Origin of the sequence: Terrimonas ginsenosidimutans, from assembly GCF_022012415.1 — a bacterium.
GTDB classification, from domain to species: domain Bacteria; phylum Bacteroidota; class Bacteroidia; order Chitinophagales; family Chitinophagaceae; genus Terrimonas_A; species Terrimonas_A ginsenosidimutans.
This window is the reverse complement of sequence record NZ_JAKLTR010000006.1, coordinates 173,015-359,643: the sequence shown is the minus strand read 5'-3', so window position 1 is coordinate 359,643 and position 186,629 is coordinate 173,015. Positions and strand designations below refer to the sequence as shown.

The 186,629-nt window shown below is 45.4% G+C and carries 183 protein-coding genes and 1 tRNA gene (1 of these 184 cut by a window edge); 102 read left to right on the top strand and 82 right to left on the bottom strand.

Annotated features, from left to right (window positions below):
- Positions 1-23: 23 nt before the first annotated feature.
- The 5 genes from LZZ85_RS12035 to LZZ85_RS12015 form a co-directional block, all read right to left on the bottom strand.
- A complete protein-coding gene (locus tag LZZ85_RS12035; RefSeq protein WP_237871968.1) occupies positions 24-926 on the bottom strand; it encodes a ribonuclease Z in 903 nt (300 codons plus the stop codon).
- 197 nt (positions 927-1,123) lie between these two features.
- Complete coding sequence (locus LZZ85_RS12030) at positions 1,124-1,567, bottom strand: nucleoside deaminase (protein ID WP_255724080.1); 444 nt, start codon at positions 1,565-1,567, stop codon at positions 1,124-1,126.
- Between the two features lie 40 nt (positions 1,568-1,607).
- Positions 1,608-1,757: a hypothetical protein gene (locus LZZ85_RS12025; RefSeq protein ID WP_237871966.1), complete on the bottom strand. Its 150-nt coding sequence runs from the start codon at positions 1,755-1,757 to the stop codon at positions 1,608-1,610.
- Between the two features lie 253 nt (positions 1,758-2,010).
- Positions 2,011-2,880 carry a fructosamine kinase family protein gene (locus LZZ85_RS12020; protein ID WP_237871965.1) on the bottom strand — a complete coding sequence of 290 codons (870 nt, stop codon included), beginning with the start codon at positions 2,878-2,880 and terminating at the stop codon, positions 2,011-2,013.
- Between the two features lie 328 nt (positions 2,881-3,208).
- Complete coding sequence (locus tag LZZ85_RS12015) at positions 3,209-3,610, bottom strand: STAS domain-containing protein (protein WP_237871964.1); 402 nt, start codon at positions 3,608-3,610, stop codon at positions 3,209-3,211.
- Positions 3,611-3,756: 146 nt separating this feature from the next.
- On the opposite strand from LZZ85_RS12015, the gene LZZ85_RS12010 reads away from it, so the two are divergent.
- Both LZZ85_RS12010 and cmk read left to right on the top strand, forming a co-directional pair.
- Entirely contained in the window at positions 3,757-6,282 is a 2,526-nt protein-coding gene (locus tag LZZ85_RS12010) for an ATP-dependent Clp protease ATP-binding subunit (protein WP_237871962.1), read from the top strand.
- A gap of 303 nt (positions 6,283-6,585) precedes the next feature.
- Positions 6,586-7,266 (top strand): (d)CMP kinase, encoded by a 681-nt coding sequence (gene cmk, locus LZZ85_RS12005; RefSeq protein ID WP_237871960.1) that lies wholly within the window; start codon positions 6,586-6,588, stop codon positions 7,264-7,266.
- A 160-nt stretch (positions 7,267-7,426) separates the two neighbouring features.
- Here cmk and bamJ read toward each other — a convergent pair whose 3' ends face one another.
- The gene (gene bamJ, locus LZZ85_RS12000; protein ID WP_237871958.1) at positions 7,427-8,176 is read right to left on the bottom strand and encodes a BamJ family beta-barrel-assembly machinery protein; all 750 of its coding nucleotides are present in this window, start codon (positions 8,174-8,176) and stop codon (positions 7,427-7,429) included.
- A gap of 92 nt (positions 8,177-8,268) precedes the next feature.
- On the opposite strand from bamJ, the gene LZZ85_RS11995 reads away from it, so the two are divergent.
- Positions 8,269-8,706 (top strand): acyl-CoA thioesterase, encoded by a 438-nt coding sequence (locus LZZ85_RS11995; RefSeq protein WP_237871956.1) that lies wholly within the window; start codon positions 8,269-8,271, stop codon positions 8,704-8,706.
- A gap of 401 nt (positions 8,707-9,107) precedes the next feature.
- Here LZZ85_RS11995 and LZZ85_RS11990 read toward each other — a convergent pair whose 3' ends face one another.
- Positions 9,108-10,475, bottom strand: a complete 1,368-nt coding sequence (locus tag LZZ85_RS11990; protein WP_237871954.1) for an exonuclease domain-containing protein — start codon at positions 10,473-10,475, stop codon at positions 9,108-9,110.
- 240 nt (positions 10,476-10,715) lie between these two features.
- Between LZZ85_RS11990 and LZZ85_RS11985 the strand changes: the two genes are divergently transcribed.
- Entirely contained in the window at positions 10,716-11,663 is a 948-nt protein-coding gene (locus tag LZZ85_RS11985; protein WP_237871952.1) for a class I SAM-dependent methyltransferase, read from the top strand.
- On the opposite strand, the gene LZZ85_RS11980 is transcribed toward LZZ85_RS11985, so the two are convergent.
- A complete protein-coding gene (locus LZZ85_RS11980; protein WP_237871950.1) occupies positions 11,648-12,745 on the bottom strand; it encodes a lipase family protein in 1,098 nt (365 codons plus the stop codon). The genes LZZ85_RS11985 and LZZ85_RS11980 overlap by 16 nt on opposite strands.
- 362 nt (positions 12,746-13,107) lie before the next feature.
- Between LZZ85_RS11980 and LZZ85_RS11975 the strand changes: the two genes are divergently transcribed.
- The 5 genes from LZZ85_RS11975 (at position 13,108) to LZZ85_RS28790 (ending at position 18,721) form a co-directional block, all read left to right on the top strand.
- Complete coding sequence (locus LZZ85_RS11975; RefSeq protein ID WP_237871948.1) at positions 13,108-13,656, top strand: RNA polymerase sigma factor; 549 nt, start codon at positions 13,108-13,110, stop codon at positions 13,654-13,656.
- Positions 13,649-14,434, top strand: coding sequence for a hypothetical protein (locus tag LZZ85_RS11970; RefSeq protein ID WP_237871946.1), 786 nt, complete (start codon positions 13,649-13,651; stop codon positions 14,432-14,434). Before LZZ85_RS11975 ends, LZZ85_RS11970 begins: the two co-directional genes overlap by 8 nt.
- Before the next feature lie 9 nt (positions 14,435-14,443).
- The gene (locus LZZ85_RS11965; protein WP_237871944.1) at positions 14,444-15,922 is read left to right on the top strand and encodes a DUF4097 family beta strand repeat-containing protein; all 1,479 of its coding nucleotides are present in this window, start codon (positions 14,444-14,446) and stop codon (positions 15,920-15,922) included.
- 90 nt (positions 15,923-16,012) lie between these two features.
- Complete coding sequence (locus LZZ85_RS11960; protein ID WP_237871942.1) at positions 16,013-18,448, top strand: TonB-dependent receptor; 2,436 nt, start codon at positions 16,013-16,015, stop codon at positions 18,446-18,448.
- A gap of 9 nt (positions 18,449-18,457) precedes the next feature.
- Positions 18,458-18,721 carry a hypothetical protein gene (locus LZZ85_RS28790; RefSeq protein WP_432422764.1) on the top strand — a complete coding sequence of 88 codons (264 nt, stop codon included), beginning with the start codon at positions 18,458-18,460 and terminating at the stop codon, positions 18,719-18,721.
- Between the two features lie 3 nt (positions 18,722-18,724).
- Here the strand turns inward: LZZ85_RS28790 and mdh are convergent, their stop codons facing one another.
- Both mdh and LZZ85_RS11950 read right to left on the bottom strand, forming a co-directional pair.
- Positions 18,725-19,654 carry a malate dehydrogenase gene (gene mdh, locus LZZ85_RS11955; RefSeq protein ID WP_237871940.1) on the bottom strand — a complete coding sequence of 310 codons (930 nt, stop codon included), beginning with the start codon at positions 19,652-19,654 and terminating at the stop codon, positions 18,725-18,727.
- Positions 19,655-19,892: 238 nt separating this feature from the next.
- Positions 19,893-20,414, bottom strand: a complete 522-nt coding sequence (locus LZZ85_RS11950) for a TlpA family protein disulfide reductase (RefSeq protein ID WP_237871939.1) — start codon at positions 20,412-20,414, stop codon at positions 19,893-19,895.
- A 152-nt stretch (positions 20,415-20,566) separates the two neighbouring features.
- Here LZZ85_RS11950 and LZZ85_RS11945 point away from each other — a divergent pair, with 152 nt between their 5' ends.
- The 5 genes from LZZ85_RS11945 to accC all read left to right on the top strand — a co-directional run bounded on the left by LZZ85_RS11945 (position 20,567) and on the right by accC (position 25,685).
- Positions 20,567-20,926 (top strand): BlaI/MecI/CopY family transcriptional regulator, encoded by a 360-nt coding sequence (locus tag LZZ85_RS11945; RefSeq protein ID WP_237871937.1) that lies wholly within the window; start codon positions 20,567-20,569, stop codon positions 20,924-20,926.
- Between the two features lie 20 nt (positions 20,927-20,946).
- Positions 20,947-22,743, top strand: coding sequence for a M56 family metallopeptidase (locus LZZ85_RS28595; RefSeq protein ID WP_284698427.1), 1,797 nt, complete (start codon positions 20,947-20,949; stop codon positions 22,741-22,743).
- Between the two features lie 96 nt (positions 22,744-22,839).
- Positions 22,840-23,406, top strand: coding sequence for an elongation factor P (gene efp, locus LZZ85_RS11930; protein ID WP_237871935.1), 567 nt, complete (start codon positions 22,840-22,842; stop codon positions 23,404-23,406).
- Between the two features lie 333 nt (positions 23,407-23,739).
- A complete protein-coding gene (accB, locus tag LZZ85_RS11925) occupies positions 23,740-24,219 on the top strand; it encodes an acetyl-CoA carboxylase biotin carboxyl carrier protein (protein WP_237871933.1) in 480 nt (159 codons plus the stop codon).
- Between the two features lie 128 nt (positions 24,220-24,347).
- The gene (gene accC, locus LZZ85_RS11920; protein ID WP_237871931.1) at positions 24,348-25,685 is read left to right on the top strand and encodes an acetyl-CoA carboxylase biotin carboxylase subunit; all 1,338 of its coding nucleotides are present in this window, start codon (positions 24,348-24,350) and stop codon (positions 25,683-25,685) included.
- Between the two features lie 151 nt (positions 25,686-25,836).
- On the opposite strand, the gene LZZ85_RS11915 is transcribed toward accC, so the two are convergent.
- Positions 25,837-28,026: a glutamine synthetase III family protein gene (locus LZZ85_RS11915; protein ID WP_237871929.1), complete on the bottom strand. Its 2,190-nt coding sequence runs from the start codon at positions 28,024-28,026 to the stop codon at positions 25,837-25,839.
- A gap of 137 nt (positions 28,027-28,163) precedes the next feature.
- The gene (locus LZZ85_RS11910; RefSeq protein ID WP_237871926.1) at positions 28,164-29,462 is read right to left on the bottom strand and encodes a hypothetical protein; all 1,299 of its coding nucleotides are present in this window, start codon (positions 29,460-29,462) and stop codon (positions 28,164-28,166) included.
- A gap of 199 nt (positions 29,463-29,661) precedes the next feature.
- Between LZZ85_RS11910 and purL the strand changes: the two genes are divergently transcribed.
- The gene (gene purL / locus LZZ85_RS11905; protein WP_237871924.1) at positions 29,662-31,890 is read left to right on the top strand and encodes a phosphoribosylformylglycinamidine synthase subunit PurL; all 2,229 of its coding nucleotides are present in this window, start codon (positions 29,662-29,664) and stop codon (positions 31,888-31,890) included.
- A 161-nt stretch (positions 31,891-32,051) separates the two neighbouring features.
- On the opposite strand, the gene proC is transcribed toward purL, so the two are convergent.
- Together proC and LZZ85_RS11895 are read right to left on the bottom strand one after the other, a co-directional pair.
- Positions 32,052-32,846 (bottom strand): pyrroline-5-carboxylate reductase, encoded by a 795-nt coding sequence (gene proC / locus LZZ85_RS11900; RefSeq protein WP_237871922.1) that lies wholly within the window; start codon positions 32,844-32,846, stop codon positions 32,052-32,054.
- Positions 32,847-32,940: 94 nt separating this feature from the next.
- Positions 32,941-34,014: a hypothetical protein gene (locus tag LZZ85_RS11895; RefSeq protein WP_237871920.1), complete on the bottom strand. Its 1,074-nt coding sequence runs from the start codon at positions 34,012-34,014 to the stop codon at positions 32,941-32,943.
- A 271-nt stretch (positions 34,015-34,285) separates the two neighbouring features.
- On the opposite strand from LZZ85_RS11895, the gene pyrG reads away from it, so the two are divergent.
- From pyrG to LZZ85_RS11880, 3 genes are all read left to right on the top strand, one after another.
- Positions 34,286-35,935 (top strand): CTP synthase, encoded by a 1,650-nt coding sequence (pyrG, locus tag LZZ85_RS11890; RefSeq protein ID WP_237871918.1) that lies wholly within the window; start codon positions 34,286-34,288, stop codon positions 35,933-35,935.
- Between the two features lie 321 nt (positions 35,936-36,256).
- Positions 36,257-38,101: a membrane protein insertase YidC gene (gene yidC, locus LZZ85_RS11885; protein WP_237871916.1), complete on the top strand. Its 1,845-nt coding sequence runs from the start codon at positions 36,257-36,259 to the stop codon at positions 38,099-38,101.
- 164 nt (positions 38,102-38,265) lie between these two features.
- Positions 38,266-38,937 (top strand): DUF4412 domain-containing protein, encoded by a 672-nt coding sequence (locus LZZ85_RS11880; protein WP_237871914.1) that lies wholly within the window; start codon positions 38,266-38,268, stop codon positions 38,935-38,937.
- Between the two features lie 154 nt (positions 38,938-39,091).
- On the opposite strand, the gene LZZ85_RS11875 is transcribed toward LZZ85_RS11880, so the two are convergent.
- Positions 39,092-39,472 carry a hypothetical protein gene (locus LZZ85_RS11875; RefSeq protein WP_237871912.1) on the bottom strand — a complete coding sequence of 127 codons (381 nt, stop codon included), beginning with the start codon at positions 39,470-39,472 and terminating at the stop codon, positions 39,092-39,094.
- 251 nt (positions 39,473-39,723) lie between these two features.
- On the opposite strand from LZZ85_RS11875, the gene LZZ85_RS11870 reads away from it, so the two are divergent.
- From LZZ85_RS11870 to LZZ85_RS11860, 3 genes are all read left to right on the top strand, one after another.
- A complete protein-coding gene (locus LZZ85_RS11870; protein WP_237871910.1) occupies positions 39,724-41,151 on the top strand; it encodes a tetratricopeptide repeat protein in 1,428 nt (475 codons plus the stop codon).
- A gap of 163 nt (positions 41,152-41,314) precedes the next feature.
- Complete coding sequence (locus LZZ85_RS11865; RefSeq protein ID WP_237871908.1) at positions 41,315-42,085, top strand: phosphosulfolactate synthase; 771 nt, start codon at positions 41,315-41,317, stop codon at positions 42,083-42,085.
- The gene (locus tag LZZ85_RS11860) at positions 42,085-42,819 is read left to right on the top strand and encodes a shikimate dehydrogenase family protein (protein WP_237871906.1); all 735 of its coding nucleotides are present in this window, start codon (positions 42,085-42,087) and stop codon (positions 42,817-42,819) included. The genes LZZ85_RS11865 and LZZ85_RS11860 overlap by 1 nt, the downstream gene beginning before the upstream one ends.
- 181 nt (positions 42,820-43,000) lie before the next feature.
- Here the strand turns inward: LZZ85_RS11860 and LZZ85_RS11855 are convergent, their stop codons facing one another.
- The 5 genes from LZZ85_RS11855 to LZZ85_RS11835 all read right to left on the bottom strand — a co-directional run bounded on the left by LZZ85_RS11855 (position 43,001) and on the right by LZZ85_RS11835 (position 46,618).
- A complete protein-coding gene (locus LZZ85_RS11855) occupies positions 43,001-43,432 on the bottom strand; it encodes an acyl-CoA thioesterase (protein WP_237871904.1) in 432 nt (143 codons plus the stop codon).
- Positions 43,433-43,539: 107 nt separating this feature from the next.
- On the bottom strand, positions 43,540-44,454 hold the full coding sequence (locus LZZ85_RS11850; protein ID WP_237871902.1) for a hypothetical protein: 915 nt from the start codon (positions 44,452-44,454) through the stop codon (positions 43,540-43,542).
- Positions 44,451-44,957, bottom strand: coding sequence for an RNA polymerase sigma factor (locus LZZ85_RS11845; RefSeq protein WP_237871900.1), 507 nt, complete (start codon positions 44,955-44,957; stop codon positions 44,451-44,453). Before LZZ85_RS11845 ends, LZZ85_RS11850 begins: the two co-directional genes overlap by 4 nt.
- Before the next feature lie 200 nt (positions 44,958-45,157).
- On the bottom strand, positions 45,158-45,742 hold the full coding sequence (gene rdgB, locus LZZ85_RS11840) for an RdgB/HAM1 family non-canonical purine NTP pyrophosphatase (protein ID WP_237871898.1): 585 nt from the start codon (positions 45,740-45,742) through the stop codon (positions 45,158-45,160).
- Between the two features lie 321 nt (positions 45,743-46,063).
- Positions 46,064-46,618, bottom strand: coding sequence for a hypothetical protein (locus tag LZZ85_RS11835; RefSeq protein ID WP_237871895.1), 555 nt, complete (start codon positions 46,616-46,618; stop codon positions 46,064-46,066).
- A gap of 71 nt (positions 46,619-46,689) precedes the next feature.
- On the opposite strand from LZZ85_RS11835, the gene LZZ85_RS11830 reads away from it, so the two are divergent.
- The 3 genes from LZZ85_RS11830 to rpsG all read left to right on the top strand — a co-directional run bounded on the left by LZZ85_RS11830 (position 46,690) and on the right by rpsG (position 48,821).
- Positions 46,690-47,754, top strand: coding sequence for a branched-chain amino acid aminotransferase (locus LZZ85_RS11830; protein ID WP_237871893.1), 1,065 nt, complete (start codon positions 46,690-46,692; stop codon positions 47,752-47,754).
- Positions 47,755-47,946: 192 nt separating this feature from the next.
- Complete coding sequence (gene rpsL, locus LZZ85_RS11825; protein WP_038097977.1) at positions 47,947-48,327, top strand: 30S ribosomal protein S12; 381 nt, start codon at positions 47,947-47,949, stop codon at positions 48,325-48,327.
- A 26-nt stretch (positions 48,328-48,353) separates the two neighbouring features.
- Positions 48,354-48,821: a 30S ribosomal protein S7 gene (gene rpsG, locus LZZ85_RS11820; protein ID WP_237871891.1), complete on the top strand. Its 468-nt coding sequence runs from the start codon at positions 48,354-48,356 to the stop codon at positions 48,819-48,821.
- A gap of 291 nt (positions 48,822-49,112) precedes the next feature.
- Here rpsG and LZZ85_RS11815 read toward each other — a convergent pair whose 3' ends face one another.
- Positions 49,113-49,625 (bottom strand): hypothetical protein, encoded by a 513-nt coding sequence (locus LZZ85_RS11815; RefSeq protein WP_237871889.1) that lies wholly within the window; start codon positions 49,623-49,625, stop codon positions 49,113-49,115.
- A gap of 126 nt (positions 49,626-49,751) precedes the next feature.
- On the bottom strand, positions 49,752-49,964 hold the full coding sequence (locus tag LZZ85_RS11810) for a hypothetical protein (protein WP_237871974.1): 213 nt from the start codon (positions 49,962-49,964) through the stop codon (positions 49,752-49,754).
- Between LZZ85_RS11810 and LZZ85_RS11805 the strand changes: the two genes are divergently transcribed.
- Positions 49,945-50,424, top strand: coding sequence for a hypothetical protein (locus tag LZZ85_RS11805; RefSeq protein ID WP_237871972.1), 480 nt, complete (start codon positions 49,945-49,947; stop codon positions 50,422-50,424). The two genes, LZZ85_RS11810 and LZZ85_RS11805, sit on opposite strands and share 20 nt — an antisense overlap.
- Before the next feature lie 140 nt (positions 50,425-50,564).
- Here the strand turns inward: LZZ85_RS11805 and LZZ85_RS11800 are convergent, their stop codons facing one another.
- Positions 50,565-51,272: a DsbA family oxidoreductase gene (locus LZZ85_RS11800; RefSeq protein ID WP_237871887.1), complete on the bottom strand. Its 708-nt coding sequence runs from the start codon at positions 51,270-51,272 to the stop codon at positions 50,565-50,567.
- A gap of 244 nt (positions 51,273-51,516) precedes the next feature.
- Here LZZ85_RS11800 and LZZ85_RS11795 point away from each other — a divergent pair, with 244 nt between their 5' ends.
- From LZZ85_RS11795 to LZZ85_RS11735, 13 genes are all read left to right on the top strand, one after another.
- Entirely contained in the window at positions 51,517-54,381 is a 2,865-nt protein-coding gene (locus LZZ85_RS11795; protein WP_237871885.1) for a DEAD/DEAH box helicase, read from the top strand.
- Positions 54,382-55,482: 1,101 nt separating this feature from the next.
- Positions 55,483-56,106 (top strand): TetR/AcrR family transcriptional regulator, encoded by a 624-nt coding sequence (locus tag LZZ85_RS11790; protein WP_237871883.1) that lies wholly within the window; start codon positions 55,483-55,485, stop codon positions 56,104-56,106.
- 31 nt (positions 56,107-56,137) lie between these two features.
- Positions 56,138-57,514 carry a TolC family protein gene (locus tag LZZ85_RS11785; RefSeq protein ID WP_237871880.1) on the top strand — a complete coding sequence of 459 codons (1,377 nt, stop codon included), beginning with the start codon at positions 56,138-56,140 and terminating at the stop codon, positions 57,512-57,514.
- A 4-nt stretch (positions 57,515-57,518) separates the two neighbouring features.
- On the top strand, positions 57,519-58,565 hold the full coding sequence (locus LZZ85_RS11780; protein WP_237871878.1) for an efflux RND transporter periplasmic adaptor subunit: 1,047 nt from the start codon (positions 57,519-57,521) through the stop codon (positions 58,563-58,565).
- 45 nt (positions 58,566-58,610) lie between these two features.
- A complete protein-coding gene (locus LZZ85_RS11775; RefSeq protein WP_237871876.1) occupies positions 58,611-61,664 on the top strand; it encodes an efflux RND transporter permease subunit in 3,054 nt (1,017 codons plus the stop codon).
- 319 nt (positions 61,665-61,983) lie between these two features.
- A complete protein-coding gene (locus tag LZZ85_RS11770) occupies positions 61,984-63,207 on the top strand; it encodes an erythromycin esterase family protein (protein WP_237871874.1) in 1,224 nt (407 codons plus the stop codon).
- Positions 63,208-63,278: 71 nt separating this feature from the next.
- A complete protein-coding gene (locus LZZ85_RS11765; protein WP_237871872.1) occupies positions 63,279-63,539 on the top strand; it encodes a DUF4996 domain-containing protein in 261 nt (86 codons plus the stop codon).
- Between the two features lie 237 nt (positions 63,540-63,776).
- Positions 63,777-64,388, top strand: coding sequence for an RNA polymerase sigma factor (locus tag LZZ85_RS11760; protein ID WP_237871870.1), 612 nt, complete (start codon positions 63,777-63,779; stop codon positions 64,386-64,388).
- 42 nt (positions 64,389-64,430) lie between these two features.
- On the top strand, positions 64,431-65,639 hold the full coding sequence (locus LZZ85_RS11755; RefSeq protein WP_237871868.1) for a FecR family protein: 1,209 nt from the start codon (positions 64,431-64,433) through the stop codon (positions 65,637-65,639).
- A gap of 398 nt (positions 65,640-66,037) precedes the next feature.
- Entirely contained in the window at positions 66,038-69,688 is a 3,651-nt protein-coding gene (locus LZZ85_RS11750; RefSeq protein ID WP_237871866.1) for a TonB-dependent receptor, read from the top strand.
- Positions 69,689-69,692: 4 nt separating this feature from the next.
- A complete protein-coding gene (locus tag LZZ85_RS11745) occupies positions 69,693-71,657 on the top strand; it encodes a RagB/SusD family nutrient uptake outer membrane protein (RefSeq protein ID WP_237871864.1) in 1,965 nt (654 codons plus the stop codon).
- Positions 71,658-71,691: 34 nt separating this feature from the next.
- Positions 71,692-72,885, top strand: coding sequence for a DUF5000 domain-containing lipoprotein (locus tag LZZ85_RS11740; protein ID WP_237871862.1), 1,194 nt, complete (start codon positions 71,692-71,694; stop codon positions 72,883-72,885).
- Positions 72,886-72,906: 21 nt separating this feature from the next.
- Complete coding sequence (locus LZZ85_RS11735; protein ID WP_237871860.1) at positions 72,907-74,136, top strand: DUF4998 domain-containing protein; 1,230 nt, start codon at positions 72,907-72,909, stop codon at positions 74,134-74,136.
- A gap of 279 nt (positions 74,137-74,415) precedes the next feature.
- Here the strand turns inward: LZZ85_RS11735 and LZZ85_RS11730 are convergent, their stop codons facing one another.
- From LZZ85_RS11730 to LZZ85_RS11705, 6 genes are all read right to left on the bottom strand, one after another.
- Positions 74,416-74,949, bottom strand: a complete 534-nt coding sequence (locus LZZ85_RS11730) for a hypothetical protein (RefSeq protein ID WP_237871858.1) — start codon at positions 74,947-74,949, stop codon at positions 74,416-74,418.
- Positions 74,950-74,973: 24 nt separating this feature from the next.
- Positions 74,974-76,650 (bottom strand): SusD/RagB family nutrient-binding outer membrane lipoprotein, encoded by a 1,677-nt coding sequence (locus tag LZZ85_RS11725; protein ID WP_237871856.1) that lies wholly within the window; start codon positions 76,648-76,650, stop codon positions 74,974-74,976.
- Positions 76,651-76,672: 22 nt separating this feature from the next.
- The gene (locus LZZ85_RS11720) at positions 76,673-79,906 is read right to left on the bottom strand and encodes a SusC/RagA family TonB-linked outer membrane protein (protein ID WP_237871854.1); all 3,234 of its coding nucleotides are present in this window, start codon (positions 79,904-79,906) and stop codon (positions 76,673-76,675) included.
- Between the two features lie 442 nt (positions 79,907-80,348).
- Complete coding sequence (locus tag LZZ85_RS11715; protein WP_237871852.1) at positions 80,349-80,831, bottom strand: hypothetical protein; 483 nt, start codon at positions 80,829-80,831, stop codon at positions 80,349-80,351.
- Positions 80,832-80,919: 88 nt separating this feature from the next.
- Positions 80,920-81,120 carry a helix-turn-helix transcriptional regulator gene (locus tag LZZ85_RS11710; RefSeq protein ID WP_237871850.1) on the bottom strand — a complete coding sequence of 67 codons (201 nt, stop codon included), beginning with the start codon at positions 81,118-81,120 and terminating at the stop codon, positions 80,920-80,922.
- Positions 81,117-81,599 (bottom strand): hypothetical protein, encoded by a 483-nt coding sequence (locus LZZ85_RS11705; RefSeq protein WP_237871848.1) that lies wholly within the window; start codon positions 81,597-81,599, stop codon positions 81,117-81,119. Before LZZ85_RS11705 ends, LZZ85_RS11710 begins: the two co-directional genes overlap by 4 nt.
- 456 nt (positions 81,600-82,055) lie before the next feature.
- Between LZZ85_RS11705 and LZZ85_RS11700 the strand changes: the two genes are divergently transcribed.
- The 28 genes from LZZ85_RS11700 to LZZ85_RS11565 all read left to right on the top strand — a co-directional run bounded on the left by LZZ85_RS11700 (position 82,056) and on the right by LZZ85_RS11565 (position 103,690).
- The gene (locus LZZ85_RS11700) at positions 82,056-82,553 is read left to right on the top strand and encodes an RNA polymerase sigma factor (RefSeq protein ID WP_237871846.1); all 498 of its coding nucleotides are present in this window, start codon (positions 82,056-82,058) and stop codon (positions 82,551-82,553) included.
- A complete protein-coding gene (locus LZZ85_RS11695; RefSeq protein ID WP_237871844.1) occupies positions 82,543-83,184 on the top strand; it encodes a hypothetical protein in 642 nt (213 codons plus the stop codon). Before LZZ85_RS11700 ends, LZZ85_RS11695 begins: the two co-directional genes overlap by 11 nt.
- A 718-nt stretch (positions 83,185-83,902) precedes the next feature.
- Positions 83,903-86,047, top strand: a complete 2,145-nt coding sequence (fusA, locus tag LZZ85_RS11690; protein WP_237871842.1) for an elongation factor G — start codon at positions 83,903-83,905, stop codon at positions 86,045-86,047.
- Positions 86,048-86,679: 632 nt separating this feature from the next.
- The gene (locus tag LZZ85_RS11685; RefSeq protein ID WP_237871840.1) at positions 86,680-88,770 is read left to right on the top strand and encodes a right-handed parallel beta-helix repeat-containing protein; all 2,091 of its coding nucleotides are present in this window, start codon (positions 86,680-86,682) and stop codon (positions 88,768-88,770) included.
- Positions 88,771-88,873: 103 nt separating this feature from the next.
- The gene (gene rpsJ / locus LZZ85_RS11680; RefSeq protein WP_038097842.1) at positions 88,874-89,179 is read left to right on the top strand and encodes a 30S ribosomal protein S10; all 306 of its coding nucleotides are present in this window, start codon (positions 88,874-88,876) and stop codon (positions 89,177-89,179) included.
- Between the two features lie 405 nt (positions 89,180-89,584).
- On the top strand, positions 89,585-90,202 hold the full coding sequence (gene rplC / locus LZZ85_RS11675) for a 50S ribosomal protein L3 (RefSeq protein ID WP_237871838.1): 618 nt from the start codon (positions 89,585-89,587) through the stop codon (positions 90,200-90,202).
- 47 nt (positions 90,203-90,249) lie between these two features.
- On the top strand, positions 90,250-90,882 hold the full coding sequence (rplD, locus tag LZZ85_RS11670) for a 50S ribosomal protein L4 (RefSeq protein WP_237871836.1): 633 nt from the start codon (positions 90,250-90,252) through the stop codon (positions 90,880-90,882).
- Positions 90,883-90,943: 61 nt separating this feature from the next.
- Positions 90,944-91,243 carry a 50S ribosomal protein L23 gene (rplW, locus tag LZZ85_RS11665; RefSeq protein WP_237871833.1) on the top strand — a complete coding sequence of 100 codons (300 nt, stop codon included), beginning with the start codon at positions 90,944-90,946 and terminating at the stop codon, positions 91,241-91,243.
- A 90-nt stretch (positions 91,244-91,333) separates the two neighbouring features.
- Positions 91,334-92,170 (top strand): 50S ribosomal protein L2, encoded by an 837-nt coding sequence (gene rplB, locus LZZ85_RS11660; RefSeq protein ID WP_237871832.1) that lies wholly within the window; start codon positions 91,334-91,336, stop codon positions 92,168-92,170.
- A 32-nt stretch (positions 92,171-92,202) separates the two neighbouring features.
- On the top strand, positions 92,203-92,469 hold the full coding sequence (gene rpsS / locus LZZ85_RS11655; protein WP_237871830.1) for a 30S ribosomal protein S19: 267 nt from the start codon (positions 92,203-92,205) through the stop codon (positions 92,467-92,469).
- Between the two features lie 110 nt (positions 92,470-92,579).
- Positions 92,580-92,927: a 50S ribosomal protein L22 gene (rplV, locus tag LZZ85_RS11650; protein WP_237871828.1), complete on the top strand. Its 348-nt coding sequence runs from the start codon at positions 92,580-92,582 to the stop codon at positions 92,925-92,927.
- Between the two features lie 27 nt (positions 92,928-92,954).
- Positions 92,955-93,764 carry a 30S ribosomal protein S3 gene (rpsC, locus tag LZZ85_RS11645; RefSeq protein WP_237871826.1) on the top strand — a complete coding sequence of 270 codons (810 nt, stop codon included), beginning with the start codon at positions 92,955-92,957 and terminating at the stop codon, positions 93,762-93,764.
- 134 nt (positions 93,765-93,898) lie between these two features.
- On the top strand, positions 93,899-94,321 hold the full coding sequence (gene rplP / locus LZZ85_RS11640; RefSeq protein ID WP_237871824.1) for a 50S ribosomal protein L16: 423 nt from the start codon (positions 93,899-93,901) through the stop codon (positions 94,319-94,321).
- A gap of 21 nt (positions 94,322-94,342) precedes the next feature.
- Complete coding sequence (gene rpmC / locus LZZ85_RS11635) at positions 94,343-94,552, top strand: 50S ribosomal protein L29 (RefSeq protein WP_237871822.1); 210 nt, start codon at positions 94,343-94,345, stop codon at positions 94,550-94,552.
- Between the two features lie 18 nt (positions 94,553-94,570).
- A complete protein-coding gene (gene rpsQ / locus LZZ85_RS11630; protein WP_038097878.1) occupies positions 94,571-94,828 on the top strand; it encodes a 30S ribosomal protein S17 in 258 nt (85 codons plus the stop codon).
- Between the two features lie 133 nt (positions 94,829-94,961).
- Positions 94,962-95,330 (top strand): 50S ribosomal protein L14, encoded by a 369-nt coding sequence (rplN, locus tag LZZ85_RS11625; RefSeq protein WP_237871820.1) that lies wholly within the window; start codon positions 94,962-94,964, stop codon positions 95,328-95,330.
- A 107-nt stretch (positions 95,331-95,437) separates the two neighbouring features.
- Positions 95,438-95,782, top strand: a complete 345-nt coding sequence (rplX, locus tag LZZ85_RS11620; protein WP_237871819.1) for a 50S ribosomal protein L24 — start codon at positions 95,438-95,440, stop codon at positions 95,780-95,782.
- The gene (rplE, locus tag LZZ85_RS11615; protein ID WP_237871817.1) at positions 95,782-96,363 is read left to right on the top strand and encodes a 50S ribosomal protein L5; all 582 of its coding nucleotides are present in this window, start codon (positions 95,782-95,784) and stop codon (positions 96,361-96,363) included. The genes rplX and rplE overlap by 1 nt, the downstream gene beginning before the upstream one ends.
- A gap of 59 nt (positions 96,364-96,422) precedes the next feature.
- The gene (gene rpsN, locus LZZ85_RS11610; protein ID WP_237871815.1) at positions 96,423-96,692 is read left to right on the top strand and encodes a 30S ribosomal protein S14; all 270 of its coding nucleotides are present in this window, start codon (positions 96,423-96,425) and stop codon (positions 96,690-96,692) included.
- Positions 96,693-96,867: 175 nt separating this feature from the next.
- A complete protein-coding gene (rpsH, locus tag LZZ85_RS11605; protein ID WP_237871812.1) occupies positions 96,868-97,266 on the top strand; it encodes a 30S ribosomal protein S8 in 399 nt (132 codons plus the stop codon).
- 150 nt (positions 97,267-97,416) lie between these two features.
- On the top strand, positions 97,417-97,971 hold the full coding sequence (gene rplF / locus LZZ85_RS11600; RefSeq protein WP_237871810.1) for a 50S ribosomal protein L6: 555 nt from the start codon (positions 97,417-97,419) through the stop codon (positions 97,969-97,971).
- A gap of 143 nt (positions 97,972-98,114) precedes the next feature.
- The gene (rplR, locus tag LZZ85_RS11595) at positions 98,115-98,474 is read left to right on the top strand and encodes a 50S ribosomal protein L18 (protein WP_237871808.1); all 360 of its coding nucleotides are present in this window, start codon (positions 98,115-98,117) and stop codon (positions 98,472-98,474) included.
- Between the two features lie 39 nt (positions 98,475-98,513).
- Positions 98,514-99,032 carry a 30S ribosomal protein S5 gene (rpsE, locus tag LZZ85_RS11590; protein ID WP_237871806.1) on the top strand — a complete coding sequence of 173 codons (519 nt, stop codon included), beginning with the start codon at positions 98,514-98,516 and terminating at the stop codon, positions 99,030-99,032.
- A 111-nt stretch (positions 99,033-99,143) separates the two neighbouring features.
- On the top strand, positions 99,144-99,323 hold the full coding sequence (gene rpmD, locus LZZ85_RS11585; RefSeq protein WP_038097901.1) for a 50S ribosomal protein L30: 180 nt from the start codon (positions 99,144-99,146) through the stop codon (positions 99,321-99,323).
- Positions 99,324-99,465: 142 nt separating this feature from the next.
- On the top strand, positions 99,466-99,915 hold the full coding sequence (gene rplO, locus LZZ85_RS11580) for a 50S ribosomal protein L15 (RefSeq protein WP_237871804.1): 450 nt from the start codon (positions 99,466-99,468) through the stop codon (positions 99,913-99,915).
- Between the two features lie 109 nt (positions 99,916-100,024).
- Positions 100,025-101,365 carry a preprotein translocase subunit SecY gene (gene secY / locus LZZ85_RS11575; RefSeq protein WP_237871802.1) on the top strand — a complete coding sequence of 447 codons (1,341 nt, stop codon included), beginning with the start codon at positions 100,025-100,027 and terminating at the stop codon, positions 101,363-101,365.
- A gap of 252 nt (positions 101,366-101,617) precedes the next feature.
- A complete protein-coding gene (gene map / locus LZZ85_RS11570) occupies positions 101,618-102,442 on the top strand; it encodes a type I methionyl aminopeptidase (protein WP_237871800.1) in 825 nt (274 codons plus the stop codon).
- Between the two features lie 18 nt (positions 102,443-102,460).
- Positions 102,461-103,690 (top strand): BaiN/RdsA family NAD(P)/FAD-dependent oxidoreductase, encoded by a 1,230-nt coding sequence (locus LZZ85_RS11565; protein WP_237871798.1) that lies wholly within the window; start codon positions 102,461-102,463, stop codon positions 103,688-103,690.
- Between the two features lie 79 nt (positions 103,691-103,769).
- Here LZZ85_RS11565 and LZZ85_RS11560 read toward each other — a convergent pair whose 3' ends face one another.
- The 3 genes from LZZ85_RS11560 to LZZ85_RS11550 all read right to left on the bottom strand — a co-directional run bounded on the left by LZZ85_RS11560 (position 103,770) and on the right by LZZ85_RS11550 (position 106,758).
- Positions 103,770-104,504, bottom strand: coding sequence for a GIN domain-containing protein (locus LZZ85_RS11560; protein WP_237871795.1), 735 nt, complete (start codon positions 104,502-104,504; stop codon positions 103,770-103,772).
- A 4-nt stretch (positions 104,505-104,508) separates the two neighbouring features.
- A complete protein-coding gene (locus LZZ85_RS11555) occupies positions 104,509-105,624 on the bottom strand; it encodes an acyloxyacyl hydrolase (protein ID WP_237871794.1) in 1,116 nt (371 codons plus the stop codon).
- A gap of 156 nt (positions 105,625-105,780) precedes the next feature.
- A complete protein-coding gene (locus LZZ85_RS11550) occupies positions 105,781-106,758 on the bottom strand; it encodes a 1-acyl-sn-glycerol-3-phosphate acyltransferase (protein ID WP_237871792.1) in 978 nt (325 codons plus the stop codon).
- A gap of 248 nt (positions 106,759-107,006) precedes the next feature.
- On the opposite strand from LZZ85_RS11550, the gene rpsA reads away from it, so the two are divergent.
- From rpsA to LZZ85_RS11525, 5 genes are all read left to right on the top strand, one after another.
- Positions 107,007-108,914, top strand: coding sequence for a 30S ribosomal protein S1 (gene rpsA / locus LZZ85_RS11545; RefSeq protein ID WP_237871790.1), 1,908 nt, complete (start codon positions 107,007-107,009; stop codon positions 108,912-108,914).
- A gap of 151 nt (positions 108,915-109,065) precedes the next feature.
- Positions 109,066-109,836 (top strand): lysophospholipid acyltransferase family protein, encoded by a 771-nt coding sequence (locus LZZ85_RS11540; RefSeq protein ID WP_237871788.1) that lies wholly within the window; start codon positions 109,066-109,068, stop codon positions 109,834-109,836.
- A gap of 181 nt (positions 109,837-110,017) precedes the next feature.
- On the top strand, positions 110,018-111,046 hold the full coding sequence (locus tag LZZ85_RS11535; protein ID WP_237871786.1) for a LacI family DNA-binding transcriptional regulator: 1,029 nt from the start codon (positions 110,018-110,020) through the stop codon (positions 111,044-111,046).
- Positions 111,047-111,582: 536 nt separating this feature from the next.
- Positions 111,583-111,667 (top strand) — tRNA-Ser (locus LZZ85_RS11530).
- A gap of 90 nt (positions 111,668-111,757) precedes the next feature.
- Complete coding sequence (locus LZZ85_RS11525; RefSeq protein WP_237871784.1) at positions 111,758-113,110, top strand: tyrosine-type recombinase/integrase; 1,353 nt, start codon at positions 111,758-111,760, stop codon at positions 113,108-113,110.
- A 64-nt stretch (positions 113,111-113,174) separates the two neighbouring features.
- Here LZZ85_RS11525 and LZZ85_RS11520 read toward each other — a convergent pair whose 3' ends face one another.
- The 12 genes from LZZ85_RS11520 to LZZ85_RS11465 form a co-directional block, all read right to left on the bottom strand.
- Positions 113,175-113,681: a glycoside hydrolase family 73 protein gene (locus tag LZZ85_RS11520; protein WP_237871782.1), complete on the bottom strand. Its 507-nt coding sequence runs from the start codon at positions 113,679-113,681 to the stop codon at positions 113,175-113,177.
- Entirely contained in the window at positions 113,678-114,346 is a 669-nt protein-coding gene (locus LZZ85_RS11515; protein ID WP_237871780.1) for a putative periplasmic lipoprotein, read from the bottom strand. Before LZZ85_RS11515 ends, LZZ85_RS11520 begins: the two co-directional genes overlap by 4 nt.
- A 7-nt stretch (positions 114,347-114,353) precedes the next feature.
- On the bottom strand, positions 114,354-114,806 hold the full coding sequence (locus LZZ85_RS11510; protein WP_237871778.1) for a phage holin family protein: 453 nt from the start codon (positions 114,804-114,806) through the stop codon (positions 114,354-114,356).
- A 228-nt stretch (positions 114,807-115,034) separates the two neighbouring features.
- On the bottom strand, positions 115,035-116,363 hold the full coding sequence (locus LZZ85_RS11505) for a heparin lyase I family protein (protein WP_237871776.1): 1,329 nt from the start codon (positions 116,361-116,363) through the stop codon (positions 115,035-115,037).
- A 4-nt stretch (positions 116,364-116,367) separates the two neighbouring features.
- A complete protein-coding gene (locus LZZ85_RS11500) occupies positions 116,368-117,348 on the bottom strand; it encodes an SGNH/GDSL hydrolase family protein (RefSeq protein WP_237871774.1) in 981 nt (326 codons plus the stop codon).
- Positions 117,349-117,369: 21 nt separating this feature from the next.
- The gene (locus LZZ85_RS11495; RefSeq protein ID WP_237871772.1) at positions 117,370-119,598 is read right to left on the bottom strand and encodes an SGNH/GDSL hydrolase family protein; all 2,229 of its coding nucleotides are present in this window, start codon (positions 119,596-119,598) and stop codon (positions 117,370-117,372) included.
- On the bottom strand, positions 119,598-120,809 hold the full coding sequence (locus LZZ85_RS11490; protein ID WP_237871770.1) for a hypothetical protein: 1,212 nt from the start codon (positions 120,807-120,809) through the stop codon (positions 119,598-119,600). Before LZZ85_RS11490 ends, LZZ85_RS11495 begins: the two co-directional genes overlap by 1 nt.
- A gap of 7 nt (positions 120,810-120,816) precedes the next feature.
- Positions 120,817-121,884, bottom strand: a complete 1,068-nt coding sequence (locus LZZ85_RS11485) for a hypothetical protein (RefSeq protein WP_237871768.1) — start codon at positions 121,882-121,884, stop codon at positions 120,817-120,819.
- A gap of 8 nt (positions 121,885-121,892) precedes the next feature.
- Positions 121,893-122,351, bottom strand: coding sequence for a hypothetical protein (locus LZZ85_RS11480; RefSeq protein WP_237871766.1), 459 nt, complete (start codon positions 122,349-122,351; stop codon positions 121,893-121,895).
- Positions 122,352-122,355: 4 nt separating this feature from the next.
- Positions 122,356-123,006, bottom strand: a complete 651-nt coding sequence (locus tag LZZ85_RS11475) for a phage tail protein (protein ID WP_237871764.1) — start codon at positions 123,004-123,006, stop codon at positions 122,356-122,358.
- Positions 122,996-124,102 carry a baseplate assembly protein gene (locus LZZ85_RS11470; protein WP_237871762.1) on the bottom strand — a complete coding sequence of 369 codons (1,107 nt, stop codon included), beginning with the start codon at positions 124,100-124,102 and terminating at the stop codon, positions 122,996-122,998. The genes LZZ85_RS11475 and LZZ85_RS11470 overlap by 11 nt, the downstream gene beginning before the upstream one ends.
- An 11-nt stretch (positions 124,103-124,113) precedes the next feature.
- On the bottom strand, positions 124,114-125,076 hold the full coding sequence (locus LZZ85_RS11465) for a GPW/gp25 family protein (protein ID WP_237871760.1): 963 nt from the start codon (positions 125,074-125,076) through the stop codon (positions 124,114-124,116).
- A 147-nt stretch (positions 125,077-125,223) separates the two neighbouring features.
- Here LZZ85_RS11465 and LZZ85_RS11460 point away from each other — a divergent pair, with 147 nt between their 5' ends.
- The 6 genes from LZZ85_RS11460 (at position 125,224) to LZZ85_RS11435 (ending at position 127,851) form a co-directional block, all read left to right on the top strand.
- Entirely contained in the window at positions 125,224-125,478 is a 255-nt protein-coding gene (locus LZZ85_RS11460) for a hypothetical protein (RefSeq protein WP_237871758.1), read from the top strand.
- Between the two features lie 11 nt (positions 125,479-125,489).
- Complete coding sequence (locus tag LZZ85_RS11455) at positions 125,490-126,197, top strand: SprT-like domain-containing protein (protein ID WP_237871756.1); 708 nt, start codon at positions 125,490-125,492, stop codon at positions 126,195-126,197.
- Positions 126,198-126,213: 16 nt separating this feature from the next.
- Positions 126,214-126,438 (top strand): hypothetical protein, encoded by a 225-nt coding sequence (locus tag LZZ85_RS11450; protein ID WP_237871754.1) that lies wholly within the window; start codon positions 126,214-126,216, stop codon positions 126,436-126,438.
- Between the two features lie 392 nt (positions 126,439-126,830).
- A complete protein-coding gene (locus tag LZZ85_RS11445; RefSeq protein ID WP_237871752.1) occupies positions 126,831-127,085 on the top strand; it encodes a hypothetical protein in 255 nt (84 codons plus the stop codon).
- Positions 127,086-127,096: 11 nt separating this feature from the next.
- Positions 127,097-127,327 (top strand): hypothetical protein, encoded by a 231-nt coding sequence (locus LZZ85_RS11440; RefSeq protein WP_237871750.1) that lies wholly within the window; start codon positions 127,097-127,099, stop codon positions 127,325-127,327.
- A gap of 269 nt (positions 127,328-127,596) precedes the next feature.
- Complete coding sequence (locus LZZ85_RS11435; RefSeq protein WP_237871748.1) at positions 127,597-127,851, top strand: hypothetical protein; 255 nt, start codon at positions 127,597-127,599, stop codon at positions 127,849-127,851.
- 161 nt (positions 127,852-128,012) lie between these two features.
- On the opposite strand, the gene LZZ85_RS11430 is transcribed toward LZZ85_RS11435, so the two are convergent.
- From LZZ85_RS11430 to LZZ85_RS11345, 19 genes are all read right to left on the bottom strand, one after another.
- A complete protein-coding gene (locus LZZ85_RS11430) occupies positions 128,013-128,687 on the bottom strand; it encodes a phage baseplate assembly protein V (protein ID WP_237871746.1) in 675 nt (224 codons plus the stop codon).
- A complete protein-coding gene (locus LZZ85_RS11425) occupies positions 128,684-129,718 on the bottom strand; it encodes a phage late control D family protein (RefSeq protein ID WP_237871744.1) in 1,035 nt (344 codons plus the stop codon). The genes LZZ85_RS11430 and LZZ85_RS11425 overlap by 4 nt, the downstream gene beginning before the upstream one ends.
- A 300-nt stretch (positions 129,719-130,018) precedes the next feature.
- Positions 130,019-130,264, bottom strand: a complete 246-nt coding sequence (locus LZZ85_RS28785; RefSeq protein ID WP_432422763.1) for a tail protein X — start codon at positions 130,262-130,264, stop codon at positions 130,019-130,021.
- Complete coding sequence (locus LZZ85_RS11420; protein ID WP_237871742.1) at positions 130,264-131,106, bottom strand: phage tail protein; 843 nt, start codon at positions 131,104-131,106, stop codon at positions 130,264-130,266. The genes LZZ85_RS28785 and LZZ85_RS11420 overlap by 1 nt, the downstream gene beginning before the upstream one ends.
- Before the next feature lie 497 nt (positions 131,107-131,603).
- A complete protein-coding gene (locus LZZ85_RS11415; protein WP_237871740.1) occupies positions 131,604-133,691 on the bottom strand; it encodes a phage tail tape measure protein in 2,088 nt (695 codons plus the stop codon).
- A 158-nt stretch (positions 133,692-133,849) separates the two neighbouring features.
- Positions 133,850-134,191, bottom strand: a complete 342-nt coding sequence (locus LZZ85_RS11410) for a hypothetical protein (protein WP_237871738.1) — start codon at positions 134,189-134,191, stop codon at positions 133,850-133,852.
- A 68-nt stretch (positions 134,192-134,259) separates the two neighbouring features.
- A complete protein-coding gene (locus LZZ85_RS11405) occupies positions 134,260-134,781 on the bottom strand; it encodes a phage major tail tube protein (protein ID WP_237871735.1) in 522 nt (173 codons plus the stop codon).
- A gap of 42 nt (positions 134,782-134,823) precedes the next feature.
- A complete protein-coding gene (locus LZZ85_RS11400; RefSeq protein ID WP_237871732.1) occupies positions 134,824-136,260 on the bottom strand; it encodes a phage tail sheath family protein in 1,437 nt (478 codons plus the stop codon).
- Between the two features lie 44 nt (positions 136,261-136,304).
- Positions 136,305-136,793: a Gp37 family protein gene (locus LZZ85_RS11395; RefSeq protein WP_237871730.1), complete on the bottom strand. Its 489-nt coding sequence runs from the start codon at positions 136,791-136,793 to the stop codon at positions 136,305-136,307.
- The gene (locus LZZ85_RS11390) at positions 136,793-137,146 is read right to left on the bottom strand and encodes a hypothetical protein (protein WP_237871728.1); all 354 of its coding nucleotides are present in this window, start codon (positions 137,144-137,146) and stop codon (positions 136,793-136,795) included. The genes LZZ85_RS11395 and LZZ85_RS11390 overlap by 1 nt, the downstream gene beginning before the upstream one ends.
- A gap of 46 nt (positions 137,147-137,192) precedes the next feature.
- On the bottom strand, positions 137,193-137,519 hold the full coding sequence (locus tag LZZ85_RS11385) for a DUF2190 family protein (protein WP_237871726.1): 327 nt from the start codon (positions 137,517-137,519) through the stop codon (positions 137,193-137,195).
- 96 nt (positions 137,520-137,615) lie between these two features.
- Complete coding sequence (locus LZZ85_RS28640) at positions 137,616-139,565, bottom strand: prohead protease/major capsid protein fusion protein (RefSeq protein WP_237871724.1); 1,950 nt, start codon at positions 139,563-139,565, stop codon at positions 137,616-137,618.
- A gap of 187 nt (positions 139,566-139,752) precedes the next feature.
- Positions 139,753-141,285, bottom strand: a complete 1,533-nt coding sequence (locus LZZ85_RS11375; protein ID WP_237871722.1) for a phage portal protein — start codon at positions 141,283-141,285, stop codon at positions 139,753-139,755.
- A 2-nt stretch (positions 141,286-141,287) separates the two neighbouring features.
- The gene (locus LZZ85_RS11370; RefSeq protein WP_237871720.1) at positions 141,288-141,494 is read right to left on the bottom strand and encodes a phage head-tail joining protein; all 207 of its coding nucleotides are present in this window, start codon (positions 141,492-141,494) and stop codon (positions 141,288-141,290) included.
- Positions 141,495-141,497: 3 nt separating this feature from the next.
- On the bottom strand, positions 141,498-141,878 hold the full coding sequence (locus tag LZZ85_RS11365; RefSeq protein WP_237871718.1) for a hypothetical protein: 381 nt from the start codon (positions 141,876-141,878) through the stop codon (positions 141,498-141,500).
- A gap of 23 nt (positions 141,879-141,901) precedes the next feature.
- Positions 141,902-143,899 carry a phage terminase large subunit family protein gene (locus LZZ85_RS11360; RefSeq protein ID WP_237871716.1) on the bottom strand — a complete coding sequence of 666 codons (1,998 nt, stop codon included), beginning with the start codon at positions 143,897-143,899 and terminating at the stop codon, positions 141,902-141,904.
- Positions 143,889-144,527, bottom strand: a complete 639-nt coding sequence (locus LZZ85_RS11355) for a hypothetical protein (RefSeq protein WP_237871714.1) — start codon at positions 144,525-144,527, stop codon at positions 143,889-143,891. The genes LZZ85_RS11360 and LZZ85_RS11355 overlap by 11 nt, the downstream gene beginning before the upstream one ends.
- A 172-nt stretch (positions 144,528-144,699) precedes the next feature.
- Positions 144,700-145,113 (bottom strand): hypothetical protein, encoded by a 414-nt coding sequence (locus tag LZZ85_RS11350; protein ID WP_237871712.1) that lies wholly within the window; start codon positions 145,111-145,113, stop codon positions 144,700-144,702.
- Between the two features lie 243 nt (positions 145,114-145,356).
- A complete protein-coding gene (locus LZZ85_RS11345; RefSeq protein ID WP_237871710.1) occupies positions 145,357-146,058 on the bottom strand; it encodes a hypothetical protein in 702 nt (233 codons plus the stop codon).
- A 353-nt stretch (positions 146,059-146,411) separates the two neighbouring features.
- On the opposite strand from LZZ85_RS11345, the gene LZZ85_RS28420 reads away from it, so the two are divergent.
- On the top strand, positions 146,412-146,762 hold the full coding sequence (locus tag LZZ85_RS28420) for a LytTR family transcriptional regulator DNA-binding domain-containing protein (RefSeq protein WP_255724069.1): 351 nt from the start codon (positions 146,412-146,414) through the stop codon (positions 146,760-146,762).
- Here LZZ85_RS28420 and LZZ85_RS11335 read toward each other — a convergent pair whose 3' ends face one another.
- The 18 genes from LZZ85_RS11335 to LZZ85_RS11255 all read right to left on the bottom strand — a co-directional run bounded on the left by LZZ85_RS11335 (position 146,763) and on the right by LZZ85_RS11255 (position 157,751).
- Positions 146,763-147,032, bottom strand: coding sequence for a hypothetical protein (locus LZZ85_RS11335; protein WP_237871706.1), 270 nt, complete (start codon positions 147,030-147,032; stop codon positions 146,763-146,765).
- 80 nt (positions 147,033-147,112) lie between these two features.
- Complete coding sequence (locus LZZ85_RS11330; protein ID WP_237871704.1) at positions 147,113-148,072, bottom strand: hypothetical protein; 960 nt, start codon at positions 148,070-148,072, stop codon at positions 147,113-147,115.
- 396 nt (positions 148,073-148,468) lie between these two features.
- Positions 148,469-148,780: a hypothetical protein gene (locus LZZ85_RS11325; RefSeq protein ID WP_237871702.1), complete on the bottom strand. Its 312-nt coding sequence runs from the start codon at positions 148,778-148,780 to the stop codon at positions 148,469-148,471.
- A gap of 2 nt (positions 148,781-148,782) precedes the next feature.
- On the bottom strand, positions 148,783-149,238 hold the full coding sequence (locus LZZ85_RS11320) for an NUDIX hydrolase (RefSeq protein WP_237871700.1): 456 nt from the start codon (positions 149,236-149,238) through the stop codon (positions 148,783-148,785).
- The gene (locus tag LZZ85_RS11315; RefSeq protein WP_237871698.1) at positions 149,235-149,513 is read right to left on the bottom strand and encodes a helix-turn-helix transcriptional regulator; all 279 of its coding nucleotides are present in this window, start codon (positions 149,511-149,513) and stop codon (positions 149,235-149,237) included. Before LZZ85_RS11315 ends, LZZ85_RS11320 begins: the two co-directional genes overlap by 4 nt.
- Before the next feature lie 5 nt (positions 149,514-149,518).
- A complete protein-coding gene (locus LZZ85_RS11310; RefSeq protein ID WP_237871697.1) occupies positions 149,519-150,406 on the bottom strand; it encodes a DNA cytosine methyltransferase in 888 nt (295 codons plus the stop codon).
- Complete coding sequence (locus LZZ85_RS11305) at positions 150,399-151,307, bottom strand: YdaU family protein (protein ID WP_237871696.1); 909 nt, start codon at positions 151,305-151,307, stop codon at positions 150,399-150,401. Before LZZ85_RS11305 ends, LZZ85_RS11310 begins: the two co-directional genes overlap by 8 nt.
- 21 nt (positions 151,308-151,328) lie before the next feature.
- On the bottom strand, positions 151,329-151,604 hold the full coding sequence (locus LZZ85_RS11300) for a hypothetical protein (protein ID WP_237871694.1): 276 nt from the start codon (positions 151,602-151,604) through the stop codon (positions 151,329-151,331).
- 12 nt (positions 151,605-151,616) lie between these two features.
- Positions 151,617-152,042: a hypothetical protein gene (locus LZZ85_RS11295; RefSeq protein WP_237871692.1), complete on the bottom strand. Its 426-nt coding sequence runs from the start codon at positions 152,040-152,042 to the stop codon at positions 151,617-151,619.
- Between the two features lie 152 nt (positions 152,043-152,194).
- The gene (locus LZZ85_RS11290; protein WP_237871690.1) at positions 152,195-152,647 is read right to left on the bottom strand and encodes an HNH endonuclease; all 453 of its coding nucleotides are present in this window, start codon (positions 152,645-152,647) and stop codon (positions 152,195-152,197) included.
- Between the two features lie 2 nt (positions 152,648-152,649).
- Positions 152,650-153,150 (bottom strand): recombination protein NinG, encoded by a 501-nt coding sequence (locus LZZ85_RS28780; protein ID WP_432422762.1) that lies wholly within the window; start codon positions 153,148-153,150, stop codon positions 152,650-152,652.
- Complete coding sequence (locus LZZ85_RS11285; protein ID WP_237871688.1) at positions 153,140-153,361, bottom strand: hypothetical protein; 222 nt, start codon at positions 153,359-153,361, stop codon at positions 153,140-153,142. The genes LZZ85_RS28780 and LZZ85_RS11285 overlap by 11 nt, the downstream gene beginning before the upstream one ends.
- Positions 153,345-153,782, bottom strand: coding sequence for a nucleoside triphosphate pyrophosphohydrolase family protein (locus tag LZZ85_RS11280; protein WP_237871686.1), 438 nt, complete (start codon positions 153,780-153,782; stop codon positions 153,345-153,347). The genes LZZ85_RS11285 and LZZ85_RS11280 overlap by 17 nt, the downstream gene beginning before the upstream one ends.
- A 71-nt stretch (positions 153,783-153,853) precedes the next feature.
- The gene (locus tag LZZ85_RS11275) at positions 153,854-154,522 is read right to left on the bottom strand and encodes a hypothetical protein (RefSeq protein ID WP_237871685.1); all 669 of its coding nucleotides are present in this window, start codon (positions 154,520-154,522) and stop codon (positions 153,854-153,856) included.
- Positions 154,523-154,740: 218 nt separating this feature from the next.
- Entirely contained in the window at positions 154,741-155,799 is a 1,059-nt protein-coding gene (locus LZZ85_RS11270; protein WP_237871683.1) for a hypothetical protein, read from the bottom strand.
- A gap of 5 nt (positions 155,800-155,804) precedes the next feature.
- The gene (locus LZZ85_RS11265; RefSeq protein WP_237871681.1) at positions 155,805-156,245 is read right to left on the bottom strand and encodes a hypothetical protein; all 441 of its coding nucleotides are present in this window, start codon (positions 156,243-156,245) and stop codon (positions 155,805-155,807) included.
- Positions 156,246-156,265: 20 nt separating this feature from the next.
- Positions 156,266-156,865, bottom strand: coding sequence for a hypothetical protein (locus tag LZZ85_RS11260; protein WP_237871679.1), 600 nt, complete (start codon positions 156,863-156,865; stop codon positions 156,266-156,268).
- Positions 156,866-157,505: 640 nt separating this feature from the next.
- Positions 157,506-157,751 carry a hypothetical protein gene (locus LZZ85_RS11255; protein WP_237871677.1) on the bottom strand — a complete coding sequence of 82 codons (246 nt, stop codon included), beginning with the start codon at positions 157,749-157,751 and terminating at the stop codon, positions 157,506-157,508.
- A gap of 110 nt (positions 157,752-157,861) precedes the next feature.
- Here LZZ85_RS11255 and LZZ85_RS11250 point away from each other — a divergent pair, with 110 nt between their 5' ends.
- The 6 genes from LZZ85_RS11250 to LZZ85_RS11225 all read left to right on the top strand — a co-directional run bounded on the left by LZZ85_RS11250 (position 157,862) and on the right by LZZ85_RS11225 (position 162,599).
- The gene (locus LZZ85_RS11250; RefSeq protein ID WP_237871675.1) at positions 157,862-158,329 is read left to right on the top strand and encodes a helix-turn-helix domain-containing protein; all 468 of its coding nucleotides are present in this window, start codon (positions 157,862-157,864) and stop codon (positions 158,327-158,329) included.
- Complete coding sequence (locus LZZ85_RS11245) at positions 158,319-158,663, top strand: hypothetical protein (protein WP_237871673.1); 345 nt, start codon at positions 158,319-158,321, stop codon at positions 158,661-158,663. The genes LZZ85_RS11250 and LZZ85_RS11245 overlap by 11 nt, the downstream gene beginning before the upstream one ends.
- Positions 158,664-159,267: 604 nt before the next feature.
- Entirely contained in the window at positions 159,268-159,861 is a 594-nt protein-coding gene (locus LZZ85_RS11240; RefSeq protein WP_237871672.1) for a hypothetical protein, read from the top strand.
- A gap of 365 nt (positions 159,862-160,226) precedes the next feature.
- Complete coding sequence (locus tag LZZ85_RS11235; RefSeq protein WP_237871671.1) at positions 160,227-161,303, top strand: WG repeat-containing protein; 1,077 nt, start codon at positions 160,227-160,229, stop codon at positions 161,301-161,303.
- Positions 161,297-162,103, top strand: a complete 807-nt coding sequence (locus LZZ85_RS11230; RefSeq protein WP_237871670.1) for a tetratricopeptide repeat protein — start codon at positions 161,297-161,299, stop codon at positions 162,101-162,103. The genes LZZ85_RS11235 and LZZ85_RS11230 overlap by 7 nt, the downstream gene beginning before the upstream one ends.
- Before the next feature lie 232 nt (positions 162,104-162,335).
- Positions 162,336-162,599, top strand: coding sequence for a hypothetical protein (locus tag LZZ85_RS11225; protein ID WP_237871669.1), 264 nt, complete (start codon positions 162,336-162,338; stop codon positions 162,597-162,599).
- 88 nt (positions 162,600-162,687) lie between these two features.
- On the opposite strand, the gene LZZ85_RS11220 is transcribed toward LZZ85_RS11225, so the two are convergent.
- The gene (locus LZZ85_RS11220) at positions 162,688-163,455 is read right to left on the bottom strand and encodes a DeoR/GlpR family DNA-binding transcription regulator (RefSeq protein ID WP_237871668.1); all 768 of its coding nucleotides are present in this window, start codon (positions 163,453-163,455) and stop codon (positions 162,688-162,690) included.
- A gap of 401 nt (positions 163,456-163,856) precedes the next feature.
- Between LZZ85_RS11220 and LZZ85_RS11215 the strand changes: the two genes are divergently transcribed.
- The 18 genes from LZZ85_RS11215 to LZZ85_RS11130 form a co-directional block, all read left to right on the top strand.
- On the top strand, positions 163,857-166,952 hold the full coding sequence (locus tag LZZ85_RS11215; RefSeq protein ID WP_237871667.1) for a SusC/RagA family TonB-linked outer membrane protein: 3,096 nt from the start codon (positions 163,857-163,859) through the stop codon (positions 166,950-166,952).
- A gap of 5 nt (positions 166,953-166,957) precedes the next feature.
- Positions 166,958-168,721: a RagB/SusD family nutrient uptake outer membrane protein gene (locus LZZ85_RS11210; protein ID WP_237871666.1), complete on the top strand. Its 1,764-nt coding sequence runs from the start codon at positions 166,958-166,960 to the stop codon at positions 168,719-168,721.
- Between the two features lie 130 nt (positions 168,722-168,851).
- A complete protein-coding gene (locus LZZ85_RS11205) occupies positions 168,852-170,126 on the top strand; it encodes an MFS transporter (protein ID WP_237871665.1) in 1,275 nt (424 codons plus the stop codon).
- Between the two features lie 224 nt (positions 170,127-170,350).
- Positions 170,351-171,736 carry an FAD-dependent oxidoreductase gene (locus tag LZZ85_RS11200; RefSeq protein WP_237871664.1) on the top strand — a complete coding sequence of 462 codons (1,386 nt, stop codon included), beginning with the start codon at positions 170,351-170,353 and terminating at the stop codon, positions 171,734-171,736.
- Between the two features lie 26 nt (positions 171,737-171,762).
- A complete protein-coding gene (locus LZZ85_RS11195; protein ID WP_237871663.1) occupies positions 171,763-172,680 on the top strand; it encodes an endonuclease/exonuclease/phosphatase family protein in 918 nt (305 codons plus the stop codon).
- Positions 172,681-172,690: 10 nt separating this feature from the next.
- Positions 172,691-173,800, top strand: a complete 1,110-nt coding sequence (locus tag LZZ85_RS11190; RefSeq protein ID WP_237871662.1) for a metallophosphoesterase family protein — start codon at positions 172,691-172,693, stop codon at positions 173,798-173,800.
- Between the two features lie 181 nt (positions 173,801-173,981).
- Positions 173,982-175,226, top strand: coding sequence for an MFS transporter (locus LZZ85_RS11185; protein ID WP_237871661.1), 1,245 nt, complete (start codon positions 173,982-173,984; stop codon positions 175,224-175,226).
- Positions 175,227-175,263: 37 nt separating this feature from the next.
- Entirely contained in the window at positions 175,264-176,274 is a 1,011-nt protein-coding gene (locus LZZ85_RS11180; protein WP_237871660.1) for a 2-hydroxyacid dehydrogenase, read from the top strand.
- Positions 176,275-176,284: 10 nt separating this feature from the next.
- Complete coding sequence (locus LZZ85_RS11175) at positions 176,285-177,739, top strand: FGGY-family carbohydrate kinase (RefSeq protein WP_237871659.1); 1,455 nt, start codon at positions 176,285-176,287, stop codon at positions 177,737-177,739.
- A 255-nt stretch (positions 177,740-177,994) separates the two neighbouring features.
- Positions 177,995-179,437 (top strand): FGGY-family carbohydrate kinase, encoded by a 1,443-nt coding sequence (locus LZZ85_RS11170; RefSeq protein ID WP_237871658.1) that lies wholly within the window; start codon positions 177,995-177,997, stop codon positions 179,435-179,437.
- A gap of 2 nt (positions 179,438-179,439) precedes the next feature.
- Positions 179,440-180,039 (top strand): histidine phosphatase family protein, encoded by a 600-nt coding sequence (locus LZZ85_RS11165; protein ID WP_237871657.1) that lies wholly within the window; start codon positions 179,440-179,442, stop codon positions 180,037-180,039.
- A 3-nt stretch (positions 180,040-180,042) separates the two neighbouring features.
- Positions 180,043-180,909 carry a glycerophosphodiester phosphodiesterase family protein gene (locus LZZ85_RS11160; protein WP_237871655.1) on the top strand — a complete coding sequence of 289 codons (867 nt, stop codon included), beginning with the start codon at positions 180,043-180,045 and terminating at the stop codon, positions 180,907-180,909.
- 240 nt (positions 180,910-181,149) lie between these two features.
- Positions 181,150-182,517: an amidohydrolase family protein gene (locus tag LZZ85_RS11155; protein WP_237871653.1), complete on the top strand. Its 1,368-nt coding sequence runs from the start codon at positions 181,150-181,152 to the stop codon at positions 182,515-182,517.
- A 33-nt stretch (positions 182,518-182,550) separates the two neighbouring features.
- Positions 182,551-183,141 (top strand): cupin domain-containing protein, encoded by a 591-nt coding sequence (locus tag LZZ85_RS11150; RefSeq protein WP_237871651.1) that lies wholly within the window; start codon positions 182,551-182,553, stop codon positions 183,139-183,141.
- A gap of 13 nt (positions 183,142-183,154) precedes the next feature.
- Positions 183,155-184,276, top strand: coding sequence for an aldo/keto reductase (locus tag LZZ85_RS11145; RefSeq protein ID WP_237871650.1), 1,122 nt, complete (start codon positions 183,155-183,157; stop codon positions 184,274-184,276).
- Between the two features lie 286 nt (positions 184,277-184,562).
- Positions 184,563-184,811, top strand: a complete 249-nt coding sequence (locus LZZ85_RS11140) for a hypothetical protein (RefSeq protein ID WP_237871648.1) — start codon at positions 184,563-184,565, stop codon at positions 184,809-184,811.
- Entirely contained in the window at positions 184,808-186,445 is a 1,638-nt protein-coding gene (locus LZZ85_RS11135) for a polysaccharide lyase (RefSeq protein WP_237871645.1), read from the top strand. The genes LZZ85_RS11140 and LZZ85_RS11135 overlap by 4 nt, the downstream gene beginning before the upstream one ends.
- Positions 186,446-186,467: 22 nt before the next feature.
- Positions 186,468-186,629, top strand: the 5' end (the start) of a protein-coding gene (locus tag LZZ85_RS11130) for a DUF3826 domain-containing protein (RefSeq protein WP_237871643.1). The gene runs 507 nt beyond the window's last position; only the first 162 of its 669 coding nucleotides appear in the window; it begins with the start codon at positions 186,468-186,470; the stop codon falls past the right edge of the window.

Sequence of the window (186,629 nt, the reverse complement as noted above, 5' to 3'; positions counted from 1 at the left end):
TCCGCCGCGTTCCTTTACGCCATTCAGATCCGGTACGTAACTCCTTCCAACGCAAGATCCGTATTAGGGAAAACATCTCTCGCTTCTTTTTCAAACTCTTCAAGCGTATCATACTTACTACTGAAGTGACCAATCAGTAATCTTTTTACATTCGCCTTCTTTGCGATCAATGCCGCTTGTTTGGAAGTAGAATGAAAGCGCTCAAACGCCCTTTCACGCAAATTATCCAGGTAGGTGGTTTCATGGTAGATCATATCCGTATCCCTGATATGATCGATGATCGGTTCAAAATATCTGGTGTCTGCACAAAAGGCATAGCTTTTCCCTTTTGGTGCAGCAGTAGTTACCCATTCATTCCTGATCACTTCACCGGCAGAGGTAATAAAGTCTTCCCCGTCTTTCAGGTTATCATAAAAATGCAGCGGTACATTATTCTGCTTCACACTGTCCAGGATCAGCTTTCTTGGTTTTCTTTTTTCGCGAAAGGTGAAGCCGTAACATTCGATCCTGTGTTGTGTAGGAAAGCAACGGATCTCGATCTTCTCATTATCCACAAGCAATGCTTCGCCACTGATAGTATGGAAATGCAGCTGATAGCAAAGTCTTGTATCGGCAACACGCAATTGCATTTCGATGATCTCCTGTAATGGTGAAGGTGCGTACACATGCAATTCCTGCTGGTGACCTAACAGGCCAAAAGAGTTCAACAGCCCAACCAGGCCGAAATAGTGATCACCATGAAGATGGGAGATGAATATATGGGAGATCTTACCGCGGCGGATCTTGTAGTTGATCATCTGGATCTGCGTACCTTCTCCACAATCGACAAGATAGTTCACCCCGTCATGAGTCACAACCTGGCTGGTGGGATGACGGTCGAAAGCCGGTACGGCAGAGTTATTTCCAAGGATCGTTACAGCTAGCATACATTAAAATGCAAAGGAAAGGGTTTTAACGATATATATCACAACAGCCGCCGGGAAAGCAGGGAAGGGCGCCAATATTGTCTCCCCCGGCACCCTGATCTGAACAGTCGTATCCCTTGCGTTTGCGGACCTTCGTACACTTCGCGATACGGCGGCGGGACTCTGTCTTCAAAAGTGCTGAGGCGTTCCCAATTATCCTACGATCTCTTTAACATTGCCGCACATTCCTGCTCCAACACTCCGCCCCTCAGGTTTACCATCACTCCCCATCTCCCGATCTTATCTGTCGTCAGCAGCGGCATCTCCGGGTTTGTCCCGCCGATCTGCCCCGCTGCAACTCCATATACCACTTCTGCGATCTTTGTTTCCCTGATCAAAAAACTACACATAAAACATGGCTCAACCGTCGTATACATCACGCATCCGTTGAGATCCTTTGTTCCCGTTATATCTGAGGCCCTGATCAGTGCCACGATCTCCGCATGCGCGATCATCGCAGGAAATTCCTCAGAAGATTCCACTCCTTCCGCAATGATCTCATGGCCTCTTACTATGATGGCTCCCACAGCCGTCCTTCCGCGCGACTTTGCCATCGCCGCCAGTTCCAGGCAACGTCTCATGTAAATTTCATCGTGTTCCATACTACCAATATACTTACAAAACAGGTATTGCGCTGCCCGGTCAATCCCGGCAGCGCAATACCTGGATCAGGCTTGCTCCGCTTTCTGCCTCTTTATCATGAATGTTTTTCCAGTAAGCTTTGATCGGATCCCAGAATGCTTCAAGGCCTTCTTCATAAGCGCAACCATTCTGAATGATCAGTGAATCCACTTTCGCAGGATCGGCACTGGCAATATCCGCGCAGCAATATCAGTGTGGGTTTGTTCTTATCGCCAGCTTCCCTGTAAAAGATCTCTACACCATTAATGTTTTTGTATTGTACGTCGTTTTCATTGTTTTTGTTTTAATGAATTACAATGATGCAAAGCTGCGACGCAGAAGAAGGCGGGTGATAGGCATCACTTCCCGATGAGTTGGCAATTTATCTTTAAGTGCGGCATGAGCTATCGCGAAGCGCAATATGTTAGAACTGTTTCAACGTCTCAGTTACGCTCTCCAGGTAACTGCCTCCGAACAGATTCAAATGGATCAGCAGCGGATAAAGATTGGCGATCTCCCATTGCTGTTCATAATTCTCCGGCAAACGGAAATGCGCATGATAGGCTTCATAAAACCGCGGATGAAATCTTCCAAACAAGGTTGTCATCGCTAGATCGACACTCCGGTGCCCGTAATAGATCGCCGGATCGATCAATACAGGCATTTCCTGTTGGTCGCAGATGAAATTTCCACTCCACAGATCGCCATGTACCAGGGAGGGTTTTTCTTCAGGAAAAATAGACGGCAGTTCGTAATACAGCCCTTCCAGGTTTTTCAGCCACCGCTTCGGCAGGAGGCCGGTATCAGTGGCAAGCTTCGCTTGTCGTTCCAAACGTTGTTCGCGGAAAAAATCGACCCATGTTTCCCGCCATTCATTGATCTGTGGCAAAGAGCCCATGTAGTTGTCGTAGTTCAGCCCAAACCCCGGACCCGTTATCTGGTGCATGCCAGCCAGCGCCTGTCCGAAGTTCTCCCAGAATCTTTCCGTCCTGCTCCCGGATGGGATCCATTCCATTACCAGCAACTGATGAAGCCCGGATATTTCTTCCACCAAAACGTTCGGCGTTCGGACAGGTATACTCATCAGACCAAGCCTTTCCTTTCCGAATAATCCGGGATAAAGTTCAGGGTCATTCACTTTCAGGAAAAAAAACTCACCCGTAGATGTGTGCAGCAGAAACGCAACATTAATAGAGCCACCCGAAACCGGTCTGGCGCCCGCTATCTGAATCGTTCGCTCAAACACCTGCGACAAACGTTCTTCCAGAAAAAGCATTGTATCGGGGGAGATCATGCACTCATTAGTTTCGAAGTGAGGGAGGGGAAGAGAAGAGAAGAGAAGAGAAGAGAAGTTTAAAAGTTTAATAGTTTAATAGTTTAAAGGTTTAATAGTTTTTTGAGATCCGTCGCTTCCGTTGAATCTCATATCCATTTAGGTCATCGCCAGAAACCTTAAACTTTTAAACCCTTAAGTTTAATAGTTTAAAAGTTTAATAGTTTTTTGAGATCCGTCGCTTCCCTTGAATCTCATATCCATTTAGGTCATCGCCAGAAACCTTAAACCCTTAAACTGTTAAACTGTTAAACTTTTACACCCTTAAACTTTTAAACTCTTAAACCATTTACCCTTCATCTCCATCCAGCAACTCCCTCTCAATCTCTTCCATTTGCACAATATCCCAGGCTTCGCTTTCGGTCGGCGTAACATTCATCAGCTCTAAAAGTTCATTTTTATCGAGGAATTCTTCTACGTCTTTCTGAAGTCCGCAGATCACGAAAGAAGCGCTATTTTCATAGAACTTTTGCTGGAGTTCAACGAGCTTGCCGGCTGCTTCCAGGTCCAATTGCTGGATATCATTGAGTATTAACACAACATTTTTGACGTGCGCACCCGGCTCCTGCCCGTCATTTTGCAGGTACGGGAGTAAGGTATTCCCCAGTTCTTCTGTCATAACAGCAGAAAGTTCTGGCCCCGTCACCGTGATGGCATGAAATTTCTCTTTGGTATCTATTTTGACCTGCATAACGTAAATTTAGATTCTTGACCGGGCAAATAGCAAAATTTTAGCCTTTCCCAGCAACTTAAATTATCAACATTTCGTTTATAAATGTAGGGAATCAGGATTCCGAATTAATTTGTTAATATTGTATAACAACCAATTACCTAAAAATGGATAATAATTTTTCAGCCCAGGTAAAGGAGATCATTTCATTCAGCAGGGAAGAAGCACTGAGATTGGGGAATGATTTTATTGGTACCGAACATCTCCTGCTCGGTTTGATCCGGGAGGGAGACAACACGGCCGTCCGTATTCTCAAAAGTTTTAATGTCGACTTATACGAGCTAAGAAAAGAAATCGAGCTGGCCGTTAAGGATAAAACAGGAAAGAATATCGCGAACATTAACAGCCTGCCTTTGACCAAACAGGCCGAGAAAGTGATCAGGGTAACCGTTTTGGAAGCGAAAGCGCTGAAAAGCACAACGGTTGAAACAGAGCACCTGATGCTTTCCATTCTAAAGAACAAAGAAAACATCGCTACACAAATCTTAAATCAGTTTGACGTGGACTACGATCTGTTCAGACAGGAGCTGGGTATTGTAAAATCCAATGACCCCCGCGCCGAGTTTACCGATGAAAACGAAGATGATTTCGAGGATGAAAAGAAATATTCCGCACAGAAAGGATCCAAGCAGGCGGGTAATGCGAAAAGCAAAACACCTGTACTGGATAATTTCGGTCGCGATATAACCAAGCTCGCGGAAATGGGCACACTTGATCCGATCGTAGGACGTGAGTCTGAGATTGAAAGGGTGTCACAGATCCTGTCGCGCCGTAAAAAGAACAACCCGATCCTTATCGGTGAACCCGGTGTTGGTAAAACAGCGATCGTGGAAGGCCTTGCCCTCCGCATCGTTCAACGCAAAGTATCCCGCGTGTTGTTTGATAAGCGTGTGATCTCCCTCGATCTTGCCGCACTCGTTGCGGGTACCAAGTATCGTGGTCAGTTCGAAGAACGTATGAAAGCGATCATGAACGAACTCGAGAAGAACCGTGACGTGATCCTCTTCATTGATGAATTGCATACCATTGTTGGTGCGGGTGGCGCAAGCGGATCCCTGGATGCCAGCAACATCTTTAAACCAGCACTCGCCCGTGGCGAACTGCAGTGCATCGGTGCCTCTACATTAGATGAGTACCGTATGTACATAGAGAAAGATGGTGCACTTGACCGTCGTTTCCAGAAAGTAATGGTTGATCCGCCAAGCGTGGATGAGACCATTCAGATCCTCAACAATATCAAATCCAAATACGAGGATTATCATAACGTAACCTATAACGAAGAAGCAATTGACGCTTGCGTTAAACTTAGCGACCGTTATATCACTGACCGCCTGTTGCCTGATAAAGCCATCGACGTGATGGATGAAGTAGGTGCCCGTGTTCACCTGAAAAATATCAATGTTCCTCAGAACATCGTTGATCTGGAGAAGAAGATCGAAGATGTGAAGAATGAAAAGAACAAGGTCGTAAAAAGCCAGAAGTTTGAAGAAGCTGCTTCTCTCCGTGACACGGAAAAGAAACTGGCGGAAGATCTGGACAAGGCGAAGAACGACTGGGAAGAAGAAAGCAAGCACAAACGCTACCCGATCGATGAAGAAGCTATCGCTGAAGTAGTGAGCATGATGACCGGCATTCCTGTTAAACGCATGGTTCAGGCGGAAACCGAGAAGCTGCGTAAGATGACAGAAGATATGCGCGGCATGGTGATCGGCCAGGACGAAGCGATCAGCAAAGTGGTGAAAGCCATCCAGCGTAACCGGGTTGGTCTGAAAGATCCGAAGAAACCAATTGGTACCTTCATCTTCCTTGGTCCTACCGGTGTTGGTAAAACCGAGCTGGCACGGGCACTCGCCCGCTATATGTTCGACTCTGAAGATGCGCTCGTTCGTATCGATATGAGTGAATACATGGAGAAATTCACCGTGAGCCGTTTGATCGGTGCACCTCCCGGATATGTTGGTTACGAAGAAGGTGGTCAGCTGACTGAACGCGTTCGTCGCAAACCTTACAGCGTGATCCTTCTTGATGAGATCGAGAAAGCTCACCCGGATATCTACAATATCCTGCTGCAGGTGCTGGACGATGGACAGCTCACTGATGGCCTCGGACGTAAGGTAGACTTCAAGAATACGCTGATCATTATGACATCGAATATTGGAGTAAGACAACTGAAGGACTTCGGTTCTGGTGTTGGTTTCACTACCCAATCGAAAATGGAGCATGAAGACGAAGCGAACAAAGCAGTGATCGAAAAGGCACTGAAGCGTACGTTCTCTCCTGAGTTCCTTAACCGTATCGATGACGTCGTGATCTTCAACAGCCTGACCAAAGACAATATCTTCAGCATCATCGACATCCTGATGAAAGGTGTAATGAAGCGTCTGGCGAATCTTGGATTCAGCCTGTCGCTGACTGAAGAAGCGAAGTCGTTCATTGCTGACAAAGGATATGATTCTGCATTTGGTGCGCGTCCGCTGCACAGGGCCATCCAGAAATACCTGGAAGATCCTCTGGCAGAAGAGATCCTGAACATGAATGTGAAAGCAGGTGATATCCTGGAAGCTGATCTGGATAAAGAGACGAGCAAATTGAAGTTCTCTTTCAAGAAAGCAGAAACAAAATCGAAAGCGTAAGCTTGAACAGATAAAGTTTAAAGGAGCACGAGAGTGCTCCTTTTTTTATGGGTCTACTTTCTGATTCTGCAGATTGATACCGGGGTACCTGGAACGGGGAAGTTCCTCCAGGCTTTATTGGAGAAGAAGTATCGCAGAGTGCGCTAAGAAAGCGCAAGGAACGCAAAGAAAAACTTAGCGGTCTCTGCGTGTTTCTTAGCGCACTCTGCGATACTTCTTCTCCAGTCATTAACAGCATAGGCCATCTAACAAAAAATATTCCCCACTATCCCATTTTCAGCAATAACCTATTAGCTTTGCCCTGTGGCAAAAAAAATCATCATCACTATCGACGGCTGGTCCAGTTGCGGCAAAAGCACTCTCGCTAAACAACTCGCCAAAAAACTCGGATATGTTTATGTAGACAGCGGCGCTATGTACCGCGCGATTACACTTTATTTTTTGAGAAATCATATCGACTGGACAGATACCAAACAGGTGGAAGACGCCTTAAAGGAAATTCATCTCGATTTCCATTTCAATGAAAAAGCACAAAGCAGTGAAATGTTCCTGAATGACGAAAACGTGGAGTATGTCATTCGCGATCTCGTCGTGGCCGAAAAGGTCAGCGACGTTGCTGCCATCCGCGAAGTCCGTACGTTCGCTGTAGCACAACAACAGAAAATGGGCAGGAAAAAAGGTATTGTCATGGATGGACGTGACATTGGTACCGTTGTCTTCCCCAAAGCCGAACTCAAGATCTTCATGACTGCCGATAACGCCGTCCGCGTTGAACGGCGCTTTAAAGAACTTTACGAAAAGAATCCAAACATCACCATCGAAGAGGTAAAGTCCAACCTCGAGATGAGAGACTATATTGACTCTCACCGCGAAGTAAGCCCCCTTCGCCAGGCAGAAGATGCACTCATCCTCGACAATACAAACATCACGCAGGAACAGCAATTGCATAAGGCAATGGGGTGGGTGGAGGAGAGACTCCATTGAGAGACGATGGCCGATGATCGATGGCCGATGGCCGGGCTCCGCGATTTGAAATATTACTAAAACAAAGACGCCTTCTAAAATCAGAAGGCGTCTTTGTTTTAATTATTTATCCAGGCGCGGAGCCCGGCCATCGGCCATCGATCATCGGCCATCATTTCTCCTACTGCGCTTTCTTCACATCCAGCAACTCCACTTCAAACACCAGCACTGATCCTGCAGGAATGGTTGGTGTATCACGCATATCGTATCCGAGTGTATGAGGGATATAGAATTTGTATTTGGAGCCAACGGACATCAGTTGAACGCCTTCTGTCCAGCCCTGGATCACCCGGTTCAGCGGAAAGGTAATAGGTTCGCCTCTTTTGTATGAGTTGTCAAATTCTGATCCGTCTATCAAGGTACCGCGATAGTTCACAGTTACGCTGTCTGCCGCAGATGGTTTGGCGCCTGTTCCTTCTGTAACAACCTCATATTGCAGACCGCTGGCAGTAGTTTTAACCCCTGCTTTTGTTTTATTCTGACGGAGGAAAGCCTCGCCTTTTTCAATATTGGGCTTTGACTTTGATGTCTGCATATCGGTCATGATCTGGTTCATTACCATGTTGCAGGCCATTTCGTCAAGGATAAGCGTTTTGCTGCCCATTACATCATTGATCGCTTTGGAAACGATGCTTGAATTAATGTTGGAGAATCCCTGTGATTTATAAAAACTCGCCAGGCTGACACCCATTGCATAGCTGGCAGAATCGGTTTGATTTTTTAATGAAGTAAGGGTTGCTGCTGGCCTGGCAGCGGGTTTGGCAGTACCTGGCTTAGCCGCCGGTTTTGCTGGCGTCTTGGGTTTTGTAGTTTGAGCCGACACGCTGGCGGCGATTGTTAACACGAGTGCGGACAAGGCAATTTGCTTCATAAGTTTTCTATTAGAGCAGCAAAAATAACGGCTCCGGCCCGTATTTCGAAGCGCCAATCGTTAATTTCGCAAGGCCGTAAAAGTCAACAACTATGGGAGATTTTATACAGGAAGTACAGGTCCGCTGGTCTGACCTCGACCCTAATTTTCATCTGCGTCATTCTGTTTATTACGATTGGGGCGCTTTTTGCCGTATCAGCTCATTGGAGCAGCATAACCTGACTGCTGCCGTCATGCAGCGCCTTCAGATCGGCCCGATCCTGTTCCGGGAAGAATGCGTATTCAAAAGAGAGATCCGCCTGGGAGATAAAGTGACGATCAATCTCGAACTGATCAGATCGAAGAAAGATTTTTCCCGCTGGTCTATCCGGCATACCGTCATGAAGAATGGAGATACTGTTGCCGCTATCATAACTGTTGATGGCGCATGGCTGGATCTTTCCCGCCGGAAGCTGGCAACACCTCCCGAGGAAGTGCATGCGGTATTCTCCCAAATGCCGACGAGTGAGGATTTCGAATGGCTGGCGTAGGAGTATCGCAAAGGACGCAAAGAAACCGCAGAGAACGCAAAGAAAATCTTAGCGCCCTTTGCGGTTTCTTTGCGTCCTTTGCGATACTGAACTACGATGCTCAAACTTCAAAATACTTCACCTTAGACAGATCCGCCTGGGAGATAAAGTGACGATCAATCTCGAACTGATCAGATCGAAGAAAGATTTTTCCCGCTGGAGGAAGTGCATGCGGTATTCTCCCAAATGCCGAGGAGTGAGGATTTCGAATGGCTGGCGTGGGAGTATCGCAAAGGACGCTAAGAAACCGCAGAGAACGCAAAGAAACCGCAAAGGACGCAAAGAAACCGCAGAGAACGCAAAGAAAATCTTAGCGCCCTTTGCGGTTTCTTTGCGTCCTTTGCGATACTGAACTACGATGCTCAAACTTCAAAATACTTCACCTTATCCGGGTAACGCTCCGCATAAGACGCCACAAGGTTCCTGATAAAAAGATTCTCCTTATACGGAGTGATCAGGTCTTTCAATGATTCTGCATTCATCACAGTGATGTCCGTTGGTAAATACCCCATTCCATAAAACTTTCCATCCCACACCAGTATGCAAGATTTTTCCGAAGATCCCAGGCCCTGGTCAATGATCATGTAAGAGGCCTGTATGCCCGATAATGATCCGATCGCGGAGCTGACACGCGCATTATACGCTAAGGCATCTTCTGCATGTTCACAAGCCCCATGACAGTAATGTTCCCGCATGCCCTCACACTCTCCTGAAGTTTGTATAAAACACAATTTCGGACATAGCTGATGATCTTTGATCAGCTTTCGCAATATCGCATGGCCTTCAGTCAGGTAATGAAACGTATAAACCGGCCGCAACTGCTTTTTATTTCTTTCTATCGCCAGACGATGATAACCGTTCCGGTCTTCATACATAAAAATCCCATACATGTTCTCCGCACTCTTCTGCGAATAATTGAACATCGGCCATAGTTTCTTGATCTCTGTAGATTCAAGGATCTGCGCCATCAACTCTGTGCCGCACGACTTAAAACTGATCGCATACGTGTGCTTCAGGAAATTCTGACGTTGCCTGCTGGCGGAGTTATTGCTGAAATGACTGTTCACCCTGTATCGTATATTCTTCGCTTTCCCCACATAAATGATCTTTCCCTTTTCATTATGGAAATAGTATACCCCCGGAGTATAGGGCAGCTGATCAAAATGTTCTTTCGGCACATTGGGAGGAAGAACATTTTCTTTTGAATTCCTGCCAAGACTTTTAAGGATGAACTCTTTGTCTTTCTGCATTAACATCCCAAACAGGATGGCCGTTGCGGTAGCATCACCACCTGCCCGGTGCCGGCCGGTGATCCTGATCTCAAGCGCATCGCAAAGCTTTCCCAAACTATAAGATGCATGTCCCGGAATGATCTTCCTGCTCAGCCTGACCGTACAAAGCTTCTTCACCTGAAGATCATAACCAGCAGCCTGCAGATGCGCTTTGATAAATGAATGATCAAAATTCACATTATGTGCTACAAAAACACGGTCCTTCAAAAACGAATACACTTCTTCCGCCACCTCCTCAAACTTCGGCGCTGCTTCCACCATCTCATCCGTAATGCCCGTCATCGCCTGGATATACCGGGGTATAGGCTGACAGGGATTGACCAGCGACTGGAATGTATCCACCACCTTCTCCCCATCAAAAAGATGGATACAGATCTCCGTGATCCCATTCGCGGAAGCGTATCCTCCTGTCGTCTCTATATCAACCACCGCGTACATGTGAGCGAGTTTTAAGAAGTTTAAAAGTTTAAAGGTTTAAAAGTTTTATAGTTTGCTGCTTCATTGGTTTAATGATTTGCGGTAAATCAGCAACGTATTAAGTCCCGCTGCTGATTCATGAACCCTGCCGTTATGGTAACTTTTAAACTATTAAACAATAAAACTATTAAACTTCCACTCCTTTCCCAAACATTTTAGCATTTTCCGGGAAACCACTAATTTCGTAAAAAAATACAAAGAGTGGAAGAAGAAAAATTCCTGATGTTCAGGAACAGATTGACAAAGGTTTATAAACACCTGGGCAAGCAGGCGCGGCGCCTCGGAGTGAGCTGTTACAGGGTTTATGACCATGATCTCCCGGAATTCCCGCTTTGTATAGAGTTTTATAATGATAAGTTGTACGTGGCCGAGTATAAGCGCCGGCACAATATGTCCGAAGAGGAGCATGATAACTGGATGGAGAAAACGCTGACGGTGGTTTCTGAATTGCTTTCGGTGGACAAGGAGAATATCTTCCTGAAACTCCGCCAGCGCAAGCCCGGCAGACTGGGACAATATCAGCGCGTGGATGTTTCCCAGAATGAATTCGTAGCAACGGAGAACAGCCTTCAGTTCATCATCAATCTCAGCGATTTTCTCGATACCGGTTTGTTCCTGGATCACCGGACCACCCGCCAGATGGTGCGGGATAAAAGTGAGGGTAAAAAGGTACTCAACCTGTTCGCTTATACAGGATCATTTTCCGTATATGCCGCAGCCGGTGGTGCCAGTGAAGTAGTAACCGCTGATCTCTCGAACACGTATCTGAAGTGGGCGGAAAGAAATATGGTGATGAATGGATTTGAAGATCCGGCTAAATACAGATTCGAGCAAACGGATGTAATGCAGTATCTGAAAACACTTCCCGCAGATCATTACGATATCATCGTGATGGATCCCCCGACCTTCAGCAACAGCAAACGGATGGACGGCATACTGGACATTCAACGGGATCACGTTTCCATGATCAATGATTGCATGCGCGCATTAAAAAAAGATGGCGTGCTTTACTTCAGCACAAACGCAAGAACATTTGTGCTGGATGAAAAATCGATCCAGGCATCATCGCTAAAAAATATTACAAAGGCGACAACACCTTTCGATTTTGAAGGACGTCTGTTCCGCTGGTGTTATTACCTGGTCAAATAATGTTTTTTCAGCAGGAAGTAATATGCCGCGAACATGTGATTCGCAAAAGGTTTGTCCATGTCCTGCGGAAAAGTTTTATAGTATTCTTCATCTGCCATCAGAATAACAGGAACACCTGCCCTCATGTAATTGCTGCCATGCACATAGGCAGGCTCTTTTAACTGGGGCAGTTGTTTTCTAATAGCCATCCTGTACATTTTCCGGCCAAGGTATTTCTCCATTTTACGCTGGGCTTTTCTTGGCTTTCTTTCCAGTTTATTATAAACCATCCCGCCGGCAAGCCGGATAAAAAAGCTTTGTTTTTTCAGCTGGTCTTTTACATTCACCAGCGGGTTGGGCAAATGAAAATCTGCAAGGGTTTGGATCGAAAAAGGTGTTTCAGGCACCCAGTCTGCCGAATTTACAATAGTGAACGCCCATCCACCGCGGGTAATGAAATCAAAATCGTAGGCATAGCGCATATCACCTACTTTGGGAGAGGCACTGCCGTAAGCTTTAAAGACGAGGTCGGTCGGGATATGTCCTTTCTTTTTTTCATACTCGAGATAGGAGCGGAGCAGCGTGGTCAATGCGCCTCCCTGGCTATGGCCTATCAGGATGAATTCTTTGATCTGTTTATCACGGTAAAGAGTGTTGATCTGCTGAATGATCTCAGGGGCGAGATAACCCAGTGAGATCGTCCAGCCGACATGCACAGATGCCTGTGGGTCGTCTGCCAGCTGATATTCGAAAGTCGTTGAGTCATCCAGCTGGAGTTTTCCTGTGGCCGGGATCATGGCGGCATAAAAATTTGCCAGCCAGCTTGCTGTTTGGTTGATGGTTCCCCGCATATCGATCACCGCGACGTTATCATTTCGGAGATAGAGGCTCCAGAGGTTCAAAAATCCGCGTTCGGTAGAACGGTAAAGGCTGGTATAAGGGTCTTTGACCGACCGGCGTTCTACTGAATCAGCAATGCTGCTGCGGTGAAAAGTGATCGATAACAATTCTGCATATTCCTTCGGGTCAAAACCGGGCTTTAGCTTCTGAGCGGAGGCGGAGAGTAAGGTCAAGGAACAAAGGATGCTGAAAAGAAATTTCATAAGCGGTTGATTGGAGGGCTAAAATTAAGGTGATTTGGTAAGAAGTGGTAGGCGTCTTTAGCCTTGGTTGGCGTAAACAGAACGCGGCGGACGCGGCGATACGCGGCGAGCGCAACGAAATACAATACTTTCCGCAGCTGATTTGCCGCGTCCGCCGCGCTCCTAAGCTATTTCGCCGGTCCGCCGCGTATCGCTGCGTCCGCCGCGTTCCTAAGCTATTTCGCCGCGTCCGCCGCGTATCGCCGCGTCCCCTGCGTTCCTGTTTACGCCCTCCCATTCGCGAAATCCGCGTCTCTAAAAAATTTGTGTGGCCAGATTCCAACCTTTTCCCAACTTCACTCTCCTAATACTGAACACATTTTTTGAAGGCGGAAACCAACATACTAATTGCGGTAATAAAGCAGGCTGGCTCGGGCGACGAAAAAGCCCAGGCCCTGCTATACCACCAATTTTCCAAAGCAATGTATAACATCTGCCTTCGCATGACCGCCAGCAGGCAGGATGCAGAAGATCTTTTACAGGAATCATTCGTACTGGCTTTCCGGAATCTCAGCCAGTTAAAAGATGCAGCGAGCTTCGGCGGATGGTTAAAACGGATCGTTGTCAATGAATGCATCCGTTACAGCCGGCAAAAACTTCGATGGCAGGATCTTGAAGATCATCATCATGAACTGCCGGAAGATGATACCGGCAACTGGATCAGGGAGATCCCTTTTCAAAAGATAAATGAACAGATCAAAGATCTGCCGCAAGCCTGCCGCACTGTATTCAACCTGTATGTGATCGAAAATTATTCACATAAAGACATCGCCACAGCACTCGGCATTTCGGAATCAACTTCCAAAAGTCAGTATCACCGGGCGCGGCAACTTTTAAAGGAGAGGATCTTAAAACTTCAGACCAATGGATGAATTCAAAAAATATTTGCAGGCAAACCGCGACTCACTGGATACGGATGAGCCGGCCCCCGCACTTTGGAATGGAGTGAAACAAACACTTCATCCGCCAAAACGGATCCCGCTCTTCTGGAAACAGCTTGCAGCGGCCTGCATTGTCGCAGCCATTGGAGCAGGTGTTTATTTTTATACAAGAGCCGGCGCAGGACGGGAAGCAGATCCACGTTTGAGCGCAAGGAATGAGCAACCTGAAGTTAACATGCCTGACAGTGCGCAGCTTTCCTCACAGCCGCCGCCCATGGAAGAAGTGGCCGCCCCGCCCGCACACAGAAAAAACAAACCTGAAATAAAGACCTCCCTGAAAAGAACAGAGCAGACTCCGCACCTATCGGCTTCAAGGCAAAAAAACGCTAACAGTTCAAAGGCAATGCACAAACTTTCGCAGAAGGCAGACACTTTGTATGGATTTGAGAACATAGAAGCCAGTTATGCGAGCATGCTTGACATCCAACTGGAAAAGCTGCGTACTCAACCTATCTATGCGGAAAACCCTGAATATTTTTCCTTCTTTAAAAAGGAATTCAGGGACCTCGAGAAAGATGAAGAAAAACTGAAACAATTACTGATAAGATCAGAAGATAAAACAGAACGTCTCGATGAACTGATGCTGATCTACCAGCAAAAGATCTCTATACTGAAGCAATTGCAATTCGAAATAAACAAAGTGAACAACAAGGTTAAGCAGACGAACGCCGGCATTCAGACGCAAAAGCCTTCTTACATTAACCTTTAAAGAATAGTCATGAAAAAAATAGTTGCTGTTTTTTTAATCAGCTTTTGTCTGAGCTTTATGCACGGCGAAAGTATTGCGCAGCAAAACCAGTCGGGCAAATTCGCTACCGAGAACCTGAATGCAGTAAAGGCTCAGCCTGGCAGGCAAAGAAATCTATACTCCACATCGCCCGATTATTCTGATACAGTGAAAAGAATAGTACGTGAAGTATCGAAGGACGTGCCGGCAGATAAAAATGCCCTGATCAAAATTGTGAATACGGTAAGGAATATTGAAATCAGGACCTGGCCCGAAGCAAAAGTCAGGATCGTGGCTTTGGTAAACGTCGAAGAAAAAAAATCGGCAACGATCACCGAAGAAGAATTAATGGAGACCGGTGGTCTTGGTTTGAAATCCTTTGGCAACCGTGTCGAGATCCAATCAGTCAACCCTCCAATTCCGGAAAGAATATCTAACAGGATAAAGAAGATCGTTGTTGATGGAAAGGAAAACGCATTGGCCACAAGTGGTCAGGGCATGGTCCTCTATGAAAAACTGCCTGATCTTTATCAATCCGGCGTTGAAGAATCGAGATGGTCAGAATCCGCTACACGCAAGATGACTATTTATCTGCCTGATAGTTGTCGCCTTGATATCGACAACCGGTATACAAACCTTCTTATTGTAAATGATATTGACGAAGGCCGTTTCAAAATGTCCCGCAGCAACCTGGATGCAAGAAACTTCCGTAAACTGAACATTGCCGCCGATCTTTATAATATCAATATTTCTGATGTAGGTGAAGCAGAACTTGAATTGGAGAGCGGAAGCTTTACCGCAGGTGCGATACGCTCTGTTGATCTTGATTCAAAAAGTTCCGAGATCGATTATGAAGGAGGCGAACAACTTTACCTGCGCAGTCAAAGTGACCGTATTATTGTTGACGAGATCGCAAGAGTTGATGGAAGGAAAATCTATGGAGATCTTCGGATCGGTAAATTGCTGAAGTCAATTGATATCGAAGGCACGAATGCTGATATAAAGATCAGAACGATCACGGCTGATGTGGAATCAGTAAAGGTTAATGACAAGTATGCTGATCTTCGTTTACCCGTGAAGGGGACACCAAACTTCCAGGTCGCATTTAAAGGAGACAACTCGACAGTGTTCGCTCCTTTTGAAAAGCAGGGGACCACAGAGGTAGAGCTTACGCTTGAGCCGGTGAACACTGCAGATTTAAGAGCTGAATTGACGAGCACAACAGCTACTGCAAAAAAAGTTACACATGGCGGGCTTTCGCAGGAGCGTTTTGATGAGCTGCGGCTTGAAGTGCTGAAAACACCGGTTGAAAAAAAGGCAAAAGCGATCAACGATATAATCGCCAGGTACGACCAGCTCAAAATCGGCAGAATAGGTCCCGCTCAATTCAAAGGATCCGGTGGTGATACAACCGGTAAACACACCGTCTTCAACATCACCTGCAATCAATGCACCGTCGACTTTAAATAAGTCTTAACACTTTCAAGCTTTGCAAAAAACAATCCCGCAACGGGCAGGGACGTTATTGCCCTGCTCTAACCAACCATCAAACCATTCTGCATGAAATTTTCATCAAACCAACTGCGATGGACGATCTGTGTATTGTCCATTCTTCTCAATGCCTTCAACTCCGATGCGCAATACAGGAAAAAAATTACAGGTTTGCTGATAGATAGCAGTAATAGTAAACCCGTACCATGGGCTACCGTTGGTCTTTATAAAGCCAGCAATACACAAAAACCCTTACAGAATCTTTTTTCAAACAGTAAAGGGAAATTTGAATTCACCGATGTTGATACGGGTCAGTATAAAGTTATTGTGACCTATTCTGGTTATCGTGAAATGGAAGCAGATCTGAAAGTGGATTCACTTCAGACCAATATAGAAATGGAGCCGGTGGTGTTGATCCCGGAATCCAAACAGATGACAGGAGTGGTCGTCAGCGGCTCTATCAGGAAGCCGCTGCTGGAACAGGAAGATGAGAAGATGATCTTCAACTCAGAAACCGATCCCTCTCTCGAAGGATTGACAGCAGTGGATGTATTACGCAAAACACCGTTTGTTTCTGTTGATGGTGACGGGAATATCCAGCTGAATGGGCAGACGAATTTCAGGGTATTACTGAATGGAAAAGAAACAGCCATGTTTGCCAGGAACCTCAAGGAGGCTTTGAAATCATTTCCCGCAGGCCTGATCAAAAAAGTAGAGGTGAGCACAAATCCATCCTCCAAATATGATGGTGAAGGAGTAGGGGGCGTGATCAATATCATCACGCAGAAAAAAGTAATGGGCTATAATGGCAGTGCAGGTGTATCATACAATACAACCAATACTTATAATGCCAGCGGTAGTTTCAATGTGAAATATGGAAAGATGGGATTGTCGGGTTACTATGGCATGGGTGGAGGAAGACCTCCTGAATACAACAGCCATTCAGAAGTAGAATCATTGAAGCCCGTTGCATTTCATAAACGCATCTCCGATAGCCGCGGACAAAGTGAATACAATCACAGATATGGTAATCTCGAATTCGCCTGGGATATTGACAGCCTCAATACTCTCAGCATTAATGCGGGGTTGAACGGCGGTGGAGGAAATGGAGAAAACAATACGCGGTATTTAACCTCGCTGCCTGCTAATGGAGGCGTTCAGGAAAGCTTCCTGAATACCGCGAGTGATTACAACTATCCGGGCTACAACCTTGGCCTCGACTACGTTCGCAAATTGAGAGGCGTTGCAGGACGGGAGCTTTCTTTCAAAGCGTACTATGATGACTCAAAAGACGACAGCTACTCTACCAGCGAACAGCTGAATCCCGGCGCAGACAGGTTTGTATTGAATGATAACAGCGCACCTAACAGGCAGGGCACGATGCAGCTTGATTATACGCATCCATTCAAAAACGGTAATAAGCTCGAAACAGGCGTAAAGTCCATTTTTCGCAAAGCCTATTCAGATTATACCAGTATGATCAGGTATGACAAATCGCAGGAGTATATCGAAGACGAAACCAATTCCAACAACTTCAACTATCGACAGGATGTGTATAGTGCATTCGCGACCTATTCATTCAAATGGAAAACGATCAGCTTTAAAATGGGAGGCCGTTTTGAGCAAACTCATATCGATGGAGATTTTGTAAAGACAGGTACACGCGTTCAACAGGATTACGGAACGTTCTTGCCAAATGTGTTTCTATCGCGCAAATTCAATAAGATCCATAATATCACATTGTCGTACACCAAGAGATTGCGCAGGCCGTATATATGGGATCTGAATCCGTTTGTCTCCAATACAGACTCGTTCAATATCAGTTATGGTAATCCGAACCTGGGTCCTGACATCATTCATGCCATTGAGTCTGGCTATTCTGTGTTCAAAGGGAACACCAACATCAATGTCCGTTTGTCGCAAAGCCTCAGCAACCGCCAGATCACCCGGTATACAGTATTTGATGATGCCACTGGTGTTGCTGCAACCATCACCGAGAACGCAGGTATTGCAAGGGTAACCGGTCTGAACATCAACATCTCTACAAAATTCACCAAAAAACTGAGCTTCAGCACGGGCACTGGTGTACGGTATACCACCTTGAAGAACCGTCATCGGCCTGATCAGCGGAACAGTGGCTTTGGTGGTTATGCGCACGCCAATACCAGCTACCAGTTTAATAAAAAATGGACCGCCTTTATATCAGGCTATTTCTATCAGTCCGATCCGCAATTGCAGGGACAGGGTGGGCGTAACTTCAGCTATAATATCGGAACCAACTACAAGCTATTCAATCAAAAGCTGACAGTCGGCATTTCCACGGTCAACCTTTTCCGCAAATACCAGGACTGGCGCTCCTTCTTCCAGGATGAAAACTTTATCCGCAGTGGCTTCAGCCGCAGCGTGGTCCGCAATATCAGCTTCAGCCTCCGCTGGAACTTTGGCAAGCTTACGGAGAACGTTTCGAGGAAGAGGGGAGTGGCGAATGATGATATTGCGAAGTAGGGATGTTCGTTGACCGTTGACCGTTGTCCGTTGACCGGCGGGAAACGATTTGCAGGGAAATTGGGTATTCGTATAGAAATAAAAAGCGAAGGGCTTTGTCAAAGACAAAGCCCTTCGCTTTTTATTTCTTCGCGGTCAACGGTCAACGGTCAACGGCCATCGGCCATCGGTCATCGGTCATCGGCCATCGGTCATCGGTCATCGGCCATCGGCCATCGGTCATCGGCCATCGGTCATCGGTCATCGGCCATCGAACAAACCGATCCGACTTAACAATTACAAAGTCTTCAACACATCATTCATACTTCTCACAGCCGCAGCGCTTTTCTCAAATTCAGCCTGCTCAGCTTCGTTCAGTTTGAAGTCGATGATCTTTTCCCAGCCGTTTCTGCCGATGATCACAGGAACGCCGAGGCAGATATCTTTCTGGCCGTATTCACCTTCGAGGGAAACGCAGCAGGTAAAGAGTTTCTTTTCGTCGCGGACGATGGCTTCAACAAGAGCAGCTCCGGCAGCGCCTGGTGCATACCATGCAGAAGTGCCAATGAGTTTGGTGAGGGTTGCACCGCCAACCATTGTATCAGCAACGATCTGTTTTTGTTTTTCTTCACTGAGGAATTGTGTAACCGGAACAGAGTTCCATGTTGCCAAACGGATCAGTGGGATCATGGTAGTATCGCCATGGCCACCCACTACAACAGCGTTCAGGTCAGCAGGGCTGCAATCCAGGTGCTGGCTGAGTTGATATTTGAAACGTGCGCTATCCAATGTTCCACCCATACCGATGATCCGGTTTTTAGGGAGACCGGTTGACTGAAGCGCCAGGTAGGTCATTGTGTCCATTGGGTTGCTGATCACGATGATGATCGCATTGGGAGAATGTTTCAGGATGTTTTCAGTAACACCTTTCACGATACCGGCGTTCACACCGATGAGTTCTTCGCGGGTCATACCTGGTTTGCGAGGCAGACCTGAGGTGATCACCACCACATCACTTCCGGCAGTTTTTGTGTAGTCATTCGTAGAGCCAGTGATCTTCGTGTCAAATCCCAGCAGGGCGGCAGTCTGCATCATATCCTGTGCCTTCCCTTCAGCAATTCCTTCTTTAATATCCAGTAATACCAGTTCAGTTGCCAGTTCTTTGCGGGCAATATTATCGGCACAAGTGGCTCCTACTGCTCCTGCACCTACAACAGTTACTTTCATGAACGAAAAATTTAGAGAATGAGGAAATTAATTCTGCCAGGTCCGCCGTTGCCTTGGCGAAAGCGGGATGGCGGGGGCAAAATTAAGCGAAAACTGGCCGTTTGGAAGTTTTTGAGAGATTATGTTTGTCCGGCAGATGTTATTTTCCGGAATTCGGAGGCGTAATAGGAACGCGGCGGGCCGCGTTCCTATTACGCCAATCAAATTTTCAGAAACGTCCACGCCTGATAATGCGGGGCTACTTCTTCAACTCTTCCAGTATCTTATCCATCGGCATGTTTCCCTCAAATACAGATATCAACTCCTGCTTCTTATTATAAAATGCCAGGAATGGAAAGAACCTCATATTGTAAAAGGTTGGCAGCATGAACTTCGTATCCCGGCCCATTTTGATATTGGAATATTTCGCCAAACCGAAATGCTGATAGTACTCCCTCATATTTTCAAACGGCATCGGGGTGATCATCAGGATCTGTACATCTTTAAAATCATCGATGCGCTTGATCAACTCCTCCGTTTCGTGTTTACAGTGATCACAATCGGGACTGAACAGCATGATCATCGTGGGCTTCTTCTTGTTCAGATCTGTTTTGGAGAAGGTAGTCACACTGTCAACCAGTAACAGCTTTACCGGGGGAAATGTCGGGAATTTCTTGAATGGGGGAGAGGTAGAGTCTACCTGGCTGAAGCCTTTCATACCTATAACTGTCAGAAATAAAACCGCTATGATCCGCGAAGTGTGTAAAGCTATTCTTTTCATACCCCAAAGAAACGGATTTTGTTTGCAATCACATCGTAATCAGAACGGTTCTAATTTTTTCATAACCTGCTGCCGCCCATTTTAACATTTCAGGAAAAGAAATATTTGGGAGTCTACGAAAATATCGTAATATTTACGAAAAATTCGTAGATATGGAAAAGCTGACGATACAGGAAGAAGAAGCCATGCTCGCGATCTGGAGAACAGGTGAGGGAAATATCAAGTCATTCATGGAGCAGATGGAAACCGCTTTGCCGTATACGACTGTTGCCTCTACCATTAAGAACCTGGAAAAGAAAGGCTATCTGAACAGTCGTCTTTCCGGCAATACCTATTTGTACAGGCCTGCAATTTCCGAAGCGGAGTACAAAAAGAAATTCATGGGGAGTGTAGTAAAAGAATACTTCGACAACTCTTATACAGAACTCGTGAACTTCTTCGTAGAGCAAAAGAAATTATCTACCCAGGAGTTGAAAGACATAATCGATATGATCGAGAAAGGAAATAAATAAGCTTTTCAAAAACTTATCTGATGCCAGTTATCATACAATACCTGATCAAACTTTCATTCAGCCTTGCGCTGGTGTATCTCTTCTATCATTTGCTGTTGCGCAAGCTGACATTCTATAATTGTAACCGTATTTACCTGCTGATATATCCCGCGCTGTGTTTTATCATTCCGCTGATCAATATCACGCCGGCGCTCGAAGCAAATCAATGGAGCAAAGACCGGTTCATGAGCATTCCCGCATGGCAGGTTGTTCAAACAGATGAGGCCATCAACCAGCCTGTAGCTGTTTCTGCCTATGATACATGGGATGCATTGTTGCTTGTACTGGTAGCGGGAACAATGGTGCTGGTCGTTCTGTTCTGTGTCCGCTATATCTCATTTGTGCGGATCCGTCGTCAGGCGAGGCTGCTTTCAGAAGGGCAAACCAGGATCTACCAGGTTGATAAGAACATCATTCCTTTTTCGTTTGGTAATGCCATTTTCATCAATCATAATCTTCATAACGAAGATGAACTCCGTGAGATCATCCGCCATGAATTTGTACACGTAAAACAAAAGCACAGTATCGATATCATGTGGGCAGAAGTGTTGTGCATGATCAACTGGTATAACCCTTTTGTCTGGTTACTGCGCAAAAGTGTCAGGCAGAACCTTGAATTCATTGCGGATGAGCAGGTGTTGAAAAGCGGTCTCGACAGAAAGCAGTATCAATATATGCTCTTAAAAGTTATCGGTCATAATCACTTTAGTATAGCCAGCCAGTTTAATTTTTCTTCATTAAAAAAACGTATAGCCATGATGAACAAAGCTCAGACATCGAAGCGCCACTTGTTGCGTTTGTTGCTGATCGGCCCAGCGGTGGCCGTTCTCCTACTTGCATTCCGCTCACAAACCCGATCGGATAATACGGCGCCGGACCGGTCACAATCAGTTTCTCCGGAAAGTAGCATTGCTGCTGTCAGTACACCTGACGCGGCTGCAAAACCAGACAGTTATGACCTGCCGTCCGCAACTTCCGCTGTTGCTCCCATTACATCAGCAGATACAATTCCGCTGCTGGTCAACGAAAAAGGATATAATATCTCAGTAAAACGGGGGGATGTCGTGGTAGTAAGAGATGCAAACAGGAAAATAGTGAAAACTGTTCCGCTTGCAGACTGGAATAAGGATCTCGCGCGGTATGAGAACCTGTATGGAGAAGTGCCGCCACCACCTCCGCCGCCTCCGGTAGAGCCGCCACCTGTTGCACCGTTCAGCGCACAAGCGCCTGCTGCGCCGGGTGATGCTCCCGCGCCTCCGCCTCCACCTCCGGCTGTGCCGCGCAATGCATCTATGCCAGCTCAACCGCCTGCTCCTCCGAAAGCGCCAAAATTACCGGCCAATGTATCCAGTATGCAGGTGACAAACGGAAGTGCGACGGTGACTCTCAAAAACGGAAAGACAGAGTCTTACGACCTGAACGATGCCAGGCAGAAAGCAGCATTTGAAAAGAAATATGGTGAACTTCCCGAGCCACCACAACCTCCTGCAGTTGGCGGGATCTCATCGCACAAGCCAACCGCCAGCGAACTGAGTTTCGTAAAGCGTCATGCAAACGTTTCCAGGGTATCCTGGGGAAAGGTAGTTGACGTCACTACTGGCGGGCTGACTCCCGGATATCAGCAAGCCAGCATCAAAAAGAATGATGTCTATATCCAGATCTACTTCCGCAACGGTAAGTGGGATATGTACAACACCAGCAATGCTAAAGACATAGAACGTTTTAAAAAGAATTACGGAGAAGCACCTCCAACCGCACCGTATGGGGAGGGATGTTAGAAGGGAAGCAGGAAGGGAAGGTTTGTAACCTCCCCAAACCCGTCTTTTGCCGTACGAAACCCAAACCCTATCTTTGCCGCCTCAAAAAGATTTTTTATGGCAAATACTGCAGATATCAGCCGCGGCCTGATCGTCAAACTGGATGGCAGCCTTTATACCGTTGTTGAGTTTGGTGAAAACAAAACGGCGCGTGCGGCAGCGAAAGTGTGGGCAAAGCTGAAAGGCGTTGACAATAACCGTTCTATCGAAAAAACATGGAACTCAGGAGATACGATCTACCCGGTTCGTGTTGAAAAAAGAGCGTATCAATTCCTTTATAAGGATGATACCGGTTACAATTTTATGGACCAGGAAACTTTTGAGCAGATCGCCCTGCAGGAAAACCTTGTAGATGCACCACAGTTCCTGAAAGACGGACAGGAAGTTTCTGTTCTCTTCAATACTGAAACAGAACAGCCAATGAGCGTGGAGCTTCCTGATAAGATCGTGATGCTGGTAACTTATACCGAGCCAGGTCTGAGAGGCGATACCGCTACAAGAACCCTGAAACCTGCGACCGTTGAAACAGGTGCTACAGTGAGCGTTCCCCTGTTTGTAAACGAAGGCGAACTGATCCGGGTGAATACAAAAACCGGTGAGTACGTAGAAAGAGTAAAAGAGTAAGACCTCATTTTATAAGAAAATGGCCTGGAATCGATCGATTTCAGGCCATTTTTTATGAATTTTGGGCTGTTTTCGGCTAAAAACAGGAAAAAATACTTGATTTGCTGACTTCGATTTCCCTATCTTAGCCGCCTCAAATAAGTAAAAACTCAAAATTAAAAATTCAAAAACGAACACTTGTAACATCCCTTGTTCCAGTGCAGCCTTGTTTTTTTAATTTTTACTTTTGAATTTTGAATTCGAATGAGTTAACCCCGGATCATAACATAATTTCAACAAGAGGCGACGTTATGATCTGTTTAGTAAAATAAAATACCTGTTAAATTGAAAAACATGGACTTTAAACAGATCCAGGAATTGATCAAAATGATCAACAAATCCAATATCGGAGAGGTTACGATCGAACAGAAAGATTTTAAAGTAACGATCAAACAAAAAGAAGAGCAGATCACCCAGGTTGTTCAGGCTGCTGCTCCGGTTGCTCCTGCTTACTCAGCCCCGCCTCCAGCCGCTGCCGCTTCTACAGCTCCTGCAGCTGAAAAAGCAAAATCCACGGAATCGGCGCTTCCTTCCAACCTTATCACTATCAAGAGTCCGATGATCGGCACCTTCTACCGCAAGGCTTCACCAGATAAACCCAACTTTACAGAAGTGGGTGACGAAGTGAGCGTAGGTAAAGTGGTTTGCATCATCGAAGCCATGAAACTGTTCAATGAAATTGAAAGCGAGGTTAGCGGCAAGATCGTGAAAGTACTGGTTGAAGATGCTTCACCGGTTGAGTACGATCAACCGCTGTTCCTGGTTGAACCATAATAGTTTAATTGTTTAAAGATTTAAAAGTTTAATCGTTGCTCGTTCGGGAGTTAACTATTAAACTATTAAACATTTAAACTTTTAAACTTAACGCTGGGTTTGTTTTTTTTAATCTTTAATTGTTATTCGTGTTTAAAAAAATACTTATCGCTAACCGTGGTGAGATCGCCCTTCGTGTGATCAGAACCTGCAGGGAGATGGGCATCAAAACCGTTGCCGTTTACTCCACTGCAGACCGTGACAGCCTTCATGTAAAATTTGCTGATGAGGCGGTCTGTATCGGTAAACCACAGAGCAGCGATTCTTACCTCAATATTGCACATATCATGGCTGCGGTGGAGATCACCAATGCTGACGCTGTGCACCCCGGATACGGTTTCCTGGCTGAGAATGCCAAATTCGCCCGTATCTGTAATGATCATGGAATTAAATTCATCGGACCAACCGCCGATATGATCAATGGCATGGGTGATAAGATCACCGCAAAAGAAACCATGATCAAAGCCGGTGTACCCGTTGTTCCCGGTGGCGAAGGCCTCCTCAAAAGCATTGAAGAAGCAAAAGGCCTCGCAAAGAACATGGGCTATCCCGTGATCCTTAAAGCAACAGCCGGTGGTGGTGGCAAAGGCATGCGTATCGTCTGGGAAGAAAGCGATATGGAAAAAGCATACGACACCGCTAAAGCTGAAGCTGCTGCCGCTTTCAAGAACGATGGGATCTACATGGAGAAATTTGTGGAAGAACCACGCCACATCGAAATACAGGTTGCCGGTGACCAGTATGGCAATGTCTGCCACCTTAGCGAGCGTGACTGCTCTATCCAGCGCCGTCACCAGAAACTGGTGGAAGAATCTCCTTCACCATTCATGACAGACGAACTCCGCTTCAAAATGGGAGAAGCTGCAAAAAAAGCGGCATCTGCTATCAACTATGAAAGTGTGGGTACCATAGAATTCCTGGTAGACAAACACAGGAACTTCTACTTCATGGAAATGAACACACGTATCCAGGTGGAGCATTGCGTTACAGAAGAAGTGATCAACTTCGACCTGATCAAAGAACAGATCAAGATCGCCATGGGTGAACGCATTTCCGGCGATGATTATATCCCCCAGATGTACTCTATCGAATGCCGTATCAATGCTGAAGATCCTTATAACGATTTCCGCCCTTCACCAGGCCGCATCACTACATTACATCAGCCGGGAGGTCACGGCGTAAGAGTAGACAGCCATGCCTATGCAGGATATGTGATCCCTCCGTATTACGATTCTATGATCGGGAAACTGATCACTGTAGCGCGTACCCGTAATGAGGCCATCGATACCATGTACCGGGCACTCAGCGAATACGTTATCGAAGGTGTTAAAACAACTATTCCATTTCATCTGCAATTGATGCAGGACGAACGTTTCCGCAGCGGAGACTTCAATACAAAATTCCTCGAATCTTTCAAACTGAAGTAGGGGGAGAAAAGTAAAAAGTCAAAGTAAAAAGTAAAAAGCTTCTGATGGCAGTTCAATGCCGGCAGAAGCTTTTTTACTTTTTTTATTATGGCAATTAAAAAAGCCTCCGGAATGATCCAGAGGCTCTTGGGCTTTCTCATGTGTGTTAAACTTATCTCAGGAACAGCAGCTCCCTGTACTTAGGCAGATACCATTCTTTATCGTCTACTAATAATTCAAGCTTGTCGACGTGGTAGCGGATCTCGTCAAAGAAAGTATCTTTTACCTGCGCCTGATAAGCGATCGCTTTTGTGCGGGTGTTATCCATTGCGTTGCAGATCTTTCTTGCTTCGATCATTTTTTCAACCAGATCACTTGCTTTGTTGATGTGCTCAGAGATCTTATCGAGGATCTGTTTCTGATTGCTGTAAGCAGACTCAGACAGGCCCGCTTCTTTCAGACCAGCGATGTTTTTCGCCAGCAGGTTCTGATAACGGATAGCAGGGGGGAGGATATGGCTGGTTGCCAGTTCACCCATGATGCGGCTTTCGATCTGTACTTTCTTGATGTATTTTTCAAGCTCGATCTCATGACGCGCTTCCAGCTCTGAATGCGTATAGATATTGTTTGTTTCGAACAGGCTTTTAGCTTTTTCAGTGACCATTGCGTCAAGAGCCAGGGGAGTTGTTTTCACGTTTGGAAGACCTCTTTTCTCTGCTTCTTTTTCCCAGGCCTGGCTGTAACCATCGCCTTCGAACAGTACTTTTTCGCTTGCAACGATATACTCGCGGATCACGTGCATGATCGCGATCTCTTTCTTCTCGCCTTTTTCGATCAGCGCATCAACATCTTTCTTGAATGTTTTCAGCGTTTCAGCCATTACAGTGTTCAGAATAGTCATCGGGTTAGCACAGTTTGCAGAAGAACCAACCGCGCGGAACTCGAATTTATTGCCAGTGAATGCAAATGGTGAAGTCCTGTTACGGTCTGTATTATCCATCAGCAGTTCAGGAATGCTTTTGTGGATGTCGATCTTCAGCATGCTTTCATCCTGCTCATCGAATTTGTTACCCACTCTTTCTTTTACATCCTGCAAAACTTTAGTGAGATACTGACCGATGAATACAGAGATGATCGCAGGAGGCGCTTCGTTTGCACCCAAACGGTGATCGTTCGGAGCAGAAGCGATAGACGCTCTCATCAGATCTGCATAATCATGTACCGCTTTGATCGTATTCACGAAGAAAGTCAGGAACATCAGGTTGGTCTTTGGCGTTTTACCAGGAGCCAGCAGGTTTACGCCTGTGTTGGTAGCCATAGACCAGTTGTTGTGCTTGCCGCTACCGTTGATGCCGGCAAATGGTTTCTCATGCAGCAACACGCGCAGGTTGTGACGAAGTGCCACCCTGTTCATGATGTCTGTGAGCAATGTATTGTGGTCAACCGCGAGGTTGATCTCTTCAAAGATAGGAGCGCACTCGAACTGTGCAGGCGCCACCTCATTGTGACGTGTACGCAGTGGAATACCCAGTTTGTAACATTCTGTTTCGAGGTCACGCATGTAAGCATACACTCTTTCAGGAATTGATCCGAAGTAGTGGTCTTCCAGCTGCTGATTCTTCGCAGAGTTATGACCGAATACAGTGCGTCCGCACATTACGAGGTCAGGACGTGCATTGAACAATGCTTCGTCTACCACGAAATATTCCTGCTCCCAACCAAGGGTTGCAGAAACCTTATCAACATTTTTATCGAAATAGTTACATACGTCAACCGCAGCATTGTTCAATGCTTCGATCGCTTTCAGCAATGGTGCTTTATAGTCAAGTGATTCACCTGTGTAAGAGATGAATGCAGTTGGAATGCAAAGAGTTTTGCCGGTACCGATCTCCATGATAAAGGCAGGAGAACCCGGATCCCATGCAGTATATCCGCGGGCTTCGAAAGTTGCACGCAGACCGCCATTCGGGAATGAAGAAGCATCAGGCTCCTGTTGAATTAATGCATCACCTTCAAATTGTTCGATCGGCGTTCCATCGCTTTTCAGCGTAAAGAATGAATCATGCTTTTCAGCAGTGGTGCCTGTCAGTGGCTGGAACCAGTGCGTAAAGTGCGTTACACCTTTGCTCTCCGCCCATGCACGGATACCATTCGCAATCTGAGCCGCTACCGCACGGTCAATTTTCTGACCCGCTTTAATAGAACCCACCAGGCTTTTATAAGCTTCATCACTCAGGAACTCACGCGCTACTTTCAACGTAAACACATTACTGTTGAAGATCGTGGTAATTTTTTTTGATTCCTCTACCTCAGTCGCCGGAGAAGTGCTGAGTTTGGAGATTGCATTAAACCGAAGAGACATATTTTTTCTAGTTTTCAGCAAAGCAAAGGAATTAGAGGAATTAAGCCAATTTTTTTTACACAATCTGGATTTTATTAGAAAAAATGTGGAAAAACTTAAAAAATGGAGTTGCTAAACCAAATATTTTTAAAATCTTCTCAGGATTTATTTGGATTATTTATTTTCTTAATGTTAAGGATGGAGGGAAATGGCACTCTTTGCCAGTCTGTGCATGCCACAACGATCGGTATCAGCAGCGGTATGGCGACACTCCGGTATCGGACGATCGCTCCAAGATTGTTCACGCTGAAGCCTATCGTCAGCAATAAACTGATCGCAAAAAAGACACAAAAGTAGACCACATTCCTGTCCCGCGTTGCCGTCGGGTCATGCCATACGATGGAAATAATGAACAGCACCAGCAGGATCAGGATCTCCACTGCGGCGGTCATTGAAAAGAAGTGATGAATATCGGGAGGGTAGGGCCGGAATGTAGATAAGGTGATCGCCTGTGGCGTGTTGATGATAAAACTCATCACCGTCGGTTTCAGTTCACGTATGGGAATGCTGGTTGTTCCCTTCAGCTGCAGAAACGCCTGCTGCTTGTCGACCACTGACTGAGGAAAATCAAGCGCAGGGTGAATGTACTGAAGGCAGAAGAACAGGATGCTGCCGATTGCGTAAACAACCAGGAAGCAGGTCAGCTTCCGTTCCGGGAACCTGCGCGCGATCAGCCAGGCAACAAGCGCCGGCGGGATCAGTATCAGCAGGAAGTTGCGCAGTAACAGGCATATGAAGAATGCGAGAAGGATACCCAGCCACCGCTTTAATGCCCAGCGTTGCTGCTCTAACGCTTTGAACACATGGTATATGATCAGCGCAATGCTTAAAAAAATAAGCCCTTCTTTATGAATTCCGGATGTCCAGTACAAAAAAGAAGGTACCAGGCAGATGGCCGCCAGTACCAGTAATTTTTTTTCCGGAAAGACTTCTTTGAAAACCCTGTAAAGCGCGATCGGTCCGAATAAAGTGATGTAAGAGTAGAAAATTACATTCACATAATAATTTCCCATGCTGAATATGTCAAAGATGGACAGCATCTTGATCAATACCAGCGTTTTCAGATCATTCCAGTATGAGTTGTCAGACCCCAGGAATACGTCCATTCTTGTGCTGGGCTGGCTCGAGTGAAACAGGTTGGTGAAATATTCCGAAGGATGGTCTGTAAGTAGCTTCAATTCTTCCAGCGAGTGATAATGATAAGCCCAGGTATCCACCATCTCTGCGTAGCTGCCATAATAAATTCCAACCCACCCGTAAAAGATCCCGGCCATTACTTTCGCCAGAAAAAGGATCACCAGCTGATCTTTGTTCAATCCCGACTGATTGAAAAAACGGGTCCGCGTAACAAACCAGGAGAAGACCACGAGATAGATTACAAAAAGGAAATATTCCAACAGCAGCTGTTTTGCTGCAAAATAAAAATAATCGGTGAATTAGTGATTGCTAATCAAAGCGTAATCAGGTAAAAAAGTAAAAAGTCAACAGTAAAAAAGAGGCTTCTTCCGGGCGAGGTCACTTTTTTTACTTTTTAATTTGACTTTTGACTTAGCCCTGCTTTCCTTAATTTTGCGGCTTCTCCAATCAATCTTCTACATGGAAATAACAGCAAAAACGGCGCAGCAGCTCAGACTGACTGAAGAGGAATTTGAACTGATCAAACAGAAACTGGGGCGTACCCCGAACTTCAATGAACTCTGCGCATTCAGCGGCATGTGGAGCGAACATTGCAGTTATAAGAACTCTATCAAATGGCTTAAAACGCTGCCCCGTGAAGGCGGCAGAATGCTGGTAAAAGCCGGTGAGGAAAATGCGGGATTGATGGATATCGGTGACGGCCTTGGCGTTGTATTCAAGATCGAGTCACATAATCACCCTTCAGCGATCGAACCATTCCAGGGGGCAGCTACCGGTGTCGGCGGTATCCACCGGGATATCTTCACCATGGGTGCACGCCCGATCGCTTCCCTGAACTCTCTCCGTTTCGGCAAGCTCGAAGAAGATAAAACTCAACACCTGCTCTCCGGCGTGGTGCACGGCATTGGCCATTACGGCAACTGCTTTGGCGTACCAACTGTTGGCGGGGAAATATATTTTGATGAATCCTACCATACCAATCCGTTGGTGAATGCGATGAGCGTAGGTATTGTAAAGAATGGTGAAACCGTTTCTGCCACTGCCCTCGGAAAAGGCAATCCCGTCATGTTCGTGGGTAGTGCAACCGGCAAGGACGGTATCGGAGGTGCTTCTTTTGCATCCGCTGATATCACGGCGGAAAGCGCCCAGGACCTTCCCGCCGTTCAGGTAGGAGATCCGTTCCAGGAAAAGAAACTGCTAGAAGCCTGCCTGGAAGTGATCCAGACCGGTGCCGTAGTGGGAATGCAGGATATGGGTGCCGCAGGCATCATCTGCTCCACCGCGGAAATGAGCGCGAAAGGTGGGGTGGGAATGCGTATCGACCTGGACAAAGTTCCAACTCGCCAGAGTGAAATGAAAACCTGGGAACTGCTCCTTAGCGAAAGCCAGGAACGTATGCTGCTCGTTGCGGAAAAAGGCCGCGAAGAAGAGGTAAAACGTGTTTTTGAAAAATGGGATCTTCCTTGTTCCGTGATCGGTGAAGTAACCGAAGACGGAATGCTGGATTTCTATATGAACGGAGAGCTTGATGCTTCTCTTCCCGCAAACGAACTGGTACTGGGTGGCGGCGCTCCTCAGTATGACCGCGAATACCGCGAACCGAAGTACCTCGCAGAGATCGCTAAGTTCAAACCAGAATCTGTTGCCGTTCCTGAAGATCTGAAAGCTATTGCTGAAAAGATCATCGCACTTCCTTCTATCGCTTCCAAACGCTGGATCTATACACAGTATGACAGCATGGTTGGAACAGTGAACACTTCCACCAATACACCGACCGATGCAGCCGTTGTTGCGGTAAAAGGCACAACAAAAGGCCTGGCCGTTACGACGGATTGTAACAGCCGCTATGTATTTGCCGATCCATACAAGGGGACGATGATCGCGGTGAGCGAAGCAGCCCGTAATATCGTCTGCAGTGGTGGATTGCCACTTGGTGTTACGAACTGCCTCAACTTCGGTAACCCTTATGATCCTGAAGTATACTATCAGTTCGTCAACGCCATCAAGGGCATGGGCGAAGCCTGCCGCAGATTCGATACGCCCGTTACTGGTGGTAACGTGAGCTTTTACAATCAGAACCCGGATGGTCCGGTAAATCCAACGCCAACCATCGGTATGGTTGGTCTGCTGGAAGATATCCGCGAGAAGATGACGCTCGACTTTAAAGAAGAGGGCGATATCATTTATGTATTGGGTAATATCACTGACGATATCAATTCATCAGAATACCTCCATCGTGTGCAGGGTGTGAAATATTCTCCCGCTCCGCATTTCGAACTGGAAGAAGAATATGCGCTGCAGCAACAACTCGCTTCGCTGATCAAAAGCAAACTGGTGCGTTCTGTACATGATGTAAGCGAAGGTGGCGTGTATGTAACACTTTGCGAAAGCGGCTTCAACCGCGAACTCGGTTTCTCTGTCTCCACCAAAGGTGGCATCCGCAAAGATGCATTCCTCTATGGCGAAGGTCAGAGCCGCGCGATCGTTACCGTTGCACTGGCCAATGTGCAGGCTTTCGAAGCCGCCCTTAATATACCTTTCGAAAAGATCGGTGTGGTAAGCAGCGGCGAAATCGCTGTTGACGGCGACTTCTGGGGAACGATCGACTGGTGGAAAGACACTTATGATACCGCGATTGAGAATTATCTGGCGAAAGAGGATGCGGGATCGGCACTGACGGCGATCTGATTCGTTGACCGTTGTCCGTTGACCGTTGACCGTGAAGAAATAAAAAAGAGAAGGGCTTTTATCAAAGAAAAGCTCTTCTCTTTTTTTATAGGCAAATTCGAATTCTCTTGTCTCGCCTTCCGGTCAACGGTCAACGGTCAACGGACAACGGTCAACGAATCTCAGTCTTTCGCAATCTTCTTATAACTCGCCACCACGCCCCGGATCAGCGACGAACTGAATCCCCGGTGTTCCATTTCGTTGAGGCCGGCGATGGTGCATCCTTTTGGAGTGGTTACTTTATCTATTTCCTGTTCGGGGTGGGTGCCTTTTTTGAGAAGCAGTTCGGCGGCGCCTTTTACGGTTTGGGCAGCGATGAGTGAGGCGGTGGTGGCGTCAAAACCGATCTCAATACCACCCTGTATGTTTGCGCGGATATAACGCATGGCATAAGCCGTGCCGCAGGCGCCAAGGATGGTCGCGGCTTCCATCAGCTTTTCATCGATGGTGACGATCTTGCCCAATGTGCTGAACAGATCGTTTACATATTTTGCTGTTGCTTTATCCGCGTTCTTACTGCAGATGCAGGTCATGCTTTCCTGGATGGCGATCGCTGTATTCGGCATCGCACGGAAATAGGTCAGCTTCTTGCCCACCAGTTCTTCCATGTCTGCGAGCAGTACACCGGTCACCACAGAGATCAGCGTTTTGTTTTCGTTCAGCGATTCTTTTACTGATCTGAGTACATCTGCCACCTGGAATGGTTTAACAGCAAGAATGATGATCTCATTTTTATTTACAGCTTCTGTATTGTCGTCTGTAACATGAACCCCTTTTTCTTTCAGAGGTTTTAATGTAGCCACATTCCGTTTGGTGATGGTGAGATCTCCGGCCTTACTGAATCCGCTGTTCAATAACCCTTCTGCTATAGCCGTTCCAAGATTACCTCCGCCGATGATGGCAATACGTTTTCCCATACCTTGTTTTTTATAAAGATAATGCTTCGTTATTTCTCTACCTATTTGATAGGTTACTGGGGCGTGGTTCGCCATTTAAATTATTTGCCGGACATCAGAATAATTCTCCGGTTTCCATATCAAGTTGAAGGAACGACTGATCGAGATGGTATTTTGTACGTGTTCTGCCCTTTGAATAATTTGAATTAGGGCTGATCAGATCTACCGCGGAAAAATTTAACCGCAGGGCTCTTCGTGCTGTGTAATCTTTTGCGCCGTAGATGATAAAACCATTCGCACTTCTTTGAAGTTTGAAATAATTGCTTGCGGAATAGATGAACATATCTTTCCCATCGCAGTAGCCCCAAAGTTCATGCTGTAAGATCTGATCTCCTTTGTCATTCTTTATGTAGAGAAAATCGCCTTTACTGCCTTCTTCAACAGTGAAATCGATCACGGTTGGTTTATTGTTCCGGAAATCATCATAAGAAAGATAAAGTCCCCTGACTGGTTCCGGATTCTTTAATACCGGGATCCCGAAGCGCCTGGTATAATGTTCATTCAGCTGTTTAGGCTCAAGTTTCCGGGCGTTATTCCGATGCTTATCCCAGTTAGCCTGTACCATTTTTTGTACAAAGGCATCCAGCGCTGCTTCTGTATAAGACTGACCTCCACCATAATTCACCTGCCTGTTACCGGTGATCGTTGTATCGAATCGAAATACCGGCGTATAGAGGTTGGTGTTATTATCCTGCAAATAGAGTTCGGCTGCGAACAATATACCGGGCAGTTCGGTCATGTCGAATTTTTTTTGCTTATCCTCCGTTGAAGACAGATAGATATGATTCGACAGCATCATCTTTTTAATAAAGCAATGAAGGGTGAACGGATTGTTTTTATCAAGTGGAGCGCGTGTTGTAATGAAATTAGCGATGGTACCATGAAACCCTTTCGCCAATTTGATCAGCCGCAATTCCTGCGCAGATTCTTCCAGGCCGATCGAAGATGTATCGAAACGGACATCATGTACCAGGAATTCAGCTGCAGGCAAAGATCCTATTGCCGGACCGGCGGACAACTTCATCGGGATAAGCTTTGGCTCGTCCCACTGACCGAAACCGGATACTGAAAAAAATAACAGGATGATCATGAGGCCATGAGCCCGGAGATTCCGCGTAATGAACTGCATGGGTTAGGTTTATGGTGGTTTTACAGACCCACAAAATATCAGTTTTTCACAAAAAAAAACTAAGATTTTCGCTGGCGCGAAAAATTGAATTAACTTTGCATGACCTCCCGGAAATTTTCCCAGAAAAATCTCTTTCGGATGGTCGGTTGGGCGACATTTTTCAACAAGCTTTATTCTAAAACGGTTCTCATAGTTTAATTAACAGTAATGTTTACGCAGAGCTGTTTAAGGACCCTTTTTTTGTGAATTTTAGAAAATAAATTGACCGGTTATGGCTAAATATATATTTGTTACGGGGGGAGTTACTTCGTCACTTGGTAAAGGGATCATCGCAGCGTCTTTGGCAAAACTGCTACAGGCGAGAGGATTAAGAGTTACAATCCAGAAATTTGACCCCTATATCAACGTAGACCCGGGTACACTGAACCCTTACGAGCATGGTGAGTGTTATGTAACGGAGGATGGCGCTGAAACCGATCTTGATCTCGGTCACTATGAGCGTTTCCTGAATATATTCACTTCTCAGGCAAACAATGTGACGACTGGTCGTATTTACCAGACTGTAATTAATAAGGAGAGGGAAGGAGCGTACCTCGGAAAAACCGTGCAGGTTGTTCCGCATATCACTGATGAGATCAAGCGCCGCATGATGGTGCTGGGCCAGGGTGATAAATATGATGTGGTGATCACGGAGATCGGTGGTACCGTTGGTGATATCGAAAGCTTACCATTTGTGGAGGCTGTACGTCAACTACAGTGGGAATTGCCCGAAGAAGACACTGTAGTGATCCATCTTACACTGATCCCTTATCTGAAAGCGGCAAAAGAATTAAAGACAAAGCCAACCCAGCACAGCGTAAGAATGCTGAGCCAGGAAGGTGTGCACCCCGATATTATTGTTTGCAGAACTGAGAGGTCTCTCAATCCTGAGATCCGCAGGAAGATCGCTCTTTTCTGTAATGTAAAACCTGAGGCGGTTATAGAATCGATCGATGCGTCGACGATCTATGAAGTTCCGTTAATGATGATGCGGGAGAAGCTGGACATGATCTGTCTGAAGAAGTTCAACATCACGCCAACACAGGAGCCTGAACTGGTCAAATGGAAGGAATTCCTGGACAAGCTGAAATATCCGAAGAACAAGGTGACGATCGGTTTGATCGGCAAATACCTTGAGCTGCAGGATGCCTATAAATCAATCCTTGAAGCATTTGTACATGCAGGTGCAATGAACGAATGTGAGGTCCAGATCCAGAATGTACATAGCGAATACATCACCGATACAAATGTGAAGGAAAAACTGGGTGGTCTGGATGGACTGCTCGTTGCTCCTGGTTTCGGGATGCGTGGCGTGGAAGGAAAGATCATTGCGGTGAAATACGCACGTGAGAAAAAGCTGCCATTCTTCGGGATCTGTCTTGGTATGCAGATGGCTGTGATCGAATATGCGAGAAACGTGATCGGGCTGAAAGATGCTCATTCAACAGAAATGGATCCGCAAACCCCGAACCCGGTGATCGACCTGATGGAAGAACAGAAAGAGATCACGGCAAAAGGCGGTACCATGAGACTGGGCGCATATCCTTGTGTTGTCAAGGAAGGCACACTTGCTTATAAAATTTATGGCAAAGCTAATGTGAGCGAACGCCACCGTCACCGTTGGGAATTCAACAACAGCTACCTGGAGCAATTCGAAAAAGCCGGAATGGTAGCGAGCGGTAAAAACCCGGCAACAGGCTTGGTGGAGATCGTCGAGCTTCCCAATCACCCGTTTTTCATTGGTGTGCAATATCACCCCGAGCTGAAAAGCACTGTGGAAAGCCCTCAGCCTGTCTTTGTGAACTTTATTAAAGCAGCGAAAGAACACGCAGAGAAACTGTCTGATGTAAAGAACCCTTCACTGCAGAGTGAAATGATCTGAGGAACGGAGGACAGGTTTGAGAAGTTTCAGAGGTCCGGAAATTGTATAAGTTCCCAAGGGTAGTACAACATAAAGTTATTCAAGAAATTAAGGTTTGAGTGTACAGTTAAGTACGCTCAAACCTTTTTCATTAATGCACGGAATCAGTTAACGGCGGTCTAAGGAACCTCGAAACCTTCCAAACCGCCCAAACTTCCCAAACCTTCCAATCCTCTCACCCCCTCACCGGTTAAAACCCGTTTCTCGCCTAAGTTCCGCCCCGGAACCCCTTAGTTTCGATGGCTAACACCTATCTTTGCCACCTTTAAATTTTACCCCTCGATGAAGTTTGATCGCAATACAGTCCTAGGCTTTGTAGTGCTGGCGGCTCTGTTCTTTGGCTATTTCTTTTTTACCAATAAAGAGCAGGCAGCGTATCGCAAAGAGAAGGCAAAGCAGGATTCCATCCTGAATGCCAATAAGCCCAAACCAGATACCGCAGCCCAGCGGCTGGATTCCGCAGCTGCAGCCGCATTGCGCAAATCTACCCAGTCAGGGTTCCTGAACGATTCTTCTGATGTGAATGAACATGTCATCTATGCGGAGAACGAATTGTTCCGTGTGGCATTCTCTTCCAAAGGAGGTCAGCCAAGATCTGTAGAACTGAAGAAATTCAAGAACATGGACAGCGGGCACGTAAAACTGTCTAATTCCGCGTTCAACCAGATCAGCTATCGTGTGAATACCGGTGCCGGTAACAGTATTGAGACTTCTGACCTCAATTTCTCGAGAATTGACTCTGTAAAGAATGCTGACGGAAGCAGTACATATTCATTTACCCGCGGATCATCCGACAGCAGCAATACTACCTCTATCGTTCACCGCTATACGATCAAACCCGGCCAGTATATGATCGATTTTGATGTAGAGCTGAATGGCGTGCCTCAACTGCTTTCCCAAAATAACCTGAACCTTACCTGGCAGTATGCAGCTGATCAGCAGGAATCGGATATCAGCTTCGAAAAGCAGAACACACAGGTCGGATACATTGAAGACGGAGATTTCGATTATCATACTATCGGGCGCACAAGCAGTGTCGACCTCGAAAAGAAAGTTAAATGGGTAGGCGTTCGTCAGCGCTTCTTCAATACGTTCCTGGTTTCAAAGTCTGAATTCACTTCCGGCAAAATGACCTGGAATATTCCTCCTGATGATAAGAAAGTGCTGGTAGAAGCCGTCTCAAATATGCAGGTGGCTGTGCCTTCCGGCAGTAATGCGAAGCTTGGGTTTAGTATTTTCTATGGACCGGCTGATTTCAAAACATTGAAACAGGCAGATCTTAAACTGGAAAAACTGGTAAACCTTGGCCAGGGACCGTATGCGTTCGTTCGTCCATTGAACCGTTATGTGATCATGCCGGTATGGGACTTCCTGAAAAGCTTTGTAGGGAGCTTTGGCCTGGTAATCGCCCTGCTGACGCTGATCATCCGTTTGCTTATCTCGCCGCTTTCTTATAAGAGCTACCTGAGTGGTGCAAAAATGAAAGCGCTTCGACCTGAGATTGCCACACTGAAAGAAAAGTTTGGTGCTGACCAGCAGGCGATGAGCATGGAGCAGATGAAGCTTTTCCGCGAAGCTGGCGTAAACCCACTGGGTGGCTGTATTCCCGCTTTGCTGCAGATCCCGATCTTCTTCTCCCTTTATAGTTTCTTTAGCTCAAGCGTTGACCTTCGTGGTGCTGACTTCCTGTGGGCAAAAGACCTTTCAGCGTTTGATGATTTTATCAAGTTCGGCGTGGATGTTCCATTGCTTGGCGGTCACCTCAGCCTGTTTACCATCACAGCGGTGATCACCAGCCTTGCGATCTCTTTGTACAGTATGAGTATGTCACCTGATCAAAGCAATCCGGTGCTGAAATATATGCCATACATCTTCCCGGTGTTCCTGTTGTTCATTTTCAACAAGCTCCCATCGGCGTTGACATGGTATTATACGGTGTCAAACATCATTACGCTGATACTGCAGTTTGTGATCCAGAACTATATCATCGATCATAACAAGATCCTGGCGCAGATCGCAGAGAACCGGAAGAAGCCAAAGCAGAAATCGAAATGGCAGGAGCGTATGGAGCAGATGCAGGAGCAGCAGAAGCAGATGAAAGACGCTCAGAAAAAGAATAAGAAATAAGTTTGGGAGGTTTGGAATGTTATAAACCTTCCAAACCTCCCAAACCACATTTCCCGCCAGCAATTCACGCCCCGCGCTTTGATTGCTGGCTTTTTAATTTTAACTTTTACCGGTCGCAACGTAATGACTACTCTGCGTCGTCTTTCAATCAATAACGTTTAACTATGAAACGCATTTACCTTATCGCAGTATTACTGGTGTCTGTGCTGGTCTCCGGATCGCTGATGGCACAAAATGCTCAGCCCCGCAAACTGACGGAAGCGACTATTTCTTATGACATCGTTATAAATACCAATAATAGCACCCCTAAAGCGGCCGATCTGCTTGATGGAGCGGTGAGCATTATTTACCTGAAAGGGAATTCCAGCCGGTCTGAAATGGTCAGCTCTCTTGGTACACAATCCACCATTATTGACGGGAAAACGGGGAATGTGACCATTCTGAAAGAATATGGCGAGCAGAAATATATGATCAACCTTACGGCAAATGACTGGAAGGAGTCTAATAAAAAGTATGAAGATGTTACTTTCACTTACGAAAATGAGTTTAAGACGATCTCCGGATACAATTGTCAGAAGGCGACAGGAAAGCTGGCTGATGGCAGCAGCTTCACCGTATACTTTACCAAAGACCTGATCCCGGTCAACCGTGATTTTCAGTACCTGAACAAAGCACTTCCCGGTCTCGCCATGCAATACGAGGCAAATATGGGAAAACAGAAGGTAACTTACACGGTATCAAGCATTAATTTCAATCTCGTCCCTGCGGCGAAATTTGATACACCGAAATCCGGCTACAGGGTAATGACTTACGACGAAAGCAAAGGCGCAAATTAATTACGCTAATTTGGCGAATAGCACTCCGAAGGATTGGGGTGCTTTTTTATGTAGATCAGTCACCATTACTTTTACGCATGGGCTTTCCCTAAAATCAAAATATCTCCCTGCACCAGGAAGATAATTAGCAAGATCCGCGTATTAGTATTCGCGTTTAGAAGTTGATATTTACTGTAGCACCCTGACCCTGACTGCGTTGAGTGTTCAGGTTCAATGTCACTTTCTTACGGGCAGGCATGGAATAAACCGCATGGCCTTGCTGATAAGTTACAACGGGTGTGGTGATGTTGATGTACTGCGTAGTGCCTTCGGAGCTGATCACCTGGCTACCACGAAAAGTGTATCCTGTTTGAAGAGAAAAAGAACCGGGCTTCAATGAAGAAGCTTTGTTGCCCAGTAACAATTTACGAGGCTTTTCTTTGCTTGATTTACCGTCCCCCAGTGTTGCAAAAGCAACTACAGCACTGGCAGCCAGTAAGAAAGACAGGCCCAATTTTCTGCTTGCAGCTTTTAATATGGAAGAGTTAGTTTTCAATACGAGGCAAATTTAACACTAAAAAAGGAATTAATGCAAACCGTCTATCAAGAATTTTAGTACTTATTTAACGGCTAAACAGGCAAATTGTTACAGCTAAAAGAAAAAAATATTTGTTACTTATTCACAGTTGGGGAAACAAATTGGCTTTTCTTTTGATTATTTTAAGATAACTTGTTGATACTAACCGCCAATACGGCTAGCCTCTCCTTAGTTTGCCTCAATTCTTTTACCTCAAAACCCACCGGATCATGAAAGAAAATTCATACCAGGAAGACAGGGAGCAGATGAGAGAATTACTCCGTAGATATGAAAACCTCCGGAATGGACGCTCATCCTCATTTATTGAAGAGGAATCATTTGAAAAACTAATCTCTTATTTCGAAGAAAGAGAGGAGATTCCTAAAGCACAGGAAGCGGCAGATATGGCTGTCGAGCAATATCCATACTCAGCGGCGCTGCTGATACGTAAAGCTGATCTTCTTCTGACGGTCCGCCAGTATCGTGATGCCCTTGACATACTCGATCATGCCAGCCTGCTGGACAGTAATGACATCAATATCTATATTCTTAAGACAGATGCCTATCTCGCGCTTGATGAACAATCAAAAGCGGTAGCATTGCTTGAAGAAGCATTGCAGACTTTCCAGGGTGAGGAAAGGATAGAACTGCTGTTCGAACTGGCGGACGTATACGATGATTATGAAGAATTCGACAAGGTATTCGATTGCCTGAAAGTTATACTTGATGAAGAGCCGACCAATGAAGAAGCATTGTATAAAATTTGTTTCTGGACCGATTTTACCGGGCGGAATGAAGAAGGTATCCGTCTTCATCAGCGCATCATTGATCAACATCCGTATAATGAACTCGCATGGTTCAATCTGGCGGCGGCTTACCAGGGTTTGAAGCTGTATGAGAAAGCGATCGATGCGTATCAGTATGCGATCGTTATCGAAGAAAAATTCGACTATGCTTACAGGAATATGGGTGATGCCTATATCCGCCTGCGCAAATACAAAGAAGCGATCGAAGCGCTGGAAAAAGTAACAGAACTAGCCAAACCTGAAGTGGTGATCTATGAAGCGATCGGTCATTGCTATGATCGGTTGAAGAATTATGCACAAGCAAGATTCTATTACCGCAAAGCATCTCACCTTAACCAGGAAGACAGCAAACTGTTCTACAAAATTGCCTGCACATACTATAATGAAGGTCAGTGGGAGAGTTGTACAAAACAACTGGACACCGCCATGAAGCTTCAAAAGAATCAGCACGAATATTCTTTGCTGATGGGTGAATGCAAGCTGGAGATGGGCCAGGTAAAAGATGCCATCTTGCATCTTTCCAACGCGGTCCGGATCAAGCCTAAAAAGTCAGCAGGCTGGCAGGCGCTGATCAGATGTCTGTACAAAGCAGAATATTTTGACGAAGCCCTGCAGCAGGCAGATGTTGCATTCAGAGCTACAGCAGAAAAACCTCTTTTCCTTTATTACAAAGCAGCGATACTCTTGGCCGACGGCAAGCAGAAGGAAGCTATCGTGGTGTTGGAAGAAGCGCTCCATCTTGCACCGAAGCTGCTGAAGAAATTCTTTGAACTGAGTCCGGGCAGCCTGCAGAATCAGCAGATCGCAGCACTGGCCGCCAGATTTAAGTCCAGCCGCACCCGTAAAGGATAAATGTGCTAAAAGAATACGCAGGTTTCCCCCGGATAATCAACAATTGCCGGGGAAACCTGCTTCGTTTCTAAACTCTTTTATCTCTTTAACCTCTTAGCCTTATTTTTGCGCCGGTTTTCCCTGCGGCATAAGGTCCGCATTCTATGAATCAAATCAGAATAAAATGAATTTCAACCTGTCTCAGATGCCCGATCGTAATGTGCGCCCACGTACTAACGGCATTACGATGGTGATGGACAAAGGATTAAGTCTCCAGGAAGCAAAGAATTTTTTAAGTGTTTCTTATCCCCATATCGATATTATTAAACTGGGTTTTGGAACATCGTATGTAACGCCAAACCTCAGAGAGAAGCTGGAGCTCTATCGCTCTTACGATCTTCCGATCTATTTCGGAGGCACTTTATTTGAAGCGTTCCTGATCCGCAATCAGTTTGATGATTATATAGCGGTATGTAAAGACTTCGGCATCGATTACATGGAAGTAAGCGATGGTTCCATCACGATCCCTCATGCTGAGAAATGTGGTTATATTGAAAAACTGACAAAGCATGGCACTGTGTTGAGCGAAGTGGGAAGTAAAGATGCCGCGCATATTATTCCTCCCTACAAATGGATCGAACTGATGCGCGCCGAACTTGATGCCGGTGCCACTTATGTGATCGCAGAAGCAAGAGAAGCCGGTAATGTCGGTATTTATCGTGGAAGTGGCGAGGTAAGGGAAGGCCTCGTTCAGGAGATCCTCACGCAGATCCCCGGGGAAAAGATCATTTGGGAAGCGCCCCAGAAAGCGCAGCAATTATACTTCATCGAATTACTGGGCTGCAATGTGAATCTCGGTAATATAGCACCTACTGAAGTTATCGCCATGGAAGCAATGCGGATCGGTTTACGCGGTGATACCTTCGAATTATTCCTGAATAAAAAAGGTTCCTGATGCGCTTATTTGGCCTGATCGGTAATCCGTTAACTCATTCGTTTTCCAAAAAGTATTTCACGGAAAAATTCGAACGCGAAGGTTTGACGGATTGCCGGTATGAACTGTTTCCGATCTCTTCCATTGAAGAACTGCCAAAGTTGCTTCGTGATCATCCGGAATTGTGCGGGCTTAATGTGACCATCCCTTATAAAGAACAGGTGCTTTCTTATCTCAATGAGGAAAATGAACTGGTGCAGGCAATAAGGGCCTGCAATTGCATTGACCTGCAAAGCGGCAGGCTGAAAGGTTATAACACAGATGTGCTGGGTTTTGAACAATCACTCAGACAGTTGTTTCAACCCCATCATAAAAAAGCACTGATACTTGGTACCGGCGGTGTTTCAAAAGCCGTTCAGTATATTTTGCAGAAAATGGGGCTTGCTTACCGGTATGTATCGCGCAAACCGGGCGTACACAATTTTTCCTATGAGCAATTGACGGCGGATGTGATGCAGGAATACACGCTCATTGTTAATACCACTCCCTTAGGAACCTATCCTAATATAACTGAAGCTCCTCAGATTCCTTACAAGGCATTGACATCTGATCATTACCTGTTTGACATGGTATATAACCCGTCTCAAACCCTTTTCCTCAAAATGGGAGAGGAGCGGGGCGCTGTTGTTAAAAATGGTTATGACATGCTGGAGATCCAGGCGGATGAAAGCTGGAAGATCTGGTCCCGGGTCTAAGTTGATAGTCTTGCGTAGGCCGCCCTCTAAGTCTCCCCTTCGGGCTACCGTATACCCGCATCTTTTAAGCTATTCGAATTGCGTAGGGGTCCCGCAGATAGTATCTGACATAAGGCAATTATCTGCGTATCTGCGCCTTTGATCTGCGTAAATCAGCGGGAACCTTAGGCCAGTCGATTTTTTAAAAGGACAGTTTCTCTTTCGCTTCCACCGGCAAAGCACTCACCTTTTTCTTCGCGTAGTCATAACATACCATTCCTGTCTTCGCGAGCGCCACTGTCTGCCAGTTACCATCCACTTCCTTCTCCAGCTTATAATAAAGATCGAAAGACAGTTTGGTAAAATCTCCCGCGCATACAGACACATTCACAGTGTCCCCATAGAATAATTCCTTTTTGAATTCAATCCCAACATCCGCCATGATCAGTGCTATCCCTGCGAAATCAAGTTCAGTATAACCAAAGCTTCTCAGGTATTGCATCCTTGCTTCATGGATCAATGACAATATCGCATCATTGCCCATGTGCCCGCCGTAGTTGATGTCCGTGATGCGAACGGGTATGAGTGTTGAGAAAGAATAATCCGAAGGCATTTCCAATCTGATCCTCGCCATATAACCAGGTTTATAGCAAAAATAAAGATGACCAGCTTTTCTTTAACGATAAAAGCTGGTCATGCGTGATTCATACAACAAATATGGTGAAATACGAAAGAGATGGATCAAAGCTCCGCCCCTTCGTCGAGTGAGTTTACAAGTTGCAGGATGTCGATAAAGTTGCCGGCCGAAGTGGTAAGAGCGGATGTTGCCATTTTCTCCTGCCATTTTTTCAACTGGTCTTTACAATCGGCATCGGGATCTTCGCCTGACACACAGCATACAAGGTTGCCCCATTTTTTTGACATGCGGATAAAATTTCCATCAGGCGTCATGAGCATGATGTAACGATCCGCCATAGAGGGAACATTGTCACCATAAGTATAAAGGCTGCGGGATGTATTGGCGGCAGCATTGTAAACAGCTGACCCGATCTCTGCATTTGCCCTTCTGTTTGCTTTATAGGGTCTGTCGAGCCTTGCGATCAGTTTCCCGGTTGACACTGTTTTTACCTGCTCATCCACCGCTCCGGTAGGAACAGCGGAAGGAACAGAGGTGCCTGCGGTTTGTACAGGTGCAGTAACGGCAGGTGTTGCGGGTTTTGCTGCAATGGAAGGACCAGTCGGATCGTCAGAGGAAGATCCGGTCCAGCGAAGTATACCAAATGCTACAGCGCCGATCACGATGGCGGCAGCGGCATAGCGTAAATATTGTTTAAATCGGGATGGCTGACTCACTATGATTGCTTCAGCGGGCTGTCCCTGTTCGAAAGATGCCGCAATTTTACTCCAGGCAGAAGCTGGCGGATCGACTTCCATTGAATAGAGGCGTGTTGCGAACGGATCAACCTGATCTGTTTCATCCAGGGCTGAAAGGATCTTGTTCCATGCTGTAGCCGGCGGCTCTACCTCCATTGCATGGAGGCGCGCAGGGAACTGATCAGTTTGGTGCGCTTCGTCAAGGGCTGTAGTGATCTTGTCCCAGGCATTTGCCGGAGGCGTCACTTCATAATTTTCTAATTTGTCCCTTAAGTTGCTCATGACTCTATTCTGCTTTGTCTATCCTTTTCAATAAATTTCTTCACCAGGTCCTGCAGGATCATTTTAGCTCTTGAAAGCTGTGATTTGCTGGTCCCTTCGCTGATGCCAAGAATGTCTCCGATCTCTTTGTGTGTGTATCCTTCGACAACATACATGTTGAAAACGGTCCGGTAGCCGGGCGACAATTGCTGCACCAGTTCCATGATATCACGTTCGGCAAGGTTATCAAGTACGGAAAGATAATTTCCCTCCAGTGTATTCTCTTCTTTTTCTGTTACGGGTTGCAGGTATCGTTTGCGTCGGAAATGTTCGATGGCGGTATTTACAAAGATCCGTCTGATCCATCCTTCAAAGGAGCCTTCACTGCGAAAACTGTCCAGCTTCTTAAAAATCTTAATAAAACCTTCCTGCAGGATATCTTCGGCTTCTTCAGCATTGCCGGCATAACGGAGGCAAACAGCGTACATTCTGGGTGAGAAGCGGCGATACAGTTCTTCCTGCATACGACGGTTGCCTTCAATGCACCCACTGATTAAGTCGCTTTCGGGGATATTATGGTTGCTTTGCGGAGTCAAATTCTTGTTTTAAATATAAGATGCTGACCGTAAGTGCCTACCTGTTTGTAAAGCACTGACCGTCAGTAATATTAATCCATGTTCGTGGAAAAACAAAATAAGGGCATGGGAGTTTGCCGGTCAATTAGTTATCCTTTCTGCAAATTATTCAAAAATGTGACCAGTTTTTGGGTGGCTTTCGCGCGATGGCTGTACTGATCTTTTTCCGCCAGCGTCATTTCACCAAAGGCTTTATCTGTTCCATCAGGTACAAACACGGGATCATAGCCAAAGCCGCCCGCCCCTTTTCTCTCATTGATAATTTTGCCATTGCAGATGCCCTCAAACAAATGCTCCTTGCCGTCAATAATGATGGAAATAACGGTCTTGAAACGTGCAGACCTGTCGCCCACACCTTCAAGATTTGAAAGCAGCTTTGTGATATTGTCATCTGAGGAGCGTCCTTCACCTGCATAGCGGGCGCTTTTTACGCCGGGTTCACCATTTAAAGCGGCAACTTCCAGACCTGTGTCTTCGCTGAAACAATCGGTTTTTGTCATTTCGTAGATCACCTTTGACTTTTCAGAAGCATTGGCTTCGATGGTGTCATGAGGTTCCGGGATGTCTATATTGATACCGGCTTCTTTGAGTGTGAGCAGTTCGAATCTGTCACCGATATTATGCCTGATCTCGTCTACTTTATGCTGGTTGTTGGTGGCGAAGATTAGTTTCATGACACAAATATAGCTAACGCGAATGAGGCGCGGTACGCGAATGGGACGCGAATGGCCGCGAAGGTTCGCGAATGGGTCGTTTCAATTTGATGATGGCTGAATAGGCTTGGGATACTTTGTATTTCGCAGCGGCCGCCGCGTATCGTTGCGGCCGCTGCGTTCCTAATACGCCAGTTTAACTGCAGAGGTTGAGTAATGAAATCGCTTAAGTTGACTGATATCGTATCTGACGCACCAGGGCGTATACAAATTGATCTGCGCATCTGCGCATTGATCAGCGTAAATCAGCGGGAAACCTACTCCATTCTAAAAGCATAAAGCCTAAATCCCGAAGATCTTCTTCAGGCTCCCCCAAAGTTTACCTTTCGCGGTCTTATCATCCGCAATGGCGGCGAGCGGCGGCGAGTACAGGTATTGCACATTTGCCAGACCCTGTACCTGGTATTCCGGGAAGCTGACCGGCAGCCCGAAATCAGCCGGTTCGATCCCAAAGAGCAACACCTCGCGGCTTTTGAAATATTTCACGGCGGCCGGACCGCCTTTTTCGAGGTAATTATTGTAGTTGATGAGGATGATATCGCCGAGGCTCAGCTTGCAGGCGGTGAGCATCGTTGTCAGGAAGTTCAGGTCTTCGTCGGGTAGGTGGAGAATATCGGTGTTATTCACCACCACGAGCACGGCGCGTTTGTTATTCCCGAGGAATTTCCAGACGAACGGCTGGGCTTCGCCGGCCGGAGCTTTTTCCGCTTGCTGTGAGGCTCCTTCCGGTGCTTTTATGGCGATCTCCCCGCGTTGTTCTGCGCCCTCGCTGACCAAAGCTGAAGGGTAGAGGGAGGCGACCACACTCGCTGGCAATTCGATATCATTCAAACCCATACGTTCCTTTTTTACTAATGACTGTTAGTATAAACTTTTTTCGTTTCTTTGCCGAGCAAAATTAAAAAATTATGACCGAGGCTTTAGCAATTTCAGTTACAAAAGCAGAAAGGAGCAAGTTACAGGATATCAACCTGGAGAATATTCCGTTCGGCAAATATTTTACCGATCACATGCTGGAGGCAGATTATGAAAATGGGGAATGGAAGAGCGTGGAGATCAAACCTTATCAGCCATTGCTCCTGGAGCCTTCCCTGGCTGCACTGCATTATGGACAGGCTATTTTCGAGGGTATCAAGGCGTATAAAGATGAGGAGGGCAATGCGTTCATTTTCCGCCCGGTGGATAATTTCAAACGTTTCAATAAATCTGCTGAACGGATGAACATGCCGGTTGTTCCGGAGGAGATCTTCCTGGAAGGCATGCGTCAGCTGATCGATCTTGACCGCAGCTGGATCCCTGCAAAGAATGAACATTCTTTATATATCCGTCCGTTCATGTTCTCTTCAGATGCGATGCTGGGTGTTCGCCCGTCAGAGACCTATAAATTCATTATCATTCTCAGTCCTACCGGACCTTACTATGCTCAGCCAATGAAGATCCTGGTGGAAGAAAGCTATACGCGTGCTGCTCCGGGCGGCGTTGGATTCTCCAAAAATGCGGGCAACTATGGCGGAAGCATGCTGGCTGCCAGCCAGGCGAGAAAAGCGGGTTATGACCAGGTGTTGTGGACGGATGCGTTTGAACACAAATGGCTGCAGGAAGTGGGCATGATGAACGTATTCTTTATGATCGATGGGGTGGCGGTTACACCGTCCCTTGAAGAAGGAACGATCCTGGAAGGGGTTACGCGTGCGAGCGTAATGACGGGTCTGAAGGAAATGGGTATTAAAGTGGAAGAAAGAAAGATCAGCATTGACGAGGTCGTGGAAGCATATAAGGCAGGGAAAGTGAAAGAAGTTTTCGGAACCGGAACGGCGGCGGTGATCGCTCCGATCCGTGAGCTGAACTATAAAGGATTTGCGATGGAATTCGATCCGGCGACTTTTACCGTATCAACCAATGTAAAAAAATGGCTATCCGATATCCGTGAGGGAAGGGTGGCTGATAATCATGACTGGATGTGGAAAGTGTAGGGGCAAGTAAAAAGTAAAAAGTCGAAATTAAAAAATAAGTCGTTCAGAATCAGTAGTTACTGGTCAATCCAGAAGATTTTTTTAATTTGTAATTTTTACTTTTTAATTATTCCCGCAGAAAGAATCTTAGAATCTTTTGGTATTTCCCCCGCGGGACCCTACCTTTGCCGTCCCAAAAATAAAGCATTCAGAATGCCTACTATTCAACAGTTAGTAAGAAAAGGAAGAGAAATTATCAGAGCCAAGAGCAAATCAAGGGCTTTGGATCAGTGTCCTCAGCGTCGTGGTGTTTGTACTCGTGTGTACACTACAACTCCAAAGAAACCAAACTCTGCGCTCCGTAAAGTGGCTAAGGTTCGTTTGACGAACAAAGTAGAGGTGATCGCCTACATCCCGGGTGAAGGTCACAACCTCCAGGAGCACTCAATCGTGCTGATCCGTGGTGGTCGTGTTAAAGACTTACCAGGTGTACGTTACCATATCGTTCGTGGTTCTCTGGATACAGCGGGTGTAAAAGACCGTAAACAGAGCCGTTCTAAATACGGTACGAAGAAAGAAAAAGCCAAAAAATAATTCAAAATAAGTAACTCAACAATACCATGCGGAAAGCACAAGCAAAGAAACTGCCCTTAGCACCAGATCCTAAGTTTAATGACAAACTGGTAACCCGCTTTGTCAATAACCTGATGTGGGAAGGAAAGAAAAGCGGCGCTTTTAATATTTTCTACGATGCTTTGGATAAAGTTGCCAAGCAAACAAACGAAGACGGATACGAAGTTTGGAAAAGAGCTTTGGCTAACGTAACTCCAGCGGTAGAAGTGCGCAGCCGTCGTATCGGTGGTGCTACTTTCCAGATCCCGGCGGAGGTTCGTCAGGACAGGAAGATCTCTCTCTGCATCAAATGGCTGATCCGTTATAGCCGCGAGAGAAACGGTCGTAGCATGGCTGATAAGCTGGCTGGTGAGATCGTTGCAGCAAGCAAAGGTGAAGGCGCAGCTTTCAAGAAAAAAGAAGATACACACCGTATGGCTGAAGCGAACAAAGCTTTCGCTCACTTCAGGGTGTAAAAGATATACAATGGCTTTATTGGGAAGACCATTCGTCGAAAGGCGGATGGTTTTTTTATGGACGCGAATGAGCACGAATGGACGCGAATTTTCGCGAATCGCGAATGAAGCACGAATGGCCGCGAATGGGTCGTTGAGGTAGGAAAGGATCCGTGATAAGGTTATGTCTTCGGAAAGTTTGACATAGATAATATTGAATTTGCCGGCTTATTCGCCGCGTTCGCCACGTATCGTTGCGTTTGCCGCGTTCCTTATACGCCATGCCCCTCACGGAGCAGGTGTTCCCAGCCCCTACATGACAGGATTTGAGTAGTTGGCCGTGATCAGGTTGAGGAACAATTCCCCGCTGTTTGCTTCGTCCAGGTAGCCCCAGTGGCGATTACGGGTGATCTGAACGGTTTTGATGTAGGCGGGGTCAATGATCAGGTAGGAGGGATGTCTGACCAGTGTGTGGTTTACGCATACCCGAAGTTTTCTGTCTGCCGATGGTACACCCTGGAATTCGAGGAACTGGTCAAGCCGCATCAGCTTTACGCTGTCTTTAGGATACATTACCAGGATCCCCCTGGCCGCATCTGCTCCATACCGTCTTACGGCGGCAGAGTCTTTCAAAAGGTGCAGAGAATCGATCCGCTGCGTATCTACCAGCAGGTGATTGATATCGGTCTTCATCGTATCGATCCAGATGATCGGCGACTTTGTATCATTCAGAACCACTTTTTCTATTACAGAAAGCTTTTGCTGTCCAAACACACCGATCCAGCTAAAGCAGAAAGCCAGGAATATCAGCAAGCGTTTTTTCATAAAAAAGGTTTTGAAATACGCAGTTCAATATTCGCGCAAATTCGCGGCTATTAGCGCTCATTCGTGTAAAAAGAAAGGCCGCCTGCAAATTCTATACAGGCGGCTATAATACTTACCAACGGATTCTTATTTGTCGTCATCATCGTCGTCATCGTCATCGTTGTTGTCATCGTCAGTGTCGTCTTCTTCAACATCGATTTCAACTTCTTCGATCTCTTCCACTTCAACTGTATCGTCAGCTGTTGTGTCTTCGTCTTCGTCAGCAGGGAAGATCTGTTGTTGAACAGCTTCAGGCTCTGTTACAGGCTCATCTTTGTCGATGATCGGATCTTCTACCACTGGTTTTGTCTGTGGCTGTTTAACCGGTTTTGGTTTTGCAGGTGACGCTTTCTTCACTGCTTTTTTCTTTGCTGCTTTTTTTGCAGGAGCAGAAGCTACAACCGCTGCTTTTTTGGGAGCAGATTTTTTAGCCGCTTTCTTCGCTGCTTTTTTAGCCGCCTTTTTAGGAGCTGCTTTTTTAGCTGCTTTCTTGGGAGCTGCCTTCTTCACTGCTTTTTTTGCTGCCTTTTTAGGAGCCGCTTTTTTAGGGGCTGCTTTCTTAGTTGCCTTCTTTGCAACTTTTTTCTTCGCTGCTTTTTTAGGAGCTGCTGCTTTTTTGAAAGCTTTTTTTGCAGCTTTCTTAGCTACTTTTTTTGGAGCTGCTTTTTTGGGAGCGGCTTTCTTAGCTGCTTTTTTTGCTGCCTTTTTAGGGGCTTTAGCTTTCTTTTTAGAAGGCATACTTAAGGATTTAAGGAGTTGAGTGAATTAGGTATTTATGTTATTGCTGAAGTTACTAAGGTTTCTTATAACCAAATATATAAAGGAATTTTTTTTTTCACCAACATTCTCGCGTTTCCTTTTCTCTTTGAATCGAAAAAACACCATTAACCGGAATAATTCCTAGCAATTACCGTCCACCTGGCAGGTATCGCCGGTGTTTTCACTCAGGGTCTGAATGGCCGGACTTTCCTGTTTCCATTCTTTCCAGGCTTGCTCCAATGCCCCGGCAAAAGTTTCTGCCGGCTGGGCTCCCGAAACGGCATAGCGATCATTCAATACAAAGAATGGCACACCACTTACCCGGATCTGCTGCGCTTCATAGATATCCCGGTCAACCGCCTCTGCGAATTCACGGCCCTTCAGCACTTCTTCAGCCCGTTGTTTATCGAGGCCCGCATCAGCTGCAAGCTCTGCAAGTGTTCCCGGATCTCCTATATTCTTCCCCTCTGTAAAGTAGGCTTTGAACAAGCGTTCCTCCATTTCATCTCCCCTGCCGGACGCTTTAGCCAGCTGTATCAGCCGGTGCGCATCGAAGGAGTTTGCCACCACTGCCCGTTCCATATCATAGGTCAGTCCGGCTTTTGCCGCCATTCCTGTCACATACTGATTCGCCTGTCTGGCCTGCTCGATGCTCCAGCCCTTGTGCTCGGCCAGGTACTCATTGATACTCTTTCCCGGCTCTGTCTTCATGTCCGGGTTCAACTGAAAGCTTTTCCATTCCACCTGCACATCATCTTTTCCTTCAAAGTTTTCCAACGCCTTTTCAAAATGCCGCTTGCCGATGTAGCAGAAGGGGCACATGATGTCTGACCAGATCTCTATTTTCATGTCTTTAGATTGTTAATGTTTAAAAATTGTCCGTTGTCCGTTGCTCGTTGTCCGTTGTCCGAATGGCGGTATCAGGATTAAAATAACTTCGAGGTCTGTCGATCGCTATAAGATACTGTCGTCTTTCGGTCAACGGTGAACGGACAACGGGCAACGGCTTCGCCGGAACAATTTTCCACCCAGAATAACACCTCTCCCCCGGAATAGTTTAAGTTTGCGCCCCGAACATTGAACTCGATATCAAATGAAAACAAAAGAAACGACCAAACCGGCACTGCTGCTTTCTCCTCACCGGCTTTTGGAGACTTCTATCCTGTTACAGACACTAAGGATCATCAAGAATAATACTTCCCTGAATTATGAGGTGGGAGATATGAATACCGGGGAGTTGAAGAACCTGTTTCCTGAATGGCCTAAAGAGGTATTGGTATCTTTCAGGGAATTCGGGAGAGAGGCGATCGATGAAACCCGTAAGGCGATCCGGCAGAAACATACAAAGCAAAAAGCCGGAATGCCGTTTGAAACCTACTCCCGGCAAGCATTGCTGCGTCACTACCATCAGTTATTCGAAAAAGTAAAACCCTTTGCGCCGCTGGCAAAATGGTATCATACCAAACAACTGAACGGTAACAAACACTATTCAACAGCGCCCTGCAGCTTCAGTACCTTTCGTCCACGGCTGCAGTTCTCCGTAGAGAAGAACGGCGCAGCGCTTGAGTTGAGAACCTTGCTTGAACTGAATTGCCAACTGTATCCTATCGAGACATTTTTCCGTCAGTTCTATTTCCTCGAAAGTAATAATGAATATTTCCTGCTTTCATTCCGGGATTATCAGACACTGGAATGGCTGCAGGACCAAAAGCCGCAGCAATATTCCACGAACCCCGCCGCACTGGCCGAAAATATCCTGTCACACCTTGAAAAAGATTACCCAGTCAACCGCAATAACCTGTTTGATCTGCAGGAAATAGAATCTCTGCCGGTGAACAGGGTATTACTCAGTGAGCTCAGCAATACTTTTCTTATGCTGACCCCGCAATGGCTTTATGAAGGATTTGTGGTCGACGGACCCTACCAGGAAAGCCTGGAAATATTGCAAAACGGCGAGGCTTATAAGATCAAACGTAATAAAGAACAGGAGCAACAGTTCCTGCAATTGCTGGAATCGCTGCACCCAAATTTCCCGAAGCAGGCAAACGGTTATTATTATCTCTCCTTTGCGGATGCGCAAAAGAAACAATGGTTCTTAAAAACCTATCATCAATTGCTTACTTCCGATATAGAATTGATAGGAATGGATATGCTGAAGCATTTCCGGTTCTCCACCCACCAGGCAGAAACCTCGGTAAAAGTGCTCCGTGAAGAGGAAAGCAAGGTCGTACTGGGTGTGTCTGTCACTTTTGGAAAGGAAGAAGTGGTATTGACGGAACTGCAGAAGATCCTTTGGTCGGGACAAAGAGCCGTATTGCTGAAAGACGGAAGCCTCGGCATTTTGGGTGATCCATGGTTGAACCAGTATGGGGCGATCATCAAGCACGGTAAGGTAAATAAGAAAGAGGTGACCATTGCGCGATGGATGGCCATTACAGAACAAAATGGCCCTGGTGAAGAGCAGGTGCTGGGCTCTTCTTTTAAGAAAGAATGGTGGCAACGCTGGCAGACCTGGCAATCGGGCGGTGAGCAGCTGTTCAAAGTACCCGCGATGATCAACGCCAATTTACGCCCTTATCAACAAAAAGGATATGAGTGGATGAGATTGCTCTCAGAAGCGGGGGCGGGAGGTTGCCTTGCTGATGATATGGGTTTGGGTAAAACATTGCAGGCAATTTGTTTTCTCGTTTCAGAAGTCGAGAAAGAACCAACAGCAAAGCATATCATTATTTGTCCGTCTTCATTGATCTATAACTGGCAGCAGGAACTGGAAAAATTTGCTCCGTCTGTAAAAACGACGGTGTATCATGGTGGTCAACGGAAAACAGAACAATTACAGGATGGATCTGTTCAGGTGGTGATCACGAGCTATGGCACTTTCCGCGCCGATGCGGGCAACCTGCTTGCGATCGAATATGGTGCTGCGATCATTGATGAAAGTCATAACATCAAAAATCCATCCGCACAGATCACGAAAACAGTCAGTACACTGCAGGCGAACAATGTTTTCGCACTCAGTGGAACACCTGTGGTAAACAATACTTTCGATCTCTATTCTCAGTTGAATGTGGTATTGCCGGGCATGTTTGGAAGCCGCGAATTCTTCAAGCGTGAGTACGCTGACGCCATTGATAAGTTTGGAGATGAATACAAGATACAGGCGCTGCAAAAACTGACGGCGCCCTTTATCCTGCGCCGTACAAAAGAGCAGGTGGCGGTTGATCTTCCGGAAAAAACAGAGTCTATCCTCTGGTGTCACATGCCGGCAGGGCAACGCGAGTTGTATGAACATATCAAGAGCCAGGTAAGAAGCAGTCTCTTCCTGGATATCAGCAAGCAGGGTTTTGCAAAAAGCAAGCTGGCGGTAATACAGGGGATCCTGAAACTGCGTCAGATCTGTAATTCGCCATTGCTATTACCCGAGGAAGAACGTCAGCCAGTTGAATCTGTGAAGACAAAACTATTGATGGATGAACTCAGCAATATCCTGCCCGCACATAAGGCGCTTGTGTTCTCTCAGTTCAGCTCCATGCTGGACATCCTCGCGGAGGAATGTGATAAAGCGGGAATTAAATATTATCATTTCGACGGACAGACCCCGCCATTGAAACGCGCTGAGATGGTGAATGCTTTCCAGGAGGAAGGAAATGATGTATGCCTGTTCCTGATCAGTTTAAAGGCAGGTAATGCGGGGTTGACATTAACGGCAGCCGACTATGTGTTCCTGTTTGATCCGTGGTGGAATACGGCGGTGCAGCAACAGGCGATCGACCGTACACACAGGATCGGTCAGACGAAAAGCGTGTTCGCCTATAAGATGATCTGTAAGGACACCATTGAAGAGAAGATCATTCGTTTGCAGGAGAAGAAAAAGCAACTGGCGGAAGACCTGGTGTCAGCGGATGAAGGATTTGTAAAGGCGTTGAATGAGGAGGATATTGCGTATTTGTTTGCATAGTTGGCTCTGATACTCTAGCCACGGTTTTAACCGTGGGCGGGATGGGTAGGAGGGTTCATGGCAATAGCGCCTGTTCCCGCTTATCGCCCACGGTTGAAACCGTGGGCTGCGTACGAATGCTCGATACCGGTAATTGCCATAAATGCATTACGAATACTGATGAATGGATGGTTTTAGTCAGCAGAGATTACTGTGGTGATGATACTTTAGCCCATGGTTTTAACCATGGGCGGGTTGGGTAGGAGGGTTCATAGCAATGGCGCCTGTTCCCGCTTGTCGCCCACGGTTGAAACCGTGGGCTGGCGCACGAATGCACGATACCGGTAATTGCAGTAAATGCATTGTAACTACTGATGCATAGATGGTTTTAGTCAGCAGAGATTACTGTGGTAATACTCCCGCCCACGGTTTTAACCGTGGGCGGGTTGGGTAGGAGGGTTCATGGCAATAGCGCTTGTTCCCGCTTGTCGCCCACGGTTGAAACCGTGGGCTGCGTACGACTGCACGATACCGGTAATTGCCATAAATGCATTACGAATACTGATGAATGGATGGTTTTAGTCAGCAGAGATTACTGTGGTGATGATACTTTAGCCCACGGTTTTAACCATGGGCGGGTTGGGTAGGAGGGGCCATGGCAATGGCGCCTGTTCCAGATTGTCGCCCACGGTTGAAACCGTCGGCTGGCGCACGACTGCACGATACCGGTAATTGCAGTAAATGCATTACGAATACTGATGAATGGATGGTTTTAGTCAGCAGAGATTACTGTGGTGATGATACTTTAGCCCACGGTTTTAACCATGGGCGGGTTGGGTAGGAGGGTTCATGGCAATGGCGCCTGTTCCAGATTGTCGCCCACGGTTGAAACCGTCGGCTGGCGTACGAACACACGATAATGGTAATTGCCATAAATGCATTACGAATACTGATGCATTCGCTGGTTTTAGTTAAGCGGTTTATCGACACTCCTGTTATTCAACCGGCTTTTTAGGTATTCTACCGCCATTTCGGGCCAACTCATCGGATACCATCCCAAATTCTCACAAATAAATTTGGAAACTTAACACTGTAAAGTATATTTGCCCTGTAATCTTAAACATGGGCATTAAAGAACGAAAACTGAAGCACAAGGAGGATCTCAAGCAGAGCATCCTGGATGCAGCAAAAAAACTCTTCATCAAAGAAGGGTATCAAGCTACGTCCATCCGGAAGATCGCGGCGGAGATTGAGTTCAGCCCAACCACGATCTATCTATATTATAAAGACAAAGCAGCTATTTCACATGCCCTTCACCAGGAGGGATTCAAGCTGCTGGCATCACAGTTTTCCATTCTTGCGCATATTGATCATCCGTTTGAACGCCTGAAGGCGATGGGACGGGTTTATATGCAATTTGCATTGGAAAACAATGACTTCTACGAACTTATGTTCAATCGTGAAGAGCCGCTCGACTGCGTCGACGAGCACTGGGAAGAGGGAGAGCAGGCTTTCAGGATCCTGTTGATGGTCGTTCAGGGCTGTCAGCAGGCAGGTTACTTCACACAATTCAATGCAGAATCCTTCGCCATGTTCATCTGGAGCACCATGCATGGTTTATGTACCCTTAAGATCAAAGGACACCTCGACCAGGTCGTAAAACGCAAAATGGTCATGCAGGATATTGACGACGCGTTCACACACACATTCGAGACGTTTATTGCCACACTTGAAAAGCTGAAGTAATTTTTTTGATCACTGATTAACAGTGTTAATAATGAATACGCTATTAAGTAAAACCAGGTGCACGATCCTGGCGGGAGCCCTATGCATAGCCGGGAACGCCAGTGCACAACCAACCATGCTCGATGCTTATATCGACAGCGCATTTGCCAACAACATTGTGCTGCAGCAAAAAACTATCTCCCTTGAACGGGCCGGCACCGCGCTGGATATTGCCAAAGGATGGTTCCTCCCGACCGTCTCCTTCCAGATGGGATACCAGACCGCCGGTGGCGGACGTGATATCAGTCTTCCGCTCGGGGATCTGCTGAACGGTGCTTATGCAACATTGAATCAACTGACGGGAACCAATAACTTTCCGCAGCTAAGTAATCAACGAATCAACTTCCTTCCGCATAATTTTTATGATGCGAAAGTGCGTACCACCATGCCGATCTATAATCCGGATATCCGTTTCAACAAACAGATCGCGGAACAGCAGATCGTCCTGAGTGAATACGAGGTCGATATCTATAAACGCCAACTCGTTCAGAATATCAAGTCGGCCTATTTCAATTATCTCACAGCATTAAAATCGATCTCGATCTACCGTACTGCGCTGGACCTTGCCAGTGAAGGGAAACGTGTCAACCAGAAATTGCTTGACAATGGTAAAGGCCTTCCTGCGTATGTACTACGTGCCAATGCAGAGATAGAACAGGTAAATGCACAGGTCAATACAGCAGAGCAGCAAGCGGAGAATGCAAAGCTCTATTTTAACTTCCTGCTCAACCGCGAACAGCATACACCGATAGATACTTCTTACAGTGCGGAACATGCTTTGTCAGAGATCGGAGTGCTTCTTGGCACTGAGCCCGCACCATCCGCCCGTGAAGAACTGAAGGCATTGCAGCAGGCGATCAATATCAACGAAACAGTGTTGCAGATGAACAAACAGGTGTATATGCCACGGTTGAATGGGGTACTTGATCTGGGCTCGCAGGCAGAGAACTGGAAGTTCAACACACAATCCCGTTATTATCTCTTAGGTCTTCAATTAGAAGTTCCCATATTCGCCGGTAATCGTAATAAGAACAAGATCCGTCAATCTGAGCTGGATGTACGTTCTGCCAGGCTAAACCTTGAACAGGTTCGTCAGCAACTAACGCTGGGCAGCAGTGCAGCAAGGAACAACCTTCGCTCATCCTGGCAGGTATACACTGCTACGGGTAAACAACTCGAAGCAGCATCCAGCTATCAGCGCCTGATCGATCGCGGCTATCGCGAGGGAACCAACACCTTTATCGAAACCATTGACGCCCACAATCAATTCACGCAAGCGCAATTACTGCAAGTCATTAACCAATATAAACTTCTCAACTCCGCAGCGGAGCTGGAAAGAGAAACAGCTTCTTACCTGATAAAAAAATGAGCTTATGAAAAAGATATTTCTGTTGATCCTGATCGCATTCTCACTGGGGATCGTATCCTGTAAACAGGATCCCAAAAAAGAAACAACCAACAACGAAGAAATTATTCCTGTTGAAGTGGTCTCACTTCAGCAAGACTCCATCCATCAGTCTATTTACGCTGCGGGGCAATTCACCACGGATGATGAAACTGCTCTTGGGTTTAAAAATGGTGGTGTGATCAATCGCATCTATGTAAAAGAAGGAGATGCGATCAGTAAAGGCCAGCTTCTGGCAACACTTAATCTCACTGAAGTAAATGCAATGGCTGAGCAGGCCTCGCTCGCACTACAAAAAGCACAACGTGACTATGAGCGTGCCAGCAACCTGTATAAAGACAGTGTTGCAACGCTTGAGCAGATGCAGAATGCAAAAACTGCTCTGGACGTGGCAAGACAACAACACAGCAGTGCGGGCTTTAACCAGACTTATTCTGAAATACGCGCTCCGAAAAGTGGCTATGTTTTACGGAAACTTGCCAATGAAGGACAGATCGTTGGTCCGGGTACCCCTGTAGTTCAGGTAAACGGTGCCGGTCAGTCAAGCTGGATTCTCAAAGCGGGTGTGAGCGACTATCAATGGTCGGCCATCAAAACAGGCGACAAAGCAAGTATCACCACCGATGCACTACCCGGCCAAACACTTGAGGCCTACGTCAGCAAGAAACCCGAAGGTGTAGATCCCATGAGCGGTACCTTTCAGGTGCAACTCCAATTAAAAAATGCTCCGGCCGGAAAGATCGCTTCTGGTCTATTCGGAAAAGCCACCATCTTTCCTTCCCAATCTCTTCAGGCATGGTCCATCCCTTACGATGCTTTGCTTGATGGCGATGCCGGCACCGGCTATGTATTCATCACCAATGATAACACGACTGCCCAGAAAATAAAGATCCAGGTAGATAAAATAGAGAACGGTAAAGTGATCGTCAGCGGTGGCCTCGAAAGCGCCAAAGCCCTCATCATATCCGGCAGTGCGTACTTAAACGAAGGTTCAAAAATTAAAATAAAGAAGTAAAAGAGTTGACTATATAACCTCTTTTCCCACCTTCAAACTCTTAGCATGAAGATTTCCGAATACTCAATAAAAAACTATCAGTTCACCCTGATCATGGTGCTGATGGTGATCGCTATAGGTGTATCAACAGTGTTGAATATGCCGCGCTCTGAAGATCCCGAGCTCAACGCTCCCATATTTCCTGTTGTAGTGGTGTATCCGGGTACAAGCCCTAAAGACATGGAAGAACTCGTGGTGAAAAAAATGGAGAAGCAGATCTATGGTCTCGATGATATCAAACGGATCAAAACTTCTATCCGGGACGGGCTGGCTGTACTGGCCGTAGAATACCGCTTTCGTGTAAACGTAGATGATAAATACCAGGAGCTGGTGCGGGAAGTCAATAGCCTTCGCGGGCAACTTCCGCAGGATATCTACCTGATAGACGTTCAGAAGATCGATCCGTCAAACGTGAACATTCTCCAGATGTCACTGGTTTCTGAGAACGCTTCAAGGGATAAGCTCAGGAAAGCCGCCGAGGACCTGCAGGACGAACTGGAGAAGATCGCTGCTTTAAAGAACGTAGAGATCCAGGGATTACCCGATCCGGTGATCAAAGTGGATGCGCAACTCGATAAACTTTCACAACTACATATTCCTGTAACGCTTATTGGAAATGCACTGCAGAGTGAGATCGCTAATATTCCCGGTGGTAGTGTGAATGAAGGGAGTAAATCGTTCAATATAAAAACGAATGGTAATTATCAGAATATAGAAGAGATCAAGAATACGGTGGTCGCCAGCGTGAACGGTAATAATATCTTTCTGCGTGACGTGGCGAACGTGTACTTTGACTATTCTGCGCCGACGCATATTGCCCGGCTCAATGGACATCGCTCCGTATTTGTGATGGCGGCATTAAAGAAAGGCGAGAATATTTCAGCGATACAGGAGCAGTATCTTCCCGTGATAGAAAAGTTCAAAAAAACATTACCGGGTAATATAGATCTCCAGGTGCAGTTTGACCAGGCGGATAATGTGAATCACCGCTTAAGTACACTGGGTTTTGATTTCCTGATCGCGATCGGGCTTGTGCTGATCACTCTGCTGCCACTTGGTTTAAGAGCTTCATTGGTAGTAATGATCTCTATCCCTCTTTCGCTGGGTATCGGCATTATCCTGATCAACCTGATGGGGTATAATCTGAACCAGCTGAGTATTGTGGGTTTGGTTGTAGCGCTTGGTTTGCTCGTAGATGATAGTATCGTTGTGGTTGAAAATATCGAGCGATGGATGCGTGAAGGCCATTCCCGGTTAAATGCAACGATCAAAGCGACGAACCAGATCGGTAAAGCGGTCTTGGGTTGTACAGCCACGCTGATCATCGCATTTATGCCGCTGGCTTTTATGCCGGAAGCATCCGGTGAGTTTATCAGAAGTCTTCCGATCTCTGTGATCAGTACAATACTTGGTTCATTGATCGTGGCATTGACGATCGTTCCGTTTCTTTCCAGCAGGATACTGAAGCCGCATGCGGATGAACATGGAAATATTTTTCTGCGCGGACTTCAGAAACTGATACATGGCAGCTATGCAGTATTGCTTGATAAAGCCCTGAAGCGTCCATGGACGGCCATCATCATTGCTGTTGTGATCTTTGCCGGTTCACTCGCATTGATCCCCGTGATCGGATCAAGCTTATTTCCTTCTTCCGAGAAGCCGCAATTTATGATCGATATTACGGCGCCATTGCAGTCGAACATTTATTATACAGATACGATCGCTAAAAGAGTGGAAAAAGAGCTGGCACAGGTTCCGGAAGTGAAGTATTATTCCACCAATATCGGTAAAGGAAACCCTCGTGTTTATTATAATGTAAACCAGCAGAATGAACGGACTGATTTTGCCGAGATCTTTGTACAACTTGACCCTGATACAAATCCTGAACGTAAGCTGGAGATCATTGAACAATTGCGTTCGCAATGGACACCATATCCTGGTGCACAGGTGGAGGTAAAGAATTTCGAACAGGGCCAGCCGATGATCTCACCGGTTGAAGTTCGGGTAGCTGGAGATAACCTTGATACCCTGCGTGTACTTGCCGCCAGGGTGGAAGATATGCTGAAGAAAACTGAGGGTGCGATCTATGTGAACAATCCGATACGAAATCTGAAATCTGATATCCGCATTGATATTAATAAAGACAAAGCGCAGCAGCTGGGAGTACCTACAGTGAATATAGGACGAACGGTGAGAATGGCTGTTGCCGGCTTCCCTGTTGGAACATTTACTGATCCTGATGAAGAAGGGGATGATTATGATATAGTGCTGAGTGTGCCCAGGCCGTCCTACCCTGACCTGAAGGTGTTCAATAACCTTTATGTAAACAACAATGAGGGAAAAGCAATCCCGCTTTCACAACTCGCAGATATCCGGTTTGAAACATCACCGTTGAGCATTAATCACTTTAACAAAACAAGGACGGTTACCGTAAATGCATTTGTAAAGAAAGGTTATCTGAATGATAAGGTCATCCAGGATGTGATCGGCCAAATGGATAATATGAAACTACCTCCGGGTTACAGCTATGAGATGGGCGGAGAAGTAGAAGGCAGGAATGAATCCTTTGGAGGGTTCGGCAGTATTATCCTGTTCACCGTGTTCATGTTCATTGCAGTATTGGTACTACAGTTCAAGACATTCAAGAGCACGCTGATCGTTCTGTCGGTTATTCCCCTGGGAATTGTTGGGGCAGTACTTGCGTTGCTGGTTACGGGAAATTCTCTTTCATTTGTTGCAACTATCGGGATCGTTGCACTGGCGGGGATCGAAGTGAAGAATACAATCCTGCTGGTTGATTTTACGAATCATTTGCGCGAGGAAGGAATGGAATTGCTGCAGGCAATCGAAGAGGCGGGGGAGAAGCGTTTTCTGCCGATCATTCTGACCACGCTGACTGCAATAGGCGGATTGTTGCCAATTGCACTATCCAGCAACCCGCTGATCTCTCCGCTTGCGATCGTCATGATAGGAGGTCTGATCAGCTCAACCCTTTTGTCAAGGATCGTCACTCCGGTGATCTATAAATTAATGCCTCCGAGAGTTGATGTGAAAAAATAGAGTTCATTTGTTAAGGTTTCATAGGTTCATAGGTTCCATCCGCTATAGTTCTGGTGCAAAGGAGTTATTTCATAGAGGATCAGTTTGAATAAACAATTGGCGGGATCACAGATTGCATTAAGAACTATAGCGGATGGAACTTATGAAACGCCGTAACCGATATATTATCACTACCAGCGCCGGACCAATTCCGGCGCTTTTTCATTTCAACAGGAAGGTGGATTCAGGCAGTTGACCTGATAAATATGTCAATTCAGCCCTTTCTTTCTATTTGCCTTTTGTATTGCCCTATTTTTCAGGATTGTTAAATCGCAAATAAATGATCCGGCAAAACTTTATTCTGTTTTCTTTTTCAGTGCTTTTCTTACTCTTGTCGCCGACTGTTATCGCGCAATATTCAAAGGCGAACATCTTTATGCTGGATGATGAATATTTTACTGAGTCGTTTTCTTCGAAGCTTGATGGAAAGACTGTCGTTGCGATGGGCGAAGCAACGCATGGTACACATGAATTCTTCGAGTTAAAGAAACGGATGTTCAGATACCTGGTAGCGGAAAAAGGATTTACTGTTTTTGCACTGGAAGCAAACTATATCGAATGTCTTCCGATAGATCACTATATCAAAACCGGAAAAGGGGACCCTGCTCACCTGCTGGCGAAGATGATGTTGTGGCCCTGGAAAACGGAAGAGGTGCTGGATCTGATATTGTGGATGCGTACCTATAATATTAAAAAGAATAAGCCTGTATTGAGTTTTATCGGGATCGATCCGGGAAATGGCATTTTCCTCGGAATACCGCATCTGTCTTCCTATATCAGTGAACAACAGCCGGCGCTTGCTGATGAATGGAAAAACATTGTATCCATTCATGATTCGATAAAAACGATGGAACAACGTGATGCGTGTTCCGGTTTGGTAAGCTCCTTTGCTTCAAAGGTATCGGATAGTTGTGCTGTTTTTATTCTGCGCATTATAGTGCAAAATCTTTCTTTCTACTTTAAAGATGCCGTTGACGTATATAAAGTGCGCGATCTCCACATGGCCGAGAACCTTCTTTCTCTCAAAGGGAGGGAAAAGGCTTTTGTTTGGGCGCATAATGCACACGTCAATATGGATCCTTCTTTTTTTGGGAATAGATGGAAAGACGCAAGCCGGCCGGATGTAAAAGCTATGGGATTCTATCTCCGGCAAAAGCTTCACGATTCCGTTTATATTATCGGGTTTGAATTTGACCACGGGTCTTTCTTAGTGAATTATTTCAGTGAACCGCAAAAGAAAAGAGTTTATAAAGAGATCAGCCTTTCTGCTGCAGGTCAGTCGACGATGTCATTTCAATTGAAAAGGATCTCTTCGAAACCGTTTCTGATCTGTTCGAAAGATGCGCCGGCCTTTTTGAATCGCTTGCTGCCATCGGATAATTACGGTGGTGGTGATCCGGGATCAGAGAGAAGTTTGGAGTTGGTAAATCTTGTAGCAGCATATGATGCGATCGCTTTTTTCCCGGTGACGACTCCTTCCCGGCCGCTGGAAGGCCCCCTTTAAATCTCCCGCTTCAGGCTGCCGTGTACCCAGATTTTTCCTTTTATATGACCGAATAATTTCTTGATAGCTTGATGGCGTATTGCCGCGTCCGTCGCGTTCCTACCGAGGCGGTGCATATCGATCTTTCTCATCATAATGCGGACGTGATCTCGTTCATTAAGAAGAGTGGTGCAAGAGTTTGGATCAATGCGCTGGATGAAGTAGATCAGAAAGCAGCAGGGGGAAATCCGGCAGCATTTGAAGAGGTGTTGAATAAAGGAGCGAATATTGTTCAGACAGATCAACCGGCATTGCTGAAGGCGTATCTGATCAAAACGAACAGATACTATTAATCCCGGTGCTGAATAAGCTTTGATTTGCCTGGCGTGGGAGTATCGCAGAGGACGCAAAGGGGCGCTAAGTGCGCAAAGAATTTCTTAGCGACCTTTGCGACTCTTTGCGTTCTCTGCGATACTCCCACGCCATACAAAAATTACGAGCTACGTACCCGTAAATTTACCCCACCTGACCTTTTTTGAGGCTTTTTGTTATATTGTGGCAGTATTACCTAACTAACAAACTGTCCAAAAATGGCGGGCACTGCTTATAATGATGTACCTGAAAATGTACTGATACACCGTGTCAGTACCGGGGATGAGCAGGCCTTCCGGATGCTGTTTGATCGCTACCGCGATAATATCTACACCACCATTTACCGCATTACTTTACTTGACTGGATGGCCGAAGAGGTTCTGCTTGATTGTTTTATCAAAGTCTGGACAAAAAGGGCGGAGTTGCCTTCCGTCATAAACTTTGGCGGTTGGTTATATACCATGGCTGGCCGTCTGTCTCTTAATGCCATTCAGGATGCCGCGCGTCATCGCTCGCTTCAACTTGCGTCCGCTTCTCTTTTACCTGATGACCATGTGCCTTCCGGGGAATCCTTGCTGGATGCAAAACAATACCAGGCTATCGTCAGGAAAGCTGTTTGTTCGCTAAGCGGGCGTCAGCGGGAAACCTGGGAGCTGATCAGGGAGCAGGGCCTGAAACGAACGGAGGTGGCCGAGCGTCTGCAGATCTCTACCGAAACCGTTAAATATCATTTTGAACTTGCGCTTAAGAACGTAAGAGCCTTCGTCCTTGCCTATCTTGAAGGCCACTCCGGCCTGGCGCTATTCCTCGTATTGAAAATTTTTTTCTGAAACATCCCCCCCAAAGACTTGTTTGGTGCTGTCTTGTGAAAGATGACCAGACTAACCGAACTAATCAACAAGTGCCTGGAGCAAACTGCTACAGACGCCGAAAGGGCGGAGCTTACTGCTTTGCTCAATGATGCAAACCTTACCGAAGATTCTCTCTCAGCCTTAAGACAGGCTTTTATCCAGAAAAAAGAATTGCTGCCGCTTCCGGAAACCAATGCAGATTCCATCGTTTCCGCCATCCTTGAAGGCGTTGCCGGTGCTAATGCCGATATGGATTCGCAGGAAGAAGAACAACCTCCACGCTACCGTTTGATCTGGCGTTGGGCTGCTGCTGCCTCCGTATTGCTATTGCTTAGCCTCGGTGGCTATTGGTTCGTTAACCATAGTATACAACGCAGCAACCCGCAGGCAAATGTGACTATACAGCCGGGCAGGGACGGTGCAATCTTAACCCTGGCTGATGGTTCGCAGGTTGTATTGGATAGCCTTGCAGATGGTGTAGTGGCCGTTCAGCAAGGCACTGACGTACTGTTAAAGAACGGGGAACTGGTGTATGATAAGGAAAATGCCGCCAGTGAACCTGCCATTAATATTATGTCTACCCCCAAAGGAAGGCAATTCAATATTACTCTCCCCGATGGTACCCGTGTATGGTTGAATGCTGCCAGCTCACTTAAATTTCCCACAGCTTTTACCGGTAAGGAAAGGAGGGTAGAGATCACGGGTGAAGCATACTTCGAAGTGGCGAAAGACAAGACAAAACCTTTCTTCGTTACGCTCCCCAATCAATCTGCTATCGAAGTGCTGGGAACAAGCTTCAATGTGAACGCCTACACGGAAGAGAAAAACATCCAGGCAACATTGCTGGAAGGGTCCATGCGCCTGCATGCTAATACGCATGAGGAGGAGAGAACCGCTTTATTAAAGCCCGGTCAGCAGGCAAGTATTCCCTCCAACACAAACGCCCGCGATATCGCATTGGATAAGGCGGATATTGATAAAGTGATGGCCTGGAGAAATGGCTTTTTCCATCTCGAAGGTGTGACGCTGAAAGACGCCATGACACAATTTTCACGGTGGTATGATATAGACGTGGTGTATGATAAAGAAGTAAAGCACACTGAACTGCAGCAGATAACACTTGCCGGAGAGATCAGAAGGGACCTGAACCTCGAAGCAGTACTTGACCTGTTGAAAGAACTGGATCTGCATTTCAAAGTGGAAGGAAGAAGGCTGACGGTGTTACCGTGAGAAGTTTAAGAGGTGAAAAGTTTAAGAGTTTAAGAGTTTAAAAGTTTAAGAGTTTAAAAGTTTAAATGTTCATCATCCTGGTATATGTCTAACACACCCGAACCCCTAAAACTATTAAACTATTAAACATTTAAACTATTAAACTTTAAAACTTTTCACCTCCCAAACCAAACTGTTCCAAACCGGAAAAACCGGAAGTGTCGTAACCACCTCCGGCGAGATCTGGTTTGTTGATAAAGGCTGTTGATACCTATTATTTATTTAAACCAAACTGCATCGAATTTATGCAAAAAACTGCTAATGGGCCCGGGAGACCAGTTCGCTGGTTCCCTGGAGATGTCGCATGCCGACAGGGAAAGAACCGCGTACGCTCCCGGGGCCGCAAAATCTTCTTGGTAATGAAGCTAACTGCTATCCTGCTTACGGTATTCATGCTCAACGTGCATGCAACCGGTCTGACACAAACCGTCACTTTTTCCGGGAAAAAAATTCCGTTGAAACAGCTCTTTGCAGAGATCAGGAATCAGACCGGATACACCGTCCTGTCACTGCATTCCTCCCTTGATCATGCAAAGCCTGTTTCCGTCCGTGCCAGCAATATGCCATTGAAAGATTTCCTGGCGCAGGCATTGAAAAATCAGCCGATCGACTTCAAGATCCTTCACAACACCATCGTTATTTCACCTAAACCCGCATTAATTACGCTGAACGTAAGGGACGAACCACTGTCGAACGTGCTGAAAGAGATCCGTAAACAATCCGGCTATGATTTCTCGTTTGAAGGGCCAATAGATGCTGATGCGATCCGCGTCACCGTAAGCATCACTGACGCCAGTCTCGAAGAAGCTATTACTGCCTCGCTTGCCGGAACAAACCTCGGTTTCAGGGTAGTAAAGAAATCAGTAGTGATCTATTCAAAGAAAACGGATCCTCCGAAGATCGATGAAGCCGGAAAGATCAACTTCTTCGGCCGGGTACTGAATGAAGCCGGACTGCCAATGGCCGGAGCGACGGTCAACGTAAAAGGTACAGCTCAAAGCGTTTCTACCGATGAAAAAGGAGAATTCCAGCTTTCGCGCGTTGAAGACAGTGCCAGATTGATCGTTTCTTTTGTTGGATATATCCTGCAGGATGTCAGCATCGCCAACAAAAAAACAATGGATATCGTGCTGCTTCCGAAAGAAAGCAATGCCATGAATGAGGTTGTCGTTGTCGCATTCGGCCAGCAAAGAAAAGAAAGCATGGTCAGCTCGATCACCACCATCAGTCCGAAAGAACTGAAAGGTCCAACCAGTAACCTCACTACTATGCTTGCGGGAAAACTGGCCGGTGTGGTTTCCTATCAGCGAAGCGGTGAACCAGGTGCTGATAATGCGTCCTTTTTTATCCGCGGTATCACGTCTTTTGGTGCAGGTAAACTCGATCCATATATCCTCATTGATGGTATGGAATCAACACCAAACTCCCTCGCGCGTTTACAGCCGGATGATATCGCTGCGTTCTCCGTACTGAAGGATGCAGCTGCTTCATCCTTATATGGTGCACGTGGTGCGAACGGTGTGATCCTCGTGACCACAAAATCCGGTGTGGCAGGTAAAACAAAGTTCAACGTTCGACTGGAAAATTCACTTTCCACCAACACTGATAACTTCAGAATGGCTGATAATATCACTTATATGAGATTAGCCAACGAAGCAGTGCTTACACGTAACCCGAGAGAAGCGCTGCCATATAGTGAGAATAAGATCGATCATACCATTGCCGGCGATAACCCATTGCTCTATCCTAATAACGACTGGATGGGATTGCTGATCAAAGATTATACGATGAACCATCGGGTGAACTTCAACCTCTCCGGTGGTGGTAAAGGCGCGCAGTATTATATCGCTGGTACGTATAACCAGGATAACGGCGTCTTGAAAGACAATGGAAAGAACAGTTTCAGCAATAACATCAAGCTGAAAAGCTACGAGATCAGATCAAACGTAACCGTAAACCTTACTCCGACCACTATAGGCATTGTCAGAACTTCAGGCAACTTTGATGATTACAGCGGGCCGATCGGCGGATTCGATGGAAACGGCAACCGGATCAACGGCGGTGCGGTTGTATTCGGCAACGTTCTTCGCGCAAACCCGGTTCTGTTCCCTGCGGTATTTGACCCTTCTGATTCACCGTTTGATAATCACCCGCTGTTTGGTAACGCGCTGATCTCGCAGTCCAGCAATACCTTTTACAATAACCCTTACGCACGGATGGTATCTGGCTTCCAGCATTACAATACCTCAACCTTGAACGTGCAACTGGAGATCCAGCAGGATTTCAAATTCATCACGCAGGGATTGAAGGGCCGCGTGATGGCTTACTCCAAACGGTATACTTACTTTGATCTGTCAAGGCAATATACACCTTTCTATTACTCAGCTAATCCAACAAATGATAACCCGAAAGGTTATAAACTTTCATTGCTGAACCCGACTGCTGCAACGGAGTATCTTACTTATAACCCGGATCAAAGCGGGAAAGTGGTAAATACCACCAGCTATTTGGAGGCGGCGTTGAACTATCGCAAGACGATCGCTTCGGAACATAATGTCAGCGGTATGCTGATCGGCATCATCCGTAATCATCTGAACGGAAGCGCCGCTACGCTGCAGACTTCATTGCCTGCACGTAACCTTGGTGTGTCAGGAAGATTCACTTATGACTATGGCTCCCGTTACCTGTTTGAAGCCAACTTCGGTTACAATGGTTCCGAGCGTTTTGCAAAAAATAACCGCTTTGGTTTCTTCCCTTCCGTTGGTGTGGGCTGGGTGATCAGTCGAGAGAAATTCTTTGAACCCCTGCAGGATGTTGTGACAAGCATGAAACTTCGTGCCACGCATGGTCTTGTAGGAAATGATCAGATCGGTTATACACAGGACCGCTTTTTCTATCTGTCTGATGTAACATTGAACAACCCGACGCGCGGTGCAACGTTTGGAGAGAATTGGGGCTATACAAGAAACGGTGTTCAGTTCAACCGTTATGCGAACGAACAGATCACCTGGGAGAAATCAAAGGAAACAAATATCGGAATGGACCTGACACTGTTCAATTCACTGAACATGGTCGTGGAAGTATTTAAGAAGGACCGCACGAATATCCTGATGCCACGGGCATTCATTCCCGCCACCATGGGATTGACGGCCGGGATCAGTGATAATGTTGGCGCCGCTTCTTCAAAAGGGATCGATATCGCTGTTGACTACAATAAGACTTTCAAGGATTTCTGGATGAGTGCAAGGGGAACCTTTACATATGCAGCCAGTCGCCTGACAAAGAATGAAGAGCCTGAATATGCATTGAATGAATATTATCTGTCGCGTCTTGGCCATCCGCTGCAAATGAATACCGGTCTGATCGCAGAGCGTTTATTCGTGGATGATGAAGATGTACGCAATTCTCCTACACAGGTGTTTGGAGAAGTAAGAGGAGGTGATATCAAATATCGTGATCTGAATGGTGATGGTATGATCACTAATCTTGATCGCGTGAATGGTCTTGGTCACCCGACCAGTCCGGAGATCATCTTTGGGTTTGGTTTTTCCGCGGGATATAAAAACTTTGATCTGAGCGCATTCTTCCAGGGTGCGGGAAGAACATCCATCTATATCAACCCGGCAGATATCACACCGTTCGTATTGAACGGAAGCAATCAGAATGGTTTGCTGGACGTGATCGCACAGGACCACTGGTCGGAAGATAATCGCAATATCTATGCTTTCTGGCCACGTTTAAGCCCGACAGTGAATGCAAACAATACGCAGCCTTCCACCTGGTGGTTAAGGAACGGAGCATTTATGCGCCTGAAGCAGGTAGAGCTTGGATACAATCTTGGCGAACGAGCATTAAAGAGAGTAAAGATCTCCGGTTTGCGGATCTATCTGAATGCGAACAATCTGTTCAAGGTCTCTTCCTTCGATCTGTGGGATCCTGAGCAGGGAAGTAATGGCCTTGGCTATCCGGTTCAGAAAGTATTCAACATGGGTGTGAGATTAGAAATCTAAAAAAATGAAAAAGAGCTTTATGTACTTATATAAAAAGATTCAGCAGGTCCGGTTTCTTGCTGCAACACAAATAGCGGCCACGCTGTTAGCCGCCATTGTTTTATTCAATTCCTGCAAGAAGGAATTCCTTGATATCGTCCCGGACAATATCCCCAATATTGATCACGCTTTCTCCAACGCGATAGAAGCGGAGAAATTCCTGTTCACCTGTTTCTCTTTCTTACCGAGAGAAGGTGAGCCGGACAGCAATCCCGGTTTTAATGCCGGCGACGAACTCTGGTTGTACTGGGAACCGGTGCTCGACTTCTATTACAAAGATCCGTACAGGATCGCGCGCGGTCAGCAGAACAGATCGAATGTGTATATGAACTACTGGAATGGTTTCGATGGCCGTTCTATGTGGCAGGGCATCCGCGATTGCAATATTTTCCTGGAGAAGATCGGGCAGGTGCGTGACCTCGATGAGATCGTTCGCGTGAGATGGATCAAAGAAGTGACTTTCCTGAAGGCATATTATCACTGGTATCTGTTCCGGATGTATGGTCCTATTCCTATTGTTGATCAGAATCTCCCCGTTGAAGTAAGTGTGGAGCAGGTGAAAGTAAAACGTCAGCCAGTTGACAGCGTGGTGAACTACATAGCAGGTCTGTTGGATGAAGCCGCGTCCGGTGGTGAATACGAAGGGTTGCCTTCACGTATTCTGAACCAGACCGATGAGCTCGGCCGGATCACAAAAGTTACCGCCCTTTCGATCAAGGCAAGATTGCTGGTAACGGCGGCAAGCCCCTTGTTCAATGGCAATACCGACTACCGTAACCTGCAGAATAAGGATGGACAGGTATTGTTCAATCAAACCTATGATGCCTCAAAATGGCAGAGAGCTGCAGAAGCATGCCGGATAGCTGTACAGGCCGCAGAAGCTGCGGGTGTGAAGCTGTATTATCAGCCGGCAGGCAGTGTAGTAGGACAGGATCCCTATACGACAATCGAATTGAGTGTCCGGAATGCTGTTTCAATGAGATGGAACAGTGAACTCATCTGGGGGAGCTCTGTATCATCCGCGTTCAATATCCAGTTATTCGCCTGCCCTCAGCTTGATCCAACTGTATTCAATGCTGAGTTGAAAGGTCAGTTGGCGCCGACATTTAAAATGGCGGAACTGTTCTACACGAACAACGGCGTGCCGATCAGTGAAGACAGAACATGGGATTACGCCAATCGCTTCAAGACAAAAACGGCAACGGCGACGGATAGCTGCATCCAGAATGGTTACACAACAGCCGCACTGCATTTCAACCGCGAGGCGCGTTTCTATGCAGACATGGGATTTGATGGTTCCAAATGGTATATGAGCAATAATGCAAGTGCGAAAGCTCCTTATAACATTCAGGCAAAAGCACTACAATCTGCCGGCAAGCGGAATACACGTCTGTACTCGATCACCGGATATTACACCAAGAAGCTGGTGAACACCAAGCTCGCCTTCACAACGACGAACGTTTCAATTGAACGTTATGCATGGCCGGTCATGCGCCTGGCAGATCTTTATCTGTTGTATGCGGAAGCATTGAATGAGTCAGGAAATTCAGGGGCTGCATTACCCTACCTGAACCAGGTACGTGCACGCGCCGGCCTGGCTTCTGTGGAAAGTGCATGGAGCACCTTCTCTAACAGGCCAACAAAATACACCACTATTAGCGGTCTGAGAGAGATCATTCAGCAGGAGCGTGGCATTGAACTCGCTTTCGAAGGAAGCCGTTTCTGGGACCTCCGCCGCTGGAAAACTGCACAGGAGAAACTGAATGCGCCTATCTATACCTGGAATATCACCCGCGAAACAACGGAAGATTATTACCAGCGCATTCTTGAATTCAATCAAACATTTGTTGCACCGCGTGATTATCTCTGGCCCCTTAGCGAAGGAGAACTTCAGATCAATACGAATCTGGTTCAGAACACAGGCTGGTAGGCACAGGTATTCTCTCAACTGAAAAATGTAAACAATGAAAAGAATCAAACATTATATATACGGAACCGGAACATTGCTGCTACTGTTGTTAGCCGCCGGTTCCTGTACGAAACTCGAACTGGGTCCCTCAGAAAATGACGGGCAGGCTCCCGGTGCGGTCAGTAATCCGGTTGTCAACAATCTGAATGGTGCTGTTGAAATTACTTTCACACCACCATCCGATCCTGATCTGGCATATGTAAAAGCGAGGTATACAACTAAGGACGGAATCGTTCGCGAGAATAAAGTGAGCCGCTATTCAAATAAGATCTCGCTCGAAGGCTTTGCAGATATGGATGAATATGTTGTGACGATGAATGCCGTTGATAAAGGGGAGAATGCATCATCTCCAATCGAAGTAAGGGTAAAGCCACTGAAGCCGATCTATCAACTGGCTTTCGATAGCCTGTCGATGGCTGCGGATTTTGGTGGATTGAACGTGAACTTCAAAAACTTTACGCAGGCGAGTCTCGCTTATGTTGTGCTGACAAATGATTCCCTGGGAAATTTTGTTCCAACATATACTAACTATACAGACTTGCGATCCGGAAGTTTCTCTGCCCGTGGATTCGCAGCGGTCGAGAGGGAGTTCGGCGTATTTGTCCGTGACAGATGGGGAAATAAATCAGACACGGCGATGATCAAGGTAACACCGTACTATGAAGTGCAGCTTGATCGTACGAAAATGAGGGCATACTCATTGCCGACTGATGCGGCGCTGGGATATTCCGGAACATTTGCAGGTTTGTTTGACAACCGTTTTGATATCAATTCTTATTATCACAGTGATGGAAGGACCGGCATGCCCCAGTGGTTCACCTTTGACATGGGAGCAGAAGCAAAGCTTAGCCGCATGGTGTATTATCTGAAACCTGATCGTACCAAGTTCTATGATGAACACAGTCCGCAGATCATCGAAATATGGGGCTCAACATCTCCCAATCCTAATGGAAGTTTTGATGATACCTGGAAATTGCTGACTTCTTATACAATGCCAAAACCATCAGGGAGCCCGGCAGGCACTCCGCTTACACAGGCTGATATCAATTTTGTAGAAGAAGGGATCACTGTTCCGTTCCCGGTTGATGCTCCGAAAGTGCGTCATATCCGCTTTAAGACGTTGCGGAACTGGGGCAATACAAACTATGTGTACGTGTTTGAAATAAAAATGTTTGGCGATCCTAACTGATAACATTTAAAAAGAACAATCATGAAACTTCAAAAATATATAGCGATCCTTTTCATCACCATTGCAGGAGCAGTGCAATTTTTATCCTGTTCCAAAATGGATGAATACAAGGAAGAGTTTATGGCCGGCGGAGAGATCATTTATGCCGGTGCATTGGATACCGTTATCGCACAATCCGGTTATAAACGGATCAACCTGAAATTGGTTTTAGGCAAGGATCCGCAGGTAACGAGGATCAAAGCTTTCTGGAATGATAAGCGGGATTCTGTTGAGATCGCCGTGCAGCGTCCGCTTTCTTCCGATACCATCAATTACCTGATCAATAATCTCAGTGCGGGCGGATATAACTTCACGATCTACACATTCGATGCGCAGAACCATACGTCAGTAGTAAGAAATGCAAATGGCGTAGCGTATGATGATGACTATGTAAATTCACTTGCCAACAGAACGCTGCGTTCTATTACCCCCAATGCAAACGTGGATTCCCTGATCCTGAAATGGAACGACTCCAATCTTGGACAGCTGGGTACCGAACTTGTGTACACGCTGCGGGCCGGGGGCGATAAGGTAATGACGCTGTTCCCGCGTGATACCATGGTCGGAATTCCGGATGATTATGTACCGGGCAGTGAACTTCGTTACAGATCATTTTATAAGCCTAACGAAAATGCGTATGATACATTCAAAGTGCCGGAATATTCCGTAGCAACACTGGCCGAACTGATCTTTGAGCGCCAGCTGGCAAAGACCGGATTTAAGCAGTACTCTTTACCGGGTGATGTCGGAGCGAGCCAGTATGCAACCTGGACGATGCCGAAGTTGTGGGATGGAACATATGCTGCTCCCGGTTATGCAACAGCTATAGCCGCATTGCCACTATCATTCACCTTTGATACAGGAGAGTCTTCAGCCATCAACCGGATCATTTACTGGATGCCGAGTGACCGGATCTTTAACACCGATGCAGCCAAAGTATTCGAAGTCTGGGGTAGCGATGCTCCGGCAGCAAACGGAAGCTGGGATAGCTGGACACTGCTGACCACCTGCACGAGCGTAAAACCGTCAGGACTGGCGCCAGGCACCAACACGGCGGCCGATGTTGCCGCAGCGGCAGCGGGACAGGAGTTCGTATTTCCCGCCAATGGCCCAAAGACAAGATACATTCGTATCAAAGCATTGTCACGCTGGGGCACGGGAACATTTATTTCAATGGGTGAACTGACATTTTTCACCAGGACAAGAAGATAGCAATTAGCAGTTGTTTCGAAAGCGGAAGCCGTTTCGTTAAAAAACGAACGGCTTTTTGCTTTTATATGACCGGCGGTTTTAAGAATTTAACTGGCGTAAGAGTATCGCAGAGGACGCAAAGTGAACGCAAAGAGAGCAAAGGTTTATTCTCTGCGCTCTTTGCGTTCACTTTGCGTCCTCTGCGATACTCCTATGGCTCCTGATGCTGAGGCTTATCGTCAATATTAAAAAAGCCAGGCTGGTAAAGGCCTGGCTTTTTTAATATTGACGATAAGCTGACTATGGTCTGATACGTACGCGAACGTATTCACCAAAGCCGATCGAGCTCATACCTGTAACGCCTTGTCCATTACCGAGGCCGACCAGTGGGAACGCCTGGTATTTCTTTTGACCAACATAAATATCCGGAGCAAAATCATACGTATCACCAGAGGTGAGTTGAGCTTGCGCGAAAAGTGTATTGATCTGTGCCGCAGTTACTGTTATAGTTGCAGGATATGAAGTAACATCTGCCTGGAAAACTTTGACATTTGTTGCAGCTGCATTCTTTCTCACAACTACATCGATCTTAGAAGGAGTTGGTTGACCGGGAAAGTACATGGCTATTTTAATTTGTCCCTGATACGCCGCCTGGGATGCCAGGAAGATAGTATCGAGTGTACCGTTGTTCTTTACCAGATTGGTCGTAATAACAGGTACGTCTTCTATACCTATTCTTTCAGGAATGGCTCCATCGTCTTTTGAGCATGAGGTGAGGCTCAAAAGACAGGTAACCATCAATACTGTCACTATAGTTATTTTTCCGAATTTCATGATCTGTGTTTTTTGTTAATCGAATTAAGGTTGCCAGAAAACTTTGTAGGTTTCAGGTACTTTCTGAGGTGGAGCGTTTGAATTCAACTGTATTTCGTTTACACTGAATGGCAGTGACCACGGAAACAGGCGATCATTCAGAACGGTAACCACAGGCCCATCCGGAGGTGCAACACTGGTTGTTGAACCTACGGGAGCCGGATCAAAACGAACAGGATAACCAGTCCTTCTGTAGTCAGTGTAGTTATCAACAGGATTTTCGATACGGTTGATCCATTTTTCGGTCATGATCAGTTCCAGTTTTTTTGCAGTGGTTGCTGCATCGTATTGGGCGAGTACACCGCTTTTGTAAGTAATGGTGGCTGGCAGGGTCGAGATAACCGGAACAGTCTGAGGAGCTCCTGCAGCACCCGGGTTAACAGCTGTTACGACAGCATCCACGTGGCGGAAGCTGGCATCAAGTGCGTTGCTGAAAGTTGCGCGGGCATCTCCTGCTACAAGTCCTGCATGTTGCAGTTCTGCTTCAAGGAATAAGCGGTCAGCATAGGTGATGAATTCATGCGGACGGGCACCGGTACCGGCTCTTTGTGGTCCGATCGTATTTACTGCTATTGCGGCGCTGTCATTAAAACGACCGCCGGCGGGAAACAGGCCAAGCAGGGAATAGGTCTGGCTGTTTGAACCGTCACGGCATGGACCTGAGGAACCGAAGATGATGGTGATAAATCCACCGTCACGGTAGTCTGTACAGTTTTCAGGTACACCATTTGATCCGCCAATGCGGGATTTCTGGTTGTAGATATAGTAAGGGACGCGTGGATCCTGAAGACCTGTAAGGATATCAGGGTTTCTGCCCTTCATGATTTCATATAACCATGGGCTGGGGAGCTGGCCACCGCGTTGAGTGGCATTGTAGTCTCCGAATGCAGGGTGTCTGTCGTCTGTCGCACCAATTGGTCCGAATGGCAGCATGAAGCTCTCCGCCTGTGAATTGATCAGGGTAGCGGGAGAACTTAATAATGCTGTTACTTCTGCGCTTACATTCTGCACCAGTCTTACCTGGGTATACATTTTAAGCTTGATCGTATTAGCGGCTTTTACCCAGTTCGTACGATTGCCTTTATAGATGTAGTCATCATTTCCTGGTAATACCGTATTGGTAGCCGGGTTGGTAATATCCGCTATTCCTTCTTCAAGCAAAGTGATCAATTGAGGATAGATATCTTTTCCTTTATCAAACTTTGGCTGTCTGATCCCTTCGAGAAACTTATCATGCTCAGAAAATGGAATATCTCCCCAGACGTCCACCATCATGCTGTATGTATAGGCTTTCATGATCTTGGCGATGCCTCTGTAAACAAACAGGTTTTCATTTGTGGCACGGGTAATGATCACGTTCAGGTTGGAGATTGCATTGTAAAGTCCGCTCCAGCCAGACTCCCCCGCACCGTATCTGTCGGCACCGACGCGGCCCGTGATCTGGTGTGTGTATACTGACATCGTATTGCCAAGACCGGAACCCAATGCGAAGCTTCCTCCGATATTACGTTCTGCAGCACTGAGGATCATTGCCAGGGTTACATTCTGAGGTGTGGCATCATTAGGGTTTTGGTTGACATCAATGAACTTTTTACAACCACTCACCCCTATCAGAAAAGCGGCGAACAGCGTAAAAACATATATTTTATATCTGCTTCTCATACTGGAAAATTTTGGTTGATGATTAGAAATTTACATTTAGGTTTATACCATATCTTTTCGCGCTTGGCGCACCACCTGTCTCAACTCCCTGGGTATTTGAACCAACAACAGAGTTCATGTCAGGATCGAAGTTGGTATACTTCGGAACGTTTGGTGCGAGGAACCATAGGTTGCGTCCGGTAAGGCTAAGGGTGATAGAAGAGGCGTGGATCTTTTTTGAGATCGAAGCAGGAATGGTGTAACCTAAAGAAAGTTCTCTCAGGCGATAAACCGTTCCGTCAAACACTGAATATTCGAAAGCACCATTGGTTGCAAAACTCGCTCCAGTACCTGCAGTGAAGAACAGGTCATTGGTTGTAACCCTTGTCTGGTTCGGCATTGTTGCACCATTCGCATCTACGATAGGAACATAATGGTTAAGACCATCCGCTCCTGTAACAGGGGTTGCGTTACCATAAATACCCGTAATTACGGCGTTTTTCTCACGGTTCTCTGTGTCTTTGGTTACACCGCGACCGAGCATACCGTTAATACTTTCTGAGTAAAAATCACCACCGATCGTTGCATCAAACAATGCACTCAGGTGCAAACCTTTGTAGGAGAAAGTATTGGTCAGTCCGAATTTGAAGTCAGGATTGGGATCGCCAACCATACCCGGGTTAGGATCTGCAAATGGCATACCTGAGGTAGCATTGATCAGCAGTTGGCCGTCATCAGCGCGGGCAGAGAATGAACCACGCAGGTATCCATAAGGCATACCGGCTTCAGCCCAGTTATATCCACCCAACTGAGTGCGGATGAGACCTGGATATAATTCAAGTACTGTATTCTTGTTTTGCGTAAACACACCACGGAAATCCCATTTGAAGTCACGTGTAGAAACAGGCGTGGCATTAAGTCCGATTTCCCAACCTTTGTTCTCGATCTTACCGATATTGGTATAGAAGGTAGAATAACCAGTCGTGTTTGGAAGTGCGATACCGTAGATGATGTCTGTAGAAGTTTTATTGTAGTAGGTTACATCAAGGCCGATTCTTCCTTTGAACATTCTTGCCTCTGTACCAACTTCAAATTCATTACTGAATTCAGGTGTCAGGTTCGGGTCGAAGGCAGTACCACCTCTTGTTGCAGAGGGCTGACCGAGGAATCCCAATGCATTGAATCCGAAGACAGGGTCAATGCTATAAGGGCCTGCGTCTTTACCGACACGTGCAAAACCACCGCGGATCTTGCCATAGTCAAGCCAGTCGCTTTTTATACCAAGCATATCTGTCCACACAAGCGATGCACTGACCGCAGGGTAGAAGTATTGGTTAGCGTTTACCGGAAGCGTAGACGAATTATCCATTCTTATCGACGCTGTAAGGAAGGCATAGTTCTTATACCCAATCGTTGCATCAGAGAAGAAGCCTGCCAGGCGGCGTTTCGACCTGGAGTCCGAATCGAATTGCTGACGGCGCGTGTTTCTGAGGTTAAATAGTTTCGGAACAACAAAGTCAACCCCGTACACTTGCTGGTTGCGGGATTCGCGATGAGAGATTTCAGTACCAACGTGCGCGGTCAGGCTGAAATCAGTCGAGATCTTTGGAGAGATCGTGAAGATGAATTTTCCGTTGATCTCCTGCTGTCTGTTGACAACTTCTGTTAATGTACCGAGCAGGTTATCTGCACTTCCATAGGAAGATTTGTCGATGATCTGATCCCTGAACAGATTGTAATTGTTAACACCTGCGCTCATATCAGCTTTGAGCCATGTATTGAATTTATAAGAAGCCCTGAAGTTCGCAACCATACGATCATCAACGGATGTAATGACGTTGTTGTATGCACCCCAGACAGGGTTAGTATACTGACCATCATTGAAACCGATCTGAGTAGCTCCATCTCTTGTAGTGGAAGGGTAGCCTACGATGTCCCAGTTGCGGGCCATGGTATAAGTCCGGCCCCACTGCGATATGAAGTTTTGTGCAGCGCCGATAAAACCACCCACCTGGGTCGATCTTGTATAGGCCATATTTGCTCCGATCGTCAGGTTGCCGATTCCTGTCTGGCCACCTATACTGATATTGTTTTTCTTATAGGAAGAGTTGGTAATGTAGCCATCCTGATCGGTTCTGGACAAGGTAACATTGAACATAGAACTTCCCTGGCTGCCGCTTATGCCTAAAGAATGTTCCATCATGTTGCCTGTTTTGAAGAGGTCTGCAACGTTGTTCGGATAAGCCTTGTAGGCTGCTCTGCCATTAGGGAAAAGTTCTGGCCACGCATTGTACATTGTAGCCCAGGTGGTAGCAGGTATGGAATCCACGCCGGATGCTGAAATACCTATTACCTGACCACTTGCGTTGTAGATAACTCCCTGGCCAAATTTCGCACCCCAGGAACCATTGGATGATTGTGTACGGAAGTTCGCACCCGCTCCATAGCTATTCTGGAAAGTAGGGATGTTCGCTACTTTTTCAATGGAATAACCTCCTCTGTAAGTTACATTGAGGGGCTTCGCACCTTTCGTCGGAGAACCTGATTTTGTAGTGATCATCAAGACCCCATCTGACGCGCGCGCACCATATAATGCGGCCGCAGCTGCACCTTTCAATACGCTGATATCAGCGATATCGTTCGGATCGATGTTGTTAATACCGGAACCGTATGTACCCCCACCACTGAACGGATTTGAAGTATTGACGATCGGATTGCTGTAAGGAACACCATCCACGACGATCAGCGGCTCAGAACCGTTGAAAGAGTTCACACCCCTGATCTGAATGCGGGAAGCCGCGCCCGGAGCTCCTTGTCCTGCCCTGATATCCACACCCGGAACTTTACCGGCAAGGGTATTCAGAACGTTGGACTCGGATTTTTGAAGCATCACTTCAGGATCTACTTTGGCAACGGTGTAGCCAAGAGCTCTTTCAGAACGCTTAATCCCCATGGCTGTAACAACTACTTCAGACAGGGATTGTGTTGTAAGGAAAAGTGTGATGCTGAGAGGCGATGCTGAGGAGATAGTAACCTCTTTTGATTGATAATTCACCCCGGTGATAACCAACACTTCACCTTTTGAGGCAGAAATGGTAAAGCTGCCTTTAGCATCTGCGGTAGTGCCTGACTTTTCTTTGCCTTTGATGATTACGGAGGCGAATGGAACCGGCTCACCTTTGTCATCGGTGATCTTGCCGGAAATGGACATGACCTGGCTGTAACCTGACATGGCAAAAAATGCAATGCTCAGGCACAGCAATAAAAATTTTCTCATGTGTGCGTTTTGGTTATTAAAATGTGAACGGCAGTAATGAAAATAAGTCAAAAAATAAGAGTAAATTTCTATGGGTTAAATTATGGAGAGAACAGGATAAAATCCGGTAACAACTGGCAGAATCTTAAGCATTAAGATTAATTATTTTATGTGTAATATTATTTATTGCGGGGGATTTTTTAGCTTTCAGATCCGGTAATCGTAATTCTATTGTTGTCAGGGGATAAAATGTTCGCTAATTTGTCTGTATCCTTGGGAAATTACATTGATCTCGTACCAGGCCAGTGTTCCCAAAGAAAATCCGCGGTAATGTGGTTTGAATAAAGAGGCCTCACCATTCACCAGTACCTCCGCGATCAATTGACAGTTGTCGTAACTGCCGATTCAAAACAAAAGCTGTCCACCAGGCAGCGGACAGCTTTCATCAACCCGCAGAATAGATCTATGAACTAAAATTGATCAGCGTTGTACCGCCTATAGTTGCCGTAAGTTTTTGCTGATTGAATAGCAATTCGATCTCAGCAAACCTCCGCTGACTTTCCCGGTCATCTCTCGGCAATAGCAATACACTATTTGTTGCCGGATCTTTGATCACCACGCCATAATGAGACGTAATGATGCATGAATTGGCAAGAGAAGGAATGCTGACATTTTTATCTCCTGGCATCAGTTGTACAATGATCGCCTTGCTTCCTTCGCTGAAGCTGAGATAGGCAACATTGTCTTCACTGGCTACATGGTCAAGTTTGCCACAATTTATTTTTCCCTGTAAAAGGTCCGCGGCCTTTTGCATATCTGTTTTTACAATGATAGATGCTGCTTCCTTATTTTTCTGACATGCGCTTAATACGATCAGACCTGTCAGAAGCAGGATGATCCCGCCTGCTATTAAAGCAAACGGGCGTGTATGATTTTTCTGTCTCATTTTTTTCTGTTTAAATTTGATTGGTTTAAATGTTAGTGCATCTGCGAATTGATGTATCTGACGAAGCCTTCCGTTCCCGCGGAAGGCTTTAATCATTCTCTTCGAGGGTGAAGATTTCATCCACTTTTTTATCGAATACACGGGCGATCTTCAGCGCCAGTACCGTTGACGGCACATACTTCTGTGACTCGATAGCATTGATGGTCTGTCGTGACACGCTTACTTTCTCTGCAAGCTCTGCCTGTGTGATATTCAGGATCGCTCTTTCTATCCGGATCGTGTTTTTCATAGGTCAGCTATTTTAGCGTTTCTCCTTTCAATGGACAATTTCAGGTTGAATCTTGCCACGAACAGGATCAGGGTAGTGCATATATTGTAGCACATCACCTGGAGGAACAGGCCATTGTAAAGAAAGACCAGGGCAAGTATCAGCAGGATCGAATTGATCAGTACCGCCCAAAGCAATGACTCGAGGCGCAGGGTGGTGATCCGCTCATCCTCATCTTTTTCCCTGGAAAAAGCAATGATCAGAAGACCGATGATCAGCAGGATGCCGCCAAGCTCGTCGGTGAAGTTGTTCGTACGGATGCTGAAGAGGGTAGGGCTGTCAAACAGGACCTGCAGGCTATCCGTGTTCCCACGCGAGAAGTTCAGGAAGCCGAAAGCAAAATCACCATGCAGAACAAAAATCATGAGGACGAAGGCAGGAATGGCGATCAGCCAGCCAATGAGTTTGAAGCGGTTAGGAAGGAGTAATCTGGGGGTCATGGAGATAATTTTGTATAAAAGTAAAGTATTGCGGATAAAAAGTAAAATAAACTTGACATAAAGTTATGAAGGGTTGACCTGTATGAAGATCGGTCATCTGCGAAAAGCCATCGGATGAACTTTCGTGGGAATCCTTAAGTAAGAGGCATCCGGTTTAAATAGTTTGTGGAACCTCTTTGCTTCTCCGGCCGGCGGGGACCAATACCGAAGGTTTCGGAAAGGCAAAGAGGAGAATCCAGGGAGAAATCGCGATTCACCAGCGGCTTTTGAGCTGGTCGCAAAACGTTTTGATGCTTCCCGCCCTTTTTTTCAGCAGCCGGGCAAGTGCTGGACGTACTTTCACCCCAGGCGATACTGCACAGATCATCATTGAAACAGGTTCCAGGAAAAATATTTTCAACGAAGTGTAAGAAAAGGCGTCTTGCCGCGACTAATGTATAAAACCAAGCCAATCGAATGGAGAATGAATTCACTGAACTGGTCAATCAGCACCGCATGCTGATCTTTAAGGTTTGCAATTTGTATTGCCCTGACCAGGAAGGCCGGAAAGATCTTTTCCAGGAGATCGTATTGCAGCTTTGGAAGTCCTATCCAGCTTTCAGGCAGGAGGCTGCGAACACCACCTGGATCTACCGGATCGCGCTCAATACAGCTATTTCCAATTTCCGGAAGGAATCAAAAAGACCGGTCAACAAAGAACTTTCTTCCCTTGCAGTGGAGATCCCTGATATGGCGGGTAACGTCGGCTCGCAGGATGATGCTAATATTTTAAGATTTGCCATTGATAAACTGACGGAAGTGGAGAAAGCCGTGATCCTGTTTTACCTCGATGAAAGGACATATGAGGAGATCAGCGCTATCATGGGCATTTCCATCAGTAACGTGGGCGTGAGGATCAACAGGATCAAAAACAAGCTAAGTAAAATCGTAAAAACACAAAGCAATGAATATTGAAGAAATGAAGACTGCCTGGGGGCAGTATAATCGGAAACTGGAACTGTCGCAGCAGTTGAATCAGCAGATGATCATGGGGATATTAAAAGAAAGATCCCGCTCAAGAGTGGCAAGGATCAGGAAAGAGAACTTTGTTCAGCTGGGTTTAATGGTGGTGATCTCAGCATTCCTTATCGCCCTGCTGATCGGGAATCCTTTCGATTTCAGGTATACGCTCCAATATATCCCTTATGGCATGCTGCTGACCGGGGTCTTGCTCGCAACAGGCTCGGTTTACAGAAGCCTGCGTCAGTTCGATGTTAACCTTAATAAAGAAAATCTTGGTGTATTTCTGAAGCGGACGATCGAAGAGTATGAGAAAACCAGGAAGAGGAACGGTTGGTTTGGGATGATCATCTTTTTCGCGGGCACACTGACCATTTTTTCCTTTTTGCCACATAAGCTGGAGCATAAGGATAAGTGGCTGGCACTGGCAGAAACCGGTATTAACCTGGGGATCACCTTAGGCATCTATTTTATTGCATTCAGGCTGGGGGCGTTCAAGGATCACAAGCGGGAAGGATTTGAGAGTGATCTGAGGGAACTGGAAGAGCTGAGGGCGTCGAGTTCAGAGTTGGAAAGAGCTGTATAGCGGGTGAAGCACAATTGTTCCTTAGTTGTAATGCGCGACTGGCGTAATGTTCCCGCAGATTCCGCAGATTTTCCTTTCCTGATAAAGGAAAGTGCTGATAACAGGGTGCAGGTTTTTATTTTACGGCGCAGATTTCGCGGATAATTCCTGGCAGCCGGGTGTTATCTGCGCAATCTGCGCCTCTAACATGGGTGCGTCCCTATTCCAGCTAATTACAGCCGTAGGGAGGACAAGATCAGCGGAATCTGTGGGAACCTGGCGCCAACCGGTCTTGACGGCACGACTATGGACAATGACCAACGCCATAGAGTCTCCTATACGATCGAATTATATTGACAGGCAATTAATTACGAACCAAATTGCTCATGTATCCTTCGCCGGCACGATTCCGCACAATGATACACCACTCCTCTGTGTTTTTTTATAAATTTTCCCTACCTTTGCGCCGCCGTAAGGAAATTCCACAGGTGCAGGGATTTTGTTGATAACGAGGTTTTTCTTCATGCGGCGATATATGAGAGTCTAATCTTACATACCGGAAATTTATGTTCAACCATAGCTTCAGCGACGGTGGATCCCACCTTTATACCGGTATTTTTAGCACAAATTTTTTAATAGCCGTCAGGGTCTTAACAGCCCGTAAAGGACAACATCCGGACGCTATTGTTTGCAACACAGATCAATCTTTTTTCAGAAAATAAACTCAAATCAAATAGTCATGGCCGACTTAAAATTTCAGAGAAACTTTGGTATTGCCGCACACATTGATGCTGGTAAGACCACAACGACTGAGCGTATCCTGCGCTACACAGGTATGATCCACCGTATTGGCGAAGTACACGACGGTGCTGCTACCACCGACTGGATGGAGCAGGAAAAAGAAAGAGGTATCACCATTACCTCTGCGGCGGTGAGCTGCCAGTGGAACTTCCCAACTGTATTGGGTAAGCAAACTGCAGACACAAAGAAGTACTCTTTCAACATTATCGATACTCCGGGTCACGTGGACTTTACTGTAGAAGTAGAACGTTCTATGCGTGTACTCGACGGTCTGATCGCTTTGTTCTCTGCGGTTGACGGTGTAGAACCTCAATCTGAGACTGTATGGCGTCAGGCTAACCGTTATGGCGTTCCGCGTATCGGTTTCGTAAATAAAATGGACCGTTCAGGTGCTGACTTCCTTAACGTAGTTAAGCAGGTGAAAGAAATGCTGGGTTCTAAAGCAGTTCCTTTGCAGCTTCCGATCGGTGCTGAAGATGATTTCAAAGGTGTGGTGGATCTGATCAAAATGAAAGGGATCATCTGGCACATGGAAACAGAAGGTATGACTTTCGATGAGATCGAGATCCCTGCAGACATGAAAGAAGAAGCAGAAGAGTGGAGAGCGAGCCTCGTTGAAGCGATCGCTGAATATGATGACAGACTGATGGAGAAATTCTTTGATGATCCAAACTCGATCACTGAAGACGAAATTCACGAAGCAGTGCGTAAAGCAACTGTTGACCTGAGCATCGTTCCAATGATGTGCGGTTCATCTTTCAAGAACAAAGGTGTACAAACTGCACTGGATGCGGTTTGCCGTTACCTGCCTTCACCAATCGACATTCCTGATACGATCGGTACAAACCCTGATACTGGTGCTGAAGAAACGCGTAAAGCGGATCCGAAAGCTCCTTTCGCTGCACTGGCATTTAAGATCATGACCGATCCGTTCGTAGGTCGTCTTGCATTCTTCCGGTGCTATTCCGGCCACCTCGACGCTGGTTCTTATGTTCTGAACGTAAGAAGCGGTAAGAAAGAGCGTATCAGCCGTATCATGAAAATGTTTGCTAACAAGCAGAACCCGATCGACTTCATCGAAGCTGGTGATATCGGTGCGGCAGTAGGTTTCAAAGAGATCAAAACCGGTGATACACTCTGTGATGAGAACCACCCGATCACTTTGGAGAATATGTTCATCCCTGAGCCGGTGATCGCGATCGCGGTTGAACCTAAAACTCAGGCTGACGTGGATAAAATGGGTATGGCGATCGCTAAACTCGTTGAAGAAGATCCTACACTGCGTGTAAATACAGATGAAGATACTGGCCAGACCATCCTGCGTGGTATGGGTGAGCTTCACCTGGAGATCATCATCGACCGTATGCGTCGTGAGTTTAAAGTAGAAGTTAACCAGGGTGCTCCTCAGGTTGCTTACAAAGAAGCATTCAACATTACTATCGAACACCGTGAGACGTTGAAAAAACAAACCGGTGGTCGTGGTAAATTCGCTGATATCGAATTCTCTATCGGACCTGTTGATGCAGAATGGAAAGCGGAAAACCCTGATAAGAGCTTCCAGTTCGTCAACAATATCGTGGGTGGTTCTATCCCTCGTGAGTTCATCCAGCCGATCCAGAAAGGCTTCGAAGCTTCTATGACAACTGGTGTTCTTGCGAACTACCCTGTTGACAACATGAAGATCCGTGTATTCGACGGTAGCTTCCACGCGGTTGACTCCGATGGTATGTCATTCGAACTTTGTGCTAAACAAGGTTTCCGTGAAGCTGCAAGAAAGGCTAAACCAGTTCTCCTGGAGCCGATCATGAAAGTTGAAGTGATCACACCAGCTCAGTACATGGGTGATGTGACAGGTGACCTGAACCGCCGTCGCGGTATGATGGAAGGTATGGACAGCCGTGCAGGTGCAGAGGTGATCAAAGCTAAAGTTCCGCTGAGCGAAATGTTCGGTTACGTAACGCAGCTTCGTTCCCTTTCTTCCGGCCGTGCGTCTTCTACCATGGAGTTCTCTCACTATGCTCCTGCTCCAGCGAACATCTCTGAAGAGGTGATCGCGAAAGTGAAAGGAAAAGTGAACGCATAATTTTAAAGAAGAATTCTTTGTATATGTAAGCCCCGGATTTCGATCCGGGGCTTTTTTTGTGGGGGGAAGTTTCGGAGGTATAAGAGGTTGGGAGGTTGTTCACCAGTCATATTGGCATCAGACTCTACTTTTCCAAACGTTCAACCTCCGGAAGCTTATTAAACCCACGAAACCTCCAAACCTTCCAAACCCAAACAAACCAGTGCGGACTCATCCCGAAATAATTATTTAAAAATATTTTCCCCCGGATATTCACGGAGTTTAAAAATTACTTAACTTAGATCAACCCCATTTGCTTATAATGGCATCGGTTTTGCTATTTTTCGCCAGAACTCACTCCGTTTTTAAAATCTTTGTACGTAAGGCATAAGCCGTTTTATGAAAAACACAATGTCAAAAGGTTAAGGACTCATCACTGAGTCCTTTTCTTTTATATAGAGACACTGGTCAACGCTTTATACCTCATTATTTTTCTTCATTCCTGAAATCTGCATTTTCTACTACCTTGTCAGCATAAAAGATCCAAACCAATGATACGATTAACGGCTGTTTGTGTACTGTTACTTTTTTTCCCCAACTACTTGTTAGCACAGCAGCTAAACTTGAGACATGGTTTAAATATTAACAAAAATGTGAAGGCAGTTAACAAGACTTATCCACTTGCGGCTTCCGGGGAAGCGGCTGCAATCGTCATCGAGGGGAATGATATTACGGTGGATTTTAACGGGGCCGTTCTGCAGGGCAGTTCAGATGTCTCCAACCCAGATCGTTTTACCGGTATTGCAGTGGAGATCCGCAACAGTAACAAGGTGACCGTCAGAAATCTTACAATTAAGGGATACAAGATCGCATTGCTTGTCCGGAACGTGGAGAACCTGGTTATTGAAAACGGTGATTTCAGCTATAATTACAGGCCGCGCCTGCAAAGCACCCAGCAAAAAGAAGATGTGTCAGACTGGCTGAGCTATCATCACAACGAAAACAACGAATGGAACCGGTACGGGGCCGGTATCTGCCTTATTGACTGCCGCAATGCCGTCATCAGGAACAGTAAGGCATCGGGCAATCAGAACGGCCTGCTGATGACGCGGTGCTCCGGGGCGCAGATCTCCCATAACGACTTTTCGTTCAATTCGGGGCTGGGCATCGGCCTTTATCGTTCTTCCGGCAATAGAATACTCTATAACCGGCTTATCTATAATATCCGTGGCTACAGCCATGGCGTTTATCAACGTGGGCAGGATAGCGCCGGGATCCTGGCATTTGAACAGTGTAATAATAACCTGGTCTATAAAAACAATGTGACCCATGGGGGTGATGGCTTTTTTCTGTGGGCCGGGCAAACAACCATGGACAGCGGTGCGGGCGGCTGTAATGGCAACGTGTTGTTAGCCAACGATTTTTCCTATGCCGCTACGAATGGCATTGAATTGACATTCAGTTCAAATACGGTAAACGGAAACAGGATATACGAATGTGAGAACGGGATCTGGGGCGGCTATAGTTATAATACCACGATCCGCCATAACCGGTTCCGCAACAATAAGGTCGGCATTGCTATAGAACATGGTCAGGATAACAGCATTTCCTACAACCTGTTTGACCAGGATCGCCAGGCGATCAGGATCTGGGCTAATAATACTCAGGTGCCGGATTGGGGCTATGCGCAAAAGCGTGATACGAGGAGCCGCAACTATACAATGGTTTCCAATAGTTTCAACCGGAATCCGGTGGTATTCGATCTGAAAAGAACACAGGATCTCAATATCTTCAGCAATACCTTCTCGGGCAGTGAAGCGGTTTACAGGATGGATGATACGGTTACCGGGCTGGATACAACTCTTTATTACGAGATAATCGCGGAGGAGGAAAAGGACTCCCTTCCTTTGATCCCTGATCTGCCGGCTGGTGATCCTTTTAAAGGCAGCAGTAAATGGGCGGGCCGGAAGAATATCCGCATGACGGAGTGGGGGCCTTACGATTTCAATTACCCGATCATCTGGAATGTCAACCCGACGGACTCCAGCGGATGGATGGAGTTCGAGATACTGGGACCCGAGGGAAGCTGGCTGGTAAAAGAAGCCAGGGGCCTGGACAGCATCTCCCACAGGCGCGGCGGCTTCCCGGCCACGATCCGGGCGAAGAGGCAGGAGAGCAGTGCTGGGACAGATATTATCCTGCGCCTTGACTACCTGGGTAAAGCGTTCACGGATCCGTTTGGCAGGAACAGGGCTGCAAAGACAGCCTATCCATTCCAGTTCCGCCGGTATTTCCAGCCTTTGCAATGGAATGTACTGTGGTATTCTCTTGATACGGCTTATTACAATCCGCTGAAAGAGCAGAGTCTCTTTTCGCCGACCGCCAGGATGGCGCCCGTCAGGAGAGATACTGTCCAGGAGCTGAATTACACCTGGTGGGGAGGGTTGAAGCTGGCAGACCGGACCCTGCAGCAGTTCATCACAACGGCCGGTACCAGGGTCGGCAGGTCCGGCAGTTTTGAACTTTCAGTTACCTGGCAGGGGGCGGTAAGAATATACCTTGATGATAAAATTGTGCTGGATGGCTGGAAGCTGGAGAAAAAGGTCGCAGACGAGGCGGATCATCGCCGGATTCCATTGCAGATGAATGAGGGTCAAAGCCTTAGAGTGGAGCATTTAGGGTTCGCAGCGTTTTCAGCATTAGCGGTAAAGCTTCATCCGGGGCAGGCTGGTGGAAAAAAATGACAAATATTGGGCACAATAGTTCAAAATTGTTGCCCAACTATTTGGACGGTATAACCGGTAAACATACCTTTGCACTCCCAAAAGAAAAATTGGGATTTACAAAATGTCTCAGCGAATCAGAATCAAATTACAGTCTTACGATCACAACCTGGTAGATAAATCAGCTGAAAAGATCGTTAAAACAGTTCGCAGCACAGGTGCTGTAGTAACAGGTCCTATTCCTCTGCCTACACGTACCAAGATCTTTACCGTACTGCGTTCTCCACACGTGAATAAGAAGAGTCGTGAGCAGTTCCAATTGGCTACGCACAAGCGTCTGTTGGACATTTACACTTCTTCAAGCCGTACAGTAGATGCGTTGAGCAAACTGGATCTGCCTAGTGGTGTTGAAGTAGAGATCAAAGCGTAGTACTTCGCGAATGATCGCAAATGGCCGCGAATAGACGCGAATGCTGTCTTAATGGCCAGAAAAGTTCTTACAAATTGAATTAAATTTTTGCTACTCTCTCAATGAGTTTGCGAAACCGACAGGAATGCATTCGCGTTTATTCGCGGTCATTCGTGCTCCATTCGCGTTCAGAAAAGAGCTCTGGCACATTACATAAAACAAGCCATTCAGGGTTTGTTTACCAACGGTACTTCCCCAGAAAGGAAAAGGTCGTTGGCGAACGGGGATTGAAGAGTTATTAACTTTCAATTGTGGGTTGTCGTTAGTCTTTGACTAACGACGTCAGTAGTCAGATACTACTGACAACACTTGAAACAACTAATAACACTGTCCCAATAATCCTGATGTTGGCACAAACAACAAACAATGAAAGGAATTATTGGTAAAAAGATTGGGATGACCAGCATCTTCGATCCCACGGGCAAGCAGATCGCCTGTACGATCATTGAAGCAGGTCCCTGTGTAGTTACCCAGGTTAAGACAACCGCTAATGACGGGTATGATGCTCTCCAGCTTTCTTTTGGCGACAAAAAAGAAAAGCACTCCACTAAGTCTGAAGTAAATCACTTCGCAAAAGCTCAGACAGCTCCAAAAAGATTCTCTAAAGAATTCCGCAACTTTTCTATCGAAAAAAATATTGGTGAAACAATTACCACAGACATTTTCGCTGAAGGCGAAAAAGTTGAAGTAGTAGGTACTACTAAGGGTAAAGGTTTCCAGGGTGTAGTTAAGCGCCATGGTTTTGCCGGTGTGGGTCAACAGTCCCACGGCCAGCATGACCGTCAGCGTGCCCCAGGTTCATTGGGTAACTCTTCTGACGCAAGCCGCGTTATGAAGGGTGTTCGCATGGCCGGCCGTATGGGTACTGATCGTGTGAAAATGAAAGGTCTGAAAATCGTTAAGGTTTTCGCTGAGAAAAACTATATCCTGGTTAGCGGTTCAGTACCAGGTCATATCGGTTCTATCGTACTGATCCAGAAATAAGCTATACGTAGTCTGGAGACTACGTATAACAATAAAAAAATTAGAAAATGCAAGTTCAAGTTTTAAATACACAAGGACAAAACACAGGCAGAACAGTGGAACTGCCCGACGATATCTTCGGGATCGAGCCAAATGACCACGTCATCTACCTGGCCGTTAAACAATTCCTGGCTGCTCAGCGTCAGGGTACACACAAAGTTAAGACCCGTGCTGAGGTTAAAGGTGCAAGCCGCAAGCTGCACCGTCAGAAAGGTACTGGTGGCAGCCGTAAAGGTAACATCCGTAACCCTCTGTATAAAGGTGGTGGTACCATCTTCGGACCAAAACCTCACTCTTACGATTTCAAACTGAACCGTAAAGTGAAAGACCTGGCGAAGATCTCTGCACTGGCTTACAAAGCAAAAGAAAATGCGATCGTAGTTGTTGAAGACATCAACCTGGATGCTCCAAAAACCAAAACGTTTGTTGACATCCTCGGTAAACTGAATGTAGCTAATAAAAAAGCGATGTTCATCACTCCGGAGTTCAGCGACAACCTGTATCTGTCTACACGCAACGTACCTTCTGTACTCGGCGTGGTGCTGGCTGATATCAACACTTACGATATTGTTAACTCTGAAGTACTCGTACTCACTGAAAGTGCAGCGAAGATCTTCGGAGATGATAAAGCGGAAGCGTAATAAAAATGAATAAATCCGCCGAAGCTTTAGCGTAGGAGGATAACCTAATAAAAGAATTGAGATGAACCTTTCTGAAGTACTGATCAAGCCAATTTTGACTGAAAAGGCAAACGCCCAGCAGGAGTCCCTGCGTCGCTATGCTTTCAAAGTGGCCAGGAAAGCAAACAAACTGGAAATCAAAAAAGCTATTGAAGGCTTTTACAACGTGAATGTTGTTACTGTTAATACAGCAGTGGTTCCAGGCAAAAACAAAAGCCGCTTCACTAAAGCTGGTGTGATCAATGGCCGCAAGCCTGCTTACAAAAAAGCTTATGTGACTGTAGCTGAAGGTGAGAGTATCGATTTGTACTCGAACATCTAGTGTTATTGTTAGTTTATAAACTAACAATAACAGAATGGCATACAACCGCCGCGAAGTGTTGATTTTGAATTTTGAATTTTTACTTACAAAATGGCATTAAGAAAATTTAAACCCGTAACAGCCGGTACACGTTGGAGAATCGGTAATGCATACGCAGAGATCACTACCAATGTGCCTGAAAAGACACTGGTAGAAGCAAAACCAAGAACCGGTGGCCGTAACTCTTCTGGTCATTTGTCCATGCGCTACAGAGGCGGTGGTCACAAGAAGAAATACCGTATCATCGATTTCAAACGTAATAAGACTGGTGTTGCAACTGTAGCATCTATCGAGTATGATCCGAACCGTACAGCATTCATCGCTCTGTTGAACTATGCAGATGGTGAAAAACGTTATATCCTGGCTCCACAAGGTCTGGAAGTAGGTGCAACGGTAGAAGCTGGTGAAGCTGTAGCTCCTGAGATCGGGAATGCCCTTCTGATGAAAAATATGCCTCTCGGTACTAATATCCATAACATCGAGATGCAGCCTGGTCAGGGTGGTAAACTCGCGCGTAGCGCAGGTTCTTCTGCTCAATTGACGAACAAGGAAGAAAGGTATGCTGTACTGAAAATGCCTTCTGGTGAGTTGAGAAAAGTATTGATCAACTGTTTCGCTACAGTTGGTGTGGTGAGCAACAGCGATCACTCTCTCCAGAGCATGGGTAAAGCAGGACGTAACCGTTGGAAAGGTATCAAACCAAGAAACCGTGGTGTTGCGATGAACCCAGTAGATCACCCGATGGGTGGTGGTGAAGGTAAAGCTTCAGGTGGCCAGCCTCGCAGCCGTAATGGTCAATACTCAAGAGGTCTGAAAACCCGTACGAAAGGAAAAGGCAGTGATAAACTGATCATCCAGCGTAAAAACGGAAGCAAACTCGCGAAGTAAACAGCACTACTAATTAAAATCAAAATAGTCACATGGCTCGTTCGATAAAAAAAGGTCCTTATATAGCAACTCACCTTGAAAAAAAGGTGTTGACTATGAACGAAGGAAAAAGCAAAAAAGGCGTGATCAAAACATGGAGCCGTCGCTCTACGATCTCTCCTGATTTTGTTGGTCATACGTTCGCTGTGCACAACGGCAACAAATTCATCCCTGTGTATGTAACAGAATTCATGGTGGGTCACAAGCTGGGAGAATTTGCACCGACACGTACATTCAAAGGACACTCTAAAAAAGATTAATGTTTGTTTAAAAGTTCTAAAGTTTAATGTTTAAATGTTTAGACTGACACAGAACCTTAAACTTTTAAATCCTTAAGCTTTTAAACCTTTAAACTCATAAAAGAATAATAATGGAAGCAGTAGCTAAACTGAGAAATTATCCGACATCACCACGCAAAATGCGTTTACTGGCTGACCTCATCCGTGGTCAGAAAGTAGAGAAGGTGTTAGCAGAACTGGAGTTCAACCCCAAGCACCCTGCAGTGCCTTTGCGTAAACTGGTGTTGAGCGCGATCAGCAACTGGAAGCAAAAGAATGAAGGTGGCGATGTGAGCGAGCTGGTTGTGAAAACAATCTTTGTTGACGGAGCACGTACACTGAAACGTATGCGCCCTGCACCACAAGGCCGTGGATACCGCGTTCGCAAGCGCAGCAACCACGTCACCGTGATTGTTGACACAAAGGAATCTAAAAACTAAACCTAATAACGAATAACCTAAATAAACATGGGTCAAAAAGCAAATCCGATCGGTAACAGGTTAGGCATCATCCGTGGATGGGAATCTAACTGGTATGGCAGCAAAAAAGATTATGCTTCCAAACTGATCGAGGATAACAAAATCAGGACTTACCTGAACGCCCGTATCAATAAAGGCGGTATCTCTAAAATTGTTATCGAAAGAACATTAGGTAAACTGATTATCACTATTCATACCTCCAAGCCTGGTATCATTATCGGTAAAGGTGGTGGTGAAGTTGATCGCATCAAAGAAGAGCTGAAGAAACTGACTGGTAAAGATGATGTGCAGATCAACATTTTGGAGATCCGTCGTCCTGAGCTGGATGCGATGATCGTAGGTGATACGATTGCGCGTCAGATCGAGAACAGGATCAACTTCAAACGTGCAACAAAGATGGCGATCGCTTCTGCTCTCCGTATGGGTGCTGAAGGTATCAAGATCAAACTGAGCGGCCGTCTGGCTGGTGCAGAGATCGCACGTAGCGAGGAATTCAAACAAGGTCGTGTACCGTTGCATACGTTCCGTATGGATATTGATTATGCAAACGTATTCGCGCAAACTGTATACGGTAAGATCGGTATCAAAGTATGGATCTGTAAAGGTGAAGTACTGCAGAAACGTGATCTGAACCCTAACATCATTGCAGGTAACAGCCAGGGTGGTAACGACAGAAGAGGTGGTGATGACCGTCATGACCGTCGTGATGACCGCAGAGGTGGTGGTGACCGCAGAGGTGGTGGCAACCGTGGCGGCGGCGGTGGTAACCGTGGCGGCGGACAACGTCAACAGGGGTAAGTAAAAATTAAAAATTAAAAATTCAAAAGTAGAAACCGACGGTGTCGGAAATGATCCCCTCAAGGTTTTTTAATTTTTACTTTTTAATTTTTAATTCAACAGCAAATCATTCAAGTAACTAGAAACTATAAACAATGTTACAACCGAAAAGAACGAAGCACAGGAAAATGCAGAAGGGTCGTATGAAAGGCGACGCGAAAAGAGGTACAACTATTTCTTTTGGCTCTTATGCCCTGAAAGCTTTGGATCAACACTGGATCACTGACCGTCAGATTGAAGCTGCCCGTCAGGCTTTGACCCGTGAAATGAAAAGGGAAGGTAATGTGTGGATCCGCATTTTCCCTGATAAACCAATCACCCGTAAGCCTCTTGAGGTAAGGATGGGTAAAGGTAAAGGTAACCTGGAGTTCTGGGCTGCCGTGGTAAAACCAGGCCGTATCATCTTTGAGATCGATGGTGTAAGCGAAGAAGTTGCACGCGCTTCTCTGGGACTGGCTGCAGGTAAATTGCCGATCAAAACAAAGTTTGTGACACGCCGTGACCTGGTAACTGCGTAATAACTCTATAAATCTAAGACGATGTCAAAGAAAACAGATTTTTTAAAAAGCATTCAGGATCTGAACGAGACTGACCTGAAAGCGCGTCTGGAAGAAGACAAACAACGGTTGAAAAAACTTGAGTTTGCTCACGCGATCTCTCCTTTGGAGAATCCGATGACTATCCGCGGTCTGCGCAGGGATATCGCCCGCCTGAGCACGGCACTGAACGCAAAGCAACAAGGAGCATAATAAAAAAAGCTAAATAAAATGGCTGAAAGAAATTTAAGAAAAACAAGGATTGGTGTTGTTACCAGCAACAAAATGACTAAAACCATTACTGTTGCGGTTGAAAGAAAAGTAAAACACCCTATCTATGGTAAGTTCGTAAAGAAGACTACCAAGTTCCATGCTCATGATGACAAGAATGAGTGCAGCATCGGTGACGTTGTGAAGATCATGGAAACCCGTCCTCTCAGCAAAACAAAACGCTGGAGACTGGTTGAGGTTGTTGAAAAAGTGAAATAACTCTTCGCGCTGTCACCCCGGGCTTTGACCCGGGGCGGGCAATCCTCCTGCTGCAGGGATGTGGTTTGAGGGACTAGTAATAAACATTAAGGTTGGGATTAACCTGGCCAATAAAAGCTAAAAGCTAAGTAAGATGATTCAGCAAGAAAGCCGATTGAACGTAGCGGACAACAGTGGCGCCAAAGAGGTGCTTTGCATCCGTGTACTGGGCAACAGCGGCCAGCGTTATGCAGGCATCGGCGATAAAATCGTAGTTACAGTAAAAGATGCGATCCCTGCGGGTGGTATCAAAAAAGGAACTGTAGCAAAAGCGGTGATCGTTCGTACCACCAACAAACTGCGTCGTAAAGACGGATCTTATATCCGCTTTGATGACAATGCTGTGGTGATCCTGAACCAGGCAGATGAGCCTCGTGGTACCCGTATCTTCGGACCAGTTGCACGTGAACTGCGTGATAAAGGGTACATGAAGATCGTGTCTCTGGCTCCTGAGGTTCTTTAAGAAAAGCCTTCGTTCGCAGAGTCAGCCAACGCTGAAGCTACGGCTGATGGAACAGATCGCTAACTATTTAAACAATTCCGCAAAAACGGAGTAAAGATTAGAATAAAATGAAAACAAGATTCAAACCCAAATACAATATCCGCAAGGGCGATAGTGTTGTGGTTATCGCCGGAGACGATAAGGCGTTGGATAAACCCCGTGTCGTTAAGGAAGTATTGGTGGAAGATGCTAAAGTGATCGTTGAAGGTGTTAACATCATTACCAAGCATACAAAACCTTCTGCACAAAACACTAAAGGTGGTATTGTGAAGAAAGAGGCGCCGATCCATATCAGCAATGTAATGCTTTGGGATGCTGCTCAGAAGAAAGGTGCAAAAGTGTCTAAAGTGAAGAATGCTGAGGGCAAGACTGAAAGGGTTTTTAAAACTAAAACTCAGGGAGGTAAAAAATAATGGCAACTAAATCATACGCTCCAAGACTGGCAGACAAGTACAAAAAAGACGTTGTACCTGCCCTTGTAAAAAAATTCAGCTACGAAACTGTTATGCAGGCTCCTAAACTGGAGAAGATCTGCCTTAACCGTGGTGTTAACGGAGCTGTTTCTGATAAAAAACTGGTTGATATCGCACTGGATGAGCTGACAACTATCAGCGGCCAGAAAGCGGTTCCTACCATGTCTAAAAAGGATATCTCAAACTTCAAACTGCGTAAGAACATGCCGATCGGTGCAAGGGTTACCCTGCGCGGTGAGAAGATGTACGAGTTCCTCGACAGGTTGATCTCTGTTGCGCTCCCCCGCGTGCGTGACTTCAAAGGTGTTAATGAAAAAGCTTTCGACGGCCGTGGTAACTATACACTGGGCGTTACTGAGCAGATCATCTTCCCTGAGATCGACATCGACAAAGTGAACAAGATCACTGGTCTTGATATCACTTTCGTTACAACAGCGAATACAGACGAAGAAGCTTACGAGCTGTTGAAAGAACTGGGTATGCCTTTCAAAAACGCTAAGCCTGTAGGCGAAGCGAACTAATAAACGCTAATTACGCGGATGATTCATTCGCGTTTATAAAATAAAAAAGAAACAACACTATGGCTAAAACTTCCGTAAAAGCCAGGCAACGTAAAAGAGAGAAAATGGTTGCCCAGTTTGAAGCAAAACGTGCCGAGCTGAAAAAAGCTGGTGACTACGCTGCTCTGGATGAACTTCCGAAGAACTCTTCTAAAGTTCGTTTAAAGAACCGTTGTCAGCTTACCGGCCGTCCTAAAGGCTATGTGCGCTACTTCGGAATCTCCAGGGTTGCCCTGCGCGATATGGCGCTGAATGGCAAGATCCCGGGACTGAAGAAAGCGAGCTGGTAAGAAGAAGTTTAAACGTTTAAAAGTTCAAGGTTTGAGAGTTCTGAGTTGTTTGGCAACTATTACACTATTAAACATTAAACTTTGAAACTGATAGCTTCGAACAAGAAAATTATAACATTAAACTAAATTCCAATTATCCCGGCTTTAAAACCCGGGACGTAGGAGGGCAATAAACATGGTAACAGATCCTGTAGCAGATTTCCTGACAAGAATCCGTAACGCACAGATGGCAGGCCACCGAGTGGTTGACATCCCAGCTTCTAATCTGAAGAAACGTTTGACTGAGATTCTTTACAATCAGGGCTATATTCTGAAATATAAATTTGAGGAAGATACTAAGCAAGGTGTGATCAAGATCGCCCTGAAGTATGATCCAACGAGCAAACAACCAGCAATCCAGAGCATGGAGAGAGTAAGCCGTCCGGGTTTGCGCCAGTACTCTAAGCCTGCTGATTTCCGCCGTGTGAAGAACGGTCTGGGTGTTGCTATCATCTCTACCTCTAAAGGAGTGATGACTGACAAAGATGCGAAGCTCCAGAATGTTGGAGGTGAAGTTCTTTGCTACATCTACTAATACGCGGATCATTCGCGAATGGATTTCGATAGAAGGGTGATACATTAAGCCGAAAACCTATTAAGCTGACCGGTTACCCTTAAACCAAATAATAAACAGTCGGATCCGCCTACGCTAAAGCTTCGGCGGAGAGACAAAAATCAGACAAACATGTCTCGTATAGGTAAACAACCCGTAGTTATTCCAGCAGGTGTTACTGTTACAGTAAACAAGGATAACACTATCACAGTAAAAGGTCCGAAAGGTGAATTGAAAGAAGCGATCGATCGCGACATTACTGTTGAAGTAAAAGACAACCAGGTAAACTTTACACGTCCTACTGACCAGATCCGTCACCGCGCTTTGCATGGTTTATACCGTGCACTGGTTGCGAACCTGGTGAAAGGTGTAACAGATGGATATGTACGCAAACTTGAGTTGGTGGGTGTAGGTTTTAAAGCGACTAACCAGGGCAATATGCTTGATCTGGCGTTGGGTTATTCACACAACATTCTGGTTGAAATTCCAAACGAGCTGAAAGTAGCTACTGCACAGGAAAAAGGTCAGAACCCGATCATTACCCTGGAAGGTATCGATAAACAACTGATTGGCCAGGTAGCTGCTAAATTGCGCAGCCTGCGTAAACCAGAGCCGTACAAAGGAAAAGGTGTTCGCTATGTTGGTGAAGTTGTACGTAAGAAAGCTGGTAAAGCTGCTGGCAAGTAAGATATAGTTCGAAAGTTTAAGGTTTAAATGTTTAAAAGTTTAGGCCTTCGCAAGAGCCCCTTTTAAACATTTAAACTTTGAACTTTTAAACATTTAAACTTTTTAAACTCTTCCTGGCAGAATCAGGAACAAACTGAATAACGATGAACGGTAAAGTAAAAACAGCAAGAAGACAGCGCATCCGCTTTAACATCCGTAAGAATGTTAGTGGTACTGCAACAAAGCCCCGCCTGTCTGTTTTCCGCAGCAATACGGATATCTATGCACAGATCATTGATGATGTGAATGGCGTAACAATCGCTGCTGCATCTACAAAAGATAAAGACATCAAAGCACAAGCTGGTACTAAATCTGAAAAAAGCAAGCTGGTTGGCGCTGCAGTAGCACGCAAAGCAGTTGAGTTGGGTGTGACAGGCGTCATATTTGACCGCGGAGGTTACCTGTACCATGGCCGTGTGAAATCTGTAGCTGATGGAGCAAGAGAAGGCGGTCTTCAATTTTAAGCAAACACACAACATTCAAACTTTTAATTACAAGTATAAATGTCAAAGTTTAACGTAAACAGGGTTAAAGCCGGTGACCTGGAACTGAAAGATAAAGTTGTCGCGATCAACCGTGTAGTTAAAACTACAAAAGGCGGACGTGCTTTCAGCTTCTCTGCGCTGGTAGTAGTTGGCAACGAGAATGGAGTAGTTGGTCATGGCCTGGGCAAAGCAAAAGAAGTTCAGGAAGCGATCACTAAGGGTATTGAAGATGCCAAGAAAAACCTGATCAAGGTTCCGGTTATGAAGGGTACCATCCCTCATGATCAGTGGGCCAAAGAAGGTGCAGCTAAAGTGCTGATCAAACCAGCCGCTCACGGTACTGGTGTGATCGCCGGAGGTTCTATGCGCGCAGTGCTGGAAAGTGCTGGTGTTACAGACGTACTGGCTAAATCACTTGGCTCTGCCAATCCACATAACGTGGTAAAAGCAACATTCAAAGCATTGGCTCTCCTCCGCGAACCAATTCAGGTTGCAAAAACACGTACACTGGGTCTGAAGAAAGTATTTAACGGATAAAAAAGCTGAGTTTAAATGTTTAAAAGTTTAAATGTTTAAAGTTGCCGGTTTCCGAATCAACTCTTAAGCTATTAAACCCTGAAACTTTTAAACTTCTTAAACGAATTAGTTATGAAAAAGATCAAAATAACTTTAGTAAAAAGTCCTATCGACAGACCAGAGCGCCAGAAACTGACTCTCCAGGCACTGGGTCTGAATAAGACGAATTCTACAAAAGAAGTTGAAGCTACTCCTCAGATCCTGGGTATGGTCCGCAAAGTGGAGCACCTGGTTAAGGTTGAAGAGGCTTAACAAAGGAATAAATTAAAAATTAGAAAGTAAAAATTCAAAATGGTCTATACTGTTTTGAAGGTTTACTTTTTAATTTTTACTTTTGAATTTTTAATTATCTAACAAGCGAGGGGAAAAAACCCCGTAAGTAAAAATTAAACGTATGAAACTTCACGAATTAAGACCTGCAAAAGGCGCAACACACAAAGAAAAGAGAATTGGCCGTGGTGACGGTTCTGGTCATGGTGGTACTTCCACAAAAGGTACAAAAGGTGCTCAAAGCCGTACTGGTTACAAAAGGAAAATGGCTCACGAAGGTGGTCAGATGCCAATCCAGCGTCGTGTACCTAAGCGTGGATTCAACAATATTCACCGCGTAGAATACAAAGTGCTGAACCTTGGTCAGATCGATCAACTGGCTGAAAAATATAATCTCACTGAATTTTCACTGGAGAACCTGTACATCAATGGCCTTATCAGCCAAACTGATCGTATCAAGATCCTGGCTAACGGCGAGATCACTGGCAAGTTTACCTTCAAAGTAAACGCTATCAGTGAAAAAGCAAAAACTGCTATTGAGGCAGCTGGCGGGTCTGTTGAAATTGTTAAGTAAATTTCACTAAATTGCTACGCCTTCGCTGAAGCTACGGCGTACAGAGCCAGTAATGGCTTACTCCGGATGCCGGAGCTTTAGCGAGGGCATCATAAATTTTTTAACTCCCGTGAAGAAATTAATTCAAACTCTTAAGAATATCTGGAGTATCGAGGAACTGAGAAGCAAGATTGTTTTCACCCTCGTGCTGATCATCATATACCGTGTAGGTAACCACATCGTGTTGCCCGGTATCGATCCGCTGATACTCGAAGCAAACCAGAGTGCAGGTGGAAACGGTATCCTCGATCTGATCAACACCTTTGCGGGTGGTGGTTTCTCGACCGCTTCGATCTTCGCTTTGGGTATTATGCCTTATATCTCTGCATCTATCTTCATGCAATTGATGACCGTTCTGGTTCCGAAATTCCAGAAGATGCAGAAAGAAGGTGATAGCGGGCGTAAAAAGATCAACCAGTATACACGCTACCTCACTGTAGTGGTAACGCTGTTGCAGGCTACCGCTTATGTTACCTATCTGAAGCAGACCAATGCTCCGGCAATGATCGCTGAATATTCACGTTACTTCCTGTTGTCTACTGTGGTGATCCTTACCGCAGGCACCATGTTCGTGATGTGGATGGGTGAAAAGATCACTGATAAAGGTCTTGGTAACGGTACTTCCCTGATCATCATGGTTGGTATCCTTGCACGTCTTCCGCAGTCTTTTACCCAGGAACTGGTTGCAAAATCGACCCGTACAGGGGATATCCTTGTATTCATCATTGAGATCGCGATCCTGATCGCTATCATCATGGGTTGTATCATGCTGATCCAGGGTGTTAGAAAAGTTCCGGTTAATTACGCAAAACAGATCGTTGGTAACAGACAGTTCGGCGGAGCAAGACAGTTCCTCCCACTGAAAGTTAACAGCGCTGGTGTAATGCCGATCATCTTCGCTCAGGCGATCATGTTCCTTCCGACACTTGTTACTTTGGGTGGTAAAGGGGGACAGGGGGATCTGGCCAGGATGTTCACAGATCACACTAACCTTTGGTACATGCTGATCTACTCTGTAGTAGTAATCGGATTTACTTTCCTTTATACAGCATTGATCTTTAATCCTAAGCAGATAGCAGATAACCTGAAGCAAAATAATGGCTTTATCCCGGGTGTTAAACCTGGTCAGCCAACTGCTGACTATATCGGTAGCATCATGGACAGGATCACTTTGCCTGGAGCAGTTCTCCTGGCGCTGGTGGGTATCCTCCCTGGTATTGCTCAGATCACGCTTGGTGTTAAACAGCAATTCTCTACTTTCTTCGGCGGTACTTCACTGCTGATCATGGTAGGTGTGATCCTGGATACACTCCAGCAGATCGAAACACAGTTGCTGATGCGCCAGTACGATGGCCTTATGAAAAGCGGCCGCGTTCAGGGACGTCAGACAACTTCTGCTGTTCAGTATTAAGAAGAAAGAACTTTTATATCGCAGACCCGGCTATGAAAATGGCCGGGTTTGTTGTTTGGGAAGGTTTGGAGGGTTTAGACGTTTTTGAGGTTTCAGAGGTTTATCACTTATCAACCAACAATTGATTGTCGGCTCGAACCCTTTTACTTATTAAGGATCTAAGTATTTACTAACCTCTGAAAACCTCCCAAACCTTCCCATCTCGCCTCCCCGGCGCTTCTGATTCCCCGGAATATTTATTAAATTTGCACCATGATTATTTTAAAGACAGACGAGGAGATCGAGATGATGCGGCAGAGTGCGTTGCTGGTAAGCCGGACCCTGACTGAGGTGGCGAAGATCCTGCGGCCGGGGATCACTACGCTTGAACTGGATAATATGGTGGCGCAGTATATCGGCGATAATAAGGCAAAGCCGGCGTTTCTTCACTATAACGGGTACCCGTTCAATTCATGCATTTCTGTTAACGATGTGGTGGTTCATGGATTCCCTAACAAAAAGGAATTAAAGGAAGGAGATATCATCTCAGTAGACGTAGGAGTAGTGCTGAATGGTTGGTACGGTGATCATGCGTATACGTTTGCGATCGGTGATCCGGGGGCAGATGTGATGAAACTTATCCAGGTTACAAAACAGTCATTATACAAAGGGATTGAGAAAGCCGTGCCTGGCAACAGGATCGGAGATATCGCTTTCGCGATCCAGGAGTATACAGAGAAGAAGCACGGCTACGGTGTGGTAAGGGAGCTTGTTGGTCACGGTTTGGGAAGAAGCATGCATGAAGATCCTCAGGTGCCTAATTACGGTAAAAGAGGTAATGGGGAGAAATTGAAAGAGGGGATGGTTTTAGCGATCGAACCAATGATCAATCTGGGTACCAAGAATGTGTTTACGGAACGTGATGGCTGGACAGTGAAAACGCGTGATGGTAAAGCAGCTGTTCACTTTGAACATGATGTGGCGATCCGTAAGAACGGTCCGGATATTCTTTCAGACTACAGCATTATCGAGAAGGCGGAAGCGGAGAACCCCCACCTTTTTACAATACAGAATCAAATAGTTCAGCCCCTCGCCTGAGGGGTTTATTTTTGCACTATGGCAGGTAAACATTTAGTGGTGATCGGCGGCGGAGCCGCTGGTTTTTTTTGCGCAGTGAATGCCGCCAGGATAAATCCTGAGCTGAAGGTGACGATCGTTGAAAAAAGCAGTAAGCTACTGTCAAAAGTGAAAGTAAGCGGAGGCGGAAGATGCAATGTAACACATGCCTGTTTCGAGATCAGCGAAATGGTTAAAAGATATCCCCGCGGAGGGAATTTTGTAAAGAAAACATTTCACCAGTTCTTCACAACTGATACGATCCAGTGGTTTAAAGAGAGAGGTGTAGAGTTAAAAGCAGAAAACGATGGACGGATGTTCCCGGTAACAGATTCTTCGCAGACGATCATCGAATGTTTATTAAAGGAGGCAAACCGATACAGGATCGAGATCCTGATGAACAAGGAGGTCAGATCAATCAGAAAAGAAGACACCGGATTTATACTGACTACAGGCAATGAGCACCAGCTGGCTGCTGATTATGTTTGCATAGCTTGCGGTGGTTATCCAAAAACCGGAATGTTCGACTGGTTGCGGGAGCTTGGTCATACGATCAGCGATCCAGTTCCATCATTGTTTACATTTAATATGCCCGGTAACCCGATCACACAACTGATGGGTTTGAGTGTTGAAAAAGCCAGGGTAAAAATAAACGGAAGCAAGCTTGAACAGGAAGGACCTTTACTTATCACGCATTGGGGAATGAGCGGACCTGGAATACTTAAACTAAGTGCATGGGGGGCGAGGGAACTGGCGGCATTGAACTGGCAGTTTTCCGTTAGTATCAATTGGGTACCTGATTATAATGAAAACACGTTGCGTGAACGGTTACAGGAAATTCGTTTTGGAATGGCTGCACAAAAGATAGGAAATAAAAACCCGTTTGGGCTTCCTGGAAGGCTTTGGGAATTTATGCTGGAGCAGGCAGGAGCAAACAAAGATATGAGGTGGGCCGATTTTCCGGCGAAAGCGCAGAATCAATTGATCCGTCTGATGGTGACAGGCGCGTTTGAAGTAAAAGGTAAAACGACATTCAAAGAAGAGTTTGTAACAGCGGGTGGCGTTAATCTTTCAGAGATCGATCCCTCAACGATGATGAGCAAAAAGATCGGAGGATTGTTTTTTGCAGGTGAAATTGCAGATGTTGACGGAGTAACGGGTGGGTTTAATTTTCAGAATGCCTGGACCAGTGGTTACATCGCTGCGGCTGCTATAGGTAATCAATCATAAGCTCTTCGAAATCACCCATAACAGGCCGGAAATATTATCATTTCTATTACAATACTTTCGGCAACAAAACAAAAAATGATCAGGGTTGAATAAATAGCTGTCCAGAACTGAAGTAGTCAGAGCGTTTTATGATCGGATACCCTTTGCAATAAACATTGCCTTTATATCGTATGGTCGCATCCAATTCGTCAGCCACCTGAATGTGGGTATCAGCAAGACCGCTATAGATCATATACATGGTTTTCGTTTTGAGATCGCTCAGGTTCAATAACCCTCTTGCGTTAGTATATGTTTCAACGTGACCAGCTTTACCATGCATGATCATTGATGCATTTTCTTTTAGAATGATCACTGCAAGATATGGCATATCGACTGTGAGTTCTACATTACCGGCCCCGGTTTCGCTGTTGATACGAAATGCTTTAAATTTCAATGTATCCATATTGCTGACATTACCGCTTCCTTCATATTTCAAAAGAGCAATGTCTTTTACAAAAAGTCGTACTTTGACTTTTTCGTCTGCATCACGAAGCCATCTGCATCCTGTTTGATTGCTGATGACCAATTCCTCATTCGCAACAACAGTCTGAACATTTGCAATAATATTCTGCGGGCCTGAAATTTCAATTTTCTCATCATCACTTTGTATTAATACAAGATCGATATTATCCTGTAATCTTACCGTGCTAAATGCGGGAAAATCTCTCTCCTGGACAGCCGCAGGACCGGCATTACCTGTGCAACCTGGCTTGGTGCATCCGGCTGTTACAATTGCAATCATCAGTGTGAAGAAAAAAAATAAGTAGGGCTTCATAATTTTAAAAGTTATAACCAACACCAATATGAATAAATTCAGCCTGGCCTGAATGTGACTTCAACAAGAGCTGAGTTGAGACATGATCGGTCGCTTTATACCTGATCCCATATTGCTGAAAGATGCCAGAGCTCGATCCGTTATAAAGATAGGCTCCGATATTAACCGGAATAGAAAGACGGCCAAGAAAATGCTCATAGGAGAGGTATAATCCGGCCTGAAATTTCTGGTAGCTGAGATCGCCGGTGCGATCTTCCATGGCATATCTTCTTATTGTACGATCATATAAAAGAAGAGCTCCCAGGCCAAATGAAGAATTGCGACCGGTTCTTTTGGAAGCTTCTAATTGAGCGGCATTGATCAGGTAATAACTTCCTCCAACCCATGGGTATTGCTTTACTGAAATGGAAGTATATGCGGCGAAGTCGATTTTTGAAGAACTTGTATCCAGTAAAGTTCTTTTATGCTGGTTTGGTCTTCCTAATGCATAACGGATACCCGCGCTGAGGTTTGGAATATTTAATCCGAGGTTTGGCAATTTCGTACTTCCATTTGAAACATGCATGATTCCTATGCCGGCGGCGAGATGAAAACGTTCGCTGAGTTTGACTTCATTTTGAAGTACGAATGAAAGAAATACGTTGAAGCGGGTTCCGATCAATGTATTCTTGGGATTGGAATACACGTCATATGGTTTTCCGACTACAGCCAGTCCACCACCTGTTTTGATGCTTGCTTCGTAACGCCGGGTGTGGAGTAAAGGAAATCTAATGTATGGATAGACAGCATACAGATTACCTATGTACTCCCGGCTGCCTGGATTGCCCGCAATCAATCCCAATCCGACGGCCGGATATTTATGGGAGAGATGCCAATCAGCTTCGCCATTGGTTTTCTTTTCTATAAATATTTCTGTAAGGGATGTATAGGAGTCACGGATGTATTCGGACTTTGGCTGATTGGCAATGAACGAACCCAGGTGGTGATTGATCCCAAAAGACCAGTTGTTTACCGGGATAGTATCAACTGCATTTATGATCTCACCTGCAGTTGACAGGGACGAGATACTGAGTAATGTTGCTGTGAGCGTGAGCCACCGGATGTTGCTGTTTATTCGCATAAAGCAGTTTAGAAGGATACCTGGCAAATATAGGCTATCGTTTCCTTCAACGGATCAGGAAGCGCATTGAATGCCATAGAAGCAATACGAGATGCCAACAGGCTATAACTTTACCATAGATCGCATAGGTTATGATCCATGAACTGAGGCAAAAAACTACGCGTGTGCGGGTTTTTCTATGGTAGTAAAGCCGGATTGTATAAGGCACCAGCCTGTGACAGGGAGCAGCATGACCGCGGGCATTAGAGCTGCCTTTCCTGATAATAAAAAAAGCAGCAGGGCGATCAGAAGCAGATAAAACGGATAGGAAAGAAATAGCAGTGCAGCCAGTATTGAATCATAGTGGCCGGCAACCGATTTTTTTCTGGCGACGGATCTCATCAGCAGGTATTGCGGCTGATGTAATAACCAGCCGACCGAAGCAGGGATGGCTAAGATTGTTTTCCTGATAATAGAAGCCGGCCGGCTGATCATGTTGACCCTTGTCTTTATATCCTCCGGTGCTATTTCATAAACAAGCGGCTGCAGTCTTTGTGTAAGGGCCACGTTAAATTGCTGGATCTGTTGACCTTCCGAACCTGACAGGTTGAACTGGCTCAGGCTAACAGGCTCGCCGATATTGATCACGAGATCTTTGCCAAACGCGCTGAATGAGTTATAGTTAATTCCTACGGGAAGTATTTCTAACGGAATGCCTTCACTCCAGCTGCTCATGGCCAGCCGGGCGGTTCCTTTCTTTAATGGACGCAAGTGCCATTCATTGATGCATAATCCTTCGCTGAAGATCAATACGAGCCCGTTTTGCCGGAAGATCTCTTTGCAGGCATCAAATGTCTCATAATTGGTGCTGAGATTTTCGACGCCTTCGCTTACGCGATAGACGGGCAGTATTCTGATAGCAGTAAGTATGCGGGTAAGAAAAGGATTCCGAAAAACATCGCCGCGGGCGAGGGACCAGATGGGCTGTTCGAAAAGTGTGTCAAGCAGGACTGCATCCAGGAAAGAATTCGGGTGGTTGGAGCAGATCAGCAAGGGCCCTTTTTTAAGCAGCAATTCAGGCCGGTTGATCCGGATTGAGCGGAAATAAAGGGGGCGGGAAAGTTTGACCAGGATCTTCAAAAACGCGTAAAGCAAAGCTGATTTTTTGGGTGAATATAACCGAAATATGATGACGGGGTGGGGAGAGGTGGATTTTGTTCTGCGGGTTATGTTGAGAGGATTGGCAGGTTGGAAGGATCTGAAAGGTTTCAAGATGACAGTCATGGTAAGCAATCACTTATTAATCATTGCTTTATGGGCCTGTTCTGCGTTAAAAAAAGCTTCGCTGAACCGGTTTTTTCCTGTATCTTTGCAGCCCGAATTAAAACCTTCGGGATTTTATCATGTTTCAGAATTTAATTCAAAAAAACCTAAACGCTGATGCACAGGAGTCTGGTGCTGCCGCTACCGCGGAAGTTCCGGCTACAGCGACAACAACTGCACCTGTTGCTACCGCTCACGACGATTTCGACTGGAGCGTAGACAAACGTAACGTTACTTCTTACACCAAAGAAGAAAAAGAGAAGTATGACAAAGTGTATGACAACACTTTCGTACAGCTGACTGACGGTGAACTGATCCAGGGCATCGTAGTAGGCCTTACTAAAACTGACGTTGTATTGAACATCGGTTTCAAAAGTGATGGTCTGATCTCTCTGAACGAATTCCGCGACCTGCAGAACCTGAAAGTAGGTGATGAAGTGGAAGTGATGATCGTTGAAAAAGAAGACCGTGATGGTCACCTGAACCTGAGCCGCAAACAAGCGCGTATCACACGTGCATGGGAGCGTATCGTGGAAGTTCACAAAACAGGTGAAGTTATCACAGGTACTGTTACCTCAAAAACTAAAGGTGGCTTGATCGTAGACGTGTTCGGAATGGAAACGTTCCTGCCAGGTTCTCAGATCGATGTTAAACCTGTTACAGACTACGACCAGTTTGTAGGAAAAACTATGGAGTTCAAAGTGGTTAAGATCAACGAGACCATCAAGAATGCTGTAGTATCTCACAAAGCCCTTATCGAAAGCGATATCGAAGCACAACGTGCGGAGATCATGAGCAAACTCGAAAAAGGTCAGGTTCTGGAAGGTACTGTGAAGAACATCACCGATTTCGGTGCGTTCATGGACCTTGGCGGCCTGGATGGTCTGCTGTATATCACGGATATTTCATGGGGCCGTATCTCTCACCCAAGCGAGGTGTTGAAAATGGACCAGAAGATCAACGTGGTGGTACTCGATTTCGACGACGAGAAGAAACGTATCAGCCTTGGTCTGAAACAACTCACTCCACATCCTTGGGATGTGTTGGCTGAGAACATCGCTGAAGGCAATATCGTGAAAGGTAAAGTAGTGAATATCGAAGACTACGGTGCTTTCCTCGAAATCCAGCCTGGTGTTGAAGGCCTGGTTCACGTAAGTGAGATCACATGGGCTAACACGCCGATCAATGCGAAAGAGTTCTTCAAACTCGGCGACGAGCATGAAGCTAAGATCGTTACCCTTGATAAAGCAAGCCGCAAAATGAGCTTGTCTATCAAACAACTTTCTCCTGATCCCTGGAACGATATCGAAACCAAATTTGCTGAAGGAAGCCGTCACACTGGCCTGGTGAAAAACATCACTAACTACGGTGTGTTTGTTGAACTCGCTCCTGGTATCGGTGGTATGATCCATATCAGCGACCTGAGCTGGTTGAAACGCTTTAATCACCCAAGTGAATACACTAAAGTTGGTGCTAACATCGACGTAGTGATCATGGGTATCGATAAAGAAAACCGCAAACTCCAACTCGGACACAAACAACTGGAAGAAGATCCCTGGAATACCCTGCAGGATACATTCGCGATTGGTTCAATCCATGAAGGAACTGTAATTCGCAGGGATGACAAAGGAGCTGTAGTTCAGTTGCCTTATGGTCTGGAAGGATTTGCTCCTAACCGTCATCTGAGCAAAGAAGATGGCAAGAGCATCGGTGCTGACGAAACTGCACAATTCGTAGTGATCGAGTTTGACCGTAACGAAAAACGCATCGTTCTTTCGCACAGCCGTATCTGGGAACAAGGCCAGATAGAAGAAAAAGAAGCTGCGAAGAAAGAAGCTAAAGCTGAAGCGGATAAAACGAAGAAAGCTGTGAAGAACATTCAGGGTAAAGTAGAGAAAGCTACTTTAGGTGATCTGGGTGTACTCGCTGACCTGAAGAAGAAACTCGAAGGTGGTGAGAATGCAGGCGATGAAGCTAAAGGTGAATAATCTTCTAGTATAAGTTTTGCAAGGCCGTCCGTAAGGGCGGCCTTTTTTGTTTAAGAGAGGAATGAGCTTTGGAACCTATGAAACCTCCCAAACCTTTAAACCTTTTAAACTTTCTCCCTATTTTTGACCCAAATACCCTTAAAGAGCACGCATGAGTTTACGGGAAAGGCTAAAGAGTTTCAAACTGGTCAGGAAGCTGGTATATGTGGTGGTAGGATTGGCTTCCTATCCGGGGCTTGTTATTATTAATAAGCTGAAGATAACTGGTGGTGAGCACCTCAAGGATCTGCCAAAGCAGAATGTTTTGTTCGTGAGCAATCACCAGACATATTTCGCAGATGTGATCACGTTCCTGCATATTTTTTGTGCGGTGAAGTTTGGAAAGATCAACAGGCTGGGCCTTCCGTATTATTTTCTGAATCCATTTACCCGTGTCAATTATGTGGCGGCTGAGCAAACGATGAATGGCAGTTGGATCAGTAAATTGTTTACGCTGGCCGGGGCTTTGACTGTAAAGCGTACCTGGAATGCTGAGGCAAAAGAGAACCGTAAGGGGCTTGATGTGTCAGATACCAGGAAGATCACGAGGGCACTGGAAAACAACTGGGTGATCACATTTCCTCAGGGAACAACCAAGCCTTTTGCGCCGGGAAGAAAGGGAACCGCGTTAATTATCAAGCAAAGCAAACCTATTGTGATTCCCGTCGTGATCAACGGTTTCTGGAGAGCATTCAATAAAAAAGGATTGAAGTTCAAGAAAAAAGGAACTTTGCTGACGGTTCGCTTCAAACCGCCTTTGGAGATCGATTATGATGCACGCACCGAGGATATTCTTGCTCAGCTAATGGACGCAATTGAGCAGAGTAAAACGTATATGATGAAGGGCAAACATCATCATATCACTCCGGGAAATGCCTCCTGAGCACTTGTATCCTTACCAGTCAAATAATATTGCGTCTATTTGGAAGTGTAATTCGTGTAAGTCGTATTATTTCGCGTTATTCGTGCTTACAGAGCTCATTTGGATAAGTCACATTATTTATCTAATTAGCCCATTCACGTAGTTCGTGTTCACTCGTGAAGATTCGCTTCAATTTCAGTTTATGAGTCAAAAACCCGCTACGATTAAAGAGATTGCCAAACGGTTGAACGTATCAGTTTCAACGGTTTCAAGGGCATTGCATAATCATCCGAGTATCGGGTTGCGCACAAAGATGCAGGTGCAAAAGCTTGCGGAAGAGTTGAACTATGAGCCAAACCAGGCAGCCATCTCGTTCAAACAGGGAAAGACCTCAACCATTGGTGTAATTCTTCCCAACCTGAGAGAAGAGTTTTTTTCAACAGCGATCAATGGTATCGAAGATATCGCCATTCACAATAGTTATACGGTATTAATAGGGCAGTCGCGGGACGATGTGGAACGCGAAAAGAAACTTGTTGATACCATGCGTAAACACCGGGTTGATGGTTTGCTTGTCTCTCTCTCCAAGAACACGGTCGATTATGAACATTTTGAAGCGTTGAAAAAGTACGGGATACCGGTGGTCTTCTTTGATCGTGTTCCCAACCTGGATGATGCATACACGGTTTCGTGTGATCTGAAAGACAGTTCAGAAAAGCTGGTCGACTGGCTGTTGGCGCAGGGGCATACTAAGATCGGTTTCATCAAAGGCCCTGAATCAATGACTGCGTCGCAGGACAGGCTGCAGGGATATCTTCATGCGTTGGAGAAAAATAAACTGCCACAGGTGCCCGGTTATATTGTTCAGACAAATCTGGAAAAGGAAGAGACGCAGCAAGCGATCCAGCAGTTATTGTCGCTGCCCGAACGGCCCACAGCTGTAATCGCATTCAACGATTATATTACACTTGACGCGATCAAATTTTCAAGGGCGCTTGGCTTAAAGATCAATAAGGACATTTATTTTGTAAGTTATGCCAACCTGCCGGTGACGAGTTACCTGGATGACCGGCCGCTTGCATCTGTTGAACAGTTCCCATATGAGCAGGCAGAGAAAGCAACAGAGATGCTATTGCAACTGATCAATCAGAAGGCGGAGGAGATAGAGGAGAAGCGTGTGGTGATGAGTGGGGAAGTGGTGGCGAATGAGCCTTCTTTAAAAGGAGGCTGAGTGCTTTTTTTGTTTAGTTGATCAGGACTCGGCCCTGCTAAGTGCAGAGAGTGTCTTTCTTACATGTTGAGATTATTGATTTTTTCCTCACTTATTTTTCGTTTTTTTCCGTTAATACTTTGTGTTTTTCACCTTGGCAATTTTGGTGGACAGGGGATATTTGTGTTAATGATATCTGCTGAAGCGCAAGGCGGTTATTGTTAAAGCCGAACCGATGGGGGAGTATTAGACTTGACTTTAATACTGACCAAGGCCGTATTTTGCCTTGCCCTCATTCCTGCTCAACGAGGACCTTGGCGGTGGTGGCGGGGGAGGGCCCAAGGCCGATGGTGGGGCAAGGGATGTTTGATTTTTGTTTGCTGCCCCCTTGTTCAAACCAATAAGCAATCTTCAGCCCGTCAACACATAACAATCCACGATTATAAAAACAGCGCTCCATCCTCTTACAATTTATCTTCCTGAAATACACGCAAATAAATTCCAAAAAAGATGTGTTACTATTTTGCTGTTTTCCTCCGCAATCCTATTTTTGCGCCGGAGAGCTGGCAGAGTGGTCGATTGCGGCAGTCTTGAAAACTGTTGACTGTAACAGGTCCGGGGGTTCGAATCCCTCGCTCTCCGCACTTTCTCTTAATATAAGTTGATTTTCAGCGTTTTCCGCGTCACTAAGCACCTAACCCGGAACAAAACCCGGAACAAAAAGGAAAACGCATGAAAACGAAGATCATCCCCGAAGGGTCATATACTGACCCTCAAATCTCAACGTCAAATCCGAAAGATTGGTTCGTATGGTTTCGCTTCTACTATGCCGGTAAGTGGCATCCCGTCTTCAAGCTTCGCGAAGATCTCAACAGGATAAAGAATAAAGCGGCCCGGATGAAAGAAGCGGTTGCCTTACGTGATGCGCGTCACTCTTGGCTGAAGGAAGGGTGGAACCCGGTAACGGATCGCGAATACAAGATGCGAAACGTTCGGTTGCTCCCGCAGAAAAAAGCCATGTCAGTAATGGCCGCTTTGAAATTCGGACTATCTGTAAAAAAAATTGCAAAGAAGTCCCGCCTTGGCTACTCAAGCCAGTTGAATATTATAGAACAAGCGGCAATCAAACACGGGTTTTCCGGGATAGAGATAAAGAACTTTGACAGGGGCCTTTTCCTTGACTTAATGGGAAAGGTAGAAGAAGAAAGGATAAAAGTTGAAGGCGAATTTTCAAACCATTCTTGGAACAAATACGCCGCAACAATGAGGGCGATGCTCACCGAGTTAGTAGATCAGCGCGTAATCGACGTTAACCCATTGCGGGACCTTAGAACGAAGCCCGTTCCCGAATCAAACAAATACGAACGGTTCACCGAAGATGATAAAAGGGATATTTCCGCCTTTTTATTGGCGAATCACTTCAACCTATACAGAGTTATGCAGGTTGTGTACCACGCCGGGATAAGGCCGAAAGAAGCCTTAGCGTTGAGAATTTCGGACGTTGATATGAAACGTAGAATGATCACCATTGCGCCGGACGAAGTTGAAGAAAACAGTAAAACTCTTAGCCTTAGACACGTCCCAATCAATCCGCATCTTTACGACCTTTTAAACATGCTTGCGCTGCATAAATTCCCGGACGAATATTTTGTTTTCGGCAGTCCCTTTCAACCAGGTAAAGGCAATCGCGGGGCGGGATCTCAACAATGGTTCGACGGGATCAGTCGAGGGGTCGGCAAAAAGACCGGCAAAAGCGGGGCAATGAGGGATGACTTTTTAACCCCGTCGGCAGTTCAGGCTTCACGCGACACAATCACTAAGCTTTGGAAAAAACTTATCATTGATACACTCGGGATCAAGAAACACCTTTACGCGGCCAAGCACACCGGGGGGCGCGACATGGTTCGGGCAGGTCTTAAGCTAACGGAAATACAGCTTCTTTACGGACATGAATCACCGGCAATGACAAAGCTATACACGGAAGAAGTGGCCCTTATGGAAGTAGAAGAAGCGGTTTTGAAAAAGGCCCCAAGCTTTAACGCGCCGCTTAAGCCGATAAAAGGGAAGCTTCGCAAGGTGTCTTAAAAACAATAAGCCCCGCATAGACATGCGGGGCTTTCCAATCAAAGCAACTCAACCAATAATCCAACTACTTCATACTCCTTTGTACGGTCTTCAGGACCGCTTTTAATTGCTTCGCATAATCCGGGGCGGTTGCATACCCTGCCGCCGCAATCGCGTCAATAAACGCTTCAGGATTATCTTTAACAAGCAAGGCTTTCGCATATCGCTTGTTCTTCAGATAGAAATTACCGTGATCGGTAAAGCACTCTTCGGGGGTGTTATACTTGCGGAAGTAATCTTTGACGATATACTTAAACATTTTCACGCCTCCCTTTACAACCGGCGTAATGCTTATGATCACCGGGAACTTAAGATCTGCGCGGCGGCTGTATTCGGTTGTTGTTATCAACTGTTCATTCCCGTTGATGCCGTCAGTATCCTTCACCCCGAAAAACATAAACCCGGGCGCGGCTTTACCCCAAGCACTTTCCAACGCAGCTTGCGTAAGAGTTACTTCAGCATGAATACCGGTTTTCTTTTGAGAAGCCAGAGCATAGGGCAGGTAAGTCTTCACGAATTCTTTAGGGGTCATCGAATAGTCTTTTTAGACTTATATGTATAGATCCTGTAACAGATATATAGCAGGATCAAAATAAAAACGATCAGCCCAAGAATTCGGAATAGATCGCCATGTTTTACTTCTTTACTCTTTGTAACCTCATTCTTCACTACGCGCGTCGTGTCGCTCTTAGTCACCGCAGAACTGTCGTTTGTCTTCAGGTCGGAAAGACCGGACCGCGATTGCCTCATTTCTTCTTCGCTAATCAACCGGCCTTCTTCAGTAGTTGTAGTTTCGCGAAATAACAATAGGCCATCGCCAAACAAAAAGCTTCTATTGCCCGTGAATCCCTTGAAAGGAAAATAGGTTTTCGGGATCGGCAAATAATCGAACTCCGTTGAAGGATTGGACGGCGTCAAGTAATACTTATCACCTGCGGAAACGTCGTCTTCAAATTCAGATCCAACAGCGAAGTACTCCTTTACTGTCGTGGTCTTTTTGTAATTACTATCAACGCTTTTCTTCTTATTGGAAGAATCGACCTGCGCGGATAAGCTGTCTTTCTTTTTGACAGAAACGCCCTGCAAGCTTTTGGCTGCAAGGCTATCCGTTGAAGACTTTGTTGTTGAAACATTTTTTGTCCCTGCACATGACGCCAACAGCGTAGCCAGGGCGATGAAAATTGTCAGTTGCTTCATATATTGTTTACGGTTTTTGCTCGGTCGATTTAATTACCGGGTTATTCTTAAGCTGAAACGTGAGTAGCTTGATTGCAGGCTGAAAGAATAACTGAGATAACCGGCTATCGGGATCGATCGCATACAGGTTTTCAAATATGCTTGTGATCTCTATGTAGATAATGAAAATGACAAGGCCGTTATTAAACCACTCAAACACGGTAATAGCATGTTGACCTCCTTTCTGCCCGCCTATATATGACAGGGCATACCCGCCAACAATAGCGCCCGCGTACTGCATAAACTTCCCAACGGTCTTTTTGAAACCTTCGCTTGTTCTTGCTTTGTTCTGAACCTTGGCTTTCCAACAGCCTGTAGCAAAGTCAACGACCATTGCGAGGAAAAGCATTGTGAGTAAGTCAATATCAGGCAGGAAAGACACTTTTACAAAGGCAAGAGAACCGGCGAATAACAGCTTCATGTTTTAGTTTTTATAGGGTAATAGATGCGCGAAAGGCGATACAAGATTATCGTATCGCCTTTCGCCTTTTACAACAGATATACAACCACTACTTCAGTCGCTTCCGAGATCTTCGCGCCCGCTTCGCTTTCGCTCTCTTTCTTTCATCCTTGCGGAATATCTTAAACATGCTGTCATCATATCCCGCAGCCCGCATCATTGCAACTCTTTTGTTATCAAATATGCTTCTCATTGTTTGATGATCTTTTTAACGGTTAAGCCCGCATTACCTTGCAGAGCAAAAAAGTACATCCCTTTAGCAAGGTTGGCGATATTGATTTGATGAACATTTGCCCCGGCAATTGCCGCGACAGATCCGCGAAGCAAAACCCGGCCATGAATATCAATCACCTCATAGCTTAAGTTCTGTGGGCGGGTCACGCTAACCCGGAAATCAATCACACTATTCTTTACCGGATTGGCCACATAGAAGGGGATTGCTTCGCGCTCCGTCGGCCTTTCCGGCCTGTCAGTGATCGGCAAGGTAGACCCGCCGCCGCCCGGGATAACATCAAGCATAACGGCAAGACTGTCGCCAATTCTGATTTCATCCAAGAATAGTTCCCGGGAAAATGTATTGCTTATCTTCCAATTTCGCCGCCAGTCTTCTTTATCAATTCCCATCCTGACGTAATTCGGGGTATAGTTATTCGGCCCGGAATTAATAAAGCAAAGCTCTTTATCAACCCATACGCGAACGTAACCGGAACTATCATTTCGCCAACGCGCGTTTATTACTACGTCAACCCATGTATTAAGCTTGACGGTATCTAACGGGTATATGTACATTGTGTACGGAGATCTTGCAACTGTACTATCCGGGCTTACTAAGTTCTGAATGATTGTAAGGTAGTTCCCTTGCCCGTGCCAATCAATCGAAAGAGGGGGCAGTACGCCCAATGTATCGCGGTATATTTGAAAGAAGGATTCAACACCGTCGTAATACTTAGGGTATGCGTTCGTGAAATATACACTGAACGCATACCACGCGTCAAAGTTTTGCTTATCGCTTTTTTTAATAACTAACATCGTCCGAAGATCATTGCAGCTACTTGAATCATTAGCATTGAGCGAGAACTTTGCGGATTTACTTCCGTACCTCTTAACGCTATCTGACATGGTAATGAAGTTCCCGCACTCAATAATAGAATCAGCACCCGCGAACAGGCCCGTTTCAAACGTCTGCTCGAAAAGTAAATGTTTCCTTTGGGAAAATGCGGGACCAGGTAAAAGCAAAATCAATAATAAAAACACCTTCAGTAAAAACGGAACAATACCACCGGCCAAAGTAGCGATAAGGTCAAGCGTATTGAAACCTGTCGGACCGCTCGAATCCCTTTGCTCTTTTTCAAAGGCAACCGCCAAAACGATCACAAGCGAGAAGATTCCACGCAATACTATTGGGCAAGAAATCAAGCCAAGAACTGCATACGCCAGAACAAAAACGATTACCCCGACACTGAAATGCTGGTATAGATCAGGGCGAATTGATTTTAGTTTGTTGATCAGATTTTTCATAGGATTAGTTGAAGATTTTGGTATAGGTTTTCAATGTCCTTCGAGCGTCGTCTATCACTTGAACCATTACATATTTCCGATACTTAACCGCTATCCTGTCCGTCTCTAAAAAGATACTATCAAAGACAAGCGAAAAAGCAACGCCGTCTTCTGAAGTAAGCACCTTCATTCTTTTCACCTTTGTCTTCGCTGTTTTTATCTCAACACTATCAACACCGTCAATCTTTTTAACTGAAGTATTAAGAAACTGTTGTTTATTAAACCCTATAAGACTATCGAGGATCTTTGATTTAAGCTTTATCGCGCCGGTTATTGCAGCATAACCCGCAGTATTCCAGTGAAGCGAATCACCGCCAAGGAAGGACCAAACAGGGCGGTTTGTTATCGGGTCGTAGGTTGTATCAAATACATTCAAATACCGGTACGGGTTGAGGCTGTCTAAAAATCTGTTCACACTTCGAACCGAATCTTGAAACATATCAGGAGTATAGCCAGGGCCAAGCGTTACTTTCCTGCTCATAAGCGAGAATAGTACGAAATTTTTCCCAAGCCCCGTAAGCGTGTCGTTTATATACTTGAAGCACTTCTTAACCGTATCAACTCGATATCCATTATAAAAGTCATTGCCGGAATACTGAAGCAATATCAAGTCGGCACCCCAATTTAAAGCCGCATCAATATTAAACCCTGGCTTTGCCCCCGGATGCCACGAAGGCATAGCATTACGAACAGTTTCCCCGCCACTACACAGCTTTAAAACCTGTACACTATCATAGTACTGTTTAAGCCATTGAGTAATTTGGTATCGATAACTTTCCGCTCTATCGTTCGCGGTATTATCCCAAGCAACGCAACAGCCATTGCAATATGAATCCCCAAGGAAAGCCACTTTTATTAGTGGCTTTTTGGCACTTAATCCGAATGAGAGTATTAAAAAAGAAAGAGCTATATACAGCGCCCTTATCAAGAAGGATTTCTTTTGCATAATGAATTATTTAACGATGAATTACTTTATAACTTTCACTTTGTAATTATCTGCGGCAGGATCAATAGGGGATCCGCTAACATTTAGTATTCTAATTGTTACGGTGTTAGTGCCGGAACCCCAAGCCGTGATAATAGCCCCCGAATAAGGGAATCCGCCTTGCTTAGTGACTAATACATTATCGCCCAAAGCAACCCCCGAAACCGTCATTGTCAAATCTTCAGACGTTCCGGTAGATATACTCGGGAAATCTAAAACAGAAGTTTGTGTTATTATATTGAATGGCGAATCTACGTACCAGTACGACCCATTACTTAAAAGAGTAATTCTACTTTGCGCGGAAATGGATAATGTATTCATCAAAGAAGACCCATTTACAATATCATTTACCCCGGCATTAGAGTTAACCACTACAATGTAATTAGTCGCGTTGTGCAGAACCAGTTTTGAACCGGCGGCAGGGACGGGCGGCAATGTCCAAATAGCGCCCGTTCCATTGTGGATGTAGTCGCTTTCGCCATTGGGAGCTACAGATAACGTCAATGCGCTTGCCGCAGATGTTGTTGTAGGCGGTGAAAATGTAATAGCCTCAATCACGTTGGTTGTTGTGTTCCTACCAAGCGGAACATACCCCCCCGCAGAATAAATCGGAAGCGAACCGAGCGAAAACGTCCCCCCTGCCGCAAGAGAACCAAGAAAACTCCCATTCTGCCCCCAAAAGTGCATTCGCGTACCCGCTCCGCGATTTCTGAACATAGCAATAGTGGAGTCATTCGGCATATACATTCCTGCGGCGTTGGTAATATCAAAAGTGTACCCGCGCTGGTAGAGGTTATTTGCAATCTTCCATCCCGCATTAGGATCAAAGTAAGTATACAGTGTTGTTCCTGTTATATTATAGAATGACGCCCATCTATCAAACCAGAATGCAAGATCCCTTGAAACCGGCCTTATAAATGCCGCAGCGGTACCGTTGTTATCTGTAGTTTCAAATCGGATGGCTCGATTATTAAGAACTTTTAGATTCCCGTTTTTGTCGACCCCCAGTTTTCGCCCAATCGCATAATAATCTTCAATCCCTATTATACGCCAAAGCATCGAAGCCAGATAGTGCCCTGTAGCATTGTCCAGATGAACCCCATCATTTTTCCAACCCAAGCTATCCACACGAGCCATGCTGATCAATGGACTATAACCGTCCAGGTAATACAGCGTATCCTCTAACGCGATGCGTTTCATAGCGCGGTTAGTTGCGCGATTAACCAGATCGTTGCTTGTTTCAGGACCTGAACCATTTAATGACCAATCTGTTCTTGGAGAAGCGAGACGAAACGCGTCTAACCATTGTTTTAAATCAGGGTATACGTCTCCATCTTCTTTGATTTGGATCATCGCGAGATCAATGCCCATATCTGCGAATATCGGGCTGGTGATCGCTTTGCTTGTTGCATTTGCATTCGTCCACTGCAACCCACCAACTCCCATCCGGTAAAGCATTACGGCATCAGAGCCAGTAGGCTCATTGATAGCAGCACACATTACAATTTTTACGTTGCCGGATACTTGATTTATTTTAATTGAATAGTCTCCCTGTGCTTTATTAATTGTTATGATCTTACCTTCCAAAGTACCGTTACAGTCAACAACAGACCCTTCGTTGACAAATCCCGCTCCCGCATTTACTTGAACCTGGAACGAACCTGCTCCCGGCTCTTGGATATAGTACACTTTCAGCTTAGTCGCATCAACTCTTGCACCCGCGTATAGGAACTCAAGACTTCCGCTTCCATTAATTTCATACCATGTTCCGTTGAACCAATATTGAGTTTCTGCAACATTTTGGTGAATAGATCCGCCGCCAGTTGGTGTAACCGATTCCATATTTCCTCCACCAAACCCTAACAAGTCTTTTAGCATGTTATAGAATGGAGAAGCTATATACCCACTCATAGAGTCCCCAATCCATCCAAGCACAAAACGAACATCTCCGCGTGAAGTATTTAACCCGCTTTGCGATGATCCAACCAATAGCTTACGCGCTACGTTTAAAAACTTACCACGCGTATCATATACGTTTTGCAGGTCATCATATACAGCACGGCTTGAAATAAGGGCACTACTATCCCGACCGTCAGAAGGAATATCATTTACAGGAATTTTATATCCATCCTGCTTAATTATCGTGTCTTTAACTTGCGCAAAAAGAGCAACAGGCCATATAATTGCTAACACTAAAAATATTCGTTTCATTAATTGTACCATTTTATTTTTATTTTATCCCCCGCTTCACTTGCGGTAATAGTTATTGAATTAATTGACCGAGAAAAATCTATATCAACCCCATTTCGGAAAACAGTTACTTTATAGTCATTAGAAGGAAGAGTCCCAACAGTAGTAAAGGTTGTTTGACCTGAGACTGCCGTAAATACCTCTGTGCCCCCTGTTGTTGCCCCTCCACCGCCAGAAATGCCCAAAGCGTTTTTATGTATTCTATGGATTACTCCATTTATCGGGACCAACAAACTATCAGCGGAAGTGAGAGAAGGTATAGTATCAGCTTTTATTTTTCCTGCAACGTGCAAAGCCTCTTGTGGATCTTGGCTATATGGCATCATAACACCAAGCCGCTTATTCTTCCCCTTCATCCATCGGTAATCATTATTATACCCTACATTAAGCTGATCGCTTGCATCTGTCGCATCAGGCATAACCCCGGACCCTATGTTGATAATTCGACTTCCGGTGAAGGGCGTAAAGCCCGAAACTCCAAACCCTAACGAAGACCAGTCGCTACCAGTAGTTACACTCAACCTATGCGCTCCCCATTCAGCGTTTCGCTCTCCTGTTGTCAACAGGTAAGCGGACGCCTTGCCCCCATAGGCATTCAATCGCGCCGTAGTGATAGCGTTGCCCGAATATTCCCCTAAGAAAACATTCTCTAAACCGGTCGCCGTTCCTGCCGCATAACGAGCCGCAGCACCACGACCGCCGAAGGCAACTGATTGCAAGTATTGCGCAACCATTCCAGTAACAACGGGCGAACCTCCGTTGTGCATTGTGATATAAAACTGATCTGCGGTGTACAGATTCTTGACAAGTAAAGGCTTGCGGTTAGTCATGAAGCCGCCCGTTGTATCTTTCCAGTTCTTAGCGGCACTATCAAATCTGTCGTAGTCCGGCGCTGAAACATACCCGTCATTCAAGCGGCTTGCCTGCGGCAACTCAACCACGCCGTCGTTAAACGTCATAGGAAGGTTTACGCTTTTCAATTCACCCTTCTTTCCGAGTATATTGCTGATTCCGAAGAACGCCTTTTGAAGATCCGCAGCGCTTACCTTTTCCGGCCTTCGGTCGCGGATAGTATCGCGCAGATACTTATTTAACTGCGCAGTGTCTCCAATCTGCGCAAACGACGCTGCGCAGGCGAAAGACATAGTAAATAGTAACAGTACTTTTTTCATTGAGGTATTAGAATTTTACGAGGTTAAGCTTACCGATATTTTTCATTATCGTTTCTGTAGATACCCTTTCTGTCCCGTTAACGATCACGCCTGAAGACTTGCCAGCGTTGGCGCTTACATTTGTACCGTCAAGGCTGTATGATTCCTTACCGCCACCGCTGGTTTTATTCCACCATTCAGCGAGAGTGTTTGTAGATTTCGGGTCACTGCCTCTTGACACAGGGAAGTCGTTATGATTTACGCCCGCTTTAGCCAATACATAGTGATAGTGCGTTTGCAGGGCGTCAGCTTCATAGCCACCGGCGTAAGGATGGAACCGGCTTATATCAATGCCGCGTCCGAGGTCAAGCATCCTGTCGCCCATACCTCGTTCATCAGGCAGTCGCAGTGTTGTTGATCCGTTACCAACCGTGAAGCAACCACGATAACGAGTAGGATCCGAAAACCACATAGCCTCCGAAACCAGTTCTTCGCCGAATGTCAATTTTTCAAGAACCCATTTTGCTAACCTGGGATGCCTTGCGCGGTCAAAAAGAGATCCATCGTAAACGAGTGTATTACGAAGAACTTCGCGGGCCTTCACTTCTTCCCCGGCAGTATACATGCTTGGGCTTGCATACATAACGCGGAAGTAATTAGTAAGCGCAACTAAAACTAAATGCTCCTTGTGGTGCATGTGAATAACACTAAGATCCCCGTCAACGGGATCCGTTATAGGCTGCGGCGTATTGATGTTTATAACACTCCCGTTAGTACAGTGAGAAGTGATAGGGATGATTGCCCCGTGATCGAAGTTACTGGCGTTATCCAGCGTGAGGTTAACGATTCCGTTTGCGTATGCAACGTTCAGCTTACCCGCGTTATTCGCGTCAATCCCCGCGTTTCCAGTAATCAATGCTTCATCCTTCAGCCGGTCGAATATTCCCATGTTAGCGCGAAGCCATTCGGTACGGTCTGCAAGCTCTTTCAGCGGCTTGTTGTCAATGCCATTCGGACCGCCTTGCACAACGTCGGTTTCATCAAACTGATAAATATTAGCCGGGTAATTAACCGGATCGCCTACGTAGATTCCCATTTGATTAATTAGTTAATAGTGATCTTCCAAGTACCTACCAAGCGGATAAGGTTAGTTTTTACAATAGCGGCTTCTCTTACCTTCCTCGCGAACAACACATTTGAATCATTCAGCAATCCGAATTCGCGAATCGAAATACCATTTGCTTCACCATTATCAAGATCAAAGTGAAACATGACGCTGCGAGAATCAGGATAAGAAACCGAATCAATCGATTTGGAAAACATGCCGGTCAATCCTACGTCGCCAACTGCGGCGGAAACGGCGTTTGTGCCGACGCCGAACTTTGTTACCGCCTTACCTGCGGCGTCTCCGCCGAGCAATTTTGCAACATTCGTTTTACCGAGATCAACAACAAGGTTCGGTTCGTATACGCGATTAACCTCGGTTTCCCCTTGGTACAATCGAATATCAACTTCACCTCTTACTATAAGGCCATCAAAGCCACTTGAAGCGATTATGTTCATCTTACTATATGATTTGAATTGTTAAAGTGTCGGAATCTTGGCTATAGTTTCTTAGCCCATTTCTCAAGTAAGTACCGTCATGCCTGAAGTCGCCGCCTGCGGTTATTGTGTCTTCGTCTGCGGACGCTTCCGAAACTTGCATTTCGTCATCAACTGTTATTTGATCATCGCCGAAGTTGATTGTATAACTCAAGTCGACTAAGTGCGACCGGGTGTTTTTATACTCTTTGATCATCCTAACAACTTCTTCGATCTCTTGAGCATTTACCGGATGCGTGCCAATATCAACAGTAACACGAAAGTTTGCCCAATGCCCTTCAACATGTTCTTCAATTATAGCGTCGCCATACCCTACAGCCTTCAACGCTTCTTCAACTGCCCAAAGAGTCCCTTTGAATCGATGAAGCTCAATCGATCGCTTTATGATTTCTCTTTGATCAGCTTCAGTCTGCGCAAGCCTGAAACCTTTGTACCCTAACACGTCAAACTGTTCAGCCAGGTAAGGGATGGCGCTTGCATCTACCGTGTCGATCAGATACACCAATAGCTTATCAAGTTCGATTTCGCTGAATCGTTTCTTAACAAGTGCATCGAATGCCGCGAAATGCGGAATGTGCGCTATACTGTCCGCGAGTGTCGTATCTCTATTCGTCATGCGTTCCGATTACGTTTACAGTTATGCCAGTGCAATTGGTATATTCTTCAGGAAGTGCAATGATGTTCGTGAGTGGAAGAACAGGTTCGGCCATATACACGCCTTCAATCATTGAAAGAGCAACAAGCTTTGCACGTACCACATCAAGCCCGAGCCTGTTCTTGCGGCTTTGTCTGTAAGCCTCCAAAATGTTTTCAACCGCAGTCTTTACCGTGTCAGCAACGGCGTTTGTCAATAGCGTTAAATCAATTTGAATTTCGAAGTCAATCTTACTTGGCGAATTCGTGTACACAGAATCAGTGAGCGGGCGGATCTTTTTTGAATTACATATTGCCTGTATCGCATCAAGTATTTCTTGAGTGGGCATATTGCCGCCTTCAATCAATGGGAATATGTGTACGTCGCCCGGAATCGGCGACGTTATCGCTACATCAACGATTGTCGGATGCGCCGATTTAGCGTGAAACTTATAAGCATCATCGGGACCGGCGACAGAAAACGAAGCAGGCGCAAGCTTAATGCGTTCGCGCAACAGGTCGTCGGACTCTTCGTCAGCGCCGCCGCTTGTGGTAGTTAGGTTTTGCGCAGTGGAAACAAACGCGAGAGGATCCAAGATGATATTTACCTTATTGAGTTCATACCCGTTCCCCACTTTCCCAGGTTCCGCAGCTTCAGCGCCTACATTCACAAGCATTGTCCCTGCCGGGACAATCTTTTCTTCCGTAGTCGCAAAGGTTACTTTGCCGTCAGTACTTTGAACCCGCAAACCTGCGGGAATGATTACGCCGTTATGACCGGCAACAAGGGCAAATTGTATTTGACAGGTAGCAGAAGAAGAAGGCAACCGGCGAACACCTACAAGCTCCCCGAGATATTCCAGTGCAGCCGCACGCGCGAAGCTCACAAGGCTTTGACGGGCTGCATCGTTAGCTTGTGCGCGAACAATTAATTCGCGATAAGCGAGGCCATTAATCAACAGCATTTCAACGTCAGCAGGCGCGATCTGCCTCCCTAACTTACTTTCCAAAAACTCTTTGCATTCGGCAATGATCTTTGCACTGTCTTCATGAAAGAATTGTATTTGATTCAACGCCATTCTTTGTTTGTTTATTCGATTATTCCAATAGAGAGAACAGGCACAAAGCCTTCTTCATTCGACACGCCTACAAGCTTGTAGCCGGTTGAAGCAACCGCGAATTCGTCTGAAAATTCATCGCTAAAAATTGCATCGCCGTTAGGTTGCCCATATTCCACATACCAAGTCGCGAATTCAGACCAATAGATTTGAGCATAACTCAACACCTCACCGGGATTTGAAAACGTTTTCGGCATAGCTGGTTCGACCGAAGCACCATTTACCGAAAACAACACATCGAAAGTTTGCGAGTTATACACGGGCGGGAAATCAGCCTCAAAGCGCGTTACTGGTAATACCTGAATAGCAAGAGTTGCGGAAGTAACACCCTCCGAACTCATATAGCAAACGATCTTATCGGTCAGGTAATACCATCGGCCTAAGTAGAACCAGTTGGCTTGGATCCATGCGAACAGATCCGGAAGCGTGCCATATCCGGCAGGATTCGGTAAGGGAAAAACCTGATTGCCGTTTTTGATAAGACTGACTTGATACCTGTAGTTGTTCGGATTAGGAGGGAAGAACGCTTGAAGAATGATTTCATTAACCGCGTCCGTAATGGTTGCCCCCTGACGAATATCAAAAATTAGCTTATCAATCAGGTTATCATCAACTATCTTGTAAGTGATTTCAAACACCGGATTATGAAAGGCGGCGAATGAATGGTTGATTGATACAATCTGAATTTCAGGAACCCACATTTGTAGGGCCTCGATAAGTTGCTGTTTGATATTAGGAACCGCAACGTTTACGGGAGCGTCAACAAACCGGAATACATAGCTACCGAATTCAGGACGCAGCGGATCCGTGCCGCGCGTCGTTCTTATAGCAATATCCATCCGCTGACGGATGGCCGCAACCCCTTCAACGATCACGCCGTAACCGATTGTTGAGATCCCCCAAACTGAACTTCCTATACTGTCTAATCCTGCCATGTGTCGGGCCACAAGTTCCCGCGCAGGGGCAAGCCTTTTTAAACAACAATGCAACCGAATCTTTTTTTTGAAAAACTGTTTGTTAATTCAAAGTGATAGGCTATATTTGTGGAATAAAAGGGGGCGCAACCTTAAGGGCGCAAAAACATGGCAAACAAAACAATCATCGACGGACAGGTTTGTATTTGGCTTCAGTGCTTTGGTTGGGCTTCAGCTAAACCCGCAAGCGCATTCATGACAGGGGACAAAGTGCTTTACAACTTTGGATCTGTTTACACTATTACCGAAATAAAAGAATTGTCAGCCTGCTTTTTGCAATTCACGGAGCAATGCAGGGACGGCAAAACTTACACAAGAAAGGCTAAGAAAGACCGATTATTTGCATTCATCAAACCAAAGTAAAACCGCCGACCATGCAAGAAAATCCATCGTACGACAGACAGTTTACGACTGAACAGTTTTCCGCCCTACAAAATCTTTACGACTATTTCAACAAGAATCTTTTCGGCGGCGAACTCGGGAACTGCCTTTTGAACTTTTCCCGCAAGTCCAAGGCAATGGGGTTCTATTCCTCTAAACGTTGGGCTAAGAAGTCAGATATTGCGAATGAGGGGCAAAAGGCGGACATTGACGAAATCAGCTTAAACCCTGACTTTCTTCACGTATCGACAAAGGAATATTGTCAAACCCTGGTTCACGAAATGTGTCATCTATGGCAACATCATTTCGGAGAACCGACGCAAGGCTATCACAACAGGGAATTCGCAGAAAAAATGAAGTCGGTCGGGCTTATGCCTTCAAGTACCGGGCATCCGGGCGGCAAAGAGGTCGGCAAAAAAATGTCAGACTATCCTATTGTTGCGGGCCTTTTCGAACTGGCTTTCGAAGCGATACCGCAGGAAATGCTTTTACCGCTCATAGCATTACCAGACTTTGAAAAAAAGAAGGCCCAAAAGAAAAAAAACAAGATCAAGTATACATGCCCGCAGTGCAGCGCGAATGTTTGGGGGAAACCTAAAATGGTTATAGTTTGCGGGGACTGTAGTGAAGGCGATGAAACTATTGTGAAGTTTATACCCGAAACGACGGAAGAAGAATTGGAAGAATCTGAAATATTATAAATTTTAATTTTAAACTATGGGAAGAAAATTAACGCAAATGAATTGGGATGACGTTAAAAAGGAAATGAGCATAGCAGGAAGCCCGGAAAAGATGACCGAGTTAGGCAAAGAGATAATGAAGATTGTACACGAAAAAGTAGATAGCACAAACCGGGCAGAATTAACAAACGCCGAATTCGCAATACAAAGAGTGTTGGCCGAAATAAGATTAACGCAAAAGCGATACGACCGATCACATTAAAATGGATTTGATTTATTTTGAAAAACTGTTTGTTAATTCAAACAGTTTTTTTATGTTTGTATCACAAAGCCGGGGCGCAACGGGGTAACGGGCGCAAACAACATGAATCTAAAAGGCAAACAGAAGGAAACCTTCTACAAGATCCAGAAGCAAGCCGAAGAATGGCTTAGACAAAACTTCACAGCCCACACTTGCAACTATCAGGAATTCACAGTAAGCAAGAAAAGAGTTTTCGAAAACTACCTATGCACGAAGGGGGTAGACGAACGTAAGGAAATATTTCTTGTAACGATTGCTTACAATGTAGAAAAGGGGGACTACTACACATACTCACACACAACGAATTTCTAAATCAAACCCCGGGGCGCAACGGGCTATCGGGCGCATCAAACATGAAACAGATTTTTTTCGTCGGCGTTTACCTGGCTGAACGCGTTCACTTCGGATTATTAGGATTCACTTCATACGTTTATTGCTATACTGAAGCAACCAGCCACGCGGAAGCGGGAGCCAAAGCCAAGGGCCACTTCGAGCAAAAACTTAAGATCTGCGCCACCGGGACCCGCCCGCAGATCGTGAAACCCGAAGACTTCCGAAAATTCGCTTCTCCGTCCGATTTGATTAACTTTGAATTGCGTAACTCATAAAACCCCCTATAATGGAAATTTCAATTTTATTTGCGATCTTTTTCGCATGTATTGCCGTGTTCGTTTGCGTGCTATTCTTTATTCAGGTCAGGAAGAATAAAGAACTGATGAAAGAATTCAAGGAAAGCAAGCTATTGAATCACGACTTAATGAAGGAGATCAAAGCAATGATGGAGGAAAAGAACTTTCTTCTGAAGATGCACCGAAAACTAAACAGAAATAACAGTGATAACAATTCCTAAAATCGTTTTTCTATCAAGTAAAGAGATCCCGGGCGGCGAACTGATAATGTCAACGGATCCGCCATACATGCTTGCAAGATCTGTCAAGTTTGAAGACGCGAAAGCCCTTGAGGATTTCATTATCAAACGAAATATTTTAGGCGATTGCGAAACGATACCCGGCTATAACATTTTGATCTATCACGTCGGAACGATAGAAAAGGTAAGTCAGCGAATCGGCAAGCTCACTGAACATGAAAAATCATTTATCAATAACGTCATCCCCTTTTATGAGAAAGAAAGAATCATTGGCAACGAAACCCGCCTTAAAAAGTACGCCCGCTAAATCGATAGGTAGGGGAGGCGCACGCCCCGGGGCAGGGCGGAAGAAGTCTGAAGATCCGTTAAGGCAAATTCATTTAGACTTCCCGGAACGACTTTTAAAAAAAATGAGCGACGCCGGAATAACAAACAAAACCCGATACATTATCAGCCTTGTTGAAGCCGACCTTAAACGTAATAAAGCAAAAAGCCCCGCTAAATAGCGGGGTTTCTTTTTGCCCTTAATTATGGCCCTTCACATCGGGTTACATGTTCTTCATAGGGGTAATGAGTTTAGGTTATTTGTTTGACTTCATGCCTCTGATCGTTTAATAGAAATCAAAGATGCACAGATTGCCCCGGCGATTTTAAACAGATATACAACCTACTGCGGTGGGCCTGTAACGCCCGGGCCTGTTTGCACTCCCGTATGCTTATGCAGCTTGACACTTATGCCGCCCGCAGTAACATCGCCGGTTGCATCAATCTTGCCTTGTATATTCATATCCCCTTCAATGTCCATTGTACCGCCTCCGCCAGATCCAGCCGAAACGGAAATTGCGCCGACTGTCAACGCGCCTACAATCGTTGTCGCGCCGGTAATCTTAACCATTCCCGTTAATTCAATTGCAGGGGCTTCAATTATGGCTTTAGCGCCAGCCTTCCCCTTCAGGTTGGTTGCTGCGTCAATTTCCGAATCGCCGCTTGTGGTAGCCTTTAAATCGCCTTTAACGTCAACGGTTAATTTGTGCGCTTCAGAATCGTACTCTATCACCGTCCCGTCCGAAAAGATCTTTCTAAACTTAGCCGGGTGCTCGTTACTGTCGGGTGTATCTACATCACTGTGAATTGCGCCGATCACAACACCTTCTTCGCAATGGCAATCCATTAAGCAAACGACGTGTTCGTTTATATCCAACTGCCAACTTTCCTTCTGCGTTTTCGTTTTTCGCCGCAGTACCGGAAGCCAATCGCTCACTATATCGTCATCTTCAAAAGAGATCCGGGCGAACCCTGGCTTTACTTCGCAGACTATCCCGTATTTAAGTTCTGTACTCATACCTTCTTTTTGTTCTTTTGCTTCTCCTTGTTAACTAATCCGATTCGCTTTATCTCAAGCTCAACATTATATCCCCCGTCGCGATCTACCGAATGCGTCGTTGCATCTAAGTAGTATTGGCCGCTAAACATTCCAAGCCCCTGCACTTCACAATTGTTACCCGCAACGGCATAGATAAAGCCGGGCATATTAATGCGACCCTCCTGTTGACGGGAGTTTGCGCGATACAAGGCAACCTTACTGATCAATTCTGCTTGCTGTTTGTTTTCAGCCCTTGTACGAACTTCTAACGTGTCATTTTTTGCATTCTTGAACGCTTCCGCAGCTTCGGCCTGTTCGTGTTCAATTGTCTTTTTTTGCTTTGGATTATGATAAACAAGCTTCACATTCTTGTAAGTCTCGCTTGTCTTATCGGTAATGCTGTAGGAAACTATTTCGCTACGATGAATAATTAACGCCGACGCCTTGTTTTCGAGGTCGAAAATATTTGTGAAGATTAGCTTATCCCCTCGGATGGAAAATGAATATCCATATTCAAATGAAATGCGTTTTAAAAACTTAAGATCAGTTTCACGGTATTGAGTTATTCGGGCAATCCTTACGTCCCTTATTTCGCCTTCAACTTTAAGCCCGTGTTTCAACGCGATAGTATTTGCAATTTCGCGAAGGCTTTTCCCTTCATGCGCTTGACTGTGCTTTGTCCTGATCTTGTTATTGATCCCTGCGGCAAGGGCCTTAATCGTGAAGGTATCGCCGTCAACAGATCCGTCGCCGGATATTTCGTCAACTGTAAAGGTGCCGCACTCAAGCGTACCGCTTTTGTCAATGATTCGGGCAACAACGGTATCGCCCTTTACCGGGTACCATGCGTTTTGCCAAAGCTTTTCCGAATCCTCAAGAACTATTTCCAGTTCATCCGCTTCCCCTTGCGATCTGTCGCTATAAGAGAATGAAGCGACATGCGGGAATATATCGGCAGTAATATTTTTGCCGTTGTAGATTATTTCGTAGGAGGTTTTGGGCGCATTCATGTTCGCCCAAAAGTCATGCAGATATGACCACTAAACTAAACAGATTTAACACCGTGATCCCTTAACGCCGCGATAGCAGACGTAAGCGGCTCGGGATAAGTCGAAACATTTGGCCCGTACATTTCTGCTACAAAAACGATCAATTCACTCAAAGCCTTCGATAGATCTCTGTTATTCATTTCAGCTTGAAATCGCAGTACTAAGTTTTCGTCAACTATTCTACCCATATATTTTTTTTATAAAAGCATCGGGCCAAAACGAAAGATCCAAAAAAGAGGAAAGGGGAAAAATCCCCTTTTTTCACCGCTTCCAGGGCGGCAACTTTTCTTTGTCTGTCTGAACCTGAGCTTCCGATATAATCGGAATATCCAATATAACGCCATCCGGGAAAACATCATAGACCGGGACCGATGGATTTTGCTCTATCAAGAACCCGACTGCGGACCGCTCAACCCCTTCAACTTCGATTGTCTGCGCCCCGTAATACTCTGTCGCAACCTGATCCCATCTTTGGCCGTCGATTGTTGTATGCTGTAGTTGTTCCATTATTTGCGGGTGATTGATTGATTAACAAATGAACGTGCTGCCGCCTTCAGCGATTTGATTGCAGCTTGAAGATTTGAGTTGTCATTATTAAGGTCGTCGCCGTCATTCAAAACCCCGTGCTTCATTGTTTGAGCGCGACCGTCTACGGTGATCGCCCAATTTCGAAGATCTATCTTGTTGTATGCGCAACTACTCGGATCGTTTGTTCTGTTCTTAATCTCAGTAGCAATATCAATAATGAAATTCAAGTGCGAAGTCATCACCATTTTATTAGACGGGATAAACGCACCGCCGCCCTCCATAATAACACGATTAACCGCCGCGCCGTGATTTTCAATTTTTGTTACCAATGCTGTTATTTGTTGCGGGCATGTAGGAGGGTTAGCCTTTTTCTTCGCAGTCGGCTTTTTATCTCCAACCGCCTTAGCGTCTTTTTTTGTTTCTTCCTGCGCCTGTTGAACTTTATCTTTAACAACGTATTCGCGTAACACAATTTGGACTTCAGCGCAAAATATATTCCCCTGCGGATCTGCGTTGGTAATATTTTCGCTCATTGTAGTTATAACATAATTCCCCTGAAGGATGCCATTACCCCACAACAAAGGAAGGATTTCACGCGAATCTTTTGCAGCCCTCATTGCATCAATCTCATTCTTCGGATTGCAAAAAGAAACATCAAAACGAATGGAAAGGTTTATTTCATCAAGCGCCAAACCTGTTGCCTGAAGCACGGGTTTACCTTCAATTAACGCATGTTCTGCGTAAATCGCTTCGCCTGATCTTTGATAGTCGGTTGGGGTCTTAAGATTTTCAAATTGAATACTTCCTAACTGTGCGAACATGCTATTTATTTTTCCGGTTCATGTCTTGAAAGTACCGACGCTTCGGTGTTTGTTTTTTCAAGATTGAACAGAAGGCTTATCAGATCTGTAGTGATCGACGCTGCGTTATCCTTGTGCAACCAGGTTTCGGAAGAATGCTGCAAATGAGAATTCAGCATTTTATTTAAAAAATAGGCAACCTCTGTTGCGTTGGTGGAAGCAAAAAAAATTTCGGTCGGATTTTGAGCCTCACAAATTCTCTCGTTGGATGACATGCAAGTTTGGGCGGGGTTAATGGTGTAAAAAAATACCGGGTGCTGCGTAACTCATAAGACCTCACGGCTTACGTATTGAGTTTCCAAAACTCTCACCCGGCAGTTAGTTAACCCCCGGGGAATTCGGAAACCGTGAAAAATCAAATGAGTTACGCGCGGCAAAAATCAATTAAACCCTTCACATTCCCAAGCCACTCAACAACAATATTTTGCCCGGCATCCGTATAAACCCTTAATATTATTTTAATTACTAAAACTAACGCGCGTTTGCTGACCTTGTACACGCTTCAGCATTCCCGGAAGCTTCTTCTCGATTTCTGCCATAATCAACCTACCGTCATCCTTGGAGGCCCCCCCGGAAACATTGATTTCAAAGTTGATCACCGTACTACTGCCCCCGCGACCGACCATTGAAGGGACCGAAGCAGGCCCGCCAGATCTCCCGTTAATCACCGCCCATGTCAGCTTCGCAACGTTCCGCATTTTATCGACAAGCGAATTCGGGCGAATGCTTTCGGCAATGGTTTCAACAAGACGGATGCGGTGAATATCCCGCAACGGCCCTTCTTTGGCCGGGCTGAACGGCAGATACTTCCTGATCTTTCCCACCATGTCTTTAACCTTATTGACCGGCCACATAAAGAAATCCTTAATGCCGTTGTATATGTTCATTACAATGCTCTTCCCAGCATTGTAAAATCCCTTAACGAAATTCACTACCCAATTGTAAGCGTTCCGTATTGGCGACGTAACAACGTCAAAAACCATTTGCCCGTTAGACTTGAGCCATCCCCAAAATGCGGAGAATATTTTCTTTACATTATTCCACAGATTACTAAAGAACCCACTAATACGGGACCAATTACGGATGATTAAACCGGCAGGGGTGTGATTCATTATGATCTGCTTAATAACCCTCCATGCCGCCTTGAATACTCCGATTATAGATTGCCACAAGCGAGCGAAGAAATCCTTTATCGCAGTCCAATTCGCGTAAATCAATCCCGCCGCAAGGATGATTCCCGAAGCAATTAATATCATAGGGTTTGCCTTCATCGTGATATTTAGTAAAGCCATTGCAATACGAATGCCCTGCAATATCTTAATAGCTCCCATAAGAGTTAGGAACACGCCCGCAAGAGCGGCCACCCCCATAATGAATTTTGCAAGGCCCGGGTAACTACTTAGCCACTCCTTTAGCTTCCCTGCAATAGATCCAATCATTTCAGCGATCGGACCAAGAACAGGGCGTAAGCCCGCACCCAAAGCCGCAAACATGTTTTCGATTGTACCTGTCGTCGCTTCCCAAATCGCGTTCAGCGTTTTCAACTTCAAATTAACCTTGTCATTCAAGCTTGCCTTTGCCTCCATTTCGGCTTTAAGTTTAGCAAAACCCGCAACGCCCTGGCTAATGATAGTATTGACTGCCTGCGCATCCTGCCCCCCGCCAGTAATAAGTTGAACAAGGTTTGCTCTTTTGTTAACATCGAATTTTGAAAGTTTATCAAATTGAGCAACCATGTTTTCAACTCCGAGAAACTTGCCGTCTTTAAAAAACTGAAGGGAAACCCCAAGCTTTTTTGCTTCTTCATTAACCGCAGCAAATTTCTTCTTATCAAGTAGGCTTTGAATGATACTGTTAAACGAAGTGCCGGCAGTTTCGCCACTCATACCGCCTACGCGGATCATTTGAGCGTACAAAACACCCATGTCATTGGAAGCTTGCAAGCCTTGCAGTCCAAGCATTTTTAAAGTACCGGAGGCGCGAGAGAAGGCATAACGCATTTCATCCGCACCAATGCCCAAACTATTTAGTCGGCTGACAGTATCAAGGAACCCCATCATTTCTTCATCAGCAACGCCGGTAGATTCTTTCATACGCGCGGCAAACTCCCCCGCCGCAGCCATCGGCATTTTCAAATCTACTGCGAGATATGCCGCAGCCTTACCAACGCCGTTAAGAATGTTTTGAGACTTAACACCGTTTTCCATCATTGCTTTGAAAAGCTCGTAGAAATCGGCTGTCGTCCCGGGTAACTTATCGCCCAACCCTTCAGCGACATTTGAAACAGCTTCAAAGTTCTTTTCAATTGCCCCTGTTGAATCCATCATTGACGCCTGTAGGTCTGCGTTAGCGTCTTCAAGTTTTGCGTATGCGGAAACCGGCCTTTGCAGGCTTTTAAGCAATGTCGCACCGGTTGCCATCATAGCGCCGCCCTCTGCAAAATTCTTCTTCATCAATTTCCCCATACGACGTTCAGCGTTTGAAGTCGCGCGGTCAACGATTGAACTCATTTTATCGAACGCGGTCAATACAACCGCGATCTTCATTGCTGCATCCATTTAGTCTTCTTGCTTCGGATTTAGTTTTTCAAATAGGTCAATAGAATTAAGTAGCCAGAATTGAATTTTACTTATCGGCCACTCAAGAATAGTATCTATCGGGGTACTGGTATAATGTGCTAAAAACGTAATGCCTTCAGCACGGACTAAAAATTTAGCATTGCAAATGATGTTTGAATGCTTATGAAGTCGCTCATTGGCCCTTCTCTCAATTCAAACATGTTTACATTTTCCCCGTCAATGGTTACAGTCGCGGCCATCATTGCCGTCATATACTTAGCCTGATCGCCACCGGCTTCCATGTTCGCTTTTTCAACATCAGACCCCTTACCCTCTCTGATTCGCGCAATGCGATCCTTTTTTAGCAATACAAAAATTACTTTACTTCCATTCGGGTAAGTATGTTCAATCGTTTTTTCTCCGTTGAAGTCTTCGGCTTTAGTTGGCGCAACAAATTCTTTTTCTTCAGGCTTGATTACTTTTTTCATTTTGATTTTATTGATAGGTTACTTTGAAAATTGATCAGGCCCCGGAATTTCACGGGGCCTGATTTTTATTAGATCATACCCAGGTTAGCGCGATATGTTGCGAGTTGATCATTCCCATTCACGCGCCAGATATTTGCCATTACATCGACGTAGATGATTTCGATACCAGCAACCTCAAGTTTATAAGACGTAACGTTGAATTCGTCTTCACGTTCAACATTGTCTTGCGCTTTGAACACGAATCCGCCTGCTTTCTTCGGAATGGCCGTCATGTAGATGACAACCGGCGCTTCAGCAATACGATTCCCGTTTTCATAAGTCTCAATGCTTGATCTCACCTGCAAACGCATCGACTGAAATACGTTGTGCGTTTTCTTCATTACTTCGAGGTAAGGCGCATTCCACTTGATCTTTGAAGACATTTTTTGAAGCCCTGCGGGAAGCTCTAATTGACCGATCATCCCAAGGCCCTTATGATCGACCATGACCGGCGCAATATCCGGGCAGGTCACTTCTTCGGCGCGGCCAATGAACCCCTGACCGTCTACATATACGGCGGCGTTCGTGACCCTGTTTACTTTAACGTCCATTACGGTTTAATTGTAGTTTATTTAATAAGGGTTAAGGAACAATTACCGCAAGCGGCCTTTAAGGGAAATATCAATTGTATGTTCAAACGTAATGCGCTCCGCAGGGCTTGGCGCATCTTCGATGCAAGAGAAGACAACGTGACCCGCTGCAAGCTGCGTGTTCGGATTTTTTGCGCGATCGAACTGAACATTTGACCCTTCAGTTAATGCGCCCCGGCCTACTAAAGTTGCTGCAAAGTCGTTGCCCGTTTGTCTTATGTCGTCGATCAATGCCTGATTCAAAGGCTTATCAACGAAAGGAATGCTTGCCTGAATAAGACTTTCAGCCCACATATCCAGCGTGCGCAGGACAGGGATAAAGTTGTTTGTTTGCGTGTTTATAGGGAAGGACGCATTGCGGTTACCCCAAGCTTTGAAACCCGTTCCGAATGAGTTAAACACGGTCACAATACCCGCTTCGTTGAGAGCGTTTGCATCCGTATCAGCGTCATTAATGTTTGCCGAAATAGGGCGTTCCATTCCCAACACTCCTTTGAATTCATTGTTAGAGGGCGAATTCCAGTAACCAAATTCATTATCAGCCCAAGCCATCAGCCCGGCCAAGAATGGAGAAAACGGATAGTCAGACCTTGTGTCTGTCTCGGGTAATCCATCGTCTTTGCTTGCGTCATACGCTTTCAAATAAGGATAACAAAGGACCGCTCGTTTATTGGAGGTTCCGAATGCCTTTGTTGCATCACCGCGATTTGAAATAGTCGTTTGCACGTCTTCACCCTTAACGCTGTCGATAAGGGCAACGCCTACCATCCTTTCAGCTGAAGAAAGAAGTTCGTCAGCGATTGCCTTTGTCGCACTTCTTCCCGGTGCAATCAGGATTTTAGGACGGAAACCAAATTCACCAAAAGCAAGATCGAACGCCTTAATACCTGTACGGTTTCCATCTGCACCAACTGTACCGATAATATGCGCAGTACTAACCGCCGCAGAATTCAATTTTTTATAATCAAACTTCAATTGAAGGTTGTTCGCAATACGACCGGCAATAACCGTGAAATTTCCATAGACATCAAGGTTATAGTCCGTTCCCTTTACGTATGCAGTTGCAGCACCTGCGGCAGTCTTGATCGTTACAGCACCGATAGGCGCAGCGCCCAACTTAAGTTTGCCGTTCAACACCGTCTTCGCTTCTTCAACTACCGCAGTCGTGTGCGTAGCTTCATCAAACACATTCACCACAATCACAGTACCGGCGTTGTGTGCGAAGATCTGGCTAAGAGCCTGCGGAATATCGAAGCCAGGTAAAGGCGATCCGTATTGCGCGGCATCAACATCATTTTTTATAAGTTTACATACGTCTTTGCCGAAGCCTGTCGGCGCGATCCCAACCAATCCGATAACCGCAGTCTTCACTTCAGTTACCGGACGGGGGCCGGTAGTTAGGTTTACCGTTTCAATACCGTGAAGGAATTGTTGTGCCATTTTGTATTTGTCCGTTTTAGATTTTGAATAGGAGAGAAGTACAGTTATGCAATCGAAATATCTTTGAACTCAGGACCCAAAAGATCTTGTTCAACTCTTTCTTCGATGTTTACTGTTTTGGTTTGAAAATCTAAATACGGGACCCACTCCCCGCCATCGAATTGCTGGTTTCCGTTGCCGGATATAATGAACTTTTCGCAGTTTGTAATTCGCTTACCCAATAACGCCGACTTAACTAATGCGCGTAAGGCTGAAACGCCGTCAGGACCATTTCTTTTTTGTCCCTCAAACAAAGCCCGAAATGTGACTTCTTCCATCTGTACAGTCGCATCGCCTGTTGCGCTTGGGCTTTCGTAGTTACTATCGTAGTAAGTAATCGCGACTACTGTGCGAGGGAAAAGCTTTTCATACTCCTTTGCATCAGCAACGGTGTCAGGCATAACCGAAGCCGCAAACGCCTCGCCTTTTGCAAGCTCTTGTATACGCTGGTTAATTAACGCAACAATTTCTACTTCTGCTATGCTATAATCCATCAGGCAACAGGTTGAAGAATCGCTTTAATTGTTTTACCGTCATACAGCTTAACACACCTTTTAACCCAAAATTCTTCGAACACATTTGTCGAAGTTTGGATTATAACCTTTTCACGCCGGGCTGCATCAACACGCGCTTGCAATCCATCGAACACGCCGCGCTTATATTCCATTACATGTTTTTCAACTTCAAATTCCGATTCATCCATATCCATTTTGTGCGATGCGTCTTTATACAAAACATCACCGACCAAAGTCGTTGCTTCGCCAGTAGGAATCCAAGTTGCGGGATAACCGAATGCAGCGGTAGAAATATCAAACGTAGTGTCTTGTATAGCGTCGAAAATGTTCATAGGGATTTACAAAAAAGCCCTTCCCGGAAGAAGGGCTTTTTGTTTTTTAGTTCGATAAAAGGACCGTTCCAACCACTGCCGCAGCTTGCGCACTTTCGGCGGCAAAGCCCGCAAACGAGCCGTTTGCGGCCGTTTTTTCAAGCTCTTTTTGAGCGTTGAAGTAAAGCTTATCGCCGACGCTCCAAGCTTCAGCGGCCTTCTTCTTAACTCCAGAATACACGCCCTTCAGCTTTAACGTGTATTGCTCACCTTCAGCGGCAGATGTTACAGGAATACCAACAAGGGTTCCTACCATAGTTGCTTCGCCGCCAACAACGCCACCAACAGGGGCATTTACTTGCAGGCTATTTCCGTTTGATACGAAATTTGTCATTCTATTTTTAGGTTTAATTCCGAGGCCGTTAAAGGTTAACAAGCCCAACAGCCCCGGAACATTCTTTTAATTTTGTTTACTTAGATTCGATCAGAATTACGCACCCGGATTTTTGTACGCGCCTCTGTAATCCCAGTTGGCAACTCCGAATTCCAGACTTGATTTTGTTTCAACGCTGTCATCGTCGAAGTTTACGCGACCTTCGTTGCGAAGACCTTCTTCACCGTCGAGATAGCAATACATAGCCCCCTCAACAGTTGCAGGATCAGCAAACATATACCATGCTATAGGGCTGTTCCGGCTCAAACGTACTTCAGAAATAACCTCGAAGGCGTTGTTGAACGGATTCACATCGCCGGTTTTTGTAGCCGTAATAGAAGCCATCAATTTTTTCGCGGTTGTCTGCAATTCTACTGGCACAACCAGGTATTTAGGAGTAAGCCCAAGCTCTTCCTTAGCTGGTGATTGCTGTTTCATCATTGCAACAATTGCAGCGTTCAGAGTAGCTTCAGAGATTGTAGCTCCTGCGCCAGCAAGGTTGCCGTGATCAGCATGGAAAAGGGCAGTACCGTCAGGGGTAGCAACGTTTCCAGTAATCAAATTCCAGAACATTGAGGCTTGCAGATTTCTTGCACCTTGCGCAATGATTTTGGGAATGCGAGCAAAAGCATCAAGATCATCATTAATGATAGCTTGACGGGTAATCTTTACGATTTTACCGTATGTATCTACAGAAATCTTTGCTTTTGTATTCTGAAGGATTTTTGCGCTCTTGTATTCTCCACTCTCTGCGATTTTGTCGAACGTCACCGCACCATCAATTTGAACACCGGTTTTTTCACGGAAGTCAGACACGGTAGTTCTTGTGCCAAGGAATTCCCATGAACTGTTTTGCGCATCAAAGAATTTGCGCAATTGACGGGAAGTTGTATCTGTCAAAAGATCCGGCAAATCAGTAGTAGAAATTGCACGCTTTACAGTCTCATTCTGTGAATACCTTAAAGGGTTTTCGCCTTTTTCCTGCAAGAAGTGACGGGCAATATCAAACATTTTCATACCTCTGAAGTCCTGCGCTTTTTCAGAGAGCTTCACCGAACCAGGTTCAGCACGGAAGATAATTGCCTCCTGCATTGCTGCACGAATTCCCGTTCTTTCGTCGCCTGAAGCAGACGCGTTTGCCGCATTACCCTGTGGTTTGATTGACGTTTTCTTTGCTGCAACCTTCTCAAATATTGAAGCGCGCGCCTGATCAATAGTTACACCGCTGTTGATCAATTCATCTGCAACTGATTCTTCTAATTCAACCGCCCTTACAGCCTGACGAATGTCGGAAGAACGCTGACGTTCGGCCTGCGCCGCCTGTGCGCGAATCGCTTCTTCATTCACTGTTTGAACGATAGGGGCCGCAGGTGTTGCGCCGCCTTCTGTCCTTGTTTGGTCGGGTTGTACACCCTCTACCGTTGGTTTCATATTTGTTTCTGAATTTTTATTTGAAAGATTACGAATTTGCACTTCAAAAGTCTCCTGTTGCTCCGAGCGAATAGAACTATTATAATCGGCAGGAACAGGCGTCAGGGAAATTTCTGTTGGCTCCCAATCAATCGCACGGTAGTTAGGCACTTCCTTATTTTCTGTTATCTCACGTTGATACGTATGAACAATGTAACGAACGGAAATGCCGGAAATAATCCCTGAAACAATATCATCCCAAACCCCTTTAAATTCTTCCCGGCTTGAGAACTGGATAAGGCCACGCACTTCCCCGTCAACTATTTCATAGCTCAAGAGCTTGCCATATTGACGGATCACGCCAGAATACATATCGTGATTATCAAGAAGCGGGCAAACGCCATTATCCATGCGCTCGGTGCGCATGTGTTCTTTTTTACAAGAAAGAATTTCATTAAAATTTTCTTCCCAATGCCTGCGAAAAACAGGGGTTTCCGTCGCAAAGACAACCGGGAATGTCTTGTTTTCATTGTCGATTTTCGTCGTGTCAATCTTTGCACGGAAAATCTGTTTGGGTAGTTGTTTTTTCGTATTCACGATACCAAAAGTATCTTCAGGCGACAGGTTATTTTAAACAACTATACAACCGGAATGCGATAGGGAGGGGTATAAAACCGCAAGGCTCGGTGCGTATCTTGACGCATCGAGCCTTGAAACTCCGCCTTCCTAAGTGTGGCAAGGGGTAGCGGTGTAAAAATAATGAAAGCCCTGAATTACTTCAGGTTTATTTCTTACCGGGATCTTCACCGGCGGATGCGGGGGGCTTTGTCTTAGCTGATAATTCGAAAAATTGTGACCATGTGGGCATCAGACCCGCCGATATAAAATCAGCCTGATCCTTTTTCATTTGCTCCAATACTGCGGCAGGATCGTAGCCATTTTCTCTTACCTTTTCGGACCAAGTGGAAAATCCTGCCCGGACTTCTTCACGCATTGCATTTATTTCCTTCGCAGGATCCATCATAACCCACCTTGGCGCAGTCCAAGAAGCCTTAACATTTACGTTTGCATCAAAGGATATAGCGACAATGGAATGCTGTTTGAACCATTCAAATACACGATCACAAAATTTTGGGATGAACAAAGTATGTTGCCAATACTCAACCTGCTTTTTAAAATCAATCTGACCAAGACGACCAGAAATGAAAGTAACGTTTGATAGATCCCCTGATAGATTTTCATACGGCATTAAATACCCTGCGGCAATTGACCGCAACTGAACCTTAGTAAAGTCAGTAAGCCCGGGGTTTTGTGGCAAAGACGGGAAGTGTATAGTTTCCCCGGCATTCAAATAGTGAAAAGCCCCCGGCTCCAAATGCTCTAACTCATCCTTCGGGTCTTCGTCGTCTTCAACGGAATCCGCCTTTTGAACAACCGCCGAAAAGCAAGCTGCCGCCTTCTGTTTTAATAGCTCTGCATCCATATAATCCGAAAAATCTCTTTGCGTCGTCATTGTGGAAGCTGTAGCTGGAACACCTCTATTCTGCCCGGTACGTTCAACATCGTACAAGTGTATTACATCTTTCGCATCATATAATTCCGACTTAGCACCAACTTCATTAGGGTGACGGTCGTAAATAAAATATCCGATCTTTTTATTTCTTTTATCGTACTTAATCCCTCTATATACATAGCTTCCGTTCTTCTCAGTCTTGAAGCTATCTTTTGTAGAATCGAGGTAATCCCCTTCCAATAATAGAACTTGAAAACCGAATTTGTTTACGGTTTGTGAAACACTCATTTTTACAGCCAATACTTCCCCTGATATTTTAAGCGTCCTAACAGCTAAATGCTGAAGACCGTAGAAATTGTTATCCCCGTTATAGTCAGCATCAACGGAATCCGCCCATTCATTCCAAGCAACAGAAAGTGTTTTTTCTAACTTCGCCTTCTTTGGATTCTCTCTATACTCTCCGTCTTTGTAATCACCAAACACATTTATTGTAGGAAGGATCCCCGACCCGACAACGTTGTTTGCAATTACATACGGGGCTTTTTTTGCATAGGCATTATTCTCATACAACTCTCTTGACCTTTGAACGAGCCTTGTATGATCTTTCGCAATCGTTTTGTTTACTGAGGAACTTGATTGCGAAGACCAGGAAGACGACCGCCGCCCGGTACTCGCCCCTTCATACCGTCTGACCTGCGCTTGCATAAGTTGCATTCTTGCACGGTTAGCGGCTCTTTCATAACCTATTTTTGGAGCAAATACGCCTATCGCGCTATCAATTAAGTTTGCAACTTTACTTGCCATAGTTAAAACCCTCTTTTAAATGTTAGATATTTCCTCGGGCTTTTTTTCTTCCCAATCCCAAGAGATTTTTCCATAAGTGCTTTTGTTCTTAGCATGTCATCAAGGTTTCTGTAATCAACTTCCTTGTCTCCGTACTTTACACGTAAAGCGCCTTGCGCAATTGCTGCGCAAAGCGTTTCGTATTGCTTTTGTGTGAATGTTTCTGCCATAGGTTACGCTTTTTGTATTTTAAGTTTATTATTCACAAGCTCTATTTCATATACTACCGAACTTGCATCAAGCATATTTGCGATGTTCATAATCTGATTTAGGTCACGCTTAATTTGCGGTAAAGTATCTTTTGTGCATTCAACATTTTCAACAAGACGAAGAATGTTTTGGTGTGACTTCACTTCGAACAAAGTGCCAATTATTCTATATCCAAATTCAGTATTTGTCTTGATTAAATAATAAATCAAAGATCTCTGATAGGTTATTTCTCTGTCAAACTTTTTGAAGAACTCTGAGCGATCAACCCCCCAATAAATACTTGCGGCATCAATAATTCTTTGTTCAATTGGTTTTTGAATAAGGTCAAATGCAACTTTCGCCATCGTAGATTTTTTAAAGGTTTTTGTTAACGACCCCAAAAGCTTTGCTTTTTAAGTCTTGGTTGTTTGAGTTGCTTAGTGATCTGCGTAGGCGTTGCAATATCTTCGATATGTTTTTCCTGTTCGCTTGTTATTTCTTTTATTTCAAACTTTGTTTCTTCAGCTTTTTTTTCAATTTCTGGAATAGGTTCTTGTGAATCGTGAGTCAACGAGTAGTCGCGCTCTCTTTCCCATCTTTCAGGCTTCCAATTATCAATACCAACTATAGCGGCTGCGGCTCTTGCGTAAACCCTACAATCTAAAGGCTCGTTCCTCTCATACTTCTTAACCCACTCATATTTGAAGAAGCCGTTCTTTTTATTTTTAGTGATCTGTATTACTTCCGCTGTAAGGCCTCTGAAGTAATGCGTATCTCTTTTTGGGAAATAACAGAATCCTTCAGGTACGTAGTTTGTTTCAGGATCTATTGTCTGCCGGAAGAAGCTATAAGTTTCAGTCTTAATAAAGCTTACACCAATATGCCAAACCTTTTGCTTCCCGACTTTTTTGCCATGCTTTGTTACATCTACAGCCCGAGGCGGTGAAAAATATTGCTGAAGCTTTTCTTGCCCCTTGATCGGGACTACACGACCAAAGCCGTACTTCTTTGCCCATTTGTATACTGTAGCTGAAATGTAACCGCTATCAATTGCAATCATTCTAATCCCCATATATGTACCGTCCTGCCGAAGAAACCTTTCGTTCGCAATCTTATCTAACTCTCTCCAAACTTCAGGCTTCATTGTGTCACCAAGTAGTACACGGTAATCAATGTGCTGAGAAGTCCGGCCTTCCATCCAGCCAACAATTTCAACTTCTAAACGATCTGCCTGAACGTCTACACCGGCAGTAATGATCGCTACATTTTTGAACGGCCTGTTAAGCGGATAATCTATTGCTCTTTGCTGTAATGACTCCCATTCAGGCGCATCCGTTTTCACCTTCCATGTTTCCCCGAGGATCGTGTTATAAAATGATTTTAGCTTATTATCATCGCCCTGAGCCTTCACCCATTCTTCTGCAATTTCCGCCCAACTTTTCCAGCCCGGTGGGCTATATAATGCAGATACGTGATAACCTACTGTGTACGTACTTGCATTCTCAGGGACCGTAGCAATCCATTTACCGTTTGCAAGCATTTCCCCTTTGAATCGCTCGGGAATAGGTTCTTCGCAATGCTCACATATATAAGCAACGTTATCATAATCCTTGCCCTCCCATTTTAAACGGGGAAACTTCAGGTATTGAAGACCGCCGCAGTGTGGACAAGGAACATGAAAGTATCTTTGATCTGTTAAGAGAAATTCAGCTTCAATCACGCTTGCCCCCTGAAGCGTTGGCGTACTGATCTTGAGGAACTTTTTGTTAGAATACGTTGAAGTCCTTTTTTCCATCAACGACATTGGCGATCCTTCGCCGTCTACATCGCCAGGGTATGCGTCACATTCATCAGCCATTACATAACGAGCGGGCATTGAACGTAGCGCCGATGCACTTTCAGCACCCGTCATAATTAACACGCCGCCCGGGAATTCCTTTTGACCGATAGTATTTCCACTATCACGCTGGCGCGGTGACTTTATTTTTTCTCTAAGCGTTGGGCTATTCTCAATCATTGGGGCGATCCTCATTTTAGAATTCCGCTCCATCATTGAGATAGTGGGTTGAACCGATAACATCGGCCCCGGCGCACAGTCGATAATGTAACCAGTCCAATTATTCCCCAACTCAGTAAGGCCAACTTGCGCACCCTTCATTACAACCACATAGCGAATAATTGATGTTACACTTAAGTCATCCGCTATCTGTCTGACGTATGGCGTACGGCTCGTTTTATAAAGCCCTGGTTCCGCCGACGCCTTACTATCTAAATACCTGTTCTTATCCGCCCATTCCGAAACAGTAATACGGGGTTCCGGGCGAAGGTTCAGGATGAACTTTGCTATAAGTAGTAAGTCTTTAACTCCGCTCAAACTATTCTTCATTTGTTACTGTAATGCCTTTTTCTGTTGCTTCAGATAATCGCTGTAGTGCTTCGTACAAATAGTTTGTTAATGATTGGTGAGCTAAGGCCCGATTCTTTTGCGCTAACACATCATCAATTGCCCTGTCAGGTACGGAAAGAATAGCTTGTTTTATTACGATTGCATACCCGGCCAATTGCTTTTCAACTGCGGATCTATTCACAAGACTTCCTTCAAGCTTCATCAATTCAAGAACTGCAATCTTTGCCTTTGCCACCTTTTCAACTCGAAGAGCTTCAGCAAAAGGCGTCCTTGAATGCAATCCGAATTCCTGCAATTCAAGTTCCGCGTCAGCCATTGTGTCTTCTGAATCAAATTCACGCCTTGGCTTCGGTTCAGGCTTTACCGATTGTTCAGGCTGCGGCTTTGGTTGGGCGGGAATATGAGCGGATAACTCTGAACTATCCGGCAACTTGTGAATGTTTCCCCATTCTTCGTCTGCCTTTTCAACAATTATCTTTTGCGCCTTTTTATCCCAACCCTTTACAATCTTACCTTGCTCAATGGCTTTCGCGACTGCCGTATTAGAAACCCCAAGCCGTCGCGCATACTCCCTTTGCGAAACCCTTTCTTGCCCTTTCCTGCCCATAGCTTATTTAATTGAAGATTATTCCGACTACTCCCCAAACAAGAACAATCCACAAAACGAATTCACATAAGTCAAATAGCCTTTTTTCTCTCTCGAATTTTGTCGCGGCAAAAGATTCGGCAATTCTTCGGCAATTCTTGCAGCTTTTACACTTTATAGATCCTTTTTTCATTTATCTCTTTTTTCTTTTTTTCTTAGGAGGTGTATAGTTAGAAGGATGTTTACCCTTAGAAGATTTAATTATTGAATGCCGCTTATGACGACCATTTTGCTGAACCCTTGCTATATCTTCTTTTATCGCTTCAATATTCATAATATGTTCATTCAACTTCATAATATTTAAACCCGTATAATCATCAACAACAATACACCCTTCCATCTTTCGAACGGCGGCTTCTTCCTCACCCCTAATAAGTGAATCGTACGAAGCAATAATTGGCTGCATCGAAGGAAGGCTTGCTACTGCATGTCCGATCAAGCCCCCTGAAGGCATGGAGATGATCAACTCTTTGCCAATTTTTTCGCTCATTTTTTCAATTGCTCGGCTCAGTTTTTCTAAGCCGTCAACGTTTACACGTAACTCCATTTTGTAAACTTTAGATGAATTAATTTCAAACGTTTTTGTAAACCTTTTGTCAACTATTTTGCTGCGTCAAATCCGCTACAGTATTGAGTTTCGTACGAAGACCGCAATTTTGTCAGTCAGGGCAAAGTGTCAACCAAAAAAAAATCTATAGCACGTGTTTTTTCGGGGCTTTTCGCCGCCGCTGAAAGATTTCGAAAAAAAGGACCCGCCGATTTTTTCGCTCGGGGTAGGCCCTTGCCTTGTCTATGAGCTAAGGCCGTCAGCTTTCTTTACCAGCCTCTTAACATGGTGTTCGAAGCGATCACTTGCATACTTATTCAATTCCCTGTCGTACTTCCCAAGCGTCTTCTTATTCATGACCGATGTAGCAACAGAGATAGCAGACATTGAATCAATAGGATAACGAGACTTCCCAAACTCAAACCCTGGCTTACCCTTCTTGCCTCTTGCGAATATGGCTGTAGTAGCGAATTGATTGCCTGATTGAGCATGTTTAGCAATCCCGATAGTAAATGCCGACCCCAACGTTTTGCGCTTTCCCTTTATAATTTCTACAGATATTTGGGAGGTACTGCGTTTAACCACTTTCCCCCTTTGCGCCTTACCGGTCTTCTTGTTGTACTTAACCTGTGTCGCAACAGCCTTACCCTCATACTTTGGGTTCATATCAGAAAGGCGGATAGGCGTATGCCCGGCGATGATCCGGGCAGTCAGCTTACTTGTAGTCGCCTTATCGAGTGTAAGCCCCTTTTTATTGCTCTTATCATTAAACGCGCTTGCCTTCACATTGTAGACCTCTTGCGCAGATCTACGCACCATTGTTCGGCCTTTAATAACTGCATCATTTAGCGACATGCGTAAAGCCTGTCTTATTTGGGTGTCTGACAATTTCCACCGCGCCTCCCTGAATACCTTTGTGTCAAGTTTGGCTTTTACTGTAAACATGGATTTAGTTTTTCTTAAAAACACCAAAAGCCAAGCAACCTAATTGGGCTGTCGGCTTCTCAAATGCTTTTTATGGATAACCTTTCATTGATCATAAAAATGAAAGGTGCGTGCGAATGCGAATGCAACATATATCAAACAAGAAAGAATTGAACAGGGACCGAATTAATAAGACTTTTTCGGTTTCATGTGGAACAGGAAACGCAGGCCGGGCAAGGCTTTCAGCCGTTAGAAGTGTGCGAATGATTGCGAAACTTTGCGAATCGCTGGTACACGTACCTGTATTTTAGGTGATATGATTGGCGTTCGAGCGAATACCAATTAAAATAAAGTAGTTTCAGATATTTACGCGTATGAGGAATTACTTTTTTATAAAAGAAAGGAATAACTACATAAGGATCGACCTAAGAGCGATAATATACGCGGCTTCTATGAAGCACCACACGTTAATAGTGTTAGAAGGAGGGGCGAGTTACACCCCCCATATATCATTGAGTAGACTTGCGATTTTCTTTCCTGAGACTGAGTTTGTAAGAATTAATAGGGATATTATTTTATCAATGTCTAAGATAGATACATTCAATGCTGAACGGGCGATAATCGGTAAGCAGATATTCTCTTTCAGCGATCTTGGCAAGAAGCAACTATTGAAAAACGCCCCGATTGCAGTTCATAAAGTATTATCAACAAGAAAAAAGAAGTAATTAACTCCTTCGTTCAAGCCTCGAACAAACATTAGAAGCGGTTGTAACGCTAACTTCAAACATAGCCGCCAGTTCGACAAATTTTTTACCTGCCTTCCACAATCTATACATTTCAGCATTACGGCGATCTCTTTTCATCTTTACATCATCCTCCCAACCCTTTTTTTCTATTATTGAGTTTATATAAGAAATTTCCGAGTGCGCATCTTTAGCGATTTGCCTTAACTCCTTAAGCTTTGCAAATGCCTCTTCTTTTGTTTTTATCTTCATCGAGGCAAGATAAACCCGGACTAAAAATATCCGCACCACTACGCACGAAACAGGGACTATTGCGCATAGCCCCTGCATTTTTATTTATCATTTAATCGTTTAGGTGTTTCAAAAATCGTCTTACGCCCCTCTATCTTAGCATTTGCGAAGAAATCAACAACAGCAAATTGTTTTGCCAAGGTCGTTTCCGCAGAACCAGGCAAAAGCTTTTGAAGCTGATCAGTAAATGTCTCCCGCTTACTTCCTTTCATCTTTGAACTTGCGGCCATTTTTGCGGAATAAGCCTTTGCGCGATCAACGAACGCTATCTTTTGATCCTTCGTAAGATTCAAAAGCTTCTGCGATTCGAGGAATTCGTAAACAAAAGAGGGTACAAAGTCTACAAGCAAATAGCCATTCAGAAAATCATTGTATAGATAATTCACAAATTTCTTATCATCTTCCGCCCTTTCTTCAGGCGTCATTTCGAATCGCTGATTTGAAATAAGCAACTGATTAGATTCAAAAACCTTTACCGCCTCTTTCCGAGCTTCGGTGAATAGATAATGCTTCACAAATTGGAGAAAGGTTTTGGGGTTTAATCCTGTGAAGTCGCCAGCGTCCCCATATACCCCGCACTTTATAGCCTGCTTAAATTCAGCAACGGTAATGGCCGGGTATCTTTCAAGAAGCATTTCCCTTGTTTCATCTGCGTATAGGGCCAAGGTTGCCGCATCCGGCATTTTATATCCCGCTCGGGTGTATGCCGAAGTAATTGCCGCGACAAATTCCGTAACTGTATTCAAAGGATCTGCAACAGAAATCTTCTCCTGCAAAGCCAATTCGACATACTTCCTTTCTCCTAAAGATAGCCGCTGCATTGCCTGACGATCAACCGGCGACAACATGGCGAGTGTTAATGACGGATCTTGTCTTACTATTTCTCTTGACATTTTAAAGTGTTGATGTTTGAGTTTCTTGTTTTGCCGGGTCTTCATCCGACCAACGCCGATAAACGGAGTTTTCACACCACTTAGCAGGCGCACCATTAACCGAAGCACATACGCGGGCGTTTTCAATATCGACCTGAAGAACCCGATATATGAACGTTTCCCGGTGCTTTTTACCCGTTCGCCTATCGCGTCGATACACCGTGATAGTGTGGTAGTATTTTTTCCCGGGCCTTATATCTCTGATTCTCATGGATAGTTCGTAACTTTTAAAAGTGAAAGTGTTTAAGTTTAGTTTTGAATTCGATTTTGAGGGTCACACTCAAAAAGTAGACGTGAAACCAATGCCAGAACGCGGATATATCTACAAAGACATTATTCCAACCTGGTTTCACGTCGCCCTTAACGGTTACTTTTGGACATACTTTACGACTGACCGGGGAACTCTGCAGCCCATTAGCAAAGGCGTTGAACCTCCCGGCTTAGTTGATAAAGTAGTTGAAGGGATTATTGTTTTTTACCAATAGAATCAGCTTGATAACTGCCGGGCTTATGTTTAGGTTGTAACGCCTCAATCTTTTCATTAAACAAATTTGTCAGTTCCGTAGTAGCCATATCTGCGCCCATCTTAAAACCTTCCCTATAAGCCTTCTTTTCAGCTTGAGATTTAATAAGACTAATAGCTATCGATATTAGGATAACGGCCACAAGCCCATACCATTCATTGAATCGAATCCTAAATGGCTTGAAACTTATTGCAGGGCCGAATGATAAGTAGATAATAACAAGGAATGCAACTGTTGCAATAATTGATTTCATTTTTATTGATTTTGATATTTGAATTCTCCGAAAACAAGAGTGCCGAAATTTCCCTGATCGTGGAAGTTCCGAGCAAAAGGAACGAGCCAATGAATGTTCGGCAGACACTGGTAAGCAGGCAGGGACCAAACGTTATACCAGCCAACTTTTTCTTCCGTCATTGATTCAATGTTACCGGCGATGTTCCAAGGGATTACGATAGTCCATATATCGACGTAGAACATGCCACCTCCCGCATTTTCAATACGACCGGCATAGATCCATTTATTCGGGTCAGTATGAATTCCCGCTTCTTCTGTTATTTCCCGAACGACGCAAGAAAGACTTCCTTCGCCCGGCTCAATCTTACCGCCCGGCATATTCAATCTTCCCGCCTGATCTTCAGGTTTAGTTTTCTTTATTAATAAGACTTTGTTCAGATCTGGCGTGAACACTGCGCCAATAGTATATTTTTTCATTCTAAAACAACTTTACCTTTCTTGAATAGGATTTCTTGGGGATCGACGCCAAAAAAACGAGCTATGGCGTATACATCAGCCATCTTCGGAGTTCTTCGTAATCTATCACACTCATAGAATGAGATCTTTGCAGACGAAAACCCAAGCGATTCGCTTAATTCTTTTTGAGACATACCTTGTTGCGCCCGCAACAACCGAACATTTAAACGGAAGTTTTCATACATATCAATGTCAACTTCCCCGGCAGGCTTGTTTGATTTTTTTAATTTATTCATTTTGTTTAATTGAAGTATCTCATTATCTGCTCTCCAACCCACCGGCCCATAGGAGGAGGGACCGCATTACCGATCAGGCGGAAGGAAGACAATTCGTTTTTAAATTTGAAGTCATCCGGGAAGCCTTGCAACCTTGCATACTCCCGAATAGTGAAGGGACGTAGACCGTGTTTGCTTGAGCGATCCCTTACAAGACGTGTACTTTGATCCTTTGCATAGTGCGCAACGCATGTAGGCGCAATCGCTCCGGGCTTTTCAGGATCTACTATGATTGGCTTATCCCTGTACTTTCCATTCAATCGGCTCCCGATATAATCAGGAACGGAAACTTCCGGGTCGCGCTCTATTATGTCTTTGATTCGAGGCTTACGATATTGCTCTATCGGCGGGGGAATATCGAAGGGCTTTTTACTCCCGATCACAATTAGTCTATCGCGGCGTTGAGGCAACCAATAGGATGCACGCACGGGGCAGAATGTTGTAACATAGTAACCGGGAAGGCGTGTCATTGCCTCCATTACTACTTTGAATTTTCGCATACCCGGAACATTTTCGAGCGCAAAGACTTCCGGTTGCTCTATTGCCATGTGGCGGAAGAAATGTAAGTACAGTTCATCCCCTGTTCGGGTTTCGCTTATATCAGCGATAGGAGAATATTTAGTACACGGATATGTCCCAAGGATAACGTCAGATCCCGGCTGATCTAAAACGGTTGTCTGCGTAATGTCTTGCGTCAATACCTTGTGATTAAAGTATTGCGGGTTATCCTTCATGCAGGCCGTTGCTTCTGCATCAAGGTCGAGTGATTGGACCAACTCAACACCCGCTTCCTGTATTCCAAGCTCAAACCCGCCGCAGCCAGAAAAGTAGCCTTTTGCCTTTGGGTTATACATTTCCGCCTCCTTCGTATTTCCGTTTCAGCAATTCAGCCGCGTTCTGTGCTGTATTCATATTCGCTTGCACCCCGTTTTTCTTATCCTCTTTACCTGGCTTTGCCTCAAGGCTTGAAGAAAACTTTGACGCGATGGCTTGAAAATATTTTTCGATCTGTGTTATCTGAAAGTCTTTGTAAAGGCTATCGGTAAGCATGAAGGCAACCAGCGCATCCCATATCGCAACAATCGAATCGACTGCCGAAGGGTTTGTAATGTCTTCAATGCCCTCGTTTGAAGCAATGGTTTCAGCGATGGATCGGAGCGCCGGGAAATCTTGATTTTGCCTGTAGATATAGCGGGGGCGATGTTTGCGAAGGACCGTAAGCATTTGAGGAACGACATAGATCGGCAATTCTTCCCCCGTACCCCCTTCTAAACTATTACCACTATTACTATTAATATTACTATTATAGTTTTGCCCCTTTTTTGACGACTTATTTGCCGCATTATTTGATGAAGTGTTTGCCGCATCAAATTGATCAGCCGTTTGCTGATTTTTTTTGTTTTTAGAATTGGTTGCTTCAGCCCCTTTCTTCCCGGCTTCGCTACGGGCTTGGCTTACCTTCGATTCACGGACCATGCGGCGATTAATGAGCGTATAAACACCCGCATCAACACTTGAATCAAAAATGTTATAAGCAGGATTAAGAATTTCTTCAAGGATTGCGGCATTTTTGTCGGGAGTGTCGGCGGCAAACACCCGGCAAAGCGTCGGCAAATCGTATTTAACTACACCACGCGGCGAAGCTTCGTGCATCTTGAAAAGAAGACGGACATACCCCCCGAATGCTTCAGGGCTTAACAGGTTCGTGTCTTTTATCACGTCCCCTATGTACAGATTGATATAAGGCAGTGCCATTGACCTAAAAATTTGATAGGGTTATTTGCTGGATTTCTTTTTCTTGCGTCGTTTTGGGGCGCGTTTAGGCGGCTTAGGAACCTTATGAACCGGCACAAACATTTTGTCGTAAGTATCGGCAATAAAATGCCTGTCGTTTTCGCATTGGTACATTCGCACTCCGTCAGCGTCTTGATACTCTCCAACGATCACCGGGACCTGCGTTAATGGCTTGCTTATTTTAAAATTTGTGTTGCCGAAGCCGTCGCGAACTTCTTCCAGCCCATGCAGGGGCGGAACGTTAATAACTTTCTTCATAACAGTTTGGGTTTATGGTTGCTTTAGGAAGTGTTGTAGTTCTTCAAGTACCTCAATACGCGTATCGAGGCGATCTAACATAGCCTTCAGCGATCCAGCTTCACCATTCGAGAAGATCGAAAGTGAATGCGGAACTTCTGAAACCTGGCGCAACAGGTCGCGGCATTTATAAACGCTGTAGAAGTATTCGGAGATTTTTACGTTCGGATCTTCAGGCTCTATCGGAGGAACTGAGTAATAGGCGGCGGGCTTTGGGTATTTAAATTCCAACTCATTAATGTACCCCGTGACCTCCCCTTGATATTCATATTGCCAAAGAGAACTTCTGTCCGGGTGCTGTGAAACAAGTTTGACCAATTGCCCAATTGTTTGAGCAGGAACGTCCGCCATATCATCAGTGATCACAACAAGATCACCCGGGCTGTATTTGCTTTTCATCGTTGATTGAGTTTGCAGGTATGTCGTTGAATAAATACCCTTGAAACTCTTGGGCGATGTTGCATAAATGTTTTGCGTGATCGGCGTCAGTAATTTTCATTTCGCCGTTAAAAGCTTTCGGAGAACTGGCAATAACTGTTTGCCCGATTCTCTCAATGAACCAGTGTAGCCCCTGTTTCATGTTGTATAGTTTGTTCCTTCTTCCGGGCGTGCATCGCCTTTGCAGCTTTTGATACTGCGGCTCTGTGCGAATCGGAGATAACACGACCCAACACGCGATAAACGTGAAGGCTGTTTTCTGAATGCGTAGCCCATTGAAGGTTTTTATAATAGTTGTTTGACTTATCGCCGTCCTTGTGATTAACCACTTTCTTTTTCTTCGGGTTTCTCTTGAAGGCGGCGGCAGTTAGGACATGAAGCAACACTTTGCGCTTACCAGCATTAAAGCTTATTTCAGCACGCCGGTAGCCGTGATTGTCAAAGTCCTTAATCCGTTTTCGTTCGCCGGATTTAAGGCTATACAAATAGCCGTAAGACGAAATGAGATACATGCCGCCAGTACGAGGGACCGGCTTGAATTGTTCAGGCTCTCTTGCTTGTTGCATGGTTAAGATTTGTATTTAACAATGATTGCAATTAGTTCTTCCCGGGTCCACTTCTTAAGCTTCGTTTCCCTGGCTCTTGCATCGAGCGCAGCAACGGCCTCGGTCCCGTACCGAGCAACAAGACCAATTCTATAGGCTTGCTCATTCCCGGATTTATTAATATTGTCTTCTACGGATTGCCCGTTTACATTCACTTCATCGAACCTCACACCCGAAAAAGATCCTGCGGGGTAAAAGTGTCCGGCCTGTCCGGGCCTTTGCCCTGAGCTTATACAAGCTTCGAATTCATCCCGTCGCCTGATCCACTCATTAAACACGGCTTGCGCTCTTAACGTCAACTCGGAGAGTGTGGCTCCTTTTCTTGGCTTCGCCTTCGTGTGTCGGCGTTTCTTAAGAGGCGTTTGCTTAAGCCGATAGATCTTTTTAGGCGTTATTAGCTTTCGCTCTTTCACTTTAGCGGGCCGTCTACATTCAGCCCCGCAGGTAGGGTGTTTACAGGTCATTTAGTTTGCGTCGCTGCTTACGTTCGATTCGGGGCTTATACCCCATCAAATACCATAAGGCAATAGACACAGACGTTCCGACTACAGCGCCTAAAATCATTGACGCCATACCGAGAATAAAAAACCAAAATGAAAAGCCGATAGCTGCAACCGCAAGCTTTACCAGCGCGTAACCGAGGCTGTTCGGTACTTCGTTAGGAATTTTTGCCATGCTTGTAGGGGCGGGTTTGGTTATACAATCGTTTTAAAATAATGTGCTGTTCGATTTCGATACCTTCTGCCGCGATCAGGTCAAACAGTCTTATAACTGCGTCGGCAAGTTCATCTTCATAGGTATCTTTAATGAATGTTTCAAAAGGCGCAACAACGTCCCCCGATTTCGCATAAGCTTCACCGAAGGCAAGTAGATTCGCGTATTTATCTTTACGCATCGCTTCTTCAGCTTCGCCGATTTCGCAAACGATGTGCAATAGCACTTGCGACTTAATGTTATGTTCGGCAAAGGCTATTTCCGTTTCAGTAAACAAACCGCTATCACGCATCTTCTGCGGAACTTCAATCCTTTCTTTCCAAAATCCTTTAGCTGTATTCTCTACGTGTATTTCGCTTGCAGTTTTGTTGATTTCTAACATAGTTCAGGTTTGATAAAGGGGGCTTTTACACCCCCGCTTTGGTTATATAGTGGTTGTAAGTAAGTGAGGCGTTAAAAAGGAAGATCGTCTTCAGGATAGTCATTAGCCAGGTTGGACGGCCCGGACAACCCTGTTGAGGTTGCAGCCCTGCCGCTACCGTCTCCATAGATCGGATGTGAAGGGTAGGGGTTAGCTTTCGCCTTCAGCTTTGGCAGAAGGATATTATTTACCTTACCTAAGAAGTAGGCCATTTGAGCTTCATCGTCAACAAGCCATTTGTCGCCATCCTGAACGAAGTCCGCTTTAGGGCAATCCTTCATCGCGTCCTTAACATAGTTCCACTTTAGGTTATTGCCGAATTGCTTAACAAATAAAGCGGGCTTCTTCTTACCCTCTTTTATGCGCTGATCTGTTATAACTACAAAGTCGTGGTTCAGATCTATGCTTTCCCAAACCTGATAAAATGCTTTTGCATACTGGCTGTTAACCCAAGTTTCTACAACGAAATAGTCCTCTGAATCTATCAAGTGCAATTGAACTACATGCCCAACTGTTTTCTTTACTCCGTTTTCCTCTTTTTCAACAGCACGGAACGTGACATTGATCAGATGAAGCCGGGAGAGGTGATTGAACTTTTGAACGGAATACTGTTCCGGCGTATCGCCTTCGATACGTTCGCACATACGACCGTCCTGTATGGACAAGTAACGTCGGCGTGTTTGTAGCATTTCTGCGGGCATAATTGATTTTGTTTTTGTATTTAGATAGTGATACTAAGCTTAGAACATTCGCGGGTTATGCACTGCGGTTGTTACCCTGAGCGTTCCCCTTAATTCTTTAGGCTGAGATTCAAAAAGATTCCTGATTTGCGTCAGCCGACGCGTAGCCTTGCTTTCATCAACGAATTCGTCAATTGAAAACCTGTCGCATGTAGCGATAATGTGAATCAGTTGTTTCATTAATTATTGTATTTGACTTTTATTAAACCTATGGTCAACCCTTCTTCCTCGGGATTCTCAACCGCGTATAGAGGCCCCCCGGGGTGAAGTGTGACCTTTTCAGTAGAAAAGCATTTTAGAACCGGCTCAAGGAACTGTGTATTCCAGTGAAATACTTCGGGAGAAAAATTCATTACGGCCTCAATGTCGCGTTGTGCATCAACCTGATAATCCACCTCGTTGTATCGTAGCGCAAGGGATCCTTCCCCCGGTTCAATGCTTATGATTGGGACCTTGAAAGAAAAAGAGTTTACCAGTGAAGTGAATTTGAGAAGATCATCTTTGTTTACGGTAATTCCCTTTTCACGGTCAATATTATTTACAACAGGGGAAAAGTTCGGCGCTTTCATTTCAGACTTTGCGAATCCGAAAAGCGTCTTACCGCTGTCAAAACAGTTGTAATTTTCTGCCGTGTAATAAACCAGGGTTTCGTATGGCGCAAGTGTTTCGCAGGCAACAGGGTTTAACGAAAACGCTGGCAGCTTTTCGGTAAGCTTCTTCAGGTAAAGCGCCTGCCCGTTTGTTGAAAATATATAACTGTCTTCCCCAACATTACTACAGTATACATGCCCGTAGTTGTTATCAAGCTGCATAACATATATGAATGACTTAGCTTGAAAGAGCGCAGAAATTACAGATTCGCTAAGGATATAGGTTTCGTTATCTCCCTGCTTTGGCTGTTTAGAAAAGCCCTCAACATTTTCGGCCTTCAAAGAGACTTCGTTGATGGAATCGCTCAGTAAAATTTTATCCTTCTTGATTTCAAAGGTTATGTATTCGCCTTCAGCCGAATTAACTAAAGCTGACAGCCTTTTTTCTTCTACAAGGATCGTTTCTATATCGTTAGATTCTGATTCAATTTCGTGCCTGCAAAAAGCGAAGCTTACGGACTTCGTAATAACAACCGCCTCCCGACTAAAGTCAATCTTCAGATAGTCATGAATAGGGAGGACCCCGTTTGACCTTATTTTGCTTGACCGCTTAAAAAATTCCCGCAGGTCGGTTACTTTAATTCGCATAAAAATTATTGAAATAAACTTTCGTGAATTACCCCCGGCATTGGCTCTTTTGCTCCGTGCTGGTTTGGTTGACGCACGCCGGTCATTCGTTTATAAACTTTTTCCGCAGGCTGCATCGAAGATTTCATTGCAGCAATACGCTGTCGCATTGATACAATCCACTCAAGAAGTTCTTCGGGAGTGTCAGCTATGTAATAGCCCACATTACACGCAACTAATCCTTCTAATAGATAAGACTGTCTTATGTATTCCACAATCTTCCTAACCCGATTGCCGGGGAGAGACTTTACAAGACCCCGTTCCTTTACGTATCGCTCTAATTCCGTTGCCGATATTGCATTTGCCTTTCCTTTGTGCGTGCAAAGCTTCCCAAGCAATGCGGGTAGGATAGTATCTTTTTCAACTGAGTTTAATTCCTGCGTTTTTTCTTCGAAGCCTTTAACCATTGCGGAAAAAGTTTAATGATTTAGAGAGGTCGGCTATTGCCGTATACTTTGTGCGATTGGCGCTCATACCTGCCTACGGGCTTAACTGTGCGGCCTTGGTTTTCTGCGGCTGAATCGAAATATCCGCCTTGCAGCCCCTTTCTTGCGGGCGTGTAGTGAAGGTGATTCGGGAAGGGGTTCACCTTCTTTTCAAGCCTGTCCATAATTTCACCATTGATCAGGTCGATGAAAAATTGCTTCTTTTCGTCTCTGTCTTCCGGCAATTCATGGTTGTTTGCGTATGAATAGTACCAAGGGATGATACTACCATGCTGAACGATCTCGAAATAATCCAAGCCGCCTTTAGCTTGCATTTTGAATAACATTTCGGTGTTGAAGTCAATGTGCTTTACCATGCGGAAGAATGCGTTTGCAGGTCGTCCGTTGACGAACATAGAGAGGACATAAAAATTTTCTTCGTCAACCACATAGAGGCGCATCGTTAAGCCCTCGTTGATCTGCTTGAATGCGATGTTTACAAGGTGGCCTTGCACCTGGTTAAACTTTTCGCCATCCTGACCGGGTGAATCCTTTTCAAAGAACTTCCCCTTTGACACGTTTAAGAAATAGGTTCTTGACATAAAGTTGATTGGTTAAAAAATGATTGAATAAAATGAGGGCGAGTAGAAACAAGCCCCGGTAATGTGTTGCGCTTCCGCAATCACTAAGCGTCTTTATCTGGATCGAAACCCGGTTGATTCATTTTTGATTGAAAGGATAGGTAACACACGAAGCCTTGCCCCTCTGTATGGTTGATTTCTTCTTTCAGTTCACGCATAAGATCACCTACGCGCATATTGCACCCGCTTTCGATCTCCCGCGATACTGTGATCCGGGAGGTTCGAAGGACTATTTCACCTTTCACGACCTTATTTTTTTAAGCTTGAGAAGTACAGTTGAATTACTGCGTTTTGATCTGCAATGCGGGCGAATGGCAAGCCGTGCAGAAAAGCGAATTGTTTTACGATCAAGTAAAAAGGGACCGCCTTAATTCCCTTCAATTGGTCTTTCATTTATGATAGTACTTGTTGAATAGTGCCTGTTTACTATTCGGCTTGCGACTGACCTTGTTTTTTTTAGAAGGATCCGGGACCGTAGAAACAGCCCCGGGGCTTGTTAACCTTCTTTCCACTTCATCCAGCATGTTGATTTTATCAGCCGGTAAGAGTGGCGCAAGGTGCATTCGCAAACACCTTAGTTCTTTTGCTAATAATTTATTCGTCATCCTGCGATCTCCTTCAAGTCTTCTTCCTTTTTACGAACTTCAGCCCGGGCCTTCGTTAACACGATCTTAAGCTGATCTACTCGGGGGCTTTCATCCCGCAGGACATTGTATATTGTGGAAACTTTTACCTTACTGGCGTCGCAAATCCGGGAAACGTTTACCTGTTTCAAAATCGCTCGGGCGGCATGTACCTGATCCGAGGTAAGACCGTTTTTGAATTTGATGATTTTTTGGGTCTGCATAATCCGTTAGTTTCTTGCACTTTCCGTCAGTGCTTGTCAAATGTATGCGAAAAAATTACGCAAATGCGGAAAAATTACGCATTTATTTTTTTCATTTCTTAACTTATTGAGTGCAAATATTTTCCGCATTTGCGGAATTTGTTGGCATTTTGTTTGTGGCTTGCTTGCAGGGGATTAAACTAATAACTACATTTGTCCCGAACCTATTAATTCAATTTTTGATAAGTATGTATTTAAATGCCAACATCAAGTTCCTACGGCAGTATTCACAACTCACGCAAGCCGCCTTCGGCGAACTATTCGGAAAATCCCGGACAAATATTGATGGATGGGAGAGAGGTAAAGCGAAGCCTGATGAAGCCTTTCAACTGGCATTAGCCAAGCACTTTAATATTTCGATGGAAACACTTCTTCAAAAGAACCTCAACGCAAACCCTGGCTTATTAAAAGGGGACCAAAAAGAAAACGATACTATCAAGGCGAAGGACGAATTGATAAAGATTCTGCGGGAACAAGTGAAGAAGTTGGAAGCACAGAATGACGCCCTTCTTAGCAAACTACTATCCGATGAAAAATAAAAAGTATACTGCCGGGATCATCATTGCCGCAGTGGTGATTTCTATTTACGCAGTGTCTACAGAATCCAAAGAAGACAAAAGAAAAACCGAAATCGAATCAGCGTTCAGCCCTTGGAATGGCGAACACCGAAACCTTACCGCGCTTATCAAAGCAAACATGAAAGATCCTGACAGCTACAAGAACATCGAAACAACCTACACGGATCAGGGCGATTACCTTGTAGTCACTCAGCGATATAGCGGAACTAATAGTTATGGCGGTCGCGTGTCGTCGCGAGTAAAGGCAAAAGTTGACTTGAAAGGAAATGTGCTACAGGTGTTAGAGCAAGAATGAAACCCGCTACAGTAAAGAGTTTCATCAATATTGTTTCATAATTATAACCCGGAACAAAACCCGGAACAGATAGTATTTATTAACCCTTAATAATAAACCGGAGAACTTTGAATTTCATTGCGTTACGTTAAGGGAAAGGCTTCGCGGAGAGTCCCTCGCTCTCCGCCTACACCCGCCGATGTTAAGAACATCGGCGGGTTTTTTGTTTCCTGGATGGACTGATTTGAGGCGGCTGCAGATTTACGGAATCCACTAGCGATCACCGCTTAACAAGCCGGGGTCTTTTATTTTTGAGGTTGGTTTCTGGAACAGGGTTTAATATGCTTGCGGTGATATTTCGGGCTTGTTGGGTGTTGGCTTAGCGATAACAAAGCGAGAGACTTGGGGAACGTGATCCGGAGAATGATCCAACAGGTTGCTTCAGATTCGAATGCCCCGGAATTCATGGAACTATTTGAAAAGTATTGATCTGTGAAAAAACGAAATCTGATCTTATGCTCATATGTCCGAATGCTTTGTTTTATAAAAACCTTTGAATAATTTGGCATAAGCTATACGTCGGTTTTTATATAACAGAAAGCCATAACTATAAAATCCTGCCTTAATGAAACCACACTTTATTCTTCTTCTTTTTTGTGCCTGCATAGGATGTCAAAGCAAAAAGGAATCAGCCTTTCAACTTGAGCTCGTTCAGTTTGGAAAAGCGTATACCGCTTTCAGAAATTCAGAATCAGATTACGATAAATACAAGGCCCGGCACGACAGCATGCTTTGGCAGGCACGAGAGATGGTCTGTCAGAAAAAGTACGATACAGTGACGATAAGGATAAAGAATATCATCGATTTTGGTGGCGAAGGGTCTTATGAGATAGCCTGTGAAAGTGTGAGTCAGCCACTTTTTTATACAGCACGTGTCCGGTTCAAAGATAGCCTTGATGTAGAAAAGTCGCCATTCTATAAATTCAGGAGATCTATCAGCAAAGGTGATATAATACGTATCCCAATTTATATGTATGAAGTGCCTGCAATGGGATTGGATAATGGATCGTTTGAGGTTGTATTCTGGCCAATACCAGATGGGGTAGCGGATGTAATAAGCCAGTTGCGTAATGATGTTTATAACAACTGGGGAGGGACACCAGCGGATATCTTTGTATCGGATGATTGTAAAGGCCGGCCCAAAGCCACTGGGCTTTGACCAATAAAAATCCTCAGAGGCGAAGGATGCATTCTTCGCCTCTGAGGATTTTTATACTTACGAGTGTGATGCCGGCTTTTCTTTCGTTTACTTCGTTTCGTCATGATCTTTTGGAAAGCTACAGATACCATAGCACGCGCGAGACCGATACAGTAAGATCCATTCAAATCTTTCCCTTACGAAAAAGAAAAGAAAGGTTAGGAGCTGGAGGCGAAATGTGATTCTGCTGTTCATATTCCTTTTATGAAAAAGTGAATATAGTGAGACTTGCTCATGGTCCGTACTACTACTAAAATCCCCCTTTTTCGCATTGCACCGGTTCGTACGGCCTTCTATTTTGCGCCGGACACCAATCTCTCAGACTCATGAAAAGACCTATGTTTCTTGTTTGTTGCACATTCATACTCTGCAATTTTCTGCATGCGCAGGATCTGTTCAGCTATCTCGCCAGTTATCAGCAGGTGGCTTATTACGGATTTGCTGATTCTGCGGGTAATACGAAGACGGGCGGAAAGTATAACCTGATCATGCGACCGGTGGAAGGGATCTGTAAAGTATGGGCAGGCCAACGATCTGGATATGATTATAACGGAATTAAAAATGGTTATTGTTTTACGGATGGCCGAGAACTGGTGCCGCCGCAATTTGACAGGGCAGAAGACTTTTCTGATGGCCTCGCCCTGGTAGCGAATGGAGATTATTCAAGAGGATACAAGTATGGTTTTATCAATAAACAGGGATTGTTCCAGATCCCATTAAAGTACGCGAAGGGAAAGTCGTTTTCACAGGGCCTGGCTGCCGTAAGTGTTGACGACAAGCAATGGCAATACATAGATAAAGGCGGTGCGGTGAAAATAGCTGGCCCTTTCCTGGATGCGGAAATGTTTTCAGAAGGTCTTGCATGTGTTTCCATTCCCTATGACATGGGAAATGGAGTAAAATCTTTCAAACGAGGTTATATCGACCTGACCGGAAACATGGTGATCGAGCCAGAATATATTCATGGAACAGCTTTCAAAGATGGTTTTGCGATCGTAACTGTGAGCGGTACAGCGTCAAACGCTTACAGAAGTTATCAGATCCTGATAGACAGGAAAGGCAAACATATCACCTCTCAGGATTTTGTCTCTATCCAACCTGGTTACGAGGGTGTATGGGCTGTTAAAACCAGGGGAACTGCAGGCCTTAACAAAGAAAAAGATGAATGGGGTATTATTGATAACAAAGGAACATTGTATCCTCCGAGATTTCCTCAACAACCAATGGTCAGGGAAGGATTGATCGCTTTTGAGAAAGATAGCTTATGGGGCTTTATGGATAAACAGGGGAAGACTGTCATAAAGCCCGTGTACAAAAGAGCGAACGGCTTTATGGAAGGGTTGGCCGTGTACAAACACCTGACAAATTATGGGGTTTTATTAATAAGAAAGGTGAAATGGTGATCAAGCCCGCCTATATTACCACGAGCTATTTCAGTGATGGGGTTTGTGTCGTATCTATTGGCAAGGATGCATTTGATTATAATAAACAGAATGGTGTGATAGATAAGAAGGGGCAACTGATCATTCCATTTCATAAAAGAGGATACTTCAGCTTTAAGAATGGACGGTCTATTGCTGAAGAAAACGGTATCTCATACTATGTTTATAAAAACGGAAAGACATCGCTTGCATGCGATATCAATGTATTGCTGAATGCACGGAATGGATATAATGCCATCTCGGGAAATGATGTGAAAACTGCACTGGACGCACTCAGTAAGCCGGAGAACAAGGGCTGTCCGATCACTGACTACTGGCTTGGCTATATTTACCTGCAGGTTACGCCACCAATGAAGGACAGTGTAAAAGGGGCGCAACTGATAGAGCAGGCGGCAAATGCAGGTTATCCGGAAGCGATGTATAGTATCGGTTTTGTTTATGCAAATGGCCTGAGCGGAGTAAAGGATGAAGTCAAAGCAAAACAATGGCTGATGAAAGCGGGAAAAGCCGGTGTACCTACGGCCTATACTTTGCTCGGGACACTCAGCGAGAAAACAGATCCAGCTGAAGCGGCAAAACAATTTCAGAAAGCTGCGGATCTGCTTGAGCCCATTGCTATGTATAACCTGGCATTATTGTATAGAGATGGAAGGGGAGTTTCGAAGAATGAAGGAGAATTTAACTCGTGGTTGAATATGTCTGCGAACAGGCAATACCAACCCGCTAAAGACTTACAGGCACGGCTGATAAAGAAAGATTAAAGGGTTGTAGATTTTTTTTGATAAGTTCTTTCTGGCTTGCCAGGATCGGCTAAGTAGAAGCTTTTAAGGAATAATAGTATACCACTTAATGTAAATACATGATTCCACCTAAATTATATCAGGCACTAAGTTTCCTGGAATTTTAATCTGTTTCACATGGGGTTCTTTGTGCAAAAGAGAAAGATTTGGTTATCTTATAGAACATTTTATAACCAACACTAAACCTCCTATTATGAAGAAGATCTTGTTTGCGTTATCCATTATGTTACTATCACTGACCTCTTTTACGCATAAAGAGGAAGCATCAAATTTCAATTGTACTATTACCATGATTCAGATAACCCGGTATAACTGTGGTGATGTGTATGAGGGCAGTAGCACCGTTATTAATACTTCTCCGGGATGCACATCGCAGACTTTTTATGATATCGAGACTGCTCCTGACGTAACTCTTTGTACGCATGACCATAGCGCTCCCCCTGATGGAGTTAATTAGTTTAAACAAGAAAAGCATCTGCCATCGCGGATGCTTTTTCTTTTATGGGTCTTGCATATTAATATCTGCTCAGTGTGAGGTATACCATTTATTCTGCTATAATAACTTTCGTTCCCGACTTCTCAATCTTATTCACTGTATCCCTGCTCACCTCCTCATCCGTTATTATGTAATCGATCTGTTCAAGATTACAGATCTTTCCCAGACCGCGCCGGTCAAATTTAGAACTGTCAGCCAGCACAACTATCGTCTGCGCAAGTTTGATCATCTTCTGGTTCAGACTTGCCTCCATGATATTGGTGATAGTCAGTCCATGATCCAGGTCGATACCATCTACTCCGATAAACAGAACGCCACAGGATAACTCATCCAGGATCTTTTCAGCGAAAGACCCGGCAGTAGAGGAGGAGCTTTGGTGCACAAGTCCTCCAAGCTGCAATACTTCCACGTTCGGCCGGTTGCTTAGTTCAAGGGCAACCTTCAGCGCCGGCGTGATGACGATGATCCGCTTGTCCGGATGAAGCTGCCGGGCAAGTTCAAAGACGGTAGTGCCCGACCCAATAATGATCGAATCATTGTGCCCGATCAGGCTTAGCGCAGCTTTCGCGATCTTCTTCTTTTCATCCGATTTAATGAATTCCTTCTCATCGATCGGCCGCTCTATGGCGTAGGGATTATTGATAGAGCCCCCGCCGCGGGTGCGGAACAGCAATTTTTTTTCTTCCAAAAGCTTCAGATCTTTCCGGATCGTAACCCCGCTTACCTGCATTTCGTCGATCAGTTGAGGGATGCTAACCTTCCCTTTCTCTGTTAACTTTTTGAGAATGAACTGATGCCTGTCCGTGATCGTTTTCATATTATAAAGTTTCGTTGCGCAAAAGTGTCACTATTTTCTCAATATCTTCAAAGACTTACAAAGAGTTTACGATTTGGTAAAACTATCTGCCTTTAAATCTTTCGCAGTGCTTTCAAATGCTTTCTTTTTATTTTCTTTTGTTTAATTGAATTAAATTTTGTTACATTTGGTTCATATTACTGAGTTAACTGAAAGCAAATATCTGCATTTCAGGTCAATTCGGTAGCGATTGCTCTTTCTTAGCCGCCAGTTTCATAACAATTTGTTTAAAGACGGGTAATATTTTGTTTAAATACGGTTTCGTTATTTGCACAAAATCAGTCCTTATTGAAGCAAATTGAAACAAAATAAAAGGAATTGATGGCGTCAAAAATTAGAAAGTATTCAAAAACTAAGCTGTTATGAAAAAAAATCACTGCTTTGCCCACCTGCGGCAGCAAAGCAATGCCCGTAAACTCGCGGGAAGTTGGCTTCTCTCTATGTTATGCCTCTTTGTTTTCACTGTGCAGGCCGCAGCACAGTCCAAAACAATCTCCGGAAAAATTACTGACGAAAACAATCAACCACTCGAAGGCGTGAACATCCGGGTGAAAACTGCCGTATCAGGAACTGTATCCAATACAGAAGGTAATTATTCCCTCAGCGTTCCCAATGCAGTGGAGGTACTCGTGTTTTCAATGGTCGGGTATACGGAAAAGGAAGTAACCGTTACCGGGCTTTCTACTGTTGACGTGTCACTGCAGAAAGATGTAGCTGGGCTGAATGAAGTGGTTGTAGTCGGCTATGGTACCCAAAAGAAAGGTAACCTGACGGGTTCGGTGTCCACGATCAGCAGCGCACAGATTGAAAGGCGTCCGAACGTTTCGGCATCAGGTGCCCTTCAGGGACTCGCTCCGGGTGTTACTGTTACATCGCAAACAGGTGCGCCGGGCGGTGATGGTTCTCAGATCCGTATCAGAGGTATCAATTCCTTTGGAGGTTCAAGCAGTAATCCGCTCGTGATCATCGATGGAGTGGCCGGAAGTATTGACGATGTCGATGTTAATCTCATCGAATCCATGTCTGTATTAAAAGACGCGGCTTCCGCTGCGATCTACGGATCACGTGCCGCAAACGGTGTAATTCTTATCACCACCAAAAGAGCAAAAGACAAACTCTCTGTTAACTATCGTGGCTATGTTGGTAAACAAACTCCAACTGCTATTCCCGAAGTAACCGATGGCCTTACTTATATGCGCGTATTCAACGACGCAAGTATGAATGATAATAATATCAAGGTGTACAGCGACCAGGATATTGAGAACTTCAGGCAGAAATTTGAAGCGAACCCGTCCAACTACGACTGGCAGGACGCGATCTTCCAGGGAAGTGGTTTAACGCACAGCCATTTTATATCTGTATCAGCAAACAGCGGCATCGTTCGCGCCACTCCTTCATTAAGCTTTGTACAGCAGGATGGTCTGATCAGAAATACTGATTTCAAACGCTATGTATTCCGTAACAACCTTGACATTACCCCAAGCGACAAATTCAGTATCAAATTTGACGTGGCTGTTACCAATAAGAACAGAACGCAGATCGCTGACGAAGGAACGATCTGGAACTATCTCGGAAGAATGCCCACCAATATTCCTATCCGTAATGGAGATAAATGGTCTGATGGCTGGGTTAAGATCAACCCGGTAGGTTATATCGAAGACGGTGGCAACCGCAAAACAAATAACCTTGAATTCTGGGGAAATCTGAGCATGACGTTCAAACCTACCGACTGGTTATCTCTTACCGGTATGGTTGCTCCCCGCTATGTAACGCGTAACGTTCACGCTTTCAGAAAAAGCGTAATGACTTATTATGAAGATGGTTCAGAAGCAGGTGCTGCAAATACTTTCACTGATCTTACTGAAGCCGCATACAGATACTTCTATGGTACGTATACTTTCCAGACAACAGCTCAGAAAAGCTTTAATGGCCACAATTTCAGTTTGATGGGTGGTGCTTCAAGGGAAACGTATGACGAAAAACTCCTTTCTGGTTACAGAAGAGATTTCGTGTACAACACGTACGAGCAGCTCACAGCCGGTGCTGATAACGCTACAAAAGATAACAACGGCTTGCAGAACCAATGGGTGCTTGTATCAACGTTCGGCAGATTCAATTACGACTACAAAGGGAAATACCTGTTTGAAGCGAATATGCGATATGATGGATCATCCCGTTTCATCGGCGATAATCAATGGGCGGCATTCCCTTCTTTCTCTGCGGGATGGCTTTTGTCGAAAGAATCATTTATGGATAACCTGAGGCCTGTAGTGAAATTGCTTAAAGTAAGAGGCTCATGGGGTAAACTGGGTAACCAGAACATCGGTTCATCTTACTATCCTTTTGCGGAAGCATTGTCATTGGGTAGTGTATCAATGGGCGGAAATATTTTCCAGATGATCACTCAAACAACTTTGTCGAACCCTAATCTTCGCTGGGAAGAGACAGTCATGAAAGGTATCGGTGTAGATGCAAACCTGTTCAATAAGTTGTCTTTCACTTTTGATTACTATGATAAAACAACAGATGGTATCCTGCTTAAGTTAAATACTTCACAACTTACCGGTTTGGCTTCTCCTTATCAGAATGCTGCTGTTGTCAGCAATAAAGGCTGGGAAGTATCTGCCCGTTATGACGATAAGTTTGGCGACTTCCAGGTTGGTATCGGCTTTAACCTGTCTGATGTAAAGAACAGGATCGTTGATATGAAAGGTCAAAGTTCAGGAGATCTGTTGCGCCAACAGGAAGGATATGCGATCAATTCTATCTATGGATACATCGCAAATGGCTTCTATCAATCACAGGAAGAGATTAATGCAGGTCCTACTCAGATCGGAACACTGAAACCAGGTGATGTACGATATGTGGATATCGCCGGTGCCTTTGATGCAAGTGGAAAAGCAATCCCTGATGGTAAGATCACCGATGCTGACAAAGTGATCATCGGAAGTACAATTCCTCGTTATACTTACGGTGCAAACCTTGATCTCGGCTGGAAAGGTTTCCGTTTAAGTGCGCTGGTGCAGGGCGTCGGTAAAGTGGATGGTTATCTTAACTCTCACTATGTAATTCCTGCTGCGAACTCAAGCGCGATCAAGCCATGGCAGCTGGATTACTGGAGTGTTGATAACAGAGATGCGACATTGCCACGCGTATCTGTGACATCGACCAATAACACGCAGAACTCTACATTGTGGATGAGAAGTGCTTCTTATCTGCGTCTTAAAAATATTCAGCTGGGTTACGAAATACCAAAATCTTTGCTGAAAAGTGTCGGGCTGCAAAGTGCATTTGTATATGTAAACGGGCAGAATCTCTTAACCAGTACCAATTTTTACCAGGGATATGATCCGGAGATCGGCTATGATGCCGGTGCTGCAGATGGTGTATCGTTGGGCGGCGGTAATTTCTACCCGCAGGTTAAAGTATTCACATTTGGTATTGATATTAAATTCTAGAACTAATGAAAAGGCTTAATATAAATAAGGTTGCAGTAGTAGCACTGGGTTCGATCCTGGCGCTTTCCTCCTGCAAAATTGACCGCTCCTCTTTGAACGGTCCGTCAACAGGAACATTCCCTGCTAACGCGAAAGAAGCGGAAATGGGTTTATTCGGAGCATATCAATCTGTCAGTGCAATTGATGCTGCAAGTACTCCTATGTGGCATGTAATGGATAATATTACCGATATCGGTTTTGCCCGTCCGGGTACAAACTATACTTCGCCAATAACAAGTGCTATCACTACGGATAATGCACTGACGACAAAGCCATGGCAGGTTCATTACCGTACCATCGCCCGTTGTCATACTGTGCTGGATAACCTGGAGAAACTGAAAAGCACGATGACTGAAGCTGCATATGGACAGCTTGACGGTGAATTGCGTTTTGTTCGGGCCTATTGCTATTCGCAAATGATCGAGCTTTATGGCGACGTGCCGTTACTGAAATCAGCGGTTGATCTTAACAACGCAAATGTTGCAAGAACACCCAAGAATGAAATCGAAAAGTTTCTGATTGATGAGTTAACTGCGATCGCTGAAAAGCTTCCGGTATCACAACCTCAGGCAGGGCATGTAAGAGCTTCCCGTGTTGCAGCCTATATGCTGAAAGCGCGTGTTGCACTTTATGCAAAACAATTTACGGTTGCGGCTCAGGCAGCAAATACTGCACTGACTCTTTCTAATGGAGTATTTGACCTGACTCCTTTTAATAACTCGGTAAACTTTGTAGGAAAAGATCATACCGTAGGTGAGCCCGATGTATCTAATATTTTTGGGCATGCGGGATTTAAAACCGGTAAAGAATGGATCTGGGTTGCGGAATACAATATGACGATCCCGGGCAATACGCATAACCAGCAATACTATTCCGCTTCACGTCTGGGTAAAGGCGTTTGCTATTGGGGACCAACGCAGGATCTGATCAATACCTTCCAGGCAAAAGATGGATTGCCGATCACGGAGTCTCCTTTGTATAATTCGGCGAAACCGTATGAGAATCGTGATCCTCGCCTTGATATGTATTGCGTTCGCCCGGGTTCCCGCTACATGGGATACCAGTTTGAGCCGACAACGACGGTAACGCAGGCAAAGAATTACTGGCCGGTGCTCAATGGCACAAGTACAACGCCATCCAATGTGGCGAATGCTGATGCAACGAATGCATTCCGCTCATTCAGCGGTTATCTCTGGCGTAAACCCGTTGATATTGCTGACTTCAATTCCACTTCCGTAAGCGGTGTATCTGACCTGAATGTAGGGATCTTCCGCTTAGCAGAATTGCTGCTGTTATATGCTGAAGCGAAGATCGAAGCAAATGACATCGATAATACTGTGTATACCGCGATCAACCGCGTTCGTCGCAGAGCTTTGATGCCTGACTTGCCAACTGGCCTCAGCCAGGCACAGCTTCGCAAAGCTTTACGTTATGAACGTAAAGTGGAACTGGCAAATGATGGCCTGAGATGGTATGATCTCCGGCGCTGGGGAATTGCCAATACTGTCATGAATGGCTCTTTATACCTGAATCGTGATGCAAAACCATGGACAAGCGCTGTGCTTACCGGGTTTGATGATAGCTATACGCCGATCTACAACCGTACGGAAGCACTGAAATATTTTACTACCCAGGATGTTGTTTATCGTCCGAATAAGGATGAATACTGGCCTGTTCCGAAATCCGAGATGGATGCGAATAATAAGTTGGTGCAGAATCCGGGCTATTAACGAGAGTTGCGGAGTTTTGTGTGAGATTCGTTGACCGTTATCCGTTGACCGTTGTCCGGGAGCATATTCGTAGGGCCCGGACAACGGTCAACGGATAACGGTCAACGAACAAACGAAAAGGATTTACAATATGAGAAGATTGCTTAGCCCCGAAAAACGACGCTGGTTCATTGTTGCCATCATCTTTCTGGCGATCGTATTTAATTATGTAGACAGGCAGATCGTATCTGTGCTGAAGCCGGTACTTAAAGCTGAGTTCAGCCTGGATGATGGTGGGTATGCAACAATTCTGAATGTATTTACCATTTGCTACGCCATTATGTATCCTGTTACGGGATGGATGGTGGATAGATTCGGGGCGCGGCTGGTGATGTTCTTTGGCATTATTACCTGGTCAATTGCCTGCATAGGCGGCGGCTTGTCCAGGACGATTGGTCAGTTCGGTTTTTTCCGCGGATTACTCGGAGCGGCTGAACCGACCAATTTTCCTGCGCAACTCAAAGTGATCACGGTTTGGTTCCCGGGAAAACTTCGGGCAACAGCGAACAGTCTTTGCGTTGCGGGAAGTTCTATCGGGGCGATCATTGCACCACCTGTGATCGCATGGCTGGCGCTAACGTACAATTGGCAAACAGCTTTTATTGCGATGGGCGCAATAGGAATATTGATCGCGCTGCTGTGGAAATTGATCTATAGAGATCCGCCGGTGGAAGTGGCCAGCGAAGCTGCAGCATCAACCGTATCCGGTGAGCCTGCCAGTACCGCTGCATTTGAATGGAAACAACTTTGGGGAACACGCAGTTTATGGGGAATACTATTGATCCGTTTTGTAAGTGATCCTGTTTGGTACTTCTGTTTATTCTGGTTGCCAGGTTATTTGCAGGAAGAGTCGGGACTAACACTGGCACAGGTTGGGATGTTTGGATGGATACCCTTCCTGTTTGCTGATCTTGGTGCCATAGGAACTTCTGCATGGTCTGATAAACTGGTGAGAAAAGGATACGAACCATTGAAGGCAAGAAAGAAGATGTTGACGACTGTTGCGTTTTTTAGTCCATTGTGTATCCTCACTCCCTACCTGGGAAGTGCGTGGGCCACTCTGGCAGTATTCAGCATAGTGGCTATTGCTTGCTTAAGCTGGTTGTTTACGATCAGTGTAGTAGTGGCAGAATCTTTTCCGGTAAAGAATGTTGCGAGTGTGCTGGGAATAGCAGGAGGATTTGGCGCATTGGGCGCGGTGTTGTTCAACTATTTTGTTGGGCAATTCATCGGGAAGATCGGAGCTGAAAAGATCTTTATCGTGATGGCATTTTTGCATCCATTGGCTGTATTGATCTTACGGACAATGGTGAAAAAAGAAAGGCCGGCGGAGGTTCCCGCAGATTACGCTGATCTTGAACACTGATATTGAAAAGGCATTGACTGTTGTGTATAAGCTATTTCGCTTCGCTGATTTCGCAGATGCCTCGAAATTTTATTAAGTCATCTGCGTAATCAGCGAAATTGAATAAGGATAACCCTGGTATATAAAGGATCTCAATAAGAAACAATGATAAATCTGCGTAATCTGCGGGAACCTACGCAGGCCATTAAAAAATAGAAAAAATAAAAACTGCAAACAATAACTATATGAAAACTATTTCGGAACCAGCAAAAGAACTCGTTGTAAGAAAAGAAACGGACGTACTCGTAATCGGTGGCGGTCCTTCCGGTATCATGGCTGCACTCGCAGCAGCGGAAGATGGCCTGAATGTGATGCTTATCGAGAGCCGCAGCTTTGTCGGCGGTAATATGACCATCGGCTTGCCGATACTGGGTTTCCTCGGACAAAAAGGCAACCAGATCATCAAAGGACTTCCTCAAAAACTGATTGATCGTTTGAAAGCTGTACAGGCATCAAGCGAGCACCGTCCATGCCCTTTGCATATGAGTCTTACATTGGTTGAACCTGAAGCGGTTAAAACAGTTGCGCTGGAAATGCTCACTGAAAGTAAAGTGGACGTATTGTTTTACGCTTTCTGTGCTGGTGTGGTGATGGAAAAGGATGAGCTGAAAGGCGTGATCATTGAAAGTAAAGCAGGACGTGAAGTAGTACTTGCTAAAACGATCATCGATTGCAGTGGCGACGCGGATGTTGCTTATCGCTCTGGTGTTCCCTGCGAATATGGAAACGAAAACGGCGGTGTTCAGCCTCCGACATTGATGTTCTGCCTCGGTGGTGTTGATACGGAAAAGCTCCGCACAAGTGTCGCTGAAGAGCCCCGCACTTATCTTACTGATTTTATTCCTGCTGAATATTTTGGTCAGAACAACCAGTTCGTACTGGTGGGAATGCGCAACCTGATCAAGAAAGCGCAGGATGATGGCCTGGATCTGAATGTAGAACGCACCATCCTGATCACCGGTCTTCGTAAAGGTGAAGTATGGGTGAATATGACACGTGTGAATGGCGTAAATGGAACCGATCCGGGAAGTCTTACATATGGCGAAATTGAAGGAAGACGTCAGATCACCGATATACAAAAATACCTGATCGATTATGTACCAGGTTTTGAAAATGCATACTTCCTTAAAACGGCTCCATTCCTTGGTATCAGGGAAACAAGACGTATACAGGGACTTTATACCATGACGCGTGAAGATATCATGACCTGCAATCATTTCGATGATGCGATCGCTGTGGCGAGTTATCCGTTGGATATCCATCACCCGAATGGTGGCGGTTGTACGCTTGAATGGTGCGGTGATTGTTATGATATCCCTTTCCGTTCGCTCATTCCTCAAAAGGTGAAGAACCTGCTCGTAGCCGGCCGTTGTATTTCCACCACACATGAAGCAATGTCTGCGATCCGTGTGATGGCGCCGTGTATGGCAATGGGCGAAGCCGCAGGCCGTGCAGCAAAAATGGCTATATCACAGGGGATACAGCCTGCGGATATCGATGTAAAAAAACTGCAGCAGGAACTGCTGGAGAAAGGGGCATACCTCCGTATCGGAAAAGAGGAATTGGTATAATAAAAGAATTCTAAACAGCATAAGATATGTCTGCCAGCAGAAGAAATTTTCTCAAGGGTCTTGGAGCAGCCGCATTGCTGCCTGCCCTGCCCGGGTTCGGTAAAGAACTTGTAGCTGATCATGCAACTGCAGGATCACATCGCATACTCAGTTGCAATATCCGCGTAGCATTGGATGAGGATGAAGCAAAAGGTCTTGGTTGGTCATCAAGAAAAGATATCTGTCTTAAAGTGATCAAAAATCATAAACCTGATGTCATCTGTTTGCAGGAAGTATTAAAGATTCAGGCGGATGATTGCCGCAAATTCTTTTCGTCATATCAGCTGATCGGCTTTGATGGCCCCGAAATGGATGCACATACCACCGGTTATCATGGTATCGCAAAGAACCCGATCCTGTTTTCAAAAGACAGGTATGAATTACTGACTGCAGGAACTTACTGGCTTTCTGAAACGCCACTTGTTGCAGGTAGCAAATCATGGGATACAGCAAGAGCGCGACACGCAAACTGGGTCCGCATTCGTGAAAAGAAAACCGGTAAAGAGTTTCGTGTAGTGAATCTTCATCTTGATCATATTTCTGCTGAAGCGAAAATTCAGCAGGCGAAAATGGTGGTGGATGAAAGCGCACAATATCTTCCTGACTATACACAGATCCTCACAGGAGATTTCAATTCACGTTTCGATAGCAACGTATTTAGTTCTGTACGTGATGGTGGCTGGAATGAAAGCTATGAAACCATTCATGGAAAAAAAGAAGCAGGACATACCGGGCACGAATTCCAGGGTGTTAAATACGACAAAGCTTCTTCGAAAGGACGCATCGATTATATCTGGTATCGCGGGAAAGTAAAGCCTGTCGGCGCACTGATCATCAAAGATGATGTGAGTGGTAAATATCCAAGTGATCATTTCTTTTTGCAGGCAGATCTCGTTATAGAATAAAAAAAATAGCATGAAAAAGCGGACGCTTAGTTGGTTGGCCTTATTCCTGTTGATCGCGAACATTTCATTTTCACAGGAAAAATATCAGAAGCCTGCATTAGAGCAGAAAGGATCATGGTCGCTTATTATGGTACCGGATCTTCAGAATTATGCCAAGTGGGGACGTAATCAGCCGATCGTGGACCTGATGATGTCATGGATCGTTGATAATATCGATACACTCAATATCAAAATGGTCATGGGTGTAGGAGATCTCGTGGAGAATAATGAGAAGATCACGAATGATTATGATGGCGATCAGACAACGAAAGCACAGTGGGAAATGGTTGCCAGGGCATTTGGAAAACTGGATGGCAAGCTGCCTTATATCGCTGCCACCGGTAATCATGATTACAGTATCGACAGGCAGGGAAATCGCACTTCGCATTTCAGCGAATATTTTTTCACGGATAAGAATCATCTCAATCAGAAACTACTCGTACAGAATTCACGGAATGAGCAGGGCCAGCCCACGCTCGAAAATTCTGCCTACGAATTAAAAGGTCTGAATGGAAAAGACTATCTCTTTATGACCGTTGAAAACGGTCCGCGTGATACCGTTCTCACATGGGCGAAAAATGTTGCCGCCCTTCCGCAATACAAAGATCACCGCGTGATCCTCGGTACGCATGAATACCTGAATGCAAAAGATGCGCATACAAGTGGTGATGTGACCTGGATCTATTGGGAGCCCTATAATATCAACAATGAGATCCAGAAATCTCCGCGTATGAAAATACCGGGAGCGAATAATGGTAAGCAGATGTTTGAAAAGCTTGTGCAGCCATCACCCAATATCGAAATGGTTTTGTGTGGACATATTTCCGGTGAAGGTTATCGTGCAGATAAGAACAAAGCTGGCAAAACTGTTCACCAGATCCTGTTCGATTCCCAATCAATGGGTGGCGGGCATCGTGATGGCAACGGAGGTGATGGCTGGATCCGCATCCTTGAGTTTTTCCCTGACAACAAAACTGTAAAGGTGAAAACATTTTCTCCTTTATTCGGCATATCTCCAACCACCCGTCAATTCGCCTGGAAAAAGGACGCCAGGAATGAGTATGTGGTGAAGTTTGAATGAGAGAGGCGATGGCCGATGACCGATGGCCGTTGGCCGACTGAGTATCCGCATGCTGGCAATAACCAAAATGCGTCAGGATAATTATAGGTTTTCTGATATCACGATTCGGCCATCGGCCATCGGTCATTGGCCATCGAAACTTTTGCTGCATATGAATACTAACGACTTTCTAACCAAAAAAATGGGAATACCCTCATCTCTCTTAGCAGGATATCTCGGCATATTACTGTTTATGATGGGTGATGGTATGGAACAGGGATGGCTGAGTCCATACCTGATCGAAAAAGGAATGACAATACAACAAACTGCAACGCTCTTTACTGCTTATGGCATTACCATCGCCATTGCATCCTGGTTTTCAGGAGTGATGGCAGAGTCTTTTTCTCCCAGGAAAACAATGCTGATCGGATTGCTGATCTATCTCGCAGGTACAGCTGGTTTCATCGGTATTGGCATGGAGAAATTGGATTTTTCTACTATGGTTATTACCTACGCATTGCGTGGTTTTGGGTATCCTCTTTTTGCATATTCATTCCTTGTCTGGATCTCTTATGTAACACCTGTTAATGGGCTTGGTCGCGCTGTGGGTTGGTTCTGGTTTGTGTTCACCGGCGGATTAAATGTGCTTGGTGCATTTTATTCGAGCTGGGCGATACGCGAACTGGGTCATATTCCTGCTTTGTGGAGTGCTGTATTCTGGGTGCTATTAGGTGCATTGTTTGCATTAGTGCTCAACAAAGCACCATTTAAGGATCGCAGTGAGGGAAGAGGTGGGAAATGGAAGGAACTAATGAAGGGACTGACCATCGTCAAAGCCGAACCTAAAGTAGCGATCGGAGGCATTGTACGCGTGATCAATACCACAGCACAATTTGCTTTTCCGGTTTTTCTGCCTACATATATGGCTGCTCACGGCTTTAATACAACACAATGGTTGTATATATGGGGAACGATCTTCACCAGCAATATTGCATTCAACCTGATATTTGGGTTTGTAGGTGATCGCCTGGGATGGCGTACTACTATCACCTGGTTTGGCGGAGTGGGTTGCGGCCTTACCACATTACTTCTTTACTATGCACCTCAATACAGCAACGGGAATTACACATTGGTGATGCTTGCCGGTATCGCCTGGGGAGCCTGCCTTGCCGGTTATGTGCCATTGTCTGCACTCGTACCCTCATTAGTCACGAAAGATAAGGGCGCAGCCATGTCTATCCTGAACCTGGGCGCCGGACTTGCGGTATTTGCAGGCCCTGCGATCGTTGGTATTTTCATCGGTAAAACGGGTGCAGAAGGCGTAGCGTGGATCCTGGCTGGATTGTATTTTTTGAGCGCCATCCTTACACGTTTTATCATATTGCCAACAGAGCTAAATAATAAGAACGAGTTTTCGGTGTCAGAGACAACCGTGTTGCCATCTTGAAAACAAAAATGATTTTTCTTAACCATTAATCCCATATATGAGAGTATTAGTAACAGCGCCGTATCACGAGAAAGGATTGTTTGAGGTAAAGCAGGACCTTGGAGAAGTGATCTACCGTCCATGGAAGCAGAACGGGCGCGCGTACAACGAAGATGAATTGATGGCGCTATTGTATGAAACAGAAGCGGAGGCGCTTATCACAGAACATGATCATGTAACAGAGAAAGTGATCAATGCTAATGCACATCTTCAGTTCATCGGAGTTTGCAGAGGTACACCTTCCAATGTGGCACTTGCAACGGCAACAAAGCATGGTATTCCTGTATTTTATACACCGGCACGTAATGCACAGGCAGTAGCAGAAATGTTTATTGCGAATGTGATCACCTTCATGAGGCAAACGCTGCCGGCGATCAGTTGGCTGCGCAGCCGTAAATGGGATGAAGGTGCACACACATCCTATCTTGAATTCAAAGGAAATGAACTGGCGGGAAAGAAGATCGGACTTGTTGGTTTTGGTGCGATCGGACAGTTGATCGCAAAGCTAACGGAGAACTATCCCTGTTCCATTGCTTATTATGATCCTTATGTACCCGCATCTGCATTTCCTTCTTATCAGCGGTTAAGCCTGGAAGAACTTTTTGCAACCTGTGATGTGGTATCCATTCATCTGCCGGTTACTGCTGATACAAAGGGAATGATCAACAAGAAGTATTTTGACCTGATGCGCGCTGATTCGATCTTTGTAAATACGGCAAGGGCCGTAGTTGTGGACAGGCAAGATCTTTACAATGCTCTTTCTCAAAACAAGATCAAGGGCGCTATCCTCGACGTATTCGACAATGAACCTCCGGATGAGCTCGATTATAAAATAATTGATCATCCTAGTGTACTGCCAACACCGCATATTGCCGGTGCAACGTATGAGGTGGAAGATCATCACGTCCGGATTTTGAATGAGGTACTGACCGAATGGTTCGTTCACGGCAATCACAGTGCAGATCGTTTAGCCAACAAAGAGATCTTATCATCGTATATTCAGCGATAAATTATAGTAAATGAAACAACAGGATGCATACCTGGTGCTTGATATAGGAACGGGAAATGTCCGGTCGGCAATTGTTGCTCCTTCCGGAAATATCCTGGGCGTTGCAAGAGCGGATATCCGTTATTATCGTGATGAACTGTATCCGGAATCAATTTATTTCAAACCGGAAGAGCTTTGGGCACAATTGAAACAACTCACCGCTGAGGCATTGTTGCAGGCTGGAGATGTTAAGATCAACGCTGCCACAACAACAAGTCAGCGGGAAGGAATTGTATTGGTCAATAAATCCGGTAAAGCAATGATCGGTCTTCCTAATATCGATCATCGCGGTCGTGAATGGGAGAATTCATTTGCTGATAAAAGCAGGATCTACCAATTGACCGGCCGTTATCCCACTTCATTGTTTTCTGCATATAAACTCGTCGGCATTCGTGAACGCAGAAAAGAAAGCTGGAATGAATTGTCCTTCTTTCTTAGTATCAGCGATTGGGCTACCTGGGAGCTGAGCGGTGTTCCTGTATATGAACATTCTCAAGCCTCGGAGACTCTGCTGTATGATGTGGAGAAGGGGGAATGGAGCGATGAACTGTGTAAACTGTTCGATCTGTCTTCTGACCTCTTGCCTTCGCTTTCCCAATCGGGTAGTGTCGTTGGCAAGATCAAATCAGCAATTGCTGATGCCTGGAATATCGACGGCTCTGCGGTAATAGTAACGGGAGGCGGTGATACGCAGATGGCGATCAAGAGCACTTGTCCATCTGTTGGTGATGTCGTGATCGTTTCCGGAACAACAACACCGGTGGTGAAACTGGAGGGAAACTATGTTACTGATGAGGATGAACGTACCTGGACAAGCCGTGATATAGCCCTCAACCGTTTTGTATTTGAAGCCAACGCGGGCGTCACCGGTTTGAATTATCAGCGGCTGAAGGAAGTGTTTTATCCCAATGAAGGATATGATGTGATCGAAAAGGAATTGAATGAAAATGCATACAGGCATTGTTCCGCATCGCTTGGTTCATTGATAGCCGGTGAAAAGAAGCCGGTGATCCGTGGTGGATTCATATTTCCTGTTCCGGTATCGCACGAGCTGACGCGCGGTAGTTTTGTATGGTCTACATTGATGGATATCGCTTTTTCCATAGCGGAGAATTATAAAGTGCTGGCAGAAGTTTCCGGGCACGATGCAGGATATATCTGGGCCTGCGGTGGTGGATTGCAAAGTAAAACACTGCGGAATATGATCGCGGCTATTACAGGTAATGAAGTTCGGGTGAGGTCAGGTTTTGAGCAGGCTTCGGTGGTTGGTGCGGCAATGTTATGTAATGAAGCGACAGGACTGGATATTCAGCAAAGCGAGAGTGCGATAGAAACATCAGTAGCTTCTTCAGAAGATGGCGCTCAATACAGATCTTATTACAAGGATTGGAAACAGACACGTGAACAGTTCCGCTCTATCAGTTAATTAGTATGATCAGGCTGGCGTAATGTCCCGCAGATCTCGCAGATTTTAAACTCAAAAAGAAAGAACTCATCGGCGGATCTAACTAACCCGATAATTGGTCACGCAGATGACGCGGATGGGTCCCTTTATGTTGACAGCTATCTGCGCAATCTGCGAACATCCAAATAGGAATATACGATCGTGCCAGATTTTCCCATCTCAAAACCCTGATCAATCTGCGTCATCTGCGGGGACCCTACGCAAAGCAATATTAAAATGAACAACGCATACTTTATAGGAATCGATATCGGCACACAAGGCGCACGCGTGGTAATGCTTGACAATACCGGTGTCCAGATCTCCGCAAAAGAAGAAGTATTTCCCTTAAACGAAAACTCGCGGCAGGAACAATCACCCGATACCTGGTGGCAAGCCTGCACAAGATTAATCCCTCAATTGATTGAAGAGGTAAAGCAAAACATCCCACTCGATCAGATCAAAGCCATTTCAGTTACCTCTACCTCCGGAACGATCATCCCGATCGATCATAACTTCGATCCACTTCATCCGGCGATCATGTACAGCGATCCGCGCTCTGCTGAACAAGCGTCTTTCTGTAAGAAGATCGCAGAAACGGAGATGAAGCATGGCTATACCGCTTTTAACGCCTCCAGTGGTTTGCCAAAGATGAAATGGTTCCTGGATCATTTTCCTGAACGCTCTTCAAAGCTGTACAAATTTATTCATGCAGCAGATTTCATCACGGGAAGATTGAGTGGAGAGTATAATATTACCGATCATTCCAATGCGATGAAGTCCGGTTATGATATCCATCAATTCAATTGGCCTGCATATATCACTGATCAGATCGGGATCGGTAAGGAATGGCTGCAGGAGGTGAAGCCATCAGGTACGCAGATCGGTACGATCAAACCTGCGTTGATGAAAGAGTGGGGGCTCACTACAGCAGTGATCGTTACCACAGGCCTGACCGATGGCTGTGCTTCGCAGATCGCTGCAGGAGCGGTTAAACCGGGACAGTGGAATACGACCATCGGTACCACCTTAGTCATAAAAGGGGTTACTCAAAAGGAGATCACTGATCCTTCCGGCGCAATCTACAATCATCGCCATCCTTCGGGTTACTGGATGCCGGGTGGCGCAAGCAATACCGGTGCAGATTGGGTGAGCAAGTTGTTTGCAGGAGAAGACCTGGAGAAATTGGGTGAGCAGGCAGCCATGCATTTGCCCGCCACTTCTATTGCCTGGCCTTTACTACAAACCGGCGAGCGTTTTCCATTTGTTGCGCCACAGGCAGCCGGGATCTGGCCGGATGGAAATACGGTGGAGAGATTCACAGCCTGTATGGAAGGCGTTGCTTTTATTGAGCGATATGCATTTGAAAAGATCTCACAATTGTCCGGCGAGAAAATTGAACGTATCTTTTCGGCAGGTGGCGGCAGCAACAGTGATACATGGTTGAAGATCCGCAGCAGCATCAGCAATGTGCCGGTATGTAAAATGAAGAACGTGTCAGGGGCGGCAGGTGCCGCGATTCTCGCCGCTTCCCAAAGCCTCTATGGTTCGCTTGAAGAAGCCGCCGCGGCAATGGTTAATCCTGAATTAACAATAGAGCCTGATCTTCGTCTTGCAGAAGCGTACGATCAGAAATACAAATTATTTATTGAAGAATTAAAAGCCAGAAAAATTCTGAATTGAATATGCTGAATATTTTTTTACTCAGGCACGGACAAACTTCCTGGAACGCAGATAACAACCGCTATTGCGGGCGAACGGATATACCGCTTACGGATAAAGGCATTAGTCAGGCAGAAGAAGTAAAACGCCAGATGGAAAGCATTGAATTGACAGCGGTTTATTCGTCGCCGCTGCAACGGGCCTATACGACTGCTTGTATCGCATCGGGCAGGGAAGCGATCAAAGATGAACGACTGATCGAAGCTGACTTCGGGAATTGGGAAACAAAAACGAAAGAGGAATTCATCGCAGAGAATGAGTCGCTTTGGCTCGATTGGATGAGCGATCCAGCTATTCATCGTGCCGGCGGTACAGGAGAAACGGGAGGGGAGATCGTTGCCCGTGTAGATGATTTCTTTCATTCGCTACAGCAAAAGTATACAAGCGGAAATATCATGGTAGTGGCGCATAACGGTATCAATCGCCTCTATCTCGCACATAAATTGGGAATGCCGCTGAAGAACTACAGGCAACTGGTACAGCAGAATTCCGCTATCACCAGTTTTACCCTGGATCAGCAGGGGATCCTTACACTCGAATTACTGAATGCTAAACTCAGGTAGATTATGAAAAAAGCTTTCTTGCTGTTTACAGGCCTGACCCTCGCAACAATAGTATCCGCGCAACTGAAAACGCTGGGAATAAAGACAAGCGCCGATACTTATTCCTTTTTTAAATATGAAATGAGTAAGACCGTTGTCAGCGGACATAGAGGAAGCCATATTGCCGGGTATCCTGAAAATGCTATTGAGACATTTGAGCATGTATTAAAACATACACCAGCATTTTTTGAGATCGATCCGCGTCTTACAAAAGACAGCGTGATCGTGTTATTGCATGACGCTACGCTCGACAGAACTACCACAGGTAAGGGCAAACTGTCTGATCATACCTGGGAAGAAGTGAAACAATTCCGCTTAAAAGATAAAGATGGAAACATTACTCCATACCGCATACCTACCTTGCAGGAGGCGATCAACTGGGCAAAAGGCAAAACGATACTGAATCTTGATAGAAAAGATGTTCCTCCGCAAATGACCGCAGAGATCATCCGTAAAAATAATGCGGCGGCATTTGTGATGGTGACCGTGCATACTGCAGACCAGGCAAAATTTTTTTATCAGAATAATCCTCTGATCATGATGTCTGCATTTGTAAAAACAGAAGAAGCGCTAAAGTCTTACGAAGCAGCAGGCGTGCCCTGGAAGAATATGATCGCTTATATCGGCTCAGAGAATAAACCGGAGAACAAAGTCATGCTTGATCTTCTGCACGCACGCGGTGTGATGTGCATGATCTCCGCCGCACCGGTGTATGATAAGCTCGCTACAAAAGAGGAACGCGCGGCGGCTTACCGGGATATTTTTGCCAAAGGCGCAGATATCCTCGAATCGGACTATCCAATCGAGGTTGGGGAAGCCATCAAATTGTAATTGGAATAGGGGTATCGCAAAGAACGCAAAGATCCGCAGAGGGCGCTGAGATTAAATTTCTTAGCGCCCTCTGCGGATCTTTGCGTTCTTTGCGATACCCCTACGCAGGAGACTCAGGTGAGGCTTATAAAAAAACAAGTATCCCGCCATACCCAATTTTATAACTGGTTCGGTTGTTGTGGATTGATCCCAACTGCCAGGGCGGTTTTAGATCGTTCCCAATAGGACAAATAATTCAGTATGAAAATGCTATTTCGACCCGTTATCGCTATTGCGGCACTATTTACAGTAATGAGTGCCTGTAATAATCCAGCAAAAAATACCGCAGACAAGTCTATCATTTTACATGATGTAACCCTTATTGATGGAAAAGGAACGGCTCCGCAAGAACATATCGATATCAGGATGATCAATGACTCCATAGTTGATGTTGGAAGATCTCTTGATACCAACGGCGCTACAGTGATCCGGTTGGGAGGGAAGACTGTCATGCCTTCGCTGATCAGTGCGCACGTCCACATTGGAGCGCTTAAGGGTACTGCCACCAAACCTGAGTTCTATACGCGGGGGAATATCATTTCACAGTTAAACAAATACCAGGATTATGGAATTTTGAATATACTGGTAATGGGTACAGATCGTCCGCTGCTTTTCGAGACTGGCATTCGTGATTCGTCTCTGGCAGGTAATTTTCCGGGAGCCAGGATACACTCTGCTGGTTATGGTTTTGGTGTGCCAGGAGGTGCGCCGCCGCTCGAGTTTGCGATGGATCGTGTCTTCCGTCCGGAAACACCTGCACAAGTATCCGCTCAAATGGATAGCCTTGCAGCGTTAAAACCAGAGGTAGTTAAATTATGGTTGGATGACTTTGGCGGGAAATTCAGAAAGATGGATCCTGCCGTTTATAAAGCAGTGATCGACGAAGCGCATAAGCATCAGCTCCGCGTGGCCTCTCATGCTTATTATGTATCAGATGCACGTCAGCTTGTCAATGAAGGCGTCGATATTATTGCGCATAGTATTCGTGACAGTGTGACGGATGATGCGCTTGTAAGCCGGATGAAATCAAAAGGGATCATTTACATTCCTACTCTTTCGCTGGATGAATTTTCCTTTATCTATGCCGGAAAGCCAGAATGGATCGATGATCCTTTCTTCAAAACCTCTCTTGAGCCCGGTGTGTACGAAATGATCACCGATGAGAAATACCAAAGCGATCTTAAAAAATCACCGGCATATGCAAGAAATATGAAAGGCTTTGATATTGCTTTAAAGAATCTGAAAAAGTTACATGATGCCGGTGTACTGGTCGCGCTGGGAACGGATAGTGGAGCTATGCCCTTGCGTGCACAGGGGTTCAGCGAACATTTGGAGCTCGAATTAATGGTACAGGCCGGGCTTTCTCCCCTGCAGGCGATCACGGCTGCTACCGGTAATGCGGCAAAGGCGATGAAGATAGATGGTGCGTTCGGAACGATTGAAAAAGGAAAGATCGCCGATCTGCTGATCATTGATGGTGACCCTTTGAAAGATATCCGCCAGACGCGTCAGATCTTTGCTGTTTATAAAGCAGGCAAGGAAGTAAGCAAAGGACCGTTGAGTAAATGATAGGAAAAACTTCTTCGGGAAAAACAGGAGATCATGAAAAGAAGAATATTCATCAAAACAAGCGCACAAAGTTTTGCGGCTTTGTTACTGCTTGAAAAAATATTTGTCATGCCGGCAGTTGCACCTGAAACATATTATTTCAAAGATGATGGCACGATCCCAAACAGTCGCTATCCGTTACTGATATACCAGCAGGTGTTTTCTCAACGTGGAGACAAGGGCGGCGACTGGCTGGAAGAACGCTTTGCTGCCAATGGCTGGACCAATACCTGGCGCTGGGGCGTGTATCCTTTTCATCATTACCACAGCAACACGCATGAGGTACTGGGGTGTTTCAGTGGTGAAGCGCTCCTGCATATGGGAGGTGAGAAAGGAGAGAAGCTGACAGTTAAAGCCGGCGATATTATTGTCATACCTGCTGGTGTTGGACACAAATGCATTTCACACAGTGATGACTTTACTGTGCTCGGTGCTTATCCTGGTGGACTTGATCCCGACCTGATGAAAGGCGGGAAGCACGAACGCCCGGATGCGGATAAAAATATTGCAGCAACACTTAAACCTTCCGCTGATCCTTTTTCCGGTAAGCAGGAAGGATTGATCAAACTATGGAAGAAGGAATAAACGCTTATCAACTATGGAACGAAGAACATTTTTAACACAAACTATGCTGGCGTCTGCAGGAATGGCTTTTGGGTCAAATCTTTTATCTGCAACATCAGTAAATGAAACCAGTAATACTATGACAGCATTTGAAAACACCGGCAGCTTCAAGCGATTTCGTCCGAAGAACAAACCAGGTTTTGGCGGCGTGGCTTTGGGAAACGGTTTCCAGGCAAACCCGGATATTGAGTGTTTACAGTCGATGGACGCAGCCTGGAATGCCGGCATCCGTTATTATGATACATCTCCCTGGTATGGCCTTGGAATGAGTGAGCGCCGCATGGGACTTTTTCTTAAAGATAAACCGCGAAACGAATTCACGCTTTCCACAAAGATCGGCAGGCTATTGGAGCCGCAGGAGAATTTCAGGCCGGGCGAATTGTTATGGAAAGGAAAAATGAATTTCGGATATAAATATGACTACTCCGCGGCAGGTGCACGGAGAAGTGTGGAAGAAAGTCTGCAACGTCTTGGCTTGTCATCTATAGACATTGTTTTTATCCATGATCTTTCACCGGATAATGGTGATATGAAAGAGAACTGGGTCAAATATTTTGATGAAGCGGCCAAAGGAGCGATGCCTGAACTGATAAAGATGAGGGAAGAAGGATTGATCAAAGCCTGGGGTTTCGGCGTAAATACAATTGAGCCTATCCTTAAGGCAATGGAAGTTTCTGATCCTGATATTTTTCTTTCAGCTTGCCAGTATTCATTGATCAAACATGAAGATGATCTTAATAAAGTATTTCCGAAAGCAGCTGAAAAGGACATTTCAATAGTTGTGGGGGCTCCATTATGCGCAGGGTTTTTGTCCGGGAAAGACCGTTATCTCTATGAAGGAAAGTTTCCTGAAGGCGTTAAAGAAAAACTGGCTGCGTTGAAGAAAGTAGCAGCGCGTCATAGTGTTGATCTTCGTACCGCTGCTTTGCAGTTCGCTGCTGCACCTGATGTAGTGTCTGCCGTTATTCCCGGGGCACATACCGTACAGCAGGCAACGGAGAATGCGGCATCTTTTAAAGCAAAGATCCCGGCGGACTTTTGGAGTGAACTCAAAAAAGAAGAACTGATCGCGGCTAATGCACCCGTGCCTAGGTAAACCGACATAGAGGGAACACGGGGACGAAACGACGCGCCGCGGACGGGGCGAAGACAGTGACAGAAAACACTGTATTTCGCCGCGCCCTCTGCGTCTCGTCGCGTTCGCCGCGCTCCTCTACGCCCCCCGGAATTTCAGCATGATACGATGAGATAGTAAAATCTTCCATCTTTATAGCCAAACCTTACATTGTTCCCTATACAACAGGCTTTTAATTTTAGCATAAATGTACCGGGTCTGTTATCTGTCATCCGGTATGCTTTTCTAACGATTAATAATTACTGCTATGAAGCGGTTGATGCCTGCCCCGCAAACCGGATTGATGACCGCGTTGCTTCCTGATCCTGCCAGTGCAGATATCCTGTCTGCCGCTAATGCAAGCCTGGCGTTCTCCATGAAAAATCCAACAGTAGAAATTATTTCAATCAATACTTACAAAAGAGAGCATAGTACTTCTTATCCCGGCATGCCCTGGAATAAGCAATCACTCATTTGCAAAAATGAATCACCATTATCTAATAAAATAGTATCATGAAGCGAGTATTCTTATCAACCGCTCTTCTGCTGGCCATTCAATTTTACAGCAAAGCGCAATATCCTGTAGTTCCAAAGGAAGTGGAAGATTCAGCGAGTAAGGCGGAAGGGCTTTGGAAGAAACGATCAGAGGAGAGCTGGAAGTTGGCTCGTATAGATATGGAAGCGGAAGAAAAGAACGGGAAGCCATTTATTCCGTGGGCGCAGAAACCATCTGATCTGCCGCAGGCAACCATTCCTGCGTTCCCCGGTGCGGAAGGTGGTGGTAAGTTCAGCTTTGGCGGCCGTGGCGGAAAAGTGCTGGTTGTAATTAATCTGAATGATGATGGTGCCGGTAGTTTTCGCTGGGCATGCGAACAGGGTGGCGCGCGGACCGTTGTGTTCAACGTATCAGGAATTATACAATTGAAATCTCCCGTGATCATTCGCGCACCGTATATCACGATTGCCGGACAATCAGCTCCCGGTGACGGTGTGTGTATTGCTGGTGAATCTGTTTGGATGGACACACACGATATCGTGATCCGTTATATGCGTTTCCGACGCGGATCAACGGATGTGACCCGCCGCGATGATGCATTGGGTGGAAACCCCGTTGGTAATGTGATCATCGATCACGTAAGCGCTTCATGGGGTCTTGATGAAAATCTGAGTATCTATCGCCACGTATATAAGGGCAACGGTAAAGATGAAAAACTGCCAACAGTAAATGTTACTATTCAAAACTCGATCTTTTCAGAAGCGCTCGACAGGTATAATCATGCGTTTGGAAGTACGATCGGTGGATTGAACAGCACTTTCCTGCGCAATTTGTGGTCGAGCAATATCAGCCGCAGTCCATCTGTAGGTATGTATGGTGATTTTGGTTTTGCAAACAATGTGGTGTTCAACTGGTGGAACCGTACTGCGGATGGTGGCGATCATCGTTCCCTGTATACATTCATCAACAACTATTACAAACCGGGGCCGATCACTCCAAAGGATAAACCGATCGCTTACAGAATTCTTAAGCCAGAGACGGGGCGCGATTCTGCCAACCGCAACAACTATGGAAAAGCGTATGTAAACGGAAACTTTATTGAGGGCAACGAACGCGTGTCTGCTGACAACTGGGCAGGTGGGGTTCAGCCGGGTGATGATGAAAAAGTAGCACCTGGCTTGCTTGAAAAGATCAAAGCAAATGAATCAATGATCGTAACGCCTTTCCCGATCACTGACGCCAAAAGTGCTTATGCTTATGTCCTGGAAAATGCCGGCGCTACATTGCCAAAACGTGATGCGGTGGATAAAAGAATTGTTGAGCAGGTTAAAACGGGTGTGATCCAGTACAATCCCAAAGCGGAAGAATTGCCCAGCTCAAAATTTGTAAAAAGAAGACTGCCGGCTGATTCGTATAAGCAGGGAGTGATCATTCACCCAGACCAGGTAGGTGGTTATCCGGAATACAAAGGCACAGCCTATCAAGACAGCGATAAAGATGGTATTCCGGATGATTGGGAGAAGAAGAATGGTTTGAATCCTAATGACCCAACTGATTCCGGCAAATATGCAAAAAGCAAAAGCGGCTACACTAATATCGAAGAATTCCTGAATAGCCTGGTGCCTGCATCTCAAATTACTATCACGGTCAAATAACCCATTGGTTAAAAAATATCATATGCACATCATAAAAATATTCAGCCTGGGTATTGTTTTTTTCCTCAGGTTTTCATTGGCGCAAGCACAAGACACAACCGGCAATGCTGAACTGAAAAGAAAAGCATCAGAGTGGGTAAGTGAATTGAGTTTGTCAGATGAAGGCAAGACGACAGCGGTGAAG

Excerpts from the sequence above, each read along its gene's own strand:
- LZZ85_RS12035 (WP_237871968.1), bottom strand. The coding sequence starts at position 926 with ATGCTAGCTGTAACGATCCTTGGAAATAACTCTGCCGTACCGGCTTTC.
- LZZ85_RS12030 (WP_255724080.1), bottom strand. The coding sequence starts at position 1,567 with ATGGAACACGATGAAATTTACATGAGACGTTGCCTGGAACTGGCGGCG.
- LZZ85_RS12020 (WP_237871965.1), bottom strand. The coding sequence starts at position 2,880 with ATGATCTCCCCCGATACAATGCTTTTTCTGGAAGAACGTTTGTCGCAG.
- LZZ85_RS12015 (WP_237871964.1), bottom strand. The coding sequence starts at position 3,610 with ATGCAGGTCAAAATAGATACCAAAGAGAAATTTCATGCCATCACGGTG.
- LZZ85_RS12010 (WP_237871962.1), top strand. The coding sequence starts at position 3,757 with ATGGATAATAATTTTTCAGCCCAGGTAAAGGAGATCATTTCATTCAGC.
- bamJ (WP_237871958.1), bottom strand. The coding sequence starts at position 8,176 with ATGAAGCAAATTGCCTTGTCCGCACTCGTGTTAACAATCGCCGCCAGC.
- LZZ85_RS11995 (WP_237871956.1), top strand. The coding sequence starts at position 8,269 with ATGGGAGATTTTATACAGGAAGTACAGGTCCGCTGGTCTGACCTCGAC.
- LZZ85_RS11990 (WP_237871954.1), bottom strand. The coding sequence starts at position 10,475 with ATGTACGCGGTGGTTGATATAGAGACGACAGGAGGATACGCTTCCGCG.
- LZZ85_RS11980 (WP_237871950.1), bottom strand. The coding sequence starts at position 12,745 with ATGAAATTTCTTTTCAGCATCCTTTGTTCCTTGACCTTACTCTCCGCC.
- LZZ85_RS11970 (WP_237871946.1), top strand. The coding sequence starts at position 13,649 with ATGGATGAATTCAAAAAATATTTGCAGGCAAACCGCGACTCACTGGAT.
- LZZ85_RS11965 (WP_237871944.1), top strand. The coding sequence starts at position 14,444 with ATGAAAAAAATAGTTGCTGTTTTTTTAATCAGCTTTTGTCTGAGCTTT.
- LZZ85_RS11960 (WP_237871942.1), top strand. The coding sequence starts at position 16,013 with ATGAAATTTTCATCAAACCAACTGCGATGGACGATCTGTGTATTGTCC.
- mdh (WP_237871940.1), bottom strand. The coding sequence starts at position 19,654 with ATGAAAGTAACTGTTGTAGGTGCAGGAGCAGTAGGAGCCACTTGTGCC.
- LZZ85_RS11950 (WP_237871939.1), bottom strand. The coding sequence starts at position 20,414 with ATGAAAAGAATAGCTTTACACACTTCGCGGATCATAGCGGTTTTATTT.
- LZZ85_RS11945 (WP_237871937.1), top strand. The coding sequence starts at position 20,567 with ATGGAAAAGCTGACGATACAGGAAGAAGAAGCCATGCTCGCGATCTGG.
- LZZ85_RS28595 (WP_284698427.1), top strand. The coding sequence starts at position 20,947 with ATGCCAGTTATCATACAATACCTGATCAAACTTTCATTCAGCCTTGCG.
- efp (WP_237871935.1), top strand. The coding sequence starts at position 22,840 with ATGGCAAATACTGCAGATATCAGCCGCGGCCTGATCGTCAAACTGGAT.
- accB (WP_237871933.1), top strand. The coding sequence starts at position 23,740 with ATGGACTTTAAACAGATCCAGGAATTGATCAAAATGATCAACAAATCC.
- LZZ85_RS11915 (WP_237871929.1), bottom strand. The coding sequence starts at position 28,026 with ATGTCTCTTCGGTTTAATGCAATCTCCAAACTCAGCACTTCTCCGGCG.
- purL (WP_237871924.1), top strand. The coding sequence starts at position 29,662 with ATGGAAATAACAGCAAAAACGGCGCAGCAGCTCAGACTGACTGAAGAG.
- proC (WP_237871922.1), bottom strand. The coding sequence starts at position 32,846 with ATGGGAAAACGTATTGCCATCATCGGCGGAGGTAATCTTGGAACGGCT.
- LZZ85_RS11895 (WP_237871920.1), bottom strand. The coding sequence starts at position 34,014 with ATGCAGTTCATTACGCGGAATCTCCGGGCTCATGGCCTCATGATCATC.
- pyrG (WP_237871918.1), top strand. The coding sequence starts at position 34,286 with ATGGCTAAATATATATTTGTTACGGGGGGAGTTACTTCGTCACTTGGT.
- yidC (WP_237871916.1), top strand. The coding sequence starts at position 36,257 with ATGAAGTTTGATCGCAATACAGTCCTAGGCTTTGTAGTGCTGGCGGCT.
- LZZ85_RS11880 (WP_237871914.1), top strand. The coding sequence starts at position 38,266 with ATGAAACGCATTTACCTTATCGCAGTATTACTGGTGTCTGTGCTGGTC.
- LZZ85_RS11870 (WP_237871910.1), top strand. The coding sequence starts at position 39,724 with ATGAAAGAAAATTCATACCAGGAAGACAGGGAGCAGATGAGAGAATTA.
- LZZ85_RS11865 (WP_237871908.1), top strand. The coding sequence starts at position 41,315 with ATGAATTTCAACCTGTCTCAGATGCCCGATCGTAATGTGCGCCCACGT.
- LZZ85_RS11860 (WP_237871906.1), top strand. The coding sequence starts at position 42,085 with ATGCGCTTATTTGGCCTGATCGGTAATCCGTTAACTCATTCGTTTTCC.
- LZZ85_RS11855 (WP_237871904.1), bottom strand. The coding sequence starts at position 43,432 with ATGGCGAGGATCAGATTGGAAATGCCTTCGGATTATTCTTTCTCAACA.
- LZZ85_RS11850 (WP_237871902.1), bottom strand. The coding sequence starts at position 44,454 with ATGAGCAACTTAAGGGACAAATTAGAAAATTATGAAGTGACGCCTCCG.
- LZZ85_RS11845 (WP_237871900.1), bottom strand. The coding sequence starts at position 44,957 with ATGCAGGAAGAACTGTATCGCCGCTTCTCACCCAGAATGTACGCTGTT.
- rdgB (WP_237871898.1), bottom strand. The coding sequence starts at position 45,742 with ATGAAACTAATCTTCGCCACCAACAACCAGCATAAAGTAGACGAGATC.
- LZZ85_RS11835 (WP_237871895.1), bottom strand. The coding sequence starts at position 46,618 with ATGGGTTTGAATGATATCGAATTGCCAGCGAGTGTGGTCGCCTCCCTC.
- LZZ85_RS11830 (WP_237871893.1), top strand. The coding sequence starts at position 46,690 with ATGACCGAGGCTTTAGCAATTTCAGTTACAAAAGCAGAAAGGAGCAAG.
- rpsL (WP_038097977.1), top strand. The coding sequence starts at position 47,947 with ATGCCTACTATTCAACAGTTAGTAAGAAAAGGAAGAGAAATTATCAGA.
- rpsG (WP_237871891.1), top strand. The coding sequence starts at position 48,354 with ATGCGGAAAGCACAAGCAAAGAAACTGCCCTTAGCACCAGATCCTAAG.
- LZZ85_RS11815 (WP_237871889.1), bottom strand. The coding sequence starts at position 49,625 with ATGAAAAAACGCTTGCTGATATTCCTGGCTTTCTGCTTTAGCTGGATC.
- LZZ85_RS11805 (WP_237871972.1), top strand. The coding sequence starts at position 49,945 with ATGATCGGATCTTCTACCACTGGTTTTGTCTGTGGCTGTTTAACCGGT.
- LZZ85_RS11800 (WP_237871887.1), bottom strand. The coding sequence starts at position 51,272 with ATGAAAATAGAGATCTGGTCAGACATCATGTGCCCCTTCTGCTACATC.
- LZZ85_RS11795 (WP_237871885.1), top strand. The coding sequence starts at position 51,517 with ATGAAAACAAAAGAAACGACCAAACCGGCACTGCTGCTTTCTCCTCAC.
- LZZ85_RS11790 (WP_237871883.1), top strand. The coding sequence starts at position 55,483 with ATGGGCATTAAAGAACGAAAACTGAAGCACAAGGAGGATCTCAAGCAG.
- LZZ85_RS11785 (WP_237871880.1), top strand. The coding sequence starts at position 56,138 with ATGAATACGCTATTAAGTAAAACCAGGTGCACGATCCTGGCGGGAGCC.
- LZZ85_RS11780 (WP_237871878.1), top strand. The coding sequence starts at position 57,519 with ATGAAAAAGATATTTCTGTTGATCCTGATCGCATTCTCACTGGGGATC.
- LZZ85_RS11775 (WP_237871876.1), top strand. The coding sequence starts at position 58,611 with ATGAAGATTTCCGAATACTCAATAAAAAACTATCAGTTCACCCTGATC.
- LZZ85_RS11770 (WP_237871874.1), top strand. The coding sequence starts at position 61,984 with ATGATCCGGCAAAACTTTATTCTGTTTTCTTTTTCAGTGCTTTTCTTA.
- LZZ85_RS11765 (WP_237871872.1), top strand. The coding sequence starts at position 63,279 with ATGGCGTATTGCCGCGTCCGTCGCGTTCCTACCGAGGCGGTGCATATC.
- LZZ85_RS11760 (WP_237871870.1), top strand. The coding sequence starts at position 63,777 with ATGGCGGGCACTGCTTATAATGATGTACCTGAAAATGTACTGATACAC.
- LZZ85_RS11755 (WP_237871868.1), top strand. The coding sequence starts at position 64,431 with ATGACCAGACTAACCGAACTAATCAACAAGTGCCTGGAGCAAACTGCT.
- LZZ85_RS11750 (WP_237871866.1), top strand. The coding sequence starts at position 66,038 with ATGAAGCTAACTGCTATCCTGCTTACGGTATTCATGCTCAACGTGCAT.
- LZZ85_RS11745 (WP_237871864.1), top strand. The coding sequence starts at position 69,693 with ATGAAAAAGAGCTTTATGTACTTATATAAAAAGATTCAGCAGGTCCGG.
- LZZ85_RS11740 (WP_237871862.1), top strand. The coding sequence starts at position 71,692 with ATGAAAAGAATCAAACATTATATATACGGAACCGGAACATTGCTGCTA.
- LZZ85_RS11735 (WP_237871860.1), top strand. The coding sequence starts at position 72,907 with ATGAAACTTCAAAAATATATAGCGATCCTTTTCATCACCATTGCAGGA.
- LZZ85_RS11730 (WP_237871858.1), bottom strand. The coding sequence starts at position 74,949 with ATGAAATTCGGAAAAATAACTATAGTGACAGTATTGATGGTTACCTGT.
- LZZ85_RS11725 (WP_237871856.1), bottom strand. The coding sequence starts at position 76,650 with ATGAGAAGCAGATATAAAATATATGTTTTTACGCTGTTCGCCGCTTTT.
- LZZ85_RS11720 (WP_237871854.1), bottom strand. The coding sequence starts at position 79,906 with ATGAGAAAATTTTTATTGCTGTGCCTGAGCATTGCATTTTTTGCCATG.
- LZZ85_RS11715 (WP_237871852.1), bottom strand. The coding sequence starts at position 80,831 with ATGAGACAGAAAAATCATACACGCCCGTTTGCTTTAATAGCAGGCGGG.
- LZZ85_RS11710 (WP_237871850.1), bottom strand. The coding sequence starts at position 81,120 with ATGAAAAACACGATCCGGATAGAAAGAGCGATCCTGAATATCACACAG.
- LZZ85_RS11705 (WP_237871848.1), bottom strand. The coding sequence starts at position 81,599 with ATGACCCCCAGATTACTCCTTCCTAACCGCTTCAAACTCATTGGCTGG.
- LZZ85_RS11700 (WP_237871846.1), top strand. The coding sequence starts at position 82,056 with ATGGAGAATGAATTCACTGAACTGGTCAATCAGCACCGCATGCTGATC.
- LZZ85_RS11695 (WP_237871844.1), top strand. The coding sequence starts at position 82,543 with ATGAATATTGAAGAAATGAAGACTGCCTGGGGGCAGTATAATCGGAAA.
- fusA (WP_237871842.1), top strand. The coding sequence starts at position 83,903 with ATGGCCGACTTAAAATTTCAGAGAAACTTTGGTATTGCCGCACACATT.
- rpsJ (WP_038097842.1), top strand. The coding sequence starts at position 88,874 with ATGTCTCAGCGAATCAGAATCAAATTACAGTCTTACGATCACAACCTG.
- rplC (WP_237871838.1), top strand. The coding sequence starts at position 89,585 with ATGAAAGGAATTATTGGTAAAAAGATTGGGATGACCAGCATCTTCGAT.
- rplD (WP_237871836.1), top strand. The coding sequence starts at position 90,250 with ATGCAAGTTCAAGTTTTAAATACACAAGGACAAAACACAGGCAGAACA.
- rplW (WP_237871833.1), top strand. The coding sequence starts at position 90,944 with ATGAACCTTTCTGAAGTACTGATCAAGCCAATTTTGACTGAAAAGGCA.
- rplB (WP_237871832.1), top strand. The coding sequence starts at position 91,334 with ATGGCATTAAGAAAATTTAAACCCGTAACAGCCGGTACACGTTGGAGA.
- rpsS (WP_237871830.1), top strand. The coding sequence starts at position 92,203 with ATGGCTCGTTCGATAAAAAAAGGTCCTTATATAGCAACTCACCTTGAA.
- rplV (WP_237871828.1), top strand. The coding sequence starts at position 92,580 with ATGGAAGCAGTAGCTAAACTGAGAAATTATCCGACATCACCACGCAAA.
- rpsC (WP_237871826.1), top strand. The coding sequence starts at position 92,955 with ATGGGTCAAAAAGCAAATCCGATCGGTAACAGGTTAGGCATCATCCGT.
- rplP (WP_237871824.1), top strand. The coding sequence starts at position 93,899 with ATGTTACAACCGAAAAGAACGAAGCACAGGAAAATGCAGAAGGGTCGT.
- rpmC (WP_237871822.1), top strand. The coding sequence starts at position 94,343 with ATGTCAAAGAAAACAGATTTTTTAAAAAGCATTCAGGATCTGAACGAG.
- rpsQ (WP_038097878.1), top strand. The coding sequence starts at position 94,571 with ATGGCTGAAAGAAATTTAAGAAAAACAAGGATTGGTGTTGTTACCAGC.
- rplN (WP_237871820.1), top strand. The coding sequence starts at position 94,962 with ATGATTCAGCAAGAAAGCCGATTGAACGTAGCGGACAACAGTGGCGCC.
- rplX (WP_237871819.1), top strand. The coding sequence starts at position 95,438 with ATGAAAACAAGATTCAAACCCAAATACAATATCCGCAAGGGCGATAGT.
- rplE (WP_237871817.1), top strand. The coding sequence starts at position 95,782 with ATGGCAACTAAATCATACGCTCCAAGACTGGCAGACAAGTACAAAAAA.
- rpsN (WP_237871815.1), top strand. The coding sequence starts at position 96,423 with ATGGCTAAAACTTCCGTAAAAGCCAGGCAACGTAAAAGAGAGAAAATG.
- rpsH (WP_237871812.1), top strand. The coding sequence starts at position 96,868 with ATGGTAACAGATCCTGTAGCAGATTTCCTGACAAGAATCCGTAACGCA.
- rplF (WP_237871810.1), top strand. The coding sequence starts at position 97,417 with ATGTCTCGTATAGGTAAACAACCCGTAGTTATTCCAGCAGGTGTTACT.
- rplR (WP_237871808.1), top strand. The coding sequence starts at position 98,115 with ATGAACGGTAAAGTAAAAACAGCAAGAAGACAGCGCATCCGCTTTAAC.
- rpsE (WP_237871806.1), top strand. The coding sequence starts at position 98,514 with ATGTCAAAGTTTAACGTAAACAGGGTTAAAGCCGGTGACCTGGAACTG.
- rpmD (WP_038097901.1), top strand. The coding sequence starts at position 99,144 with ATGAAAAAGATCAAAATAACTTTAGTAAAAAGTCCTATCGACAGACCA.
- rplO (WP_237871804.1), top strand. The coding sequence starts at position 99,466 with ATGAAACTTCACGAATTAAGACCTGCAAAAGGCGCAACACACAAAGAA.
- map (WP_237871800.1), top strand. The coding sequence starts at position 101,618 with ATGATTATTTTAAAGACAGACGAGGAGATCGAGATGATGCGGCAGAGT.
- LZZ85_RS11565 (WP_237871798.1), top strand. The coding sequence starts at position 102,461 with ATGGCAGGTAAACATTTAGTGGTGATCGGCGGCGGAGCCGCTGGTTTT.
- LZZ85_RS11560 (WP_237871795.1), bottom strand. The coding sequence starts at position 104,504 with ATGAAGCCCTACTTATTTTTTTTCTTCACACTGATGATTGCAATTGTA.
- LZZ85_RS11555 (WP_237871794.1), bottom strand. The coding sequence starts at position 105,624 with ATGCGAATAAACAGCAACATCCGGTGGCTCACGCTCACAGCAACATTA.
- rpsA (WP_237871790.1), top strand. The coding sequence starts at position 107,007 with ATGTTTCAGAATTTAATTCAAAAAAACCTAAACGCTGATGCACAGGAG.
- LZZ85_RS11540 (WP_237871788.1), top strand. The coding sequence starts at position 109,066 with ATGAGTTTACGGGAAAGGCTAAAGAGTTTCAAACTGGTCAGGAAGCTG.
- LZZ85_RS11535 (WP_237871786.1), top strand. The coding sequence starts at position 110,018 with ATGAGTCAAAAACCCGCTACGATTAAAGAGATTGCCAAACGGTTGAAC.
- LZZ85_RS11525 (WP_237871784.1), top strand. The coding sequence starts at position 111,758 with ATGAAAACGAAGATCATCCCCGAAGGGTCATATACTGACCCTCAAATC.
- LZZ85_RS11520 (WP_237871782.1), bottom strand. The coding sequence starts at position 113,681 with ATGACCCCTAAAGAATTCGTGAAGACTTACCTGCCCTATGCTCTGGCT.
- LZZ85_RS11515 (WP_237871780.1), bottom strand. The coding sequence starts at position 114,346 with ATGAAGCAACTGACAATTTTCATCGCCCTGGCTACGCTGTTGGCGTCA.
- LZZ85_RS11510 (WP_237871778.1), bottom strand. The coding sequence starts at position 114,806 with ATGAAGCTGTTATTCGCCGGTTCTCTTGCCTTTGTAAAAGTGTCTTTC.
- LZZ85_RS11505 (WP_237871776.1), bottom strand. The coding sequence starts at position 116,363 with ATGAAAAATCTGATCAACAAACTAAAATCAATTCGCCCTGATCTATAC.
- LZZ85_RS11500 (WP_237871774.1), bottom strand. The coding sequence starts at position 117,348 with ATGCAAAAGAAATCCTTCTTGATAAGGGCGCTGTATATAGCTCTTTCT.
- LZZ85_RS11495 (WP_237871772.1), bottom strand. The coding sequence starts at position 119,598 with ATGAAACGAATATTTTTAGTGTTAGCAATTATATGGCCTGTTGCTCTT.
- LZZ85_RS11490 (WP_237871770.1), bottom strand. The coding sequence starts at position 120,809 with ATGAAAAAAGTACTGTTACTATTTACTATGTCTTTCGCCTGCGCAGCG.
- LZZ85_RS11485 (WP_237871768.1), bottom strand. The coding sequence starts at position 121,884 with ATGGGAATCTACGTAGGCGATCCGGTTAATTACCCGGCTAATATTTAT.
- LZZ85_RS11480 (WP_237871766.1), bottom strand. The coding sequence starts at position 122,351 with ATGAACATAATCGCTTCAAGTGGCTTTGATGGCCTTATAGTAAGAGGT.
- LZZ85_RS11475 (WP_237871764.1), bottom strand. The coding sequence starts at position 123,006 with ATGACGAATAGAGATACGACACTCGCGGACAGTATAGCGCACATTCCG.
- LZZ85_RS11470 (WP_237871762.1), bottom strand. The coding sequence starts at position 124,102 with ATGGCGTTGAATCAAATACAATTCTTTCATGAAGACAGTGCAAAGATC.
- LZZ85_RS11465 (WP_237871760.1), bottom strand. The coding sequence starts at position 125,076 with ATGGCAGGATTAGACAGTATAGGAAGTTCAGTTTGGGGGATCTCAACA.
- LZZ85_RS11460 (WP_237871758.1), top strand. The coding sequence starts at position 125,224 with ATGGCAAACAAAACAATCATCGACGGACAGGTTTGTATTTGGCTTCAG.
- LZZ85_RS11455 (WP_237871756.1), top strand. The coding sequence starts at position 125,490 with ATGCAAGAAAATCCATCGTACGACAGACAGTTTACGACTGAACAGTTT.
- LZZ85_RS11450 (WP_237871754.1), top strand. The coding sequence starts at position 126,214 with ATGGGAAGAAAATTAACGCAAATGAATTGGGATGACGTTAAAAAGGAA.
- LZZ85_RS11445 (WP_237871752.1), top strand. The coding sequence starts at position 126,831 with ATGAAACAGATTTTTTTCGTCGGCGTTTACCTGGCTGAACGCGTTCAC.
- LZZ85_RS11440 (WP_237871750.1), top strand. The coding sequence starts at position 127,097 with ATGGAAATTTCAATTTTATTTGCGATCTTTTTCGCATGTATTGCCGTG.
- LZZ85_RS11435 (WP_237871748.1), top strand. The coding sequence starts at position 127,597 with ATGAGAAAGAAAGAATCATTGGCAACGAAACCCGCCTTAAAAAGTACG.
- LZZ85_RS11430 (WP_237871746.1), bottom strand. The coding sequence starts at position 128,687 with ATGAGTACAGAACTTAAATACGGGATAGTCTGCGAAGTAAAGCCAGGG.
- LZZ85_RS11425 (WP_237871744.1), bottom strand. The coding sequence starts at position 129,718 with ATGAATGCGCCCAAAACCTCCTACGAAATAATCTACAACGGCAAAAAT.
- LZZ85_RS28785 (WP_432422763.1), bottom strand. The coding sequence starts at position 130,264 with ATGGAACAACTACAGCATACAACAATCGACGGCCAAAGATGGGATCAG.
- LZZ85_RS11420 (WP_237871742.1), bottom strand. The coding sequence starts at position 131,106 with ATGTTCGCACAGTTAGGAAGTATTCAATTTGAAAATCTTAAGACCCCA.
- LZZ85_RS11415 (WP_237871740.1), bottom strand. The coding sequence starts at position 133,691 with ATGAAGATCGCGGTTGTATTGACCGCGTTCGATAAAATGAGTTCAATC.
- LZZ85_RS11410 (WP_237871738.1), bottom strand. The coding sequence starts at position 134,191 with ATGAAAAAAGTAATCAAGCCTGAAGAAAAAGAATTTGTTGCGCCAACT.
- LZZ85_RS11405 (WP_237871735.1), bottom strand. The coding sequence starts at position 134,781 with ATGGACGTTAAAGTAAACAGGGTCACGAACGCCGCCGTATATGTAGAC.
- LZZ85_RS11400 (WP_237871732.1), bottom strand. The coding sequence starts at position 136,260 with ATGGCACAACAATTCCTTCACGGTATTGAAACGGTAAACCTAACTACC.
- LZZ85_RS11395 (WP_237871730.1), bottom strand. The coding sequence starts at position 136,793 with ATGGATTATAGCATAGCAGAAGTAGAAATTGTTGCGTTAATTAACCAG.
- LZZ85_RS11390 (WP_237871728.1), bottom strand. The coding sequence starts at position 137,146 with ATGAACATTTTCGACGCTATACAAGACACTACGTTTGATATTTCTACC.
- LZZ85_RS11385 (WP_237871726.1), bottom strand. The coding sequence starts at position 137,519 with ATGACAAATTTCGTATCAAACGGAAATAGCCTGCAAGTAAATGCCCCT.
- LZZ85_RS11375 (WP_237871722.1), bottom strand. The coding sequence starts at position 141,285 with ATGGCAAGTAAAGTTGCAAACTTAATTGATAGCGCGATAGGCGTATTT.
- LZZ85_RS11370 (WP_237871720.1), bottom strand. The coding sequence starts at position 141,494 with ATGGCAGAAACATTCACACAAAAGCAATACGAAACGCTTTGCGCAGCA.
- LZZ85_RS11365 (WP_237871718.1), bottom strand. The coding sequence starts at position 141,878 with ATGGCGAAAGTTGCATTTGACCTTATTCAAAAACCAATTGAACAAAGA.
- LZZ85_RS11360 (WP_237871716.1), bottom strand. The coding sequence starts at position 143,899 with ATGAAGAATAGTTTGAGCGGAGTTAAAGACTTACTACTTATAGCAAAG.
- LZZ85_RS11355 (WP_237871714.1), bottom strand. The coding sequence starts at position 144,527 with ATGGGCAGGAAAGGGCAAGAAAGGGTTTCGCAAAGGGAGTATGCGCGA.
- LZZ85_RS11350 (WP_237871712.1), bottom strand. The coding sequence starts at position 145,113 with ATGGAGTTACGTGTAAACGTTGACGGCTTAGAAAAACTGAGCCGAGCA.
- LZZ85_RS11345 (WP_237871710.1), bottom strand. The coding sequence starts at position 146,058 with ATGTTTACAGTAAAAGCCAAACTTGACACAAAGGTATTCAGGGAGGCG.
- LZZ85_RS28420 (WP_255724069.1), top strand. The coding sequence starts at position 146,412 with ATGAGGAATTACTTTTTTATAAAAGAAAGGAATAACTACATAAGGATC.
- LZZ85_RS11335 (WP_237871706.1), bottom strand. The coding sequence starts at position 147,032 with ATGAAGATAAAAACAAAAGAAGAGGCATTTGCAAAGCTTAAGGAGTTA.
- LZZ85_RS11325 (WP_237871702.1), bottom strand. The coding sequence starts at position 148,780 with ATGAAATCAATTATTGCAACAGTTGCATTCCTTGTTATTATCTACTTA.
- LZZ85_RS11320 (WP_237871700.1), bottom strand. The coding sequence starts at position 149,238 with ATGAAAAAATATACTATTGGCGCAGTGTTCACGCCAGATCTGAACAAA.
- LZZ85_RS11315 (WP_237871698.1), bottom strand. The coding sequence starts at position 149,513 with ATGAATAAATTAAAAAAATCAAACAAGCCTGCCGGGGAAGTTGACATT.
- LZZ85_RS11310 (WP_237871697.1), bottom strand. The coding sequence starts at position 150,406 with ATGTATAACCCAAAGGCAAAAGGCTACTTTTCTGGCTGCGGCGGGTTT.
- LZZ85_RS11305 (WP_237871696.1), bottom strand. The coding sequence starts at position 151,307 with ATGGCACTGCCTTATATCAATCTGTACATAGGGGACGTGATAAAAGAC.
- LZZ85_RS11300 (WP_237871694.1), bottom strand. The coding sequence starts at position 151,604 with ATGAAGAAAGTTATTAACGTTCCGCCCCTGCATGGGCTGGAAGAAGTT.
- LZZ85_RS11295 (WP_237871692.1), bottom strand. The coding sequence starts at position 152,042 with ATGAAAAGCAAATACAGCCCGGGTGATCTTGTTGTGATCACTGATGAT.
- LZZ85_RS11290 (WP_237871690.1), bottom strand. The coding sequence starts at position 152,647 with ATGCAACAAGCAAGAGAGCCTGAACAATTCAAGCCGGTCCCTCGTACT.
- LZZ85_RS28780 (WP_432422762.1), bottom strand. The coding sequence starts at position 153,150 with ATGACCTGTAAACACCCTACCTGCGGGGCTGAATGTAGACGGCCCGCT.
- LZZ85_RS11285 (WP_237871688.1), bottom strand. The coding sequence starts at position 153,361 with ATGGCAAAAATTCCTAACGAAGTACCGAACAGCCTCGGTTACGCGCTG.
- LZZ85_RS11280 (WP_237871686.1), bottom strand. The coding sequence starts at position 153,782 with ATGTTAGAAATCAACAAAACTGCAAGCGAAATACACGTAGAGAATACA.
- LZZ85_RS11275 (WP_237871685.1), bottom strand. The coding sequence starts at position 154,522 with ATGCCCGCAGAAATGCTACAAACACGCCGACGTTACTTGTCCATACAG.
- LZZ85_RS11270 (WP_237871683.1), bottom strand. The coding sequence starts at position 155,799 with ATGCGAATTAAAGTAACCGACCTGCGGGAATTTTTTAAGCGGTCAAGC.
- LZZ85_RS11265 (WP_237871681.1), bottom strand. The coding sequence starts at position 156,245 with ATGGTTAAAGGCTTCGAAGAAAAAACGCAGGAATTAAACTCAGTTGAA.
- LZZ85_RS11260 (WP_237871679.1), bottom strand. The coding sequence starts at position 156,865 with ATGTCAAGAACCTATTTCTTAAACGTGTCAAAGGGGAAGTTCTTTGAA.
- LZZ85_RS11255 (WP_237871677.1), bottom strand. The coding sequence starts at position 157,751 with ATGCAGACCCAAAAAATCATCAAATTCAAAAACGGTCTTACCTCGGAT.
- LZZ85_RS11245 (WP_237871673.1), top strand. The coding sequence starts at position 158,319 with ATGAAAAATAAAAAGTATACTGCCGGGATCATCATTGCCGCAGTGGTG.
- LZZ85_RS11240 (WP_237871672.1), top strand. The coding sequence starts at position 159,268 with ATGAAACCACACTTTATTCTTCTTCTTTTTTGTGCCTGCATAGGATGT.
- LZZ85_RS11235 (WP_237871671.1), top strand. The coding sequence starts at position 160,227 with ATGAAAAGACCTATGTTTCTTGTTTGTTGCACATTCATACTCTGCAAT.
- LZZ85_RS11230 (WP_237871670.1), top strand. The coding sequence starts at position 161,297 with ATGGTGATCAAGCCCGCCTATATTACCACGAGCTATTTCAGTGATGGG.
- LZZ85_RS11225 (WP_237871669.1), top strand. The coding sequence starts at position 162,336 with ATGAAGAAGATCTTGTTTGCGTTATCCATTATGTTACTATCACTGACC.
- LZZ85_RS11220 (WP_237871668.1), bottom strand. The coding sequence starts at position 163,455 with ATGAAAACGATCACGGACAGGCATCAGTTCATTCTCAAAAAGTTAACA.
- LZZ85_RS11215 (WP_237871667.1), top strand. The coding sequence starts at position 163,857 with ATGAAAAAAAATCACTGCTTTGCCCACCTGCGGCAGCAAAGCAATGCC.
- LZZ85_RS11210 (WP_237871666.1), top strand. The coding sequence starts at position 166,958 with ATGAAAAGGCTTAATATAAATAAGGTTGCAGTAGTAGCACTGGGTTCG.
- LZZ85_RS11205 (WP_237871665.1), top strand. The coding sequence starts at position 168,852 with ATGAGAAGATTGCTTAGCCCCGAAAAACGACGCTGGTTCATTGTTGCC.
- LZZ85_RS11200 (WP_237871664.1), top strand. The coding sequence starts at position 170,351 with ATGAAAACTATTTCGGAACCAGCAAAAGAACTCGTTGTAAGAAAAGAA.
- LZZ85_RS11195 (WP_237871663.1), top strand. The coding sequence starts at position 171,763 with ATGTCTGCCAGCAGAAGAAATTTTCTCAAGGGTCTTGGAGCAGCCGCA.
- LZZ85_RS11190 (WP_237871662.1), top strand. The coding sequence starts at position 172,691 with ATGAAAAAGCGGACGCTTAGTTGGTTGGCCTTATTCCTGTTGATCGCG.
- LZZ85_RS11185 (WP_237871661.1), top strand. The coding sequence starts at position 173,982 with ATGGGAATACCCTCATCTCTCTTAGCAGGATATCTCGGCATATTACTG.
- LZZ85_RS11180 (WP_237871660.1), top strand. The coding sequence starts at position 175,264 with ATGAGAGTATTAGTAACAGCGCCGTATCACGAGAAAGGATTGTTTGAG.
- LZZ85_RS11175 (WP_237871659.1), top strand. The coding sequence starts at position 176,285 with ATGAAACAACAGGATGCATACCTGGTGCTTGATATAGGAACGGGAAAT.
- LZZ85_RS11170 (WP_237871658.1), top strand. The coding sequence starts at position 177,995 with ATGAACAACGCATACTTTATAGGAATCGATATCGGCACACAAGGCGCA.
- LZZ85_RS11165 (WP_237871657.1), top strand. The coding sequence starts at position 179,440 with ATGCTGAATATTTTTTTACTCAGGCACGGACAAACTTCCTGGAACGCA.
- LZZ85_RS11160 (WP_237871655.1), top strand. The coding sequence starts at position 180,043 with ATGAAAAAAGCTTTCTTGCTGTTTACAGGCCTGACCCTCGCAACAATA.
- LZZ85_RS11155 (WP_237871653.1), top strand. The coding sequence starts at position 181,150 with ATGAAAATGCTATTTCGACCCGTTATCGCTATTGCGGCACTATTTACA.
- LZZ85_RS11150 (WP_237871651.1), top strand. The coding sequence starts at position 182,551 with ATGAAAAGAAGAATATTCATCAAAACAAGCGCACAAAGTTTTGCGGCT.
- LZZ85_RS11145 (WP_237871650.1), top strand. The coding sequence starts at position 183,155 with ATGGAACGAAGAACATTTTTAACACAAACTATGCTGGCGTCTGCAGGA.
- LZZ85_RS11140 (WP_237871648.1), top strand. The coding sequence starts at position 184,563 with ATGAAGCGGTTGATGCCTGCCCCGCAAACCGGATTGATGACCGCGTTG.
- LZZ85_RS11135 (WP_237871645.1), top strand. The coding sequence starts at position 184,808 with ATGAAGCGAGTATTCTTATCAACCGCTCTTCTGCTGGCCATTCAATTT.